Here is a 224691-nt window from a genome sequence, read left to right as displayed (position 1 = left end):
AAGAAACTGCCGTCACATCCGGACAGCAGTAGACAGAGTAGGGGAATAAACAAGAGTGTGTCATATCCCGTCTTTGTATAGCTGTGTTGATTTCTGATAAAAAACATATTTTGTTTCCATCATCCGGGGCTAGCCGGAATAGCTACATTATATATTCCGATGGCTCGATATAATTAATCAAGGATTATTAGTAATAATCGTCCCCGACCGAGCGTGGTGTCAGTCACCTGATTGTTGACGTTCATTACTTATTTTCTGAAGCCGGTCGAAACTGGGAAATGCGTTACCATATTCAACATAACCATCTGGATAAACCAACTTAACCTCTTGGTCATGCTTCAATGTAAAGGGTTCTATTAATATGACCATCCTATCAGGATGAATGACTGGTCTAAATAGAACGCGTTCAACATTATTATTGAATCGATAAGAATAAAAATAAACACGTCCTGTGAAAGATAAATCAATATAATTCCCAACCAGATGATTTTCTGTTTTAAAAGGATAAAAAACCTCATCAATAACCTGAGTCTTTCTGGGCTGGAATTCTGTTAGACCATTCGTTGCTCGCGGGTAATGCTCATCAAACACAAACGTGATTCTTTTAGAAATTGTTTTATCAATACCCTCAAGAATTTCGCTCCCCTTTTTATACTTTAGTTTAAATTCAACATTACTCAGTTTCCAGTCACAGTACCAGCCCTTTTCCACCGGCACCGTGACGCTATAAATATTACTGTTCTTTTCCCGCTCCGGTTCATAGGTAGTGACACTGGAATCATCTTCGTAGTGTTTTTTAAAATCACCATCACGCCGGGTACGCTGGCATTTATGTGAACGGTAGGTTACGGAGAACCACGGTTTCTCAAGAAGGTCCGGCGTATCCATTGCTATAGTGACCTTTCTGACATCAGATGAAAAGAAACTGCCGTCACATCCGGAAAGAACCAAGAATAGTAAAGGAGACAAGAGAAGCTTAGAGTTCTTCATCCTCATTAGCGAATGTTTTAAATCGCAATAGCGCATTTTTCCCGCCCTCCACAGATTCTGATATTAATAATGTGCCTGACATTTCTTCTTGCATTTTACTAAAAAGTAAATTCCTCTGTCTTTCATTCTCACAGACCGTTACCGGACCTTTGTAAGGTTCAATACGGTTAATAAACCTTTCTCTCTTTCTTTTTCTCTGCATTTCTCTGCCTGGATCGCATAATTCTAGCAACTGATTATTTAAGAATGGGATATATTTATCCCCCATCAGGTGATGCATCGGGTTAATAAATGAATCCTGGTCCGGGTTAGCGTTCGGAGGAAACAGCCTGGTGTATTGAGACTGGAGTTTCTCGGCCTGAGAATATGCTCCTGAGTCTAATGCCGGAACAAGATAGAACTTGCTGCTGTCATACAGTGCTTTAACATATTGTGTCTTTCTGTAGACCCCTCCATCGCTATCTAAAGTAGGCCCCATACAGGTATAGTGCTGTTCCGCTCTGAAGAAAACTACCACATTGCCATGATGTAAAAAACACTCGCTGTCAGCCACAACCTTTGAATAAGCCCACTGCGTTAATGACGTAATAAAGCCAAAAAAAGTACCAAAATAGTCATACAAATCGTTATCCAGCTTCGCTTCCGGCGGAACAAAGGTGACCATATCGGCGTCATTGACATGCCGGTAATGCACTATCTCCGCCATATTCTTTATGGCACTGACGGTAAACGTTCTGGGCATTCCATAGGTATAAAGGATTGGATTCCACGCTTTTAGCTCTGTGGCATAAATCAGAGATAGTGCACCACCTAAGCTGTGACCGCAGATATATAATGATTTGTAACTACCCCATTTATTCTTCAGGCTCAAAAGTAAATACTTAAACTCGTCATCAAAAACATATTTCGCAATACTGAACGCATCCCAAAAGCCTTTATGGACAAACCCCTCTGGCAGCAGTTGTTGAGGCACTTTGCTATCATCTATCCGGGTACTGGTCACTATGGGTCTGAACGTAAAATCACTTAACCAGTCCTGAAATTCCTGTGAACCACGCCAGCCCACGATCACATCATCATCACCATAGATATAAAATATTTGCGTATCGGCAAACTCCATACATTTATTATCTTCTGTAAAAAAAACCTCCCCCTCGCTCTGAGGGGTATCTTTTAGCAATTCTGCGGTATCGAGAAATACAGCACCTTTGTAACTCTTGCTAAAAGGTACATCAATAACGACGGGATAAAACAATTGACGACCATTTCCAAGATTAGGAATCGATGATAGATCCATGAAGCCATTAAAGAATTTGAAGAAATCTTCGCTATTTGAATAGGTCAAATTAGCCATCAATCCCTGATTATAAGCATTCACTATTGAATAATTTTTGGTATTATGCAGCAATAAGTTCCACGATCTAAACGGACAAATTTCCACTAATACTCTGGCATTAAAATGAAGTGCCGCAATTTTCAGCCCAGAAAACTCAGGGTCGGGAAAATGATATTCTGGATACTGAGCTAACTTATGTAACTCCTGGTATTGTCTTTCTTGCTCATCTTGATATTCATTTGAATCCCCCTCCTTTTCCCATACATATTTGTTATGTTGTTTATACTGTTCATCCCACCAGGGCATGGCGGGTGCTTTGTCGCAAAGATTACCGATAACAACGTGATAGATAATACATCCCGTCTCTTCATCAATTCCGAATCCATTCATTTTTCTAGTTTCGGAGCTCATTCTTTGTTCAGTGTTTAGCGGGCGCTGTTCCATTTCATCAGCCAATGGCTGGGCTTGAATCTTTAGGATCAGTGTGCAACGGGGAATTTCTTCAATACGAATAATACCATTCGCATCACTTACCCCATGATAAGAAGCTGGTTTTTCACCTCTATGCGTGGGATCGTTATCTGCCATATAAGGCATATTCGCTACGGGTTTTCTTTGTTCATCAATAAGCTGTATTTCGATCCAATTTTTCTTTTGTTCTGGCGCAGTTGCACTGCCAAACTCACCAGAATTTGAGGTTTTGGTTTCACTCACAGGGATTATTCCTTATCACTGGTTTTACTGTCCGGAAACTCAATTTTTACGGAGGAGGGTATTGCTGTGTATACTGGTATCGTCTGACCATTCTCATCTGATATCCCTTCATATACATCACCTTCAGCAGTCGTCATTCGATAACTAACATCAGGCATTATTTCTCCGGTCTTTTCACTAGTGATTGTGAAACCACCTTTATAACCTCGAGGCAGATCCTCTACTGGAGTATTCAAACTTGTAGCCCCTAATTTCTGCACATTCATTGACTTCAGCAGGATATTATTCGGACATCCCAGTTCGATATTCCCCTCTTTCAACCGGATATACGCCCCACCACAGCTCAGCAAAAGCTCCTCGCTCGCATTCACGGTGATTTTCCCCTCTGTGCTGCTTACCGTAATATCATTCTTCGCAGTCATGCCCATTTCATCGTCCTGGGCCTGAATATCCACTTTTCCCTTTGCCGCATACAGCTGCATCCCCTGTCCCTGCGCATACAGGCTTACCGTATCGCTCGCCGCCACCGTAAATGATCTGCCAGTACTAATATCCGTATTGTGCGCCGACATTATTCCCACGCTGTCCGTTCCCGAGGACACCCGTACGGCCTTCGCACTCATCATCCCTACACCCGCTGGCGCATGCAGAATAAGCCCCGGCTGAGCCAGTTCCTCCAGCGCATCATTGAGCGTCTGCTGGCTCGCTGTGTCTCCCGCCGTTGCCTTTGCCGTCTCCGCTGACCGCTGCAGACTCCTTGCCAGTGACAGCGCCTGCTCAAGCTGACGTATCACACATTCCATCTCCAGCATCCGGTCCACGGCTTCCGCCTGCATCTCTGCCGTTATCAGAACCCCTTTACCGCCGCGTACCGCCACCCAGTCGTCGGTGCGCAGCTCTGCCCCCTCTCCCCGCAGCGCACGCTGTGCATCCACGTTATGCCCCAGATTAAGCTGCGTCTTCCCGCCGTACTCGGTACTGAGCTTGACGTGCTCCTCACCCCGTTTGTCCTCCATGCGCAGCTTGTTGTTCGCAGGCGTGCGGATGACGTTGCGGGTATGGTTTGCCTGTGTCACGTGGTCAGGATGCCGGGAGTCATGTAGCACATGGGCGATATAGGGCCGGTCCGGGTCACCTTCATGGAACGCCACCGCCACTTCTGTGCCCTGTATCAGCGGGAAGTGAATACCGTAGGTGTCGCCACCGTAGGGTTTGGCAAGGCGTACTGGCATACTTTCGTAGCCCTGCTGTTTCGCATCGCGGTCCGCATCAAACTTAACCCAATAAAGCCCGCTCTGATTTAAATGAGCATATTCATCATTCTTTTTCGGGCTTGAAACACGTGCCATTAGCGTGCCGCTAATCACTGGCCGCGGTTTGAGTGGAGGTCTCCAACAGCGCGTTTCACTGTAAATGGTCGCCATCAACACCACTTGTAGCGCTTCCTTTCGGCTTGCGCTGAATGAAACCGCCGTAACCAGCAAGCTGTTACGCACACTGGCAGGAAGCGTTGGGACAGGTGTCGATTCCGTAATATTCAGGACCTGAGCCGGGCGGAGGCTCACATCGGTTGATAATCCAGTGATTGTCGCTTGTGAGGAGAGATAACGTTCATGTTCCAGTCGCGCCCAATAATTCCCTGTCTCAGGCGCCGGCGAAACCTGATCACCCGTTTCAAGATGGCGTGGGCGATAGTGGTAAACATCCCCGTAAGTCACCCCGTCACCTTCACCGTAAGTCATATCGGCTTGTGCTGAAAATAATATTTTCTGAGCCTGGCGATGGTTATAATCCCCGGCTGTAACCGATGCCTGCACCGTAGACTCTTGGAACTGAATATCCCAGACTGAGTCGACTCCATTGTCATTCATTCCGGAGGGACTATTCAGCGGTAATGTTTTACAAAACTCCCATGCGCTTTGTTTGTCAGCAAAATAGATCACCTCTGTGCCAGCATCAGGCTGAAGCCGGAAGAAGAAGAATATTCCAACTTCAGAGAGCAGGCGTTCAATAAAAACCAGATCGCTCTCCTGATACTGATTAATTTGCTCTCTTTTGGGATATTCCATTACCAAATCAAAATTATATTCCCAGTCTTTTAAACTATGCTCCTGTAAAACTTGAGTAACCACTTCAGGAACTGACATATTAATAAAGAAACGGTGTGTGCGAAATTGGTTTTTCAGCAACGCGATAAACGGTTCAATGATTATCTGATAGATAGCCTGGTCTTTTGAACCACTGATACGATGGAAAGATGTCACAATACCATGTACGATTTTGCGGGCAGTTAACTCACTTAACTCCCCCATTCCCATAGTCAATGTCGTTGATTTTCTGAGTATTGATTCGACCGCAATATCATTATCCTGGCTGGAAAAATGTACTACGTATCGATACAGCGAACTCATTTCCTCTGTACCATTAAAGTTAATAACATCCAGTACAGACTTGCATGAAGGGATATACAATTGATAACGATTCAGCGTATTTTCAGATATAAATGACATTCCACCGCCAAGTGATTCATCCATTCCCATATATTTAACACCTATAAATTTATAAAGAGCCGCTTCCAGAACAAAAACTTACCCTCACCGCATTGTTTTTATTAAACTGACCAAATCTTTTCTCTTGTTAGTGACAATAGAAAAAGTAAATCGATGATTATCATTTGATATCCAAAGTTCTTCTCTTCCATTATCACTATAATCATAAAGATGAAAGCCAAGACCTGTTAGATAATTACGAATAATTCCCACATCACCACCGTGAAAAATAACAAGATTTGTTTCCCGTGTACTTCCATCAGGAGAAATATATTCAAAGCGATAATTGTTTGATATCCTTGGAGCCTGCTTGATATCAACGTCAGTATAGAAATAGTAGTCAAAAAGATCGCTTTCCCGATATTCTAATTTATCTGGCCAGGGTATTAACAGCGGTGACAAGAAAATCAAAGCAATCGTCACCAGTATTATTTTATAGTAGCTCATTATCATTCACCTCGACAAAAATGAATAATAACCGCCATCCCCGGTGATAATTTCTACCCGACCAGAAGTGAAATCACTCCACGGTTGCACCCATGTCATAAATGAAGGCAGGCGCCCTTTATAAGGTTTATGGACAGCACAGTTATCCTGGGGGTCTGGAAACAGTAATGGTAAAAATCCTTTATTCTTATAATTGCCTATCGGCCCATAAAAATCCCATCTACTCAGTGCCCGCTCTTTACTGACTAAGCTCAGTCTTGACGGGTAGTCTGAGGGAAGGATTGCCCGGTAGAAGCCTAAAAGATCGGAGGTAAGATCCTCTCCGCTAAACCCACTGTCGGTATACCAACTAAAACACCAATTAGATTGCAAACGTTCAAACAAGCGCGCCGTCATCATCATCATGGCTAACGCAACGCTGTTTTTCTCACATGTAGATAAACCTTGTTTGATACGCCACTTAACAAACTTTCCTGTCCCAAACTGGCGATGATATACAAACATCTTTTGGCTATAGGTGACATCATAATAACCATCACGACTTGATTCACCTCGTTTTATATCTAACAGTAGGTTTTTAATATCACTTCCCTGTGCATGGCCTATATCTATCCATCCCAATATTTCGCTGTAAACAAGCCCTGTTTTACGATCCAAGGTCCACTCGGAAGGTTCAATAATATCGTCACGTTTACTCATCATTAAACTCCAGCATCATTCCCTCTTCATCATTCCAACTTAGAGTGAGTTGCTGAGGTTTTTGCTGCCGGGAAAGATACGTTAACAACTGCTGACTGAGCACAGGTAAGATTTGTTGATTCAGCAGACTATCAATATTCCTCGCTCCCGTATCCGGTAGCAGGCAAGCGGCGGTCAGGGCATCAAAAAGGTTCTCGGATATTATTGTGGTGATGCCGTAGTGACGCAGTAATCGCTGGCTAACCTGCTCCAGTTTCATCTGTACAATCGTACGTAACGCAGATTCACTGAGCGGATGGTAGATAATTGTCTGGAAGCGGGCCAGCAGCGCCGGCTGGAAATGATCGCGCAACAGTGGGCGCAGCAGTTCGTGCAACTCTGACTCTGTGGTTTCCGGTTGCTCTTCCAGCAGTTGCATCACTGCGTCGCCGCCAAGATTGGAAGTCATCAAAATAACGGTATTGCGAAAATCAATTTCACGACCTTCGCCGTCACGCATGAAACCACGGTCAAATACCTGGTAAAACAGGTTCATGACGTCGCGATGCGCTTTTTCTACTTCATCCAGTAGTACCACGCTATAGGGGCGTTTTCGCACCGCTTCGGTCAGGATCCCTCCCTGTCCATAACCCACGTATCCCGGAGGTGAGCCCTTTAGCTGGCTCACGGTATGCGGCTCCTGATACTCAGACAGATTAATCGTGATCAGCGATTTTTCACCGCCAAAGAGAATGTCAGCCAGGGCCAGCGCAGTCTCTGTTTTGCCGGTTCCGCTTGGCCCGGTAAGCAGAAACACGCCCTGTGGGCCATTTTCCGGCGTAAGCCCTGTTTTTGATGCCCGCAACCGCTGTGCGATTGTATTCAGCGCGTAATCCTGCCCGATAACGCGGTTTCCCATCTGGGTTTCAAGCGTCAACAAATCCGCCTGGGAATCCTTCATTAATGAAGACAAAGGTACACCGGTCCAGTCAGCTATCACCGTAGCAACGGTGCGCGCGTCTACATCCGGAAACAGTAACGGATGACCCTGCTGAAGCACACTAAGCTGCTGCTGTAATTCAACCGTTTCCGCCTGACGAGAAATATCACGGCGGCTGGCCAGCAGTTGCTCAGTGAGCGTTAATTCCTGGCCGTACTGGGTTTCGCGTTCATCCAGTTCGACAAGCAGACGATTTTCCCGCTGTTCAATACTGGCCAGCCTTTCACCATGCTGGCCATTTCCTACCGCGAGGTCTGCAAGCAATGCCTGCTTTTCAATTTCAAGCGCGGTGATCTCCGACTTCAAACGCGTCAGTGGTTCAGGAACGGTATCAAGGCTCATCCGCACTCTTGCACCTGCGGTATCCAGCAGATCGACGGCTTTGTCGGGTAATTGCCGCCCGGTAAGATAGCGGCGAGAGAGCGTAACGGCGGCTTTAACTGCTTCGTCGGTAATGTGAACGCCATGATGTTCTGCATAGCGTGATTTCAGACCACGCAGCATTAAACAGGCAGTGTCATCATCCGGCTCATCAACTTTAACCATCTGAAAACGCCGCTCCAGCGCAGCATCACGCTCAAAATACTGTTTATATTCGCTCCATGTGGTTGCCGCGATGGTTCGTAGTTCACCTCTGGCCAGAGCGGGTTTTAGCAGGTTGGCTGCGTCTGCGCCCCCCGCCTGATTACCAGCCCCGATGATGGTATGGGCTTCATCAATAAAGAGCAGAACAGGCGTTGGCGATTGCTGAACGGCATCAATGATATTTTTTAACCGCTGCTCAAACTCACCTTTCACTCCAGCACCGGCTTGTAACAGCCCAAGATCCAGCGTGCGTAGCGTTACTGATTTCAGGCTATCAGGCACATTACCTTCAGCAATACGCAGCGCCAGCCCCTCCACCAGAGCGGTCTTGCCGACGCCAGGTTCCCCGACCAGAATGGGATTATTTTTTCGCCGACGGGACAGCACATCCACCATTTGCCGGATTTCATTATCGCGACCAAATATCGGGTCGATATCGCCTGCACGCGCTTTCGCGGTCACATCCAGCGTAAATTTATCGAGCACGCCTTGTAATGCTGGCGACAACGTCGACTGAGCCAGTCCTGGACGCACTTCGTCATCTGGGGAAACCTGCATCAGAGCGGCTTCTTGCTGCCTTTCCGGACGTTCATCCGACTGGACATTTAATAGCGGCAGAAGCCGTTCCAGTTGAATATGTCCGGCGCTCAAAAGAGGCCACAGGCCGTCACACTGCAATAGTGAAGGCTTTCCTACCAGCGCCATCAGCAGATGTACGCCACGTATCTGCGAATTTTCATCCGTTGCGGCACACAGCCACGCTTGTTGCATTAAAGAAAGGAGCGCATCAGACAACTGCGGGCGACTTTTCACGGAACGAGGCTGAACATCCAGATGCGCCAGCAGTGACTGCCAGAGATTGTCGATATCCCATTCATAACGACGAGCAATGACCGTAATATCGCCCTCTCCCTGCTCCAGCAGCTTTAGTAACCAGTGTTCGGGTGTGATTTCTGCATGCGCGCGCGTCTGGCATAACGATGCCGCTGCTTCAAGCGCCTGAGCACAATAGGGGTTGAGACGTCGTAATAACACTGCTGACTGGTGTTCCATTTGCTTCCTGACTCCCTGTATTCAGGCACGCTACCGCCCGTGGCCGTAATCCAATGCCCATAAGGTAATAGTGATGTTGATACTCTCTGCTGAACCCCGCCCGGGACGCTCAGCAGAGGGCATAAAAAAAACGGATGAGGAAATCCTCATCCGTTAGTGCATTACGCGGTGGTACGCTCGTTCCAGGCGTCAGAATGGATGATGTTGCCATCCTTATAGGTCCAGACGATCTTCTCGTAGCGCAGTTCAATCTGTTCCAGGTGGTTATGCTTCTCTTTAGCGGGATCTTTAATGTCGTACATCACCGGGTTTACTTTCACCACTTTCACGTTGTGCAGTGTGGTGTTGAAGTATTCCACTTCCTGACCCGCATCATTGATGCGATACCATTTGAACTCTGCCTGACGCAGGGTCTGACCGGTGGTTACAGCCTTGTACAGATACGGGCTGGAGGCATCGATTTCCTTAGTGAAAAGGAACGGGGTATGGATGCGCGTCCCGGTCAACTTACCGGTGTTGTTATCCGTAGGGATGTACAGATTATGTTCCTGGGCCACGACTTCGATACTGCCCACACGGTCTTTCACATCAACAGAGCCTTTAATATCCGCGCCGCCGTCGTCTTTCAGCCAAAGGTAGACTGGAATTGCCATAACTCTTTCTCCATTTTTTACTTCGCTAATGCGTCACCGCCTTGCGGTGACGGTTCCTTCATGCCCGGTACCTGACAGGCATCAGCCTGCGGTACCAGACTGATCTCTACACGGCGGTTAGCTGCCCGCCCCTCAGGCGTATCGTTGCTTTTGTAGGGACGTAATTCGCCATAGCCCTGAACGGCAAAACAGCTCTCCGCAACATCGCCGGTATCGCGCATCCAGTCGCGAACAGATTCCGCACGTTTGAGAGAAAGCTGCTGATTAGATTTATCGTCACCCACATCATCGGTATGTCCGGCGATGACGATCAGCCAACCGGGTTTAGCTTTGATATTGACCAAAGCCCTAATGAGTACTTTTGTTGAACCGGCTTTTAACGCCCATTTGCCCGTATCAAACAGCGACATACTGTCCAGACGTACGGTTTGCGGGGAGGTCACTTTCGGTTTTTCAGGTGGTAGCCAGTCGCTGATGACGGCCAGCAAAGGCGGGATCAATCTCATCCCCTGATACAATCCCATTGAAAGAGAAAGGGGTTCACCTCGCTGATACCAGCGATCCAGCCGCTGCGCATCCCGACGAAGTTGATCCTGAGCCTGAATCTTTGGCTCGACAGGATTACCGCTAAGATGGCGGTATACCGTCAAATGATCGTTGGTGATCCTGATGAGATGTTGGTTATTGATAAAGCTGCATGTCATTGCCAGCCCGACAAAAAGGCCGCACAGAAGACCACTTACGCCCACCGCTCGTTGAAAAGCAGTCAGCGCCCGGCGGTGGGATAAAAAAGGCAATGCTAAATCAGGAAAAGGCAACTGTACGGGCGCTGCTGACGCGGCTGGAGGAAGCGTTGTTTGAGCCGTGATATGCCGTTGCCACAGATTATTTTCGCAGACCGCCAATGAGGTGAAACACACTACCCGTAAAGCAGAGAAAAGAGGCGGAGCATGGCGCTCGGTGTCGCCTTGTACCTTCTGCAGCCATCCCAGTAAATTATCTAACCACACTGCATGTGTAAGATGAAAATGACGAGCCGGGCGCTCTTGCGAAGAGAAAGCCGCAAAGTCGTCTAATCCCGTAGCCGACTGCACTTCCGCATCCTGAGGCGTACGAATAAACCAACGTACACTCTCATTGCACTGAGGAGAATTCAGCCAACAGCACAGCCAAAACGGCGGTATACCTGATAACCAACGCCGGCTTTGGGCCACCACACGCCGCCAGCTGAGCAGCATGTGCTTAAGCGCGCCTTCATCATTATGCCGTTCTGGAGCCAAGGCCAGCATCACGGAAACGCGCATAAGAAGCCCCGGACGCTGCGTAGCTAACTGACGAACCAGAGCAATATAATGCTCCGGGGACTGGACAGATAAATACCAGCCCTGTGAACTCTCGCAAGAATCGCCGCGTCCGGCAAACAAGGGATCATTATCGCCACACACCAGCACAACAGGCCCACTGAAACTCTCCGGAGGGAGCGGAACTTCATGAGCAGAATGAGCAGACTTCAACCGACCATACTGACGCCAGGCATAAACCATCCCTGGAATGAAAAGCAGTAAAATAAAGACGGTAAGCCCACTCCTTACACCCGCACTTAACGGACTAAATCCCCAGACCAGCAACAAAGCCAGCACGGCCGCCAGCACAGAGTTAACGATCCCTCGCAACTGAGCCATGCCTTATCCCTGCCCAATAAGCTGAGCTACCTGCCCTTGTAAGACATGAGAAAATGTCAGCCACAGGGCACCCAACGCCAGCGCACCGACAATCCATGCCAACCACCAGCGGCGCTTACCGCCTGAGAATCCAGAGGCCAGCATGATAACTGGGGCATCGTGCTTTAACTTAAAAGGCATCGCCTGAGTCGCCAGCGCTTCAAGAACATCTTCACGACGCTCGTCACCTTGCTCACGATAGCGCCCAACAAAACCGAGCGTGATTGCACGATAAAAGCAGGTTAATACGGCAGTATCAGGAACGGACTCGCGCAGGACGGTACGGATGCGCTCCCAGAGCTCTTCTCCTGCATTGGTCGTGTTGAAATAGCGGGCCTGTAAAGGGGTCGCAAGCCAGGTGGTATAACCGCTATCCTGCCGATTGCGGTTCAACACGCTTTCATCCAGTAACGCACATTGCGTGTAGAGCATGTGCTCAACGCTGTGTTCGCTGTACCCCATCTCGCGCAATGCCTCACGCGCAGAATCAACCCATTGACAGGCCTGGCGATAAAAAGCAGCCCCATCATCGACTTCCGCCCCGCCACGTAACTGGCTGACAGCAAGCCAGGTTGGCCAAAACACCTGATCAATATCCTTATTCATTTATTTCAATCCCTTAAGACCGCGAAAAGCTCAAGTTGAATCTCTCCCAACGTTCCCGGCACATAGAAAGCGCAATTACCGGCATCCAGCATGGCCTGGGCTGCTGGATGATTAATCTCAAGAGCAAAGTATTGATTTTCCAGTCGTAACGGGATGGCTGCGGGTACATGCGTTAGCGGTTTTAAAGGAATACCACTCAGTGCCACATTGACGACATCAGAGACATCTGCCCGGCTCCCTGCTTTACAGAGCTGTGGGAATTGCGTAAGGAGGACATGCGCAGGAAGATCCGAGCGAACGGAAAGGTAAAAATCAGCGCCTTCACGCAGTCGGGCATCCGACAAAGCGCCATACCAGAACTGTCGCTCTTGCGTCAGTTCAATAGCGACAACGCGAGATGGCAGGCTGGCTTCCAGCAGTTCCACCAAAAGCACAAACAGCGGAGGGAATACCTGCTGCGGATTTGCGTGCTGGTATGGAGGTACAACGCTGACATCATGGTCTAATGAAAAAGTCAGCAGGCTGCCTGCTAACCGCGCCAGCTCACGCCACAAAAGTTCGGGGTGACGGCCTGGGTTTTGCAGCATTTCTTTCAGAACAGGCTCTGAGCTATTAAGCGCATTCAGCAGCCAAAACAACGAAACATCAGCTACCGCAAAATCCGCCATTCGTTCATTACTTTCTCGGCGCAAGGCCATCAGGCGGCGACAACGAGCCTGGATACGATGCACCAAATCACTAAGCGAATTGATTAATGAGGGGCTGGCTGAGAGTGAAAGCGCTGGGGGTAAAAAATCACGTCCCAGCTCCCATTGCCCCTGAGCATTACGAATAAGGCAAGCTACCGGACAAGTCAGGTAAGCGCTGTTATCGTCATGGCTATACCGGAGGGTGATAGCATGCCGCAGCACTGCCATATCAGTTCTTTCCTGACCTGAGAGATCCTGTACTGGCAGCCATTCCTGCTGCCAACGACACGGACGGCTAACGCCGTTACCTGATGAAAGATTACCGCCATTAGCCGAAAGCAGCGGCAACGCCAGCACGATCTCAACACTGCTGTAACCAGTAAGATGCGATAAATCACACGCCGGAGGCAGGTTATCTGAAATACCTGTATCCACTAACGTGCCGTCAGGAAAGCGCACAACCAGATTAACGGGATTCAAACGGGAAACCGTTAGCGCACTTTCATCAAACTCCGCGCTGATGACACCCCACGGTGATGAAAGTGACATGTGAGCAACAACGTCAGCGACATAGGCATCCCAACGTGTCTGTTGCTGAAACTGCTGGGGAGCCAGAAAGGCCCCCTCGCTCCATAACGGACGATAGATCTTCATCGCACCTCCTGTGCGCTGCGTCGTTAAGATTTCGACTTAGGCATTTGTGAAACTAACGACAAGCTGACGTCCATACCTTCAACCTGGAAATGCGGAATGGCATACAGGCGTACACAGAAGAAACCGGGATTATCCTCAATATCCTCCACCACGACACGCCCATCACGCAGCGGGTGTGATGCCTGCAAATCATCGCCAGGATCGGTCATTTCGGTTACCAGACTGCGCAACCAATTATTAAGCTCAAGCTCAAGCAGGCGGCGATCTTTGGTCGTACCAATATTTTCTCGCTGCAGTATTTTCAGGTAATGTGCAATACGAGAAAGCAGGAAGATATACGGCAAACGAGAGTTAATCCGACTGTTAGCCGTCGCTTCCGGCGTATCATACTGCGCAGGTTTCTGAGCCGAGTTAGCGGAGAAGAAGCAGGCGTAATCACGATTCTTGTAATAAGAAAGCGGAATAAAACCAAGGTTGGCGAATTCAAACTCCCGGGTTTCCGGAATCATCACCTCAGATGGAATCTTCACCTGATTACCCGTACCCAGATCGTACAAATGGATAGGCAAGTCTTTAACTGCGCCGCCCGCCTGCGGCCCACGGATCTGGACGCACCAGCCATTCTTGATAAAACTTTTCACCATGTTCACAGCGAAAGAGAAAGATGCGCTGGTCCAAAGATATTTTTCGTGATCCGGCCCCTTCACCTCTTCAACATAGTTAAAGCTACGTACCGGCACGGTATCAGGACCATACGGCAGACGACCCAATACACGCGGCATAGTCAGCCCGATGTAGCGTGAATCGTCGCTATCACGAAATGCTTTCCACTTGATGTATTCAGCACGTTCGAAATAATCATTGATGTCTTTTATGGCCGCGACTTCTTCCATATTTTCTTTCAGGAAAAATTTCGGCCCAACGGCACCAATAAACGGCATATGACAGGCTGCCGACACGCCAGAAATATTGCGCAGCAGTGCAATATCCTGCGGGCTGTTATCAAATTCGTACGCTGAAATCATTGCCGCAATGGGTTCGCCGCCAGGCTGATCATATTCTTCAATATAAACATGGCGGTATAACCCGCTCTGGATAAGCTCCGGCGCATCGTCAAAATCATCACGTAACGCATCCTTGCTGATATCCATCATTTCTACCCGGACATTGCGACGAAAATCGATGCCGGTGATCATCGAATGTAAACCGCGCCAGAGCGATTCTTGTTTCTGAAACTCAGCATGATGCATAACTTCATTAACCTGATCGCTAATCTGCTTATCAAGACGAGCAATTTGTTCATCAAGCAGCGTTTTATCCAGGCGCTCTACTGGCTGTGCCGCGTCCGCCAGACATGAGACCAGAACCTGAATAGCGGCGGTCACGCGTTCAGCCGGAGCGGCATCAGAAAGCGCTTCATCGCTCTGCCACGCATCTACATTTTTTAATGCCGAAACTGGGGAAAGATTAATTTTGTCAAAGAGGGATTGATAAACGCTGCGTTCACTGGTCGTAGTGGCCGCGACTGAAGAGGTATGTTCCTGAACAGACATCAACATATTCCTTTTATGGTCCTTTACTATTCCTGCCAATTAAGCGGAGGAAACCCTGTATAGCGTTAAATCTCTTCTGGCATCATGGTTGCCAGTTCATTACGCAGTTCCTGACTCAGGGCTGGATCCTTTAGGATGGTTTCCAGCTCGCGGCGAAAAGCAGCGTTATCGAGTAAGTTAGATTTCAGGTCACGAAGTAAGTTACGCATAGCCAACAGAACGCGTAATTGTGGGATATTTCTGGCTACCTGCTCAGGCTCAAAATCGCGGATATTTTTAAAGGTAAGATTAATATCGTCATTTCTATCATCGCCAGCTAACGTATTTTTAACACTCAGATTAACCACTGGTGAGAACTTAGCTAACACATCATTGAAATTATTTTTATTAATATCAACCTTTTCGCGTTCCGATAGTGGTCGTTGTTCTCTACCATTACTGAAATCACCCACGGTTAAAAGTTTTAACGGCAATTCAACTTTTTTCTGAACGCCTCCGGTATGTAAATCTAACTTGATATTAACGCGTGCCGTTGGCACTTCATTCTGAAAACTGTCACCCATACGTCCCTCTCAGACCGGCGATTCCTGCCGATGTTTTGCGTTTCCTAACAGAGCATTTTCCAATCGCTCAACGAGTCTCATACAACGTCATTTTTGTGGGCAGCCAATAACGACTGTTAATGACAATTAATGATTATAATTAGTATAGCGACGTAATCCGATATATTATCCAAGTGAAAACATGATCAATATCACCAATCAACCAAATAACACATTATAATTATTTATTTAAAAAAGAGATCAAGAAGCTCTTTATCTAATACAAGCCACAGGAATTAATTAATGTTAAATGCATTCACTGAATAAATGTATTCTTATTAAGAAACATTACCAAAATAAATAATTATCATTATAAATATATGCCACGGTGTTTATTAAAATATAATCGGAATCAATTTAACTATAAATAAAAAAAAGCCGAAGATATACTCCGGCTTTTCGCACCTCATTTCTGGACATGAAGAAAGATTACGCTTCCTTCACCACAATCAGCGGCTCTATATCGCTCTCTTTTTTAATTACCAGCGACTCGTCGCCGCGCAGACAGGTTCCGCCGTAGTTACCGCCCACGGTGAAGGTACAAACCTGAATATATTTACCGGCAACCTTCGGCAGACACCAAAGCTGCTGATAAATGTTCTTCTGTTCAGCAAACTTACCGCTGGTTTTATCCAGGAGCTCTTCCTGGTGGCTCACCAGATCGATGTTGCTGCCACAACGTCCTGCAATAGGTTTCACTGCATAACCGGTTCGCGCCAGCTCTTCATTAACAGTGAAATCAGTATCAAGCAGATAGCGATGGTGCGGGAACAATTGCCACAGGATCGGCAGAATCGCTTTGTTGCCAGGGATCACCGTCCACAGAGGCTCGAAGACCAGCACTTCCGGGCGTAGTAGCACGTCTATCAAACGCACTTCCTGATTGGTATGCCCGGTACGGATGGGCACTGCGGCATACTCCGTTTCGCTGACCTCTCGCACCTGCTCTATCGCGGTTTCCCACGCCCAGGTTTTCCAGACGCAGTTCACCAGGCGACCATCACCGTCAATCAACTGACCGGCGTCATCCCAACGTAGCTCATCGAGGCCACGCAGAATTTTGCTGTCAAACCCAGCCTGACGCAGTGCCTGCTGCATAAACTGCGCGTGATAGTTTTCCTCAATATCCTTATCCTGCATGATGTGGACAAAAGGACGCGCGCGGCTGTGTTTCCAGGCGCCAGCCAGTTCGTTGATCAATCCTTCAGCCGGATTATGTCCCTGTCCTGTGTAGCCCCGCTCGGCCCATCTTTCGAGGATCAAACCGGCTTCGGTATGACAGGATGCGGAATCGGCGTTGTACTCATATACCTTCAGTCCGCGTTCATCCATACAGAAATCCATACGCCCCGTGATCATATGATGCCGACGACGCTGCCAGGAAAGACGCAGACGCGGCCAGAGGATTTTCGGGATGTCGAAAAGCGCGAGCAGGTTGTCGTCTTTTAGCACTTTGTCGGTCGCGTGTAGATACATCAGGTGCAGTTCGTTGGTGGCTTTAATCAGCTCCTGCTCCGCGCTCTCGGTAATGGTGAAGTACTGATGCGGATCCTGATTAATGACGTGACCGTTCGCCAGCACGTAGGCTTTTTGCAGCGGATCCTGCTCATCCAGCCATTTACCGTCGAACTGGCCACTATTTTCCAGTCGCGCGCCGCTAATTTTCAGTGAGTCATTGGCGATCTCCGGCTGCGGCAGGCTGTCACGGGTATCATCGGTCTGGATCATCCAACCAAGGATGGTGGTGTCGTCAAAGGTATCACGCAGGGTATAACAACCGTTTTCAACCACCATTTCCAGTTCGCGGGTCCACTGCTGTCCGGGAGGCAGCGGCGTGTGGATCACGTTCTGTTCGGCAATGCGGATTTTGTTTTCCAGCAATTGGGTGACTACCGCCACATGGCCGGTGTCTTTAAATTCGCCGCCTTTCTGCCAGATAAGCAGAGCACCTGCAACTGGCGCACGGGGTGAACCATTCGGAAATGCCTGTAACGGCAGGATATTGTCATTCACCACTTCACGCAGGAAGCGTAAGGAGAAGATCTCCCATGCCATGCCCACATCGGTGAAAACCATGCCATAGTTCAGGAAGAGAAAACGGCGGGCAAACTCTACGCACTGCCATTTGTGGCCCATATATTCGTCGTCGATATAGCTGCGAAATGCCGCGTCATCGTCGTAGTCCCGTGGGTCGAGGGAGCTGTAATCTGAAGAGTAGATTGCTACGCCGCCTGGGGCGTAGCCCAATAATGTCCCGAATGGGGCATCCTGACTGGTCGTTCCTTTGCTCATGCACCTTACCTCAAAACAATACAGCCTGAGCAGGTTGGCGTGAATTTATCGCTCTGATTGCCTGCTCTGCGACACTAACCGGACAGAGGTCGACATCATCATACACCTCAACGCAGCGGCTGGCGCTCAGAGGCGAAAAATTCACAGCAGGAACTACGCTTTTTTCAGGGTGACCGGTACGCTTTTGTACGCCGGAGTCAAACTCTGTGTGTCTACCGCATCCAGCGAAAGCAGGATATTCGCTTCAGGCAGATAAGCGCCAACAGAGCCTGCCGCCATGTTGTAAATCACCACCGTTAAACCGTGCATAACACGTTCCGCACAGGGCTGGCCGTTGTCGCCCAGCGCCTGAACGTTGACCACATCGCCCTGACTCAAACCGCGAGCCGCCGCTTCTTCGGCGCTTAAAAACACCACATCACGCCGACCGGTAATGCCACGATAGCGATCGTTCATGCCATAGATAGTGGTGTTGTACTGATCGTGACTACGCAGCGTCGCCAGAACTAACGCATCGGCAGGTTGATTTTCCCGCTCCACCGCTTGCTGATGGCTGACGATAAAGTTGGCTTTGCCATTCGGCGTTCGCCATTCACGTCGCGAGGCGGGCGTATCCATGCGAAATCCGCCCGGCTCGGCAATACGTGCGTTGTAATCACGGAACGCTGGGATCACGGCGGCAATGGCGTCACGGATCAACGCATAGTCTCCGATTAACGCTTCCCAGTTGATTGGTGAAAGAGGCAGCGTGGCGCGAGCGATACCAGCAACAATAGCAGGTTCCGATTTTAGCCAGCGGGAAGCCGGTTTCAGCGCGCCGCAGGAGGCGTGAACCATCGACATCGAGTCTTCGACGGTCACCGACTGGATCCCCGTCGCCTGAATGTCACGTTCCGTTCGCCCTAACGCGGGCAGCAGGTAGTTATGTTTTGCCAGCAGCAAATGCGATCTGTTCAGCTTGGTCGCAACATGGACCTGCAGATCCAGATTTTTCATCGCCGCAAAAGTACGCTGCGGCTGCGGCATCGCAACCGCCAGATTACCCCCCATGCAAATGAGCGCTTTTGCCTCTCCCCGTTCGATGGCCCGGATACTCTCCACGCTGGAGCGGCCATGCTTGCGCGGCACGCTGATAGCAAAATGCGCCTCAAGGCGTTGCAGGAACTCTTCGGACGCCGCTTCATTGATACCCACGGAACGATCACCCTGCACGTTAGAATGACCGCGCAACGGGCAGATCCCCGCGCCCGGTTTCCCCATATTGCCTTTCAGCAGCAGCAGGTTTACCAGTTGCTGAACGTTCCCGGTGCCGTTTTTATGCTGGGTAATCCCCAACCCGTAACAAATAATGGTGGCGCGGGATTTGTTATAGCTGTGTGCCAGATCCTCCATCTGACTGCGCGTCAGTCCGGAGTCCTGTTCCAGTTTTGCCCAGCTACACTGGCGTAAATCGTCATACAGCGCCGAATAACCCTCGGTATGCTGATGAATAAAAGCATGATCGAGGCATGGCTGTCGATCCAGTAAGATCCGCGCTTCATCCATTTCGATCAGCGCTTTCATTATGCCTTTGAGCAGCGAGGCATCACCGCCTATTTTAACCTGATAGTAATCGCTGCTTAGCTCCGTGGCCTGGCCACCAAACATCTCTCTTGGGCTTTGCGGGAAGCTAAAGCGCTCAAGCCCCCTTTCGTTCAGCGGATTGATGGAGATAATTTTGGCTCCGCGTTTGGCAACCTCGCGTAAAGTGGTCAGCATGCGCGGATGGTTAGTGCCGGGGTTATGTCCGATACAAATGACCAGATCGCAGTGGTCAAAGTCGTCCAGTTCAACGGTCCCTTTCCCAAGGCCAATGGCCTGCGTTAATCCAGTGCTGGTAGGACCGTGGCACATGTTTGAGCAATCAGGGAAATTGTTGCTGCCATACTCGCGGGCAAACAGCTGATACAGAAATGCCGCCTCATTTGAGGTTCTGCCGGAGGTGTAAAACTCAACCTGTTCCGCTAAGTCATAGCTGCGCAGACGCTCACCGATGTCGTGGAAGGCGATATCCCAATCCACCGCCTGCCAGGTGTCTGACGCTGCATCGTATTTCATTGGATGCGTCAAACGACCAATGTTTTCCAGTTCATAATCGCTGTAGTGCCAGAGCGTGGAAACCGAATGACGGCTGAAAAATTCCGGGGACGCTTTCTTGCTGGTTGTCTCCCAGGAGACCGCCTTCACGCCATTTTCGCACAACTCCATTGGCGCACGATGTCCAGGGTCCGGCCATGCACACCCCGGACAATCGAACCCTTTCACCTGGTTCATTTTGAACATTGCGATAATGTCGCGGGCGATAGCCTTTTGCGAAAATACCGAAGCAGTGACGGCTTTTACCGCGCCCCACCCACCCGCCGGGCCCTGATAATCGCTTACTCCTGGAACACCATTTTTCATTATTACTGCTTATTCACCGCCAATTTTTGATGGTGAATACGGTAGCAATTTCCGTCCAACATTGATTTCCTCTTCATGGAGTACGGCCCGGCTACAATGAACGGGTTAGATTTATCTTCCCCTTTCAGCACAAAGCGACATAAAGTCCCAATCTGTTAAATTGAGTTCTACCTAACTGCTACACTGCATCAACACAACCACTCAGAAGGCAGGTCAACATGTCAGACAATACCTATCAGCCCGCGAAAGTCTGGACGTGGGAAAAATCGAACGGCGGCGCATTCGCCAATATCAACCGCCCGGTTTCCGGCGCCACCCATGAGAAAACGCTGCCGGTCGGCAAACATCCGCTGCAGCTCTATTCGCTGGGTACACCAAACGGGCAGAAAGTGACGATTATGCTGGAGGAACTGCTAGCGCAGGGCGTCAAGGGCGCGGAATACGATGCATGGATTATCCGTATTGGCGATGGCGATCAGTTTTCCAGCGGCTTTGTTGAGGTGAATCCGAACTCGAAGATCCCTGCGCTGCGCGATCACTCGCAAAATCCGCCGGTTCGCGTTTTCGAGTCTGGCGCAATCCTGCTCTATCTGGCGGAAAAATATGGTTACTTCCTGCCGCAGGATTTGGCTAAACGTACTGAAACGCTGAACTGGTTGTTCTGGCTACAGGGTGCGGCCCCCTTCCTTGGCGGTGGTTTTGGTCACTTCTATAACTATGCGCCGGTAAAAATTGAGTACGCTATTAATCGCTTCACAATGGAAGCCAAGCGCCTGCTCGACGTGCTGGATAAGCAATTAGCGCAGCATCAGTTTGTGGCCGGAGATGAATACACTATTGCCGATATGGCGGTCTGGCCGTGGTTTGGCAATGTGGTTCTGGGCAACGTGTACGACGCGGCAGAGTTCCTTGACGCAGGAAGCTACAAGCACGTGCAGCGCTGGGCAAAAGAGATTGCAGCGCGTCCGGCGGTTAGGCGTGGCCGTATTGTAAACCGTACCAACGGGCCGCTGAACGAACAGCTTCATGAACGCCATGACGCCAGCGACTTCGATACCAATACCGAAGATAAGCGCCAGGCTTAAAATGCCTGATGGCGACGCCGGGGCGTCTTATCAGGCCTACAAAGATGTCATGCCGTAGGCCGGATAAGGCGTTTGCGCCGCCATCCGGCAAAAAATCACGCGCTGGTGACGTCGTATTCCATACGGCGAAGTGCGTCTAACGTGGCTTTAGCTTCATCTTCATCAATGATGCTCATGGCGAACCCTACGTGCACCAGCACCCATTGCCCGACCAGCTCAGCTGTATCACCTTCACAAATCAGGGCAATATTGACATCACGTTTGATGCCGCACACTTCAACCTGCGCAAGCTGGTGAATATCTTCACCAACGGCCAGAACCTGACCAGGGACTCCAATACACATATCTGACTCCGCCCCATAGCAACCTATGGGTTATTCGACTTCAATACTTTTCACTTTCAGTGAATCGCCAGCATCAACCCGCAGACGATCGCCCTGACATAGTGGACACTGCGCATCATGCTGGGTGATTTCCACAACCTGACTGCAATCCCAGCACCACGCCTGGGCTGGTTTGTAATCAATATGCAGCTCACAACCCTGTGCCAGCGTCCCCTGACAGACGATGTCGAAACTGAAACGGACGGCACTCTCCTCAACGCAGGAGAGTGCGCCAATTTCCAGCCAAACGCCGGTTACGCGTTTGACACCATGCTGCTCTGCCTGCTGTTGAACAATCTCAACCGCGCTCTGACAAAGGGACAGCTCATGCATTTTCGCAGTTCCGACGACCCAGCAGCAGCGCGCGGCGATTTAGCTGCGGCGCATTCGGATCGCTCACCGGCAGCGATAACAGCATGCGCGCGCAATCATCAGCCAGACGGACACCTTCTTGTGCCGACATGCTATGCGAAAGCGGCGACATCAGCGAACAAGAGAGGTATTGCGATACGCCCTCCAGTTCACCCACGGTAAAGGTCATTTCGCCATACGGCAGACGCAACCCGATTTTTTCGCTGACTTTACGCACCGGCCAGATCTGGTCCGGTCCGGGGAAAATCAGTGCGCTGAGCATCCAGGGTGTGATAACACACCCCGTCCACTGACTTTCAAACAGCGTAAAATCAGAGACATACACCGACATATTCGGATGCAGGAAGGAAAGATCGTGCATTGAACGCCGGGCAATCTCTTCAAACGCCGCCTGAATTTGCGTCTTCGGGGCCGTCTGAAAACCGACAAACTCCTCAGACATGAGCCGCCTCCCGAGGGATCGCTTCAACGCCTGATTCGCGAAGCGCGGCAAGAACCTGCTCAAGCGCAGGTTCAATCATGGCTTCAACCGTCGGCGTTAGCCCAATATGCGGTTCCAGCGATTCCGGAATAACACCGACTAACGTCAGCTTTTTCGGAAACTCGCCGGTGAAACGCAGGGCCGACAATACGTCGGCCAGGCCAAGCTGGTGCGGTGAGATTTTGTTCGTAAACAGCGCCGGAATCTCTTCATCCCGCAGGACCATCATCGTTCCCGGCGTGTTTTTCTTCGACACTATGGCGTCAGTAATGATCAGATGATCCCTGTTCGCCATATCGCCGAGAAGCTCCATCCCAGCCGTACCACCGTCCAGAACATCAACAAAGTCTGGCAGGATGTACCGTTGCTCTAACGCCTCAACGATACGCACCCCGATGGCTTCGTCGGTCAGCAAAATATTGCCGACCCCTAAGACTAATATCCTCATTACAGAACCTTAACTGAGACCACTTCGTTCCCGTCAACGTCCACCACATGCACCGCACATGACATACAAGGGTCGAAGGAGTGAATGGTACGAACCACTTCCAGCGGTTTGTTTGGATCGGCGATTGGCGTGCCTACCAGCGAGCGCTCATACGGTCCGACTTCATCGTTGAAGTTACGTGGGCCTGAGTTCCAGGTTGACGGAACAACCGCCTGGTAGTTGCTGATAATACCGTCTTTAATCACCATCCAGTGAGACAGCATACCGCGCGGCGCTTCGAGGAAACCAACGCCTTTAAATTCGCCCGTTGCCGGAATATCCGGTTTCACGAAGGTGGTGTGGTCGCCTTTACCAATGTTCACAATCAGCGCGTTGTACTGATCCTGCAGAACGTTCTGCAGTTCACAGCAGTGAACGGTACGGCCAATGATACGGCCCAGCGTTGAGTGCAGTTGCGACACTTCGATGGTTTTGCCGGTCAGCTTGGTGTAAATCGCGATGATTTCATTCAGCTTGGCATGGGTAGACTCGCGTTTGGCCGCCAGTTTACACAGCATGTTGGCCAGCGGACCCACTTCAACCGTTTTACCGTAGAAGGTCGGTGCTTTAACCCAGGAGTATTTGCCGTCATCAGACCAGCCGGTGTAATCCGGAACCGTTGTACCTTCCCACGGAGCCTGCGGCGCTTCGTCTTTGTACCACGCGTGTTTCGCACTCTCCTGAATCCCTTTGATCAGGTATTCATCGGAGTGAGAGGTGATCGGACGATAGGTCGACAGATCTTCATTGGTGATGTAACCACCCGGGAACAGGAAGCTGCCGTTTTTACCGTCAGTCGGGAATTCCGGCGCGCTCAGATAGTTAACCGCACCTTGACCACGTTCCAGCCACTCAGGGTAGAACGCAGCAATAACCGCGGTATCAACTTTGTAAACCTGCTCAACAAAGTCGCTCAGCTTGTCGATGAAGGACTTGATGTACATCAGGCGCTCAAGGTTCAGCACGCCGAGGCCGTCGAGGTTAATTGGGTTAGCAACCCCACCTACCGCCAGGTTCTGGATATGCGGCGTTTTACCGCCCAACAGCGCGACAACGCGGTTGGCATCACGCTGGCATTCCAGCGCCTGCAGGTAGTGTGCAACCGCAATCAGGTTCACTTCCGGCGGCAACTGCATTGCCGGATGACCCCAGCAACCGTTGGCAAAAATGCCTAACTGACCGCTGGCGACAAGATCTTTGATCTTATTCTGAACCTTGGTGAACTCTTCCGTACTGTTCAGGTGCCAGGAGGACACACCGTTCAGCATCGCGGACGCTTTCGCTGGATCGGCTTTCAGCGCCGAGGTGATGTCCACCCAGTCCAGCGCCGAGAGCTGATAGAAGTGAACAATGTGGTCATGCGTGGTGTGCGCGGCGAGAATGATGTTACGGATGTACTGTGCGTTCACCGGAACATCAATATTCAGCGCGCTTTCTGCTGCACGAACGGAAGAGATAGCGTGAGTGGTAGTACAAACGCCACAGATACGCTGAACAATCATCCAGGCATCGCGCGGATCGCGGTTTTTCACGATCTCTTCCATGCCGCGCCACATGGTACCGGAAGCCCATGCTTTAGATACCACGCCATTTTCAATTTCGCAGTCGATGCGTAAATGACCCTCAATACGGGTTACCGGATCAATAGTAATTCTCTGGCTCATGCTTTGCTCGCCTCATGACGATTTTGATCGTTTTGTTTTAAAGGAGGAAGTATCGGCAGTAGACGAATGAGTACGATGTATGCACAAATCTCAATAGCCACAAAACCAATAGAAATCAACAGTTCTTCCCAGGTTGGGAAGTAGTGGTAGCCACCACCAGGATTGAACGCCACCAGCGAATAGGACAGACGCCATGTTGCACAACCCAGCAATGCGCTCAGCGCGGACAGATACAGCATGCGTGAGTCATTACGCAGCTTAGTGACGCGCAGCACCACCAGCGGGAAGACCATCAGTACGACTTCAATCCAGAACATTACGGAGTAAAGATCGCCTGCAAATGCATAGGACAGTTTGTCGCGATAGATCAACTCGCCAAAGCGCAGAACCACGAAAATCGCCAGCAATATGCTGATGGTATTCGTCAGCTTGATGAACAAGCTTTTCTCGTCCGGACCGTTACCTTTCAGACCGGCTTGGACCAGTGAGCCTTCAAAGATGACGATCGAGAAACCCATAATAAAGGCGGTTAATACGGAGAAAAGCGGCAACATTTCATACGCTTGCCATAGCGGATGCACCTTATAACCCGCAGAAATCATCAATGAACCCATTGAAGACTGGTGCATGGTTGGCAGCAGCGCGCCGAGAGCGATAATAAAGAACATCACTTTATTCAAACGCTTGAGAGAGACTTTCCACCCCAAACGTTCAAACAGAGCCGGAGCAAATTCCAGCGCCATGACGCCGATATAGATGGTCATACAGACCGCCGTTTCGAACAATACCGAGTTCACGTTGAAGTGACCTGGAATGTAGAAATACGGCAGGTTCCAGTAACGACCGACGTCAATGGTGATCGACAGACCACCCAGCGAGTAGCCAAACAGGCTTGCCAGCAGCGCCGGACGCACCAACGGATGGTATTGCCCTCTGTTGAAAACATACACCGCCCACGCCAGCGCCCAACCGCCACACGCGAAGCCAGTACCAATCAACAGGTCAAACGCGATCCATACACCCCATGGGAAACCGCCGTTCAGATCGGAGACTGAACCCAATCCGAAGACCAGACGTTTCACGATCAGGAGCATACACAGGACGATTAACGGCCCAAAAATAATGACCGGTTTGCTGATTATTTTTCCGCCCAGCGGTTTAGGATCATGACTCATGATCGTCTCCTCCGTCGTGATGGTCGTTTTTCGTGTTACGACGAACCAGCACGGTTAAGCCCGCCAGCGCAGCCAGGGGTAATATCATGCCCTTATACAGGGAATGTTGAACATGTTCAGAACGCGCACCGGTTGAAAGATCATCCAGTTTTGGCAGATCCAAATCCTCGTAAGGAACACCCGTCAGCACCATCACCTGCGTACCACCACCTTCCTTCTCACCGTACAGGTGTGGGTAGTACTTCGGTACCGTATGCAGATAGGTATCGCCCGCTTTCACCGTCTGACGCGGATAGTGGTATTCGCTGCCAGGCTTCAGCGCGAGACGTTTTTTCGCCTCAGCCATCAGCTCTTCACGCGTACCAAAAATCACCGCCCCGGCAGGACACACTTCAACACAACCCGGTAAACCGCCTTTATCCAGACGCTCAACACCTTTCTGGTTACACAGTTCACATTTGTGAAGCGCGCCAAACGGGTTGTTGTAGTCGTACTTAGGCACGTTGTACGGACAGGCGACCATGCAATAGCGGCAACCTGTGCAGACATCTTTGTCATAGTGGACGATGCCGGTTTTCGGATCTTTCTTCAGTGCGGAGACCGGGCAAACGGAGACGCAGTTCGGATCGACACAGTGCATGCACTGTTTCTTAATGTATGCGTAGCCATTTTCTTCCTGGTCTTTGTTAACGCCTGTTCCGCTACGCCACACCTGGATGATGTTATTGGTATACGGCGACAGCTTGTCGTTGTTTGACCAGGTCTGCTCGCCTTCCGGGTTACGCGCCGGAAAGTTGATGTCCTGACACTTGGTGACACAGGCCTGGCAGCCCACGCATAGCGTCGAGTCATAGAGCATCCCAAGAGAACCCGGGATCGGCGGACGGTTTTCTGCAGCCGCATGGCTGATGGACGGCGCAGCGCCCAACAGCAATGCCCCGCTGGAGGCTGCTTTAATAAAGTTACGTCTGTTCACGGTTATTCTCCCCGTGAGTCAGCGTTATCTTTCTTCTGCTGACGACCCAGTTCACGAACCGCCATCACGCTGACGCCGGCGACCAGCCCTACCACGCCACCAAGCAGCCCAATCGCGCCGGCAGAGACATTGCCACCTTCTTTCATGTTGACGTCAGGTTTCTCGGAGCGCGGGGTTTGGTTTTCCACATGAGCAAGCTGGTGAATACCTTTATGGAAACCAACGCCTTCTTCGTTACAGCCGTAGCAAGGGTGGCCGATAGCCACCGGCCACACGCCGCCAACATCGCAGAATTGCAGCGTTGAGCAGTTGCCGTAGGTTTCGGGTCCTTTACAGCCCAGATGGTAGAGACACCAGCCTTCACGGTGGCCTTCATCGCCAAACTCTTTCGCAAAGCGGCCAGCATCGAAGTGCGGGCGACGCTCGCAATGTTCGTGAATCAAACGGCCATAGGCGAATGTTGGACGGTTTTTGGTATCCAGCTTCGGCGGCTTACCGTAAGTGATGATATGCGCGACCGTTGCCAGGAAGTTATGCGGGTTCGGCGGACAGCCGGGAATGTTGATGATGGTTTTGCCTGGCAGAACTTCCTGCAAGCCGACTGCACCCGTTGGGTTAACGCCAGCGGCAGCAACACCACCCCACGCGGCGCAAGAGCCAATGGCAATGATAGCGGCTGCGCCTTCAGCGGCCCGGCGGATATGATCCACGATCGGCTCACCGGCAACCATGCAGTAAATACCATTATCTTTCAGTGGGATAGAACCATCTACAACCAAAACATATTGCCCTTTGTACTTCTCCAGAGCGTTATGTTTATTCTCTTCAACCTGATGGCCGAAGGCGGCAGAGAGTACCTCGTGGTATTCCAGAGAGATTGTCTCCAGGACGAGGTTTTCCACTGTAGGGTGTGTCGCGCGAAGCAGCGATTCAGTACAACCCGTACACTCCTGAGCACCAATCCAGATAACCGGTGGGCGCTGAGGGCGGGAAACTGATTCGGCCATTTCTGCGGCGGCTTTGCTACTGAGCCCCATGGTGGCGGCCAGTGCTGCACAAAGCTTCATGAAATCGCGGCGATTGATGCCGCTCGAATTGATGAGAGAGTTATCTCCAGTCATTTTATAGTTATTCCGTTGCGAAGACCTGGCTTTTTATTTTGCACCATTCGCATGTTGCATATTGCGATCGGCGCGCCATTTACCACACTTTTTATATGGTTATGTGCGATATAATACTTCGACGGAGCAACAAAACGAAGGCGTAGGTCAATAGTGTAATTAATTAAAGCAAGATAATACCCCTTTCGGATCAAGCTTCGAGCCGATAGCCGGCCATGAAAAAGCGAATTGTTGTACTGGACTGGTTCTCTTTAAAGAAATCCATCACCATCTCCTTATCCAGTCCATAGCGACGCGTCAGGATGCCCGCTTCCCACGCGCTGAGCTGTCGATCGCCTGTTTTTTCAAACATTCGATGTGAAAACCCCAGTACAAAACCGCGTTTATAATCCGCGCAAAAATGCGCCACCGAGCGTGCGCTATCCGCATTTTCCGCGTTTAATCCGGCCATCAGGCCTTTACCAAAATGGTTGTCCATGCATAACCCCCAATCGCTATATAATAAATTATATAGCGATTTTTTAAGCAAAGACCAGAGGTATCAGGGACTTTTTTGTGCCAGCTTAAAACGACACCCAGTCATCCGTTTTAGCTGTTGCAGAGGTTTTACGTTCTGCTGAAGGGGAAGCGGTAGAAGTGGCAGCGTATTGCACATCGTTAGCTGATAGACGGAACTGTTGCACCGAACGTTGCAGATCTTCCGTTTGCCGTTCCAGCGCGACTGCCGCGGCGGAAACCTGTTCGACAAGCGCGGCGTTCTGTTGCGTAACGCTGTCCATCTGCGTGATCGCCACGCTTACCTGTGAGATGCCTTTGTTCTGTTCTTCCGAAGCAGAGGCAATTTGTTTCATGATGGTGGTGACTTCTGTCGCGCCGCGCAGAATCGCCTCCATCGTTAATCCGGTCTCTTTAACCAGACGAGCACCCTGATCGACACGACGCGACGATTCGCCGATCAGCGTCTCAATCTCTTTTGCCGCTCCGGCGCTACGGCTGGCAAGGTTACGCACCTCACCGGCAACCACGGCAAAACCGCGCCCCTGCTCGCCCGCTCTGGCCGCTTCAACCGCCGCGTTAAGCGCCAGAATATTGGTCTGGAAAGCAATGCTGTTAATCACAGAGGTAATTTCCGCGATCTGTTTAGAACTGGCGGCAATGCCGTCCATGGTCTCAACCACTTCTGAAACCAACGAGCTGCCTTTACCTGCCGTTTCTGTCGCCGTATCAGCCAGTTGGCTGGCCTCACGCGCATTTTCGGCGTTCAGTTTTACCGTTGCGGTCAGCTGCTCCATGCTGGCTGCGGTCTCTTCCAGCGCCGCAGCCTGCTCTTCAGTACGTGAGGAGAGGTCGTTATTACCGGTGGAAATTTCCGTCGCTCCTCGCCAGATATTGTCACTACCAGAACGAATGGTACTCACGGCTTCGCGCAGGCTGTCCTGCATCGCGCACAGTAACGGCACCAGTTGGCCCACGCAGTTACGACCAAAATCTTCAATAGAATGGCTGAGATCGCCCTGCGCAATTTGTTGAAATTGTTGGCGAATACGTCCCAGAGGTTTCACCATCATGGCTACGAGGTAGCGGTCGGTAAAGAACAGGAGCGCAATACCGAGGATTACGGCGGTGATAATTAGCGTCCGGATGATAGACGTTTTGCCATCGACCATAACGCGGGTGGTATCGAGCCTTTCACCCGCAGTGGTGTTAAAACGCTCAGCACTGGCGCCAAATTCACGGCTCAAGGCTGGCGTAACGGTGCTGGCATGCTCCGCAAAGGCCGTGAGCGTGCCCTGCTGAGCCAGTTGCATTTGTGGGATAACGCCGTTATCCAGCAACGCCTGCCACTTGGTCAGCACCGCCGCGGCGACTTCCGGATCCATGGGGCCGGGAGACAATGTTTTCATCTCCTGGAGTTTTTTACTCATATTGTCCAGGGACTGTTGCGCTGGCGCAAAATCCGGCGTTCCGCCGCTCATTTTGACATCCATTGCGCGACTTAACCGCGTCACAAAACGAAAATACTGATCGTTACCCTGGCTGAGAACAGTCATCTGATGGACGAGATGACGGTCAATATCATTCCCTTCTGATATTTTTGATAAAGAATGAAGACTGAATAAACCCACGCCCGACCACAGCAGGCAAAAAAGTCCCAGTATTGCCAACATGACAATACGAATAGTGAAGTTTTTCAGCAAACCCATAATAATTTCCTTGCCGTTGATGAGGAATTCGCCATCAGGCGATACTTATCCTTGTTATCGGCAGGCGGTAGAGAAGATATAATGCGTTCTTTATTTTTTTACTTTCTTAAGTCCAGGCCATATCTCTCCAGATGATATCAACATGAATGCTAATGAAATTAGCTAGCATTATTATTCAGATAACTCACCTAAATTATTTAATAATGCTTTGTTTTTTATCGTAAATATTTATTAAACCCTGCAAGAGTGCGCTCCCAAGAGAAATCAGAGTCAGTATTATCATAATGAGAGGTCGGATCATTATGAAAGCCGTGATTAACACAGGGAGATATATAGCCTTCACACGCGGGTCTCCTTCAATAACTCGCATAACGAATTCTGCCCAGTTTTTCATCCCAGTGTGACCTGTGAACGGAATATTCACCGAGAACCCGCTAGAATAGAAACGCTGTTTCGAAATTCACCTGCACTAAGGAGATCTCATGGCCTGGTTTGCCAATCCTGAACGTTACGAGCAGATGCTCTATCGCTACTGTGGACGCAGCGGTCTACGCTTACCCGCGCTGTCGCTGGGTTTGTGGCACAGTTTTGGGCACGTTCAGGCGCTGGAGTCACAGCGCGCCCTGCTGCGTAAAGCCTTTGATTTAGGCATCACCCATTTTGATTTGGCCAATAACTATGGGCCGCCTCCAGGCAGCGCAGAAGAGAATTTTGGCCGTTTACTGCGCGAGGATTTTGCACAATACCGAGATGAGTTGATCATCTCCACCAAGGCAGGCTACGACATGTGGCCAGGACCGTACGGTTCTGGCGGTTCGCGTAAATACCTGCTTGCCAGCCTCGACCAGAGCCTGCAACGCATGGGTCTCGACTATGTCGATATCTTCTACTCGCACCGCGTGGACGAAAATACGCCGATGGAAGAGACCGCCTCAGCGCTGGCCCATGCGGTGCAAAGCGGTAAAGCACTGTATGTCGGCATTTCATCCTATTCCCCGGAACGAACGCAAAAGATGGCCGAACTGCTGCGGGAATGGAAAATTCCACTTCTTATCCACCAACCCTCTTACAACCTGCTTAATCGCTGGGTAGACAGCAGTGGCTTGCTGGATACGCTGGAAGCTAACGGCATGGGCTGCATTGCCTTTACGCCGCTGGCCCAGGGACTGCTGACAGGGAAATACCTCAACGGCATCCCGGAAGGTTCACGTATGCAGCGTGAAGGGAAAAAAGTCCGTGGGCTAACAGAAAATATGCTGACGGAAGAAAACCTTAGCAGCCTGCGTTTGCTCAATGAGATGGCGCAGCAGCGCGGACAGTCGATGGCGCAAATGGCTTTAAGCTGGCTGCTAAAAGACAACCGGGTCACTTCGGTATTAATTGGCGCCAGCCGACCGGAGCAACTGGAAGAAAACGTTCAGGCATTGGCTAATCTGACGTTCAGCGCCGAAGAACTGGCGCAGATCGATAAACACGTCGCTGATGGCGAGCTGAACCTGTGGCAAGCCTCATCTGACAAATAGCCGTTCGTCACTCCATGCCGGGTAGCCATGTAGATCTACCCGGCCATGGTAACGCGCCATGACCTTATACTTCTTCTGCTTTGAGCTGTGGACGCTGGTATTCCGGCCACACCAGCGCGACGAGCGCAGGGTAAGCCTCCAGGCTGAACTCCCTGAAGCACTGACGTAAGTTGAGCACATCCAGATCGGCATGCGGGACCTTCTCCCCGCTGAGACAGCGTTTTTTTATATTGTCGTAATATTTATACACCGCAGAGTTAAGGTCGCTACAGCGCCGCTGCGCATCAAATAAGCCAGGCGTCTCATTCAGCTCCGCCATCGTCATCCGTTTGATCGTCGAGTGGATAAAATCGATATATTCGTGATTAACCCGCCAATACCATACCGGGGTAATCGAATTCATCAATACAGAAAAATGATCTTCACCCTCTTCTTTACTCAAGATTTCCGGCTGGTGTCCAGCGTTACCATTTTCTGCATAGCGGTTTTTATTTGCGCTGCGCATCAACAAAAGCACCCCGCAGGTAAGCAATAGCAGGGTAATAACAGAATAAAATATACTGTTCATATACTGGCTCCATTTTTTTTGATTTTAAAATTACGCCATGCTATTGTCAACGCAGCCTGACATATTAAAAACAATACAGTATTGGCATCAAAGGATATTTCAACATGCTTCCCGAGCATCTTGTTCCCGCGCATTATCATTTATCTCAAACATCGACTAATACCTTCCCCACAGAAAACAGTGAAAATTTGACTCAGGGAAAGAGAACATTAAGCGATTATGAAGCAGATATTTTGATCAGCGCTACAGCGACCGGCCAGGCGCGCAATATGTTGTTTGAAGAGAGCGACCGTCATTTAAAAGAGCGTTTGTTTTGCGCGGCAAAGATTGAGTCATTCACGCGCTTGCTCAATTCATTGCAAGCAGAAGGCGACATTAATGCACAAGAATTAAGTGAAATTTTGACCGAAAAAACAGCCATCATTAATGAGCAAGGCAATAAAATTTGGCTTAATTTAATTACCCGCGAATCCAGCGATCCTATTTTTTATTCTCTGGAAGAGAAATAAAATGAAAGATGTTGAGGATAATAATGTTTATTTGGCTTTAGATGACCATAAAAGTGATGAGTTTGTCTTAAAGCAGAATTTAGCCATCCTGATTGCCAATAAAAACGCAACACTGGAAAGCGTTGCCCAGGAAATGGTTTCTATACCCGCCGCGCTGGTGCGGATGAAATGGCAAAATCGCCGTGAAATTTATGCGCTACAGGCGAAAGAAGAGATCTATGGCGCCGCGATTGAGGCCATCATAGCCCAACAACCCGAACTGCGGGATAAAATCATGGCCCGGCTGGAGAGCACCTACCAGCATATACTCGCGCGAGAAACGGCCACCTTACGCCTGACGCGCAAGCTGTCCGAAGGCAGCTACGAACCGACCAGGATAACCACGGTCGCGTTAGATGAAAACAGATAAGAACAGGTTTGTGGGGCGTGGAATAAGGATAAGCAGGCCGGGTAGGTGAAAACCACTACCCGGCGAGAAAGTTACTTCGCTTTCACGGTCTCTTCACCGACCAGACCAATCTTCAGGAAACCCGCCTGATGCAGCGAGTCCATTACCTTCATCATGGTTTCATAATCGACGGTCTTATCCGCGCGGAAGAAAATTGTGGTGTCTTTCTTCCCTTCTGTCAGCGTATTGAGCTCGCTAATCATGGTTTCATCCGTCACCTGATTGTTGCCGATAAACATACTCTTATCGGCTTTGACTGACAGATAAACCGGTTTTTCGGGACGCGGCTGCGGCGTACTGGTGGAGGCAGGGAGATTCACCTTCACATCCACTGTTGCCAGCGGCGCGGCCACCATAAAGATGATCAATAAAACCAACATAACGTCGATAAACGGCGTCACGTTGATTTCATGCATTTCACCGTTATCGTCCAGGTTTTCATTAAAGCTCATTGCCATGGAACATTACCCTACACGTAATTTCTGCGCAGCACGTACCGGATGCGCGGAGGCGCTGGCATTCAGGTCCAGATCGCGGCTTTGCAGCAACAGCACCTGCGCCGCGACATCGCCCAGCATCGCTTTATAGCTGCCAATCTGACGTGCGAAAATATTGTAGATGACGACCGCAGGAATCGCCGCAACCAGACCAATCGCGGTCGCTAACAGCGCTTCTGCAATGCCCGGCGCAACAACGGCCAGGTTGGTGGTTTGGGTTTGTGCAATCCCGATGAAGCTGTTCATGATGCCCCATACCGTACCGAATAAACCCACGAATGGCGAGATTGCCCCGATGGTGGCCAGGTATCCATTACCGCGTCCCATATGACGACCTACTGCCGCCACACGACGCTCCAGACGGAAACCGGTGCGCTCTTTAATACCTTCGTTGTCGTCACTGCCTTCCGACAGTTCCAGCTCGTTCTGCGCTTCATAAATCAACTGTGCGCCAAGGCTTTTAGCATCGAATCCTGCGGCAATCTCGTTTGCCTGGTCTAAAGAGCGGGCATCCGCCAGCAGTTGCTGTTCACGCTTAAGACGGCGTTTCTGAGTAAAGAACTCAAGGCTCTTACTAAAGAAGATAGCCCAGGTGACCACTGACGCTAAAATCAGCCCAATCATCACGCACTTAACCACGATATCGGCGTGCTGATACATACCCCAGACGGAAAGGTCCGTCTGCATCAAATTATTACCCACTCTGTATCTCCAGGACGCAAATCACAAAATCTAAGCGTAATCATATCAAAACAACGTCGAATTGATAGTCGTTCTCATTACTATTTACATATTGCCGCACCTTTGGTTTCTTTTCCTTGCGCTTACGCAGTAAAAAAGTCACCAGAAGCATTTTGAGATTATTTTCTACTGTATGACCTTTCTGCAGGATGCGTCATCTTTGATTCATGGTAGTTTAGACATCCAGACGTATAAAAACAGGTAATACACCATGGCAGATAAACAACTTGAAACCAAACTCGTGCACGCAGGACGGAGTAAAAAGTACACGCTGGGCTCGGTAAATAGCGTGATCCAGCGCGCTTCTTCGCTGGTGTTTGACAGCGTTGAGGCAAAAAAGCAGGCCACGCGCAACCGTGCTAACGGTGCGCTTTTCTACGGACGTCGTGGAACCCTGACGCATTTTTCGCTGCAGGAAGCCATGTGCGAACTGGAAGGCGGCGCGGGCTGCGCGTTGTTCCCTTGCGGCGCGGCAGCCGTTGCCAACACCATCCTTGCCTTTGTTGAACAAGGCGATCATGTGTTGATGACCAATACCGCCTATGAACCCAGCCAGGACTTCTGCACCAAAATTCTCGGCAAACTAGGCGTCTCAACGGGCTGGTTTGATCCGCTGGTTGGTGCCGATATTGTGAAGCACATTCAGCCGAACACCAAAGTTGTCTTTCTGGAATCACCCGGCTCCGTCACCATGGAGGTACATGATGTGCCGGCAATTGTAGCCGCCGTCAGAAGCGTTGCGCCTGATGCAGTCATCATGATTGATAACACCTGGGCTGCCGGCGTGCTGTTCAAGGCGCTGGATTTCGGTATCGATATCTCGATTCAGGCGGGTACGAAATACCTGATTGGTCATTCCGACGGCATGGTCGGCACAGCGGTATCCAATGCCCGTGGCTGGGATCAACTGCGCGAAAATGCCTATCTGATGGGACAAATGCTCGACGCCGATACCGCCTATATGACCAGCCGTGGATTACGCACGCTGAGCGTACGCTTACGTCAGCATCATGAAAGCAGCTTAAAGGTCGCCGAGTGGCTGTCCAACCACCCACAGGTCGCCCGCGTTAATCACCCGGCGCTGCCCGGCAGTAAAGGCCATGAATTCTGGAAACGTGATTTTACCGGCAGCAGCGGGCTATTCTCCTTTGTATTGAATAAGAAGCTAAATAATGAAGAGTTAGCCGCGTATCTGGATCACTTCAGCCTGTTCAGCATGGCCTACTCCTGGGGCGGTTTTGAGTCGCTGATTCTCGCCAACCAGCCGGAGCACATTGCGGCAATCCGTCCGCAAGGCGAGGTGGACTTCAGCGGAACGCTTATCCGTTTGCATATCGGTTTAGAGAATGTTGACGATCTGATTGCCGATTTAGCCGCAGGATTTGCCCGAATCGAGTAACATTGCCATAGATGGACATATATGCAGACACTTCTGGTGGAAAAGTCTGCAATTGTTGCGTCCGGGATCAAGGCATCCCGGACAATTCAGGAGTACAATCCACACATAAACGCTGTTCCACAGGAAAGTCCATGGTAGTTATTCAAGATATTGTCTCCGCGCTCTGGCAACACGACTTTGCCGCGCTGGCGGATCCACACGTTGTGAGCGTGGTGTACTTCGTCATGTTCGCCACACTGTTTTTAGAAAATGGCCTGCTGCCCGCCTCCTTTTTACCCGGAGACAGCCTGTTATTACTGGCTGGGGCGCTGATCGCCCAGGACGTGATGAGTTTTTTACCTACCATAGCTATTCTGACCGCCGCCGCCAGCCTGGGCTGCTGGCTCAGTTACATTCAGGGACGCTGGCTGGGCAACACGCGAACGGTAAAAGGCTGGCTGGCGCAATTACCTGAAAAATATCATCAGCGCGCCACCTGCATGTTTGACCAACACGGTCTGATGGCGCTGCTGGCCGGGCGCTTCCTGGCGTTCGTACGCACCTTGCTGCCGACCATGGCGGGAATTTCAGGGTTGCCCAACCGTCGATTCCAGTTTTTTAACTGGCTGAGCGGCCTGCTGTGGGTCACCGTCGTCACCAGCTTTGGCTACGCGCTGAGCATGATCCCGTTCGTTAAACGCCATGAAGATCAGGTGATGACCTTTTTAATGATCCTACCGATTGCCCTGTTAACCGCAGGTCTGTTGGGAACCCTGTTCGTGGTGATTAAAAAAAAATACTGTAACGCCTGAGTCGCATCCGTAGGCCGGATACTCTCCGGCATTTTGCCTTATGGCGCGCAGCTTTAAGGCCTACGGTGTACCTTTCAGACGGACAAGAAATCAACTCCCCTGCATCATCCGAATTCTGGCCGCATCTTCCCCCGGCGTCACGCCAAAGAAACGTTTGAACTCCCGACTAAACTGCGATGCGCTCTCATAGCCGACGCGCATGGCTGCCGCACTGGCCTTCATCCCGTCATGAATCATCATCATCCGCGCTTTATGCAGACGATAGCTTTTAAGATATTGCAGCGGCGACGTGCTGGTCACCGCTTTAAAATTATGATGAAACGCCGACACGCTCATGTTCGCCTCTGCCGCCAGCTGTTCTACATTGAGATTTTCGGTGTATTTGGTTTCAATCCGCTTCAGCACCCGGCTTATCAAGCTGAAATGCGTCTGACGACTGACCAGCGCAAGTAACGCGCCGCCGCGCGGCCCGGTCAGCACATGGTAGAGAATCTCGCGAATGATCTGTTTGCCGAGAATACGCGCATCCAACGGGCGCTCCATCACATCCAACAGGCGCTCAGCGGCGCAGAGAATTTCGTCTGAAAGCGTCGCGGAGTTAATTCCACTGGCCGCCATGGCAGGCTGAAACAGCTCATCTTCTCCAATGTCCATCAACAGCTCCTGCAATTGCAGGATATCGACATTCAGATAAATTCCGGCCAACGGAACCTCCGGTGTCGCATACGTTTCACATTCAAAGGGTAAAGGTACGGTTAGCAGCAAGTATTCATTGGCGTCATAACGAAATACACGTTCATTGATATAACCAATTTTATGTCCAGAGAAGAGAAATATGATGCCTGGCTGATACATGACCGGTGTGCGCGCCGCTGGCTCCGTTCCGTGCAGCAGGCGGACATCTGGCAGCAATGCACTGAGTTTATTTTCATTATTTTTCAGATGCTTAATTTTATCTGTCAGCAGAAGGCAGATCTCTTCACGGTTCATAAAGCACCATTTCATCATCGGTTTGCGACCCTGACATAATGCGCAGATTTATCCGTTTTCTCCAGTAATCTGTAGAAATGGGCAAGACATCGGCAGAAATGAGCATTGAGAGCAGCGCGGCTGGCGACCACAATGTTCATCATCCGGCAGACACTCTCCTGCCCTCTTTTTTACCCACACAAGGGAACGAGCAATGAACAATTTTAATCTCCATACCCCAACCCGAATTCTGTTCGGTAAAGGCGCTATTGCAGAGCTGCGCGACCAAATCCCTCAGGATGCCCGCGTACTGATTACCTACGGCGGCGGCAGTGTGAAAAAAACCGGTGTCCTGGCACAGGTTCAGGATGCACTGAAAGGCCTGGACGTGCTGGAGTTTGGCGGTATTGAGCCAAACCCGTCTTATGAAACGCTAATGAATGCGGTAAAGCTCGTGCGTGATGAAAAAGTAACGTTCCTGCTGGCAGTGGGCGGCGGTTCGGTACTGGACGGCACCAAATTCATCGCGGCAGCGGCACAGTACGCTGACGGCATCGACCCATGGCGTATTCTGGAAACTCACGGCAACGACGTAAAAAGCGCCATCCCGATGGGCTCCGTATTAACCCTGCCCGCCACCGGTTCTGAATCTAACTCCGGCGCGGTCATCTCGCGGAAAACCACCGGCGACAAACTGGCCTTTATGACCCCGTTTGTACAACCGGTATTTGCCGTTCTGGATCCGGTTTACACCTATACCCTGCCGCCACGTCAGGTTGCGAACGGCGTTGTAGATGCCTTCGTGCATACCGTTGAGCAGTATGTAACTTATCCGGTCGACGGGAAAATTCAGGATCGCTTTGCCGAAGGCATTCTGCTTACGCTGATCGAAGAAGGTCCGAAAGCCTTGCAGGAGCCGGAAAACTACAACGTGCGTGCGAACGTGATGTGGGCGGCAACCCAGGCGCTGAACGGCCTGATTGGCGCAGGCGTACCGCAGGACTGGGCAACCCATATGCTGGGCCACGAACTGACCGCGATGCATGGTCTGGATCATGCGCAAACGCTGGCCATCGTTCTGCCTGCGCTGTGGAATGAAAAACGCGATACCAAGCGTGCCAAACTACTGCAATACGCAGAGCGTATCTGGAATATCACCGAAGGTTCCGAAGACCAGCGTATCGATGCCGCCATTGCCGCTACCCGTGCTTTCTTCGAACAAATGGGCGTACCAACTCGCTTGTCTGACTACGGTCTGGACGGTAGCTCCATCCCGGCGCTGCTGGAAAAACTGCAAGCGCACGGCGGTACGAAACTGGGTGAACATCAGGACATTACGCTCGACGTCAGCCGTCGGATTTACGAAGCTGCCCGCTAAGGTTTTTTAACCTCCGCCTTTCGTTTTTGGGTATTTATACCAGACTTAAGTCACACCTAACTCACCGGAGCTTGCTCCGGTGACTGTAATCCAGGGGGGAATTATGACCGGTCCAACCATTATCAAGCTACAGGATGGTAACGTCATGCCGCAACTGGGCCTGGGGGTCTGGAAGGCAAGCAACGAAGAAGTCATTACCGCTATCCATAAAGCACTGGAAGTGGGTTATCGTTCGATTGATACCGCCGCCGCATACAAAAACGAAGAAGGTGTCGGCAAAGCGATACGTAATGCCGGCGTGCCGCGGGAAGAGTTATTCATCACCACCAAGCTGTGGAATGATGATCAGAAACGCGCCCGGGAAGCCTTACTCGAAAGCATGGAGAAACTCCAGCTCGATTACCTCGATCTTTACCTGATGCACTGGCCTGTTCCGGCGATCGATCACTACGTTGAAGCGTGGGAAAACATGATCGATCTGCAAAAAGAAGGGCTGATTAAGAGCATCGGCGTGTGCAACTTTCAGATCAATCATCTCCAGCGCCTGATCGATGAAACTGGCGTTCATCCCGTGATCAACCAGATAGAACTGCACCCACTTATGCAGCAGCGCCAGCTTCATGCCTGGAACGCCACGCATAAGATCCAGACCGAATCCTGGAGTCCATTGGCGCAGGGCGGGAAAGACGTCTTCGACCAAAAGATCATCCGTGACCTCGCAGAGAAATATGGTAAATCACCAGCGCAGATTGTCATCCGCTGGCATCTGGATAACGGTCTGGTGGTTATTCCGAAATCGGTGACGCCTGCCCGTATCGCTGAAAACTTTAACGTCTGGGACTTCCGCCTGGATAAAGAAGAATTAGGCGAAATCGCGAAACTCGATCAGGGCAGACGGCTGGGACCAGACCCGGACCAGTTCGGCGGTTAATCTCTTCTCTCCGGCCCGACACTCCCGTCGGGCCTTGCTGGCAATGAAATATCAGGAAACAATTAACATACATATATTGATGTATTTCTTGCAGTCGCTGGAGCAGCATTACGCAACATAACCTGTTAATTATTCAATAAATATATTCATCTAATGAATATATTTACCACACCTATAGGTGCGTAATCGTGGCTGATAAAAAAAGTAATGGCGTCAAATGGCTCCCATTAATTCTTATAGTACTCATTTCTGCCGGTCTCTGGCAGCTTACTCCCCCCACTGGGTTAAGTGCGCCAGCCTGGCATTCGGCAATTATCTTCGTTGCCACCATCGCCTCTATTGTGGCGAAAGTCTTACCCATCGGCGCGGTCGGCATTATTGGTATTACGGTGTTCGCGCTCGCCTATGCTGCCGGCGATAAAACCGCCAGCGGCGCCATCACCACGGCACTCAGCGAACTGAACAGCTCACTTATCTGGCTTATCGTCGTGGCCTTTATGATTGCCCGTGGGTTTATCAAAACCGGCCTCGGACGACGCATTGCGTTGCAGATGATCCGACTGCTCGGCAAGCGCACACTGGGACTCGCCTACGGTCTGGCTTTTGCCGATCTGATCCTCTCTCCCGCTATGCCGAGTAATACGGCGCGCTGCGGCGGCGTCATCTATCCGATTGCCGACTCTCTGGCGCGTAGTTTCCATTCGAACCCGGAAGATGAGTCCCGCAGTAAAATCGGCACCTTTCTTATCACCTGTATTGGCAACGTCAACGACGTGACGGCAGCACTGTTTATGACCGGCTATACCGGCAACCTGCTGGCAGTAAAACTGGCGGCCAACGCCGGGGTTACGCTGACCTGGGGCGGCTGGTTTATGGCGGCGCTGCTACCTTGTCTGGTCTCTTTGCTGCTCGTTCCGCTACTGGTCTACTGGCTGGTGCGCCCGGAAATCAAACACACGCCGGATGCCCCTAACCTGGCGCGCAAAGAGCTGGCGGAAATGGGCCGCATGTCACGCGGTGAATGGCTGATGCTGGCAACCGTCGGCGTACTGCTGGTGCTGTGGATTTTTGGCGATACGCTGGGCGTTGACGCCACCACCGCCTCGTTTGTAGGGCTGTCGATTTTATTGCTGAGCGGCGTGCTGAGCTGGGAGGACGTCAAAAGTGAGAAAGGGGCATGGGATACGCTGATATGGTTTGCCGCGCTACTGATGATGGCGAATCAGTTGAAAAAACTGGGCTTCACCACCTGGTTTGGCAATCTGATTGGCGATAGCCTGAGCAGTACTATGCACGGGACCAGTTGGGTGATCGTCCTGCTACTGCTGAACGCCGCCTATTTCTATACCCACTACTTTTTTGCCAGCGGAAATGCGCAGATTGCCGCGCTGTATGCCGTTTTCCTCGGCGTCGGGCTGCATCTGAATATTCCCGCGGCCCCCACGGCGCTAATGCTGGCCTTCACCAGCAGTTTGTACTGCTCGCTCACCCAGTACACTCATGCTCGCGGTCCAATTCTGTTTGGCGCAGGGTACGTTCCAACGGGCGTCTGGTGGCGCACAGGATTTATCATCAGCCTGTTTAACCAGGCGGTCTTTATTACCGTGGGTCTGTTGTGGTGGAAGGTGTTGGGTCTGTACTAAACTGACTGCGTTCTGAGGAATACCTTACCTGCGGAGAAAAGGAATGACCTGTATTTTCTGTCAAATTGTTGAAGGCAAAGCGCCCTGCCATAAGGTATGGGAAGACGAGCACCACCTGGCTTTTCTGTCGATTTTCCCGAACACCGACGGTTTTACCGTGGTGATCCCGAAAAAGCATTACCCGAGCTATGCCTTCGATATGCCGCCGCAGGCGTTAGCGGACCTGATGCTGGCGACCCAAAAAGTGGCTAAGAAACTGGATAAGGCTTTCCCGGATGTTAGTCGTACGGGAATGTTCTTCGAAGGTTTCGGCGTAGACCATGTGCACAGTAAATTAAGTCCCATGCACGGTACTGGCGATTTAACCCACTGGAAACCGATTGAATCGCGGCAGAACAAATTTTTCGAGCAGTATGAAGGATATCTGTCGTCACACGATCATGAACGGGCTGATGACGAAAAACTGGCCGCATTAGCGGCCAGAATTCGTGAGGCATAAATACTGATCTCTTCTGCCCGATAGCGGTGCAAGCACCTTATCCGGGCAAGACAGATTAACGTCCCGCCACTTTCCCGCGTTTTTTGTTCGCGGCAGGCGTCTGACGCTGGTGCGCCACTGGCGTGTGTTTGGTCAGCGCCGGACGAGTATGACGGTTCTGGCGACGCGCTTCGCGCATCTCTTCCAGCGTAGGCGCCGGAACCAGACATTCGCGACGCCCGCCGATCAGATGCTTTTTACCCATATCTTCCAGCGCCTGGCGGATTAACGGCCAGTTGGCTGGATCGTGGTAGCGCAACAGGGCTTTATGCAGACGACGCTGCTTATCACCTTTCGGCACCACCACGTCTTCACTCTTATAACCAATTTTACCCAACGGGTTTTTCCCGGTGTAATACATGGTTGTGGAGTTCGCCAACGGCGATGGATAGAAGTTCTGCACCTGATCCAGACGGAAACGACGTTGTTTCAGCCACAGCGCCAGATTCACCATATCCTCATCACGCGTACCCGGGTGCGCGGAGATAAAATACGGGATCAGGTACTGCTCTTTACCGGCCTGTTTAGAGTAGGTATCGAACAATTCCTTGAAGCGATCGTAGCTGCCCATCCCCGGCTTCATCATCTTCGACAGCGGGCCTTCTTCAGTATGCTCTGGCGCAATCTTCAGATAGCCGCCCACGTGATGGGTAGCCAGCTCTTTGATATAGCGTGGGTCTTCCACCGCGATGTCATAGCGCACACCGGATGCGATAAGGATCTTTTTAATGCCTTCGAGATCACGCGCCCGGCGATAGAGGTTAATTGTCGGCTCATGATTGGTATCCATGTGCGGACAAATATCCGGATAGACGCATGACAGACGACGGCAGGTTTGCTCCGCACGCGGTGACTTACAGCGCAGCATATACATGTTCGCCGTTGGGCCGCCGAGATCGGAAATCACGCCGGTAAAGCCCGGGACGGTGTCGCGAATGGCTTCGATTTCATTGATGATCGAATCTTCAGAGCGACTCTGGATGATACGGCCTTCGTGCTCTGTTATCGAACAGAACGAGCAGCCGCCAAAGCAGCCACGCATAATGTTGATCGAGAAACGGATCATCTCATAGGCCGGTATACGGCTGTCGCCATACGCCGGATGCGGTACACGCTTGTACGGTAACGCAAAGACGCTGTCCATCTCTTCGGTAGACAGCGGAATAGCTGGCGGGTTGATCCAGATGTAGCGATCGCCATGCTTTTGCATCAACGCACGCGCGCAGCCAGGGTTAGTTTCGTGGTGCAGGATACGAGACGCATGCGCATACAGCACTTTATCGCCCTTCACTTTTTCGAAGGACGGTAGCAGCACGTAGGTTTTTTCCCACGGTTTCGGACGCGGTGGCTGCACGGTGACCGCTTTCGCTTCCTGCTTTTTCGGTGCGACAGGTTTGTTATCAGCACACGGCAGATCTTCACCGTAAGGATGCGGGATCGGGTCAATCTTGCCTGGCGTGTCGAGACGCGTAGAATCCACCCCACTCCAGCCCGGCAACGCTTCTTTAACCATAATAGCGGTGTTACGCACATCGCGGATCTGATCGATAGTTTCCCCCATCGCCAGACGATGCGCCACTTCCACCAGCGGACGTTCGCCGTTGCCGAACATCAGCATATCGGCTTTCGAATCCACCAAAACGGAGCGGCGAACGGTATCAGACCAGTAATCGTAGTGCGCGGTGCGGCGCAGGCTGGCCTCAATGCCGCCAAGAATAACCGGCACATCTTTCCATGCTTCTTTACAGCGCTGGGTATAGACCAGCGTGGCGCGGTCCGGACGTTTACCCGCCACGTTGTCCGGCGTGTAGGCATCATCATGGCGCAGTCGGCGATCGGCGGTATAACGGTTGATCATCGAGTCCATGTTGCCAGCGGTCACACCAAAGAACAGGTTCGGTTTACCCAAACGCATAAAATCGTCTTTGTTGTTCCACTCCGGCTGGGCGATAATTCCGACGCGAAAGCCCTGAGCTTCCAGCATACGGCCACAAATCGCCATACCAAAGCTTGGGTGGTCGACGTAGGCATCGCCGGTCACCAGAATGATGTCGCAGCTATCCCAGCCAAGTTGGTCCATTTCGTCACGTGACATCGGCAAAAACGGTGCCGGGCCAAAACAGGCAGCCCAGTACTGCGGCCAGGAGAAAAGGTCTCTGTCCGGTTGGATCAGGGATATTGCGCTCATAGTGCTTCCAAAAATGGTAAAAAAATAATCAAAGGCCGGGGATTATACGCTGTATGTCGGCAAGAAATGAAGTGGAGTCTGAACCAGACCAGTAGAAAGTTGTATAAATTGTTAAATTTTACGACAGCCATTTTTATCAATCATAATTAACACCATGCCGGCCAGCTGAGATCACTCTTTTCGGCGGGGGATTTTTCATTGCGACTCAACGATTCACTGCATATTTCCCAGTTACGGGTTGTTGTTCACCTGTGCGGATTTCTGGTTCTTCTCTACAGCTTCTCCATGCTGCCGCCGATGACCATCGCTCTGTTAAATAAAGAGCGGAGCTTTTTCGCATTTTTCAGCACATTTATGACTTTCTTTACCCTTGGCGGCGGGGCGTGGCTGGCAACCAAACATGCGGGAATTCAACTGAGAACCCGGGATGGATTCGTCATTATCGTTTTGTTCTGGCTACTGTTTTCGTTTATTAGCGCAATGCCGATGTGGATGGACGATGGCTTAAATCTCTCCTTTGCCGATGCCCTGTTCGAAGGGGTTTCCGGGATTACCACCACTGGCGCAACGGTGATTGGCGACGTCAGCGCCTTGCCGAAATCGTATCTTTACTATCGTGCTCAGCTCAATTTTATTGGCGGCCTGGGCGTTATTGTCCTCGCCGTGGCGGTATTACCGCTGCTGGGTATTGGCGGCATGAAACTGTATCAGTCTGAAATGCCTGGCCCCTTCAAAGAAGAACGCCTCACGCCAAGGCTTGCCGATACCGCACGTACGCTGTGGTTGACCTACGTCATTCTGGGTCTTATTTGTACTCTGGCCTACTGGGCTGCCGGGATGTCGTTTTTCGACGCCTTATGCCACGGGCTGTCGACGGTCTCTCTTGGCGGATTTTCCACTCGCAGCGAGAGCATCGGCTTTTATAACAGCCACACTATAGAACTCGTCGCCGGGCTGTTCTCACTGTTATCCGCGTTTAACTTCACCCTCTGGTACGTTGCTATTGTAAAACGTACCTTCAAGCCCTTTCGTCGTAATGCCGAGCTGCGTTTCTTTCTGCTAATTGCGCTGGTGGTCACGCTGATCGCCACCTGGCAGGTCTGGCGGGCAGGTATGTACGGGCTAACGGACAGCCTGGTGCATGCCTTTTTTCTGGCCAGCTCCATGCTGACGGATAATGGCCTGTCAACGGCGGATTACGCGCAGTGGCCCTCGCACACGATCTTCATGCTGCTTAGCGCCAGCTTCTTCGGCGGTTGTGTGGGATCGACGTGCGGGGGAATTAAAGTGCTGCGCTTTTTGATTATGTTCAAGCAGTGCCGCCAGGAATTACACCAGCTCGCGCATCCTCGCGCCCTGCTGAACATCAAAGTGGGTAACAGCGTGGTAAGCGACAGGGTGGTGCGTTCGGTATGGAGCTTTTTCTTTCTCTACGTTTTGTTCACCAGCTTTTTTATCTGGGCGCTCAATCTGATGGGCTACGATCTCTTCTCCTCTTTCGCCACCGTCGCCGCCTGCATCAACAATATGGGGCTGGGATTTGGCGTTACCGCCACGACGTTTGGCACGTTAAATGAGGAGGCAAAGCTGCTGATGTGCGCGGCCATGATCATGGGGCGTCTGGAGATTTACCCCATACTGATCCTGTTTTCGCGCATGTTCTGGCGGGCGTAACGCAAACCCCGGCGCGTTACGGCGCCGGGTTCACCAGGATCTGACCGATCGAGCCACGATCCGCCATTTCCAGCGTCTGGCTGTTAAAGTAGAACGGGAAATGCGCCCAGGAAGGCTGACCGTAATAAACCAGTAGCTCGACCTGACCATCTACCCAAACGGTATCTTTCCAGCCTCTGTCTTCCGGGAACGGCATCGCGCCGTTCACATTACGGATCAGGAACGAGACGCCCTCAATATGGAAAGACTGCGGCATATCCGCCCGCACCGTCCAGCGCTCCCAGGTACCCTGCTGCGCGGTAATATCCATGCGGTTGACGTCCCACAACTGACCGTTGATCCCCGGATCGTCATCCAGGCTGATATCACGGCTGCGAATCGGCGAACCGCTGAGGATCTCGGTTGGCAGCAGGCGCATTGGCAGGCTGTCAGTCACCAGCGGCAAGAGGCCGGTTGGTCGCAGAGTCAGCACCAGCGTGGAGATAAGAATACTTGATGGTTCAAAAAATCCCCGGATCCTGTCGACAATGCTGGCCGCCTCGCCACAGGTAATAGAGACCTCATTACCGTTAGTCATATCCACCAGGATCTCACGACGTTCGCCTGGCGCCAGCGAGAGCTGTTTCAATGAAACAGGCGCGGGTAAAAAGCCCTGATCGCTGGAAATCACATGCAGCGCACGGCCATCACTCATTTGCAGTTGGTAACGACGCGAGTTTGACGCGTTTAGCAAACGCAAGCGTACCCAACCGCGGGAGACTTCGACATACGGACTTTGCGCCCCATTAACCAGAAGCGTATCCCCAACAAAACCGCCGCTGCCAGGTTCGCTGTATTCCGGCGTCCCAAAGTTGTCCAGACGCTTGTCCTGGATAATGATCGGAAAATCATCCACGCCGTAATGGTTGGGAATAGACAGGGATTTACTGACCTCATCTTCAACCAGCCACATCCCGGCAAGACCGTTATAGACCTGCTGGGCAGTACGATTTGGCGTATTGGCGTGATACCACAGCGTGGCGGCATTCTGGCGGATCGGCAGCACTGGCGCCCAATCCGCATTAGGGGACATCATGCGCGCCGGGCCCCCCATCAGCGGACCTGGTACCTGTAATCCGGCGACGGTCATCGAGACATTTTCTGTCAGACGATTGCTGTAAATAAGCTTGACGTCATCCCCTTTCCAGACGCGAATTGTCGGTCCCAGGTAACGGCCGTTAATCCCCCAGACAGGCGCGCGCGTGCCTTGTGTAAAGGACCAATGCGCGCGTTGCAGCGTCATAAATAACGGCTGCCCCCGACGAGACTCCAGCAGTGGAGGCACAGGTAACGGTTGTTGCTGACCGGCAGCATTAGCCTTCAGCGGAACAGCGCCTGCACACAGTGCGATCCCCGATGCCTGAATGAACTGACGCCGACTGAATGACATATAAACTCCATGAAAAACTGGCGATTAACACGCAGGAAATCTTTTCCTGTAAAAAACCCGAATTGTGCGGATTAAACCTTACCGGCGGCTTCCCGCTCAGCAACTTCTTTATCGAGTTCTGCGATTTTTTGTTCCATCAGCGAGCGGCAATGCGCTGCCAGTTCACGAACCTGATCTTTACCAAAGTGGCTAATATCCACCGGCGGCAACATCTCTACAATCGCCAGACCATTATTGAGTCGGTTTAATTTGATCTTGTTCGAGGTTGTAGAAACGCAGACTGGAATGACCGGAACGCCTGCAGCAATCGCCGCATGAAACGCGCCGGTTTTAAACGGCAGCAGACCACGGCCGCGGCTGCGCGTCCCTTCCGGGAACATCCAGATAGAAATACGACGTTTTTTGAAATGGTTCACCACGGCTGCAATGGTGCTGTGCGCTTTAGCACGGTTGTTTCTGTCGATCAACAGGTTACCGGTTAACCAGTACAACTGCCCGAAGAACGGGATCCACAGCAGGCTTTTTTTACCCACCGTTACCGTCGGCGGCTGAACGATATTCGAAGCGGTAACCATGTCATAGTTGTTCTGGTGGTTACAAATATAGATAGCATTACCATAATTCTGCGCGTCTGCCGGCATGCGGCACTCGACCTTCAGGCCATAAAGGGGAGCCAGGCGGCCAAACATATGACCGAACGTTGCAACGTGTTTTGGATTCCGTGGGCTGAACAGACAGTATATACAACCGAAAATACAGACCAGAATGCAGTAAATAACAGTAATGATTAAACGAAAAATATATAACATAACAACCTCTAAGGCCTAAGAGCCTGGCATTTTACGTCACCGGATACATAACTCTGCATCAGGTTAGGGCTTTGTTAAGGCGGCTCTCTGGAAAAGCGTATTGTTAATCGCAACGCACGAATAAACAACGGTTTTACGGGAAATTTTAACGTTGGCTCTCCCTGAGCGAAAGCAGGGAGAGCCGGGCAGTCGCGTTATTCTTCGCTGTCGCCCTGACTGGCGCGTCGAGGCGAGTCAATTTCAATGCGATCGATACGCTGTAGACCACGCATCAGCGTGCCGCGACGACCGCGTTCGCCGGTCACTTTCTGCAACTCTTCAGGACGCAGTTTAATTTTGCGTTTACCGACGTGAATAGTCAGCGTGCTTTGCGGCGGCAGCACATAGAGCAGCGCCAGGCCATCTTCGCCTTTCGCCGCTTCTGCTGAAGGGATATTGATAATCTTATTCCCTTTGCCTTTCGACAGTTGCGGCAAATCGCTCACCGGGAACATCAACATCCTACCGGCCATCGTTATCGCCAGCAGCATATCGGTTTCATCTTCAATCACCACCGGCGGCATAACGCGCGCATTTTCAGGCAGCGTAATCAATGCCTTACCCGCACGGTTACGTGCTACCAGATCGTTGAAGGTACAGACAAAACCGTAGCCCGCATCGGATGCCATCAGCAGTTTCTGCTCGTCGCCTTCCATCAGCATATGCTCCACCGTCGCGCCCGGCGGCAGCGTGAGCTTACCGGTCAATGGTTCGCCCTGACCACGTGCCGACGGCAGCGTAATCGGGTCGATGGCGTAGCTGCGTCCGGTCGAGTCAACGAACACCACCGGCTGGTTGCTCTTGCCCTTCACTGCCGACTTAAAGCTGTCGCCCGCTTTATAGCTTAATCCTGGCGCATCAATGTCGTGGCCTTTGGCGCTACGCACCCAACCACTCTGAGACAATACAATGGTCACCGGCTCAGACGGCAGCATGTCGTGCTCGCTCATCGCCTTCGCTTCTTCGCGTTCCTGCAGCGGGGAGCGGCGATCGTCGCCATAGGCCTCGGCATCGGCCTGCAGCTCTTTCTTCAGCAGGTTATTCATTTTACGCTCGGAAGCGAGAATGGCCTGCAGTTGATCGCGCTCTTTCGCCAGTTCATCCTGCTCACCGCGGATTTTCATCTCTTCGAGTTTGGCAAGATGGCGCAATTTCAGCTCAAGGATAGCTTCAGCCTGCGTTTCAGAAATGCCAAACCGCGACATCAGCTCAGGCTTAGGTTCATCTTCATGACGAATAATCTCGATCACTTCGTCAATGTTGAGGAACGCCACCAGCAAACCTTCAAGGATATGCAGGCGCTTAAGCACTTTTTCCAGACGATAGTTCAGGCGACGACGCACGGTATCACGGCGGAACGCCAGCCATTCGGTGAGGATCTCCAGCAGGTTTTTCACCGCCGGGCGACCGTCGAGGCCAATCATGTTCAGGTTGATACGGTAGCTTTTTTCCAGATCGGTGGTGGCAAACAGGTGGTTCATTACCTGTTCCATATCCACGCGATTGGAGCGCGGGACAATCACCAGACGGGTCGGGTTTTCGTGATCCGATTCGTCACGCAGGTCGTCAACCATCGGCAGCTTTTTGTTGCGCATTTGAGCAGCGATCTGCTCCAGCACTTTTGCCCCGGAAACCTGATGCGGCAGCGCGGAAATCACCACCGCGCCGTCTTCTTTCGTCCATACCGCGCGCATACGCACGGAGCCGCGTCCGTTTTCGTAAATCTTACGAATTTCCGCACGCGAGGTAATAATCTCGGCTTCGGTCGGGTAATCCGGCCCCTGCACGATGTCCAGCAGTTGATCGAGCGTTGTTTTCGGCTGCTCAATCAGCGTAATCGCCGCTTTGGCGACTTCTCGCAGGTTATGCGGCGGAATGTCCGTCGCCATACCAACGGCAATACCGGTCGTACCGTTCAGCAGAATATTTGGCAGACGCGCAGGCAGCATCTTTGGCTCCTGCATGGTGCCGTCGAAGTTTGGCACCCAGTCCGACGTTCCCTGGCCGAGTTCACCCAGCAGGACTTCCGCATATTTAGACAAGCGGGATTCGGTATAACGCATCGCCGCGAAGGATTTGGGATCGTCGGGCGCCCCCCAGTTTCCCTGACCATCAACCAGCGGATAACGGTAAGAGAACGGCTGCGCCATCAGCACCATCGCTTCATAGCAGGCGCTGTCGCCGTGCGGGTGATATTTACCCAGCACGTCACCGACGGTACGGGCGGATTTTTTAAATTTGGCGCTGGCATTCAGCCCCAGTTCGGACATTGCATACACAATGCGACGCTGAACGGGTTTCAAACCATCGCCAATAAATGGCAACGCCCTGTCCATGATGACGTACATGGAGTAGTTCAGATAGGCGTTTTCCGTGAATTCATGCAGCGCCAGGCGCTCTGCCATATCGCTCATTAATCGTGGTTCCTCAACTTTGTACCCCTCTATTGAAGGGCAATATTGCCGCAGATACTACCCTATCTGGCGCGAATGCGGCCCTGATGGGGATTATTTAGCAACTTTGCTAATCTGTTTCACGTCGATTTCAACGGAGTTCCAGTCTTTATCCACTTCGCCCTGGATCTCAACCACATCCTGCGGGGTTACGGTTACGCCGTTCCAGCGCTTATGGTCAATATCCACATTCACCGTGCCGGTCGCATCTTTAAACACATACAAATCGTCGGAAATACGCTCAACGATGTTCCCACGCAACGTAACCCAAGCGTCATCGCGCAGCGATTTAGCACTTGCTACCGTCGTGATGCTGCCGTTCGGGCCGACAAACCCGCCGCTTTGGCTTTGCGTAGTCGTCGTTGGCCCAGAGAAGCCGCCCTGCTGCGCTGCCAGAACAGGTGCGGAACACAGTGCCATTACGGCAACCATTGCAGCTAATTTTTTCATCGTCATGTCTCCCTTTCATGTTGGTTTACGACTATTAAATAAGTTAATCCTTAACAAGTTCTTAAGGAAAAAAAAGATTCTTTTTTGCTGTACAGATGCGGCGGCGACAAGGTTTACTGACGGCAAAGAGAGTTTTCGCAGGGAAGAATATATGCGCATTTTACTGGTTGAAGATGATACGTTGATTGGCGATGGCCTTAAAACCGGTCTGAGTAAAATGGGTTTTAGCATCGACTGGTTTACCGAAGGACGTCAGGGGAAAGAAGCACTCTACAGTGCCCCGTATGATGCGGTAATCCTCGACCTGACGCTGCCAGGCATAGACGGACGGGATATCCTGCGCGAGTGGCGAGCCAACGGGAAGCAGGAACCGGTGCTGATCCTGACCGCCCGCGACGCGCTGGCAGAACGCGTTGAAGGCTTACGCCTGGGCGCGGACGACTATCTGTGTAAACCCTTCGCGTTGATTGAAGTTGCCGCCAGGCTGGAGGCGCTGGTGCGTCGTGCCAGCGGCCAGGCCAGCAACACATTACGCCATGGCGAGGTGACGCTTGATCCCGGCGCGCTGGTCGCCACGGCGGCTGGCGAACCGTTGTCTCTTAAGCCCAAAGAGTTCGCGCTGCTGGAGCTGCTTATGCGTAACAAGGGCCGCGTCCTGCCCCGCAAACTGATTGAAGAAAAACTGTATACCTGGGACGAAAACGTCTCCAGCAATGCGGTTGAAGTACACGTCCATCACTTACGCCGTAAGCTCGGCAGCGACTTTATCCGTACCGTGCATGGCATTGGCTACACCCTGGGTGACGCATGAAACTCGCACAACGTCTCAGCCTGCGCATCAGGCTAACGCTTATCTTCATGATTTTAGTTTTAGTGACCTGGCTGATTTCCAGCTTTGTCGCGTGGAAGCAAACCACCGATAACGTGAATGAGATGTTCGACACGCAGCAAATGCTGTTCGCCAAGCGTCTGGTCACGCTGGATCTTGATGAACTCAAAGCCTCTGAACGCATCGCGCATACCCCGAAAAAATTCAAACATGGTCATATTGACGACGATGTACTGACCTTTGCGGCCTACACGCCAGAAGGGAAAATGGTTCTTCACGATGGAGATAATGGCCAATACATTCCCTACAGCTATCGCCGGGAAGGTTTTGACGATGGCTATCTGAATGGCGACAACGATAAATGGCGTTTTGTCTGGCTGACTTCCGCAGATAAAAAGTATCGAATCGTTGTCGGCCAGGAATGGGAGTATCGTGAAGATATGGCTTTAGCGATTGTGACAGCACAATTGGTGCCGTGGTTGGTCGCTCTGCCGCTGATGCTGTTAATCCTGATTGTGTTGTTAAGTCTTGAACTTAAGCCACTGAAGAAACTGGCGCAGGCGCTACGTTTACGCGACCCGGAATCAGAAGAACCGCTCAGTTTGAAAGGCATTCCTGGCGAGGTCCGCCCGTTGGTTGAATCACTCAACCAACTTTTCACCCGTATTCATACCACCATGGTGCGTGAACGGCGCTTTACTTCAGATGCCGCTCACGAGTTGCGTAGTCCATTGACGGCGCTGAAAGTGCAAACCGAAGTGGCGCAACTGTCTGACGATGACCCGCAGGCACGGCAAAAAGCCTTAATGCAGATGCAGGCCGGGATCGATCGCGCCACGCGTCTGGTCGATCAGTTACTGACGCTTTCGCGCCTTGACTCCCTCGACAATCTTCAGGATGTGGCGGAAATCTCGCTGGAGGAGTTGCTGCAATCTTCGGTGATGGATATCTACCATTCGGCCCAGCAGGCGCATATTGACGTACGTTTGCAGATTAACGCGCACGGCATCACATGTACCGGGCAACCGCTGTTACTCAGCCTGATGGTGCGAAATCTGCTGGATAATGCGATTCGCTATAGTCCACGGGGAAGTATTGTGGAAGTGACGCTCAACGCCCGCAATTTTAGCGTCAAAGATAATGGTCCAGGTATTGCGCCGGAAGTTCTGATGCACATTGGAGAACGCTTTTATCGCCCACCGGGGCAAAGCGTGACCGGCAGCGGTCTGGGGCTGTCAATTGTCCGTCGCATCGCGACCTTGCACAGAATGTCAGCCTCGTTTGGTAATGCGCCGCAAGGCGGCTTTGAAGCTAAAATCAGTTGGTAACTGCGTTATTATTGCTCACTCAGCAAAAGACTTTGCACATTTTGCTAATTTCACCGTACCGATCATCAGCGTAGAATCGGCCTCAAACGTTATTCTTTGAGGACACAAAATGAGCAATATCCTGATTATCAACGGTGCGAAAAAATTTGGCCATTCTAATGGGCAATTGAATGACACCCTGACCGAGGTCGCGGACGGTATCCTGCGCGACCTCGGGCATGATGTTAGAGTCGTACGCGCTGACAGCGACTATGATGTGCAAGCAGAAGTGCAGAACTTCGTCTGGGCAGACGCCGTTATCTGGCAAATGCCGGGTTGGTGGATGGGCGCGCCGTGGACGGTGAAGAAATACATTGATGACGTGTTCACTGCCGGGCACGGTACGCTGTACGCCAGCGATGGCCGCACGCGTTCAGATGCGTCAAAAAAATACGGTTCCGGCGGACTGATTCAGGGCAAAAAATACATGCTGTCTCTGACCTGGAACGCGCCGATGGAAGCCTTTACGGAAAAAGATCAGTTCTTCCATGGCGTTGGGGTTGATGGCGTTTATCTCCCATTCCATAAAGCAAACCAGTTCCTGGGAATGGAAGCGCTGCCGACCTTTATCACCAATGACGTGATTAAAATGCCGGATGTCCCGCGTTATATCGCAGAATATCGCAAGCATCTGAACGAAATTTTTGGTTAACTGGTAACCTGGAATTAGAAGGAGTTAACCATGCTTACCGTTATTGCAGAAATCCGTACACGTCCAGGTCAACATCACCGCCAGGCGGTACTGGATCAGTTCGCTAAAATCGTTCCGATCGTTTTACAGGAAGAAGGTTGCCACGGCTACGCGCCGATGGTCGATCATGCTGCTGGCGTCAGTTTTCAGACTACAGCCCCGGATTCAATCGTCATGATTGAACAGTGGGAAAGCATCGCCCACCTTGAAGCGCATTTGCAAACTCCGCATATGAAAGCCTACAGCGAAGCCGTCAAAGGCGATGTGCTGGAGATGAATATTCGTATTCTGGAGCCGGGCATTTAAGTTATTGTTCTGGCCGCCGGGCCAGATAAGCGTACGCCATCGGGCATGATGACCTTGCCGGATGGCGGCACAAACCGCCTTATCCGGCCTACATACCCCTTACCCTTCGAGATCCGCCAGGTCGCCTTTCTCCTGCAACCAGTTACGACGATCTTCAGAACGCTTCTTGGCCAGCAGCATATCCATTACCGCATTGGTGCGCTGATCGTCTTCATCATCGATGATGAGCTGCACCAGGCGACGAGTGTTCGGATCAAGCGTGGTTTCACGCAGTTGCATCGGGTTCATTTCACCCAGACCTTTAAAGCGCTGCACGTTCGGCTTGCCTTTCTTGCGCTTTAACTGCTCCAGTACGCCCGCTTTTTCTTCTTCCGTCAGCGCGTAATACACCTCTTTCCCGAGGTCGATACGGTATAACGGCGGCAGCGCCACGTACACGTGACCGTGTTTCACCAGCGTGCGGAAGTGTTTCACAAACAGTGCGCACAGCAGCGTGGCGATGTGCAGACCATCGGAGTCCGCATCCGCCAGGATACAGATCTTACCGTAACGTAACTGGCTCAGGTCGTCGCTGTCCGGATCGATACCGATCGCCACCGAAATATCGTGAACTTCCTGCGAGGCCAGCACTTCATCGGAAGAGACTTCCCAGGTATTGAGGATCTTACCTTTGAGCGGCATGATCGCCTGATATTCACGATCGCGCGCCTGTTTGGCCGATCCGCCCGCGGAGTCACCTTCGACGAGGAACAGTTCGGTGCGATTGAGATCCTGTGCGGTACAGTCCGCCAGTTTCCCCGGCAGCGCCGGACCGCTGGTCAGCTTTTTACGCACCACTTTTTTCGCCGCGCGCAGACGACGCTGGGCGCTGGAAATCGCCATCTCAGCCAGCAGTTCGGCTGACTGCACGTTCTGGTTCAGCCACAAGCTGAAGGCATCTTTCACCACCCCAGAGACAAATGCCGCGCACTGGCGCGAGGAGAGGCGCTCTTTAGTTTGCCCGGCAAACTGCGGATCCTGCATTTTCACCGACAGCACATAGGCGCAGCGATCCCAGATATCTTCCGCCGACAGCTTCACGCCCCGCGGCAGAATATTGCGGTATTCGCAGAACTCGCGCATCGCATCCAGCAGGCCCTGACGCAGACCGTTAACATGCGTACCGCCCTGCATGGTTGGGATCAGGTTTACATAGCTTTCGGTCAGCAGCTCGCCGCCTTCCGGCAGCCAGAGCAGCGCCCAGTCCACAGTTTCCGTCTCACCGCTAAAATTACCGATAAACGGTTTTTCCGGCAGGGTAGGCAGGCCATTCACCGCTTCGCTCAGATAATCATTCAGACCATCCTGGTAGCACCAGCGCTGTTCGCTATTGTTGACCTCATCTTTAAAGGTGATCTCAACACCCGGACACAATACCGCTTTAGCTTTCAGGACGTGCGTTAAGCGCGAAACGGAAAAACGCGGGCTGTCGAAGAAGGTTTCATCCGGCCAGAAGTGCACGCTGGTTCCGGTATTGCGTTTACCGCAGGTCCCGACAACCTGTAAATCCTGCACCTTATCGCCGTTCTCAAACGCGATGTTGTACACCTGCCCGTCGCGACGCACGTTTACTTCCACACGCTTCGACAGAGCGTTGACCACGGAGATACCCACCCCATGCAAGCCACCAGAGAACTGATAGTTTTTATTGGAGAACTTACCACCCGCATGTAAACGGCAGAGGATCAACTCAACCGCCGGAACACCTTCTTCAGGGTGAATGTCTACTGGCATGCCGCGGCCATCATCAATGACCTCCAGAGATTGGTCGGCATGTAAGATCACGTCCACACGTTTTGCGTGGCCCGCCAGTGCTTCATCCACACTGTTATCAATCACTTCCTGCCCAAGGTGGTTCGGACGGGTCGTATCGGTGTACATCCCAGGGCGACGGCGTACCGGCTCAAGCCCAGTGAGTACCTCAATGGCATCAGCGTTATAAGTTTGCGTCATGGTTTAAATAAGCAGTTCGAATTGATCGTCAGAAACTGTGCAGTCCAAGAAAATCGACAATCTGGTTGAAATAATCTTCGAAGCCCGTGAATGCGTGGTTTCCGCCCTCAGTAACTGTCTGGCGGCAGGAGGCGTAATACGCCACCGCCTGGCGGTAGTCCAACACTTCATCGCCCGTTTGTTGGAGCAACCAGATCAAATCCGGCGCTTCCAGCGGGTCAATCTGCATGACTTTAAGATCGTAAATATGGCGTGACTCTAGCACATATTGCTGCCCGGTGTAGGGGTTCTCGTTTTGACCGAGATAGTCGACCAGCAGTTCATAAGGCCGGACCGCCGGGTTCACCACCACCGCTGGCAGCATAAAACATTGTGACAGCCAGGTGGCGTAATAGCCGCCCAACGAGGAACCGACAATCCCCAGCGACTCGCCGCCATGCTCAAGAACGATCGATTCCAGCATCTCTGCGGCCTGAGCAGGATACGGCGGCAGCTGCGGTACAATCATCTCAACGTGCGGATGGTGCTCCGCCAGCCAGTTTTTTAGCAAACATGCCTTTGCCGAACGAGGAGAACTGTTAAATCCATGAAGATAAAGAAGCGTAGACATCAGTAACCTTCTGAAGCGGTATCAGGGTGAAACCGATTACCCTGCAGACGACACACCTGAGTCTGCAACGTACCGTCAGCAAATAGCTCCAGCGTACGCCAGCCGGGGCTGATGGTATCTAACGTGAAATTAGAACAATGCGGCTTAAACTGCACGCAGGTCGATGGCGTCGCCAACAGGCGGCGACCGTTCCAGTCCAGATCCAGTTCCTGATGAATATGCCCACACAGCAGATACTTCACGCGCGGATAGTTCACCAGCACGTTGTCCAGTTCGGCGGCATTGCGCAGACTGTGTTGATCGAGCCAACTGCAGCCCGCAGGCAGAGGATGATGATGCAGAAGCAGCAAGGTATTGCGTTCAGGCGCATCAGCAAGTTTACGCTCCAGCCATTCGAGCTGAAATTCGCTTAACTCGCCGTGGGGAACGCCAAACACCTGGCTGTCCAGCAACAAGATTTGCCACTGTTCGCCAATGAAGACGCGCTTAGCCGGGGAAATGCCCGCGTCCTGCAGCGAGCTGTACATTGCAGGCTGAAAATCATGATTACCCGGGAGCCAAACGCAGGGCGCACGAAAACTTGCGATGCCCTCAGCAAAATGCTGATAAGCCGCAGCGGATTGATCCTGCGCCAAATCGCCAGTCGCGACGATCAGATCGAACTCTGGCGACTCAGCATGTATTGCATCCAGTACGGATTGATAGCTGTCCCAGGTATTCACACCCAGCAGCGTTTCATGCTTTTCGGCAAACAGGTGAGTGTCTGTAATTTGTAAGATCCTGACTCTGGCCTCACCAGCCAAAGGAAGGGTTAACAGGCTTTCCAAATGGTGTCCTTAGGTTTCACGACGCTAATAAACCGGAATCGCCATCGCTCCATGTGCTAAACAGTACCGTAACCAGTCGGCCAGAAACTGGTTAATTTGATGCTTTTCGTCGCGTTGATGCAACTTTTTATTTGGATAATCATACCGTGCTTTGAAGCGAAAGATCTGCTGACTTGAACACACTTCAGCGACCCTCGCATCATGATACAGACGCACGGTTAAGGACGGCAGGCTCCAGTAAGTCACAGCCGGTGCAGTTTGTTCGATCGCGACAAGCGTAGTGTATCGGGTCGATTCAACGATCGTTAACCGATATTGTGCGTTTGCCACCTGATAGCTCACTGTTTCGCCGGCTGCGTCATTACGTGGCAACAGGCGGCGCAATTGCGAATAATTGGTTTCGCACAGGCGCATCATTTCAGGGAAGTCAGGTGTGTAACGCTTCATTTTTTCCACTCAGTTTTTAACTCTTGATAGTGCAGCTGTAACCATTGCAAAGCGATGACAGAAGCCGCGTTGTCGATTATCCCCTCTTCTACCCATTGGTAAGCCTGTTCCCGGCTCACCACATGAACACGAATATCTTCGTTTTCATCAGCCAGACCATGAATTCCGCTCGCGGTCGTGGCGTCCACTTCACCCACCATAATCGATGAGCGTTCGCTGGTGCCTCCTGGGCTTGCCAGATAACTCAGCACCGGTTTTACGCGTTTAACGTTAAGCCCGGCTTCTTCCATCGCTTCACGACGCGCGACATCTTCCACGCTCTCGCCTTCTTCGATCATCCCGGCCACCATTTCCAGTAGCCATGGGCTTGCGCTGGTATCAAACGCCGCGATGCGGATCTGCTCGACCAGCACAACTTCGTCCCGCTCAGGGTCAAAGGGTAGCAAGACTGCCGCGTGTCCGCGCTCAAAAATTTCGCGCTTTACCTCACCGCTCATACCGCCGTTAAACAAGCGATGGCGGAACCGATAAAGATCCAGTGAAAAAAATCCGCGGTATAGCGTTTCTCGTGCAATAATTTCTACATCATTTTTAGTGAAAGTCATTGGCAAGTTGTCTGGTTTACGCATTGTGCTGTCCTGAAACCAATAGTGTTTAAAATGTGAATTTCAAGGTCGTTTGACTGATGTTTCAACGCCCTTGTGTTAAATTGATGCAAATTAACGCCGTATGGCACGTAACGCCAACTTTTTGCAGTGGCGGATTCTGCTAGAATCAGCAAATATTTTTACAATTTGATCAGCGCTAAATACTGCTTCACAACAAGGAATGCAAATGAAGAAATTGCTCCCCATCCTTATCGGCCTGAGCCTGTCGGGGTTCAGTACTCTGAGCCAGGCAGAGAACCTGATGCAGGTTTATCAGCAAGCACGCCTGAGCAACCCGGAATTGCGTAAATCCGCCGCCGATCGCGATGCTGCATTCGAAAAAATTAACGAAGCGCGTAGCCCATTACTGCCGCAACTGGGATTAGGTGCCGATTACACCTACAGCAATGGCTACCGTGATGCAAATGGCGTCAACTCCAACGCCACCAGCGCATCTCTGCAGTTAACTCAGTCCATTTTTGATATGTCAAAATGGCGTGCCCTGACGCTGCAAGAAAAATCAGCGGGCATCCAGGACGTAACCTATCAGACCGATCAGCAAACGCTGATCCTGAATACCGCCACCGCCTATTTTAACGTACTGAACGCAATTGACGTGCTGTCTTACACCCAGGCACAGAAAGATGCGGTTTACCGTCAGTTAGATCAGACCACTCAGCGTTTTAACGTTGGCCTGGTCGCTATCACTGACGTGCAGAACGCCCGTTCACAATACGATACCGTGCTGGCAAACGAAGTTACCGCGCGCAACAATCTGGATAACGCAGTGGAACAACTGCGCCAGGTGACCGGTAACTACTACCCGGAACTGGCTTCGCTGAACGTTGACGGCTTCAAAACCAACAAACCGCAGGCGGTGAACGCACTGCTGAAAGAAGCGGAAAACCGCAACCTGACCTTATTGCAGGCGCGTTTGAGCCAGGATCTGGCGCGTGAACAGATTCGCCTGGCACAGGACGGTCATTTACCGACTCTGGACCTGACCGCATCTACTGGCGTATCTGATACGTCATACAGCGGTTCCAAAACCAACACCTCCCAGTATGACGACAGCAACATGGGCCAGAACAAAATCGGCCTGAGCTTCTCGCTGCCTATCTACCAGGGCGGAATGGTTAACTCGCAGGTGAAACAGGCGCAGTACAACTTTGTTGGCGCAAGCGAACAACTGGAAAGCGCACACCGCAGCGTGGTGCAGACCGTTCGTTCTTCGTTTAACAACATTAATGCGTCCATCAGTAGCATCAACGCATACAAACAAGCGGTTGTTTCTGCGCAAAGTTCTTTGGATGCGATGGAAGCCGGTTATTCCGTTGGTACACGTACCATCGTGGATGTATTGGATGCCACTACCACGCTGTACAACGCCAAGCAACAGCTGGCTAATGCGCGTTACACCTATCTTATCAATCAGTTAAACGTCAAATCCGCGCTCGGTACGCTGAACGAGCAGGATCTGGTGGCCCTGAACAATACGCTGGGTAAACCGGTATCCACTACCCCGGATACGATCGCCCCGCAAAACGCGCAGCAAGACGCCGCAGCGGATGGTTATACGTCCAACAGCACGACACCAGCGGCGCAGCCGACAGCCGCACGTACAACCAGCAGCAACGGCACCAACCCGTTCCGTAATTAATGCTGATGACGGGGCTTCGGCCCCGTCTGAACGTAAGACAACGTAAAGATCCGCCCCTTCCTGCGCATTCTCGCCTCTTCCCGCTTCAATTTCGACCAGTCATCCTCTATTCTGAGCAGTATTTACCACTGGGTCCTGGAAGACATAAATGAAACGGACAAAATCGATACATCACGCTTCGTTCCGCAAAAGCTGGAGCGCACGCCATCTGACTCCTGTCGCCCTGGCAGTTACCGCTGTGTTTATGCTCGCGGGCTGTGAAAAGAGCGACGAAACGGTTTCGCTTTATCAAAACGCGGACGACTGCTCAGCAGCGAATCCGGGTAAAAGCGCCGAATGTACCACCGCGTTCAACAATGCGCTGAAAGAAGCGGAACGTACTGCGCCAAAATATGCCACTCGCGAAGACTGTATCGCCGAATTCGGCGAAGGCCAGTGCCAACAAGCACCTGCGCAAGCGGGTATGGCGCCGACCGGCGAAGGCCAGGCTCAGGCGCAGAATCAAAGCAGCGGCAGCTTCTGGATGCCGCTGATGGCAGGCTACATGATGGGCCGACTGATGGGCGGCGGAATGGGCGCTCAGCAGCCGCTGTTCAGCTCGAAAAACCCGGCCAGCCCGGCATACGGCAAATACACTGACGCCAGCGGTAAAAACTACGGTGCAGCGACGCCGGGCCGCACCATGACCGTGCCGAAAACCGCCATGGCGCCGAAACCGGCCACCACCACTACCGTCACCCGCGGCGGATTTGGCGAATCTGTGGCTAAACAGAGCACCATGCAACGTAGCGCCAGCGGTACCACTACACGTTCAATGGGCGGCTGATGGTCATGGAAAGAGTCAGTATTGTTGAGCGCCCGGACTGGCGCGATAAGGCCACCGAATACGGTTTCAACTTTCACACCATGTACGGCGAGCCGTACTGGTGTGAAGACGCGTACTATAAGCTCACGCTTGCCCAGGTTGAAAAGCTGGAAGAGGTCACCGCAGAGCTGCATCAAATGTGCCTCAAAGTGGTGGAAAAGGTCATCGCCAGCGATGAGCTGATGACAAAATTCCGCATTCCGAAGCATACCTGGGGCTTTGTCCGCCAGTCCTGGCAGACACAGCAACCGTCGCTTTATTCTCGTCTGGATCTGGCGTGGGACGGCACAGGTGAACCCAAGCTGCTGGAAAACAACGCTGATACGCCAACGTCATTGTACGAAGCCGCGTTTTTCCAGTGGATCTGGCTGGAAGATCAGCTCAATGCCGGCAACCTGCCGGAAGGCAGCGATCAGTTCAACAGTCTGCAGGAAAAGCTGATCGAGCGTTTCACCGAGCTGCGTGAACAGTATGGTTTTCAACTGCTGCATCTGACCTGCTGTCGTGATACGGTCGAAGATCGCGGTACGATCCAGTACCTGCAGGATTGCGCTGCCGAGGCTGAGATCGCCACTGAATTCCTCTATGTCGAAGATATTGGCCTGGGTGAAAAAGGTCAGTTCACGGATATGCAGGATCAGGTTATTGCTAACCTGTTCAAGCTCTATCCGTGGGAATTCATGCTGCGTGAAATGTTCTCCACTAAGCTTGAAGACGCGGGCGTTCGCTGGCTAGAACCTGCCTGGAAGAGCATCATCTCCAACAAGGCGCTATTACCGCTGTTGTGGGAAATGTTCCCGAATCATCCGAACCTGTTGCCTGCTTATTTCGCCGAAGACGACTATCCGCAGATGGATAAATTCGTCGTTAAGCCAATCTTCTCGCGTGAAGGCGCTAACGTCTCCATCATCGAGAACGGGAAAACGATCGAAGCCGTGGAAGGGCCGTATGGCGAAGAAGGTATGATCGTCCAGCAGTTCCATCAGCTACCGAAATTTGGCGACAGCTATATGCTGATTGGCAGTTGGCTGATCAACGATCAACCCGCAGGCATCGGCATTCGTGAAGACAGAGCGTTGATCACTCAGGATCTCTCGCGCTTCTATCCGCATATTTTTGTCGAATAATCGTTGTGCCGGATGGCGACTCCGCTTTGCCCGGCCTACGGCATGAACCGTGGGCCCGATAAGCGCAGCGCCATCGGGCATTAATTACCCAACCTGCACCGACAGCATACTCAAACTGCCCATCTCAATACCGTCAACCGGGATCGTCACCGGTTCCATACCGTCCCATGCGCCCAAAACGTACAGCAGCGGCAGATAGTGATCCGGCGTCGGGTTCGATAACGATCCACCTTCATGATCGAGGTAGTTGACCAGCGGGTGCTGTTCAACCGGTCCCTGCCATGTCAGGTTGGCCTTCACATAATCGTTGAATGAGGTCGCCCACGGGTATGGCGTGTTCTCACCGTGCCAACGCGCAGTACGCAGGTTGTGTACCACATTACCGCTGGCCACCAGCATAATGCCTTCATCACGCAACGCCGCCAGTTTGCGACCCATCTCAAAATGCCAGGCCGCGGGTTTGGTACTGTCGACACTCAGCTGCACCATCGGAATGTCCGCATTCGGATACATCTTGATCAGCACGCCCCATGAGCCGTGGTCAAAGCCCCACGCTTCCTGGTCTAAGGTCACTGGCACCGGAGCAAGCATGTCAACCAGATGCTGAGCCAGTTCCGGTGAACCCGGGGCCGGGTAATGCGTGTCATACAGCGCCTGTGGAAAACCGCCAAAATCGTGGATTGTTTTTGGCGCTTCCATCGCCGTTACACCTGTTCCACGAGTGAACCAATGCGCCGACACCACCACAATGGCTTTCGGACGCGGCAACGTTTCCCCCAGTTGCTGCCAGGCACGGGTATAAACGTTATCTTCCAGAACATTCATCGGGCTACCGTGGCCCAAAAACAATGCTGGCATACGAGCTGAAGACATGATGATATCCTTACTGAGGGAGTCATTTTGATACCATTACAATACGCTTTTTCGGTTGATGAAGAACTCAGATAACCATGATGAAGATCATCAGTTATTTTGACGATCTGGCCCGAACAGCAGATTGATAAGGAGTTAGATTTGTCGATGTCAGTACCTTTACTTCTGACTTTACTGGCAGGCGCCGCCACGTTTATTGGCGCATTTCTCGGCGTGCTGGGGCAAAAACCCTCTAACCGCGTTCTTGCCTTTTCTTTAGGTTTCGCTGCCGGAATTATGTTACTGATATCCCTAATGGAGATGCTGCCCGCTGCGCTGGCCGCTGACGGCATGTCGCCGGTGTTGGGCTACGGGATGTTTATTGTGGGCTTGCTGGGCTACTTTGGCCTCGATCGTATACTGCCGCATGCTCACCCCCAGGATCTGGTGCAAAAAACCACGCAGCCTTTACCCGGTTCCATCCGGCGTACCGCGATTTTATTGACACTCGGCATTAGCCTGCACAACTTCCCGGAAGGAATTGCGACATTTGTTACCGCCAGCAGCAACCTCGAACTGGGCTTTGGTATTGCCCTTGCCGTCGCATTACACAATATTCCTGAAGGATTAGCCGTGGCGGGTCCGGTTTATGCGGCTACGGGATCTAAACGCACCGCGATATTCTGGGCCGGGATTTCGGGCATGGCAGAAATATTGGGCGGCGTACTGGCGTGGTTAATTCTCGGTAGTCTGATTTCGCCGGTAGTGATGGCGGCGATAATGGCGGCCGTCGCAGGTATTATGGTCGCGCTGTCCGTCGATGAATTGATGCCATTGGCAAAAGAGATCGATCCCAATAATAATCCCAGCTATGGGGTATTGTGCGGAATGTCGGTGATGGGGTTAAGTCTCGTCATTCTCCAGTCCATGGGAATCGGATAATCCAGAGGGCGGATGCCACCCTGCAAGTTTAACAGCATCCGCTCATCCATAGCAGAACGCGAAGGACTATTCCTGTCCCTTAACCGTGCCGTTATCTTCGCCAGATCGACGAAAGAGTTTGTTACGCGCCTCAAGCAGCGCATCTCTGTCCTGGCGGAACGCACGACAATAACGCTTCATATGACAATAATAACCCACCGCAACGAGTGCAATTAATACAATCCAATACCAGGCAATAAACATTCTTTTACCCTTAATATTTAACATCATTAAACATTTAACGTTAAAATTTTACACTACCTTATTCCAACCTACCCCTATAGTGGCATATTCCAGAAACAAATATATGATTTCGATCATATAAATAAGCGACTAAGCTAATAGCCCAGATCGTTATAAACAATTAAACTATGTCGACAAGATCACACAACACAATAATAAACATTGTTCTTAAAATATCTCGCCAATACTATTCAAATAATAAAAATTAGATTCTGCAGAACAATAAGCCTCATCAATATTAATTGATTCATCATTAAAGCAGCATCAGCAATACTATCCTTTGCTTAATTAACATCGTAAAAACATAATATATTCAGCACCATTATATTTACAGGTAATATAAGGAGATATATCCATGTTTACGCAATACAGAAAAACACTTCTCGCTGGAACGCTTGCACTGGCATTTGGATTAACTGTGGGGAATTCGTTTGCCGCAGGTTTTCAACCCGCCCAACCCGCAGGTAAACTGGGTGCAATAGTTGTTGATCCTTATGGAAATGCCCCACTTACCGCACTGATTGAATTAGATAGTCACGTTATTTCGGATGTTAAAGTCACCGTTCATGGTAAAGGTGAAAAAGGGGTTCCGGTTACTTATACCGTTGGCAAAGAATCACTCGCCACTTACGATGGCATTCCTGTTTTTGGCCTTTATCAAAAGTACGCTAATAAAGTTACCATCGAATATAAAGAAAATGGCAAGGCGATGAAGGAAGATTACGTGGTGCAAACATCTGCCATCGTTAATCACTACATGGATAACCGTTCTCTTTCTGATTTACAGCAAACTAAAGTTATTAAGGTTGCTCCCGGCTTTGAAGACCGTCTGTATCTGGTGAATACCCATACTTTCACCGCGCAGGGCGCAGAATTCCACTGGCATGGTGAAAAAGACAAAAATGCCGGCATCCTTGATGCGGGCCCCGCAGGTGGCGCATTACCCTTTGATATCGCCCCTTTTACCTTCGTCGTCGATACGGAAGGTGAATATCGTTGGTGGTTGGATCAGGATACCTTCTATGACGGCCATGACATGGATATCAATAAGCGCGGTTACCTGATGGGCATTCGGGAAACACCGCGCGGAACCTTCACCGCCGTGCAGGGTCAGCACTGGTATGAATTCGATATGATGGGACAGATTCTGGCCGACCATAAGCTGCCGCGTGGATTCCTTGACGCATCGCATGAATCGATCGAAACGGTCAATGACACCGTACTGCTTCGCGTAGGTAAACGCGATTATCGCAAGGAAGATGGCATTCACGTGCAAACTATCCGCGACCAGATTATTGAAGTCGACAGATCCGGTCGCGTTGTTGACGTATGGGATCTGACAAAAATTCTCGACCCGATGCGTGATGCCCTGCTGGGTGCACTGGACGCAGGCGCGGTATGCGTCAACGTCGACCTCGCGCACGCAGGCCAACAGGCGAAACTGGAGCCAGATACTCCCTATGGTGATGCCCTCGGCGTTGGTGCGGGTCGTAACTGGGCTCACGTCAACTCCATTGCCTATGACGCTAAAGATGACTCTATCATTATCTCTTCCCGCCATCAGGGGGTCGTAAAAATTGGTCGGGATAAACAGGTGAAGTGGATCCTGGCGCCATCTAAAGGCTGGAATAAAGCGCTGGCAAGCAAGCTGTTAAAACCGGTAGATGCTAAAGGCAACGTGCTAAAATGTGATGAAAATGGCAAGTGTGAAAATACTGATTTCGATTTTACCTACACCCAGCACACCGCATGGCTCTCCAGCAAAGGGACATTAACCATTTTTGATAACGGCGATGGTCGTGGACTCGAACAACCCGCTTTGCCGACGATGAAATACTCCCGTTTTGTCGAATATAAAATTGATGAGAAAAAAGGAACCGTCCAACAAATTTGGGAATACGGAAAAGAGCGCGGCTATGATTTTTATAGTCCTATCACTTCAGTTATCGAATATCAAAAAGATCGCGATACCATGTTTGGCTTTGGTGGATCGATTAATTTATTTGACGTTGGACAACCGACCATTGGCAAAATCAATGAAATTGACTACAAGACAAAAGAAGTCAAAGTTGAAATTGATGTCCTTTCCGATAAACCGAACCAAACACACTACCGTGCATTACTGGTCCACCCACAACAAATGTTTAAATAATCACGTTAGATTAAGGATTAATTATGTCGTCTAAATGGATCACTTCATTATTTAAAAGCGTGGCATTAACCGCCGTACTTGCCTCATCGTTTGCAGCATCGGCTTTTACCGAGGGCACTGACTATATGGTGCTGGAGAAACCGATTCCTAATGCGGATAAGACGTTAATCAAAGTATTCAGCTACGCCTGTCCGTTCTGCTACAAATACGATAAAGCCGTAACGGCTCCCGTGTCAGAAAAAGTAGCCGACGTGGTTACCTTCACACCATTTCATCTGGAAACCAAAGGGGAATACGGCAAACAGGCCAGTGAGGTATTTGCGGTAATGATCGCTAAGGATCAGGCAGCAGGAATTTCATTGTTTGACGCCAAATCTCAGTTCAAAAAAGCCAAGTTCGCCTATTACGCAGCCTACCACGACAAGAAAGAGCGCTGGTCAGACGGTAAAGATCCTGCCTCATTCATTAAGACGGGGCTGGATGCTGCGGGTATGAGTCAGGCGGATTTTGAAACCGCATTGAAGGACCCCGCCGTCCAGCAAACGCTGGAGAAATGGAAAGCGGCATATGATGTCGCCAAAATTCAGGGCGTACCGGCTTATGTCGTCAACGGCAAGTACCTGATCTACACCAAAAACATCAAATCCATTGATTCTATGGCTGAGCTTGTCAGAGAGCTGGCGGCAAAATAAACAGGGACCCGGCTATGGCTTTCATTAAAGGACTGTGGCGAGACTTATGTATTGCACCGGTTGATACCTTGGTGAGATGGCAGGAACGGCGCTTTCTGTGGTTACTGATGGCTTGCGCAATGGGTGGGTTAATTATTCTGGCGCACTCTTTCTTCCAAATCTATCTCTACATGGCTCCCTGCGAACAATGTGTATACATTCGCTTTGCCATGTTCGTGATGGTTTTTGGTGGGCTAATCGCGGCGCTTAACCCCAAAAATGTTGTTCTGAAGCTCATCGGCTGCATCGCGGCATTTTACGGTAGCATCATGGGCATTAAGTTTTCCATCAAACTTAACAGCATTCATTATGCAGTACATAACCCGGACCCAGATTCACTGTTTGGCGTACAGGGATGTTCCACCGATCCGACCTTCCCGTTCAATTTGCCGCTGGCAAACTGGGCGCCAGAATGGTTTAAGCCCACAGGAGACTGCGGCTATGATGCGCCCATCGTTCCCGATGGCGTGGCGCTCAGCAGTATGCAAAAGTGGTTTGTCGATCTGTACCAACAGTCGGAAGGTTGGTATCTCCTGCCGCCGTGGCATTTTATGAATATGGCGCAGGCCTGCCTGCTGGCTTTTGGCGTATGTTTGCTGCTGTTAGTGATAATGAGCGGCGCCTGGGCAATCAAACTGGCCAGAACTAAATAGACAGACTGCAATAACAAAAAACCGAAGCCAGAAAACTGACTTCGGTTTTTTTATCCCTGGCACGACAAGCGTGGTAATGAGCAATTAGCTGGCTTTACGCTCATGCGCCTGACGGTAAGCCACCAGGTCTTCGATAGTGACCACAGCCATATTGTGCTTGCCGGCAAATTCGATGCACTCCGGCGCGCGCGCCATGGTGCCATCGTCATTGGTCAGTTCGCACAGCACACCGGCGGGTTTAAAGCCTGCCAGCGTCATCAGATCGATGGTGGCTTCAGTATGACCGCCGCGAGTCAACACACCGCCTGCCTGAGCGCGCAGCGGGAAAACGTGTCCCGGGCGGTTCAGATCGGAAGGTTTTGCGCCATCCTTAATTGCCGCACGTACCGTAGTGACACGGTCTGCCGCGGAAACGCCGGTGGTCACGCCTTCTGCGGCTTCAATGGTCACGGTAAAACCGGTACCGTAAGCACTGGTGTTATTTTCCACCATCATTGGCAGATCGAGCTGTTTGCGTCGGTCTTCAGTGATGCACAGGCAAACAATACCGCTGCCGTGACGGATGGTCAGCGCCATCTGTTCAACGGTCATGGTCTCTGCCGGGAAAACCATATCGCCTTCGTTTTCACGATCTTCGTCGTCAAGCACCATTACACCGCGTCCTTCACGCAGCGCAGACAGCGCATGTTCAACACGTTCGAAAGGCGTACCAAAAGAGGAAAGTAGCGTCTGATTCATGGTAAAAAAACCTCACTAAAATTATGGTTACCAGAATCAGGGCAGTCTTAGGAGTACCGTCTAAGCGGCAAAAAAATAACGTGAGCGGGTCCATGCCCGACTGGATCGTTACTCTCTCCCATCCGGACTCTAACCGTCGGCCCCGGAATTACACCGGATCTGCTGACCTTTGAGTTTGCACCCAAAGCGCTCGCGGGCTTTCAGCATTAAGCTGATTTACCGCCGGTGGGGAATTTCGCCCCGCCCTGAGAATAAGCGGGTTAACTATAACGCTATTGATTACCTTCATCAACGCCTTTACTCGACTTAGCTTCACACAATTCTGGTTTATGCCTGCGCCCATTCGCACTACAATAAGCAGCAACACGTACCAGTTCAGGGAAACCACAATGATTGACCCGAAAAAAATTGAGCAGATTGCTCGTCAGGTTCACGAGTCGATGCCGAAAGGGATCCGGGAGTTTGGGGAAGACGTCGAGAAGAAAATTCGTCAAACGCTGCAGTCACAACTGACCCGTCTGGACCTGGTAAGCCGTGAAGAGTTTGATGTGCAGACTCAGGTTTTGCTGCGTACCCGTGAAAAGTTGGCGCTGCTTGAACAACGCCTGACTGAGCTGGAAGCGCGTGAAAAAACGGCAGAAGTTAAGCCTGCCCCTGCGATCCCCTCAGTCGATCCGCAAGAGTAAAAACGACAACGGGCCGCAAGGCCCGTTTTTCTGTTAGTGTTCCAGTTCGAGTTTCTTCGCCTCTGTCGCCTGCTGGCAGTACAGCGCATAACGTTTACAAAACCAGCTACGATGTTCCTCATCCATATTGCCCGTGACGGCCTGGATATCAACAGGGTGGCCCTCAGCCTGCATCCTGGCAAAACTGCGGGCCAGGAAATCGAAATTGTTCATTGAATACATGTTGCTGTGCATGAGCATACCCTCCAGTTATTGAATATCTGCTAAGGCCATATGCTTTTTCTGATTTCAGTATTTCCCTATACGCGAAATGGTTTTGTACATAATGTGCGCAAATTTATAGCCCAGGCTCACACTTTCCTATGAAACCTACGCCTCGTGCGGAGAGTGAAAAGATGCTGCAGCAAAACGCGACAATCGCCGCCTTTGAGACAGAGCGTCATCGTAAAGCTGAACCGCTGAAAAACAGTCCACAGCCTGTTGAAAAAACCACTGAAGAATAAGAAACAGAAATGCCGGATGGCAACGCTCACGCGTTTTATCCGGCCCACAATCTCGTAGGTCGAATAAGGTGTTTCCACCGCCATCCGGCAAACTTCCCGGCGATTATTTATCGCTGTCTTTTTGGATCTTTTTGATGATATTAGTCGTTGAGCAGCCGTCTTCGAAGTTCAACACCAGCACTTCACCGCCGTTCGCCCACACCTCTTTGCTGCCCGCAATATCTTCCGGCTTATAATCGCCGCCTTTTACCAGCAGATCCGGCAGGATGCCCGCAATCAGACGCTGCGGTGTATCTTCTTCAAAAGAGACCACCCAGTCGACGGCCTCCAGCGCACCCAGTACGATCATCCGCTGTTCCAGCGGGTTGACCGGACGCGTTTCGCCTTTCAGACGTTTGGTCGAAGCATCGCTGTTTACCGCTACGATCAAGCGATCGCCCAGCTTGCGTGCGTTTGCCAGATAGGAGACGTGCCCCGCATGCAAAATGTCGAACACCCCGTTGGTCATTACCACTTTCTCACCGCGCTTGCGGGCGCTGGCAACGGCCTGTTTCAGCTCAGATTCGCTCATCACGCCAAAACCAGTATCTGCCCGACCGCGCACGGCGTTTTCCAGTTCAATGGGAGAAACGGTTGAAGTCCCCAGTTTACCTACGACAACACCGGCTGCGGCGTTAGCAAAGTAGCACGCTTCTTCCAGAGAGTTACCCGCCGCCAGCGTCGCCGCCAGCACGCCAATAACCGTATCGCCCGCGCCGGTCACGTCATACACTTCCTGCGCCTGAGTCGGCATATGCAGCGGTGCTTTGCCCGGTTGCAGCAGCGTCATCCCCTGCTCGGAACGCGTGATCAGCAAAGAGGAAAGGTCGAAATCAGCAATCAATTTCATGCCGCGTTCCACCAGCTCATCTTCGCTTTTGCACTTACCAACAACCGCTTCAAACTCAGACAGATTCGGCGTCAGCAGCGTAGCGCCACGGTAGCGTTCAAAATCGGTTCCTTTCGGATCGATAAGCACCGGAACTCCGGCCTTACGCGCCAGCGCAATCATCTGCTGCACGCTTGCCAGCGCGCCTTTGGCGTAATCAGAGAGCACCAGCGCGCCGATAGAACCCAGCGCCTGATTAATACGCTCGTGCAACGGCTGCGGATCCACACCTTCAAAACCTTCTTCGAAATCCAGGCGAATCAGCTGCTGGTTACGGGAAAGTACGCGCAGTTTGGTAATCGTCGGATGAGTTGGTACGGAGACGAAATCACATTTTACGTTCACATCCGCCAGCGTTTTGCTCAGCGCACGCGCCGCGTCGTCAATACCGGTCAGGCCCACCAGACGCGAATTCGCTCCCAGGGAGGCAATGTTCATCGCCACGTTTGCTGCGCCACCGGGACGTTCTTCGATGGTATCCACTTTCACCACCGGAACCGGCGCTTCAGGCGAAATACGGCTGGTAGGACCGTACCAGTAGCGATCCAGCATCACATCACCGACAACCATGACTCCTGCACGTTCAAACTCTGGCAGCGTTACTTTCATTCCTGTCTCCTGAGAGATTCTCTGAGGGTCTTAAAATTTGCGCGCGATAATAGCACACTTCACTCGGCAACCAGCCACTTCTGCCAGCTGTCGCGCACCAGCGTACGTTCAGCCTCAAAGCACTCTGGCGCCACATGGCCCGGAAGCTCCTGCAAGGCAAGATGGTGAAGTTCATCACGCAGCGTCGTATAAGCATGGGTAAGCGCCAGCGCCTCCTGCTCTTCCATAATGTCATTTTGCGCCAGTAATTCCAGAATGCGCACGTTATCCGACCAACGCGTCAGCTTCGGTTTTTCATGGGCATAGCGCAGCACCAGGTATTGCGTAATGAACTCAATATCGGTAATGCCGCCTTCGTCCGCTTTGATATCAAAACGATCGCGATGCTTATTGCCTAAATGAGCACGCATTTTCTCACGCATTTCGCGCACCTCGGTTTGCAAGGTTTTTCCGTCGCGGACGAGGGTCATGATATCGCGACGCACCGCGTCAAACTGAGAGGTCAACTGAAGGTCACCGTATACTACGCGCGCGCGCACCAGCGCCTGATGTTCCCATGTCCAGGCTTCGTTGCGCTGGTAATCGGCGAAAGCATCCGCTGATGTTACCAGCATCCCCGCCGCACCGGACGGACGCAGCCGCGCATCCACTTCATACAAAATACCGGAGGAGGTACGGGTACTGAAAAGGTGCATAATGCGCTGCGCAAGACGCAGATAGAACTGTCGCCCGTCAATCTCACGTTCGCCATCCGTCATTACATCCATCGGACAATCGTGCAGGAAGATCAGATCGAGATCCGAGCTGTAACCCAACTCCCAGCCGCCCAGCTTGCCATAGCCGACCACGGCAAAACCGCGTCCCTCGCGATCGCCAAGATGGGTGGGTTGCCCGTAGCGAGCAACCATCTGCGTCCACGCCTGCTGGACTACCGCATCAATCATAGCTTCCGCCAGCCAGGTTAAGTGGTCGCTCACCTTCATCACCGGCAGCGTTCCGGCGATATCAGCCGCGGCAATACGCAACAGCTGCGTTTGCTTAAACTGGCGCAGCGCTTCCAGTTGTTGCTCTTCATCGTCTTCGGGCACGCGCAGTAAATACTGGCGCAGCTCATCACGGTAGGCATCTGTCGCCGTGGGTTGATACAGCGTGTTCGGATCCAGCAGCTCGTCGAGCAACAGCGGATAGCGCGCCAGTTGGCTGGCGACCATCGGCGAGGCGGCACAGAGTGAAATCAGGTGCTTAAGCGCACCGGGAAATTCGCTCAGCAGTTCCAGATAAGTCGTACGGGTGACAATGCCCACCAGCAGCGGCGTAATGCGCGATAGCGGAACTGAGGCGTCGTCACGCGAACAGACATCGCTCAGCAGATGCGGCATTAGATGATCCAGCACCTGGCGTCCGCGTGGGCCAATGGTGCGTTTATCCAGCTCTTTGCGGAAATCCGCGATCAGCGACAGGACGCGTCGCCGATCGTCATCCGCCAGATGCGTCAGCACTGGCGTGGTGTCATCTTCCTGTAAGGCGTCCTGCCACAGTTCGCGCCACTGTTCTGACAGCGACTCCTCCTGTGTTTCGGCTTCGTCATCACCAATTAGTTCGTTAAATACCCGTCGCACATTGTGCATATGGCTCGCCAACTCATCGGTCAACTGCTGCCAGTCATCAACGTTCATTCCCCACGCCAGCCGCGCACGATTCAGTTCATCACCCGGCAGCGTCTGGGTCTGTTCATCATTGATGCTTTGCAGCAGGTTTTCCAGACGGCGTAAATAGAGATAGGCGGCGCGCAGTTGCTCCGCATCGGTGTCTGGCAACAGGTTTAACGCATTGATGGCGCTCAGCGTCGGTAACAGTGAGCGGGATTGCAGCGACGGCTCGCGTCCGCCGCGAATAAGCTGGAAGACCTGCACGATAAATTCGATTTCACGAATACCGCCCGCCCCCAGCTTAATGTTGTCCTTCAGTCCGCGACGGCGCACTTCACGGGCAATCATCCCTTTCATGTTACGCAGAGACTGGATCACGCTGAAATCGATATAACGACGGAAAACAAACGGTCGCAGCATGGCACGGAGTTCATTGACGTAAGTGCCATCGGCATCGCCCATAATGCGGGCTTTGACCATTGCATAACGTTCCCAGTCGCGGCCTTGTTCCTGGTAATAATCCTCCAGCGCGGAGAAGCTCAGCACCAGTGGACCACTGTCGCCAAATGGGCGTAGACGCATGTCCACCCGATAAACAAAGCCATCCATTGTGGGCTGATCCAGGACCTTGATGAGCCGCTGGCCCATACGGGTAAAGAACTGCGCGTTATCCAGCTCGCGTCGCCCGCCCTGCGTACTGCCGTGCTCCGGCCAGGCAAAAATCAGGTCGATATCGGAGGAAAAATTCAGCTCGCCACCGCCCAGTTTCCCCATGCCTAAAATCAGCAGCGGTTGCGCAACACCTTCTGGATTACAAGGCGTTCCCCATTCTCGACAGCAGGCGGCGTATAACCAGTCACGCGCGGCAACGATCAGCGTTTCAGCCAGATGGCTTAGCTGCTGCAAGATACTCTCTTCCGTCACCAGCGACAGCGTCTGCGCCCACGCGATACGCACCATAATGCGACGGCGAAACAGGCGTAGCTCACGCATCAGCGTGTTTTCATCGCTGACGTCGGTCAACGCCTGCTGTAACCAGGCGGCATAGTGTCGCCATTCGTCCGCCTGAGGCGCTGCGCTTTCCAGCTCGACCAGCCATTCAGGATGGGCAATAAGGCTGTCGCGAACAAAATCACTGAATGTAAGCACTGACTTCGCCTGCACGCTAAGCGAGGACTCAGATATTGTTGTTGGCAGCCGCTCAACAACGGTCGGCCAGTACTGCTGTAACGGTGAAGAGAGCTGCTTCATTTATGAGTTATCCTTTGAATAGCGCCAGATGGCGGCCTCAGTCCTGATTATCGTTTTCCGCTGTGCAGCCAGAACGGTTCCAGCGCGATTGCCTCATTACGGAAGTGTTCGATTTCTATATATTGGTTGGCCGCAATGGCGTGTCGCAGGCCCTGCCAGTTGGCGATCCATTCCGAGGCGACATTTTCGTCATAATATCCCGCCAGCATCAGCATGCTATCAATGTTGCGCGTCAGGCGTGGAAGCTGATCGGCATAGCGATCGCCCAGCGGCTGAGCAAAAGCGGTTTTCAGTTCGGCGGCATGGCGCGAGAGATGAATATCTGAGAAACGCTTAAAGGAGTCGGCAATTTTACCCTGCGCCTTCGCATCAAGGAACGGCTGCCATCCTTTGGTTACCAGCCATTCGGTCAGCGCCAGTTTTGCCATCGCCGTTTGTGTGCTGTAAACCGCCGAAACGGCAGAAACGTCCGACGCCATGATTGCTTCCGACTGGGTCAGCAAATCACGTAAGTGAGCGCTCGCTTTTCGTGGCACATTACCGCCAAACAGCATCAGAATGTGGCGCACCAGGTCCATTGCCGCCAGTACCTCGGATTTCGCCCCCTTGACGCCGCGTACCCACAGCTCTTCATGGTACTGCCACTGGGATAATGCCAGCTCCAGCGCCGCTTCCAGACCTTGCTCGATGCTCGCCTTCGCCGGAACCCGCAAAATGCGCGTCGGTTTGAGTTCACGCGGCGCATTCCCCTGAGCCAAATGATAGCCACGCGCCGCTTTGCTCAGGCTGCCCTGACGTAAACCGGTTTGCGAAACCAGCTGATTTGCCAGCTTCAATACCGCACGGGTATCGCCGCTTAGCAGTTCCAGTTCAAGCTCACAGACAGGCTCCGCAAACTCGCCCGCTTTCACTTCCCCAAGGTCGAGGGCTATCTCAATCCGGCTACCGTCAACATCAAGGCACCATTTTTCACGGTAAAAATCGGTGCTAAACAGCGGCTGCACCTGAGAAGCGAGTTCCGTGGGTAGCTTGCCATCAGGCCAGACTTCAGCGGGAAACAGGGCGAGCTCCAGCTCAGGCGTGCTCAGCGCAACGTTATATTCTGGTCGCTGATGCAGACCGCCCGTTACCCGTCCGGCAATTTTCATGGTCATTTCATAATGACCGTTTTCCCCGCGAATACGCAGGCCCATATCGTGACCACGCAACCAGGCATCCGGCGTTTCGTAGTAGATATTCAGCAACTGGCTGGGCGCGTGATGCTCTCCTCCCAGCGTATTCAGACGCTCACGTAGCGCATCTACAGCATCACTATTGACGATAAATTTTAATTCGATTTCCTGGGCCATGGTCTTGTACTTATGGGTTATGTCACAGTTGAGAAAACTGACTGCGAACTAAGTTCGTTCTTAATGGTCAAGTAGATAGTATTTTGCGCCAAATTGCCATGCAACGAGCAATTTGACGGGCGTAAAAGTTTCGGGTGGTGGCAAAAAGGACACAGATGATTCCGATTGATGTCGAATGCTTTGCGTAGAGACACTGATGCCACTACTATCGTTCCACTTTCTATGACAATAACGACAGCCTGATGCCAAAATTACGCCTGATTGGATTAACTTTACTCGCACTTAGCGCCACTGCAGTCTCACATGCCGAAGAAAAGCGCTATGTCTCTGACGAACTGAACACCTGGGTCCGCAGCGGTCCGGGAGATAATTATCGCCTCGTGGGTACGGTTAACGCCGGCGAGGAAGTCACGCTATTACAGACCGATGCCAACACCAACTACGCCCAGGTGAAAGACAGCACCGGACGTACCGCCTGGATCCCACTGAAAGAGCTGAACAGTACGCCAAGCCTGCGTACCCGCGTTCCCGATCTGGAAAACCAGGTTAAGACGCTGACAGATAAGCTCAATAATATCGATACCACGTGGAATCAGCGCACCGCCGATATGCAGCAAAAAGTGGCGCAAAGCGACAGCGTGATCGACGGGCTGAAACAAGAAAATCAGAAGCTGAAAAACGAACTCATCGTGGCGCAAAAGAAGGTGAGCGCAGCCAACCTGCAGCTTGATGACAAACAGCGCACCATCATCATGCAGTGGTTTATGTACGGCGGCGGCGTGCTGGGTCTTGGTCTGCTGCTCGGCCTGGTTCTGCCGCACATGATCCCAAGCCGTAAACGCAAAGATCGCTGGATGAACTGAATCGCCTTCTCCGCCACACTGACATATGATTAAGGGATGATTTTTTTCAAAAGGAAAGTGGCGTGAAGATTTATCTGGTCGGTGGTGCTGTTCGGGATGCGTTAATAGGGCTACCGGTTAAAGATAAAGATTGGGTCGTTGTCGGTGCCACGCCACAAGAAATGCTCGATGCGGGCTACCAGCAGGTAGGCCGCGATTTTCCCGTGTTTCTGCATCCGCAAACCCGGGAAGAGTATGCGCTGGCGCGAACCGAGCGTAAATCAGGCTCGGGGTATACCGGATTCACCTGTTACGCCGCGCCGGATGTAACGCTGGAGGACGATCTTCAACGTCGCGACCTGACCATCAACGCAATGGCCCGCGATGACGACGGGAAGATTATCGACCCGTATAACGGAGGCAGCGATCTGCAAAACCGTCTGCTGCGCCATGTTTCTCCCGCCTTTAGCGAAGATCCGCTGCGCGTACTGCGCGTGGCGCGCTTTGCTGCCCGCTATGCGCACCTCGGTTTTCGTATCGCTGACGAAACCATGACATTGATGCGCGACATGACCGCTGCCGGTGAACTGGAACATCTGACGTCAGAGCGGGTGTGGAAAGAAACGGAAAACGCCTTAACTACCCGTAATCCCCAGGTGTTCTTTAAGGTTCTGCGCGACTGCGGTGCGCTGCGCGTTCTGTTTCCTGAAGTTGATGCCCTGTTCGGCGTTCCAGCGCCCGCGAAGTGGCACCCGGAAATCGATACCGGTATTCACACCCTGATGACGCTGTCGATGGCCGCTATGTTAAGCCCCGAGGTCGACGTGCGCTTTGCCACGTTGTGCCACGATCTTGGCAAAGCATTAACGCCTAAAGCGCTGTGGCCACGCCATCACGGTCATGGTCCGGCGGGCGTCAAGTTGGTCGAGCAACTGTGTCAACGCCTGCGCGTACCAAATGACATCCGTGATTTAGCCAAACTGGTGGCTGAGTTCCACGATCTCATTCATACCTTCCCAATCCTGCAGCCAAAAACCATCGTTAAGCTGTTTGATTCCATCGATGCATGGCGTAAACCACAGCGCGTGGAGCAAATCGCTCTGACCAGCGAGGCAGACGTGCGTGGGCGTACCGGCTTTGAAGCGGCGGATTATCCGCAAGGCAGGCTGTTGCGTGAAGCCTGGCAGGTTGCGCAGGCGGTGCCAACGAAAGACGTCGTTGAGGCAGGATTCAAAGGTCAGGCGATTCGCGAGGAATTGACCCGGCGTCGTATTGCGGCGGTGGCCACCTGGAAGCAAGAAAAGGCGATCGGTTAAAAAAACTTGCCCCTGTAAAGGGGCAAGTTGAGCTCTTATCAGACGGAATTATTCTTTGATAAATTGAATAGAAGAAACTTTATCATTAAAGCCATCACGTATTGCGGCACTGCCGGCCGTGATATCGATATAATTGCCTTTATAATTCCCATTTTCATATAGCCGGGCTTTGTAACCCTGAGCGACCTGAATTGAAGATAGCGCATCATTGAGGCTGTAAGTTGACAGATCCTTAATGTCACCATCCATAACAAGAGAACGCCCTTCCAGTCCGTAGTCCTCGTAAGCAATTGCCTTGATAATTTTTACGGATGATATCGCATTATTACCACTACTCAGCGCGGAGTTACTTTCCAGAAGCGCTATTTTTGTCCCCGAATAATTACAGTTTGTAAAAGCATTCACACCCAAACTACCCTCAGCAATTTTTACTGAAGAGATAGTGTCATTCATTTTTTTGCCTGTTGCGGATTTAACATCGGCTAAACATGAAATATCATCATTAGTCTGAATATCATCACCCAGATAATTTATATCAGTGTAGAGCGTTGCACCTTTCTCTTTTGCAACTGAGGTAGTCAGAATATCATCAACAATATTCCCTAACTCATAATCTGCCGTATCGCCACTGATATCCCAGATAATCGCACCACCAAATCCTTGCTGGTTGATGTAATCTACTTTTTCACGAATAGATTGCGGATCATCATAGGTTAAAAACTCCTGACTGCCTACGCTATATAAATAAGGAACATGTGACTGCGGATCCCAATACCGTTTGTATTCGCCACTGGCTAGTTTTTCTTTCAGAACATACCACGGGTTGGTGCCAGTATATTGCCCCTCATCATCCCATGCGCCTTTTACAGACGCCTCACCCGGCGCGAATAGCCCCGGCAGTCCCGCTTCAATTTGTGTAGCAGGAACAGATCCCCATCCTCTTCCGTAATATGGAACGCCCATCATTAATTTTTCTTTAGGAATCTGCCAAACATCCGCATATTCACTCATCGCAGAGGAGACATTCAACTTCTGATCGTCATCTTTTTGATTGGCGAAAAGCGGAGCATTGTGGCCCGTTTTTGCATCAAAAGCGCCGTGAATGTCGTATGCCATTACGTTGATACTGTCGAGGTAATCTGCGGTGACAGCCGGGTTAATATAAGCCACATTGTTATGGTTGGTTGTGACAGCGGCAGAAAGTTGATAGTACTTATCGTCTTTGCGCCCCTGCTCATCAAGCTTGGCGCGTAATGATTTGATAAGTTTAGTAAACTGCGCTTTTTCACTGTCGTTGTCCGGATACTCCCAGTCAATATCCAGACCATCAAAATTCCATGCATGGACATAATCGACCATGCTGTTCGCCAACTTCTCAACGCCTTCATCTGTGCGAGTTGCCGCTTCAAACACGCCTTCCTGTGAGTTATCCCAACCACCAACAGAAAGCATAAACGTGACATTATTTTTTTCTGTAAGCTTGTCAAGCTCACGCATTAAATTAGGCGCCTGCGTAGTATCATGCATCGTCACTACACCGTTTTTAACTACGGCAAAACCATAGTTAAGATGGCTCAGGCCCTTATAGTTCACCTTATCGGGGGTAAAGTAATTATGCCCCTCGTAAACTCCCCATTCAGGAAAATAGCCAATCACTTTGCGCTGTGATTTAACCCTTTTCTTCTCACTATTTTGCAGATCTTCCGCTTTCTGCCCTGTATAAGGGGTAAACTGAAATTCTGAGTAAATGTTAAAATTGACTTTATCGCCCTTTTTCCATACAGAATCCGTGGAAGGACTAACCCCTTGATCAACCCACCATTGCGCCGTCCAGTAATAGCCCAGGAAGCGAACTTTCTCTCCACCTCTATAGGTAGAGTTTGGATCATAAGGCTGAGATATAATAGCAAGCTCATCTTTGGCGGCAATAATTCCATAGGTTGAACCCGGAAAGTTATTCTGACTTTCGTCAGTATAGGCTTCCCAGGTATTTCCCAAATCTTTCGAAATCATCATCCAGGCATCAAGGCCAGAAAAACTATTGGTATCATCGTTATGCGTAACAGAAGCCGCAGATGCCAGGAAAGGAACCCCTATGGCGGCAAAAATAACTGACTGTGCAATCTTGTTTAATTTCATAACTTACTCCATTCAAACGCCATCCATTTAAGAAACAAATATATGTAAATTTAACTTTGCTGCAGTCACATTATTTAACAAAGAAAATAAAGCATACAACTTTTTATGCAGTGTTTAATTAAAAATAAGATTAAAGTGATGAATTAATTTCCCATATAAATCATCTGTACCATAGAATGCTGGCACAACAATTATATACAGTATATTAATTAAAGCGGATTATTCATTTTAAAAATGAAAACATCCTGTAAACAAACAGGATGTTTTCATCAAATTATTCAGAAAAAGACCACATAGACGGCGGCCGCAACAATAAAGCGGTAAATCGCAAACGGAATAAACGAGATGCGTTTAATCAGTTGCAGGAAGGTTTTGATCGCCACCAGCGCCACGATAAACGCTGTCACGAAACCGACTGCAAACATCGGAATATCTGACGCGCTGAGGAAAGACCAGCTCTTGTAGAGATCCAGGACGGTCGCGCCCATCATCATCGGCACCGCCAGTAGGAAAGAAAACTCAGATGCCGCGTAACGACTCACCCCCATCAGCATACCGCCAGAAATCGTCGCCCCGGAGCGAGAAAAACCCGGCCACAACGCCAGACACTGGAAACAACCGATCATAAACGCCTGGCGATAGGTCATATCATCCAGCCCCGGCGCGCGCGGCTCTTTCGGCTTCAGGCATTCTGCGGCTATCAGCAGCAGGCCCCCTACCACCAGCGCATACATCACGTTGATCGGGTTAAACAGCGATTTGATGGTATCGTGGAAAACCAGTCCCAGGACAACGGCCGGAATCATCCCGAGCAGGATATGACCCAGCGTCAACCGACCTTTGCCAGTACCTTCGTGTGGGGCTTTGCCAAAGTGAATGCCAATCAGGCCAAACAGACGTCGCCAGAACATCACCACGACGGCCAGAATAGAGCCCAGTTGGATCACCACTTCAAATGTTTTTGCGGTATCACCCTCAAAACCCAACAGGTGGCCAACAATAATCATATGGCCGGTACTGGAAACGGGTAAAAACTCCGTCAAACCTTCGACCACACCCAAAATTGCCGCCACCAGCAGCGAGTGCATATCACTCATCAATAAACCCCTACATAAAGAAACCACGGCAAAAAAGAGCCGACGAAAGGACCCTTTTATACCTGTTTGTTTTAGAAATTATTAAATTAATTATTTTCTTTCAGATTATTGCCACGCTCAATGATAACCCCGACGTTTGCCGCACGCGCCACCGCGCCAGGCTTACTGAGTTTGATACGCACCCATGGGGAATTAAAGCGACTCAGCAGGAGGTCCGCCACTTCTTCCGCTACGCGCTCTACCAGCGCAAAACGTCCGCCTTCCACATGATTAACAACCGTTTGAGCAATATCAGCATAGCTCAGGCAATCAGCGACATCATCGCTTTTAGCCGATTTACGGTTATCCCATGCCATTTCGATATCGAACACCAATTTTTGCTCGATCGTTTGTTCCCAGTCGTAAACACCGATAGTGGTGATTACTGAAAGTTGCTCTATAAATACAATATCCATCACGACCCGCCTGCTTTTTGACTAACCCGGATACCACTTCCGGCGAAATATGCGTATTATCCATAGAAGTAGCGTTTTACACGACATTTTCAAAACGGAACAGCTTATGAGTGCAATCGCGCCTGGAATGATTATCTTCGCGTACCTCTGCGGCTCTATTTCCAGTGCCATTCTGGTATGCCGCCTCGCTGGATTGCCGGACCCGCGTGACAGCGGCTCCGGCAATCCGGGCGCGACAAACGTGCTGCGCATCGGTGGTAAGGGAGCCGCCGTCGCCGTACTGATTTTCGACGTACTGAAAGGCATGTTACCCGTCTGGGGCGCCTATGCGCTAGGCGTCAGCCCCTTCTGGCTGGGATTGATAGCGATCGCTGCCTGTCTGGGACACATCTGGCCGGTATTCTTCGGCTTTAAGGGTGGGAAAGGCGTTGCCACCGCCTTTGGCGCAATTGCGCCAATTGGTTGGGACTTAACGGGCGTAATGGCGGGAACCTGGCTGCTGACCGTCTTGCTCAGCGGCTATTCGTCGTTGGGCGCTATCGTCAGCGCGCTGATCGCTCCCTTTTATGTCTGGTGGTTTAATCCCCAGTTCACTTTCCCGGTTTCCATGTTATCGTGCTTAATTCTGCTACGTCACCATGACAACATTCAGCGTCTGTGGCGCCGTCAGGAGCCGAAGATCTGGACTAAACTGAAGAAAAAACGCGAAAGAGATCCTGAGTGACGGTACTGCCGGATGGCGACGCTAAAGCGTCTTATCCGGCCTGCAACCTACGGGATTTGATACCCTTCCACTGGCTTGCCTAATCTGTGCTGGCACCACGTCGCCAGAAACTCCACACACACGCGAAGCTTCACGCTGCGATACAGCGGCTCCTGATAAACCGCCCAGATATTGGCGCTCTGTGCATAGTCCGGAAGTACACGCACCAGTTCACCGCTTGCCAGAAACGGTTGTACGTCCCATTCGGAACGCAACATGATCCCTTTTCCCTGCAGCGCCCACTGCAACACAATCTCACCGCTGTTCGATGAAAGATGCCCGGCTACCTTGACCGATTTTTTCTCCTGACCGTTATCCAACTCCCACACTCCGTGGGTCATATCGCGTTCTTTGGTGACCAGACAATCGTGCCGACTTAATTCCTGTAGCGTCATCGGCTCGCCATATTTTTGTAAATAGGTCGGGGCCGCACACAATATTCTTTTGTTTTTCGTTAACAAATGCGCAATATAATAATCAGGGATTTCATCATTAATACGAATATCTAAATCGATATTATCCTGCGCCAAATCAATTTGCCGATCGTAAAGCTCAAAATGCACCTGTAACTCAGGATAACTATGCATCAGTTCGGTAATGGCCGGCGCAATATAGCTGCGCCCAAAGCCAAAGCTACAGCCGATACGAATCATCCCCGCCGGGCGCGTTTTGATTTGCGTGACGTCATCAACCAGATGCTGGTAGCCCGCGAGGATCGCCTGCGCATGTTCATAGCAACGTTGACCACTTTCCGTTAACGCCACGCCGCGCGCAGAGCGGTTAAGCAACGTCGTCCCCAGCGTGGATTCGAGAATTTGAATACGTTTTGTCACAAACGCAGGCGTCTGCCCCAGCGTGGCGGCAGCGGCGCTAAAGCTGCCGCTATGAACAATTTCAACCAGCACCTGCAGGTCTTTCGCCAGGGGATACGTGTTCAGCATGGTCGGTATATCCGTAATGTTGTTAACCGCAGTGTAATTCCCTCACGCATATTAAACCCTGCCTTTGCGCAATTTTTATTGCCTTACCTGGACATCATTCACGAACTGTTAATTGGATATTCACAGTGGCAAATAATATAAAACCACACTTTTAGTGATAGTTTGTGGCGGAGAATTTATTTCCAGAAAATAAAAGAACTGGAGTTTACAAGATGAGCAATCAAAATAACCAAAATGCGATAAATACGCTGACAAACATTGTCGCGAACTTTACCGCCATGATTTCTACCCGTATGCCCGACGACGTGGTGGATAAATTAAAACAGTTGCGGGAAGGCGAAGACTCGCCGATGGGTAAAATCATCTACCACACCATGTTTGACAACATGCAGAAGGCGATTGATCTGAACCGTCCGGCCTGCCAGGACACCGGCGAGATTATGTTCTTTGTAAAGGTCGGTTCCCGTTTTCCGCTGTTGGGTGAGCTGCAAAGCATCCTGAAACAAGCCGTTGAAGACGCCACGGTCAAAGCGCCGCTGCGCCATAACGCGGTAGAGATTTTTGACGAAGTGAATACCGGCAAAAATACCGGCACCGGTGTACCGTGGGTTACCTGGGACATCATTCCTGATAATGATGACGCGGAAATCGAAGTCTACATGGCAGGCGGCGGCTGTACCCTGCCAGGACGCTCGAAAGTGTTAATGCCTTCAGAAGGCTACGAAGGCGTAGTGAAATTTGTCTTCGAAAATATCTCCACGTTGGCCGTTAACGCCTGCCCGCCGGTGCTGGTGGGCGTAGGCATTGCCACCTCAGTAGAAACTGCCGCAGTGCTCTCCCGTAAAGCGGTGCTGCGTCCTATCGGCTCACGTCATCCCAACCCAAAAGCGGCCGAACTGGAACTGCGTCTGGAAGAAGGGCTTAACCGCCTGGGCATTGGTCCGCAGGGGTTGACCGGCAATAGCTCCGTGATGGGCGTGCATATCGAATCCGCCGCGCGCCACCCGTCGACTATCGGCGTTGCTGTTTCCACCGGCTGCTGGGCGCACCGTCGCGGCACGCTGTTGGTTCATGCTGATCTCTCCTTCGAAAATCTGTCTCACACCCGGAGCGCGTTATGAAAAAGATCCTCACCACCCCGATTAAAGCCGAAGATCTGGAAGATATTCGCGTTGGCGATGTCATTTACCTGAGCGGTACGCTGGTGACCTGCCGCGACGTGTGCCACCGTCGCCTGATCGAACTGAAGCGCCCAATTCCTTATGATCTGAACGGCAAGGCTATTTTCCACGCAGGCCCAATCGTGCGTAAGAACGGTGATAAATGGGAGATGGTCTCCGTCGGTCCAACCACCAGTATGCGTATGGAAGCTTTTGAGAAAGAGTTTATCGAGCAGACCGGCGTCAAGCTGGTGGTCGGAAAAGGCGGTATGGGACCGTTGACAGAAGAAGGCTGCAAGCAGTTCAAAGCGCTGCATGTGATCTTCCCGGCAGGTTGCGCCGTACTGGCGGCCACTCAGGTTGAAGAGATTGAAGAAGTGCACTGGACGGAGCTGGGCATGCCGGAATCCTTGTGGGTATGTCGGGTCAAAGAGTTCGGCCCGCTGATTGTGTCCATCGACACCCACGGCAACAACCTGATCGCCGAAAACAAAAAGCTGTTCGCTGAACGCCGCGATCCCATCGTGGAAGAGATTTGCGAGCACGTGCACTACATCAAATAACCCTTCCGGAGAGGCACAGAGCCTCTCCCCTTTCGCAGGGATATCACAATGGCACCTTTAGCTGGTTGGTGGCGATACCTGGCTCCGCTGGTGGTCATCGCCATTATTGCTGTTTTACCCGTCCCCACCGGTCTTGAGAGCCACACCTGGCTCTATTTTGCCGTCTTTACCGGTGTGATTGTGGGGCTCATTCTGGAACCTGTACCCGGCGCGGTCGTAGCGATGATTGGTATTTCGATCATCGCCGTACTTTCACCGTGGATCCTGTTCAGCCCGGAACAACTCGCGCAGGACGGTTTTAAATTTACCGCCAAATCGCTGTCGTGGGCCGTTTCTGGCTTTTCTAACTCGGTGATCTGGCTGATTTTCGCGGCCTTTATGTTTGGTACCGGCTATGAGAAAACCGGTCTCGGTCGGCGTATCGCGCTGATGTTAGTGAAAAAGATGGGGCACCGGACGTTATTCCTCGGTTACGCGGTGATGTTCTCCGAGCTTATCCTCGCCCCCGTCACGCCTTCTAACTCCGCGCGCGGGGCCGGGATAATCTACCCGATTATCCGCAACCTGCCGCCGCTGTATAACTCACAGCCCAATGACGCCAGTTCACGTTCTATTGGCTCCTACATCATGTGGATGGGCATTGTCGCCGACTGCGTCACCAGCGCGATTTTCTTAACGGCGATGGCGCCGAACCTGCTGCTGATCGGCCTGATGAAAGGCGCATCTCATACGGCGCTCAGTTGGGGCGACTGGTTCTTGGGTATGCTGCCGCTGAGCATTTTACTGGTGCTGATCGTGCCCTGGCTGGCATATGTGTTGTACCCGCCGGTGCTGAAATCCGGCGATCAGGTGCCGCGCTGGGCGGATACAGAATTAAAAGCGATGGGACCGCTCTGCGCACGTGAGAAAAAGATGCTCGGGCTGATGGTCGGCGCGCTGGTGTTGTGGATCTTCGGTGGCGATTATATTGACGCCGCAATGGTCGGTTACAGCGTGGTGGCATTGATGCTGGTACTGCGCATCATCAGTTGGGATGACATCGTTAGTAATAAAGCCGCATGGAACGTCTTTTTCTGGCTGGCCTCGTTAATAACCCTGGCGACCGGGCTGAATAACACCGGTTTTATTACCTGGTTCGGCAAGCTGCTGGCAAACGGGCTGAGCGGCTATTCACCGATCATGGTGATGGTGGCGCTCATCGTGGTCTTTTATTTACTGCGCTACTTCTTTGCCAGCGCCACGGCGTATACCTCCGCCCTTGCGCCGATGATGATCGCCGCCGCGCTGGCGATGCCGGAAATCCCGTTGCCGGTCTTCTGTCTGATGGTCGGCGCCGCTACTGGCCTGGGCAGTATTCTGACTCCCTACGCCACCGGCCCAAGCCCTATCTACTACGGCAGCGGCTATTTGCCAACGGTTGACTACTGGCTGCTGGGCGCTATTTTTGGCCTGATTTTCCTCGTGCTGCTGGTGATCACCGGTCTGGTCTGGATGCCTCTCGTTTTACTGTAAAATCCCATTGGGGCGACGTCTTGTCGCCCCTTTATCCATAAGCTTCTCATATGATCGATTTCCCGATGCGCTGAGGCATACTTTTTTGTACGCAAACACCCTCATGCTGATAAGGGAAACGCTCTGGACACGCTGGCGCACGAGACACTCACACGAGGCTGGCAGGCCGAACTGGATCTGCACTTTACCCGCACCGGGCACAAAACGGTGCTCGCCTCGGCGCGTCACTATGGACCTTTGACGGTTCAACGTCCGTTTTATCCCGAAGAAGAGGTATGTCACCTCTATTTGCTTCATCCACCTGGCGGGATCGTCGGCGGGGATGAGCTACATATTTCCGTATCACTCGATGAAAACAGCCATGCGTTAATCACTCAGCCCGGCGCGGGAAAATTTTATCGCAGCCGTGGGCCGCAGGCGTTGCTACGCCAGCATTTCACGCTCGCCCCGCACGCCACGCTGGAGTGGCTGCCGCAGGATACGATCTTCTTTCCCGGCGCTAATGCCACCGTCCAGTCCGTATTTCATCTGACGTCCGCAAGCCATTTGCTGGCCTGGGATCTGCTGTGTCTCGGACGCCCTGTCATGCAGGAAACGTTCAGCCACGGCACGCTACAAAACCGTCTGGAAGTGTGGCGGGATGGGCAACCGCTACTGATAGAGCGTTTGCAGGTGCAGGCAGGGAATCTGAGCGGCGTCGCACATCATCCCTGGATTGGTACGTTGCTGTGTTACCCGGCCAACGAACACATGCTGGAGGGAACGCGCGAGCGGCTTACGCCATTGGGGGATTATGCCGGGGCAACGCTTAACGACTCGCTGCTGACAATCCGCTTTCTGGCGAACGACAACCTGATTGTTCAGCGCGTTATGCGTGACATCTGGCAATTTCTGCGCCCGCTGCTGACACACAAAGCGCCCATGCTACCGCGAATCTGGCAAACCTAAGAGGCCCATTATGGAACTGACCCCCAGAGAAAAAGACAAGCTGTTGCTGTTTACCGCCGCGCTGGTGGCAGAACGTCGCCTGGCCCGCGGGCTGAAGCTGAATTACCCGGAATCAGTGGCGCTGATTAGCGCTTTCATTATGGAAGGGGCGCGCGACGGGCAAACCGTGGCCGCGCTGATGGAAGACGGGCGTCACGTGCTGCGCCGCGATCAGGTGATGGAAGGCGTACCAGAGATGATCCCGGATATTCAGGTTGAAGCCACATTCCCGGACGGTTCGAAACTGGTCACCGTCCACAACCCGATCGTCTAAGGAGCGGCAATGATCCCAGGTGAGTATCAGATCTCAGCAGGCAACATTGCGATCAATCAGGGGCGCGAAACCTGCACGATCGTAGTGGAGAATCACGGCGACAGACCCATCCAGGTGGGATCGCACTATCACTTTTACGAGGTGAACCCAGCGCTGCGCTTTGACAGGGCAGCTACGCGGGGCTTTCGTCTTAACATTGCCGCAGGTACAGCGGTACGTTTTGAACCGGGGCAAAAGCGCGAAGTCGAACTGGTGCGCGTCGCTGGCGCACAAAGGATGGTGGGTTTTCGCAGTGAAGTGATGGGCGCGCTGGAGGCAGATAATGAGTAACATTTCCCGCCAGGCATACGCCGACATGTTTGGCCCAACCACCGGCGATAAAGTACGTCTGGCGGATACTGACCTGTGGATCGAGGTAGAAAAAGACTTCACCACCTACGGCGAAGAGGTCAAATTCGGCGGCGGAAAAGTGATCCGCGACGGTATGGGCCAGGGACAAATGCGCGCCCAGGCGTGTGTGGATCTGGTGATAACCAATGCGCTGATCGTTGATCACTGGGGGATCGTCAAAGCGGATATCGGCATCAAAGACGGCAGGATCTTCGCCATCGGCAAAGCGGGTAATCCCGATATTCAGCCCAATGTCACAATCCCGATAGGCGTAGGAACAGAAGTCATCGCCGGAGAAGGCAAGATCGTCACCGCGGGCGGCGTAGATACGCATATTCACTGGATCTGCCCGCAGCAGGCGCAAGAAGCGCTGGTTTCAGGCGTGACGACGATGATCGGCGGCGGTACTGGTCCGGCCGCAGGCACCAATGCCACCACCTGCACGCCGGGCCCGTGGTACATCGCCCGCATGCTGCAGGCGGCAGACACGTTGCCGGTTAACATCGGTTTGCTGGGCAAAGGCAATGGTTCAAACCCTGACGCCCTGCGCGAGCAAATCACTGCCGGCGCCATTGGCCTGAAGATCCACGAAGACTGGGGCGCCACGCCTGCCGCTATCGACTGTGCGCTGACCGTGGCCGACGAAATGGACATCCAGGTAGCGCTGCACAGCGACACGCTCAATGAGTCCGGTTTTGTTGAGGATACGCTGGCAGCGATCGGCGATCGCACCATTCATACTTTCCATACCGAAGGCGCAGGTGGCGGCCATGCGCCGGATATCATCACCGCCTGCGCACATCCGAATATTTTGCCCTCCTCCACCAACCCGACGCTGCCTTATACCGTCAACACCATCGACGAGCATCTCGACATGCTGATGGTCTGCCACCATCTCGATCCGGATATCGCTGAAGACGTCGCCTTCGCCGAATCGCGCATTCGCCGGGAAACGATCGCTGCCGAGGATGTGCTGCATGATATTGGCGCGTTTTCCCTGACCTCGTCCGATTCACAGGCGATGGGGCGCGTGGGCGAAGTGATCCTGCGCACCTGGCAGGTGGCGCACCGCATGAAGGTTCAGCGTGGTCCGCTGGCAGAAGAAATCGGCGACAACGACAATCAGCGTGTTAAACGCTACATCGCCAAGTACACCATCAATCCGGCGTTGACCCACGGTATCGCCCACGAAGTCGGCTCGGTTGAGCCCGGTAAACTGGCCGACCTGGTGCTGTGGTCGCCGGCCTTTTTTGGCGTAAAACCGGCGACCATCGTGAAGGGCGGGATGATCGCCTGCGCGCCGATGGGTGATATCAACGCCTCAATCCCTACCCCGCAGCCGGTGCATTACCGCATGATGTTCGGCGCGCTTGGCGCAGCGCGGCATCACACCCGTCTAACCTTTATTTCACAGGCTGCCGACGCGCAAAACGTCCCGCAGCAACTTAATTTGCAAAGCGCTATCGCCGTCGTCAAAGGCTGCCGGACGGTAAAAAAGGCTGACATGATCCACAACGCTCTGCAGCCCAATATCACCGTCGATGCCCAGACCTACGAGGTACGCATTGATGGTGAACTGATTACCAGCGACCCGGCAGACGTTTTGCCGATGGCGCAACGCTATTTCCTGTTTTAAGGAGTGAGGATGATCTACCTGACCCAACGCCTTGACCACGCCCACCGCGTCACCGCAAGCGTCACGCTACCCATTGATGTTCGGGTAAAAAGCCGCGCCAGAGTAGCGCTGAGCGATGGCCGCGAAGCCGGATTAATGCTACCGCGCGGTTTACTGTTACGCGGCGGCGATCTGCTGACTACCGACGATGGCCGCGAGGTGATCGAAGTGATCGCCGCGCCGGAGTCGGTTTCCGTCGTGCGCTGCGCCGACCCTTTTTTGCTCGCCAAAGCCTGTTACCACCTTGGTAATCGCCACGTACCGTTGCAGATCCTGCCCGATGAGCTGCGCTACCACCACGATCATGTGCTGGACGATATGCTGCGCCAGTTCAACCTCGAGGTGGCGTTTGCCCAGTTGCCGTTTGAGCCGGAAGCGGGTGCCTATGCCAGCGAGTCACACGGGCATCATCACGGCCATGCGCACTGATGCATAGCACCCAACAGCTGCGCCTGATGCAGCTCGCCAGCAGCAGTCTCCCGGTGGGATCGTTTACCTGGTCTCAGGGTCTGGAGTGGGCGGTGGAAATCGGCTGGGTGAAAAGCGTCGATGACTTCTCTGACTGGCAAATTCAGCAGATGGAGCACAACTTTTTTACCGTCGACTTACCGCTGCTGGCGAGATTGTATCGCGCCTGTGAGCAGGACGATCTCACCGCCGCGCGTCGCTGGACCGCTTACCTGCTGGCCTGTCGGGAAACCCGCGAACTGCGGGATGAAGAACGCAGCCGGAGCATCGCCTTTACGCGGCTGGTCACCGACTGGGAACCAGACTGTTCCCGGGAATGGCGCACGCTCTTTGCCGACAGCCAGCTGTGCGGCATGGCCTGGCTGGGCGTACGCTGGAAAATCCCCCTGACGAATCTGGCATTAAGCCTCGGCTACAGCTGGATTGAGAGCGCAGTGATGGCAGGTGTCAAACTGGTTCCCTTTGGCCAGCAGGCGGCGCAGCGGTTGATTATTTCGCTTGGCGATCGTTACGCGCAAGGTCTGGCACAAGCGCTGGCGTGTCCTGACGCCAGCCTCGGATCCGCAACGCCGTTAGCCGCCATCGCATCTGCCCGGCATGAAACCCAATATTCCCGCTTATTCCGTTCCTGAGGAGAAAAAATGAGTGATTACAAGCATCCCCTGCGCGTGGGCGTTGGCGGCCCGGTTGGCTCCGGCAAAACGGCGCTGCTGGAAGCGTTATGCAAAGCCATGCGCAGCAGCTATCAACTGGCGGTTGTGACTAACGATATCTACACCAAAGAAGATCAGCGCATTCTCACCGAAGCAGGCGCCCTGGAACCGGACAGGATCGTTGGTGTGGAAACTGGCGGCTGTCCGCATACCGCCATCCGCGAAGATGCGTCGATGAATCTGGCCGCGGTCGAAGCGCTGAGCGAGAAATTCGGCAACCTGGATCTGATTTTTGTGGAAAGCGGCGGCGATAACCTGAGCGCTACCTTCAGCCCGGAATTAGCGGATCTGACAATCTACGTGATCGACGTTGCCGAAGGCGAGAAGATCCCGCGTAAAGGCGGGCCGGGGATCACCAAATCCGATTTTCTGGTGATCAACAAAACCGATCTGGCCCCTTACGTAGGCGCTTCGCTGGAGGTGATGGAACGCGATACCCTGCGCATGCGCGGCGAGCGTCCGTGGACGTTTACTAACCTGAAGGCGGGCGACGGTCTGGCGACGATTATTGCGTTTCTGGAAGAGAAAGGAATGTTGCGGGTGTAGCGTGGTTTATCGCCGGGTGGCGGCTTCGCCTGACCCGGCCTACGGTTTTGTTGGCCCGATAAGCAAAGCCCCACCGGGCAAAAAACTCACGCCGCCGGTAATTCCGCCAGCGGCCAGCGTGGACGCACGGTCACGCCAAGATCCGCCGTTGCGCCCGCTTTAAAACGCACCATCCCCGCGTAGGCGATCATCGCCCCGTTGTCGGTACAAAATTCCGGGCGCGCATAGAACACTTCGCCGCGGCGTTTTTGCATCATTTCGGCCAGTTTTGCGCGCAGCGTGCGGTTAGCGCTCACGCCCCCCGCCATCACCAGACGTTTAAAACCGGTTTGATCCAGCGCGCGTTTGCACTTGATCATCAGCGTATCAACCACCGCATCTTCAAAGGCACGGGCGATATCTGCACGCGTTTGATCGTCATTTTCGTTATTACGAATCGTATTCGCGGCGAAGGTTTTCAGGCCGGAGAAGCTGAAATCCAGCCCCGGACGGTCGGTCATCGGACGCGGGAAGACAAAGCGTTTTTCCACACCCTGTGACGCCAGCTTAGACAGCATTGGGCCGCCAGGATAATCCAGCCCCAGCAGCTTGGCGGTTTTGTCGAACGCTTCACCTGCCGCGTCATCAATCGATTCACCCAGTAATTCATACTGACCGATACCAGTGACGCTAATCAGTTGCGTGTGCCCACCGGAAACCAGCAGCGCGACGAACGGAAAAGCAGGAGGATTCTCTTCCAGCATCGGCGCCAGCAAATGCCCTTCCATGTGGTGCACAGGAATTGCCGGCACGCCCCAGGCGAACGCCAGCGAACGTCCTACGGTTGCGCCGACCAGCAGCGCGCCAACCAGACCAGGACCTGCGGTGTACGCCACCGCATCGATCTCTTTTGCCGTGAGCCCCGCTTCTTTCAGCGCGGCCTGAATCAGCGGTACGGTTTTACGTACGTGATCGCGCGAGGCCAGTTCTGGCACTACGCCGCCGTAGTCAGCGTGTAATTTCACCTGACTATACAATTGGTTGGCTAAAAGACCTTTTTCATCGTCGTAAATGGCGATGCCGGTTTCATCGCAGGATGTTTCAATACCCAGTACACGCATGACTTGTTTTACCTCGCTCTATTACCGCGCAGTGTAGGACCAATGCGGGTTGATGTAAAACTTTGTTCGCCCCAGGCGCATGCCTCGTGTATACTCCTTGTCCTTATAAAAGTCCCTTTCAAAATCGCGTGGGTGCTTTACAAAGCAGCAGCAATTGCAGTAAAATTCCGCACCATTTTGAAATAAGCTGGCGTTGATGCCAGCGGCAAACCGAATTTATTAAAGGTGAGAGTTACATGCCGGTAATTAAAGTACGTGAAAACGAGCCGTTCGACGTAGCACTGCGTCGCTTCAAGCGTTCATGCGAAAAAGCAGGTGTTCTGGCGGAAGTTCGTCGTCGTGAGTTCTATGAAAAACCGACTACCGAACGTAAGCGCGCTAAAGCTTCTGCTGTGAAACGTCACGCGAAGAAACTGGCTCGCGAAAACGCACGCCGTACTCGTCTGTACTAATTCATTGAGAGCTAAAGCTCTCAATTCAGACTGAGTTGTAGTTGTAAGGCCGTGCTTCCGGAAGGAATGCGCGGCTTATTTTCGTTTATACACGTCATCATTCAAGCTGCCTCTGCGTTGGCTGCAGTCGTTCACCCCAGTCACGTACTGATGTACGCTCCTGAGGATTCGCTCCCTTGCCGCCTTGATGCATCCTGAATGATTTTGTGTATGTGAGTCATAACAAAATAAACGGGGCATATGGCTGGACGAATTCCACGTGTATTTATTAATGACCTGCTGGCAAGAACCGACATCGTCGATCTCATCGACGCGCGGGTAAAGCTGAAAAAGCAGGGCAAAAATTATCACGCGTGCTGTCCGTTCCATAACGAAAAAACCCCCTCTTTCACCGTAAACGGTGAAAAACAGTTTTATCACTGCTTTGGGTGTGGCGCGCATGGCAACGCCGTCGACTTTCTCATGAACTACGACAAGCTCGAGTTTGTGGAAACCGTCGAAGAACTGGCCGCAATGCACAACCTTGAAGTGCCCTATGAAGCAGGCAGTGGCCCCAGTCAGATAGAGCGCCATCAACGGCAAAGCCTTTATCAATTGATGGACGGCCTGAACACTTTTTATCAACAGTCTTTGATGCAGCCCGCCGCTACCCCTGCGCGCCAGTACCTGGAAAAGCGAGGATTAAGTAGCGACGTTATCACCCGTTTTGCTATTGGTTTTGCCCCCCCCGGCTGGGATAACGTCCTGAAACGGTTTGGCGGCAATGCTGAGAATCGCAAATCGTTGGTCGATGCGGGGATGTTGGTCACCAACGATCAGGGACGCAGTTACGATCGTTTTCGCGAACGGGTGATGTTCCCCATCCGCGACAAACGTGGTCGGGTCATTGGTTTTGGCGGACGCGTGCTGGGCGATGCCCTGCCGAAGTATCTGAACTCCCCGGAAACCGATATTTTCCATAAAGGTCGCCAGCTGTATGGCCTTTATGAAGCCCAGCAGGATAACGCCGATCCACAGCGCCTGTTAGTGGTGGAAGGTTATATGGATGTGGTGGCGCTGGCGCAATACGGCATTAACTACGCCGTGGCATCCCTTGGGACGTCAACTACCGCCGATCACATCCAACTGTTGTTTCGCGCGACGAACAACGTGATTTGCTGCTACGACGGCGACCGTGCCGGACGCGACGCAGCATGGCGCGCGCTGGAAACCGCACTGCCTTATATGACAGACGGCCGCCAGCTACGCTTTATGTTTTTACCTGATGGCGAAGATCCCGATACGTTAGTGCGTAAAGAAGGGAAAGAGGCTTTCGAAGCCCGGATGGAGCAGGCGTTGCCGCTCTCCGCGTTTTTATTTAATAGCCTGTTGCCACAGGTAGATTTGAGTACCCCGGACGGACGCGCGCAGCTCAGCACGCTGGCGCTGCCACTGATCACTCAGGTGCCGGGCGAAACGTTGCGCATTTATCTGCGACAGGAGTTGGGAAACAAGCTCGGCATTCTGGATGACAGCCAGCTTGAACGTTTAATGCCAAAACTGGCAGAAAATGGCGCTTCCCGCCCTGTTCGACAGCTAAAACGTACGACCATGCGTATACTTATAGGGTTGCTGGTGCAAAACCCGGACCTTGCTCCGCTGGTTCCGCCGTTAGGCGCGCTGGACAGCAATAAGCTGCCTGGGCTTGGCTTATTCAGAGAACTGGTCAACACTTGTCTGGCTCAGCCAGGCCTGACCACCGGCCAACTTTTAGAGCACTATCGTGGCACAAATGATGCTGCAACCCTTGAAAAACTGTCGATGTGGGACGATATAGCAGATAAAGATATCGCAGAAAAAACCTTCACCGACTCACTCAACCATATGTTTGATTCGATGCTTGAACTGCGCCAGGAAGAGTTGATAGCTCGTGAGCGCACACACGGTTTAAGCAGCGAAGAACGCCGGGAACTCTGGACGCTGAACCAGGAACTGGCCAAGAAATAAGAGAAAGACAAAACAAAGACAAAATCATTCGCGTTGTATCAAGGCAGCAAGTGAACGAACGCCAGGGAGTGTACATCAGTACATGACCAGGAAGAGAGAACGCAGCTAACGCAGAGACAACGTGAAAGATGAAGTATTTAACGGCTTAACTGCCGAATATCGATCGGGAAGCCCCCGACAGCCGCACGGAGAGGCAGCGGCAAAATATAAGTATGCCCTCGTTTTGCCGTTGGCGGTTTTACCGCCCAACACCAATCAAACGAATTAAGTGTGGATACCGTCTTATGGAGCAAAACCCGCAGTCACAGCTGAAGCTTCTTGTCCAACGTGGTAAGGAGCAAGGCTATCTGACCTATGCCGAGGTCAATGACCATCTGCCGGAAGATATCGTCGATTCAGATCAAATCGAAGACATCATCCAAATGATCAATGACATGGGTATTCAGGTGATGGAAGAAGCACCTGATGCCGATGATCTGCTGCTTGCTGAAACCTCCAACAGCACCGATGAAGACGCGGAAGAAGCGGCTGCCCAGGTTCTGTCCAGCGTTGAGTCCGAAATCGGCCGTACAACTGACCCGGTCCGCATGTACATGCGTGAAATGGGTACCGTTGAACTGTTAACCCGTGAAGGCGAAATCGACATCGCTAAGCGCATCGAAGACGGGATTAACCAGGTTCAATGCTCCGTTGCTGAATACCCGGAAGCCATCACCTATCTGCTTGAGCAATACGATCGCGTAGAAGCTGAAGAAGCGCGTCTGTCCGATCTCATCACCGGCTTTGTCGATCCTAACGCGGAAGAAGACATGGCGCCAACGGCGACCCACGTCGGTTCTGAACTCTCTCAAGAAGAGATGGATGAAGATGAAGACGAAGATGAAGAAGATGACGACGACAGCAGCGATGACGACAACAGCATCGACCCTGAATTAGCGCGTGAAAAATTCGCTGAGCTGCGTACCCAGTACGAAATCACCCGCGACACGATCAAGGCCAAAGGCCGCAGCCATGCTGCCGCACAGGAAGAAATTCAGAAGCTGTCTGAAGTGTTCAAACAGTTCCGCCTGGTGCCGAAGCAGTTCGACTACCTGGTAAACAGCATGCGCGTCATGATGGACCGCGTGCGTACTCAGGAACGTCTGATCATGAAGCTCTGCGTTGAGCAGTGCAAAATGCCGAAGAAAAACTTCATCACTCTGTTCACTGGCAATGAAACCAGCGAAACGTGGTTCAACGCAGCAATCGCGATGAACAAACCGTGGTCTGAAAAACTGCACGACGTGGCAGATGACGTTCACCGCGGCCTGCAGAAACTGCAGCAGATTGAAGAAGAAACCGGCCTGACCATCGAGCAGGTTAAAGATATCAACCGTCGCATGTCCATCGGTGAGGCGAAAGCCCGTCGTGCGAAAAAAGAGATGGTTGAAGCGAACTTACGTCTGGTTATCTCTATCGCCAAGAAATACACCAACCGTGGTCTGCAGTTCCTGGATCTGATTCAGGAAGGCAACATCGGTCTGATGAAAGCGGTTGATAAGTTTGAATACCGTCGTGGTTACAAGTTCTCCACCTACGCAACCTGGTGGATCCGTCAGGCAATTACCCGCTCTATCGCGGATCAGGCGCGCACCATCCGTATTCCGGTGCATATGATTGAGACCATTAACAAGCTCAACCGTATTTCCCGTCAGATGCTGCAAGAGATGGGCCGTGAGCCGACGCCGGAAGAGCTGGCTGAACGCATGCTGATGCCGGAAGACAAGATCCGTAAAGTGCTGAAGATCGCCAAAGAGCCTATCTCCATGGAAACGCCGATCGGCGACGATGAAGATTCGCATCTGGGTGATTTCATCGAGGACACCACCCTCGAGCTGCCGCTGGACTCTGCCACTACCGAGAGCCTGCGTGCCGCAACGCACGACGTTCTGGCTGGCCTGACCGCTCGTGAAGCGAAAGTTCTGCGTATGCGTTTCGGTATCGATATGAACACCGACCACACGCTGGAAGAAGTAGGTAAACAGTTCGACGTTACCCGCGAACGTATCCGTCAGATCGAAGCGAAGGCGCTGCGTAAACTGCGCCACCCGAGCCGTTCTGAAGTGCTGCGTAGCTTCCTCGACGATTAATCTCGCCGTATAAGTTCAAACGCCACCGCAAGGTGGCGTTTTTATTTACATCCCGCGCATGACCAGCGCGTCATCCAGCTCACGATACGCCTCCACCAGCTTATCCAGTGTAATCCGGCTCAATCCGCTGGGATTTGGCAATACCCAAATCTGGGTCGCGCCAATGGTCAGCGTCTGCTTTCCCCACTGCGCTCCGCGCTGACTGAAGCCTTGCTCGAACGCCTGCTTGCCAAGAATCGCCAGCGCGGCGGGCTGATAGTCATCAATCTTTTCAATAAGCTTCCGGCCACCGCTACGCATCTCCTGTAGCTTCACTTCATTAGCCTGTACCGTTGGCCTGTCGACAAATTTTGTCACGCCACAGCGAAAATCCAGCAGGTGTTGCGCCTCTTCTGGCTTCAGTTGGCGATCGGTAAATCCCGCCTGATGGATGACCTTCCAGAAGCGATTAGCGGGATGCGCAAAGGGGAACCCTGTACCTGCGGAAGATAGCCCCGGATTGATGCCGCAAAACACCACCCGCAGCCCTGGTGCCAGTATGTCCTTAACCATAATTACTCCGAACAATACATCAGAGTAACAGTATAACGGACTGATAATACATTGTTTATAAAATCAGCATCCGTACGCTTATGTCTGGATTGCGACGCGGAGTTACTTTATAATCCACCGCCACGGCCCCTTAGCTCAGTGGTTAGAGCAGGCGACTCATAATCGCTTGGTCGCTGGTTCAAGTCCAGCAGGGGCCACCAAATTTTAGCTTTATAATCATATAATTAAGCCACTCTAGCGAGTGGCTTTTTTGTTATCTTGTTTTCGAGTGGCGATGAAATGGCGGTGGATTTTTTACCACCACTTTCATGAGCACATAAAAAAACCCGCGCGCGGCGGGTCTTTAGAGAAAACTAATCAGAGCCACAATGGCCGCTGACCACTCACCGACGGGTGAGGTGGCGCCGGAATTATTGTTCCCGGTGTAACGATAAAACGTTCTACAGACTCCATCGTTACGAATGTGCAACTGCAATTAATATTCGTACATTGATGATAACGCTCTTTAGTATTCTCGCTAAGATAGCGACTGGTACGAGCATGCGCTGCATGCTGGCATTTTGGACAATGGAACATGCCACCTCCACACATTCACAAAAAGTGAATTAATAATACTCAGTTATTCACCATTTGAGAACCATTTTCTTCCGACTCATATTCTATGTCAGAAAGCATGACCTCGAGCTCTACAGTCGTCGTGAAGCCATTCCCGCCTAGATTATGGGTCACCTTACTGATTATCCACGACTGGTCATCGATGACACTCTTAAAGCCCGAGACCCTGACCGGCATTTCGGGATAAATATCTTCCCGACCAGTTGCCAGCGTGATTGAGAACTCCGCAACGCTACGCTGTAATTTATCCCACTTCGCCTGAGCCGCGCGCATCGCTTGCGCCTTTGTCGCGTAAATGGTCGTCAGTGCGAAAACGTTGTCAGCCTCACCGGCCATATATTCACCCTCGCGGGCTTCCTGCTCTTTCTTCTTTTTCGCTGCGGTTTTACTGCTCACGACTTTTGCTTTCGGGTGCTGTAGCGCCCGGAGGTGTTGCTCTTTTGGCTTGCGCTTCAGCTTCACCGCTTGCTTTTGCTTCGCCGGTTTTGGGTCTTTGGTGTGCAGCCATTTAGCCGTTACGCCCGTGTAAGCACCACGGTCAGCAATAGCAAACTGATGTCGGTCGCCGTCACTGCGCTGGATAGTAATCTGAGGGATAGCTTTTCCGCTGGCCGTCGTACCACTTCCCGCTTTGAGCATCAGCAATTTACCCGCCTTGACCGATACCGCGCCGCCGTTGCGTTCCGCGAGGCGAGTCAGGAAAACAGCGTCGGATTCCTGCGACTGGTCGATATGCGGAATTTTTATCCCGGCAAGAGAATCCGCGACACTGGCCGTTAATTTATTCCGGACGGCTATCGCGCTGACGATAACGCCGAGTGTGGTGTCGTGCCATGATTCCTCGCGGCGTGAATTGAGCGTTCCGCGAAAATCAGCGCTACGGGCGCGAATGGTCACCGTATCCGGTGCCCCCCGGTGCTCCACCTCATCGACGGTAAATCGCCCCTTACCAACGAGCGCGAAGCCTTTCCAGCCGAGATACAGTGACAGCACCGCGCCGCGAATCGGCAGCGCGACAAGCCCGTCAGAATCATCGAGTTCAATATCGAGCTGGTCAGCTTCAAAGCCCCGGTTATCCGTCATCGAGAGATTAATCAGCCGGTCGCTGATATTGCCGGTGATATCTTTGCTTTCCAGTGTCAGCATAAAATCGGGCGTCAGTGTGCCCCCCGCGCCGGTGATAATATCCAGCATGATTAAGCCCCCACCTTAGACAGCAGATCGCCCGCTTTACCGACCAGACTCTCGGCCTGTTTTCCGATATCGCCATAGACCGCCGCGAGCGATTCATCGACACGGGTCAGTGACAGAGTGAAGCTGATTTTTCGTGGCGACCCGTCCTCAAAAAATACCGTGCCGATCTCCGAGACATTGCTGACAATAAACATCCCGTAAATCCAGCCTGAGCCTGAAATAAGCGGCCATGCTCGCCCCTGCTCGGCCATCGCATAAAGCGTCAGCATCGAAAACTTGCCGCCGGTCAGCTCAGGATAAAGGTCACCGCTCAGGGTGATTTTGTCCTCCCCTTCACCGAGATACTGAAAAGCGTCACGCTTCCCGATGCGGGAGTTTGACGCCCAGCTATAATCCGCGCTGCGCTGCATGCTCTGATAGGGCAACGTCTGACGCATAAAAACAAACATACCTAATGCCAGCATCATAATCGGTCTCCTTAGTCATGCATCATGCTTGCGCGGGCTTTGGCGCGTTTCTCACGCTCATATTTTTCTAAAGCATCCTGCAAATCATTACCTAACCGACCGCCCGGCATACCGTTGCCCGGCACGTTGATTTGATAGGTTGACCGACTCTGGTCGATGTAGGTTTTACCGGCGGGTGCCGTGACTGGCTGATAGCTGTTGTAAGAGCTGATAGCCGGGCTATAGCCGTTCTGCGTCGTCGCACTAGCTTTCGCCGCGGTCTGGTCAAGCGAGCTGGATTCTTTGTTGATAACCCCGAGCTTTTCGAGCACCCAGTCAATCCCGCTTCGCAGCTTGTTAAAGGCGTTAAGCGGCATCAGCAGCGCATCAGCCAGCGCCTGACCGAACATGACACCAACGTTACGGCAACTGTTCAGCGTGTCCTGAGTCGCTTTTACCGGCGCTATCAGGTCTTTAAACCACTGCCAGACGCCGCGAAGTTTCTCCCCGAGGCCGTCAAAGACGGGTGCCAGCGGCGCGAACATTTCCCCGACCGGCGCAAAGGCGCTCATCAGCCCCTCGATAACACCACCGAAAAAGGCGCTGACAGGCTCCCAGTATTTGCGAATCAGCAGCGCGCCAGCGACAACCGCCGCCGCAACGGCCACGACCGGCCACGTAATAGCACCGATTGCGGCGACAACCCCGCCACTGATTGTCGTAAAGACAGCACCAAGTACGCCAGCAGCAGCGATGATGGCGTTAATACCGATAATAACCGGCCACGCAACAAGACCGATTGCCCCTACAACCCCCACAACACCGATAGCCGCCGCTGAAATAACCCCAAGCGTCGTCGCCAGTGATTTATTTTTTTGTATCCAGCCATCAAGTTTTAAAACATACCCGGTCGCCGTTTGTACCAGCTTACGCAAGGATGACTCTTGCTGGTCAAACAGGTCTGTTCCGACCGCCTCATAAGCTGACTGGAACTCTTTAAAGTCGCCGCCGAGGTTGTCCTGCATGACCTTGACGAGCTCAGCCGTTTTACCGTCAGATGCTTTAAGCGTGGCGGTAAGCTGGTCCAGCTTACCGCTTGAGGCTGCAGTCATTAATACAGCAGCAGCTGAGCTTGCCTCTTCACCGAATATGGTTTTCATGTATTCAGCGCGCTGACCGGTACCGAGATTATTTTTCTCAAAGCTCCGCTGCATTTCTTTCAGGATGGTAAATATTGGGCGCGTGTTCCCCTTACCATCAGCCGTTTTTACGCCGAGCTCTTTAATAGCGTCATACGCTTTTCCCGTAGGAGCCTGTAGGCGACTTAACACAGCGCGGCTCCCCGTACCCGCCATCGAGCCTGTAATTTTGGCGTCATGCAGTGCGCCGACCATTGCGGCTGTTTCTTCGATACTGACCCCGGCATTTTTCGCCACCGGCGCGGCATAGGTCAGCGCATCACTCAGGCCGTCAAAGTCGGCGGCGGTTTTGTTCATCGTCATCGACAGAACATCACCGATATGGGCGACCTTATCGTTTGAGAGCTGGAATGCAGAGCGCATCCCCATCAATAACCCGGCGTTCTCTTCCATCGTTCGACGGTTTGCGAGCGCCATATCAAGCGTCACTGGCGTAGCCGCCTGAATAGCAGCGGTATCACCACCGGCTTTTGCAATAATAATCTGAGCACCGGCAGCATCATCAGCCGACGCGGCTGTGTTATCACCGAGTTGACGCGCCTGTTTGCGGAGCGCCACCATATCAGCTGAATCTTTTTCGACGCCGAGAACAGCCTGAAGCTCAGAGTTTTTCTGAGCAAAATCATAACCGGGCTTCATTAGTGCAACACCGGCGAGAGTACCTGTTGTTGCCATACCTACTCCGGCAGCGCCCATCGAGGCGGCATTCCCTGCCAGAGCCTTCCCTGCCTGATAGCGTTTTTGTACTGCACTCAGTTTCGCCTGTTGCGCGCTGACGCGCGCCAGTGCTTCACGCTGGCGGTTAAGCTGTGCGGTTGTTTCGCTGATATTATTTTTCAGGCGGTTTTCATCATTCGTCAGGTTGCGGGTATTTATCCCCGCTTTACCGAGCTCGGCCTGTTGCCGCTTAACTGACTGCGTGAGGCTGTTATATTTCGTCTGTAACCCATCAGCCGCGCGTTTCGCTGACTCCAGCACTCTGGCCTGTGCCGCTGTTGGCCGCTCCGTGTTTTTAAACTGTACCGCCAGCGCTTCAGCTTCCTGTTTTGCTTTTTCCAGCGACTGACCGGTTACCGCCAGTTGCCCGCTGGTTTTACGAAAACCGTCGATTTTCGATGCCTGACCATTCAAATCACGCAGGGATTGCTGAGTCATGCGGATATCACCAGACAGCGATTTACTCGCCGTCTGGATCGCTTTAAAGGGTCGGGTCGCCTGGTCGACAGCTTTCAGCAGCACTTCGAGTTTGAGGTTATTACTCATTCGTGTTTCCGCTTCGCTGTAGCGCTTTTTCGCGCCAGTTGACGAGCTCGGTCAGGCTCATGGGATAAAGGTCTGATGGCGACCAGTGGAAAATGACCGCTATGTCAGCCATCAGGTCATCGACCGAGAGTTTTTTCGGGAAGGTTACGCCCCCGAACTCGGTGACAAAAAACCGACCACCTTACCGGCAAACGACAGCAGGTCGGGCAGCTCCAGCGCGGCGGCTTCCTGCTCGGTCAGCGACGGCATGGTCATGCGTGGCAGCACTTTAATCAGCGCATCGACGTCAGAATTTGCGACTGATGCCAGGCTAACGCCGCGAAGGGTTCCGGCACACGGCTTTAACAGGGTGATGTCGGTAATAACCTGTTCACCGCGCTTGATGGGTTTAATCAGAGTGACGATATTTTCGTTAGTTTTTTCCATGATATTTCTCGTTAAATTCAGGTTTCAGGATGCCCGGCCAGCCATGCTGACCGGAACAATAATTACAGGCCGATATTCTGTCGGTGTGCCTCGAGCATGTCGGTACCGTTCACCATTTCGACGAGGTTCACGGTGTCAATTTCGACCATATCTTTACCGTTGAGGGTCAGCTTGTAGTACGAGCACTCGAGCGAGATTTTCGACTCAGTGTCCTCGCCCTGCTTGGCTTCGCCGAGGTCGATTTCTTTCTGACGGCCACGAAGAACAACCTCAACCGGCACGGTCTCGCCGGTGTCATCACGCTGGTAAGACCCTGCAAAACGTAGCGGCACGGAGGCCGTACCGGTGGCGGCATATAACGACCAGACAGCATCATCAGGAAAACCGCCGAGCGAGATTTCAGCCGACAGTGCATCGTCATCGAGGCCAAGGTCAACCGAGGCTGAGCCATTCATCCCGCCGCCGCGATACTTCTCGAGCTTGCGGGTTAATTTTGGCAACGTGACGGACTGCACGACGCCGAGATAACTCACCCCGTCGATAAACAGGTTCATGAGTTTGAGCTTGCGCGGTAATGCCATTTGTCAGGCTCCTTATTTGCTGTTGACGGACGAGATAAGATTCGCCAGATATTTATCGGTGATGCGCTGGCGTAAGGTCAGGTGCTCGAGTGGTGGCACGGGCGTATAGTCATAATCGATAAACAGTTTCCCGGCTTTCAGGGATTCTTTGCTGTTGGCCTCTTCGTCAAACCAGCACGTCGCATCGATGATGTAACCGCCGCTTTTCAGCTCGCGGAATTTCGCGTTGATGCCGTCGATAATGTCGCGAATCAGTGTTGCGGTAATGGGCTTATCGTTCGCCCACATATGCCCCTCGGCCATTGTGTCGGCGATGACCTGTGCCGTGCGGGTGTAGTTCTCAAACTGAAACAGCGGGTCATCAGAGCAATTACGGTTACCCCAGAAGCGGAAGCCATCAGAACGAATCAGCGTGGTAACACCGGCCTCATTCAGCAGGTCGGCATCGGTGCCTTTTTCCTGCAAATCCCAGAAGACGGACGCGCTGATACCGGTGACCTCATTGACTCCGACGTTTGACAGGGTTTTGTGCCAGCCGGTGTCATTGTCAATTTTGGCGCGCAGACCCAGCGCGATGGCGGTCGCGTAGCTGGTCGTTGTGGCGCTGGCCGTGGTATCCCATCCGAGGAACTCAGGCCAGATAATCATGAGTTCGCGCGCGCTGAAATTCTCACGATAGGCAATGACGTCAGAAATGGTTTTACAGCCCCACGCGCTGACATAGGCGAAAGCGCGCAGTTTCTGAGCCACGGAGACAAGCGCGGTCGCCACCTCCTGAGTATCGAGACCCGGCACACCGAGAATACGGGGCTTCACGCCGGTGACCGCTTTCGCCGTTAACAGCGCTTTCAGCCCGGTGTATTTGCCGTTCTCATCCGTGGTGCCGATGATGTTAGAAATGGTTTGTGCCTGTGCCTCTTCGTCGTCGCCGGTACCCTCTGCGACACGCACGACAACAACAACCGGTTTTGACTGGTTAGCGATGAGCTGTAAGGATTTTTTAAGGGTACCTTTAGTACCGGCTTTTGCGATGGCGCTTTGTGGGTTGGTAATCAGCACCGGCTCATTGAGCGGAAATGCCCCGGCGTCAGCATCGCTGGCCGTGCAGACCATGCCAACAACCGCTGTGGATACCGTCGAGATTGTGCGGGTGCCGTCGTTAATTTCGACGACCTCGACACCGTGATGATAATCACTCATCCGTTTAACTCCGTTAGTTGGGGTGAGTGATATTGTCGGGTGTACGTTTACAGGGGGCTATTTGTCAGGGTTGGATAATGTCTGGCACAACCGACCAGAGAAAAGACAGCGGGTTTTCACCCGCTTTTATCATGCCGGAGCATCAGGCCAGTTAATTTTTGGGGCAGCACTCAGATCCAGACGACGTAACGCAGTACGATAAGCACGTAATTCCGTAAGTTCTTTTTCTTCATCGGCTGAAATATCACTATCCTTTTGTGCATCCTCCAGCCAGTCAATACGCGCTGTCACATCAGCCATACGACTGTTACGTTCCGTTTCAGCGTCCGCCAGATAGTCGCGAATTTGCTGCAATTTACCGTCTTTATAAAACCAGTAGTCCCCCAACGTGACGCGCAGGTTAGCTTTAGTTGCCGGAAATTCAACAACGCTCAGGTCACGTGGGTAAATGCTTGAAACATCCTGGCTGATACTGCGAATAATACCGGCTTCGTCATAGGCCACTTTCAGCGTATCGGGTGAAAAGCTGGCCTGAGATTCATACCAGTCACGACCGTCCTCAGAAATAAAAAATTCGGCGCTATGCTCTTTCATCAGAAACAGGCTGTATTCATCATCCGGCGTGTAAATTTTCAGGTTTTTAAGATGCTGCATTTCATCCTCCACAATTTTAAGCGGTCACATTAATCCAGGTGCCGTTGATATTTTTCTGAACATACCGGACATACAGACCACCAACGTTGGAGCTACCGCCAACCATCCAGATTGAAGTTGCAAACGCGCTGTCATTGCTGGACCATCCGGCCCCGTCCCAAAACTTACGCTCCTGCGGGGCGCTGACACGTATATTCTGCACATAGCGGGCATCAGACTCTGCTTTTGTGTAAGCCTGACCCGCTGGTGTGAAATTACCTTTGGGTTGAAAGGTGGCGGCAAGATAATCCCGCAACCAACCACCCCACATAGTGCCGTATACGTTACCGTCCGCTGCCAAACGAACAGCGCCGTTAGCCGCCTGAATTTCACCCGTGGCAATGCAATTTCCATTAATTTTTAGCGGTTTCAGGCATTCAATGAGGCTGGAAATAAACCGCATAACTAGCGCTGAGTTTGCGTAGACATTCAGGATTCCATCGCCTTCCTGTTTGAAGCCGGTATCGTTATCACCAAGAACGATTGAGTTACCGCCGAGGGCGTTCGCCACTCCAATTCCCAGCGAGCCGTTTAACGTGCCGCCAGTGATTGGGAGCGCACCTATCTCAGATGCACCGGGCTTATTTTGGGTATTGTATTCACGCGCCCACGGCGTCCATCCTCCGTTGCTGTATTGACTGCGTGACCAGATTCGTGAGCTGTTATATACATAATAAATCTGCGTAATACCGGCGCTTCTCAGCACAATGAGCGCCCCTGCATTATTCTCCGGGTAGTTTAGTGCAGAGCTTGTATTAACATTCATTCCCTGAAAGTACAGACCTGCTGTTTTGAAATCATTCAGATTCTGACCAGCGTCAATTCCGATAGCCTGCCCGTTAAAAATATCCTGCGAGGTGATGTTGATATCACCGGTAAGCGCCTTTGCGTTTACTTTTCGCCCGGACGGCACACGTCCATTCGCATTATCATTCGCGGCTTTTACTGCCTTTGGGGTGGCGGCAAGTAACTCAGACTCGCTGTTGGTGTCGCTGCTGAGTTTAACAATACCTTTCTGCGCCGTGGTCGCGTCCTGAGCCGTATATTTACCACTGGCAAGGTCATACGCCGCCTTGACCGCTTTCGGCGTCGCGGCGAGCGTTTTAGTGCAGAGCTTGTATTAACATTCATTCCCTGAAAGTACAGACCTGCTGTTTTGAAATCATTCAGATTCTGACCAGCGTCAATTCCGATAGCCTGCCCGTTAAAAATATCCTGCGAGGTGATGTTGATATCACCGGTAAGCGCCTTTGCGTTTACTTTTCGCCCGGACGGCACACGTCCATTCGCATTATCATTCGCGGCTTTTACTGCCTTTGGGGTGGCGGCAAGTAACTCAGACTCGCTGTTGGTGTCGCTGCTGAGTTTAACAATACCTTTCTGCGCCGTGGTCGCGTCCTGAGCCGTATATTTGCCACTGGCAAGGTCATACGCCGCCTTAACCGCTTTCGGTGTTGCGGCGAGCGCCTCAGACGTGCTGTCTGTCGCGCTGCTGAGTTTAACGATACCTTTCTGCGCCGTGGTCGCGTCCTGAGCCGTATATTTGCCACTGGCAAGGTCATACGCCGCCTTGACCGCTTTCGGCGTCGCGGCGAGCGTCTCAGACGTGCTGTCTGTCGCGCTGCTGAGCTGCACAAAGCCTTTTTCTTTCAGCGTGGCGTCAGGATGATTGCGGGACCGCTCATGCTCTGCCAGTTTGTCGTCGACATACTCCTGCGTGGCCATCACCGTAGTCGCATCAATGGACAGCTCCACCGAGGCGATACTGCTGACAATAATCACCATGCGACAGGTCTGCGCACGCCCTGAGCCCTCAGCCAGTTTTGGCTTGTAGCTTTCGGCCATATTGGCGACAGCTATCAGAGCGCCCTCATCGTCATAAAGACCGAGCTCACGCATCCAGAAACCGCCCACTTCAGGCGGGATAACCAGCTCGGCCACAATGTAATTGCTGTTTCTGCTGTCCTGGCTAATTTTATTCAGCGCATGACGCCATACCTCATTAATGAGCTTTGTCTGACCGGCGTTCGGCTCCGGCAGCGTACCGCCGCCATCACCGACGGCCATCACCGTAATATTGACTTTTTTACCACCCGGCACGGTGGCCGCTGCCAGTTTTTCAGCTCCGGCAGTGGTGATAATAGTTTTAAATTTCGTGCTCATTATTCCTCACTTATCCGGGGTAAATCGTAATAATATCGCCGTCACAGCTCACACCGCCGGTATACATAAAACCGGGAATGTCCTGGATAATATTCAGGCCAATCAGATGACGACTGGCGGGTTTTGCATCCTCAATTAACCGATCCATTTCTAAATACATTTCCTCAGTGATGCCGCTTTCCAGTACGCCAATATCAAGACGAAATGTGCCCGCCGGGTCACCGGTCTCCCACCATTCCGTCACGTTGATGATGTAGCCGAGCGGTTCAATAACGCGCCGGACCGCGCCTATCGTCCCTTTGCGGCAGTGAATGAAATACGCGCTGCGAATAACATCCCGCTTTGTCTTTTCCGGCCAGTTCTCATCCCAGCGGTCAACGGAAAACGCCCACGCCAGCCACGGCAAAAGGTTTGCAGGACAAGAATCAGGGCTCCACAGACGACGCAGCGGGACGGGAGTGTTTTCGATATCCGCGCATGCACGTGCCGCCGCCACCTCAAGCGGCGACGAGCCAACCGGCAACAGCCGCGCATTACTCATCAGAGCCCCCTATCGCAATGTGATAATCACTGCAAAATGACGCCTGAGTTTTATTAAGCACAATGTCAGCGACCGGCGCGGAAAGTTCGACACGCTGGATCCCTTCAACATGCAGCGCGGCATAAATGGCCGAGAGCCGAATGTCCCGCCCGAGCCGGTGCTGTGCGCTGATATAGGCTTTTAGTTTCGCTTCAGCCGCCGCCCGGATGGGCTCACTTTCCGGCCCCGGATAGATAAAAATCGTTGCCCGAATCTGGTAATCAACAATATCAGCTGACTGAACTGTCACACGGTCAGCAACCGGTCTGACATTCTCATCATTAAGTGCATTACGCACGACTGTCAGGAGTTCATCGGATGCGGCACCATTATCATGTCGGGAGAGCACCGAAATCGTCACACAGGCTGGCGACGGGCTGATAACTGAAATATCCGCGACTCGCCCGTCAGCGCTGCGACCATGAAATTCATAGGCACCCGTTGAGCCCGCCACACTCATCCCTTCAAAAGCCTGCTGGATGCGAAGACGAAAATCAGAGTCTGATTCCATCACCGCCGCCACCGGGGGAATTGCCGATTTATCAGCAGGTGTGATAACCAGCCGTTCGACGTTGAAGTTTGCGCCGATGACGTCAAGGTCGTTGCCCTCTGCGTAAGCCAGCGTAACCGCCTTTGCCGCATTATTTACACGCTGACGCCAGATAACCTCCCGATAGGCGTTTTCTTCCAGGTACTTCACCACCGGCTCAGACTCAAGGGCGAGCGTCCGGGCAATGGCGTCCTGTTGGTCTTCAGGATAAAGAGACACGAATGTCGCCTTACGCTCAGCAAGGATGGTTTCAAAATCCAGCGTTTCCACCACATCAGGTGCGGGGAGCTGGCTCAGGTCGATGGTTGCCATAAATTCAACTCACAGGGATAGTCAGTGACAGGGTTTTGCCGGTGTCCCGGGTCTCGCCGGTCAGTTCAACAATCATCTGACCGTTAAACTGACGTTCTACCGTCAGCGAGCTGATGCTGATGCGCGGCTCCCACTTCAGCAGCGCCATATAACAGGCGCACATAATTTGCAGCCTCAGCGCGTCGGTCTGCGGCATATCAATCAGGGAGAACAACAGCGAGCCATAATCGCGGCGCATCACGCGAGAGCCGACCGGCGTTCGCAAAATATCGCCACAACTCTGACGGATATGATCGGCGTCAGTGATGGTGCGCCCGGTCTCTCTGTTCATACCGATATATCGGGTCGTCATTTCGTGTCCTCCGTCCAGGCTCCACCTCTTTGCACACCGCCGTGACCGTGGTCATCGACCTGCACGCCATTTGATTTAAACGTACCGTCGGAGTGTTCGATGTTTCCGCGCATGGTGCCGCCTTGTTGTACCTCAAGCGTCGCCGTCGTCAGTTTGTTGGTGCAGACCACTTCCGGGGTGTCGAGGGTGATGCGGGTCTCGGCTTTCACCGTCACCAGCGGTACCGTCGCGGTGATGGAATCCGACGCCGTAACGTCTGCGGTTTTAATGCCGCTCACAGTCAGCGCGCCGGTCTCCGGCTCGTACTCGATAACAGCCCCGTCAGGAAAGGTGATGTGAAAAGCATCAGCCGACGCCGACGGCGCGGGGTGGTCATCGGAGAAAATACCGGGCAGCACAAAAGCAGTGTCGAGCTCACCACCGACGGCCAGCAGTAAAACCTGCTCACCCACAGACGGAGCCCACCAGACACGTGAGCGACCTGCGCGCGTGGTCAGCCACTGAAGCCAGTCGGTAACAATGCCGCCAGTCTGGACGCGACAGCGCCCGTCATCGATGTCAACTTCGACGACGACGCCGGTGCGTATCAGGTTGCGAAGGAGGCGTAAAGCGTCCTGAAGAGTTGCGCGAGTATTCATACAAGGAAGGATGCCGCCCGGTGCTCTGGACGGCAATTGATGCGGGTTTTACCAGATATGGCACAACATACAAAAACTAGCTGGCGGTAACTGTAACCTGACGAGAAAAAACAACAGGCTCCTTCAATTGCTCACATATAATTTTAAAATTAATAACTCCAGAGCCAATCGTTAAGGGAATGATGACTATTTCTTCATACTCAACAGTTAAGCTCTGTAACACTTTTTTCGCACGCAACGTGATTTTATGGTCCTCTTTCATAACCCACTCATCTTGGTTAACTGTTCCTAAATCAGCTATTCGATTAATTATTGCTGGCACTTCGAAACGAGGGTTAGCTATTGCTATCGATGTCTCATCAAAAATACCCATCCTAAAATTTTCGAGTGACATTAAAGCACTGAGTCTTTTTTTATGCTTACTTATTGGGGACTCAGGGATTTTTAATTTCGGCTCTTTTATAAAGAAGTCTTCATTAGAACCTTTAAGCACTATTAGAAACTCAGGAAAATCAATCTCAACATAAACATTTGACGCAAAAGTTCTCCCGTTATTTCTTAAAACGGGCTTTACTGTAATTGCATTGTTTTTGTAATTACAGTGCAATCTCATTTTTTTATTATATAAATCCACCTCTTTATCAGTAGGCAGTGAAGAGTTATATGATTCAATCTCATCAATGGTGATAGTGTCCTTCAACTCAAGAGGTACCGCTTCCTTGCATAATTGTGGAAGGTACTCTTGATAAGTCGACTCTGCATCCACCGTCAAAGTTAAGTCATTATCAATCATGCTCAGTTCTAATTGAGGTGCATCGCTATGTAATTGGCTTTCATATTCGCGGACTTTTTCCCTTAGTTTTCTATTCTCATTAGATAGCTCAGCCAACTCGGCGGTAATCTCTTTAGATGCGACCTGGTCACCGCGCACCCACCCTGTTCGTGGATTCCGTCGCATTACTTTTGGTAAGGCAATAGCAACCTTCGTCGCTAACTCATCAATTGTCTCCCAAAAATCACACATTTTGTTAGCTTTAGCTTTTTCAATAAAAGCATTTAGTTGCTTTTCTTTTTGAGGGTCACTTTCTCGCTCATGTGGTTTTGTTAAAACGTCCCTCCCTCTAATAAATGCCAACACCGGTATATTTAATGATTTAGCATAGTTATATTCCATTTCAGTATAGCTAATACCGTCTTTAGAAACGGACCCGTATTTATGCCCAATGATAATCACATAATAATCACTAGCATCAATAGTCTCCTTTATTATATCCCACTGTTCAGAGTCATCAGCACTAAACATCTCCATGCCAACTGGAAAGTGGTATAAACTAAGGACCGTTTCTATGATTTTTTTGCGAGCATCAATTAAATCGACATATGTAGAGCTCACAAATACTTGATATTTTTTATTTTCCATAACACCCTCACTTGTATAGAAAATAAAATACATAAAATCAATCAATAGATCTAGCCGCCTCAGCTAAAGAAACCATAATTATGTCATGAATCATATTTTTTGATTCATGATCAAATCCGATAAGCGTTCGGGCATCGTACTGCACCGGCGCACTGTTTCGCCCTGGCTTATCTTTGAGACCGTACTGATGCACATTCGCCATTCGTTGTACCTTGCCGGTAAATTCCACGACCGCCGCGTCATTTCCCGCTGAGGCTTTCATAAAGCGACTGGTACGGAGTTTGGCGAACATTTCCCGCTTAACCCGGCCTTTTTTGGCTTTTACCGGCTGGCGCTTTCGGGCGGCGTAAGGTGTGCCGTCCGGTGCTTTCTGCGTTTTAATCCGGCGCTGTTGACAGGCTCGCAGAGTCTTCGCGATATCTGCGGCCATTCTGCGACGGGCAGAAGGTGACAGCGCCGCTATCAGCCCCGCGAGCTTATCGTCAAAGGGTTTAAAGTCATTCATGCCAGCGACTCACGAGCTCACCGTTAACATACAGCTCAACCGGCCGGGTAACGGGTTCCGGCGGCTGCGGCTCTTCAGCCTGTTCGACGTGAAGCTTATCCCCCTGCTCTTTAACGAGGGTGCGCTCGGTCAGCATCAGGCTGATACTGACATCAACGCTGTCGTTGTCGTTGATATCGGCAAAATAGGTGAATCCCTTTTTACGCCCTTCATCGGTCGTCATAATGTCAGCCTGATGGATGCGCAGCCACGCCTGAATCGGAACGAGTAACAGCTCGATATCATCCGTGAAATCGGTCACCACCACATTAAGCGTGTACCGGTTCTCAAACGACAGCGACGTCGCCAGCGTCGAGGCAAGATTCCCGTTGTCGATAAAGACACGCATCATATCGGGGTTTCGTGCCAGCACCGGCACGGCATCAGTTAAGGCTTTTCGCAGACTCTTCGGCTTGTACATCGATTTTATCCTGACAGTTTTTCACGGTTCTGACCTGTAGCGCACAGCGCTCGAGGGCGCTTTCGAGCTGGCGTATATCCGCGCTCAGGTCGCCATTGGTGGTCGGGTCACTTCCCGGCATCGGACAAAGACTGACCCTCGGGCATGCGTTGTAGACAATCACCGGCGTCGGCACAGGCGGCGCGCTGGTGCAACCGGCGCACAGCATCAGGTAAATCAGCGCTATACCAGCGGCGAAGCTGTTCATTTTCATTGAGTAACCTCGTAATGGTCTGTTCCCGGCGTTGCGCCCGCGCTCCGGCATCGATGAGCTCACCGCGCAGTAAGACCTGAGCGGTCTCATTTTCCCCACGGATACGGGAGGCCGTTTTAAGCTGGCTTTTCAGCATGGTAATCACCGTTTTTTGTTCACCGGCGACCTTGTTCGCCCGTTCAAAGGAGCGGGTCAGACTGGTGTTTTCGTGGCGCATCCAGAGCAGCCCGGCCACCGCCAGCACTAACAGCACCATCATCGTTTTCATTTCGCCCCCTTCAGGCAGTAGGTGCGCTCGCGAAAGCGGCGATTTTCGAGCCCGGTATTACGCTCACCATTCACAAACACCCAGCGGGTGAGCTGGTCACAGGCTTGCCACCATTGCCGGTGTTTCAGGTGATACACCAGCGTTGAGCGACAGGCCGCGCCGGTACCGACGTTAAAAGCGAAGCTGACCAGCGCGTCATAGACGGCGGGTGGCATTTCAACAGGCACACAGACCGCGAGTCGTTTCTCGACGTTCAGCACATCAGCGACCAGATTCGCGGCGGCTTCCTTCTCGGTGATATCCCGTTTCGGTACCACCCCGGCAGTGTGGCCGATGCCTGACGTCCACACGCCCGCGCTGCACTGATAAGGGCGCAACCGGCAACCCTCGAGGTCGGCAATCAGCGCGAGCCCCTCCGGCGAGGTGTGAAGCAAACGAAAATCAGGCACCAGTGCCGCCAGCGCCAGCACGACGGCCACACTGCAACGTTTAACGAATGAGCCCACGAATAACCCCCTTATCAATCCCCATCGAGACGAGATAGCGGTATTTCTTTCGCTGGTACCAGAAGTTAACCAGCGCGGTAAAAATGGCGCAGCTTCCCCCGACATAAAGCGCGACCCGTTCCGGTGTCTGCGTACCGAAATACGCCAGCACCACTGACAGCCAGTAGGTCAGAAAGGTTGTGATTTTATCCACAGTCAGTCCCATAAATTCACGGTCTCCGATACCGGTGCGGCGTCGACTTCAGGCAGACTGACCGCCGTGCCATGTGGCAGGACGACACCCAGCTCAGCGAGCCCCGGATTAGCCAGCAATACCGCCTCGACCACACCTTCAGTGCGCCCGTAATGGCGCTGACATAACGTGTCGAGCGTGTCGCCCTGATGCGCGATGACGTTCATCAGATTTGCCCCACGATGCAGCGCGCTTTGTCCTGGATACGGGCAACCGACCAGCGCATGTCACGCCACATTTCATCGATGGTGTCATCGATGCTGTCGGCCTTTTTGTCACCTTTGGCGCTGGCATCAACGCCCCGGTAACGCTCGTACAGCGTCGCGGTCGTCATCGAGCAAACAGCGTTGAAGTAGTGAAAAACCCGCACACTTTCGCCGTCGAGCTCATCCGTCGGCACATCCTCGAGGCGCTGATAACCGGCGGCGAGCTGAAGGTCGCGCCAGTCGGTTAACTCGGCGTTGGTCTCGGCCATCGCGGTTTTAATCGCCCGGCGCAGACGCACCGGCGTCACGGTCTGCTCGAGGCGCATTTCTTCGCGCATGCGCTTCGGATCAACATCCGGGAAAAAGGCCGTGTTTTTAATCACCGGCTCGTCGACCGGCACCGGCGGGATGACCATCGGGTCGCGCTGTTGCGCCGGGTTATTCATCACAATCATGGTCATGAGTACCTCAGTAAATAGGTGGGCGGTGGACGCCGGTCGCAGTTACGGTGAATCACCGACATTGACCAGCGTGCCGCCCGGCGCGGGGCGCGTTCTGTTAACCGGCGACTTTCTTCGGGCGTCCGCGCCCTCGTTTCACCGGTGAATCTTGTTTTTTCGCAGGTGCCTTTTTCTCGGCTTTCGGCGCTGTTTTTTTGACGGCGACCGGTTTCGGGTTCAGCTCACGAGTGAGGGTCTCAATGTCTTTTCTTACCCCGGCGTTGGTGTCGAGCTGTAAGGCGCGTTGCAGGTGAGAAAGCGCATTCTCAGGCTGACCGGCATCACGCAGGGTCAGACCGGTGACCTTATGCAGCCGGGCGCGTACTTCGTCAGGCATATCGGCCTCAGCAGTCAGCCCGATGACGCAAAGGAGTTGCGCAGCGTCGACCGGCTTCCCGGCAATTCGGGCGCGGGTTGCCGCGAGTGCGACCTCTTCGGCCAGCATGTAAGGTGTGGTGCGGGAATGATTTTCCGGCATCGACAGGCCGAAACGCAGCGCATAGCGCGCAATCTCAATCGCACCGGTGATATCCCCCGCATCAAGACGCCAGAGCATCACCGTCATCAGAATGTCATCCTGTGCGCCGGTGCCGCTTTCCAGTACGCCAGCGACCCACGGCAGGTACAGCGGGAGTAATTCGCGTTTTTTATCCGCTTTGCGTTCTTTAGAACGAATTGCTGATAGCGTCCGGCGGTCTGCGGCCAGCTTGACGAGCATTTGCTCGTAAGGTGAGGCATGACGCAGCGGGGCGTTATCCCGCTGCGATGCCCTGACAGCCGAGACCCGCATCGCGTGACGCTGTGCGGGGGTTGCCATCGGTTATGCCTCCGTGCCGTCAGTGGTGCTGGTTTCAGCCGGTGCGCTGCCTGTCAGAGACTGCATCGCTTTGACCATTGCCGCCGCGAAAACTTCCGCGCTCACTGGTTCAGAGGTGGCGGGTTCTTCCGGCTCGAGGATCTCGATATTTTCAATCAGGCAACCGGCCTCGTAGTCCTCGATAACGAAATCGACTTTGACCTGTTCGTAGTTTTCCACCTGGTCGAGTTTCGGATTTTCGACGATGTGGCGGCGGTGGCCGTCCTCGTACAGATAAATCGAAATGTTATCCAGCGTTGTAATGAAAACGCTGTTTGCCGGGAAGAACGGCGCGCGCACCGCCTGAAGCTGACCGATGGTTTTCTGGCTGATAATCAACTCACCGGCGAGCTGTTCGCTGTTCGCCTGGAATTTGTTAATCATCGGGAAGTATTTGTCGGTCAGGATACGGCGACCACAGATGACCACCATTTCCGGGTTTTCGCGGTGAATTTCCGCGACCAGTGACTCAAACGCATCCATAACCAGTGCGTCGAGGTTGGCGTAATGCCCACCTTTACCCACTTTGATGGTGTTCGAAATCACGGTACCGTCAGCGTCGGTGATGCTGGACATCACACGCTCAGGCGCGTCGTTGCGGTATTTCTGCAACCAGCCGACAGCCACATCCTGAAGTAACGGGTTTTTGCTACGGTCAGACGTCGCCGCCCGGCTCACGCCGTTAAAGCCGATGGTGATGTAATCCAGCGCCTGACGCTTGATGATGGCGTTACGGATCCGGATCTGGAAATCCTGAAAACGCGCCCACAGGTCGAGCTTGTTGTACTTCAGGTGATAGTCGAAGTTCACCGGATGACAGAAATAGCGGTACGCATCCATTTTCGCGAAATCAGCGGTCTTACGCTCGACGCCACCGTCGGTATCAGCGGTGCTGGCAATGGAGCCGGTCACATCGATACCGACTTTTTCCTCGGTCAGCTCGCCAACCGTCACCATATTGATGAGCTTCAGGAAGCTGGATGATTGCTGGATTTTGTCAAACAGGGTCTGCGTCACCGACGGCTCGACGGTGAATTTTTTGTTAAGGTCACTGACCTCGATGCCGTTCAGCTCAGCGATACGGCTCAGGTACTGATTGAATTTAAAACGGGTGTCTTTACGCATGGCGTTTCTTTTCCTTCGGGGTTAGCAGGGGTTAGCAGTCGGTCAGCGTGGAGACCGCCGAATCACCATCACCGCCGGTACTTAACTTGCGGCGCGCCTGTGATCTGCTTTCGGTATTTTCCAGCGTGGTGGTCAGGGTGCTGAATTGCTGCGAGGTGGCGTCGGCCTGTTCGGCCAGCGCTTTTTTGACGTCGGCTAGTTCGGCTTCAATTGCACTGAAACGCACATCGGCGCTTTCGCCGCCGGTCTGCACCCGCTCGGCGATGGCGGTCACGGCTTCATGTACATCACCGAAATGCGCATCGTCGTCAGTCTGTTTACGGCTGAAGATGCCTTTCACGGTGTCGCTGAGTTTGGTCAGCAGGGTGTCGGGCAGGTCTTCGAATTCCAGCTCGGCAAGGGTTGCCACTGAGAACAGGTCGCCCGGCTGGTCTTTCTTCCCGGCCAGTGGGTTTTGTTGTGCGCGGGAACAGAATTGCAGGTATTCGGTACCGAGACTCGCCGGGTCATCAGTTACCGCCAGCCCGATGAGGTGACATTTGCCGGTGTTGGCAAAGTTCGGACGAATTTCCATCGAGGTGTAAACCTTCTGGCCTTTCGCCAGCATCGCGAGCAGGTTGTCGAGCGGGGCAATTTTGCCGAACAGCGCCAGCTTGCCGTTAAGTGCCGAATCGTCGTCGATCACTTCTGCTTTCACTTCCGTGACGTCGCCATAGCGGCAAAACGGGCTGTCGGGAATAACGCTGCGGATATGCTCGAGGTTAATGCGACAGCCGTAGACGCGCGGGTCAAAGCCGTCGGCCATTTCCTGAATATCGGTCGCACTGATGACGCGACCGTCGCAGGTGTCCCCCTCGACGCCGATGCGAAACCATTTCGAAATTTTTTTAGCCATGAGTCAGGTGTCCTGAGTTGGGTTATCGGGTCGGATGTAGTTTCCCGACTCCCTCCCTCGTCAGCCACCGGTTACAGAAGTGCAACCCCTGACACAACAGGGGGTTAGCGATTCATCCCCCCTGAATCTTTAGCCTTGCCGTGTACTCATCACAGTGAGGTTTTATGACCACTACCAACGACACATCACTACTCAGCGACCCGCGACGACAGGCCGCGCTTTTGTTCTGGCAGGGCTATTCCGTGCCACAAATCGCGGAGCAGTTACAGGTCAAGCGCCCCACGGTGCAGAGCTGGAAACAGCGTGATAAATGGGAAGAAACCGCCCCGTTAAACCGGGTCGAGTTCACGCTCGAGGCGCGGCTGATTCAGCTCTATGCAAAGCCTGACCTGACGGCTCACGACTTTAAGGTCGCGGATTTTCTTGCGCGCCAGATGGAACGCCTCGCGCGGGTTAACCGCTACGGCCAGACCGGCAACGAAGCGGATTTAAACCCGAACGTGGCCAACCGCAACAAAGGGGAAAAGAAGAAGCCGAAAAAGAACTTTTTCAGCGAAGAGGCTATCGGGAAACTCGAAGAGATTTTCCTCGAGCAGTCTTTCGACTATCAGCTCGAGTGGTGGCGCGCGGGGCTGGCGCACCGCATAAGGAACATTCTGAAATCGCGACAGATTGGCGCGACGTTCTATTTTGCACGTGAGGCACTGTTACAGGCGCTGAAGACCGGCCACAACCAGATATTTTTGTCGGCCAGTAAGACGCAAGCCTATGTATTCCGTAAATACATTATCGCCTTTGCCCGACAGGCTGGCGTCGAGCTTACCGGCGACCCGATTGTGCTCGGCAACAATGGCGCGGAGTTGATGTTTCTCGGTACCAATGCCAACACGGCACAGAGTCACAACGGTGACCTGTATGTCGACGAAATTTTCTGGATCCCCAACTTCCAGAAACTGAAGCGCGTCGCCGGGGGCATGTCGTCACAGGAGCATTTACGCACGACCTATTTCTCGACCCCATCATCGCTGGCGCACGGCGCTTATCCGTTCTGGTCGGGTGAGCAGTTCAACAAGGGGCGCTCAGACAAGAGCGAGCGCGTCGATATCGATATCAGTCACGCCGCACTCGCGAAGGGCGTCGCCTGTCCTGACGGCCAGTGGCGACAGATTGTCACCATCGAGGACGCACTCGCCAAAGGGTGCACCCTGTTTAACATCGATACGCTGAAGCGCGAGAACAGTGTCGATGAGTTCCGCAACCTGTTTATGTGCGAGTTCGTCGACGATAAAGCGTCGGTATTCCCGTTCGAAGAGCTGCAACGCTGCATGGTCGACAGCCTCGAGAAATGGGAGGACTACGCGCCATTTGCCGACCGGCCATTCGGTCACCGCCCGGTGTGGATTGGCTACGACCCGTCATTACGTGGCGACAGCGCCGGGTGCGTCGTTATTGCGCCGCCGGTCGTTGCCGGTGGCAAATTCCGCATCCTCGAGCGCCACCAGTGGAAAGGGATGGACTTCGCCCAACAGGCCGAATCCATTCGCGAGCTCACGCAGAAATACACCGTGGAATATATCGGCATCGATGCTACCGGGCTCGGTCAGGGCGTTTTCCAGCTCGTACGGTCTTTCTACCCGGCTGCACGTGAAATCCGCTACACGCCGGAAATGAAAACCGCGATGGTGCTCAAAGCAAAAGACACCATTCGCCGCGGTTGCCTCGAGTACGACGTCAGCGCGACCGATATCACGCAGTCGTTTATGTCTATCCGCAAAACCATGACCAGCAGTGGTCGCAGCTCGACCTATGAGGCCAGCCGCACCGAGGAAGCCAGTCATGCCGATCTCGCCTGGGCAACCATGCACGTATTAATTAATGAGCCGCTGACCGCCGCGACCGGTGAGCAGTCATCCAGCATCATGGAGTGGAACTAATGAGCAAGAAACGCAACAAGCGCCAGCAGCCGCCGCGCACCCAAAACCACACCGCCGCACCGGCACAGAGCATGGAAGCATTCACTTTTGGTGAGCCGACGCCGGTACTCGACCGCCGCGATATTCTCGATTATGTCGAGTGTATCGATAACGGCCAGTGGTACGAGCCGCCGGTGAGCTTTTCCGGGCTGGCGAAGAGCATGCGCGCCGCCGTGCATCACAGCTCGCCGATTTACGTGAAGCGTAATATTCTGGTGTCGACCTACATCCCGCACCCGCTGTTATCCCGTCAGGACTTCACCCGGTTTGCGCTCGACTATCTGGTGTTTGGTAATGCGTTTATCGAAGAGCGTCGCAGCCTGACCGGCAAGCCGTTAAAACTGGAAACCTCACCGGCGAAATACACCCGCCGTGGCATCGAGGATGACGTTTACTGGTACATTCAGAGCTACACACAGCCGCACCAGTTCGCGCCCGGCTCCGTCTTCCACCTGCTCGAGCCCGATATTAATCAGGAGCTTTACGGGATGCCGGAATACCTGAGCGCACTCAATTCAGCCTGGCTGAATGAATCGGCGACCCTGTTCCGTCGCAAGTATTATCAGAACGGCGCGCATGCGGGTTACATCATGTATGTGACCGACGCCGCGCAAAGCAGCACCGACGTCGAGGCACTGCGAAAGGCGATGCGCAACTCGAAAGGACTCGGCAATTTTAAGAACCTGTTTTTTTACGCGCCGAATGGTAAAGCAGACGGGATTAAAATTGTGCCACTGAGCGAAGTCGCCACGAAGGATGATTTTTTTAATATCAAGAAAGTCAGTGCCGCTGACCTGCTCGACGCGCACCGCATTCCATTCCAGCTTATGGGCGGTAAGCCCGAGAACGTCGGCTCAGTGGGTGACGTTGAGAAGGTGGCAAAGGTCTTTGTGCGTAACGAGCTGACCCCGCTACAGGCGCGGTTTATGGAGTTGAACGAATGGGCGGGTGAAGAAATTATCCGCTTCGAAAAATATAGTCTCGGCGGCGACGAGTAACCCCACCCACAGCCTCCCGTCGTGGCGGCTTTACCCTCACCTCATACAACGCCCTCAGCGCCACGACACGCCGTCGGCGCTTCGCTTCATCTCGTTACTCACCCACGCCCACAACAACGTCACAGGGACGCGCTCAGGCGCTGAAAAAATAAAATAAATACCCGCCTCAGCGCGCAATGCTATCCCCGCCACGCCTGCCCGCTTTATGAGTCGGTTTTAATGCAGGTGCACGAACACGCCGGAGGCGCGCCAGCTCTGGCGTGCCATACACAAAGCTAGTGAATTTAGCACAGGCAAAAACATGCACCTTTTGCATGCAGCTTATCCTATTGTTTTCTGATAACGCGAATAAGCGTCCTCAAAAGCTTCTAAGTATGCTTTTGGTAAATCAAATTCGTATGTGTTGAGATTGGTTGTTATAAAGAGTTTACCCTTTTTAAAATCTATGTTCTTATCCATATCGAACAGCGTATACGTTGACCACCAGACAACCCCAGAGTCGATTATAAATTGAATTTTTTCTGTTTCGCCTTTATATGATAGCGTTATATCACGATGACCAATTACTTTATCTAAAGAGAACTTGCCTGATGATTTACCCAGAGAGAAAAAAACACCCGTAATATTCACCCTCATATTTCTCATATTCTGGATAATGATATTACAACTAACCCCCTTGCCATGAGTAACATCCACACTTACTCCATGAGTAACTCTAATTTTTTCGTTCTCATTCTGAGTAGCTTGATACGCCATGTATAATGAAACTAACACGGCAAGTAGAGTTGCAATTCCGGACAACCACCCCCCAAGCATACTCCACAACGCCACCTCACCAGAATAGTTCTTATCAGCCCATCCCCAATTAAAACCACCGAGAAAAAAACCTAAAACGAACATCAAAGCAGAAAGGATAATTATGCCGAAAAATTTTAAATTCATATGAATAATCCACGCCCAAGCAGCTTTCATTTTACGCATGCTAACGCCTCGCAAGGCTCGTTGTTCAACGCCGCCAGCACTGAAAGCAAGTTTCAGCACCGGCGGCGTTGTCACTATATTACTTAATTTTCGAGTATTGAATCGACCTCACCCGTTCGAACATCGACGCGCGCCGCTACGGTCTGTTTTACCACTCCACCATAAGCATTAGTTCCGCGAAACGTTGTTTTTACAACAGCATGCGGGTCTTTATTCAAAATAATATGGTAGACCGTTGAAACATGTTTATAAGAGGAATCATCATTCATGCTGGCTTTTATCAGCTTCTCTAACGGGCGATAAGAGCCATCCCAACCGCTAAAATTCCCCTGAAAAATGTCAAGGTTGATTTTATTATTTAGAGATTGTGGATCCTTCTCGAAGTCGTTGAAACACCACCCCAACACATCACCGAGCTTTAACGCATCATCTTTAGTAAAAGTGTACTCACTCATACAGGCATAAAAAGCATCAACATAGCTGACCGGTACACTTTTGAAACCGACATAATCCTTAACGATTTCGTGCCGGGTTTCTTTTGGCTCGTTGCGATATTCTTTGAGGGTTTTATCTGCGTACTCAAACGTTGGCGTAGCCGGTTCCGCTTTAACCATCGGTGCATCATTTTTCGCTACAGGCTGACTCTTTTCAGTCGGCCACAAGATTGAGCCAATAACGCCCAACGCCAGACAGCCGCCGAGGTAAACCGCGCTTGAGCGCTTACGATTCGGCATCCTAACCAGCGACGGCTTGATAAGACCAATGATAAAAGCAATAAAAAGAGCCAGAGATAAAAATGCTATTACGGTATCCATGATTTTCCTTTATGTAATCCCATAAAAAACAACCCCATGCTACCAAACATGAGGTTGATATTGGCACTTTTTTGAGGAGCTACCGCCAGCTCTCATCTTCCCAAACTTCCTGAAGAATAGCGTCCAGCGCTTCGCGGTCTGAATCTTTATCGAACCCCATCAACTCAACACCAGTCATAGAACCTTTCTTGACGTTAACGCGAGTTGCCGGAAAAACTGACTGTATTCGCTTGGTCAATTCACTCTGAAAAGCATCAATCACCGGCTGGCCGACTATTTGGTCTTTATCTAATGTGATATTTACCCTCACCTTGCTCTCCTTCGCAAAGGTTTCATCAACAGGCTGCGCGGAAAAAACAACAGAAAAATTATTGTTTTTCATTAAGTTGCCTCTTGCTATCTCCGCAATTAAATTCAATGCGATTTCACGGTCTCTTTCCTGACAAGTCCCTTCAGCCGTCAGACGCGCAATCATTTCGACCCGCTCAATCATAACGTGCTCATTTAGCTCTCTATCCACACAACCTCCACTACGAGATACTGTATAAACATACAGTAGCACGTATTGATAAAAAATGTGAAGAACAAAAAGTTGCAAATACACTGTATGTACATGATATGGATGAGTATTAACGCTTATATTTCCGTTGCCAGCCCCGCTAAAACCGCAACACGATTGAGGATTTCTGTAGCTTTGGTCCGATATGCCTTAACTTTCGCCTGATGTGATGGCGCCGTGGTAAATATTTCTCCTGTGGCCGTTCCTCGCAACCATTTACCGTCAAAGCAACTTTTACCACCCGCCATCAGGTGCAGGGCTTCACCCCGGCTGATATTTATGCCGGTTGTCAGATGTATCTCGCCAATAGTTTTCGCTATAGCTGCATTTTGTTCATCCGTTCCGTGGATGAATTTTCGCCGCATTGCTGGCTTTTGCTTTCTGATTCGGTTTGTTAACTCTCGTTTTTCACGTCGACTCAGGGGTTTTGATAAATCGAGTTCCGGTGGATCGCTTTCGCTTCCCGTACAGTTATTGACAGAACTCCGAGGGACGGCTTTGCCGTCCTGAAGGTCAACGGCCAAATCAACAGCACGCTTCGGAACAATCTTCCACTGAGTGAGCCGGGTTAAAATCGGGCTCCCTGCACCTATGGAGGAATCGTAGACCCCCTTAATACATACCGTTTCCTCACCGTACTGATTAAGCTCGGTACGCGGTTCATACAATGTGCGCACCTGTAAGTCATCGCGACGGACAAACGGCCCACCCTGCGCATTAACATAACCCGCCCAGTCACCAGCGTCGGCGGCATCATGGACGGCGGCAAACTCAACGCTCAGGCCGTGCGCGGTTTCGGTATCAGCGAGACGACGTAACTCACGGTAAACCGTCACCGGCGCACCACCGATAAACTGAAACTGACGGATGTGCCAGCGCGCTGCCCATGCTGAAACAGCTGGGGCGGTCTCTTTCAGCAGCTCACCACTTTCATCATCGGCTTCACCATCAAGAGCATAACCGTCGATATTTTTTGATATGTATTTAGCAACATAGCCAGTTGCGCTGCCTTTCTCCGGGTCAATGGCCTCAGGGTGGAAACGTGCTTTTTTGGCTTTATCGCTTTTCAGCTCGTGGCGGTCTTCTTTCCATGCATATTTACGGACGATGGAGCGAACATATTCAACATCTTCCGGCAGCATGAACATCAGCATGTGCCAGTGTGGAGTACCGTCGTGATGGGGCTCGGCGACACGAATACCGAAAATTCGCACATCTTCCCGATGCAGTTTGGCACGGATACGCGCCCAGATACCGGTTAGATAGTTTTGCGTGTCAGCCGGGCTGGCACCGCTCCATTTGCTGTTACGGTAACCGGCTTTAGTCGTGGCGTGGTATTTTGACGGCGCGGTTAGAGTGTAAAACTCACCAACATAACCGAGCTCATTACAGATGTTTTCAAACCCACGAATGCGGGTCATGAGCTCACAGCGGCGAATGGCAGGGTTAGCAACTGAGCCATCATATTTTTCAATCAGGCTGATACGGTTGCCATCTTCGTCTTCGAGATCCAGACCTTTGAGAAATTCACGAGTGCGGCGCTTTTGTTCACGCCAGTCAGTCACGCAGTTTTTACTCGCGTAGGTATTTTTTTTCTTGTTGACGTTACCGACTGCAATTTGCAGGTGTTCGCGCCACGTAGCCGCAACGCGGCGCAAACGACCACGCCACCACCCATCATTAAACATCTTGGCGATAGCCGGTGCGATTTCATCCGCGTCGACATAATTTTTTGCAACCCGATCCCAATGTGGTGGGATAACGTTGAATTGGAGGGAAATAATGCCAGCAAGGATATACCAGGTGTACAGCGTTTTAAGCTCGCCAAATCCGTGGTCATCAATGTTGGCAAGTTCACCACGAATGTAATTAGCAATATCAGCGGCCAACAGGTCAACATCAGCACGCGACATATCAGGGAGGCGATTATATCTGGCGACCATATTGACCATGCGTGACGCCAGATATTGCATAAGCTGGGTATCAAAATGACAACCGAAAACAGCGGTTGATACATTGCTGTTGATGCCAGCGCACTCGTATTTTTTTGCAACCAGTTCAAGACGCGGCAATGCCTTTTTGCAGAAGCTGATTAAAAAAGCATTGGCTCGTTGACTGCCCTGATTTTGCTCCAGCACCGCAGCGGTTCGATAAACATCAAAACGCACGCACTCAGGCTGGAGAGAAAGCACCTTTCTCGCATGCAGCAAAGCCGCGAACATACGGTCGCGGCGATACTGTTGGTCGTAGGTAAGATATGGACTGGTTATTGCCGACCGTGGAGCATTCCACGGAAACGCGAATTGAACAGCCAATTCATACCCCCCGATAATGCTTAGATTTGAGCTCGTCGATTTGCTGACAGGTCACGCACAAATCCACGCCCGGAATCGCAATGCGGCGAGCTTCTGGGATTGGTGCGTCACATTTTTCGCAGAAAAAACGGGAAGGCGCAGCGATACGGCTGCGCGCTTTGTTGATGTAGCGCTCGCGGTCTTCCTGCTCACGCTGTTGGGCTAAATCAATTGTGTCAGCCATTAGTGCAGCTCCTGTGATTCGTTCTCAAAGCGAGTGGCTTCGCGGCGCAGAAGTTCGGCCGCTTCTTTGCCGGTCATATCTGAATTGGTAATGTGAACGGCCAGCGCTTCGAGACGGATTGAAACGGCGAGAGCGCGATCTTTGCGCTCTTCTTTTTTGGCTTCTTTAAACAAAGACTCCAGCACGTGATCGCCAGCACTACTCGGCGTTGATAAATAAATAGTTCTACTCATATATCCTCCTGATTTTTGGCAAAAGAATGCCCGGCGGGTTTACGCCAAGTAATTACGTTTAATTAATTAACTATATCCAAATACAACAGCAGGCTTGCTTTTTAACTGCTTGATGATTTCGGCTTTTAATCCATCCTTAAATTCTTTGCAGCACTCCCACTCAGGGTCAACGCGAAGTATTGCGCCGTCTCGGGTTTTAATTTCAAAACCTTCCTCCATATTTGGAATCATGGCACCTAAAACAATTCTTAATTCATCGCGTGACATGTTTCACTCCTTTAATTACAAAGTGGACAATACGAATAATTAAAAAACCTGACGATTTCGGCGACTTTGTTTTCAGCCCTTTTAATAATTCGGACTGTGAGCGGCACGGGTGCCAGCGCTTGCCGTCCTTACCTGCGATCCAGCCATGGCCGTAATGCATGCCGGGGCTTTGCTTAACGAGCAGAGACGCGAATGACGGTTCACTTTTCAGCATACGCACCTCAAATAAGACCAAACGATGCGCCAATACCGCTCATGGTATCGACCACGCTCGACATAGCGGGATTAGTCTGCAGACGTGCATGCAGCGCCAGAGCCGACAATGACAACATGCGAATGCCGGAGTTAACGCTTTCAATCATGTTGTGCTTACGGGCAGTGGTCAGACGCTCATCAGATACAGCACCGCTCGCCAGTTCACCGAGTTCGCGCATTGCGCGCATGACGTAAGACTGCAATTTATCTTTAGCCAGCTCATTAACCGGCACGCATGGCAGACAATGAATCTGCGCCAGAAAACCATCAACGAGGGTTGAGTCTTCGGTCAGGTCAGTCAGCAGCCACAATTCAGGCGGTGTGAACTGGTGAGGCTGTTCTGGGTTGAGCTTGTTACGTAACGTCTGAACATTCATACCCGCACGCTCGGCCAGCTTCGCCATATTGTGACGCTGCGCAAAAGCCCGGCACGCTTCGTCATAGTGGGGATGTTTGGAAATCTGAAAATCAAACATGCTACATCCTTATAATTCACATAATGTGAATCAAGCACCGATAACAAGTTGGAAACGGGAATGACCCAACGCTTTACGCAACTGTTCTTCTTTCCAGCGAGCGTAATAGATACGAATCGGGCCACCTGCTTTCTTGCAGCCTTTACGGATGGTGCGGGGTTCGATTGGTACACAAGGGTTGTCGCCAGTTGTCCAGCGATAAGCGGTACGCTCAGAAACACCTTCAAGTTCTGCGAACTGCTGCAGACTAACGATAGGTGCAGGTACTTTGATGATTGCGATTTCAGAAGCCATGTTGCATGATTCCCTTTTGCCAAAGTTTGCAATTGAAATGACTCTGTTTGCCAACACTTGTCATCAATTGCGTAGGTTTAGCCAAAATATATCTCCCAATTGAGAGATAGTAAATAGGTTTTAGTGAAATGAACATTAATTCTTTAGGATGGAGCAACGTAGACGTCCTCGATCGCATCTGCGAGGCTTATGGATTTTCACAGAAAATTCAATTAGCTAACCACTTCGACATTGCCTCAAGTTCGCTATCGAATAGGTACACCCGAGGCGCTATCTCCTATGACTTCGCAGCACATTGCGCCTTAGAGACAGGAGCAAATCTTCGTTGGCTACTTACTGGGGAGGGCAGAAAGTTCGAAAATGAGAAACCTGCAGAGGGAACTTTGAATCTTTCGATTCAATTATTCACAATAAGTGAAGGCCAACTAGATGATCAGGGTTGGATAACAATTGATAAGAAGTTTTTCCCTGATGCCATTTCTGATCCCTACATCATCGAAGCTGATGGAAGATTTCATTTTATGGAGAGTAAAAATTCACTCTCTGATGGGACTTATTTGATTGATGTTGATGGCAGCAAAAGCATACGAGAACTCACTATTTTACCGGGTCAAAGGCTTCACGTTTCTGGCGGAAAGATTGCTTTCGAATGCAGTATTAGCGATATAAAAATTCACAATCGTGTTTTTGCCGTTTATCAGGAACTTTAACAATGACGGTAAGAAAAAATCCCGCTGGCGGTTGGATTTGTGAACTCTACCCAAACGGTGCAAAAGGCAAACGTATCAGAAAGAAATTCGCTACTAAAGGCGAGGCTCTGGCGTTTGAGCAGTACACCGTTCAAAACCCGTGGCAGGAAGAAAAGGAAGACAGGCGCACGTTAAAAGAGCTGGTTGATTCATGGTATAGCGCTCATGGCATTACACTGAAAGACGGCTTGAAACGCCAGTTAGCCATGCAACATGCTTTTGAGTGTATGGGCGAACCACTTGCACGCGATTTCGATGCGCAGATGTTTTCCCGCTACCGAGAAAAACGGTTAAAAGGTGAATATGCCCGTTCAAACAGAGTGAAAGAGGTATCTCCTCGCACGCTTAATCTTGAGCTGGCCTACTTCCGGGCAGTGTTCAATGAGCTAAACCGCCTCGGAGAATGGAAAGGTGAAAACCCACTGAAAAATATGCGCCCATTCCGAACAGAAGAAATGGAAATGGCCTGGTTAACTCACGACCAAATTTCGCTACTGCTCGGAGAGTGTAAACGGCATGACCACCCTGATTTAGAAACCGTGGTAAGAATCTGTCTCGCCACTGGCGCACGGTGGTCTGAGGCCGAGAGTCTGAGAAAAAGCCAACTTGCGAAATACAAAATCACATACACCAATACAAAAGGCAGAAAAAACCGCACCGTTCCAATAAGCGAAGAACTCTACAAATCTCTGCCTGATGATAAAAAAGGTCGGTTGTTTAGTGACTGTTATGGCGCGTTCCGATCTGCTTTGGAAAGAACAGCCATCGAACTACCGGCAGGACAGCTTACCCATGTCTTGCGCCACACCTTCGCCAGTCACTTTATGATGAATGGTGGTAATATTTTAGTCCTACAGCGCGTTTTGGGGCATACCGATATCAAAATGACAATGCGGTATGCCCATTTTGCTCCAGACCACCTAGAAGATGCTGTTAAGCTTAATCCATTAAATACATTTAGTTAGACTAATTTATTATTTATTGTTCATTTCTCGTAGATCTTGCTCCCAATGGGTGTCGTTGGATTCAACAATACCCTCCCTTTCCAAAAGCATCATTCTCTTCAAAAGATATTTGTTGCTAATTCCTCTTAGATAATACCTAACAGTTTCTGCAAAATCCCAGTTGTTATCTGAAAATAGTCTTGGCTGGAATGAATGGCAATATACAATTTCAATATCCTTTCCCTCGCAATCAAAATTAGCTAACATATTAGTAATTTTTTGATCACGAAGCACCTCGACATGTGGGCCATGCAATGTTTCATATCCAATATGGATAACTGTTTTACCATCATCTGGGGCTTGCCTTACAGCCTTTACAAGTAATCCTTTGACATCTTTGGCCTTTTTTGTAATCGACTCATCTGCTATACATTCCCATTTAGCGCAGAAAGGTCTCTTTATCTCATCTGCAAAAACATTAATCGTACTATATTCATCATCGCTATAAGTACAAAGTTTCGCTTGGCATGCCATTGTATAACTACCGTGGGGGTCATAGTTATCATCTAAAAGAGAGTTAAGCTGTGGAGAAGGATACTTTACTATCCATTTGGCAAAATGTTCATTTATACGGTCCATATCAATTAAATTTGCTACCACTGATATTTCATCATTTTCACAAGATGCAACACCAGATTGCATCAAATCTCTTGAGGCGTATAAATACCTAACAACATTCAAGAAAATATCCGGATTGGTACTGTTGACCTCGCATTTAAATTTTACATTGAAAAAAACAGGATATGGGTAAGAAATTATATATGGCAGAGCTTGCTGCCATCTTTTAACCCATTCCGTTCGTTCATTTTCTGAATATTGAGTTACCTTTGCAAGCCTTTTACATTCGACATATAGTTTATCATTTCCTTTCGTAACTAGAAGGTCTGGTGTTTTACCTGCGCCGGATTCAGGTATAAACTCCACTTCCCATCCATTTTTTATATAACAGGCAGCAACAACCAATTCGAATAATACAGAGTCTGGTTGATTTTCAGGTTTAATAAGTAAATCTTTAAGTTTATTTTCAATACCTTTGGTACGCTTCAACTCTTCGCTAAATTCCCCGATGGTAGCAAAAAACGGCCAAATTCTAGAGGATTGTGCAGGTTCATCAACTGTTGGGCGATCTGCAAGTGATTCTGCAAGATATAAATACCAAGCGATCCAATCATCATAAAAAGCCATGCGAGAATCTTTTTCATGAAAAGAAACATCAGATTGACTGCTATACAACCGTTCAGTGAGGGAGCGAAAATATCGTAGAACATTATCTCTTCGCTCAGACCACTTTTCTTCTCCCATGACGTCAACAAACCATCGATATGTTTTCTTTATATCTTTGACGAGAGGATCGTCATGTCTCGCATTAAAATGCTTCCAAAATTCAGCGTACTCATCTTCAGTAGCATTTTTATCATGACTATTTTCGTTCACTTTATATCCTTAGATGGAAAAAAAGATAGGCCTAAGTTACTATTTTTTAACCTATATGTATGTATCTGCATTCACAAACATAGCGCATTTTAGTGGCGATAAAGTGGCGGTAGAAATGGCGAATAATGGGTAATCATTGGCAAACAGTGGCAATCTATGTCAATGATAAATAACGCAAACTATTGATTTTCGGTTGTTCCGGTAGGAACTCATAATCGCTTGGTCGCTGGTTCAAGTCCAGCAGGGGCCACCAAATATCAAGGACTTGCGAGAAATCGCAGGTCCTTTTTTATTAATCTTCCGTTGAGATATGTCTGCCCAATAAGCAGCATGTGGCAACCCTTCTGGACGCCGCCATCCAGAGATGGAAACGTCCGTTAGCGTTTTATTCGATAGTCAGCTCACACGAGTTCTTTGAGCTGCTCCTGCATGTAGGTTGAAAAATACTCTGGGTTTTTGATAAGGATGCGGTTACCGGAGGCAACTTTTTCTGCCCATCCGGCCACTTTTTTCGTGAACTCAGGATTCCATCCCTCCTGCTCACCCCGTGCCATCACAACTTCCGGACTCGCTGGCACACCTAAGTCATGCAAATACTTTAGAATTCCCTTAGCGGTACTTTCATCCATTGAATGGGGTACTGACGCCGAAGTGTTCATACCACCGATAAAATCCAAGGCTTTCTCAATTGCTGTTGGCATGCTCTTATCCTTAAAATTAACCACGTTAGAGACACCTTGATACTATGTACCCAACTCCGCCGGGATATCAAAGAGAACATCGCCTTTCTTTGACTTACCCCGCAGCTAAACGCTTGCGCGGCTGTTTTCTGCGCTATTTTTTTGCTTCTCCGGCTAAAACCAGCCCAGTCGCCACCGCATTGCGCGGGCCTTCAGTGCCACGGATGTTGCCCTGCCCGGCGACAACGCCGTAATGCGCCAGCGCATCGGTGATCATCTGCGGAATTTCAAAATCCAGCGATGAACCGCCTACCAGCACCACAAAAGTGATATCGCGAATGGAGCCGCCAGGTGATACCTGGCGTAACGCGCGCAGACAGTTGGTGACAAAAACTTTCTCTTTGGCCTGACGACGCACCAGACGAATCTTCTCCAGCGAGGTCTGGTTATCAACCGGGATCAGCTCGCCGTCTTTCAGATACACCACTTTGGCAAATACTGACGGGCTGAGCGGTTCACGAAAAAACTCCACCGCGCCGTTCTCGTGGCGAATGCTGAACAGGCTCTCCACTTTGGCCAGCGGGTATTTTTTAATTTCCTCTGCTAAAAACGGATCGCTTAAGCCCAGTTCCGTTTGAATTAGCAGGCTGACCATATTCCCCGCCCCGGCAAGATGTACCGCCTTCACTACGCCGTCGCTATTAATAATGGCGGCATCGGTAGATCCTGCGCCTAAATCGAGGATCGCCAGCGGCGCGGCGCATCCGGGCGTCGTTAACGCGCCAGCCACGGCCATGTTGGCTTCCACCCCACCCACCTCCACGGGCGTGTTTAGCCGCGCGCTCAGTTCGCTGGCGATAGCCTGCATCTGTAAGCGGTCAGATTTCACCATCGCCGCAATGCCAACGGCGTTCTCCATTGAGCATTCACCGGCAATGCCACCCTGCACCTCGCGGGGAATAAACGTATCCACCGCCAGAAGATCCTGAATATGCACGGCGTTCATGTCATGACCGGTCAGCGAGGCCATCACCTTACGCACCCGCTCAAGCATCCCGCCCGCGTGCGTACCTGCTTCACCGCGGATATCACACACGGGCGCACAGGCGCTCATCGCCTGCATAATGGCCTGCGCGCCTTGCGCTACGTCGGCTTCACCGCCGCGCTTTTCGCCACGGATAAAGATCTTACCCGCCGGGATCGTTCGCGACTGCACATCACCCTGCGGCGTTTTCAGCACCACAGCGGAGCGGTTGCCAATCAGCGCTCTGGCGATAGGGACGATGGTTTGCGTTTCCTCCGGCGTCAGGGCAAAAAAGGTCGCGATGCCGTAAGGATTCGACAATACCCGCACCACCTGCCCTGCGGCCGCCACTTCCACCGCCGCCAGCACACCTTCCGGAACCTTCTCCAGTAGCGTGACTTCATCGACCACCGGCATTGCCCGACGCAGGCGATTGTTCACCAGCACGCCATCATCTTTTTTCAGGATCGCCGCCACCACGTTGATCCCACGATCCAGCGCCTCATTGATGAGCCAGACCGCTTCAAGGAAATCAATCTCTTCGCCCACCAACGGGATCCAGCCCTGCGCAAAGCGATCCTCGCTCAGTGATGCCAGCTTATCCACGCTGATGGTGGTTCCCATCCCCACGCCGACGCCCCCCGGCGTCTGCGGGTTATGGCCAATCATTGTCGATTCCGTAATGATGGTTTCAGTGATGGTTTCCATCGCCACATCGCCAATCACCGGCGCGGCCTCATTGATGCAGATTTTCGCCACGTCCTGAAGCGACCACGGCGTTTTATCCAGTGCCTGCTGCAGGGAGGTCACCACCCCGGCAATGTTGTCCCGCGTCCCTTTCATGCCCGTGGTGGCGACAATTCCGCTGGCAATAAACCGTCCATGTTGCGCCAACGCCACTTCGGTGGTGGCGTTGCCGATATCAATCCCGGCGATTAACGGCATGCGCCCTCCGTCACTGGCTGCCTTTACGCAGCTTGTTTCTCTGCTGATACACCTCTGCCGACTCGCGGACAAAAGCGGCGTTCACCGTGGCATGCCAGGTGTGCTCCAGCTCATCGGCAATCGCCTGTAGCTCCGCGAATGAAGAACGAAACGGACGTAGCGCATTGTAGATCTCCAGAATACGAGCATCCGGGATGGCAATCAGCTCCGCCGCGCGACGGAAATTGCGCGCCACGGCGTGACGTTGCATCTGTTCGGCAATCTGCGCCTGGTACTCCAGCGTTTGCTGAGAAATACGCACATCCTGCGGCCCGACCTTGCCTGCCAGCACATTCTCAAGAGTAATGTCGGTTAACGGTTTCCCGCCAGGCGTCTGGATTTTCTCCGGGCAGCGGGTGGCTAATGGGTAATCCTGCGCGGTCATGATGTTGTCGTTCATGGTCATTCCCTTACCAGTGCAATATGCAGCGTGACAGGTGCAGCATCCTGCACCACGTGTTTGGTTTCTTTGATGTGAAACAGCGCGGCCTTGGCCATAAATTTAGGGCGCACCATCTGGTCATTGACCACCGGCACCGGCGAAGGCGACTCTTTGCGTGCATAGCGCGCGGCGTTTTTACCGATCTGGCGATAGGTTTCCAGCGTCAGCAGCGGAGCCTGAGAGAACAGCTCCAGGTTACTCAGCGGTAGCAGATCGCGCTGATGAATCACCGTGGTTCCTTTCGACTGGATACCAATCCCGATGCCGGAACCACTGAGATTAGCCGCATCCCACGCCATAAAAGAAACATCCGAGGTGCGCAGAATTCTCACTACCCGCGCATGCAGCCCCTCTTCTTCAATCCCTGCCACCAGCTCTTTAAGAATCGCCTTATGCGGCATATCAATCAGGGTTTTGTGCTGATACTTATCAAAGGCCGGACCGACGCCAATCACCACTTCATCTACGCGTTCGTCCGCTGTAGCCGCCTCGCCTTCGCTTACCTGCAAGGTGAAAACCGGCTTACGTTCAGTTGTGCATTCCACGGTGTACCGCCTTATTCAATTGAGCCAGGCTGAACCACGCCCGCGATATTTTTAATTTCCGCCCAGCGCTCGGCAGAGATGCGATAGCCGGTGCCTGGTCCCTGATAATCATTAATGTCGTTAACGGCGCTGACCACCTCAAACTGGCGATCCAGAATGGCCGACGTTTGCAGGTAATCACCGGTGACGCGCTGTCTCAGCATATTGAGGATGTTACTGGCGATATCTTCGAAGCCGCTACGGCTTAGCGCGCCGACGATATCCAGCCCGGTAATATTGCGCTTCATCATCTCTTCCACGGCGGCCAGATCTTCCACCACATTGCGCGCGGGCATATCTTTGCTGCCGTGAGCGTAAGTGGCGGCCTCAACTTCCTCATCGCTAATCAGCGGCAGGCCCAGTTCGCGGAACACCGCCTGAATGGCGCGCGCCGCCTTGTTACGGATGGCGATGGTTTCTTCTTCGGTTACAGGACGCAGACCACCGTCCACCATCAGATCGCGTTGCAGAATGTTGTAATCATCGAAGTCTTCCGCATCGAAGTTCGACCCGGCAAACATGTTGTCGTAGTTCGGCACGGCGCTATAGCCGGAGAAGATAAAGTCGGTACCCGGCAGCATTTGCATCAAGGTACGGGCGGTACGGCGAATATCTGAGTGGGAAAAGGTCTGGTCATTGGCGGAGGCCACTTCAAGGTCGAGCATCGAGGCAATCAGGTTTTCTGCCAGCACCGCGCGGATCCCCGACGGCACTGCGCCGGTCATGCCGATACAGCTGACCGCACCGTTTTGCAGCCCCTGTACGCCCGCGCCTTTGGTGATAAAGATGCAGCGCGACTCCAGATAGAGCATCGATTTACTCTCGGAATAGCCCATCAGCGCTTCCGAACCGGTACCGGAGGTATAACGCATTTTCAGCCCGCGAGACGCATAGGCCGAGGCGAGAAACGCTTTGGACCACGGCGTATCATCGCCGTCAGTAAACACCGACTCTGTACCGTATACCGATACCGTTTCGGCGTAGCTGGTTAACCCGCGCATCCCCAGCTCCAGCTCCGTCGCCTCCTCAACGGAACATTGCGTGAGCACGCCAGGACGACCGCACTGGGAACCGACCAGCAGCGCCAGGGCGTTAAACGGCGCATAGCGGGCGATGCCGACCGTGGTTTCCTGTTCTGAAAAACCACGGATCCCCGCTTCAGCCGCATCGGCGGCAATCTGTACCGGGTTGTCTTTCAGGTTAGTGACATGGCACTGGTTGGATGGCGTGCGCCTGGCGCGCATTTTTTGCAGCGCCATCATCATTTCCACCACGTTCATTTGCGCCATCACCTCCACCGCTTTCGCCGGCGTGATGGCGGTGGTAATAGCAACAATCTCTTCCCGGCTGACGTGGATATCCACCAGCATTCTGGCGATCTCCAGCGCATCGAGCCGCATTGCCCGTTCAGTTTCAGCCACGTTAATCGCGTAGTCGGCAATAAAACGGTCAATCATGTCGAACTCGGCGCGGCTCTTGCCGTCCAGCTCAACAATACGACCATTCTCTACCTTCACCGACGAAGCCGGATCGTAGGGGCTTTCCATGGCGATCAGCCCCTCTTCAGGCCATTCGCCAATCAGCCCATCCTGATTTACAGGGCGCTTCGCAAGCACTTCGAATCGTTTTGATCTTCTCATAGTTTATGGACTCAAAAGATAAAAAATAGGGACGCCGGGCCGTATTGCCGGGGACACACCACCCGGCATTCGCCTTTCATCAGCAATGGCCGAACTCTAAATGAGCACAGCAATAAAAAAATAAAATTAATTTCGTTCCAATTTGGCACGTAATAAAAATTCATCGTTCCATATTGAAACGGTTCTCAGGAATAGCCAGAGAGAATTGTGACGAAGTTAAATGATCATTATCAATAAATGCCGATACGCAAAATCAAATTAATATTTTTGAAATTTTCACCCTATTGACTTAATAACGCGCGGCGACAAAATAAAGCCAAACCCAATGATAAAAAATAGCTGTCTCGCGATATTTTCGTGACCTCAGCCCTACACTATTTTCAGGAGAAACTGTGAATAAGAGCCAACCAATCGCCACCATTACGCTGGCGGCTGCGAAAAAAATGGCGCAGGCCGTCGAGGCTAAAGCGTCTGAGATCAACGTGCCGGTGGTCTTTTCCGTGGTGGATCGCGGCGGAAACACGCTGCTGATGCAACGCATGGACGACGCGTTTGTCACCAGCTGTGATATTTCACTGAATAAAGCGTATACCGCCTGCTGTCTGCGCCAGGGGACTCATGAAATTACCGACGCGGTACAACCGGGTGCCTCACTATATGGTTTACAGCTAACGAATCAACAGCGGATCGTTATTTTTGGCGGCGGCTTACCTGTCATATTAAACGATAAATTAATCGGTGCCGTCGGCGTAAGTGGCGGTACTGTCGAACAAGACATGTTATTAGCGCAAACCGCACTGGATTGTTTCTCTGAATTATAATTTAAATCTAAGAAGGTAAATTATGAGCTATCGTATGTTTGATTACCTGGTGCCAAATGTGAACTTTTTTGGCCCAAATGCTATTTCCGTCGTGGGCGAACGTTGCAAACTGTTGGGCGGTAAAAAAGCGCTGCTGGTGACTGATAAAGGTCTGCGAGCCATTAAAGACGGCGCGGTTGATAAAACCCTCGAACATCTGCGTGAAGCCGGTATTGACGTGGTGGTGTTTGACGGCGTCGAACCAAACCCCAAAGACACCAACGTGCGCGACGGTCTGGAAGTTTTTCGTAAGGAGCAATGCGATATTATCGTTACCGTCGGCGGTGGTAGTCCGCATGACTGCGGTAAAGGCATCGGTATCGCGGCGACGCACGAAGGCGATCTCTACAGCTATGCCGGGATTGAAACCCTGACCAATCCGCTGCCGCCGATCGTCGCGGTGAATACCACCGCCGGCACCGCCAGCGAAGTCACCCGCCACTGCGTGCTGACCAATACCAAAACCAAAGTGAAGTTTGTGATTGTCAGTTGGCGCAACCTGCCTTCAGTCTCTATTAATGACCCGCTGCTGATGCTCGGCAAACCTGCGCCACTGACCGCAGCGACCGGGATGGACGCCCTGACCCACGCTGTTGAGGCCTATATTTCAAAAGATGCCAACCCGGTTACCGACGCCGCCGCTATCCAGGCAATTCGTCTGATCGCCCGTAATTTGCGCCAGGCCGTAGCGCTGGGCAGCAACCTGAAAGCTCGTGAAAACATGGCCTATGCCTCTTTGCTGGCGGGTATGGCCTTCAACAACGCCAACCTTGGCTACGTTCACGCGATGGCGCATCAGCTTGGCGGTCTGTACGACATGCCGCACGGCGTAGCAAACGCCGTACTGCTGCCGCACGTGGCGCGCTATAACCTGATCGCTAATCCGGAGAAATTTGCCGACATCGCAGAGTTTATGGGTGAGAACACCGACGGTCTGTCCACCATGGATGCCGCCGAACTGGCGATTCATGCCATCGCTCGCCTCTCTGCCGATATCGGTATTCCGCAGCATCTGCGCGAACTGGGCGTCAAAGAAGCCGATTTCCCGTATATGGCGGAAATGGCGCTGAAAGACGGCAATGCCTTCTCCAACCCGCGTAAAGGGAACGAGAAAGAAATTGCCGGGATCTTCCGTCAGGCATTCTGATCAATAAGGGGGCGCAATGTCACTTTCATCACCGGGCGTACATCTGTTTTATCACTCACGCTGGCAGGATACGCGCGTGCTTGATGAACTATGCTGGGGGCTGGAAGAGCAAGGCGTCCCTTGCCGGACAATCTGTTGCGACGAACATGACTGCGCGCTGGCCCTCAGCAAGCTGGCGGCTAAAAGCTCAACGCTACGCGTGGGTCTCGGCCTCAGCGCCAGCGGTGATATTGCCCTAACCCACGCCCAGCTACCCGAGGATCGGGCGCTGGTCCGTGGGCACATCGCCGCCGGGGCAGCAATGATCCGCATGCTCGGCGCCAATGCTGGCCAACTGGTCAAAGTGCTTCCCTTTAGCGAGATAAAATAAATGTACCGCATCTATACCCGAACCGGCGATAAAGGCACGACTGCGCTGTTTGGCGGCAGCCGTATCGACAAAGACGACATCCGCGTTAACGCCTACGGTACGGTGGATGAACTGATTTCCCAGCTTGGCGTCTGCTATGCCAGTTCGCGCCAGGCAGAATTACGCGAAGATCTGCATGCCATCCAGAAGATGCTGTTTGTACTGGGGTCGGAACTCGCCAGCGATGAGAAAGGTCTCGCCCGCTTAACGCAGACGATTAACGCCGAGGATATTCAGGCGCTGGAGCAGCTTATTGACCGCAATATGGCGCAGAGCGGCCCCCTGAAAGAATTTGTCATTCCGGGAAAAAATCTGGCATCGGCACAGCTACACGTTGCGCGCGCCCTGGCACGGCGGCTGGAGCGGATCCTCATCGCGATGGACAGAACGCTGACGTTACGCGATGAACCCAAGCGTTATATCAACCGACTGTCGGATGCGCTGTTCTCCATGGCCAGAATCGAAGAAACTACTCCAGATGTTTGCGCTTAAACTGGCTGGCGTCGATGTCGTACTGCTTCATCTTACGCCACAAGGTCGTGCGACCAATATTCAGCAGTTGCGACATCTCCTGCACGCGCCCACTGGTGACGCGGGCGGCGTGGATAATCGCCTCTTTTTCGATAGCGGTAAAGGTCAGGCTGGCAGGCAGCAGGGAAGACGCGGTCTCCAGACCGGGGCGCTCGGCAAACAGATAATCCGGCAGATTGCTCAGCCGGATATGGCCGTTATCGCTACTGATGGCGATGTTTTCGATAATGCTGTTCAGCTCGAAGTCATTGCCCGGCCATGAATAAGCCACCAGTTGCGCCAGCGCGTCGTCGTCGATCTTCAGGCTGGTTGAAAAGCGTTTTTTCAGGCTATTCAGTCGCGTATAAATCAGCGAGGGAATACTGTTACGCCGCGCGCGTAGCGGCGGGATAACAATCTCAAAAGAGTGCAACGCGTAATACAGCTGGCGGCTAAAGCGGTTTTGCTCCACCAGATTAGCGAGATCAACCGTGGTGGTGGCGATCACTTTTACATCCACCGGGATCAGGCGACGGGCATCCAGGCGGGTTAATACTCCCTGCTTGATCACCTGTAACAGCGCGGATTGCAGTTCCGGCGCCAGATATTCAATTTTCTCCAGAAACAGCGTGCCGCCGTTCGCCAGCTCAAGGCGGCTCAACCGACCATTTTCATCATCGGTGGGCGCACTGCCCATAAAATCCTGCCCCAGCACGCTGTTGGCATACAGCTGACAGTTGACGGCGATATACGGCCCGCTGGCGCGTTCGCTTTCATTGTGAATGGCCTGGCTCAGCAGCTCTTTCCCGACGCCCTCTTCCCCGCACAGCAGGATCGGGAAACTTCCCCTTGCCGCCTGGCGACCAAAATGGATCAAACGTCGGGTTTCTGGATCGTCCGTCGACATCTGCTCAAAGGTGTGGCTCACCTTACCAAGCTGGCTGGTCATCAACTGACGCATTTGCTCCACCGGGTGCAGCAGCAGGATAAAGCTGTTGCCCTGCTCCTCAACAATCGGCTTCAGGGTGATAACAGCATCAACAAACTGGTGCTGACTTTCAAAAGTGACTTCGACGTGATTCAAACCGCGGGCATGTTTAATTGCCCGACGCAGCAGCATGGGCAAATTGAGCAGGTCGTGAATGTTTTTGCCCTGGCTGGCCTGCGCGTCGAGATGCAAAAGCAGCGCCGCGCGCGCATTGAGGAACTGCAACACCCCCTGCTCATTCCAGGCCATCACACCATCATCCATACTTTCCAGCAGCCCGTACATCTGGTTCAGATGGCGGTTGGATTCTGCCAGCAGGCTGTCGGTCAGCAATGAATTACCGACTTCTCTGGCAATCGCCAGCGTCAGGGATAAATCAGAAACGGACTCATGTTCTACCAGACAGCACAATGAGATGGAGCCAAACAGACGTCCATGGTTATCGAACACCGGCGTCGAGCAGAACGACCACGGATGCAACGCCTGTTTAAAGTGCTGAGCGCCAGAGGTTTTTGTCGGCTGCCCCGGCATCGTCGCCAGCGACAGCGCACAACTGCCGATAATGCTTTCCGCGCAATAGCTGCCGTCGCGAAATCCAAGCTCCGCCAGCTGTTCTATCGTCTGCGGATCGCCGCAACGGCTGAGAATACAGGCTGATTCATCCAGAATCAGCAGTGCGCACGGACGACCGTCCATAAACTCCCAGGCATCTTCCAGCGCGGCCTGCGCAATCGTCAGCAGCGCCGTCTTACGACGACAAATCGACTCAAAGGTCAACCCCTGCGCCTGATGCGGCGCCTGCCAGGTTTCCCGCTGCATAAACTTGCTGCAACGATGCCAGGACTGGGCGAGAACCGAAGAGACTTCCTGCCCGATGCTATGCGTGTGCGCCGTCATATCCATTTCCGCTGTTTTGCCATAGACAACCCCTCCGGCAGAGACTGTCAGAGGGGGAGAAGATGCTGGGTAAATTTACCTATGCCCGATTAACGCGCCAGCCACTGCTGTCCCAGCAGGTCTGCCGTCAAAATAGCGGCATGTACGCTTTCAGGCGTCACCGGGAACGGCATATTGTGAATGGTTTCACCTTCTGCGCAGGTGGCTTTAGCCACGGCCATAATCTTGCCGTCAATGTCGTCTTTCACGCCCATTTCCGCTAACGTTACCGGCAGGCCCACTTTCTGACAGAAATTCAGCACGGTTTCGATCTCTTCCATCGGGCTGTTCTGCAGCACCAGCTGCGCCAGCGTACCAAAGGCGACTTTTTCACCGTGGTACAGATGGTGACACTCTTCCAGAATCGTAAAGCCGTTATGGATGGCATGTGCCCCCGCAAGGCCGCTGCTTTCAAAGCCGATACCGCTGAGGTAGGTGTTGGCTTCGACAATACGTTCCAGCGCATCGGTCACCACGCCAGCCTGGGCGGCTAAGCGTGCCTTTTCGCCTTCCGCCAGCAGGGTATCATAGCACAGGCGCGCCAGGCTCAGCGCCGCCACGGTGGACTGCCCGCCCGCCATGCTGGTCGCTCGGGCGTCATAACAGGCTTTCGCTTCAAACCAGGTAGAGAGCGCATCGCCCATCCCGGCCACCAGCAGACGTACCGGCGCTTTGGCAATAATTGCGGTATCCATCACCACCATATCCGGGTTTTTCGGGTAGATCAGATACTCTTCAAACTCACCCGCTTCGGTATAGATAACGGACAGCGCGCTGGTTGGCGCATCGGTAGATGCGATAGTTGGGATCACCACCACCGGCAGCTTCTGGTAATAACCAATCGCTTTGGCAGTATCTAACGTTTTCCCACCGCCAATCCCAACCACACCACGGCAACCGTGTTTTTTCAGAATGGCAATCAGGCGATTAATTTCAACATGGCTGCATTCACCGTTGAAGCGTTCCGCGTGGCAGCTAATGTCATGGCTATGCAGACCATTGAGTACCTTCTCTCCCGCCAGCTTCATGACGAAGTCGTCCGCAATCACGAAAAAGCTGTCCGCCAGATTTTTAGCGTATTGACCAAATAAGGTAGAAGCGTCAGGACCCTGGAGATATTTGGCTGGAGATTGAATAACTTTTAGCATTCCTTTCATCCTCAAATAAGTACATGTTTTTACATGGTGAGCCCTGGCGTTAACCCGTTTAGCCTGATGTTGACGGCGAAAACGGACGTACCGGAGCGATGTAATAACTGTATGGCGAGGCGTGCACAAAAAAATCTTTCGTCATTTTGTTCTGATATGAAACAGATAAAAAAGGCACACGTTTCATATTGGAACGCTTAACCACAAAAATAATAAGGTTTGCGATCCCGATCCGTTCCTTTACCGCGAAATCACCGTCCAACACGAAGATCAATTTCCCCAATAACGCGCCATCCTGCGTAAAAACCCGCAAAAAAAGGCTGACAGCGCCGTGCAGCCTGCTCTGATCGCAGAAGAAAAAAGTCGAGCGAGTTCGCATTGTGCTGATTTTTCGCCTAATTAAGTTTCATTTCGGAACAAAAAACAGCAATCACGTTTCGTAATGAAACTCATTTTCGCGTTGTTTTTTTCCATGCTGACTTCGCCAGAATCTCTCTATCGCCTCCGCACCATGAACATGCATTCGGGGGTTTGTCTTACACTCAACCTCGAGGAGCCGTTATGTCTCAATTCTTTTTTAACCAACGCACCCAGCTTGTGAGCGACGTGATCGACGGTGCAATTATCACCAGCCCGTGGAATAACCTGGCGCGTCTGGAGAGCGATCCGGCCATTCGCGTCGTGGTTCGCCGCGACCTTAACAAAAATAACGTGGCGGTGATCTCCGGCGGCGGTTCAGGGCACGAACCCGCGCACGTTGGGTTTATCGGCAAAGGTATGCTGACTGCGGCGGTCTGCGGCGACGTGTTCGCCTCCCCGAGCGTGGATGCGGTACTGACCGCTATTCAGGCAGTGACCGGTGAGGCTGGCTGTCTGTTGATCGTGAAGAACTACACCGGTGACCGTCTTAATTTCGGTCTCGCCGCCGAGAAAGCGCGACGCCTGGGCTACAACGTTGAAATGCTGATAGTCGGTGACGACATCTCCCTGCCGGATAACAAACATCCGCGTGGCATTGCGGGAACCATCCTGGTGCATAAAATCGCGGGTTACTTTGCCGAACGCGGCTACAACCTCGCCACCGTCCTGCGTGAAGCGCAGTACGCAGCCAACAACACCTTCAGCCTGGGCGTCGCCCTCTCCAGCTGTCATCTGCCGCAAGAAACCGACGCCGCGCCGCGACATCATCCGGGTCATGCTGAGCTGGGCATGGGCATTCACGGCGAGCCGGGGGCCTCGGTTATTGATACCCAAAACAGTGCGCAGGTGGTGAACCTGATGGTGGATAAGCTGCTGACGGTCCTGCCTGAAACCGGCAGAGTGGCGGTGATGATTAACAATCTTGGCGGCGTATCCGTTGCGGAAATGGCCATTATCACCCGCGAACTGGCCAGCAGTCCGCTATCCCCACGCATCGACTGGCTGATGGGTCCGGCCTCGCTGGTCACCGCGCTGGATATGAAAGGATTCTCACTAACGGCCATCGTGCTGGAAGAGAGCATCGAAAAAGCGCTGCTGACCGAAGTGGAAACCAGCAACTGGCCGACTCCCGTCCCACCGCGTGAAATCAGCTACGCGCCATCATCCCAGCGCAGCGCGCATGTGGAATTCCAGCCCTCTGCCAACGCGCGGGTCGCTGAAATTGTGGAGCAGGTCACCGGAACGCTTTCCAATCTGGAAGCACATCTCAACGCGCTGGATGCCAAAGTCGGCGATGGCGATACGGGTTCAACCTTTGCCGCCGGCGCGCGTGAAATTGCCAGTCTGCTGCAGCGTCAGCAGCTTCCGCTGGATGACCTTGCCACGCTGTTCGCGCTGATTGGCGAACGCCTGACCGTGGTGATGGGGGGTTCCAGCGGCGTGCTGATGTCTATTTTCTTTACCGCCGCCGGGCAGAAACTGGAACAGGGAGCTAACGTTGCCGAAGCGCTGAATGCGGGTCTGGAGCAGATGAAGTTCTACGGCGGCGCAGACGAAGGCGATCGCACCATGATAGATGCACTGCAACCCGCGCTGACCTCACTGCTGGCGCATCCGGACAACCTGCATGCCGCTTTTGACGCCGCGCAAGCCGGGGCCGAACGAACCTGTTTGTCGAGCAAAGCCAATGCGGGTCGCGCATCGTATCTGAGCAGCGAAAGTTTGCTGGGTAATATGGATCCCGGGGCGCATGCCGTCGCAATGGTATTTAAAGCGCTGGCGGAGAGTGAGTTGGGTTAAGTGATAAATGCCTGATGCGCTTCGCGCATCAGGCAGAACGTTAACGATAAACGCGGAGGCCACCCTCGACGCCGCGGCTAAACAGTACCTGCCAAAGCTCAATATCTCTGGCGCGGAAAGCCCCAGCGCAGGCGCATAAATAGTAATTAAACATTCTTCTGAAGGTGGCGGAGTAACGTGAAGACAGCTCCGGCCATGCCTGATTAAAACGCTCATGCCAGGCCATCAGCGTTTTATCGTAATCACTGCCAAAGTTATGCCAGTCTTCCATTACAAAGCGTGATTCGCTGGCCTCGGCAATATGCGATATCGACGGTAAGCAACCGTTCGGGAAAATGTATTTATTGATCCACGGATCGACGCTCATCCCCTTTTTGTTGCTGCCAATGGTATGCAGCAGGAACAGCCCGTCCGGTTTTAAACAACGGTCGGCGATGCTGAAATAGGTGTCGTAGTTTTTCGGCCCGACGTGTTCGAACATCCCCACGGAGACAATGCGATCGTAGTGTTTATCGAGGTCACGATAATCCTGCAGCAGAATATTAACGTCCAGTCCTTCACAGCGCTGTTGCGCCATTTTCTGCTGCTCTTTAGAGATAGTGACGCCTTCTACCGCCACGCCGTAATGACGCGCTGCATATTCCGCCAGTCCGCCCCAGCCACAACCGATATCGAGTAAACGCATACCCGGTTTGAGTTGTAGCTTCTCACAAATCATTTTTAATTTGGCATTTTGCGCATCGTCTAATGTGGTCGCGTCTTTCCAGTAACCACAGGAATATTGCATATGCGGATCCAGCATCAGCGCAAAAAGATCGTTCCCAATATCATAATGTTCTTTGCCGACAATCCAAGCGCGGCTCCGCGACTGCAAATTAAACAGGCGAGCGCTGGCAATGCGTAAAATATCTTTCAGGTTGCCCGGCATTTGCTGGTCGAGTTTTGCTTTGAGAATTTTACAGAACAGAATATCGAGCCGCTCGCAGTCCCACCAGCCTTCCATATAGCTTTCGCCCAGCCCTAACGAGCCTTGTTGCAGTACCCGCTTAAAGAAACCGGCATGATGAAGTTGAATGTCCCAGGCACGAGAGCCATTAATCTGGATATCCGCTTGCGAAAGTAGCTCTTTCCCCATTCGGGTCCAGTTATCATTTGTTTCATTGACGATGACAGCATCTGAACAAAGCGTGTTCATGGTATTTACCAAAGTGGGCTAAAAATCGTTACGCAAGATTATTATGGAAAACGGAATGTATGTATTATGATCTGCGGACAAGATCTATCGAATAGCGGACATATCACCGGGAGCATTGACGATTTATTTATGGAGACTCTCGCGCAAAAACAGTGGAATTCATTCCCCGATAACTCCATTACGGAGTTGCCGCAGGACGTGTACTTTCGTTCTTATGTCCTGGAAGCCAACCATCATGTTCCGCAGCATTCGCACTCTTTTATGCAGTTTCATTTCGCCCGTAAAGGCAGCATGCGAATTGATGTTGCCGGCAAATGCTGGATAATCCCGGCGCATTATGGCATCTGGATCCCCAATAATACCGAACATGCGGTCTGGGCACTGGATGATGTGCATTTAGAGAATCTGGATATTAAGCCGGGTTTTCTTGAAGAGAGCATTAATGAATGTAAAGTGGTGGCGATCAGTGATTTCGCCAGAGAGTTTATTCATTACGCCACCAATTTAATTTCGGGCCATTATGATAGCCAGTCAAAAGAGGGCAAGCTGGTTAGTGTTCTGGTCGATATTATTCTGCAGCTCCCGGAAGTCGCTTTTGTATTACCCTGGCCGCACGATCGCGAATTAACCAAAGTGTGCCGGACAATTCAGGAATCCCCGGCGCTGGAGCATTCGGTTGAATACTGGGCGCAGCATCTGGGCATGTCAGCCCGTACCTTTTCACGGCATTTCAAAAAAGAAACCGGATTGCCCTTCAGCGTCTGGAAGCAAAAAATGCGTATTCTGGAGTCCGTATTAATGCTGAAGAAAAATAAAAGCGTAACTGCCGTGGCGCTGGATGTGGGGTATTCCAGCACCGCGGCATTTAGCTACGCCTTTCGCCAGGCGTTTGGCGTACCACCATCGAATTACTGATTAACGGCGTTGATGCCAGTAAGCCGTTGCGCGCACCAGTTGCTGATCGAACGCCGCGGTTTCAAAGCGAGCGCTGAGGTTTTTTACCACCCTGCCTTCGCCGGTAATCCAGATGAAATAATCGTCTGCGGGCACGTTCAGCCGCGATAAATGTTCGTTCACCGCCTGTTCGTCATGGCCGATAATCCACTGAATAGTAAACTCGTCGAGATGGGCAAAATAGTCCTGATACGCCGCATCCTGCACGCTTACCAGCGCCGTTACGTTCGGACGTACCGCTAAACGGCTGAGCGACTCCAGGCGTCGGCGCAGCGCGGGCATTCCTGATTCATCACACACGTAAACCTGATACGCATAATCCTCTGGCACCACCAAAGAACCGCGCGGACCACCGATCGTCAGCTTGTCACCCTCGCGAGCATTCATTGCCCATGTGCTCGCCACGCCACCGTCATGAATATAAAAATCCAGCGCCAGCTCATGGCGCGCTTCGTCATACAACGGCGTGTAGTCACGGGAGAGCGGACGCACACCCTCGGCCCAGACAATGCCTTCATCGGTGACAACAGGCGGCACAAAATGGCTGCCCGGCTCCGGGAAAAAGACCTTGGTATGGTCATCAAAGCCGTGCGAGCTAAAACCGTCCAGCGCATCACCGCCCAGTACGATGCGCTGAAAACCCGCGCTAATACGTTCAACGCGCAGGACGGTAAGTTCACGGAAGCGCAGTTCATTGCGAACGCGCTGTGGGTAGCGTGAGGTGTTTTTTGTCATTTTTTCACCTTCGTGAAGATAATACGATATATCTAAATTTATTTTTAAATGATAATGATTGCTAATAAGAAAGATTGCAAGCACTTTTTTGATATAGCCACATTGTGATTACCAGCCATCACAGACCTTATAAAAATAGATAATAATCAATAAATTAAACAATATTGAATTTGTCGACTTGCATAAAAACAACATTTAGATATAAATTAGATATATCTAAAACACATCAGGAGACGATGATGCAAAACCATCATGAAGGTTGCTGTAAACAGACAGAGCACCAACACGAAGGCTGCTGCAAGGGTGAAGGACATCACCACGAAAGCCGCCACAGTGAGCACCATGCAGGCTGCTGCAAAGGTGAAGAGCATCGCCACGAAGGCTGTAACAAAGAACATCGCCATGAACAAGGATGCGGACACCGCCACGGTCGCGGCGGTGGTCGTCGGCAGCGCTTCTTTGGTCACGGCGAATTACGCCTGGTGATTCTGGATATCCTGACCCGCGACGCCAGCCACGGCTATGAACTGATCAAAGCGATTGAAACCCTGACTCAGGGTAACTACACCCCGAGCCCGGGCGTTATCTATCCGACGCTGGATCTGTTGCAGGATCAAGCCCTGATCGCCATCAGCGACGAGGAAGGTGGGCGTAAGCAGATTGCCATCACGACTCAAGGTCTGCAGTGGCTGGATGAGAACCGCGAACATCTGGAACATATCCACGAACGTATTAAAGCCCGCTGTGTGGGTTTTGAATTACGTAAAAACCCACAGATGAAACGCGCGCTGGAGAACTTCAAAGCTGTGCTGGACCTACGCGTCAATCATGGTGATACCAGCGAGGCGCAGATCAAAAAAATCATTGGTATTATCGATCGCGCCGCGCTGGACATTACTCAGTTAGATTAATCTGCGCAGCAGGCGGAACCCGTGTCCGGCGTTGCGCCTGCTGTGGTTAAGATTAATGCAGCACCGTGACCGCATCTTCCAGACGACCCGCGCGATGTTTCACCATCGCGGAAATCTGGGCGCTCTCTTCAACCAGTTCAGCGTTTTTCTGCGTAATGCTACTCAGTTCATTCACCGCACGAGTCAGGCTGGAAAGACCATCGGACTGTTCCAGCGTTGAGTGGCTGATTTGCGCGATCAGTTGAGTGACGTTTTGCACCTGCGCCACAATATCGTCCATCGTACGCCCCGCGGCGTGCACCTGATCGGAGCCGGACTGTACCTTATCGGCGCTGGCATCAATCAGCTTGCGGATATCATTGGCCGCGCTGGCGCTACGACTGGCAAGATGACGCACTTCTCCCGCCACTACGGCGAAACCTTTGCCCTGCTCGCCCGCTCTCGCGGCTTCAACGGCGGCGTTCAAGGCCAGAATATTGGTCTGGAAAGCAATATCGTTAATCAGCGTGGTAATGGTGCCGATCCGCTGAGTGCTGTTGGCAATATCATCCATGGTTTTGATGACGATATCCATCGCCTCGCCGCCGTGTGTTGCCGCGCTGCTGGCAGCAATCGAGAGTTTATCGGCTGCGGCGGCGGTCTCAGAGTTTTGTTTCACCGACGCCGCCATCTGATTCATGGTGGTCACCGTTTCCTGCACATTCTCCACGGTCTGCTGCGTATGCTTGTTCAAATCATCACTGCCTTTTGCCAGCGTTTCGCTGTCGCTGCGCACACAACTCACCTGGCTGGAGACATCATGGATGAGCCAACGGCACATTAACCCCAGTTGCCCCACCGCTCGCAGCATCAAACCCAGTTCATCACTGCGGTTAAGATGCGACACGCAGTTGCGCTCACCGGTCGCCACTTTCAACGCCTGACGAGCAACATTCTCGATGGGACGCACAATTTGCCATTCGAAAATAGCCGTCCCCAGCAGCATTACCAACGCACTCATCAACAGTAACGGCCATTCGGCGCCCATTTGCTGCAATGCGGTCGCCAGTACGGCAAACATCAATGCCATCACGCTGCGTACCCGCCAGCGAATAGGCAGTGCCGGGAGTTTACCCAGCCAGCCTTTGCGTACCACCAACCCTTTATGAATACGTCGGTTGCAACGTCCTTCATTCAGCGCTTTATATAAAGGCTCTACCGTCGCAATCTCTTCGTCAGTTGCCCGGGTACGAATCGACATGTACCCGGTCACTCGCCCTTCCCGCACCATCGGCACCGCGTTGGCCCTCACCCAGTAGTGATCGCCATTCTTACGCCGATTTTTCACAATGCCGCTCCATGGCTCACCCTGCTTAAGGGTGTACCACATATCCGCAAACGCCGCTTTTGGCATGTCCGGATGACGAACCAGGTTGTGCGGCTTATCGAGCAATTCATTCAGTTGATAGCCGCTGACCTGGACAAAGGTATCGTTCGCATGAGTGATATAGCTTTGTAAGTCGGTGGTGGACATGAGGGTGATATCATCATCCAGCGGTGTATTTTGCTGACTAACGTAGGGATGAGAAGACATGGTTGCGTCCTGTGCAGGTTATCTGGTTGTTAACTCTTTCGGCTTATGTTATTTCGGCGATAATCTTTTTATCTTTAGTTGTTAAATTTGATTTAGATCGCAATTTGCGATTAAACCTCAAAATCTGTACGCATTCTAATTCATTGATTTAAAATACTTTCATTAAGTAACTATTCAATTGCACGTCTTCCCCCGCACCGTGACAGTGCAAACATTGCCCATTTTTAGCGCAAATACGCGTTTATTCGATCTGTTTTCAGGTGCCAAATCTGGGCAAAATGCCAGCAAATGTTAAATACTGGCATTAAATGTTGCGCAAATAAGATGTTTCCTGGTGTTTATCCCGATTTTTGCTAAGCGCGCCGGAATGGCGCAATCCCTGCAATACTTAAATCAGTATCATGTGATACGCCAGCTCCGGGAGCATATTTTGAACAGGTTACCTTCCAGCGCATCGGCCCTGGCCTGCAGCGCACACGCACTGAATCTCATCGAAAAGCGCACGCTTGATCATGAGGAAATGAAATCATTAAACCGAGAGGTGATTGAGTACTTTAAGGAGCATGTCAATCCGGGGTTCTTAGAGTATCGAAAATCTGTAACTGCAGGCGGGGATTACGGAGCCGTAGAGTGGCAAGCGGGAAGCCTGAATACGCTTGTCGACACCCAGGGACAGGAGTTTGTTGATTGCCTGGGTGGTTTTGGCATTTTCAACGTGGGGCACCGTAATCCAGTCGTGGTTTCCGCCGTACAGAATCAACTCGCGAAACAACCTCTGCACAGCCAGGAGTTACTTGACCCGTTGCGGGCCATGCTGGCAAAAACCCTCGCCGCACTGGCGCCCGGTAAGCTGAAATACAGTTTTTTCTGTAACAGCGGGACCGAGTCGGTTGAAGCCGCCCTGAAGCTGGCGAAAGCGTATCAATCGCCACGCGGTAAATTTACATTTATCGCCACCAGCGGCGCATTCCATGGTAAATCCCTGGGCGCGCTGTCCGCCACGGCGAAATCCACCTTCCGTAAACCCTTTATGCCGCTGCTGCCGGGCTTCCGTCATGTGCCGTTTGGCGATATTAACGCGATGCGTACCATGCTCAGCGAATGTAAAAAGACCGGTGACGACGTCGCCGCCGTGATCCTCGAACCTATCCAGGGTGAAGGGGGCGTGATCCTGCCGCCGCAAGGGTATTTGACCGCCGTGCGTAAACTTTGCGATGAGTTTGGCGCGCTGATGATCCTTGACGAAGTGCAGACCGGCATGGGGCGTACCGGCAAAATGTTCGCCTGCGAGCACGAAAACGTGCAGCCCGACATTATGTGTCTGGCCAAAGCGTTGGGCGGCGGCGTGATGCCGATTGGCGCAACCATTGCCACCGAAGAGGTGTTCTCCGTCCTGTTCGATAATCCTTTCCTGCATACCACTACGTTTGGCGGCAACCCGCTCGCGTGTGCGGCGGCGCTGGCCACCATTAACGTCCTGCTGGAGCAAAATTTACCGGCTCAGGCAGAGCAGAAAGGCGATATGTTGCTGGATGGTTTCCGCCAGCTGGCGCGGGAATACCCGGATCTGGTGCACGATGTACGCGGCAAAGGCATGTTGATGGCGATTGAGTTTGTCGATAATGAAATCGGCTATAACTTTGCCAGTGAGATGTTCCGCCAGCGGGTGTTGGTCGCCGGGACCCTGAACAATGCCAAGACGATCCGCATCGAACCGCCGCTAACGTTAACGATCGAGCAATGCGATCTGGTGTTGCGATCAACACGCAAAGCTCTGGCAGCATTACGGGTGAGCGTGGAGCAGATGTAATACCTGTCGGATGGCGCTGCGCGTGTCCGGCCTACGAAAGTGTGTCCTTTGTAGGCTCAGGCGTAGCCGCCATCCGGCAGAATCGTTCTCTGGCCCCATTCCTTTTTTGAATCCCATCACAATCACGGCATTCCTCTTTTCCCTTTTACGCTGCGACGGCTAAATTATTAACTCATCCGACCACATAACAATAATTTTACATACTGGACACCTTTATGAGCTATTCGTCGCTGTTCGCCCCGCTCGATTTAGGCTTCACCACGCTTAAAAACCGCGTGTTGATGGGTTCAATGCACACCGGGCTGGAAGAGTATCCCGATGGCGCCCAACGGCTGGCCGCGTTCTATGCCGAACGCGCGCGTCACGGCGTGGCTCTGATTGTGACCGGAGGCATTGCGCCAGCGTTATCCGGCGTGGGTATGGAAGGCGGCGCGGTGCTCAACGATACCAGCCAGCTCGCGCATCATCGCGTGATTACCGATGCCGTGCATGACGAAGGCGGCAAAATCGCACTGCAAATCCTGCATACCGGGCGTTACAGCTATCAGCCGCATCTGGTGGCGCCTTCCGCCATTCAGGCCCCTATCAACCGCTTTACGCCGCATGAACTGACGCACGATGAAGTTCTGCAGCTGATTGAGGATTTTGCCCACTGCGCGCAGCTGGCGCGAGAAGCGGGCTACGATGGCGTGGAAGTGATGGGCTCGGAAGGGTATCTCATCAACGAATTCCTGACCTTGCGCACCAATCAGCGCGACGACGAATGGGGCGGTGAGTATGCCAACCGCATGCGTTTTGCCGTCGAGGTGGTGCGGGCAGTACGTCAGCGTGCCGGCAATGACTTTATTATTATCTTCCGCCTGTCGATGCTCGATCTGGTAGAAAACGGCGGCACCTTCGAGGAAACAGTCCAGTTGGCGCAGGCTGTAGAAGCCGCAGGCGCAACTATTATCAACACCGGTATTGGCTGGCACGAGGCGCGTATTCCCACCATCGCCACCCCGGTGCCGCGTGGCGCATTTAGCTGGGTGACGCGCAAGCTGAAAGGTCATGTGACGATCCCCCTGGTCACCACCAACCGCATTAACGATCCTAAAGTCGCCGATGACATTCTGGCCCGCGGCGATGCCGATATGGTGTCGATGGCCCGTCCGTTCCTCGCCGACGCCGAACTGCTGTCAAAAGCGCAAAGCGGACGGTCGGATGAGATCAATACCTGTATCGGTTGCAACCAGGCCTGCCTGGATCAGATCTTCGTCGGCAAAGTCACCTCTTGTCTGGTGAATCCACGCGCCTGCCATGAAACCAAAATGCCGATCGTTACAGCCACTGTGCCGAAAAATCTGGCGGTTGTCGGCGCGGGTCCTGCTGGCCTCGCCTTTGCCATTAATGCCGCCGCGCGCGGACATCACGTAACGCTGTTTGACGCCCATAGCGAGATTGGCGGACAGTTTAATATCGCCAAACAGATCCCCGGCAAAGAAGAATTCTATGAAACCCTGCGCTACTACCGCCGGATGATCGACGTGACGGGCGTGACGCTAAGGCTGAACCACGTTGTCACCGCGCGCGACCTGGAAACTTTTGACGAGGCGATCCTCGCCAGTGGGATCGAACCACGAATGCCGCCGATCGAGGGGATCGATCACCCGAAAGTGTTGAGCTATCTCGACGTCCTGCGCGATAAAGCGCCGGTGGGTAAACGCGTCGCCATCATTGGTTGCGGCGGGATCGGTTTTGATACCGCCATGTATCTGAGCCAGCCTGGCGCTCCCACCAGCCAGAACATCGCGGAGTTCTGTGTGGAATGGGGGATCGACACCAGCCTGCAACAGCCTGGCGGATTACGCCCGGAAGGTCCGCACTTATCCCGCAGTCCGCGTCAGATAGTGATGTTGCAGCGCAAGGCCAGCAAACCAGGGCAAGGTTTAGGTAAAACCACGGGCTGGATCCATCGTGCCACCCTGCTCTCACGCGGCGTGAAAATGATCCCGGCGGTCAGTTACCAGAAAATTGATGATGATGGATTACACGTCGTATTGAACGGCGAACCGGTAATCTTTAACGTGGATAACGTGGTGATTTGCGCCGGACAAGAGCCACGCCGTGAGCTGGTCGATCCTCTCCACGCGGCAGGTAAAACGGTGCATCTGATCGGCGGCTGCGATGTGGCGCTGGAACTGGATGCCCGCCGCGCTATCGCTCAAGGCACGAGGCTGGCACTGGAAATTTAACGTCATGTCTTTCGTGTGCCGGATAAGGCGCTCACGCCTCCATCCGGCATACGCGATTACCGACGACGACCTAATTTCACCGATTTGAGAATCACAAACTTATTATTGGTGGCGATGGTCTCGCAGTTGCCGAAAATCTTCTTCAGCTTGTGGAAGTAGTCGAGGTGACGGTTCGCCACGATATACAGCTCGCCGTTGATTTTCAGGCAGCGGCGGGCGTGGTGGAACATTTCCCACGCGATATTATCGGTCAACGCATGCTTCTGGTGGAACGGCGGGTTGCACAGCACGGCGTTAAAGCGGAACGGCTCAACCCCGGACAGCGCGTTGTTAATCATAAACTCACAGCGATCCAGCGCCTCAGGCATATTGCTTTCGACGTTCAGACGACTTGACGCTACCGCCATCGGCGATTCATCCACAAACACCACGCTGGCTTGTGGGTTTTTCGCCAGCAATGTCAGGCCAATCACGCCATTCCCACAGCCGAGATCGACAATCTCCCCTTCAAGATTTGCAGGCAGGTGCTCAATAAAGAAGCGCGCGCCGATATCCAGTCCGGTACGAGAGAAAACGTTGGCGTGGTTATGGATAGTCCAGTCGGTACCTTCCAGCTTCCAGCTTAGCGTTTGCGAAGCAGCGGCCAGTTCAGGTTTGCTGAACGTACAGTTGATCAGACGGGCTTTTTTCCACGCCAGCGTCGTGGTGGTTGGACCCAACACCTTTTCAAACAGCTCCAGCGTCGAGGTATGAATGTCGCGTGCTTTCGCTCCGGCAATAATCCGCGTTTGCGGCGTCACCACTTCACGCAGCGCGCGCAGCTGTTGCTCCAGCAGCGCCATGGTTTTAGGAATTTTAATCAGCACCACGCCCGGCGCCTGCGGATAGTCAGCGGTGCTGTCGAGGAACTTGACGCTCGATTCGGCGATGTCGTTGTGACGCAGATTCTCGCGCGTGGCCAACTCGCTTAAATAGGAGTCGCCAATGCTGTACGGTGTATGTTCCGCCAGCGCACAGCCCAGCGCGCCGAAGGTATCATTCAGGATCAGCACCGGGCCGCTAATCTCGGTATCGTCCAGCTGTTGCAGCAGATATTCATCCGCCGCTTCCCACGCCAGCAGCGGGTTAACGTCATCCGTTTCCGGGAAACGTTTAAGTGACAGCGAACGGAAACCGTTGTCTATGTGGCTCATCGGCCCTCCTGAATGGTAAAATTTCGGCGTATCCCTGAAAAGGGTGCGTGAGTATACACTTTTTATACTTTATATGGGGCAATAATGAGTCAGTTGACCTATCTGCAGGGCTACCCGGAGAACCTACTTGATCAGGTACGCACATTAATTGCCGAGCAACGTCTGGGATCGGTATTAGATAAGCGCTATCCCGGCACGCATGACTTCGCGACCGACAAAGCGCTCTGGCAATATACGCAAGATCTGAAAAATCAGTTCCTGCGTAACGCCCCGCCGCTGAATAAGGTGATGTACGACAGCAAGATCCATGTTCTGAAGAATGCGCTGGGACTGCATACCGCCGTTTCTCGCGTGCAGGGAGGCAAGCTAAAAGCCAAAGCGGAGATCCGCGTGGCGACCGTTTTTCGCAATGCCCCGGAACCCTTCCTGCGAATGATCGTGGTCCATGAACTGGCGCATCTGAAAGAAAAAGAGCATAACAAAGCGTTTTACCAACTTTGCTGTCATATGGAACCTCAGTACCATCAACTGGAGTTCGATACCCGCCTGTGGTTAACGCAACAATCGTTAAAGCAAAGTGCGTAGTCGCGCACTGGCTTTGTCTTCAGGGCATGCTAAATTGACGAAAGGATCCCTTTTAGCAGCCTGAAGGCCTTTATGATACGTTTCGCAGTAATTGGCACAAACTGGATCACTCGCCAGTTTGTCGATGCCGCCCATGAAACCGGCAAGTATAAGTTAACCGCGGTTTATTCCCGCAGTCTTGAGCAGGCACAGACCTTCGCCAACGATTACCCCGTCGAGCACCTGTTTACCTCGCTGGAGGCGATGGCCAGCAGTGATGCGATTGACGCCGTCTACATCGCCAGCCCAAACTCCCTGCACTTCCCGCAGACAGAGCTATTTTTGCAGCACAAAAAGCATGTCATTTGCGAAAAGCCGCTGGCCTCAAATCTGGCGCAAGCTGAAGCCGCTATCGCCTGCGCGCGCGAAAATCAGGTGGTGCTGTTTGAAGCATTTAAGACCGCCAGCCTGCCTAACTTCCTGCTGTTGCAGCAAGCTTTACCCAAAGTGGGCAGAATCAGGAAAGCGTTTATCAATTACTGCCAGTACTCCTCGCGTTACCAGCGTTATCTGGACGGTGAAAATCCAAATACGTTTAATCCGGCGTTCTCTAACGGTTCAATTATGGATATCGGCTTTTACTGCCTGGCCTCAGCGGTTGCGCTTTGGGGCGAACCACAGAGCGTGCAGGCCAGCGCCAGCCTGCTGGAAAGTGGTGTGGATGCCCACGGCGTGGTCGTACTGAATTACGGTGACTTCAGCGTCACACTCCAGCACTCCAAAGTCAGCGACTCGGTATTAGCCAGTGAAATTCAGGGCGAGTCGGGTTCGCTGGTCATTGAGCATATCTCTGAATGTCAGAAAGTATGCTTCGTGGCGCGTGGTGGCAAAACGCAGGATCTGACGGTGCCTCAGCATATCAATACGATGCTGTATGAGGCAGAGACATTTGCTCATCTGGTTGAATCTGGCGAAGTGGATCATCCGGCACTAAGCGTCAGCCGGATCACCGCCAAACTGCAAACGGAAATTCGCCGTCAGACCGGCGTGATTTTCCCCGCAGACGAAACGGTGACGTCGCTGACTGCGTAAAGGTATGTAAAACGAATGTTGCAGGCCATTGACTGCATCCATGGCCTGTAATATTTTGTAACCCGCAAAGGGGAGTAACTTCGTTGTCGGTTGATCGTCATTACGATGTGTGCAAAACCACATCCGGTCACCGGGCAACAACAAAGGAATACGCTAGCGTATTCCTTTGTTGTTGTAAGTGAGACCTTGCCGAATGGCAAGGTCTATGCATAAAAAGCAGCGGCTAACGTCATTCGGCGTTGGCCGTTTTTTTATGCATGGGGGAATTATGAATACTGTCGGCACACCGTTGTTGTGGGGCGGCTTCGCTGTTGTGGTGGTGATTATGTTGGCCATCGACCTGCTGCTACAGGGTCGTCGTGGCGCACATACCATGTCGATGAAGCAGGCGGCAGCCTGGTCCATCGTCTGGGTCACGCTGTCGTTACTGTTTAACGCCGCATTCTGGTGGTATCTGGCCCAAACGCAGGGCCGCGCCGTTGCCGACCCACAGGCGCTGGCGTTCCTTACTGGCTATCTGATCGAGAAATCACTGGCGGTAGATAACGTCTTTGTCTGGTTGATGCTGTTCAGCTACTTCTCGGTACCGCCTGCGTTGCAGCGTCGGGTACTGGTGTATGGCGTACTGGGCGCGATTGTACTGCGTACGATTATGATCTTCGCAGGTAGTTGGCTTATCGCCCAGTTCGAATGGCTGCTGTACGTGTTTGGCGCGTTCCTGCTGTTTACCGGCGTGAAGATGGCGCTGGCGAAAGAAGACGCTTCCGGTATCGGCGACAGACCGTTAGTCCGCTGGCTGCGTAGTCATTTACGCATGACCGATACCATCGAAGACGAAAAATTCTTCGTGCGTAAAAACGGACTGCTGTTCGTCACGCCGCTGATGCTGGTGTTGATTCTGGTTGAGCTGAGTGATGTCATTTTTGCCGTCGACAGTATTCCGGCAATCTTCGCCGTCACAACCGACCCGTTCATCGTGTTGACCTCGAACCTGTTTGCTATTTTGGGTCTGCGTGCGATGTACTTCCTGCTGGCTGGCGTGGCGGAGCGTTTCTCCATGCTGAAATACGGCTTGTCGGTCATTCTGGTGTTTATCGGTATTAAGATGCTGATCGTCGATTTCTACCATATCCCGATCGCTATCTCGTTAGGCGTGGTGTTCGGTATTCTGTTCGTTACGCTGGTCGTGAATGCGTGGGTTAATCACCAGCACGATAAAAAGCAGCAAATACAGTAACTTTCATTCGCTAGCTGAAAAGCCCGACAACACACTGCGTGCGTCGGGCTTTTTGTTTATCATGTCAAAATAATGTTAATTTAAAGTTATAAAACATGATCTGAACGCAAAAATCAGGAGATTTCGCTTTCCGGGACTTCATCTTTCCTTATACTCAACCAGGCAAACACTTTGTTACATCCAGAAAGATGCGTCATCAGAATGCACACTGGATGAGCAACAACACAATGAAAGGATTACTACATGACTACGCAACGTTCATCGGGGCTGCTCTCGCGTTTGGCGCAAGGGAGCCTGGTTAAACAAATTTTGATCGGTTTAGTACTGGGGATATTGCTGGCGCTGGTGTCAAAACCTGCTGCAGAAGCCGTCGGGCTGTTGGGTACGCTGTTCGTTGGCGCATTAAAAGCCGTGGCACCTATTCTGGTCCTGATGCTGGTTATGGCGTCCATCGCTAACCACCAGCACGGACAAAAAACCAATATCCGTCCAATCCTGTTCCTTTACCTGCTGGGAACATTTTCCGCAGCATTAGCGGCGGTTGTCTTCAGCTTCGCCTTCCCGTCCACACTGCATCTTTCCAGCAGCGCCAGCGACATCGTGCCGCCATCCGGGATTGTCGAAGTCATGCGTAGCCTGCTGATGAGCATGGTTTCTAACCCGATTGATGCTCTGCTTAACGCCAACTATATCGGCATTCTGGTATGGGCCGTCGGCCTGGGTTTTGCGCTGCGTCATGGGAATGAAACGACCAAGAATCTGGTCAATGATATGTCCAACGCCGTCACCTTTATGGTGAAGCTGGTGATTCGTTTCGCGCCGATCGGTATTTTCGGTCTGGTCTCCTCTACGCTGGCCACGACCGGTTTTGCCACCCTTTGGGGCTACGCTCAACTGCTAGCCGTGCTGGTTGGCTGTATGCTGCTGGTAGCGCTGGTGGTTAACCCGCTGCTGGTATTCTGGAAAATTCGCCGTAACCCGTATCCGCTGGTGCTGGCCTGTCTGCGTGAAAGCGGCGTATATGCCTTCTTTACCCGCAGCTCCGCGGCAAACATTCCGGTGAATATGGCGCTGTGTGAGAAGTTGAATCTGGATCGTGATACCTACTCAGTGTCTATTCCGCTGGGGGCCACCATTAATATGGCGGGTGCGGCGATCACCATTACCGTGCTGACGCTGGCGGCGGTGAATACGCTGGGTATTCCGGTCGATTTACCGACAGCGCTGTTACTCAGCGTGGTGGCTTCGCTGTGTGCCTGTGGCGCATCGGGCGTGGCGGGTGGTTCGCTGCTGTTAATCCCGCTGGCGTGCAACATGTTCGGGATTCCGAATGACATCGCCATGCAGGTGGTTGCCGTTGGCTTTATCATCGGGGTGCTGCAGGACTCCTGTGAAACGGCCTTGAACTCTTCTACAGACGTCCTGTTTACCGCTGCTGCCTGCCAGGCAGAAGACGAACGTCTGGCAAACAACGCCCTGCGCGGCTAATCTCTGCTCCCCTCCGTCATCGGGCGGAGGGGTTCTTATCTTGTACGCTTTTTTCAATTTTGAACGGATCAATTCCGCGTTTTTGCATCCGCCGGAAGCGAATAATGTTCAGGCCATTCATCACCAGAAAACTCCCTTCGATCATCGTCCCGCCAATCGATCCCAGCCAGAAATTATGGATAACCCAACAGGCGGTTGCGCACCACATAACGCAACGCACGGTTAACCCCTGGCAGCGAAACAACGCCCAGGTGCTGGCCAGCGTGCCGATTATCGGCAACAGCTCCATCGCATGCTGTAATTTCGCAAGCCCGAGAACCAGGGTGAGGATAATAAAAACGGTCATTACCCACAGTTTGCGGGTATGCATCGAGACGAGTGTGCGGATAGTATTAAGCTCGGCACTCATTCCTGCAGGCCAGGCGCCCATCAGGAAAAAATGCACACCAATGGTGGCACTATAGACAGCGAGTTGCAGCCGGAACCGGCGCTCATCGCGATTGAAAAAGGTGGTAATGCCGATTAGAAAGGCGATGACACCTACGCCCTGAGCCAGCCAATACGCGGTCATGCAAGCAACCCCAACTCCATTTCGTAGGCCGGATAAGGCATGTTCGCCGCCATCCGGCCACGGTTTGAGCCTGATGGCGCTGCGCTTATCAGGCCCACATCTTTACAATCAAAGGGTTACGCCGCTTTTAAAGATAGCCAGTTCTCTAAAATCGTTTCGCTCGTTGCAGGTTTGCTTACCGTTGGCGATATCGACGATGGTATCGACAAATTCTTCCAGTAACTGCGGCATCGCTTTGCCGTGGATCAGTTGTCCGGCGTCAAAATCGATCCAGTGCTTTTTCTTCGCTGCCAGCTCGCTGTTGGTAGCAATTTTCACCGTCGGCACAAATCCACCGTACGGCGTACCGCGACCGGTACTGAACAACACCATATGACAGCCCGCGCCCGCCAGTGCACTGGTGGCGACTGCGTCGTTACCCGGTGCGCTCAGCAGGTTCAGGCCGTGCGTTTTCAGACGTTCGCCGTAGCGCAGTACGTCCACCACCTGGCTGGAACCCGCTTTTTGGGTACAGCCCAGCGATTTATCTTCCAGGGTGGTGATACCGCCCGCTTTGTTACCCGGCGATGGGTTCTCGTAGATCGGCTGGTCGTGAGCAATGAAGTACTGTTTGAAGTCATTCACCATAGTGACCAGCTTGCCGAACGTTTCTTCGTCACGGCAGTGGTCCATCAACAACTGCTCGGCGCCGAACATTTCCGGTACTTCGGTCAGCACGGTGGTGCCGCCGTTGGCAATCACGTAGTCGGAGAAACGGCCCAACATCGGGTTGGCGGTAATGCCGGACAGACCGTCAGAGCCGCCGCATTCCAGACCAAACTTCAACTCGCCCAGCTTACCAGGTTCACGCTTATCGTTACGCATCACGTTGTACAACTGGTGAAGATGTTCGATCCCCGCTTCCACTTCGTCTTCCTGGTGTTGACAGACCATAAAGTGAACGCGATCGGGATCATACTCGCCTAAGGTTTCGCGAAAAGCGTCAACCTGGTTGTTTTCACAGCCGAGGCCGACCACCAGCACTGCGCCCGCGTTCGGGTGGCGCACCATGTTTTGCAGCATGGTGCGGGTGTTGATATGGTCGTCACCCAGTTGTGAGCAGCCGTAGGTGTGGCTGAAGAGATGCACGCCGTCGATACCTTCGGCGTCGTTGGTCTCTTTCAGGAAGCGATTCTGCATCTGACGGGCCATGGCGTTGACGCAGCCTACTGTCGGCAGGATCCACAATTCGTTACGCACGCCAACATCGCCGTTGGCACGACGGTAGATCTGTACATCACGATCCGCTGGTTGCGCTTCAGGTTCCTGAAAGTCGGGTTGATAGCTATATTCATCCAGATCGCTCAGATTGGTACGCGTGTTATGAGCATGAATATGCTCGCCCGCCGCGATATCCACCAAAGCATGGCCGATCGGTAGGCCATATTTCATGACGTTCTCACCCTGTGCGATCTCGCAGAGTGCGAATTTATGACCACGAGAGACCGCCTGGCGCAGGGTTACCGCCTGCCCGTCAACGGTCACGTCGGTTCCTTCAGCCAAATCAGCGAGCGCTACCGCAACGTTATCCAGCGTATGGATCTTGATGTATTGCATATCAACCCCGGACCTTAGTTCAGTTCAATGGCGAAATAATCGCGCGCATTGTTGAAGCAAATGTTTTTCACCATTTCACCCAGCAGTTGGATGTCGGCCGGGGCTTCGCCCGCAGTAACCCAACGACCGATCATCTGGCACAGAATACGACGGAAGTATTCGTGACGGGTGTAAGACAGGAAGCTACGGCTGTCGGTCAGCATGCCGACGAAGCGGCTCAGCAGGCCCAGTTGCGCCAGCTGTGTCATCTGACGTTCCATCCCGTCTTTCTGATCGTTGAACCACCAGCCGGAACCGAACTGCATTTTGCCCGGCATGCCTTCGCCCTGGAAGTTACCGATCATGGTGCCCAGCACTTCGTTATCGCGCGGGTTCAGGCAGTACAGAATGGTTTTCGGCAGCAGGTTCTGTTCGTTCTGCTTACTCAGCAGTTTGGACAGTTCTTCCGCCATCGGACGGTCATTGATGGAGTCGAAGCCGACGTCCGCGCCCAGCAGTTTGAACTGACGCAGGTTGTTATTACGCAGCGCGCCGATGTGGTACTGCTGTACCCATTCGCGACGTGCGTATTCTGCACCGAGGAACACCAGCACAGCGGTTTTGAACTGGGCGACTTCATGCTCGCTCAGGGTTTCACCGGCCAGACGACGAGCCAGGATGCTATCCAGCTCCGCTTCGTTAGATTCCGCGAAAAGGACAACGTCCAGCGCGTGGTCAGACACTTTACAGCCGTGAGCGGCGAAGTGGTCCAGACGTTTGGTCAGCGCGGTCTGCAGGTCGGCGAAACGACGGATATCGGTGTCAGAGACTTCACCGAGCTTGGCCATGTAATCGTTAAAGGTCGCCAGTTCGATGTTGAAGGCTTTATCCGGCCGCCAGCTCGGCAGCACTTTCACATCAAAACTTCCGTCTTTGGCAACGGCGGCGTGATGCTCCAGAGAATCGATCGGGTCATCGGTGGTGCCGACCATTTTCACGTTCATCTGCTGCATGATGCCACGCGCGGAGAATTGATCCTGCGCCAGCAGTTCGTTGCACTGGTTCCAAATTTCGTCAGCCGTTGCCGGAGACAGCAGCTTACCTGTAATACCAAACGGGCGACGTAACTCGAGGTGGGTCCAGTGGTACAGCGGGTTACCGATAGTGTGCGGAACCGTAGCGGCCCAGGCATCAAACTTCTCACGATCGGAGGCATCGCCGGTACACAGGCGCTCAGCGACGCCGTTGGTACGCATCGCACGCCACTTATAGTGGTCACCCTTCAGCCAGATGTCATACAGGTTATTAAAACGGTAGTTTTCAGCGATTTGTTGCGGTGGTAAATGGCAGTGGTAATCGAAGATCGGCTGGTCTTTGGCGTAATCATGATACAGACGGCGGGCAAATTCGGTATCCAGCAGGAAATCTTCAGTCATAAACGGAGTCATTATCGTCTTCCTCTCAACGAGTGCGTCAGATTGCTTATGTTTTGATGTTGACAAAGTTATCACACCAATTTCCACACCCCGAAGATATTTTCGTGAGTTAGATCAACAAATGATGACAAAAAAATTACTCTCAAAGAGGTAAATCATGCCTCAGGCCGCGCCAGCACTGGCTTTGCTGAATCGAAATAATGACCACACGAAGATTCACACTTTTGTGATGGCACTCACCTTTTAAAGTTGTATGACAAGTTATCTTTTGGCCGTCGCGATACATAAGCCGACGGAATGCAAATTACCGATGTATCAACATCGGATTGACCGGTACGGAAACCGAATTAGCACAACTATTGACATGGCAACGTTCGGGGAGTACCGGCTTTTTTTTCGGTTCCCCCCTCGTAAAAGAACATCCTCCGCCCTGAACTGGAAGATGACCGCTCGTTGGCGGACATAACAAAACGATGAGGTTTTACATGCGTAAAATTAAAGGGTTACGTTGGTACATGATCGCACTGGTGACGCTTGGCACCGTGTTGGGTTACCTCACACGTAACACTGTGGCGGCAGCTGCGCCGACTCTGATGGAAGAGTTACACATCTCCACTCAACAGTATTCCTATATCATCGCAGCGTATTCTGCTGCTTACACCGTAATGCAACCCGTGGCAGGCTACGTGCTTGATGTACTCGGCACCAAAATCGGTTACGCGATGTTCGCCGTTCTGTGGGCCGTCTTCTGTGGCGCGACCGCACTGGCTGGCAGCTGGGGCGGACTGGCGCTGGCGCGAGGCGCGGTAGGTGCAGCTGAAGCCGCAATGATCCCGGCTGGCCTGAAAGCCAGTTCAGAATGGTTTCCGGCAAAAGAACGTTCCATCGCCGTGGGTTATTTCAACGTTGGTTCTTCTATCGGCGCGATGATTGCACCGCCGTTGGTGGTCTGGGCTATCGTCATGCACAGTTGGCAGATGGCATTCATTATTTCCGGCGCCCTGAGCTTCATCTGGGCGATGTCCTGGCTGGTGTTCTACAAACATCCACGCGACCAGAAAAAACTGTCTGATGAAGAACGTGATTACATTCTGAACGGCCAGGAATCACAGCATAAAAACACAACCTCGAAGAAAATGTCGCTCGGCCAGATCCTGCGTAACCGCCAGTTCTGGGGCATCGCACTGCCGCGTTTCCTGGCAGAACCGGCGTGGGGGACATTCAACGCCTGGATCCCGCTGTTCATGTTCAAAGTCTACGGCTTTAACCTGAAAGAAATCGCCATGTTTGCCTGGATGCCGATGCTGTTTGCTGACCTGGGCTGTATCGTTGGGGGTTACCTGCCACCGCTGTTCCAGCGTTGGTTCGGCGTGAACCTGATCGTGTCCCGTAAAATGGTGGTCACCATGGGCGCGCTGCTGATGATTGGCCCTGGCATGATTGGTCTGTTCACCAGCCCGTACATCGCTATCGCCCTGCTGTGCATCGGCGGCTTTGCTCACCAGGCGCTGTCCGGTGCGCTGATTACGCTCTCTTCTGACGTATTTGGTCGTAATGAAGTGGCAACCGCGAACGGTCTGACCGGTATGTCCGCCTGGCTTGCAAGCACGCTGTTTGCTCTGGTCGTTGGCGCGCTGGCCGACACCATCGGTTTTAGCCCGCTGTTCGCCGTGCTGGCGGTATTCGACCTGCTTGGCGCGTTGGTCATCTGGACGGTACTACAGAACAAATCAGCCAGCGAGATAGATTCAGGTCCACAGACGGGCGATCCCGCGACGCAAAGTTAACCAGATGCGATACAGCAAGGTTATATAATGCTAAGCCGCCAGCTATCTGGCGGCTTTTTTGTCCTCGCGAGTGGAGGCGTAATCGCAAAAGTGGTATAACAAATATAGTCTGCCGTATCATGCCTGGAGCGCATATGGAAATCACTGAACCACGCCGTTTATACCAACAACTTGCCGCTGATCTTAAAGAACGCATTGAGCAGGGCGTCTATCTGGTGGGTGACAAACTTCCCGCCGAGCGCTTTATCGCCGATGAAAAAAATGTCAGCCGTACCGTGGTTCGTGAAGCGATTATCATGCTGGAAGTTGAGGGCTATGTTGAAGTGCGTAAAGGATCGGGGATCCACGTCATCTCTAACCAACCCAAACATTATGTTGCTCCCGACGAAGGTCTGGAATTCGCCAGTTACGGTCCTTTTGAGCTGCTTCAGGCTCGACAGCTCATTGAAAGCAACATTGCCGAGTTTGCCGCCACTCAGGTGACCAAACAGGACATCATGAAACTGATGGAAATTCAGGAGAAGTCGCGTAATGAAAAAAGCTTTCGTGACTCCGAATGGGATCTCCAGTTCCATGTGCAGGTCGCGCTGGCCACGCAGAACTCCGCCCTGGCCGCCATCGTGGAAAAAATGTGGACTCAGCGTATTCACAACCCTTACTGGAAAAAACTGCACGACCACATCGACTCGCGTACGGTAGATAACTGGTGCGACGACCATGATCAGATCCTGCGGGCGCTGATTCGCAAAGATCCCCATGCCGCGAAACTGGCGATGTGGCAGCATCTGGAGAACACGAAGCAGATGCTGTTTAACGAAACCAGCGATGATTTTGAGTTCAACGCGGACCGTTACCTTTTTACTGAAAATCCGGTCGTTCATCTCGATACGGCCGCTAACGGCGCAAAATAATCAATCTTATCGATACAGGCGTGACGAAGCGCCTGTACCTGATGCTTGGTAAGCATTAGGTATAAAATGTCAGCCTGTGTAAATCCTCTCGCCTCCCTCTAATGCGATAAGCAAAATCAGAGTTCAGCAACCGTAATTTCTATAACGGACAACGTTGACCTTTGTTACAATTAGATGCTATTTGAATTTTTGTGTTTAAGAGCTTGCTAACTTCACAACTTCACAGGGAACAGTTCAGGCCGTGAATTTGTATCAGACCGCGCACCTTGCAAAAAACATCAATAAAATCGCGGTGTTACAAAATCCAGAAAAACCGGCATGACGATAACCGATTCTCCAGGAATATTGAATGGAACTACTGACTCAATTACTGAATGCTTTATGGGCTCAGGATTTTGAAACTCTGGCCAATCCTTCCATGATTGGCATGCTCTATTTTGTACTATTTACCATTTTGTTTCTGGAAAATGGACTGCTGCCAGCAGCGTTTTTACCCGGCGACAGTTTGCTGGTACTGGTCGGCGTGCTTATTGCCAAAGGCGCAATGGGTTTTCCGCAAACGGTACTGCTACTCACCACCGCGGCCAGCCTCGGCTGTTGGCTTAGTTATATCCAGGGGCGATGGCTGGGAAACACCCGCACCGTGCAAAACTGGTTGTCGCACCTTCCTGCGCATTACCATCAGCGCGCGCATCATCTTTTTCATAAGCATGGCTTGTCTGCGCTGCTGGTTGGTCGCTTCATTGCGTTTGTCAGAACATTACTGCCGACCATCGCAGGGTTATCCGGCCTGAATAATGCGCGCTTTCAGTTCTTTAACTGGATGAGCGGATTGCTTTGGGTCCTGATCCTCACAACGCTTGGCTATCTGCTGGGCAAAACGCCGGTATTTCTTAAGTATGAAGATCAGCTCATGTCTTGCCTGATGCTGCTTCCTGTGGTGTTACTGGTGTTTGGTCTGGCGGGTTCATTGGTTGTGCTGTGGAAAAAGAAATACGGGAACCGAGGATAAATTATGCTGAAATCATGCATAACGCTCCGACGACTTGCCTGGACCACTACCTTTATGCTGTTTATCGGCGCGCTGCTCCTGACCTGGTCGGTTATTCGCCAGCAGGAGTCAACGCTTGCCATTCGCGCCATAAACCAGGGAGCCAGCATGCCTGATGGCTTCTCTATCTGGCATCACCTGGATGCCAACGGCATCCGCTTTAAAAGTATTACCCCGCAAAATGACGCGCTGCTGATCACTTTTGATTCCAGCGCGCAGAGCGCAGCCGCCAAAGTGGTGCTGGACCGTACGTTGCCACATGGCTTCGTCATCGCTCAGCAGGATGATGATAATCAGGCGGTGCAGTGGTTATCCCGCTTACGTGATACCCCGCACCGTTTTGGTTAATCTCCAGGAATCTGAATTAGATCACTCACTTTGGTGATTTCACCGTTTAGCGCCTATGATTAATAAACTGGGATTATGGCCCAACGTTTTATTAATCTGGAGCATCGACCGCAAGCCACAACGTCGAATCACAATGGAAGGTTCAAGAATGAAATACCGCATCGCTTTGGCTATTAGCCTTTTCGCTCTCAGTGCCGGCAGTTACGCCACCACCCTCTGTCAGGAAAAAGAACAGGATATTCAGCGGGAGATTAGCTATGCCGAAAAGCACAACAATCAGAACCGCATCAATGGTCTGAACAAAGCACTTAGTGAGGTTCGGGCCAATTGTACTGACAGCAAACTGCGCGCCGACCATCAGAAAAAAATCGCAGAGCAGAAAGATGAGATAGCCGAGCGTCAAGATGATTTAGCCGAGGCGAAGCAAAAAGGCGATGCGGATAAAATTGCCAAACGCGAACGTAAGCTTGCCGAAGCTCAGAATGAGCTGAAAGAACTCGAATCACGCGATTACTAAGTACGGTAACTACCCACTCAACTGGAGAAAACTATGTCGAAAGATAATGCTACGGACAACCTGCGCGCTGAGCTGAAATCTCTTGCGGATACGCTTGAAGAAGTACTTAGCTCCTCTGGCGATAAGTCGAAGGAAGAGATGAGTAAAATTCGCAGCAAAGCCGAACACGCCCTGCGGGAGAGCCGTCATCGTCTGAGTGAAACCAGCGATGTGATTGCCAAACAGACCCGTGAAGCCGCGGCCAAAGCCGATAACTATGTACGCGAAAACCCATGGACTGGCGTCGGGATTGGCGCTGCAGTCGGTGTGGTGCTTGGTGTACTGCTGTCGCGCCGTTAACAATGGCTGACTCTCAACACGCACAAGGTCCAGGCAAAAGCGTACTGGGTATTGGACAGCGGATCCTGACGATTCTCGTTGAGATCGTAGAAACGCGGTTGCGGCTGGCCGTCGTGGAACTGGAAGAGGAAAAATCAAATCTCATCCAGATCCTGCTGATGCTTGGGCTGACCATGCTGTTCGCGGCGTTTGGGCTGATGAGCCTGATGGTGCTTATCATCTGGGCCATTGATCCGCAATATCGCCTGAACGCAATGATTGCCACCACCGTTGTGCTGTTGGTTATGGCGCTTATTGGCGGGATATGGACTCTGCGTAAAGCTCGCAAAACAACGCTGCTACGCCATACGCGCCACGAACTCGCAAACGACAGGCAGGCCCTGGAGGATGATGCATAATGAGCAGTAAAGTCGAACGTCAACAACGTAAGGCGCAACTGCTTGGACAGATCCAGCAGCAACGGCTGGATCTGTCTGCTACTCGCCGCGACTGGCTGGAAGCCACCGAAGTCTACGATCGTGGCTGGAAAACGCTGTTGAACCTACGTGGCTGGGTGTTAGTGGGTAGCAGTATCATGGCAGTTCGTACCATTCGTAACCCTAATCTGCTGGTACGCTGGGCTAAGCGCGGTTTTAGCGTCTGGAGCATCTGGCGCCTGGTTAAAGCGACCATCAGACAACAGCAACTGCGCGGCTAATCCCTCCACTCCCCTAACCTCAAAATTTTTGAAAAAATTTGACAGTTTTCCTTGCTAACAATTGTCATTAAGCACGTTTATGATTCTCTCCATCGACAGCAACGACGCGCTCTGCAGCGTCGTTGCACACAAAACACAATAAGCCGCCTGAGTGGTTTCCTGGAGTGAATGATGAAGAAATTAGAAGATGTTGGTGTACTGGTAGCGCGCATTCTGATGCCAATCCTGTTTATTTCCGCAGGCTGGGGAAAAATCACCGGATATGCGGGTACCCAACAGTATATGGAAGCCATGGGCGTGCCTGGTTTTATGTTGCCGCTGGTCATCCTGCTTGAGTTTGGCGGTGGTCTGGCAATCCTGTTCGGCTTCCTGACCCGTACTACCGCGCTGTTCACCGCAGGCTTCACGCTGCTGACAGCGTTCATCTTCCACAGCAACTTTGCGGAAGGCGTGAACTCTCTGATGTTCATGAAAAACCTGACCATCGCAGGCGGTTTCCTGCTGCTGGCTATCACCGGTCCGGGTGCATTCAGCATCGACCGTGTACTGAATAAAAAGTGGTAAGCGAACTATACTGAACACATGAAAAAGCGAGGAGACATCTCCTCGCTTTTGCTATCTGAGGAGGCGATAAAATGGGACAACTGATTGACGGCGTATGGCATGACACCTGGTATGACACCAAATCAACCGGGGGAAAATTTCAACGTTCAGCATCGGCTTACCGCAACTGGCTCACCGCGGATGGCGCACCGGGTCCAACGGGCGAAGGGGGATTCGCTGCCGAAAAAGACCGCTATCATCTCTACGTTTCTCTGGCCTGTCCGTGGGCGCACCGTACGCTGATTTTGCGTAAGCTCAAAGGGCTGGAACCGTTTATTTCCGTTTCCGTTGTGCATCCGCTGATGCTGGAAAACGGCTGGACCTTTGACGATACCTTCCCGGCTGCAACCGGCGATACGCTGTATCAACACGAGTTTCTTTACCAGCTCTATTTACACGCCGATCCGCATTACAGCGGTCGGGTAACCGTCCCGGTGTTGTGGGATAAAAAAAATCACACCATTGTCAGCAACGAATCTGCGGAGATCATCCGCATGTTTAACACCGCTTTTGATGCTTTGGGCGCAAAAGCCGGGGATTACTACCCGTCAGCCCTGCAAAGTCAAATCGACGAGCTGAATGGCTGGATTTATGACAACGTCAATAACGGTGTGTACAAAGCCGGATTTGCCACCAGCCAGGAAGCGTACGACGACGCCGTGGAAAAAGTCTTCCAATCCCTGGCGCGTCTGGAGCAAATTCTGGGGCAGCATCGCTATCTGACCGGCAACCAGTTAACAGAAGCAGATATTCGCCTGTGGACCACGCTGGTACGTTTTGATCCCGTGTATGTGACCCATTTCAAGTGCGACAAATACCGGATTAGCGATTATCTGAACCTGTATGGTTTCCTGCGCGACATCTACCAGATACCGGGCATTGCGGAAACCGTCAATTTCGATCACATCCGTAATCACTACTTCCGTAGCCATAAAACCATTAACCCGACTGGTATTATTTCTGTTGGGCCGTGGCAGGACCTTAACGAACCCCACGGGCGTGACGAGCGTTTCGCGTAATTTACACTGGCCCCTTTGGGGAATACCGATTAGTTAAGCATGTATGGCGAACATGTGATTTTTGCTCAGGGTTCCGTTCACCTCAGCGGTGTCATTTCTTTGAAACGCCGTTACCCGTGAACGTGCAAGGGAGGCTCACCGCCGCCTCCCTTGCAACCCAGGCTCCCGGCGGGAAAATCGTCGCTGCGCGATTCATTCGTCTTATGCCGTCTGCCTGTCGGGTCGGGGCCGAGCCTGCATCCCTGCAGGCCATCCCCTCTGCCCGCATCCCTACGGGCAGACCCGGTCAGCCGTCAACGCCTCATCGATTTTCAGCCGGACATGGGTCATCGCTTCAACGCTCTGACTTCCAGTAAAATCTGTTTTGCTGTTCAGATATATTCAAATAAAAATACAGATGGTCAGGTGTGGCTGGTCCGGCTGAAAATTGCCGACGTGTTTCCGTAAGGCCGGGAGAACCCGCAGGGATGCGGGTTCAGGGCGCGCTTTGCAAGGACGCTTCATCGCGCCCGGCCCGAAAGCCTGAAGGAATAAGCGGAGGGAACCACGAAGTGGCAATTTTCCGTGCCGGGAGCCGGGATTGTAAAGGGCGTGGCGGAGAACGCCCTTTACACGTTCACAGGAATCGATGTCTCAGAGAAACGATGAACATAAGGTGAACGGAACCCTTTCTCTGAGAGCGCATATTCATAACGTCTACCACACTGGCGATAGTTTCTGAAACTAAGGCGTTCACTGATAAGTATTACCCATCAGCGGGCCAAATAATTAACACATCAAACATTTACCATCATTTCATTCACAGCTATTCTTAATTTGATTGCTTTAAAAACAAGTAATTGAATGCAGAACGAGGCAAAAATGGATTGGTATTTAAACGTATTAAAGAATTACTTTGGTTTTGGTGGTCGCGCGCGTCGTAAAGAATACTGGATGTTTGTGCTGGTCAACATCATCTTCACGTTCGTGCTGGGTATCCTGGACAGAATGCTTGGCTGGGAACGCGCCGGAGGGGAAGGCATCTTAACGACGATTTATGGGGTTCTGGTGTTTATCCCCTGGTGGGCGGTACAGTTCCGGCGTTTGCATGACACCGATCGTTCAGCCTGGTGGCTGCTGGTGCTGCTGATCCCGATCGTTGGCTGGTTGATTATCATCATTTTCAACTGCCAAAACGGAACTCAGGGGAGCAACCGCTTCGGGCCCGATCCCAAACAGTTATCCTGACGTAGCATATGTAGATGCCTGATGGCGCTGCGCTTATCAGGCCTGCAACATACTCCGTCCTCCAGGCCGGATAAGGTGCAATTGCACCGTATCCGGCGTAACAGTCCGGCTATTTTCCCGCAAACAGTTTCGGGATTTCCCGCAGACACCAGGATTTCGCCTCGCCCATACTGTCTCGCCGCCAGGCCATAATGATATCAATTTCACTTGTCGACTCTGGGCTTACTACCCGCAACCGACCAGCCGCAATATCCTCTTCCACCAGCGGGTACGGCATCGTCGCCACGCCCAGTCCGGCTAACAGCGCCTGACGTTTATCTTCTATCGAACTCACCGTCAGACGAGGTTGTTTATCCAGCAGTTGCACGGTCAACACCGGACGTTCACGCGCGGTATCCGCCACCGCGATACCACGGTATTTCACGCGGGTGACTTCTGATAACGGTTCCGGCTCCTGATGGATAGGATGATCCGGTGCCGCCACATATACATTCATCAGCGAGTACAGCTTGCGCGAGTTGATTTCTGAAGATGAGCGAAAATGCATATCCGGCGCAATCACAATATCCGCTCGCCCTTGCTCCAGACGCTCCCACGCCCCGGCCAGAACTTCGGTGATAACGGAAAGCTGGGTATTGGCCTTCCCGGCAAGCCTGTCGATCAGCGGGAAAAACGCCGCCGTCGGCACCAACGCTTCGGTCACGATAGTCAGATGCGTTTCCCACCCACGCGCCAGCGCTTCGGCATCGGTAGTCAGCTTATCCGCAGCTTCCAGCAGGACGCGTCCACGCTCCAGCAGCATACGCCCGACGTTGGTGAATTTTGTGCGGTGACCTGAACGATCAAACAACACGACGTCCAGCTCTTCCTCCAGCTTCTGCATGGTATAGCTGAGGGCTGACGGAACCCGCCCCAGTTCATCTGCCGCGGCGGCAAAGCTACCGCGTCTGTCTATTGCGTCCATGACGCGTAACGCTTCAAGCGTTAAAGCCCTTTCTTTGGCCATCTCGTTCTCATTCAGGAAATTTGAACATACCGGGCAGAATATCTGGCTAACAATGCAGCGTCTAGCCATTTAACATAAAAGGAAGTAAAGAGAGGTCAAGAACTATGATTACTACCCGTACAGCCAAACAATGCGGACAGGCAGACTACGGCTGGCTGCAGGCCCGTTATACCTTCTCCTTTGGACACTATTTTGATCCTAAACTGCTGGGTTATGCCTCGCTGCGTGTTCTGAACCAGGAAGTTCTGGCACCGGGGGCCTCTTTCCAGCCACGTACCTATCCGAAAGTGGATATCGTCAACCTGATCCTCGAAGGGGAAGCTGAGTACCGCGACAGTGAAGGCAACCATATCCAGGCCAAAGCAGGCGAAGTGCTATTGCTCGCGACACAACCCGGAATCAGCTATAGCGAACACAATATCAGTAAAGATAAGCCGTTAACCAGAATGCAGCTCTGGCTGGATGCCTGCCCGCAGCGCGAAAATACCTGCGTGCAGAAAGCCACGCTGAGTGCCGGTAAGCATCAGCTGCTGGCCTCGCCGGACGGTGAGCAAGGCAGCCTGCATCTGCGCCAACAGGTTTGGGTGCATCATGTTGAGCTGCAACAAGGCGAATCGCTCAGTTTTCAGTTACATGGGCCTCGCGCTTATCTGCAGTCGATCCACGGCAGATTCCATGCGGTGACGGCTGGCGCCGAAAAAGAAGCCCTCACCTGCGGCGATGGCGCATTTATTCGTGACGAGACTAACATAACGTTAGTCGCCGATACCCCGCTGCGTGCTTTGCTGATAGATTTGCCCGTATAGTCATGGAAAACAATGGAGTACGGCTATTGAGCAAGAAAAAAACAAAAAAACGCCAGCCTGCGGCTGAGCCGCAAAAACAGAATACGGCGACTTTCGGTTATGAAGAAATGCTGACAGAACTGGAAGCGATTGTGGCCGATGCCGAGCTACGGCTCGAAGATGAAGAAGCCGCCTGAAAGGCGGCTAAGAGTGATGCCGGGTGGCGACTGCACCTTACCCGGCCTATAAATTAATGCGCTTTACTGGCCATGATCTCAATGATCTGCTTGTCGGTTTCCTGCATTGAACGACATGCCAGCGCGCACAGGTTAGTGATAGATTGCTCCACGTTATGCGCCACAATCCCTTCGTTACCCGTTACGGCAGTATCGTCCAGTGCCATCAGCACCGCTTTCCACGCCGCAGATGCGCTGGTTGAAACTTTCATCGCGCAGCTGTTTGAGGCCCCATCGCAAATCATTCCGCTCACGTCGCCAATCATGCTGCTGATCGCCATCGCAATGGTGTTGTAGCGCCCATCGACAATCCATGCCATACCCGCCGCAGCGCCCATCGCCGCCGTGGTTGCCGCGCACAGTGCGGACAAACGTGGAAGCTGATGATGGATGTAGATTGCGCTCAGGTGAGACAGCATCAGCGCACGCGCCAGTTTTTCCTCATCCGCGCCAAAGTGCTCAGCAACTACCATCACCGGAACGGTGGCGGTAATACCTTGATTACCGGAGCCGGAATTGCTCATCGCCGGTAGCGTCGCCCCGCCCATTCGCGCATCCGATGCCGCACTGGTACGGATCAGAATAGCAGTAGACAGATCGTTTGCCAGCAGGCCACGCGCGCACTGCTTCTCAAGCGTAGTCCCGATGTGCAGGCCCCAGTTGCCGCGCAGCCCTTCCTGAGACAGCGCCCCGTTCAGTTTTGCCGCATCGAGAATAAAGCGGATTGACGCAAACGGCACCGCATTCACAAACGCCAGAATCTCTTCCAGCGACGTATGAGACAGTACCGCCAGCGGTGATTCCTGCTCCTCTTCCTGAGTGTTTTCTTCTGTCGCGAACACCACGCCTTTGTTGGTTTCAATGCGCACAACGTTGGTATGGCCGCCAACAATGGTCACGCACGCCCATCCTTCAGCGCTGTACACTTTCGCGCGGGAAAAGAGAATATCTTCGCAAGGCTCCTGTAGCATCACCGTAACCTTCCCGGCGCTCAGCATCGCTTTGGCCTGCGCCACCGCCTCAGCCGAAGCGTCTTTCAGCACTTCCAGCCCGGCTTTGCCGTTACCGCCGATCGCGCCCAGCGCGGCGGCAATCGGTAACCCCACCATGCCAGTCCCCGGAACGGTCACACCCAGGCCATTTTTCATCAGGTTTGGCGAGACCCACGCATCAATGCGTTCAACCGCGCCGTCCAGCTCAGAGGAGGCGACGGCCGCCGCCAGTGCCAGAGAGATAGGTTCCGTGCAGCCCAGCGCGGGCTTCACTTCTTCCTGCACTGCGCGAATAAAACTATCCCATAATGGATTCAATGTAGTCTCAAACATAACAACAACCTTTGCTCAGATAACTCAGGAAAATGCCAGGAACGGAGAAACGCACAGCAGCAGGCCCGTGATAATAATCAGATACAGAGAGGCGCCTTTGTATTTGTGCAGTGCTGGAACTTTGTAGACCAGCCACGCCGGGATCAGACAACCCACCATGCCGAAGATTGGGCTACAAATAGAGGTGAAGCTCAGTACCGGCGCATTGAGCACAATTGCGCTCCAGGCCAGTAAGATGGCGAAAACCATAATGCCGCGCTGCACCAGGGTTTCATTGATTTTCTCGGCTGGCATTTTACGGCGCAGCACGTTCATCACGATCCCCTGAGTGGCTTCACGGAAGCCTAAATAGACGCCGAAGAAGGCGGTCATTACGGCAAAGATGTTCAGGATAACGCTGACGATTTTCACCCAGCCAGCGCCATCGCCGCTGATAAACTGCGCGGCAATCGCCAGAGCGGAAATGTTCTGCTCATAGGCTTTAACCGCTTCGTCATGACCCATCGCCAGCGTGAAGGAAACGGCGTAGAAAAAGACCGTAACGAACAGAATACCAAACGCGATGTTCATAGCGCGCAGCGCTTTATGACGCGCCACCTCAATGGATTTTTCGCGAGAACGATATGAGATAACCATTGGGCTCAGAGTCTGAATAAACAGAATCGAGGTCAGCGTAAACGGCAGCGTGATAATCGCGTTTTTGATCAGCAGCGCCATCGGCGGCAGCGAACCTACGTTATATAAATGCCACATCCCTACCATCGACACGCCAAGCGCCGCTACCACCAGCAGCTTGGTCAGTACCATACCGGTAGAGATTTTAAACAGCAGTTTTTCCCCGCGCGACGAGATGGCCACCAGGATACAAATCAGCACCAGGCCATAGAACGGGCTGTCGGACAGTAAGCCTTCAGTCACGCCAAACGTGTGCAGATAGGAGGCGCTGTCGTTAGTGATGGCGGTGGAATAGACGAACATCCAGATGACCAGCATCACAAAATACAATGCCCCCAACAGGATGCCCCAGTTTTTACCCAGGTAGCCGCTGATCACGCTCGGGTAGTCTTTACATTCCGGAGATTCAGCCAGTGTATTGATAAACAGACGCTGGAACAGATACATGGCAGGGTAGCCAATAATGGAGGAGAGTAAGAATACCCACAGCCCCATCAGCCCTACCTGGACGGGAAGAAAAACAATTCCCGCGCCGATTGCCATACCGATACTCATAATGACCCAGCCGGTGTCCGTGCTGTCGAATTTAATGGCTTCGCGCCATTCGCTTTCGGTCATTCCCGCCCGACGCGCCGGAGCAGATGCGTCGAGTATTACGCTGCTATTCGTTGCCGTTTCCATAATTTCCCGCTCAATGTGTAGGTAGAGGTTTTTTATTTTTTTCGTACTGCTTAATGCGATAAGCAGTACATAAGATGCAGGTGAGCTATTGGAGTAATGAATAAATGATACGCGTAGGATCAGAGAAAAACTTCACAAACAAACCCCTGTAATTTCTAAAAGTTAAGAAATAATTTCTCTTTTAATACCATTAAATGTATTAAATTTCTGTTTTTGAAGCAGATCACAACAAAAAATGCGCGCTAAAGTGCTAATGCTGATCAGTTAACACCTCACCTTCTGCGTTTTTTGTTAAAACAGCAAAACAGATTTAACTGGAAGTCAGAGCGTTGAAGCGATGACCCCGGTCCGGCTGAAAATCGATGAGGCGTTGACGGCTGACCGGGACTGCCCGCAGGGATGCGGGCAGAGGGGACGGCCTGCAGGGATGCAGGCTCGGCCCCGACCCGACAGGCAGACGGAATAAGACGAATAGCTCGCGCAGCGACGATTTTCCCGCCGGGAGCCTGGGATGCAAGGGAGGCGGCGGTGAGCCTCCCTTGCACGTTCACGGGTAACTGCGTTTCAGAAAAATGACAGCGCTGAGGTGAACGGAACCCTGAGTAAGAATCACATGTTCTCCATACATGCTTAACTGAGCGAAATTACACTAAAGTGCACCTTTTCTATCATGCCAAATTGATGGATTCATTGCCGGATGGCGGCGCTTACGCCTTATCCGGCCTACAAACACACCCTTTCATCTCAGGTACAAACCACTTTAATCGCCAGGCCACCGCGTGAAGTTTCACGGTACTTGTCATTCATATCTTTGCCCGTTTCGTACATGGTCTCGATCACCTTATCGAGCGAAACGCGTGGCTCAGACGTCCGACGTAGCGCCATACGCGCGGCGTTAACGGCTTTTACCGCGTTGATCGCGTTGCGTTCGATGCACGGTATTTGCACCTGTCCGGCTACCGGGTCGCAGGTCAGCCCCAGGTTATGCTCCATGGCGATTTCCGCCGCAATGCATACCTGCGCAGGGCTACCGCCAAGCAACTCTGTCAGCCCGGCTGCCGCCATGGAACAGGCTACGCCAATCTCTCCCTGACAGCCCACTTCGGCACCAGAAATAGAGGCATTCATCTTATACAGCGCGCCTATCGCCCCAGCCGCCAGCAAATATCGGGCAATCGAGTTCGCATTCACCGGGCGGCGGAATTTATCGTAATAGGCCAATACAGCGGGAATAATTCCGCAAGCGCCGTTGGTTGGCGCGGTAACAACCCGACACCCGGCGGCATTTTCTTCGCTCACGGCCAGCGCGAACATGTTGATCCAGTCGATAACGTTCATCGGGTCGCTGGACAGGTTGTCGCTGGAAACCAGCAGTCGCCGCAGCGCCACGGCGCGACGCGGGACGTTAAGCGGGCCCGGCAGGACGCCTTCGGTGTTCATGCCGCGCTCAATCCCGGCGTGCATGACGTCCCAGATGGCGGCAAAACCAGCATCGATTTCTTCTTTGCTGCGCATCGCCAGTTCGTTTTGCATCATCAGGCCGGAAACAGACAACCCGTTGCGCTCGCACAGCTTCAGCAGTTCGCTGGCGGAATGAAAGTTGTAGGGCACGGGTGTTTCAATGTCATGCGCCTGACCAAATTGCTCCTCTTCAACGATAAAACCACCGCCGATGGAGTAATAGGTTTTACTTAGCAGTGTCTCGTTGCCGTGCCATGCGGTAATACGCATACCATTTTCATGGCGCGGCAGCGTTTCGCTATGAAAGAGAATATTTTCGTCTGGCGAGAAATCGACAATATGCGTGCCCTCAGCAACCGGCAAACGTCCGGTACGGGCCACTTCCTGAGTAAAACCAGCGATTGAATCTATATTAACGTTTTGCGGACTGTTACCGGCCAGTCCCATCATGATGGCGACGTCTGTCGCATGACCTTTGCCGGTCAGAGAGAGCGATCCATAAAGATCGACCACGATATGCGTGGTCCTGAAGAGTTCCCCGCTGCTGACCAACAGATCGATAAAGCTTTTACCTGCGTTCATTGGCCCCACGGTATGGGAGCTGGAAGGTCCAATGCCAATCTTGAAAATATCGAATGCGCTAATCATATCCACACCCTCGGATTGCCGTTCAGTGAAGACCAGGTTTCACACTCATTAAGGATCGGGGCGATCCTGCGATCGCCCCGCAAGGGATTACAGCGTATCGCCACGCACGGCGATGGCTTCAATCTCCAGCTTCACATCCTTTGGTAAGCGGGCGACCTGTACGCAGCTGCGCGTAGGGTAGATTGCCTTGTGCTCATCAAAAAACTGCTGGTACACCTGGTTAATGGTGGCGAAGTCGCTCAGATCGGAAACGAAAACGGTGGTTTTGACGATATCGCTCACCTTCAAACCGGCGGACTCGACGATCGCTTTCACGTTTTCCAGGCTTTGACGTGCCTGATCGGCCACGTGTTCTGCCACTTCACCGGTCTGTGGACACACCGGAATCTGGCCTGAGGTCAACACCATACTGCCCAGATCCACACCCTGTACGTAAGGTCCAATCGCCCCTGGCGCACATTCGGTTGCAATAACTTTTCTCATATCCCCTCCGGCGTCAGAGCGCCTGGGTGAAAGTACGTGAAATAACGTCCTGCTGCTGTTCGCGGGTCAACGCATTGAAGCGCACCGCATAACCAGACACGCGGATCGTCAGGTTCGGATAGTTTTCCGGATGCTCAATGGCATCCATCAACATTTCACGGTTCATAACGTTAACGTTCAGATGCTGCCCACCTTCCACATGCGCTTCATGGTGGAAGTAACCATCCAGCAGCCCGACCAGGTTGGTTTTACGCACGCTATCCTCTTTGCCAAGCGCAGCCGGCACAATGGAGAAGGTGTACGAAATACCGTCTTTGGCATAGGTAAACGGCAGTTTGGCGACCGAGGTTAACGACGCCACCGCACCTTTGCGATCGCGGCCGTGCATCGGGTTCGCCCCTGGCGCAAACGGCGTGCCTGCGCGACGTCCATCCGGCGTGTTACCGGTTTTCTGGCCGTACACCACGTTGGAGGTGATGGTCAGAATGGACTGCGTCGGCACCGCATTACGGTAGGTCGGCAACACCTTAATTTTCTTCATAAAGCGTTCGACCAGGTCGCAGGCAATACTGTCTACGCGCTCGTCGTTGTTGCCGTATTGCGGATAGTCGCCTTCGATTTCAAAATCAACCGCCAGACCGTTTTCATCACGAATCGGTTTCACGCGGGCGTATTTAATAGCCGACAGTGAATCCGCCGCTACGGACAGCCCCGCCATACCACAGGCCATCGTGCGATAAACATCACGATCGTGCAGCGCCATCAGCGAAGCTTCGTAGCTGTACTTGTCGTGCATGTAGTGGATGATGTTCAGCGCGCTGATGTACTGCACGGCCAGCCAGTCCATAAAGTGGTCCAGGCTCTCCATCACCGTGTCGTAATCCAGCACTTCATCCATTAGCGGCGCCGTTTTCGGCCCGACCTGGATTTTCAGCTTCTCATCCACACCGCCGTTGATTGCGTACAGCAACGTTTTGGCGAGGTTGGCGCGGGCGCCAAAGAACTGCATTTGCTTGCCGATAACCATCGGGCTTACGCAGCAGGCAATGGCATAGTCATCGCTGTTAAAGTCAGTACGCATCAGATCATCGTTTTCGTACTGTAAAGACGAGGTGATGATGGACACCTGAGCGGCATATTTTTTGAAGGCAATCGGTAGCTGCTCGGACCACAGTACCGTCAGGTTCGGCTCAGGCGCCGGCCCCATGGTGTGCAGCGTATGCAGGTAGCGGAACGAGTTTTTGGTCACCAGCGTACGGCCATCCAGCCCCATACCGCCGATAACTTCGGTTGCCCAGATAGGGTCGCCTGAGAACAGGGTGTCGAATTCCGGCGTACGCAGGAAGCGCACCATACGGATCTTCATAATGAAGTGATCGATCAGCTCCTGCGCCTGCTGTTCGTTTAAAATTCCCGCTTTGAAGTCGCGCTCAATGTAGATGTCGAGGAACGATGCGGTACGGCCCAGCGACATGGCGCCGCCGTTCTGCGATTTCACCGCAGCCAGGTAAGCAAAGTACACCCACTGTACCGCTTCCTGCGCATTTCGCGCCGGACGGGAGATATCGCAGCCATACTTCGCCGCCATTTCCTGCATTTGCAGCAGAGCGCGACGGTGTTCAGACAGCTCTTCACGCAGACGAATCGTGGCTTCAAGATTCTGCCCCCACTCCAGATTCGACTGAAGATCGGCAAACTGCAGTTCACGCTCACGCACCAGATAGCGGATACCGTACAGCGCGACGCGACGGTAATCACCGATGATACGGCCACGACCATAGCCGTCCGGCAGACCGGTCAGTACGCCGGATTTACGGCAACGCAGCATATCCGGGGAATAAGCATCGAATACCCCCTGGTTGTGGGTCTTACGCAGGTCAGTAAACAGGTATTCAAAATTAGCGTCCATCTCACGACCATAAGCGTCAAAAGAGCTTTTGATCATGTTGATGCCGCCGAACGGATGCAGGGCACGCTTGAGCGGCGCATCTGTTTGCAGACCGACGATTTTTTCCAGTTCTTGTTCAATATAACCGGCGTCATGCGCGGTTATCGTGGTGGCAATATTGGTATCGAAATCAACCGGCGCATGGGTCGAGTTTTCAATACGGATGCCCGCCATAACTTTTTCCCACAACGCCGTGGTTGCTGGCGTTGCTTCGGCGAGGAAAGATTCATCCCCTTCATAAGGCGTGTAGTTGTGCTGAATAAAATCACGGACATTAATTTCTTCTTTCCAGTCCGTACCTTTAAAGCCTTTCCAGGCTTCGGCATACAGCATATCGCTGGTATCGATATTTACCTTCATGAAAAATAATCTCTCTGCTGAAAATTAATTATGCAAATGCTACTGGGATATTAATTTTGCCTAACGCAATGGCATCACGAGCAATCATTTTCTCTTCATTTGTCGGAATAACCGCACAAATAACACGAGCATCCTTATTAGAGATAATTCTTTCGCCATGGGAATTTGGCAGACTATTCATCTCGCTATCGATATTTACACCTAAAACGGCCAGATGCTCGATAACCAAACGGCGAATTAATACTGAGTTCTCACCGATTCCACCGGTGAAAATAATGCCATCAAGACGATGCAGCGATGCGGCATGTCCGGCGATATGACGCGCAATACGATGCACAAACGTTTTAATCGCCAGCTGCGCGCGCTCATGCCCTTCGTGCCAGGCTTTTTCTAACGTACGTAAGTCAGAGGACAGACCGGAAATACCCAGCAACCCGGACTCTTTATTCACTACGCGCTCAAGGTCGCTCAGCGTCTGGTTGGTTTCAGCGGCAATCCACGCCATCGCGCCGAAATCTACGTCGCCGCTGCGTGTGCCCATCATCAGCCCTTCCAGCGGCGTCATGCCCATCGAGGTATCAACGCTCTGCCCGTTACGTACCGCACAGATAGAGGCGCCGTTGCCCAGATGCGCCACAACCAGACCAGAATCATCATTCTGCAGATCCAGAAGTTCATGCGCCCGTTGCGAAACATAGCGATGCGACGTGCCGTGGAAACCGTAACGACGAACGCCTAACTCCTCAAAATATTTCCACGGTAAACCGTACAGATAGGCTTCTGGGGCCATCGTCTGGTGGAAGCTGGTATCAAATACCGCGACCTGCTGCACGCCTGGGAAAAGGTGCTGAGCAGATTCAATCCCGCTTAGGTTCGCATAATTATGTAGCGGTGCTAATGGCGATACCCGGCGAATATTGTCGATAACTTCCTCAGTAATAATTGCTGATTCGGTAAAGATATTTCCGCCGTGGGCAATGCGGTGGCCAATTAAGGCCACGCTGTCCATTAAATTACGTTTTTCCAGTTCAACGGCAATCGCTTTTAATGCGTCTTCGTAGCTGTGGTGAGCCAGCTTAGCTGGCTCTCCTCCATTAATTGCTATGAACGCATTTTCAGAGTTAATACCGTCTGCAATTCCCGCCATTAAAACTTCACAGTTTGCTGCATCGAGCACTGAGAATTTAATGGAAGATGAACCACAGTTAATAACCAGTACTACCGGAAACTCATTCATTTCACTACTCCGCTCATCCTGAGCTTAAGGATTAAAACAGTTTGTAGACAATGTTCAGGATGGTCAGCAGACCAATCACGGTAACAAACACGTTATCCAGACGGCCACGGTATTTCGCCAGTGATGGCGCTTTACGGATGGCATACATCGGCAGCAGGCAGAGCAGAGAGGCAATAATCGGCGCGCCCATTGCTTCAATCAGGTCCAGGATGTTCGGGTTGGCGTATGCCACAACCCAGGTGGAACCCATGATGAAGATCATGCTGATGGTGTTGAGCTTGCCCATGGAAACTTTGGTTTTATCGCCTTTGTAACCAAACTTCAGCACCAGACCGTTCAGACCTTCCAGCGTCCCCAGATAGTGGCCGAAGAAAGATTTGAAGATAGCAACCAGGGCGATGATTGAAGCACCGTATTCCAGAATCGTGGCGAAGGTAGACTTCGTACCGGACAGTGAAGCGAAGTGGTTCGCCAGGTAAGACAGCACTGGAATGTTTTGCGCTTTCGCATCCGCCATGTTTGCCGGAGAGAGCGTGAACAGGCAGCTAAAGGCGAAGAACATTACCACCGCAACCATCAGCATACTGGCGCGGGAGATGATTTTAGAACATTTCTGCTCGGTGAATTCGCGACCGTAATCTTTCTCATACTCTTCGCGTTTAGAGACGACGAAGGAAGAAACGATTGGCGAGAAGTTGAAAGAGAACACCATGATGGAAATACCCAGCCATACGGTAACCAGGATGCCGTCATGGCCAGTCAGGGCGATATTGCTGATATCAACCTGATCGATAACCGCAGAGTTCCAGTAAGGAATCAGTGACAGAGAGATAAGCACCAGGCTGGCAATGAACGGCCATACCAGGTAGCTCATCACTTTAACCATCAGATCTTTACCAAACCAGATGACGAATGCCATCAGCAGCAACAGGAACAGCGCCACGAAGCCACGGTTCAGCGCGGGCATCTGCAGCTGGTTTTCCCAGAAGGTCATAAAGGTGTTGGTAATGGTGACGCCATAAATCCACAGCAGCGGACAAATCGCAAAGAAGTAGAGGAACGTGATTACCACGCCACCCGTTTTACCAAAGTGCTCTTCAACCGTTTCTGTGATGTTACCGGAAGGGTTAGAACCGGAAAGACACAGGCGTGCCAGCGCACGGTGGCAATAGAAAGCGATGGGGTATGCTAACACCAGCATGATCAGAATGGGGATCAGTCCGCCAAAACCTGCGCGGATAGGGAAGAACAGCACCCCTGCGCCGATGGCTGTACCAAATAAACCCAGTGTCCAGGTGGTGTCCGATTTGCGCCAGGACGACTGCTTTGTCTGGCTGGATACAATGCTATCAGTAGTACTCATATCCTATCCTCAACGAAGTATATTAAGCGTCAACTAAACCAGTAATTTGAGATACACGAGAAAGATCGATATTACCGCCAGAAATAATGCTGACTGTTTTTCTGTTCTGGATATAGCTATCTAATTTCCCGCTTAATAATGCTGCGCATGCCAGCGCACCGGCACCTTCAGTCACAACTTTATTTCGCTGAATTAATGCCACCATGCTGTTGCGAATTTCATCTTCGCTGACCAGGACAATGTCATCTACCAACTCACGAACGATTTCATACGTTAAAGTACCCGGGCGGGAGACGTCACAACCATCCGCCAGGGTGCCGGTCGTTCGGTGCGTGGTTATTTCTCCAGCGCGGAAAGAAGCCGCCATGCCGTGAACGTTTTCAGACTGTACGCCAATAATTTTAATGGTCGGGTTAATCGATTTAATTGCCACTGCAATACCTGCAATCAGTCCGCCGCCGCCAATTGGCACAATCACGTTATCGACATCGTACAGATCTTCGAGAATTTCCAGACCAATAGTGCCCTGACCGGCAATGACTTTCGGGTCATCATATGGCGGAATAAAGATACGGCCTTCCGTTTCCACAATCTCGCTAACCTTCGCGATGGTGTCGTTGAAGTTGTCGCCGTGCAGCACAACTTCCGCGGAATAATCGCAGGTTGCCGCCACTTTAGACTTCGGCGCGCCTTTCGGCATCACCACTTTGCCGTCAATTCCGAGCATGGCGCAGGAGAGAGAAACCCCTTGCGCATGGTTCCCTGCAGAGCAAGCCACCACGCCTTTACATCTTTCAGCTTCGGTTAATGAACTGAGCTTGTTAAAAGCGCCACGGATTTTAAATGAACCGGTACGCTGCATGTTTTCAAACTTGAGGAAAATTTCCCCTTTGCAACGTTCACTAAAATAGTTAGAGCGAGGCATTCCCGTTTTATATATTTTCCCCGCCAGTCTTTTTTTCGCTTCGAGGATATCTTCAATTGCAACTGGGAGATCGTATGTAATGTGCATTAGAACCTCTTACCTGGGTATTAAAGTAAATAGATAGCCGTAACCATTGTCAGATATAGACAGATGGCGTTGAGTCCGTGTTAAAACAAATTCAATCTTTAATCAACTTCAACTAATTGCCTTCGTCTTCGACAATTATATGATGAATATTCCTTGGCTAATTCCACCAAAATAGATGCTGCTTTTTTAATTCGATAATTTTTCGACCACACGGCGGCATAACGCGCGACGGGTAACGTCTCTTGTACCGGGATAGTAATAAACTGGTTTGAGCCAAACGGTGTGGTCATGTCACAGGGAATTACTGTTAAGAAATCAGCATTGAGAACAAGATTATAAATGGTGACGACGGAGTCAGTATTAACGATGTTTTCACTGCTGATGCCATTATTTTGTAACGTAGTTAGAAGTTCGCGGTAGTATCCCATATTCGTTTGTGGCAACACCCACTGTTCGTTTTTCAACGCGCTCAGCGAGGTGATGCCGGTGCATGTTCGGGACTTGCTGGCGACCAGTATAAAGTCTGACTCAAAGAGCGGCTCAACATGGAGATCCTGTAGTTTCATCTCATCACTCAGCGTACCGATAGCGAAGTCGAGGCGCCCGTCACGAAGCGCGGGTAAGAACGAGGAGAGCTGCGCTTCGTACATGGAAACCTGCGCCTTCGGAAACACCTCTTTAAATTTTTTAATCATGCCGGACATGATGGTGAAGGCGATCAGTGAAGGAAAGCCAAACGATACATCAACCACTGCGTTACTCGTCATGCTGTTCATCTCATCAACCATGTTTTTCATTTCACGAGTAATGGATTCAGACCATGAGAGCATCACCTGACCTGCCTGAGTCAAGGTAACGCCGGTATTTTTACGCACCACTAACTCAATACCAAAATAAGCCTCAACATCATTAATGATTTTGCTGACCGCCGGTTGAGTTAAACCTAATTCTTTTGCAGCAGAACCGATAGAACCACTTCTAATGACTTCCTGAAAGACCACTAAGTGCTGTGTTTTAGGGAGAGAAATAGTATTCATATCGTCCTGCTCTAATAACTTTGTTGACGGCAAGAAGTTTACCAAATTAAGCAAACGAGGATATGTGCGACCACTCACAAATCCCCTTCCCTTACATTTTGTAAGATTATTATTAAATTGATAATTACTTATTAATCATATAGATAGAAAATATCGATCTCACTTAACCCTGACTTTAATCAAAAAAAGATGGGGGGATAACGATTTTTTATGGCTATAACGACATCATTTTTGTTGTTATTTCTTCGAACCACGAAAGGCTATATTTCAATCAATTACAGAGTAATTATCGGTAAAAATGGCGCTTAAATTTAATAAGTAATTTATCAAATATAATTATATTTTATCGTTTATGGTGTTTAAATAACGCCATGCATCACATTTTTTTGCCTTGTTTGTTTGTAAAGAAACATTGCATTTATCAATATTTAAACCAATTAAAACAAATGATCACTATTGGCAACATTACATTAACACTGGTTTTGCGCATTTTATCAGCAACTAATTTTGTGATGACGATCGATTGCGCGTGATTATTCTCGGTAAAAACGTATCGCGTAGCGTTTTGTGTTACACATCACAAAACAAGAATTATCCCGAGAGACATTTCCTCTTATAAAAGAAGTCAGGAATATTAATAAGAACGAAATAAAGATTAGATGAATAGGAAATAAACGCCAGATTCGTGGTAAACCAGGCGCAACGCCATAAGGCATGACCATCTGTCCTGAAAGCAAAAACCCCGCCGAAGCGGGGTTTTTATAAAGAGTGAGGCTGACCGATAAGCCGCGTTCTTTTGAGCATAGCGTCGTGGACAGTCATTCATTTAGCCTGCCCATACAGCAAAAACCCCGCCGAAGCGGGGTTTTATAAAGAGTGAAGCTGACCGATAAGCCGGGTTCTGTCGTGGACAGTCATTCATCTAGGCCAGCAATCGCTCACTGGCTCAAGCAGCCTACCCGGGTTCAGTACGGGCCGTACCTTGTGAACCCCTATTTGGCCTTGCTCCGGGTGGAGTTTACCGTGCCACGGACTGTTACCAGCCGCGCGGTGCGCTCTTACCGCACCCTTTCACCCTTACCTGATCCCACTTACGTGGGCCATCGGCGGTTTGCTCTCTGTTGCACTGGTCGTGGGTTTCCCCCCCAGGCGTTACCTGGCACCCTGCCCTATGGAGCCCGGACTTTCCTCCCCTCCGCCCGTCTCCCCCGAAGAGGACGACGACGAAGCGGCGACTGTCTGGTCAGCTTCGGCGCGCAGTATAGAGGGTTTGCGGGGCAATGTCACCCCGCACTGCGCATTCCTATCGCCAGCGTGGCGGCAATATTCCTTGAAGCACGATAAATATTATCAAATGCCCCACGGAACGCCTCTTCCAGTGTGCTGATACTGGTCAATACGCTAAACACCGCGTCGATACCATATTGATGCACCACCGCCACATCATGCGTCAGGCTGCCGCCAATACCAATCACTGGCTTGTGGTACTTCTTCGCGACATTCGCCACACCTACCGGCACTTTGCCGTGAATACTCTGGCTGTCGATCCGCCCCTCGCCAGTCACTACCAGCGTGCAATCGTGAATATGTTCTTCCAGATTAAGCGCCTGAGTCACAATCTCTATCCCACTGCGCAGATCCGCGCCTAAAAAAGCCATTAACGCTGCGCCCATCCCTCCAGCCGCACCGGCGCCGGGAACGTCCTTCACGTCGACCCGCAGCGATTTTTTAATGATGTCAGCATAGTGAGACAGATTACGGTCCAGTTCGAGAATACGTTCTTCTGTTGCCCCTTTCTGCGGGCCAAAGATACGTGAAGCGCCAGTGTCGCCGGTAAGTGGATTGGTCACATCACAGGCCACGCGAATTGAACAGGTTTTTAAGCGAGGATCCAGGCCCGAGATATCGATGGCGTTCAGACTCATCAGGCTACCACCGCCGTAGCCAATGTCAGTCCCGTTGGCATCACAGAGTTTCGCCCCCAGCGCCTGCGCCATACCTGCGCCGCCGTCGTTGGTCGCGCTACCGCCAATGCCGATAATAATGCTTTGTGCGCCGCTGTTCAGCGCCTGCAAAATCAACTCCCCGGTACCGCGCGACGTAGTGACTAACGGATTGCGCTTTTCAGGAGGAACCAGCGCCAGACCACTGGCTGCCGCCATTTCGATAAACGCGGTTTTACCGTCCCCGGACATGCCCCAGCAGGCATTCACTTTTTCGCCCAGCGGCCCCGTCACCCACGCGGAATGTTCACTCCCTTGCGTGGCGGCAATCATGGCTTCGACTGTTCCTTCGCCGCCGTCGGCAACCGGAACAGACACATATTGCGCATCGGGGAAAATTTCCCGAAATCCTTTTTCTATTGCCTGAGCCACCTCGGTGGCAGAAAGGCTTTCTTTATAAGAGTCTGGGGCAATTACGATTTTCATAGTTATGTAGCCTGAAAGTGCCGCGCAAGGCAAGAAATACAGGGCGCGCATCCGCGCCCTTCTTGTTAGCGAGTGACTTCCACTTTCGCCAGTTTTTCGTAGTAGCAGGCGAGCGCGCTATGATCGGCAGTGCCCAACCCATCTGCGCGTAGCGCCTGCATCATCTCCATGACAGCAGCCGTCAGCGGCAACTGAGCGCCAACGCCATGCGAGGTATCCAGCGCATTGGCCAGATCTTTAATATGCAGGTCAATGCGGAAACCCGGTTTGAAGTTGCGGTCCATCACCATCGGCGCTTTCGCATCCAGTACGGTGCTGCCCGCCAGCCCGCCACGAATGGCCTGATACACCAGATCCGGATTCACGCCCGCTTTAGTCGCCAGCGTCAGCGCTTCAGACATCGCCGCAATGTTCAGCGCCACAATCACCTGATTAGCCAGCTTGGTCACGTTGCCTGCGCCAATCTCGCCGGTATGCACCACGGAACCCGCCATCGCTTTCAGCAGATCGTAGTACTTGTCGAAAATCGCTTTATCGCCACCGACCATCACCGACAACGTACCGTCAATCGCTTTTGGCTCGCCGCCGCTGACCGGCGCATCCAGCATATCCACACCTTTCGCTTTCAGCGCCTCGCTGATTTCACGGCTGGCTAACGGTGCGATGGAACTCATATCGATCAGAACCGTCCCCGGTTTCGCCCCTTCAATGATGCCGCCTTCGCCCAGCGCCACCTCTTTCACGTGCGGAGAGTTCGGCAGCATGGTGATGATCACATCACACTGCTCGGCAATGTCTTTCGCCGTGGCGGCGGTTTCTGCGCCTGCGGCAATCACGTCCGCAATGGATTCCGGGTTACGGTCAGCAACCACCAGCGAGTAACCTGCCTTGAGGAGGTTTTTACTCATTGGTTTACCCATGATACCGAGGCCAATAAAACCAACTTTCATTGTCATGTCTTTATCTCTCTCTACTGTCGATGGTGGTTATTTCTTAAAAGAATCAGCCAGTTTCTGCGTGGCTGAACGGAACACGCCAAGGTCGCTGCCGACGGCAACAAACGTCGCCCCCCACTCCAGATAACGCCGCGCATCCGCCTCTACCGGGGCCAGAATGCCGCTTGGTTTACCGTGGGCTTTCGCGCGGGCGAAAATGTGCTGGATAGCTTTCTGCACATCGGGATGGGACGCATTGCCGAGGTGGCCTAACGCCGCAGCCAGATCGCTGGGGCCGACGAAGATACCGTCAACGCCTTCGGTCGCCGCGATTGCATCAACGTTATCAACGCCCTGCTGACTTTCGATCTGCACGATGATGGTGATGTTCTTATTCGACTGCGCAAAATAGTCCGGCACGGTGCCAAACATATTGGCGCGGTGGGATACGGACACGCCGCGAATACCTTCCGGTGGATAGCGGGTTGACGCCACCGCGTTCACCGCCTCTTCTTCGGTCTCAACAAACGGGATCAGGAAGTTGTAAAACCCGATATCCAGCAGACGCTTAATGATCACCGGCTCGTTGGTCGGCACACGTACCACCGGCGCGCTGGCGCTACCTTTAAGCGCCATCAATTGCGGGATAAACGTCGAGATATCGTTCGGCGCATGTTCGCCGTCCAGCACCAGCCAGTCGAAACCCGCCAGACCTAAAACTTCAGTGCTGATTGGACTGGCTAATGCAGACCAGCAGCCAATCTGAATCTGCTGCGCCGCGAGGGCCACTTTAAACTTATTCGGGAAAATCGTGTTATTCATCGCCTATACCTTTGTTTATTTCTGCAATTCCATACGTTTAATGTCACCGACAATAAACAGGTAGCAAACCATTGCCATCAGCGCTGAGCACCCGACAAACATCAGCGCGGCATTAAATGAGTGCAACTCGCTCACCAGATACCCAATCACCAACGGAGTAACAATGGAGGCCACGTTGCCAAATACGTTAAATACGCCACCACACAGACCGACAATCTCTTTCGGCGCGGTATCGGAAATCACCGGCCAGCCCAACGCCCCGAAGCCTTTGCCGAAGAACGCCAGCGCCATCAGCGCGACTACCAGAGCGGTGTTATCGGTGTAGTTACACAGAATAATGGTCGATGCGAGCAGCATGCCGAGCACAATCGGCAGCTTACGCGCCAGGGTGATGCTGGAGCCACGTTTAATCAGATGATCAGAGAACACCCCACCCAGCACGCCGCCAATGAATCCACATAGCGCCGGAATAGACGCCACCAGACCAACTTTGAGGATCGACATACCTTTTTCCTGTACCAGGTAAATCGGGAACCAGGTAAGGAAAAACCAGGTAATTGTGTTAATAAAATACTGTCCGAAGAACACGCCAAGCATCATACGGTTGGTCAGCAACTGCTTGATATAATGCAGCTTAGGACCACCTGACTTCACATCGCCCGGCTTCTTATGGTCCATATCCACGACCGCGCCGTTTTCAGAGATAAACTTCAGTTCTTCTTGCGACATACGCGGGTGATCGGTTGGGTTATGAATAAACTTTACCCATAGCCCGGTGAGCACAAAACCAATCGCCCCCATCACGGTAAAGACGTGCTCCCAGCCCCAGGCGAAGGTCAGCCAGCCGAGCAGCGGCGAAAACAGCGCCAGGGAAAAATACTGTGCGGAGTTAAAAATCGCGGATGCCGTACCGCGCTCTTTGGTCGGGAACCAGGCCGCCACGATACGGGCGTTGGCCGGGAAGGAAGGTGCTTCTGAGAAGCCCAACATAAAGCGCATGATGAACATTGAAATACCTGCCCAGGCCAGCGGGAACATGTCCACAAAGCCCTGCAGGAAGGTAAACAGCGACCAGAAGAACAGGCTCCAGGTATAGACTTTCTTCGAGCCGAACTTATCGAGCAGCCAGCCGCCGGGGATTTGCATCAGCAGGTAAGCCCAACCGAAGGCGGAAAAAATATACCCCATTGAGATGGCGCTGAGGTGCAACTCTTTCGCCACTTCCGTGCCGGCAATTGACAGCGTCGCACGGTCCGCATAGTTAACGGCAGTAACAATAAAAATTATCAGTAATATTAAATAACGGGTATGTGTACCTTTCTTTTTCTCGACAATTGTATCCAGAATCATTCTATTTACCTCGGGCACATAAAAATGTTTTTATTATTATTTATTAGCTATCCCTGGTGATAAATTACCGATAATAAAAACACATAATAATTTATCAGACGTTATGAAACCGTGATTTAGTATAATCAGCAGAGCAACGTTAATCATTGTGCAGACGCTCACTAATCACGCGTTGTTAAAATAATATTTTGGGCATATGCACACACGCATGGGCGCTAATGCACACATTTACTGATTAGTCCCCTTGGTGGTACGGTCCTGCTGAGTTTAAGTGATCATGATCACATTCTTAATTTTAAACTCCTGACATTCTTATTTCACGATACCGAATATTTATTACTGATAATTAGATTCAAAATATAAATACCCACACTATTATTACCACCTTGCTGGAGAATACTGGACAATGGCCGACATCGAAATCAGACAAGAATCGCCCTCGGCGTTTTATATTAAAGTTCACGCAACAGATAATGTGGCGATTATTGTCAATGACAATGGCCTGAAAGCCGGGACGCGTTTTCCGGATGGGCTGGAGCTGATTGAACATATTCCCCAGGGTCATAAAGTGGCGCTATGCGATATTCCTGTTCACGGCGAAATTGTGCGTTATGGCGAAGTGATAGGCTATGCCGTTCGCGATATCCCGCGCGGTAGCTGGATTGATGAATCCATGGTTGAGCTGCCCAAGGCCCCGCCGCTGGAGACGCTGCCGCTGGCGACCAAAGTACCGGAGCCGCTACCGCCTCTTGAAGGTTATACCTTCGAAGGCTATCGCAATGCAGACGGCAGCGTCGGCACCAAAAATCTGCTCGGCATCTCCACCAGCGTACACTGCGTAGCGGGCGTGGTGGATTATGTGGTGAAAATCATTGAGCGCGATCTGCTCCCCAAATACCCGAATGTCGATGGCGTGGTGGGGCTTAATCACCTGTACGGCTGCGGGGTGGCGATTAACGCTCCGGCCGCCATTGTGCCGATTCGCACCATCCATAATATCGCGCTGAACCCCAACTTTGGCGGTGAAGTGATGGTTATTGGCCTCGGCTGCGAAAAACTGCAACCAGAGCGACTGCTGGAAGGGACTCATGATGTAAAAAGTATCCCGGTCGACAGCGCCAGCATCGTCAGCTTACAGGATGAAAAGCACGTCGGCTTTCAATCAATGGTTGCTGATATTTTGCAAGTGGCAGAACGCCATCTGGCAAAGCTCAACCAACGCCAACGTGAAACCTGCCCAGCATCAGAACTGGTGGTCGGTATGCAGTGCGGCGGTAGCGATGCCTTTTCCGGCGTCACGGCCAACCCGGCGGTCGGTTATGCCTCCGACCTGTTAGTACGCTGCGGCGCGACCGTGATGTTCTCGGAAGTGACCGAAGTGCGCGATGCTATCCATCTTCTTACCCCGCGCGCGATTAACGAAGAGGTAGGTAAGCGCCTGCTCGAAGAGATGGCCTGGTACGATAACTACCTGGATATGGGCAAGACTGACCGCAGCGCCAACCCTTCACCGGGCAACAAGAAAGGCGGTCTGGCAAACGTGGTGGAAAAAGCGCTGGGCTCAATCGCCAAATCAGGCAAGAGCGCCATCGTCGAAGTATTGTCGCCGGGCCAGCGCCCAACCAAACGAGGACTGATTTACGCCGCGACCCCCGCCAGCGATTTTGTCTGCGGTACACAGCAGGTTGCTTCCGGGATCACCGTGCAGGTATTCACCACCGGTCGCGGTACGCCGTACGGCCTGATGGCGGTGCCGGTGATAAAAATGGCGACGCGTACTGAGCTGGCCAATCGTTGGTTTGACCTGATGGACATCAACGCCGGTACCATCGCCACCGGAGAAGAAACCATTGAAGACGTGGGTCTGAAATTGTTCGAGTTTATTCTCGAGGTCGCCAGCGGGCGTAAGAAAACCTTCTCGGATCAGTGGGGACTGCATAACCAACTGGCGGTGTTTAACCCGGCGCCAGTGACCTGATTGCTGAAAGTGAAATTCGATTACAGGTCGGGGAGTTCGAAAACTTTCCGACCTTTTTGTCAAATACTCACCAGAACAACCTCAATCCCATGCTTACGTAAGCCTTCCAGACTCTCCTCTGGAATATTTTCATCAACAATAATCATATCGATCCGCTGGGTATCAATGATCTTATGCAGACTGGAGCGATTAAACTTCGTCGAGTCGGTAACAACGATTATGCGCTCCGCGACTTCACTCATCCGGCGATTGAGACGCGCTTCATCCTCATTGTGTGTGCTAACACCACGCTCTAAGTCGATAGCATCAACGCCAAGAAACAGCATGTCGAAGTGATAATTTTGTAGCGATTGCTCAGCCTGATCGCCATAAAAGGATTGCGACTGACGACGCAAGTGACCGCCGGTCATCAGCAGCTCAACCCCTTCGGCTTCCAGTAACGCATTAGCGACATTCATACCATTGGTCATTGCAATCACATTGGTATGCTGGCGCATCAGGCGGGCAATTTCATACGTCGTGGTGCCGGAATCAAGGATCACGCGGTGCCCCGGTTTAATCAACTCTGCGGCGGCTCTGGCAATACTGCGTTTTACCGCCGTATTGAGCGAACTTTTGTCTTCAACAGAAGGCTCAACACCAGGCGTAGTGCTATCGCAAATCAGCGCCCCACCATAGGCGCGTACCGCAATCCCCTGTTTTTCCAGAAAAGCGAGGTCGTTACGAATCGTGACCGTGGAGACGCCATAAAATAAGGAAAGATCGTTAACCTGAACGCTTCCCTGCTGCCGTAACCGCTGGATGATCTGCTCGCGCCTTTCGCTGGTGCCGATAACGCGCTTGTCTGCAGAAGACTCGGTGTTACTCATAAGAAATCCTTTAGCTGTCTCTTTCGTTTTATTTCGTTTTGTCTATTAACGCCTTTCTTTTACGCGAATGCAAGCCCCACAAGCAGGGAAGAGTCGAACGGATTCACGCTGAAACCTTTCATTGCGTTTCTTTTGTGAAACAGATCGGAAAACTATTATCTTTCGTTTTATTTTTAAATCACCATGATGCAGTATTAAATGAAACAAAACGAAAGATTGATGTCGCAGTTATCTGACCTGGAGAGGAAAGTGAAACATCTAACTAAAATGGTCGAGCAACATAAACGGGGGAAGGCAAACGGGATTTATGCCGTTTGTTCCGCGCATCCAATCGTACTGGAAGCCGCAATACGCTACGCCCATGCCAATCATACACCGCTATTGATCGAAGCAACTTCTAATCAGGTTGACCAGTTTGGCGGCTATACGGGTATGACACCAGCCGATTTTCGCAGTTTTGTCTGCGGTTTAGCCGACTCGCTTAATTTTTCTCAGGATATGCTGATTCTCGGTGGAGACCACCTTGGACCAAACCGTTGGCAAAATCTGCCAGCAGAACAAGCAATGGCCAACGCTGACGATCTGATCAAGAGTTATGTCGCCGCTGGCTTTAAAAAGATCCACCTTGATTGCAGCATGTCTTGTGCTAACGACCCGGTTCCACTAACGGATGAAATCGTCGCTGAGCGCGCCGCGCGCCTGGCAAAAGTTGCCGAAGAAACCTGTATTGCGCATTTTGGTGAGTCTGACCTGGTCTATGTAATTGGCACAGAAGTCCCGGTTCCTGGCGGCGCTCACGAAGCATTAACCGAACTGGCGGTAACAACGCCGGATGCGGCACGCGCAACGCTGCAGGCCCACTATCACGCCTTTGAAAAGCGCGGACTGGAAGGTATCTGGCCGCGTATCATCGCCCTGGTGGTGCAACCCGGCGTCGAATTCGACCACACCCACATCATTGATTACCAACCGCAGAAAGCCGTGTCACTCAGCAAAATGGTGGAAGACTACGACACGCTGATTTTTGAAGCGCATTCTACCGATTACCAAACGCCTCAGTCCTTGCGCCAGTTGGTTAAAGATCATTTCGCGATCCTGAAAGTCGGCCCGGCGCTGACCTTTGCCCTGCGCGAAGCGTTATTTTCATTAGCCGCTATTGAAGAGGAATTGCTGCCCGCAAAAGCCAGCTCAGGCCTGCGACATGTCCTGGAAAGCGTGATGCTTGATCGACCGGAGTACTGGCAGAGCCACTATCACGGCGATGGAAACGCGCGCCGTTTGGCCCGCGGATATAGCTACTCAGATCGGGTTCGTTACTACTGGCCGGACAGCCAGATTGATGAGGCATTCGAACGTCTGGTGCGTAACCTGGCCGACGAACCGATCCCGTTACCGCTGATTAGCCAGTATCTACCCTTGCAGTACGTAAAAGTGCGCGAGGGAGATCTCAGCGCGACACCGCGAGAACTCATCATTAACCATATTCAGGACATACTGCAGCAATATCACTGCGCCAGCCTGGGTGATTCATCCCATAACGCATAACAAGAAAGAGAAAAATACCATGCCAAACATTGTATTAAGTCGCATTGACGAACGTTTAATTCACGGTCAGGTCGGTGTGCAATGGGTCGGATTTGCGGGGGCAAATCTGGTGCTGGTCGCCAATGATGAGGTGGCTGAAGATCCGGTGCAGCAAAACCTGATGGAAATGGTTCTGGCGGAAGGGATTGCCGTGCGCTTCTGGTCACTACAAAAAGTAATCGACAATATTCACCGTGCCGCCGATCGCCAGAAAATTTTGCTGGTCTGCAAATCGCCTGCGGATTTCTACCGTCTGGTCGAAGGCGGTGTTCCTGTTAATCGTATCAATGTTGGCAACATGCACTATGCCAACGGCAAGCAGCAAATCGCCAAAACGGTTTCTGTAGACGCTGCCGATATAGTGGCGTTCAACGGGTTGAAAGCCGCTGGGGTGGAATGCTTCGTTCAGGGCGTTCCAACAGAACCCGCCCAGGACCTCTATAAACTTCTCTGAGGGATTCACAATGGAAATCAGTCTGTTGCAGGCTTTTGCGTTGGGTATTCTCGCCTTTATTGCAGGCCTGGATATGTTCAACGGGTTAACGCACATGCACCGCCCGGTTGTTCTCGGGCCGCTGGTCGGCCTGATTCTGGGCGATCTGCATACCGGTATTTTAACCGGGGGTACGCTGGAACTGGTGTGGATGGGTCTGGCTCCGCTGGCGGGAGCACAGCCGCCAAACGTCATCATCGGTACCATCGTGGGGACGACTTTCGCCATCACCACTGGCGTAAAACCGGAAGTCGCTGTCGGTGTCGCTGTACCGTTCGCGGTAGCGGTACAAATGGGTATTACCTTCCTCTTCTCCGTGATGTCTGGGGTGATGGCGCGCTGCGATCGCATGGCGGCGAATGCCGATACAGACGGAATTGAGCGGGTCAACTATCTGGCGTTACTGGCGCTGGGGACGTTCTACTTCTTATGCGCTTTCCTGCCGATTTACTTTGGCGCGGAACATGCCAAAACAGCTATAGATGTTCTGCCGACCCGCCTAATTGATGGCCTCGGCGTGGCAGGCGGCATCATGCCAGCTATCGGTTTCGCCGTACTGCTGAAAATCATGATGAAAAACGTCTACATCCCTTACTTCATCCTGGGTTTTGTCGCCGCCGCCTGGCTCAAACTCCCTGTGCTGGCGATCGCCGCCGCAGCACTGGCCATGGCGCTGATCGATTTTCTGCGTAAATCACCTGAACCTACAGCTCCCGCAGCACAAAAAGAGGAATTCGAAGATGGCATCTAATCAAACGGCTCTGCCGAACGTTTCCGAAACCGAAGAAACGCTGCTGTCCGGCACGAATGAAAACGTCTATGAAGACCAGAATATCGGTGCCGAGCTGACGAAAAAAGATATCAACCGTGTTGCCTGGCGTTCCATGTTGTTACAGGCCTCTTTCAACTATGAACGTATGCAGGCATCAGGATGGTTGTACGGCCTGTTACCTGCACTGAAAAAGATCCATACCAACAAGCGAGATCTGGCGCGTTCAATGAAAGGCCATATGGGCTTCTTCAACACGCACCCGTTCCTGGTCACGTTTGTTATCGGGATTATCCTGGCAATGGAACGCTCCAAGCAGGATGTGAACAGTATTCAAAGTACCAAGATTGCCGTCGGTGCGCCGCTTGGCGGTATCGGTGATGCCATGTTCTGGTTAACGTTATTGCCTATTTGCGGCGGTATCGGGGCAAGCCTAGCGCTACAAGGCTCTATTCTTGGCGCTGTAGTCTTTATTGTGATGTTTAACGTGGTTCATCTTGGTCTGCGCTTTGGGCTGGCACACTATGCTTACCGAATGGGCGTTGCAGCTATCCCACTGATTAAAGCTAACACCAAAAAGGTTGGACATGCGGCATCTATCGTTGGGATGACGGTGATCGGCGCGCTGGTAGCGACCTATGTTCGCCTGAGCACCACGCTGGAAATTACTGCTGGCGATGCGGTTGTGAAACTACAAACAGACGTTATAGACAAGCTGATGCCTGCATTTTTGCCGCTGGTCTACACATTGACCATGTTCTGGCTGGTTCGTCGTGGCTGGAGTCCTCTGCGTCTTATCGCCATTACCGTGGTGCTCGGCATCGTGGGTAAGTTCTGTCACTTCCTGTAAATGTAAGGGGTTGTAGATGTTAGGTATTATTTTGACGGGCCATGGCGGGTTTGCCAGCGGAATGGAAAAAGCGATGAAACAGATTTTAGGTGAACAGACTCAGTTCATCGCCATCGACTTTCCGGAAACCTCAACCACAGCCTTACTCACCTCGCAACTTGAACAGGCAGTGAGTGAACTGGATGCTCAGCAAGACATCGTGTTTCTGACTGACTTGTTGGGCGGAACACCATTTCGCGTCGCTTCCACACTGGCCATGCAAAGGCAAGGTACTGAAGTGATCACCGGCACCAATCTGCAACTGCTGCTGGAAATGGTACTGGAACGCGACGGCCTGAGCAGCGAAGCGTTTCGTTTGCAGGCGCTGGAATGCGGACATCGGGGGTTGACCAGCCTGGTGGACGAGCTGGGACGCTGTCGCGAGGAAAAACCCGTCGAGGAAGGGATATGATACAGGTGCTACGCGCCAAGCGTCTGCTCACGGAACAAGGCTGGCTGGACGATCATCAGGTGCGTATTGAGGATGGCACCATTAGCGCCATTGAGCCTATCGTCTCAGGCGTGATGGTGCGCGATGCTGAGCTGTTGTGCCCTGCATATATCGATACCCATGTGCACGGAGGTGCAGGTGTCGATGTCATGGATGATGCGCCGGATACGCTCGACAAGCTGGCAATGCACAAAGCGCGCGAAGGGGTAGCCAGTTGGCTACCCACCACCGTCACCGCCCCATTACCCGATATTCACCGCGCATTGAAACGTATTGCCCACCGCTACTATTCCGGCGGGCCTGGCGCGCAGGTACTGGGGAGTTATCTTGAAGGTCCGTACTTTACGCCACAGAACAAAGGGGCGCATCCGCCTGAGCTCTTCAGGGAACTGGAGCTCAGGGAACTGGATGAACTAATTGCGATTTCCCAACAAACATTGCGCGTCGTTGCGCTGGCGCCAGAAAAAACCGGCGCATTGCAGGCTATCAAACATCTGAAGCAGCGCAACGTACGGGTGATGCTGGGCCACAGCGCAGCCACCTGGGAGCAAACCCGCGCCGCCTTTGATGTCGGGGCTGATGGGCTGGTTCACTGCTATAACGGTATGACCGGTTTACACCACCGGGAGCCCGGAATGGTTGGCGCAGGGTTAACCGACTCTCGCGCCTGGCTGGAGCTTATCGCTGACGGACACCATGTCCACCCGGCGGCCATGAAGCTGTGCTGCTGTTGCGCAAAAGACAGACTGGTGCTGATCACCGATGCGATGCAGGCTGCTGGTATGCCGGACGGGCGCTATACGCTCTGCGGTGAGGAGGTGGAAATGCGCAGCGGTATTGTGCGTACCGCTTCCGGTGGCCTGGCGGGCAGCACGCTCTCGGTTGATGCAGCCGTACGTAATATGGTCGAGTTCACCGGGATTACCTCTGAAGAGGCGATCCACATGGCTTCGCTCCATCCCGCTCGCCTGTTGGGAATCGAGCGCCAACGCGGATCGTTAGCGGTGGGCAAAAATGCCGACATTATCGCCCTCAATAGCGGCCTGCATTTGCAGCAGATCTGGATTCAGGGTCAGGCTCTCCCCCTTTAGACCTTTCATTTTGTCTCGTATTGGCCTGCGGTCTTTGATCGCCGGGCCTTTCTTTTCCTTTCGCTTATAAAATTTTGATCCGCACAATCTGCAAGCGATTCTTTAAAGATCAACAAGATAATTACAGTCTTCGTTCTCACGATCACAAATTTCGTTTTATTTCATTTTGCATCATTGAACTTTCACTTTCTTTCATATAGATTTTAATCAATCGATCATATGAACAAGTGAAACGAAACGAAAGATAGCGACATTTTGCCAGCGTCTTATGTGGAATTTACGAGACTAAGGACTTAAGTTATGCCAGAAACCTACACCCCTGCTCACGCGTCGACGGGCACCTGGACAGAAGAAGAGATCCGTCAGCAACCCGCTAGTTGGATCCGCTCTCTCGCTAATATCGATAATATTCGATCCGCCATTGATAGCTTTCTCGCGCCATTGTTGCGCAAAAACGATCTGCGGATCGTACTGACCGGGGCGGGTACTTCCGCATTTATCGGCGACATTATTGCTCCGTGGCTGGCAAGCCAAACCGGAAAAAACATCAGCGCCGTGCCGACCACCGATCTGGTCACCAATCCGATGGATTATCTGAATCCCGCACATCCGTTGCTGCTGGTTTCTTTCGCTCGCTCAGGTAACAGCCCCGAAAGCGTTGCGGCTGTGGAACTGGCTAATCAGTTTGTACCTGAGTGCTATCACCTGCCAATTACCTGTAACGAAGCAGGTAGCCTGTATCAAAACGCCCTCGCAAGCGACAATGCCTTTGCACTGTTAATGCCTGCTGAAACGCACGACCGTGGCTTCGCCATGACCAGCAGTATTACCACCATGATGGCCAGTTGCCTGGCGGTATTCGCCCCGCAAAAAATCAACAGCCAGACCTTCCGCGACGTAGCCGATCGTTGCCAGACGATCCTGACTTCACTGGGTGATTTCAGCGACGGCGTATTCGGCAACGCCCCATGGAAACGGATCGTCTACCTCGGTAGCGGTGGGTTACAGGGAGCCGCGCGTGAATCGGCACTGAAAGTCCTGGAACTGACAGCGGGTAAACTGGCGGCATTCTATGATTCGCCGACCGGTTTTCGTCATGGGCCAAAATCGCTGGTTGATAACGAAACGCTGGTAGTGGTCTTTGTTTCCAGCCACCCCTATACACGCCAATACGATCTTGATCTGTTAGCTGAGTTACGCCGCGATCGGCAGGCGCTGCGGATAGTCGCGATTGCCGCACAAACCGATGACGTGATTGAAGCCGGCCCGCATATCCTGCTGCCGCCTGCCCGCACCTTCATTGATATGGAACTGGCGTTCTGCTTCCTGATGTATGCGCAGGTCTTCGCCCTGACACAGTCAATCAGTATCGGTAATACGCCAGATACGCCTTCTGCCAGCGGTACCGTGAACCGCGTCGTACAGGGCGTTGTTATTCATCCCTGGAACGCCTAAAAGGATCGTTTTATGAGCATTATTTCTACAAAATACCTCCTGCAGGATGCGCAAAAAAAAGGCTATGCCGTACCGGCCTTTAACATCCATAACGCCGAAACGATCCAGGCGATCCTGGAAGTGTGCTATGAAATGCAATCGCCGGTGATCCTTGCCGGAACGCCGGGTACGTTTAAACATATCGCGCTGGAAGAGATTTATGCGCTGTGCAGCGCTTATTCCACCAGCTACGGCATGCCGCTGGCGCTGCACCTGGATCACCATGAATCGCTGGACGATATCCGTCGTAAGGTGAATGCCGGGGTGCGCAGCGCCATGATTGATGGCAGCCACTTCCCGTTTGAAGAAAACGTCAAGCTGGTGAAATCCGTTGTGGACTTTTGCCATGCCAAAGATTGCAGCGTGGAAGCTGAGCTGGGCCGCCTCGGCGGCGTTGAAGATGATATGAGCGTGGATGCCGAAAGCGCCTTCCTGACCGACCCGCAGGAAGCGAAACGGTTTGTCGAACGTACCGGCGTCGACAGCCTGGCTGTTGCCATCGGCACGGCACACGGTTTGTACACTAAAACGCCCAAAATCGATTTCCAGCGTTTAGGGGAAATCCGTGAAGTGGTGGATATTCCGTTGGTGCTGCATGGCGCAAGCGATGTTCCTGACGACTACGTCCGCCGCACAATCGAGCTGGGAATATGCAAAGTTAACGTGGCCACCGAACTGAAAATCGCCTTTGCCGACGCGGTCAAAGCATGGTTTGCAGAAAATCCGCAGGGCAACGATCCCCGCTATTACATGCGGGTCGGTATGGATGCGATGAAAGAAGTGGTGCGGAGTAAAATTAATGTCTGTGGTTCAGCAAACAAATTGATGGCTACCTGCGAATTATCGTGACCATCATTATATTCTGCGCGAGTGCTATCTGCGTGTTGTCAGGTAGCGCTCATTGTTCGAATAATAAGAAGGATGCACGCCATCATGACATGTTAAAAACGGCTGCTCATCGTGTGATTCGCGGCATACGCCAGGGTAGAAGGACATCCTGAATGCTTAAGAGATCTTGCTACTGATAGCAGCTAAAGCGAAGCACAATGCTTTAGCTGCAACGCTTTCAGATACCGCTCTACGGTGCGAGCTGAGATTTCACACTCTTCAGCGATACTTTTGGCAGATCTGCCCGGCTGGTTCGACAAGATTTGTAGAATACGTTTTCCTTCCATCAGCGCGGTGACTTGTTCTGTAGTCAATGAATTATGCTCAATCGCTAAAGAGGCCTGAATGGTGCGAATACGATTTTCTTTGCGCAAAAGAGGAGATGCCCTACCAGCCATCGCGGCCCAATGCCCCATCAACTCACCAATTTCAATGACTTGATTAAGGATCAATGGAGTGACGACGAAAGGTGGTTGGTAGGTGCTCACTCTTACTCCCCCTGCTGGTCCAGCGCGTACTTATACAGCGCATTCTTTTTCACGCCGTGAATTTCCGCTGCCAGCGCCGCCGCTTTCTTCAGCGGCAGCTCTTTTTGTAACAACGCCAGCGTACGCAGCGCATCAGCCGGGAGGTCATCTTCCTGCGCTTTATGCCCTTCGACAATCAGCACCATTTCGCCCTTACGACGGTTTTCATCTTCCTTGACCCACGCCAGTAGTTCGCCGACCGGCGCGCCGTGTATGGTTTCCCAGGTTTTGGTCAGTTCGCGCGCCAGCACCACATAACGGGATTCGCCCCAGACGGCGACCATATCTTCCAGACTATCCAGTAAACGGTGAGTGGATTCATAAAAAATAAGCGTACGCGGTTCTGCCTCAATGGCTTTCATCGCATCGCGGCGGCCTTTCGATTTGGCAGGCAGAAAACCCTCATAGCAAAAACGGTCAGACGGCAGACCGGCAGCGCTCAGCGCGGCAATCGCCGCACACGGGCCAGGCAGCGGCACCACGCGGATACCTGCTTCACGACAGGTGCGCACCAGATGGTAGCCCGGATCGTTAATCAGCGGCGTTCCGGCATCAGAAACCAGCGCGATGTTTTGCCCTTCTTTGAGCTTTGCCACCAGCGTCTCGGCTTTTTGTTGCTCATTGTGATCGTGTAAGGCAAACAAACGGGCGTTAATCGCGAAGTGTTGTAACAATAATCCTGTATGACGGGTGTCTTCAGCGGCAATTAAATCAACGGCTTGTAAAACTTCGAGCGCTCGTTGGGTAATATCAGCCAAATTTCCGATAGGAGTAGGTACAATAAAGAGTTGGCCTTGAGAATTATCCGCCGATTCGTGTTGTTTCATTGTGTCGTCCGTATTGCCGATTTAATATTGAGCATTGCGTAAAAAAATATCACTGGATACAGTATGGTACCCTCAACATTTTCTCGTTTGAAAGCCGCGCGCGCGCTACCAGTCATTCTGGCAGCATTGATTTTCGCAGGCTGTGGCACCCAGGCGCCAGACCAGAGTGCAGCCCATATGCAGGGCACTGCGCAGGCTGATTCCGGCTTTTATCTGCAACAGATGCAGCAAAGCTCAGATGATAGCAAGACCAACTGGCAATTACTCGCCATTCGTGCACTGCTGAAAGAAGGTAAGAGCCAGCAGGCTATCGAATTGTTCAACCAGTTACCGCAGAAGCTAAACGATGCCCAGCGTCGTGAGCAGTCACTGCTGGCCGTCGAGATCAAGCTCGCGCAGAAAGATGTCGCGGGAGCCCAGGCCCTGCTGGATAAACTCACGCCCGCCGATTTCGACCAAAACCAGCAGGCGCGTTACTGGCAGGCGCAAATCGACGCCAATCAGGGTCGCCCGTCGCTGTCGCTGCTGCGCGCCCTGATCGCCCAGGAACCACTGCTTGCCGCGAACGCTAAACAGAAAAACATCGATGCAACCTGGCAGGCGCTGTCGTCCATGACCCAGGAACAAGCGCAGACGCTGGTCATCAATGCGGATGAAAACGTACTGCAAGGCTGGCTGGACCTCCAGCGCGTCTGGTTCGATAACCGTAACGACCCGGACATGATGAAAGCCGGTATTGCCGACTGGCAAAAACGTTACCCGCAAAACCCGGGAGCAAAACTGCTGCCAACGCAGTTGGTTAACGTGCAGAGCTTTAAGCCAGCTTCCACCAGCAAGATTGCCCTGCTGCTGCCGCTGAACGGTCAGGCCGCTGTATTTGGTCGTACTATTCAGCAAGGCTTTGAAGCCGCGAAAAACATGGGCACTCAGCCGGTAGCCGCTCCTGTTACCGCCGCGCCTGCTGCGGATGCCTCTGCTGTGACGACCACGGATCAGCCGCAAACGACTGACGGTGTTGCCAGCCCTTCTCAGGCGTCAGTAAGCGATCTGACCAACGAGACGCCTGCGCAGCCAGAAGCTACAGCCCCACAGCCAACGGCGCCAGCACAACCAACTATCGCCAGCGCGCCGGCAAATCCGTCCGCTGAGTTGAAAATCTACGACACCTCATCGCAGCCGCTGAACCAGATCCTGGCCCAGGTTCAGCAGGATGGCGCCAGCATCGTGGTAGGCCCGCTGTTGAAGAATAATGTTGAAGAGCTGATGAAAAGCAATACGCCATTAAACGTCCTGGCGCTTAACCAGCCTGAGTCCGTACAGAATCTGGCGAATGTTTGTTACTTTGCCCTGTCGCCAGAAGATGAAGCGCGCGATGCCGCACGCCACATCCGCGATCAAGGCAAACAGACGCCGCTGCTGTTGATCCCACGCAGTTCGTTAGGCGATCGCGTGGCTAATGCTTTTGCGCAGGAATGGCAAAAACTGGGCGGCGGCGTCGTGCTGCAGCAGAAGTTCGGCTCCACGGCTGAGCTGAAAATGGGTGTCAACGGCGGCGCTGGTATTTCCCTGACGGGCAGCCCGGTAGCCTCTTCCGTACCTGCGCAGCCTGGCGTGACGATTGGCGGTCTGACGATTCCGGCAGCGCCCACCGATGCGCAAATCACCGGGGGCAGTGGCCGTGTTGACGCCGTGTATATTCTGGCGACGCCGGAAGAAATCGCCTTTATTAAACCGATGATCGCCATGCGTAACGGCAGCCAGAGCGGAGCAACGCTGTATGCCAGCTCCCGTAGCGCGCAGGGAACCGCTGGCCCGGACTTCCGTCTGGAAATGGAAGGCTTGCAGTACAGCGAAATCCCAATGCTGGCAGGCGCTAACATGCCTCTCATGCAGCAGGCGCTTGGCGCGGTGCGTAACGACTACTCGCTGGCGCGTATGTACGCGATGGGTGTCGATGCCTGGTCGCTTGCCAACCACTTCTCGCAAATGCGTCAGGTGCAGGGCTTCGAAATTAACGGCAACACTGGCGCATTAACCGCAAATCAGGATTGTGTGATTAACAGGAAGTTATCATGGCTCAAATACCAGCAAGGACAGGTCGTCCCCGCCAGTTAACGAACAAACAGACCGGTGACGCGTGGGAAGCTGTTGCGCGTGACTGGCTGCACAGCAAGGGACTGCATTTCATCGCCGCCAACGTGCGTGAACGTGGCGGCGAAATCGACCTGATAATGCGTGAAGGCAACACCACCGTATTTGTTGAAGTTCGCTACCGGCGTTCAGCCCAGTTTGGCGGCGCGGCGGCGAGTGTGACCCGGAGCAAACAACACAAATTATTACAGACCGCCCGCTTGTGGCTTGCGCGCCACAATGGGAGTTTTGATACTGTGGATTGCCGGTTCGATGTGTTAGCCTTCACCGGAAATGATGTTGAGTGGTTTAAAGACGCGTTCAACGACCGCTCATAGTTGAAGATTCAGAGCCTGGTTCTTAAGGATTAGCGTGTTAGATAGAATTAAAGTCTGCTTTACAGAAAGCATTCAAACTCAGATAGCTGCGGCTGAAGCGCTCCCGGATGCGATCTCCCGTGCAGCCATGACGCTGGTTCAGTCCCTGCTCAATGGCAACAAAATTCTCTGTTGTGGTAATGGGACGTCCGCTGCCAACGCACAGCATTTTGCTGCCAGCATGATCAATCGTTTTGAAACGGAACGGCCAAGTTTACCTGCTATTGCACTAAATACTGATAATGTGGTCTTAACTGCGATTGCCAACGATCGCCTGCACGACGAAGTTTATGCAAAACAAGTCCGTGCGCTGGGACATGCAGGTGATGTTCTGCTGGCAATCTCTACGCGTGGTAATAGCCGCGATATCGTGAAAGCCGTTGAAGCCGCCGTGACCCGCGACATGACAATCGTCGCGCTGACCGGGTATGACGGAGGGGAGCTGGCCGGGTTGCTGGGGCCGCAGGATGTTGAAATCCGCATTCCTTCACACCACAGCGCCCGCGTTCAGGAAATGCATATGCTGACGGTCAACTGCCTTTGCGATCTCATCGATAACACGCTTTTTCCTCACCAGGATGATTAAGGAGTACACATGAAGGCATTTTCGCCGCTTGCTGTGATTATCGCTGCACTGCTGCTGCAAGGCTGTGTAGCTGCCGCCGTTGTCGGAACCGCAGCCGTCGGGACTAAAGCCGCGACGGATCCGCGTAGTGTCGGCACTCAGGTAGACGACGGAACCCTGGAATTACGCGTCAATACGGCGTTGTCGAAAGATGCCCAGATCAAGAAAGAAGCGCGTATCAACGTTAGCGCGTATCAGGGCAAGGTTCTGCTGGTCGGTCAGTCACCAAATAGCGAGCTGTCTGCGCGGGCCAAACAGATTGCAATGGGCGTAGAAGGTACCACTGAGGTCTTTAATGAGATCCGTCAGGGCCAGCCAATCGGTCTGGGCGATGCGTCCAACGATACCTGGATCACCACCAAAGTACGTTCCCAGTTGCTGACCAGCGATCAGGTGAAATCCTCTAACGTGAAAGTCACCACCGAGAACGGGGAAGTGTTCCTGCTGGGCCTGGTTACTGAACGTGAAGCGAAGGCGGCGGCGGATATCGCCAGCCGGGTAAGCGGCGTGAAACGTGTCACGACGGCCTTTACGTTTATTAAGTAATACCGATGCCGGATAGCGACGCATAAGCGTCTTATCCGGCCTACAGGACGTCATCGTTTGTAGGTCGGATAAACGTCAGCGCCACCCGGCATTTTATTTTGCCCTTTCGCGTAGCTCGGAGGAGGTCAGGATCGTAACGCCCTCATCTCCTGGCGCCAGCGCTTCTGCCAGCATTGCCCGTGCAACATCACGCGCTTCAATCGACTTCCAGTTACCCGGCAGCAGGCTGAACAACGGCGCTAAAAACTTCTCATTCGTCCGCTGTTTATCCCGTTCCCCCAGTAGCATCGAAGGTCGGACAATCGTCAGGCGCGGCCATTTCTGCGCGATTAACGCCTGCTCCATTTCCCCTTTCACCCGGTTATAAAAAAACGGTGAATTCGCATTCGCGCCCATCGAACTCACCACCAGCATATGCTGGGCGCCTAACCGGCGTCCCGTCAGGGCGGTGTCCACCACCAGCGTATAGTCAGCGTGGATAAACGCCTCTTTCGAGCCGGCTTCACGCCGGGTGGTTCCCAGACAACAAAAAACGATATCGACCGGATCGGTGACTTGCGCCAGAGCATCAGTTAGCTGCGGATCATGGGGATTATAAACGCCAACCGTATCAGCCAGCGGTCGACGCGTCGGCGCCGTAATGGCGTTGACCTGGGGTTCATTAAGCAGCATACGCAGCAAATTTCCGCCTACCAGCCCCGTTACGCCTGTTATTAACACCTGACTCATCCTCGCTCCTTTACAGATTTGTCCGTCTTGCACTCTCAGCCTTAGCGACCAGACTTAATAGTTCGTGAGGTAATTATCCGCCAACATGGAAATTCTGCCTCATTCGCAAGCAACTCAACGGAGGAAACATGAGCAAGAAGATTGCCGTTTTAATCACTGATGAGTTTGAAGATTCAGAATTTACATCACCAGCAGCAGAATTTCGCCAGGCCGGGCATGAAGTCATCACCATTGAAAAACAGGCAGGCAAAACGGTGAAGGGAAAAAAAGGAGAAGCCAGTGTCACCATCGACAAAGCGATCGAGGATGTGCGCCCTGCCGATTTTGACGCCCTGCTACTGCCAGGCGGTCACTCGCCGGACTACCTGCGCGGGGACGATCGTTTCGTGACCTTTACCCGGGATTTCGTTAACAGCGGCAAACCGGTGTTTGCTATTTGCCACGGTCCACAGTTGCTGATCAGCGCGGATGTCATTCGTGGCCGTAAACTTACCGCCGTGAAACCTATCATCATTGACGTAAAAAATGCGGGCGCCGAATTTTACGATCAGGAAATGGTGAATGATAACGATCAGCTGATAACCAGCCGAACACCGGATGACCTGCCAGCGTTTAACCGTGAGGCATTACGTATTCTCGGGGCGTGAGTCTCGTAGCCAGAGCATTTTTTTGCCAAAGCCCAGCGTGTTGTCCGTAAATTTGACTTCATCCAGCCGAATTTCCCACACGGGTGCGGACAGCATTCTGGCCACCGGGAAGCGGCGATTATACGCTTTACGCGCAACGTCGCTCTCCTCCCCCTCAAGACGGCGGATTTCCCCTTTAAACTGTACGCCGCGAATCAGGGCTACCGTTTTGGGCTGGCCGTTTACCGTACCGGCAACAGGCGCACGTGGCCCGGACATCTGAGCATGACGCGTTTTCTCTTCGGTCAGCACATAGAACACCACCTTTTGCGCATCAAACAGGTAAAACGCATTGGCGCACCACAATTCACCATCCTGGTGTACACACCAGGTTACGACGTGCTGTTTTGCCAGCCAGCGGGTCACCGCAGTCAGTGTTTCCATTTCTGTTCTCTTTTATACTGTAGGCCTGAAAATTATCACGTCGATGGTGACAATGACACCCTGGTATCTGTATCTGATCCGTACCGCGGACAACGCTTTATACACCGGAATAACCACCGATGTGGAGCGTCGATATAAGCAACATCAGAGCGGGAAAGGCGCGAAGGCGCTACGTGGAAAGGGAGAACTCACCCTGGCATTTGCGGCGCAGGTCGGCGACCGTTCGCTGGCTCTGCGCATCGAGTATCGCGTCAAACAGCTCACAAAGCGTCAGAAAGAGCGCCTTGTAGAGGGCGGAGGGCTTGAGGCTCTGCTGAGCAGCCTGCAAACCCCGGATGTTAAAAACGATTGAAGTGGTCGTGGTATTCCACCAGGCCCGTCACGCCCTCCAGCGCATCGTCCGCCAGGCGATGAACCTGGAACGCGCTTTCGGTGCCCGGCCAGCGGCAACGCAGGTCATGATGCGCAGCCAGCTCAAAGCCAAAGCGGCTGTACAGTGCCGGATCGCCCAGCGTAACCACCGCGGCGTAGCCAAACTCGTTCAGGGAGTCGAGTCCTTCATAGACCAGTTGACGCGCCAGGCCCTGACCACGGTAGTTTTCATCCACTGCGAGCGGCGCCATGCCGACCCATTGCAGATCTTCACCCTGAACATCGACAGGACTGAACGCGACGTAACCCACTACCTGACCTTCGTCATCTGTCGCAACCAAACCCAGCGTTAAGAAACCATCTTCACGCAGGTCGTGCACTAATTTCGCTTCCGCATCGCTCTCAAATGAACGACGCAGCAACGCATCAATACCGGGGGCATCGATGGGAATCTCAACTCGAATCAGCATGGCTCACCTACCGAAGTCTGTTTGGTGTCTGGCGTCGTTTTCATTCCCGCCTCAACAAAATCCGCCAACTGCATCAGCATGACGCGCAACGCTTTAGGCATCTGATCCAGTTCGATGGCGTCCATCAGATTTTTTACGTATAGCCCTAATTCTGTGTCACCTTCAATCACCAGGCGACGCTGGAAGAAAAGCGTATCCGGATCCTGCTTACGTGCAGCAATCATCAGTAAATCGCTGGCGTCAGCGCTAAAACTCACATCCGCATCGGCACTCTGGCTGACGATAAGTTTATCGTTCTCAACAGAGGTATACCATTGGAGGCCAATATCACGCACATGAATACTCAGCCAGCGGCCTTCGAGGAACTCCAGCTCTCCATCAGCCAGCGCCTGGCTAAACTGCCAGCTCAGAACCTGCTCCAGGACCTGGCGCTTCAGCGCAAAGGGCGTCAGTTTAACCGGTACACTCATCAGAGAAGGACCAAAATGTACTAAGCGTGAACGCAGTTTATCCAACACGAGCTTTACTCCCTGTTTCAATAGTCCTGCTATTTTGCCATATCCAATAAACGACATAGCGGCATAAATCAACAATTCGATGCGAAATTGTTACCTCTTTATTGCTGTCACCAATACGACTTTAACTGCCTCAAATCAAAAATTGTCTCAGCAAGGTTAACTAAAATCCCTCTTCGTTAACATTTCTGCGCCCTTCACGGCGCTACGTTCAGGATAAATTATGGAGCTGCTCTGCCCTGCCGGAAATCTCCCGGCGCTTAAGGCGGCCATCGAGAACGGCGCTGATGCTGTCTACATCGGGCTGAAAGATGATACCAACGCCCGTCATTTCGCCGGCCTTAATTTTACCGAGAAAAAATTGCAGGAAGCGGTGAGTTTTGTCCATCAACACCGCCGTAAGCTGCACATCGCGATTAACACCTTTGCGCATCCGGATGGTTATGCGCGCTGGCAGCGGGCCGTAGATATGGCGGCGCAACTGGGTGCGGATGCGCTAATCCTCGCCGACCTCGCCATGCTTGAGTATGCCGCAGAGCGCTACCCGCATATTGAGCGCCATGTCTCTGTTCAGGCATCTGCTACCAACGAAGAGGCGATTAATTTTTATCATCGCAACTTTGATGTCGCGCGCGTGGTGCTGCCGCGCGTGTTGTCTATCCATCAGGTGAAACAGCTCGCTCGCGTCACGCCCGTTCCACTTGAAGTGTTCGCCTTTGGCAGTCTGTGCATTATGGCGGAAGGGCGGTGTTATCTTTCATCCTACCTGACGGGTGAATCGCCTAACACGGTTGGCGCTTGCTCTCCCGCGCGTTTTGTTCGCTGGCAGCAGACCCAACAAGGTCTGGAATCGCGTCTGAATGAAGTGCTGATTGACCGCTATCAGGACGGAGAAAATGCCGGTTATCCGACACTGTGTAAAGGCCGCTATTTGGTTGACGGCGAGCGCTATCATGCGCTGGAAGAACCCACCAGCCTGAACACGCTGGAGCTGCTGCCGGAGCTGCTGGCGGCCAATATTGCCTCGGTAAAAATCGAGGGACGCCAGCGTAGCCCGGCCTACGTCAGCCAGGTGGCGAAAGTGTGGCGTCAGGCGATCGATCGCTGTATCGCCGACCCACAGAACTATGCGCCACAGGCGGCATGGATGGAAACGCTCGGTTCCATGTCCGAAGGCACGCAGACCACGCTTGGCGCGTATCACCGTAAATGGCAGTGAGAGAAGCAATGAAATATTCCTTAGGGCCGGTGCTGTGGTACTGGCCAAAAGAAACGCTGGAAGATTTTTATCAGCAGGCCGCCGCCAGCCAGGCCGACATTATCTATCTTGGCGAAGCGGTATGCAGCAAACGTCGCGCCACTAAAGTCGGCGACTGGATTGATATGGCGAAGTCGCTCGCCGGCAGCGGTAAACAGGTGGTGCTGTCAACGCTAGCGCTGGTACAGGCATCCTCTGAGCTGGGAGAGCTGAAGCGCTACGTCGAAAACGGCGACTTCCTGCTGGAAGCCAGCGATCTGGGCGTGGTAAACATGTGCGCGGAACGTAAGCTGCCGTTTGTCGCCGGACATGCGCTCAACTGCTACAACGCGGTGACGCTACGTTTGCTGCTCAAACAAGGGATGGTGCGCTGGTGTATGCCGGTAGAATTATCTCGCGACTGGCTGATCAATCTGCTCAACCAGTGTGAAGAGTTAGCTATCCGCGATAAGTTTGAAGTAGAAGTGCTGAGCTACGGCCATCTGCCGCTGGCGTACTCTGCCCGCTGCTTTACGGCGCGTTCCGAAGATCGGCCAAAAGACGAGTGTGAAACCTGCTGCATCAAATACCCGAACGGGCGAGATGTGCTGTCGCAGGAGAATCAGCAGGTCTTTGTTCTCAACGGGATCCAGACCATGAGCGGCTATGTTTATAACCTCGGCAACGAGCTGACATCCATGCAGGGACTGGTAGATATTGTGCGTCTGTCCCCTTCAGGCACGGAAACATTCGCCATGCTGGATGCCTTCCGCGCCAATGAAAACGGCACAGCCCCATTACCGCTTGCCGCCCATAGCGACTGTAACGGTTACTGGAAACGTCTGGCTGGGCTGGAACTGCAATCCTGATAAAACCTCGCCGGATAGCGGCATAGATGCCTTATCCGGCCTACAAATCGCGATTCCGTAGGCCCGATAAGCGCAGCGCCATCGGGCATTGTTTTTGCCATCAGTCTCATAAAGCTCACTTTGTTAACAACGTTAATCAAATTTTAATGCAGTATTAAATGATTAACCGGTAACAAAGTGAGCCGTTATGACTGATAAAACTATTCCGTTCTCGGTGCTGGATCTGGCACCGATCCCTGAAGGATCTTCGGCAAAAGAAGCCTTTACGCACTCGCTTGATCTCGCACGGCTGGCTGAAAAGCGCGGCTATCACCGCTACTGGCTGGCAGAACATCACAACATGACCGGCATCGCCAGCGCCGCAACCTCTGTGCTGATTGGTTATCTGGCTGCCAATACCACCACGCTGCATCTGGGTTCTGGCGGCGTGATGCTGCCCAACCATTCGCCGCTGGTGATCGCCGAGCAGTTCGGTACCCTGAACACGCTGTATCCGGGACGCATCGATCTCGGGCTTGGCCGCGCACCGGGGAGCGATCAGCCAACGATGCGCGCGCTGCGCCGCCATATGAGTGGCGATATCGATAACTTCCCACGCGACGTAGCAGAACTGGTGGAGTGGTTCGACGCCCACGACCCGAACCCCCATGTACGCCCGGTGCCTGGCTACGGCGAGCAGATCCCGGTCTGGTTATTAGGTTCCAGCTTGTATAGCGCACAGTTGGCGGCGCAGCTTGGCCTGCCGTTTGCCTTCGCCTCGCACTTTGCTCCGGATATGCTGCATCAGGCGCTGCATCTGTATCGTAGCCAATTCACGCCTTCGGCGCGGCTGGCAAAGCCGTATGCGATGGTGTGCATCAACATTATTGCCGCCGACAGCAATCGCGATGCCGAATTTCTTTTCACCTCAATGCAACAGGCGTTTATGAAACTGCGTCGTGGCGAAACCGGCCAGCTACCGCCGCCGGTAGAGAATATGCATCAACTGTGGTCCGCTTCTGAACAGTATGGCGTGCAGCAGGCGCTACGCATGTCACTCGTCGGTGATAAGGCGAAAGTGCGGCACGGGCTGGAGGCTATTTTGCGTGAAACCCAGGCTGATGAAATTATGGTTAACGGCCAGATTTTTGATCACCAGGCGCGGCTCCACTCCTTTGATTTGGCGATGGATGTGAAGCAGGAATTGTTGGGATAGTGCTATTTGTGCCGGATGGCGGCTGCGCCTTATCCGGCCTACGCAATCTCTGTAGGCCCGGTAAGCGTAGCGCCACCGGGCAATTGTTCTACTGGTACACCGGCAGCAGGTTAACGCTCGACAGAACATGGATAACCGCGTTGCCGACGCCGAAGACCAGAATCAGGGCAATCATCGGTTTACCGCCCCAGACGCGGAATTTCGGGCTGCCGAAACGTTCGCGAGATTTACGTGCCAACAGCGCTGGCACAATGGCAGCCCAGATAGTTGCAGCTAAACCTGCATAGCCAATGGCGTACAGAAAACCGTTCGGCCACAGCAGGCCACCGACAATTGGCGGCACAAACGTCAGCAATGCGGTTTTAAAACGCCCCATTGCTGAGTCATCAAAACCAAATAAATCAGCCAGATAATCAAACAGGCCCAGCGTCACGCCGAGGAAGGAACTGGCGACCGCAAAGTTGGAGAACACCACCAACAGCAGATCCAGACTACGGCTGTTCAGCACACCGCTCAACGCCTGCACCAGCACATCAATGTTCCCACCCTGCTGCGCAATACCAATAAATTCCGGACGCGGAATATTACCCATCGTTCCCAGCAACCATACGGTATACAGCACCAGCGCCAGCAACGTGCCGTATACCAGGCACTTAACGATGGTCTTCGGATCCTTGCCGTAATACTTCATCAGGCTTGGGACGTTGCCGTGATAACCAAATGAAGCCAGACAGAATGGCAGCGTCATCAGCAGGTACGGCGTATATGAAGCGTTGCTCTGCGCCACGTTAAACAGCGTTGCGGGCTGCACGTGTCCCAGCAGGCTGCCGAAGGTCAGGAAAAAGGTAATCACCTTCGCGCCCAGCACAATCGCCGTCATGCGGCTAACCGCTTTGGTGCTTAACCACACCACAAACGCGACCAGCAGCGCAAAGCCAAGACCTGCCGCGCGCGCCGGAACGTTCAGCGACATCTCGGCAAAGGTGTGATGCAGAATCGAGCCGCTTGCCGAAATATAGGCGTAGGTCAGAATGTAGAGCACAAAGGCGATGGAGATACCGTTAACAACGTTCCAGCCTTTGCCCAACAGATCTTTGGTAATGGTGTCGAAGCTGGAACCAATCCGGTAATTGAGGTTGGCTTCAAGGATCATCAGCCCGGAGTGCAGCATGCAGAACCAGGTGAAGATCAGCGCCGCCATTGACCAGAAGAACCACGCCCCGGACATGACCACCGGCAGAGAGAACATCCCCGCGCCAATAATGGTGCCGCCGATGATCACCACGCCGCCAAGCAACGAAGGTGACGTTTGGGTGGTGGTTAGTGTTGCCATTTAGCCATCTCTCCAGTCATTTATATTGTGACTACTTATCAATGTGCTGCACTGTACCAGTACACGAGTACAATTGAAATAAAAAAAGCCCCGATTGTTGAGATCGGGGCTGTATACTTTATTTTACGCTTTTAAGCCGTTTTGGCTTATGCGTCACCGCCGAAACGACGACGACCGACTGAGTCATCACGACGCGGAGCAGAAGAATCGTCACGGCGCGGGCCACGACCACCTTCACGACGTTCGCCGCTGAAACGACGACCATCACCACGACCGCCTTCACGACGCTCACCGCCAAAACCACGGCCTTCACCGCGACCGCCTTCACGACGCTCGCCGCTGAAACGGCCACCGCCACGACGCTCACCACCGGTATGCGGTACTGCATCGCCAACCAGCTGCATGTTCATCGGCTTGTTCAGGATGCGGGTACGGGTAAAGTGCTGCAGCACGTCGCCCGGCATACCTTTCGGCAGTTCGATGGTCGAGTGGGAAGCAAACAGCTTGATGTTACCGATGTAACGGCTGCTGATATCACCTTCGTTAGCAATCGCGCCAACGATATGGCGGACTTCAACACCGTCATCACGACCCACTTCAATGCGGTACAGCTGCATATCGCCAACGTCACGACGTTCACGACGCGGACGGTCTTCACGGTCGCCACGCGGGCCACGATCGTTGCGGTCACGCGGACCACGATCGTCACGGTCGCGGAATTCACGCTTAGGACGCATCGGTGCATCTGGTGGTACGATCAGGCTACGTTCGCCCTGAGCCATTTTCAGCAGTGCGGCTGCCAGGGTTTCCATGTCCAGCTCTTCGCCTTCAGCGGTAGGCTGAATCTGCGCCAGCAGAGCACGGTACTGATCCAGATCGCTGCTTTCCAGCTGCTGCTGTACTTTCGCGGCGAATTTTTCCAGACGGCGTTTGCCCAGCAGCTCTGCGTTCGGCAGTTCTACTTCTGGAATAGTCAGTTTCATGGTGCGTTCGATGTTACGCAGCAGACGACGCTCGCGGTTCTCAACGAACAGCAGCGCACGGCCAGCACGACCCGCACGACCGGTACGGCCGATACGGTGAACGTAAGATTCGGAGTCCATCGGGATATCGTAGTTAACGACCAGGCTGATACGTTCAACGTCCAGGCCACGGGCCGCAACGTCGGTTGCAATCAGAATATCCAGACGGCCATCTTTCAGACGCTCCAGAGTCTGCTCACGCAGAGACTGGTTCATGTCGCCGTTCAGCGCAGCGCTGCTATAACCGCTACGCTCCAGCGCTTCTGCCACTTCCAGAGTCGCATTTTTGGTACGGACGAAGATAATCGCCGCATCAAAATCTTCTGCTTCCAGGAAACGCACCAGCGCTTCATTTTTACGCATGCCCCACACAGTCCAGTAGCTCTGGCTGATGTCAGGACGGGTAGTGACGCTGGACTGTATGCGTACTTCCTGCGGCTCTTTCATAAAGCGGCGGGTAATACGACGAATCGCTTCCGGCATGGTGGCAGAGAACAGAGCGGTCTGATGACCTTCCGGGATCTGCGCCATAATGGTTTCAACGTCTTCGATGAAGCCCATACGCAGCATTTCATCAGCTTCGTCCAGTACCAGACCGCTCAGTTTGGAGAGGTCCAGAGTACCGCGCTTCAGGTGATCCAGCAGACGACCCGGCGTACCGACGACGATCTGTGGTCCCTGACGCAGGGCACGTAATTGCACGTCATAACGCTGGCCGCCGTACAGGGCAACCACGTTCACGCCGCGCATGTGTTTAGAGAAATCCGTCATGGCTTCTGCAACCTGAACCGCCAGTTCGCGGGTCGGTGCCAGCACCAGAATCTGAGGTGCCTTCAGCTCAGGATCAAGATTGTTGAGCAGCGGTAAAGAGAACGCTGCCGTTTTGCCGCTACCGGTCTGGGCCATACCCAGAACATCGCGACCGCCCAGCAGATGCGGAATGCACTCTGCCTGGATTGGAGATGGTTTTTCGTAACCCAGATCGTTAAGGGCTTCAAGGATAGGAGCCTTCAGGCCCAGATCTGCAAAAGTGGTTTCGAATTCAGCCATGTAGTACGTGTGCCTCAAAATTAATGGCGGCCAGTCTACATAACTCATCATGAAATTGATCTGCAATTTTCATTGAAAAGTGTGAACCGGCTCAAAGTAGGTGTATTAACGAACAACAACGCCCTCACCCGTGAAGGTGATGGCAATCAAAAAAGATTACGGGCTGATGTGTACGTCAGCTATTGCTGGTCCGATTCTGCCAGGTCATCTTGGTCCTGGCCCAGGAGCGATAATTCCAACAATGCGTATCGGTGCTCAACAAAGTTATGAACGTTGTTAGCCACCGCCAGTTTGAACAATGCCGTAGCGTTGTCCAAATCCCCCAGACTTAGGTAGTACTTACCTAAATAGAAGTTGGTTTCACTGAGATGCTCAGCGAGCGAGGTGTTATCCGTTGCGTCCGCCTTCAGGCGTTCCATCAGCGTTGCTTCGCTAATGTTGCCCAGGTAGAACTCGACAATGTTCCATCCCCATTGCTCTTTATCCGATTTCTCGAAGCGTTGGTTTAACGCTTCTTTAGCCTGCTTCTCATCGAGCTTCTGCTCGGCAAGATAAAGCCACAGACTGCGGAAAGGATCATTGGGATCGTCTTGATAAAACGCCAGCAGATCATCTTGCGCTAACTTATCGCGACCGCCGTAATACAATGCGATACCGCGATTTAAGTACGCGTAGTTGTAAGTTGGATCAAGCTCAAGTACAGAATCAAACGCTTCATAGGCAGCATCAAAATTGCCTGCCTGCGTTAAATATATACCTAAGTAATTGAATACTTCAGGCATATCTGGTCGGATTGCCAGCGCTTGTGAAAAATCATTTCGCGCCAGTGCCCTCAGACCGAGACTATCATACAACACTCCGCGCTCATATAAAAGCTGTGCGCGTTCGTCATCGGTTAAAGCCCGACTGGCAAGAATTTGTTCCATACGTGCCAGAATCACTTCCTGCTGCAAAGTCGGTTGCAATGGTACTGCGAGGACTTCACTCTTACGCCAGGCGGAATTACTACATCCAGCCAGCGTGAGTGCTGTCGCAACGAAACACCAGCGCAAAAAAGGCTTCATTTCCCACTCCCGAAGACAACGATTGAATGAACGTCCAGGTTCCCCGGTTGCTAACAAGGCGTCCTGCCGGGTTAAAGGCCCTCCGTTCTCACGGAGGGCAATGGCAACCTTACTCGCCCTGTTGGCTTACCGGAGCTTCCGGTTCGCCTGCAGGCTGAGACTGCTCAGTTGCTTCTTTAATGCTCAGACGTACACGGCCCTGGCGATCAACTTCCAGAACTTTAACCGGTACTTCCTGGCCCATCTGCAGGTAATCGGTCACTTTCTCAACGCGCTTGTCAGCGATCTGAGAAATGTGTACCAGACCTTCTTTACCGCCACCGATGGCAACGAATGCGCCAAAGTCAACGATACGGGTCACTTTACCCGTGTAGATACGACCTACTTCGATCTCTGCGGTGATCTCTTCGATACGACGGATAGCATATTTCGCTTTCTCGCCGTCGGTCGCTGCGATCTTCACAGTACCGTCATCTTCGATTTCGATAGTAGTGCCAGTTTCTTCGGTCAGGGCGCGGATAACAGAACCGCCTTTACCGATAACGTCTTTAATCTTGTCCGGGCTGATCTTGATGGTGTGGATACGTGGCGCGAATTCAGAGATATCGCCACGCGGCGCGTTAATCGCCTGTTCCATCACGCCCAGGATGTGCAGACGCGCACCTTTAGCCTGGTTCAGAGCAACCTGCATGATCTCTTTGGTGATACCTTCAATTTTGATATCCATCTGCAGTGCAGAGATACCGTCGCGGGAACCCGCTACTTTGAAGTCCATATCGCCCAGGTGATCTTCGTCGCCCAGGATGTCAGACAGAACAACATAGTTGTCGCCTTCTTTCACCAGACCCATCGCGATACCCGCAACGGCCGCTTTGATCGGCACGCCTGCGTCCATCAGCGCCAGGGAAGCGCCACATACGGAAGCCATGGAAGAAGAACCGTTAGATTCGGTGATTTCAGAAACCACACGCACGGTGTACGGGAATTTATCCAGTTCCGGCATCACTGCCAGCACGCCACGCTTCGCCAGGCGACCGTGACCAATTTCACGACGCTTCGGAGAACCGACCATACCGGTTTCACCTACGCAGTACGGAGGGAAGTTGTAGTGGAACAGGAAGTTGTCAGTACGCTCGCCCATCAGTTCGTCGAGGTTCTGCGCATCACGGGTGGTGCCCAGGGTCGCAGTGACCAGCGCCTGAGTTTCGCCACGGGTGAACAGCGCGGAGCCGTGGGTACGCGGCAGAACGCCAGTACGCACGTCCAGACCACGGATCATGTCTTTTTCACGGCCATCGATACGCGGCTCGCCTGCCAGTACGCGGCTACGAACAACGTTTTTCTCAATGGCGTGCAGGATTTCGCCCAGTTCGTTGGCGTCCAGGGTTTCATCTTCTGCCGTAAGCTGAGTGATGGTTTCAGATTTGATCACGTCAACCTGAGCGTAACGCTCTTGTTTGTCGGTGATACGGTAAGCATCGCTCAGGCGAGCTTCTGCCAGTGCGGCAACGCGCGCGTTCAGTGCTTCGTTGACGGCTTCTGGCTGCCAGTCCCAACGCGGTTTGCCGGCTTCTTTCGCCAGCTCATTGATCGCCTGAATAACAACCTGCTGCTGTTCGTGACCGAATACTACAGCGCCCAGCATCTGGTCTTCGCTCAGCAGTTCAGCTTCGGATTCAACCATCAGTACGGCACCTTCGGTACCGGCAACAACCAGATCCAGCTTGCTTTCTTTCAGTTCGTCCTGAGTCGGGTTCAGTACGTACTGGTCATTGATATAACCAACACGCGCAGCACCGATCGGGCCGTTGAATGGGATGCCAGACAGCGTCAGCGCAGCGGATGCGCCAATCATTGCCACGATATCCGGGTTAACCTGCGGGTTAACGGACACAACGGTCGCGATAACCTGAACTTCGTTAACGAACCCTTCCGGGAACAGCGGGCGAACCGGGCGGTCAATCAGACGCGCGATCAGGGTTTCACCTTCGCTCGGACGGCCTTCACGACGGAAGAAGCTACCCGGGATACGGCCAGCAGCGTAGGTACGCTCCTGATAGTTAACGGTCAGTGGGAAAAAGTCCTGGCCTGGTTTCGCTTTTTTCTGGCCGACAACGGTAACGAATACCGCAGTGTCATCCATGCTAACCATAACAGCGGCAGTCGCCTGACGCGCCATCATGCCGGTTTCCAGCGTAACGGTATGCTGACCGTACTGGAATTTACGAACGATCGGATTAAGCAAAATAATATCCTTTCTCTATTTTTTGACGGCACATTTTTGCGCCATCGTTAATACCCGATCTTCTGCGCATCCTCGCGACTAATGACAACCCTAACCCATACGCATGAGTAAAGCCTCTCATTAGCCGCGCGAACCTCTGCAACGGAAGATCATTCATAGCAACAATACATTAGTTTCCAGCGAATTGCTGCCATCTGCTGGAAAAAAGGGGCCATGAAGGCCCCCTCTTTCTGAAACTCGAAAGAATTAGCGACGCAGACCCAGACGCTCGATCAGCGCGGTGTAGCGTGCAACATCTTTACGTTTCAGGTAGTCGAGCAGTTTACGACGCTGAGAAACCATGCGCAGCAGACCACGACGGCTGTGGTGATCTTTTTTGTGCTCTGCAAAGTGGCCCTGCAGGTGGTTAATCTGTGCAGTCAACAGAGCAACCTGAACATCGGTAGAACCGGTGTCGTTTGCATCACGACCAAACTCAGAAACGATTTTAGCGGTAGCTTCAGTACTTAGAGACATTTTAAAACTCCAAAGTGTTAAGAATGAAAGGATGCCGATCTCTAATTCAGCTATCCCAGTGTATACACTTTATCCTTCAAACTGACTCTGCGTTGGCTGCGTCCGCTCACCTCAGTCACTTATCTAAGTAAGCTCCTGAGGATTCTTAGACTTGCCGCCTTGATGCAGCTCGAATGATTTTGTGTATACGCCACGCAGATTGTTAAACAATTCACGCGACGTTAAGCGGCAGTATTCTACTCGCAGCGCCCTTTTATCGCAAGACAGAGAGCGCTATGCAGGATACTCAACCACCAGGCGACGGGGAGCGACACGACCTTCATCGTCGATCTCCCCCATGCCGATAAATTTGCCGTCATCGCCTTCCGTCACACGCACCAGGCCTTCCAGCGGGACACCTGTCGTACGTACCGGGTTACCATTTTTAAAGTAAACCGACGATGTTAAAGGCAAATTAACAACAGGATAGTCCGATGCTGGACTGTCCATTGGCATCAGCAAGGGATCAAGCAACTGAGCGGCCGGAATGTTCTGCTGCTCAGCCTGTTCAACCAGCTCGCGCAAGTGTTCCAGCGTCACCATACGATCCACCGGATACTTGCTGACCGTCAGACGACGCAGGTACGTTACGTGCGCACCACAGCTGAGCTTCTCGCCCAGATCGTCGATAATAGTGCGAATATAGGTGCCTTTGGAGCAGTGAACTTCCAGCTCCAGCTCGTTACCTTCATGGCGAATAAACAGCAGCTCATAGACGGTAATCGGGCGCGCTTCACGCGGCACTTCAATGCCCTGACGCGCATATTCGTACAGCTTTTTACCCTGATACTTCAGCGCCGAATACATTGACGGAATCTGCTCGATATCGCCGCGGAAAGTCTCCAGTGCGCTCGCAAGTTGCTCTGCGCTGAAGGTTACCGGACGTTCCTGCACGATTTGCCCGTCAGCATCGGAGGTGTCAGTACGTTGCCCCAGGCGGGCTACTACGCGATAGCGTTTGTCAGAATCCAGCAAATACTGTGAAAACTTCGTCGCTTCGCCGAGGCAGATAGGCAGCATGCCCGTCGCCAGCGGATCCAGCGCGCCGGTATGACCCGCACGGTTGGCATTGTAGATGCGCTTTACTTTTTGCAGTACGTCATTGCTGGACATGCCCTGCGGCTTATCCAGCAGCAGGACACCGTGAATGTCGCGACCACGACGACGAGGACGACTCATCAGTCCTCCTTGCTGTCGTCCGCTGGGTTCACACGACGTTCATCGTCATGTTTCACCACGCTGGTCACCAGGTTAGACATACGCATCCCTTCAACCAACGAGTTGTCGTAGAAGAAGGTCAGTTCAGGCACGATACGCAGACGCATCGCTTTCCCCAGCAGGGAGCGGATAAAACCAGAGGCTTCCTGCAGGGCCTTAATGCCGTTTTTCACAGCCGCTTCGTCCTGGTCGTTAAGGAAAGTCACGAATACTTTGGCATACGCCAGGTCACGGGACATCTCAACACCAGATACGGTAGTCATCATGCCTACGCGCGGATCTTTGATTTCGCGTTGCAAGATGAGTGCGATTTCTTTCTGCATCTCCTGCGCCACACGCTGCGGGCGACCAAATTCTTTCGCCATAATAAATTCTCCAGAATAATGACAAAAAAGGGGCCATAAGCCCCTTTTTAAATTTCTTGCCGGGTGGCGCTTTAAAGCCTGATGGCGCTACGCTTATCAGGCCTACAACCCGGCTAACAATCCTAACGTAGGCCCGGTAAACGAAGTACCACCGGGCATTACGAAGATTATGCGATAGTACGTTTGATCTCGATGATCTCGAACACTTCGATCATATCGCCAACGCGAACGTCGTTGTAGTTCTTAACGCCGATACCACATTCCATACCGTTACGGACTTCGTTAACGTCATCTTTGAAGCGGCGCAGGGATTCCAGCTCGCCTTCATAGATAACCACGTTGTCGCGCAGGACGCGGATTGGGTTGTGACGCTTGATAGTACCTTCGGTAACCATACAGCCCGCGATCGCACCAAATTTCGGTGATTTAAACACATCGCGCACTTCAGCCAGACCAATGATCTGCTGTTTCAGTTCCGGAGACAGCATACCGCTCATCGCCGCTTTCACTTCGTCGATCAGATGATAGATGACGGAATAGTAACGCAGATCCAGACTTTCAGATTCGATCACTTTACGCGCAGAAGCATCAGCACGGACGTTGAAGCCAACCAGAATCGCGTTGGACGCCGCAGCCAGGGTCGCGTCGGTTTCAGTGATACCACCTACGCCGGAACCGATGATCTTCACTTTCACTTCGTCGGTAGACAGTTTCAGTAAGGAGTCGGAGATCGCTTCTACAGAACCCTGTACGTCAGCTTTCAGTACGACGTTCACTTCGTGAACTTCGCCATCGGTCATGTTGGCGAACATGTTCTCAAGTTTAGATTTCTGCTGACGAGCCAGTTTAACTTCACGGAATTTGCCCTGACGATACAGTGCAACTTCACGGGCTTTCTTCTCGTCACGCACCACGGTCACTTCGTCACCGGCAGCCGGAACACCGGACAGACCGAGGATTTCCACCGGAATGGACGGACCTGCTTCCAGAACTTCCTGACCCAGTTCGTTACGCATCGCACGCACGCGGCCGTATTCGAAGCCACACAGTACGATGTCGCCTTTATGCAGCGTACCTTCACGCACCAGGACGGTAGCAACCGGACCACGACCTTTATCCAGGAAGGATTCGATTACCGCGCCGCTCGCCATACCTTTACGAACAGCTTTCAGCTCCAGAACTTCGGCCTGCAGCAGGATCGCATCCAGCAGTTCGTCGATACCGGTACCGGCTTTCGCAGAAACGTGGACGAACTGGCTTTCGCCGCCCCACTCTTCCGGCATGATGCCGTACTGGGACAGTTCGTTTTTAACGCGATCCGGATCCGCTTCTGGCTTATCGATTTTGTTGACTGCAACCACCACCGGCACACCTGCCGCTTTCGCGTGCTGGATAGCTTCGATGGTCTGCGGCATCACGCCGTCGTCTGCTGCAACAACCAGAACCACGATATCCGTTGCCTGAGCACCACGAGCACGCATAGAGGTAAACGCGGCGTGACCCGGGGTATCCAGGAAGGTGATCATACCGTTGTCAGTTTCAACGTGGTACGCACCGATGTGCTGAGTAATGCCGCCCGCTTCGCCAGAAGCCACTTTCGTAGAACGAATGTAGTCCAGCAGGGAGGTTTTACCGTGGTCAACGTGACCCATGATGGTTACAACCGGTGCGCGCGGTTCAGCCGCAGCGCCGGTGTCACGGTCGCTCATTACTGCTTCTTCCAGCTCGTTTTCACGACGCAGGATAACTTTGTGGCCCATCTCTTCGGCAACCAGTTGTGCGGTTTCCTGGTCGATGACCTGGTTGATGGTCGCCATTGCGCCCAGTTTCATCATCGCTTTGATGACCTGAGAGCCTTTAACCGCCATCTTGTTAGCCAGTTCGCCAACGGTGATGGTTTCGCCGATCACAACGTCACGGTTAACGGCCTGAGCTGGCTTCTGGAAGCCCTGCTGCAGAGCGGAACCTTTACGCTGTTTACCGCCTTTACCACCACGAACTGCGGCGCGCGCTTCTTCACGGTCGGCTTTCGATTCAGCGTGTTTGTTGCCTTTCTTCGCCGGACGCGCGGCTTTCGCGCTGCGAGTACGACCACGGCCGCCTTCAACTTCACGATCGTTTTCGTCTTCTGCCTGGCGAGCGTGCTGAGAAGTCGTGACGTGATAATCGCTGGTATCTTCAACAGGTTCAGCGTTATCCACACCATTTTTCTCGTTTTCTTCCGCCATACGGCGAGCTTCTTCCGCTACGCGGCGAGCTTCTTCTTCAAGCTTGCGACGTGCTTCTTCTTCCGCTTTACGTTTCAGTTCTGCGGCTTCATTTTCACGGCGGGCTTTTTCGGCCTGGGCGGTTTTAGTCATATCGTCGGTCTGTTGATTGCTCACTTTGTCTTTTTCCGCAGCTTCACGTTTCGCTTTATCAGCGGCTTCACGCTTAGCTTGTTCTGCGGCCTCACGTTCGGCTTTTTGTTGCGCCTCGCGTTTGGCAGCTTCTTCTGCCTCACGACGGGCTTGCTCTTCCGCTTCACGCTGCGCCTGCTCTTCCGCGGCCAGGCGTTCAGCCTCTTGCGGATCGCGTTTCACAAAGGTGCGTGTCTTGCGGACTTCGATTTGTACCGATTTGCTTTTCCCACCGGTACCTGGAATATTGAGAGTACTGCGCGTTTTACGCTGCAATGTCAACTTATCCGGCGCTGAGCCGTTCTCACGGTTCAGATGCGCCAGTAAGGTTTGTTTCTCTTGTGCGGACACAGAGTCATCAGCAGACTTCCGGATACCTGCATCAGCAAATTGCTGTACCAGGCGATCCACGGAGGTCTGTATCTCTGCAGCCAGCGTTTTTACGGTTACATCTGTCATACTGTTCCTTCCTGCTACAGTTTATTACGCTTCGTCACCGAACCAGCAAATATTACGGGCAGCCATAATCAGCTCACCGGCTTTTTCGTCGGTCAACCCTTCGATATCAGCCAGATCATCAATGCCCTGTTCGGCGAGATCTTCCAGCGTACAAACACCACGGGCAGCCAGTTTGAAGGCCATATCGCGATCCAATCCTTCCAGATTCAGCAGATCGTCAGCCGGTTTGTTATCACCGAGGCTTTCTTCCTGGGCCAGTGCCAGAGTGGTCAGTGCGTTTTTAGCACGCTCGCGCAGC

General features: G+C 52.4%; 221 protein-coding genes, 1 tRNA gene, 1 other RNA gene, 2 pseudogenes and 1 riboswitch (1 of these 226 running past the window's edge). Of the genes and pseudogenes, 89 read left to right on the top strand and 136 right to left on the bottom strand.

Annotated features, from left to right (window positions below; all coding sequences use genetic code 11):
• Positions 1 to 219: 219 nt before the first annotated feature.
• The 14 genes from FDW97_RS04310 to FDW97_RS04245 all read right to left on the bottom strand — a co-directional run bounded on the left by FDW97_RS04310 (position 220) and on the right by FDW97_RS04245 (position 20564).
• Positions 220 to 888 (bottom strand): hypothetical protein, encoded by a 669-nt coding sequence (locus FDW97_RS04310; protein WP_087856805.1) that lies wholly within the window; start codon positions 886 to 888, stop codon positions 220 to 222.
• A gap of 88 nt (positions 889 to 976) precedes the next feature.
• Positions 977 to 3040, bottom strand: coding sequence for a lipase family protein (locus FDW97_RS04305; RefSeq protein WP_087856806.1), 2064 nt, complete (start codon positions 3038 to 3040; stop codon positions 977 to 979).
• Between the two features lie 5 nt (positions 3041 to 3045).
• Complete coding sequence (locus tag FDW97_RS04300) at positions 3046 to 5580, bottom strand: type VI secretion system Vgr family protein (RefSeq protein ID WP_137350695.1); 2535 nt, start codon at positions 5578 to 5580, stop codon at positions 3046 to 3048.
• 54 nt (positions 5581 to 5634) lie between these two features.
• Entirely contained in the window at positions 5635 to 6036 is a 402-nt protein-coding gene (locus FDW97_RS04295; RefSeq protein WP_137350694.1) for a hypothetical protein, read from the bottom strand.
• A 6-nt stretch (positions 6037 to 6042) separates the two neighbouring features.
• A complete protein-coding gene (locus FDW97_RS04290; protein WP_121529540.1) occupies positions 6043 to 6735 on the bottom strand; it encodes a hypothetical protein in 693 nt (230 codons plus the stop codon).
• Complete coding sequence (tssH, locus tag FDW97_RS04285) at positions 6728 to 9352, bottom strand: type VI secretion system ATPase TssH (protein WP_137350693.1); 2625 nt, start codon at positions 9350 to 9352, stop codon at positions 6728 to 6730. Before tssH ends, FDW97_RS04290 begins: the two co-directional genes overlap by 8 nt.
• A gap of 161 nt (positions 9353 to 9513) precedes the next feature.
• Positions 9514 to 10005, bottom strand: a complete 492-nt coding sequence (gene tssD / locus FDW97_RS04280) for a type VI secretion system tube protein TssD (RefSeq protein WP_003024437.1) — start codon at positions 10003 to 10005, stop codon at positions 9514 to 9516.
• 17 nt (positions 10006 to 10022) lie between these two features.
• Positions 10023 to 11687 (bottom strand): OmpA family protein, encoded by a 1665-nt coding sequence (locus tag FDW97_RS04275; protein ID WP_137350692.1) that lies wholly within the window; start codon positions 11685 to 11687, stop codon positions 10023 to 10025.
• Between the two features lie 3 nt (positions 11688 to 11690).
• The gene (gene tssL / locus FDW97_RS04270; RefSeq protein WP_087856812.1) at positions 11691 to 12332 is read right to left on the bottom strand and encodes a type VI secretion system protein TssL, short form; all 642 of its coding nucleotides are present in this window, start codon (positions 12330 to 12332) and stop codon (positions 11691 to 11693) included.
• A gap of 5 nt (positions 12333 to 12337) precedes the next feature.
• Complete coding sequence (tssK, locus tag FDW97_RS04265; protein WP_137350691.1) at positions 12338 to 13675, bottom strand: type VI secretion system baseplate subunit TssK; 1338 nt, start codon at positions 13673 to 13675, stop codon at positions 12338 to 12340.
• Positions 13676 to 13698: 23 nt separating this feature from the next.
• Positions 13699 to 15228, bottom strand: coding sequence for a type VI secretion system contractile sheath large subunit (tssC, locus tag FDW97_RS04260; RefSeq protein WP_137350690.1), 1530 nt, complete (start codon positions 15226 to 15228; stop codon positions 13699 to 13701).
• 65 nt (positions 15229 to 15293) lie between these two features.
• The gene (gene tssB, locus FDW97_RS04255) at positions 15294 to 15791 is read right to left on the bottom strand and encodes a type VI secretion system contractile sheath small subunit (protein ID WP_085048740.1); all 498 of its coding nucleotides are present in this window, start codon (positions 15789 to 15791) and stop codon (positions 15294 to 15296) included.
• A gap of 468 nt (positions 15792 to 16259) precedes the next feature.
• On the bottom strand, positions 16260 to 18122 hold the full coding sequence (gene gss / locus FDW97_RS04250; protein ID WP_121529545.1) for a bifunctional glutathionylspermidine amidase/synthase: 1863 nt from the start codon (positions 18120 to 18122) through the stop codon (positions 16260 to 16262).
• Positions 18123 to 18275: 153 nt separating this feature from the next.
• Positions 18276 to 20564 carry an FdhF/YdeP family oxidoreductase gene (locus tag FDW97_RS04245; protein WP_137350689.1) on the bottom strand — a complete coding sequence of 763 codons (2289 nt, stop codon included), beginning with the start codon at positions 20562 to 20564 and terminating at the stop codon, positions 18276 to 18278.
• A 218-nt stretch (positions 20565 to 20782) separates the two neighbouring features.
• Between FDW97_RS04245 and yghU the strand changes: the two genes are divergently transcribed.
• A complete protein-coding gene (gene yghU, locus FDW97_RS04240) occupies positions 20783 to 21649 on the top strand; it encodes a glutathione-dependent disulfide-bond oxidoreductase (RefSeq protein WP_137350688.1) in 867 nt (288 codons plus the stop codon).
• A 95-nt stretch (positions 21650 to 21744) separates the two neighbouring features.
• Here yghU and hybG read toward each other — a convergent pair whose 3' ends face one another.
• From hybG to FDW97_RS04190, 10 genes are all read right to left on the bottom strand, one after another.
• Positions 21745 to 21993: a hydrogenase maturation factor HybG gene (gene hybG, locus FDW97_RS04235; RefSeq protein ID WP_003024459.1), complete on the bottom strand. Its 249-nt coding sequence runs from the start codon at positions 21991 to 21993 to the stop codon at positions 21745 to 21747.
• Positions 21994 to 22023: 30 nt separating this feature from the next.
• Positions 22024 to 22365: a hydrogenase maturation nickel metallochaperone HypA gene (gene hypA, locus FDW97_RS04230; protein WP_003828349.1), complete on the bottom strand. Its 342-nt coding sequence runs from the start codon at positions 22363 to 22365 to the stop codon at positions 22024 to 22026.
• Positions 22358 to 22846 carry a hydrogenase-2 assembly chaperone gene (hybE, locus tag FDW97_RS04225; RefSeq protein ID WP_137350687.1) on the bottom strand — a complete coding sequence of 163 codons (489 nt, stop codon included), beginning with the start codon at positions 22844 to 22846 and terminating at the stop codon, positions 22358 to 22360. Before hybE ends, hypA begins: the two co-directional genes overlap by 8 nt.
• Complete coding sequence (locus FDW97_RS04220; RefSeq protein WP_137350686.1) at positions 22839 to 23333, bottom strand: HyaD/HybD family hydrogenase maturation endopeptidase; 495 nt, start codon at positions 23331 to 23333, stop codon at positions 22839 to 22841. Before FDW97_RS04220 ends, hybE begins: the two co-directional genes overlap by 8 nt.
• Positions 23333 to 25036, bottom strand: coding sequence for a hydrogenase 2 large subunit (gene hybC, locus FDW97_RS04215; protein WP_038633838.1), 1704 nt, complete (start codon positions 25034 to 25036; stop codon positions 23333 to 23335). The genes FDW97_RS04220 and hybC overlap by 1 nt, the downstream gene beginning before the upstream one ends.
• Positions 25033 to 26211, bottom strand: coding sequence for a Ni/Fe-hydrogenase cytochrome b subunit (gene hybB, locus FDW97_RS04210; RefSeq protein ID WP_038633842.1), 1179 nt, complete (start codon positions 26209 to 26211; stop codon positions 25033 to 25035). The genes hybC and hybB overlap by 4 nt, the downstream gene beginning before the upstream one ends.
• Entirely contained in the window at positions 26201 to 27187 is a 987-nt protein-coding gene (hybA, locus tag FDW97_RS04205) for a hydrogenase 2 operon protein HybA (protein WP_003828357.1), read from the bottom strand. Before hybA ends, hybB begins: the two co-directional genes overlap by 11 nt.
• Positions 27188 to 27189: 2 nt before the next feature.
• Positions 27190 to 28308, bottom strand: coding sequence for a hydrogenase 2 small subunit (gene hybO / locus FDW97_RS04200; protein ID WP_003024486.1), 1119 nt, complete (start codon positions 28306 to 28308; stop codon positions 27190 to 27192).
• 190 nt (positions 28309 to 28498) lie between these two features.
• On the bottom strand, positions 28499 to 28786 hold the full coding sequence (locus FDW97_RS04195; RefSeq protein WP_038633845.1) for a DUF2623 family protein: 288 nt from the start codon (positions 28784 to 28786) through the stop codon (positions 28499 to 28501).
• 85 nt (positions 28787 to 28871) lie between these two features.
• Positions 28872 to 30512, bottom strand: coding sequence for a methyl-accepting chemotaxis protein (locus FDW97_RS04190; RefSeq protein WP_137350685.1), 1641 nt, complete (start codon positions 30510 to 30512; stop codon positions 28872 to 28874).
• A gap of 482 nt (positions 30513 to 30994) precedes the next feature.
• On the opposite strand from FDW97_RS04190, the gene FDW97_RS04180 reads away from it, so the two are divergent.
• The gene (locus FDW97_RS04180) at positions 30995 to 32035 is read left to right on the top strand and encodes an aldo/keto reductase (RefSeq protein ID WP_042310975.1); all 1041 of its coding nucleotides are present in this window, start codon (positions 30995 to 30997) and stop codon (positions 32033 to 32035) included.
• A 64-nt stretch (positions 32036 to 32099) separates the two neighbouring features.
• Here FDW97_RS04180 and FDW97_RS04175 read toward each other — a convergent pair whose 3' ends face one another.
• Complete coding sequence (locus FDW97_RS04175) at positions 32100 to 32603, bottom strand: ESA_00282 family adhesion-associated protein (protein ID WP_038633854.1); 504 nt, start codon at positions 32601 to 32603, stop codon at positions 32100 to 32102.
• 104 nt (positions 32604 to 32707) lie between these two features.
• Between FDW97_RS04175 and FDW97_RS04170 the strand changes: the two genes are divergently transcribed.
• Positions 32708 to 33112: a hypothetical protein gene (locus tag FDW97_RS04170; RefSeq protein ID WP_085048736.1), complete on the top strand. Its 405-nt coding sequence runs from the start codon at positions 32708 to 32710 to the stop codon at positions 33110 to 33112.
• Position 33113: 1 nt separating this feature from the next.
• Positions 33114 to 33521 carry a hypothetical protein gene (locus FDW97_RS04165; protein ID WP_038633861.1) on the top strand — a complete coding sequence of 136 codons (408 nt, stop codon included), beginning with the start codon at positions 33114 to 33116 and terminating at the stop codon, positions 33519 to 33521.
• A 71-nt stretch (positions 33522 to 33592) separates the two neighbouring features.
• On the opposite strand, the gene exbD is transcribed toward FDW97_RS04165, so the two are convergent.
• Positions 33593 to 34018 (bottom strand): TonB system transport protein ExbD, encoded by a 426-nt coding sequence (exbD, locus tag FDW97_RS04160; RefSeq protein ID WP_038633864.1) that lies wholly within the window; start codon positions 34016 to 34018, stop codon positions 33593 to 33595.
• 6 nt (positions 34019 to 34024) lie between these two features.
• Positions 34025 to 34759, bottom strand: coding sequence for a tol-pal system-associated acyl-CoA thioesterase (gene exbB, locus FDW97_RS04155; protein ID WP_061382446.1), 735 nt, complete (start codon positions 34757 to 34759; stop codon positions 34025 to 34027).
• A gap of 250 nt (positions 34760 to 35009) precedes the next feature.
• Here exbB and metC point away from each other — a divergent pair, with 250 nt between their 5' ends.
• Together metC and yghB are read left to right on the top strand one after the other, a co-directional pair.
• On the top strand, positions 35010 to 36197 hold the full coding sequence (gene metC / locus FDW97_RS04150; RefSeq protein ID WP_137350684.1) for a cystathionine beta-lyase: 1188 nt from the start codon (positions 35010 to 35012) through the stop codon (positions 36195 to 36197).
• Between the two features lie 131 nt (positions 36198 to 36328).
• Positions 36329 to 36988: a DedA family general envelope maintenance protein YghB gene (yghB, locus tag FDW97_RS04145; RefSeq protein WP_085048733.1), complete on the top strand. Its 660-nt coding sequence runs from the start codon at positions 36329 to 36331 to the stop codon at positions 36986 to 36988.
• 90 nt (positions 36989 to 37078) lie between these two features.
• Here the strand turns inward: yghB and FDW97_RS04140 are convergent, their stop codons facing one another.
• A complete protein-coding gene (locus FDW97_RS04140; RefSeq protein ID WP_137350700.1) occupies positions 37079 to 37978 on the bottom strand; it encodes an AraC family transcriptional regulator in 900 nt (299 codons plus the stop codon).
• Between the two features lie 193 nt (positions 37979 to 38171).
• Between FDW97_RS04140 and yqhD the strand changes: the two genes are divergently transcribed.
• The 4 genes from yqhD to FDW97_RS04120 all read left to right on the top strand — a co-directional run bounded on the left by yqhD (position 38172) and on the right by FDW97_RS04120 (position 42408).
• Positions 38172 to 39335 carry an alcohol dehydrogenase gene (gene yqhD / locus FDW97_RS04135; protein ID WP_038633876.1) on the top strand — a complete coding sequence of 388 codons (1164 nt, stop codon included), beginning with the start codon at positions 38172 to 38174 and terminating at the stop codon, positions 39333 to 39335.
• Between the two features lie 103 nt (positions 39336 to 39438).
• Positions 39439 to 40266, top strand: a complete 828-nt coding sequence (dkgA, locus tag FDW97_RS04130; protein WP_038633879.1) for a 2,5-didehydrogluconate reductase DkgA — start codon at positions 39439 to 39441, stop codon at positions 40264 to 40266.
• Between the two features lie 188 nt (positions 40267 to 40454).
• Positions 40455 to 41909 (top strand): DASS family sodium-coupled anion symporter, encoded by a 1455-nt coding sequence (locus FDW97_RS04125; RefSeq protein ID WP_137350683.1) that lies wholly within the window; start codon positions 40455 to 40457, stop codon positions 41907 to 41909.
• A gap of 43 nt (positions 41910 to 41952) precedes the next feature.
• Entirely contained in the window at positions 41953 to 42408 is a 456-nt protein-coding gene (locus tag FDW97_RS04120) for an HIT family protein (protein ID WP_042310999.1), read from the top strand.
• Positions 42409 to 42463: 55 nt separating this feature from the next.
• On the opposite strand, the gene FDW97_RS04115 is transcribed toward FDW97_RS04120, so the two are convergent.
• Complete coding sequence (locus FDW97_RS04115; protein ID WP_137350682.1) at positions 42464 to 44635, bottom strand: YgiQ family radical SAM protein; 2172 nt, start codon at positions 44633 to 44635, stop codon at positions 42464 to 42466.
• Between the two features lie 198 nt (positions 44636 to 44833).
• Between FDW97_RS04115 and FDW97_RS04110 the strand changes: the two genes are divergently transcribed.
• Entirely contained in the window at positions 44834 to 46309 is a 1476-nt protein-coding gene (locus FDW97_RS04110) for a TrkH family potassium uptake protein (protein WP_137350681.1), read from the top strand.
• 16 nt (positions 46310 to 46325) lie between these two features.
• Here FDW97_RS04110 and ftsP read toward each other — a convergent pair whose 3' ends face one another.
• The 4 genes from ftsP to FDW97_RS04090 form a co-directional block, all read right to left on the bottom strand.
• Positions 46326 to 47738 carry a cell division protein FtsP gene (gene ftsP, locus FDW97_RS04105; RefSeq protein WP_038633892.1) on the bottom strand — a complete coding sequence of 471 codons (1413 nt, stop codon included), beginning with the start codon at positions 47736 to 47738 and terminating at the stop codon, positions 46326 to 46328.
• Positions 47739 to 47809: 71 nt separating this feature from the next.
• Complete coding sequence (gene plsC / locus FDW97_RS04100; RefSeq protein WP_038633894.1) at positions 47810 to 48547, bottom strand: 1-acylglycerol-3-phosphate O-acyltransferase; 738 nt, start codon at positions 48545 to 48547, stop codon at positions 47810 to 47812.
• 194 nt (positions 48548 to 48741) lie between these two features.
• Positions 48742 to 51000, bottom strand: coding sequence for a DNA topoisomerase IV subunit A (gene parC, locus FDW97_RS04095; protein WP_137347619.1), 2259 nt, complete (start codon positions 50998 to 51000; stop codon positions 48742 to 48744).
• Between the two features lie 93 nt (positions 51001 to 51093).
• Positions 51094 to 51489, bottom strand: coding sequence for a YgiW/YdeI family stress tolerance OB fold protein (locus FDW97_RS04090; RefSeq protein ID WP_038633899.1), 396 nt, complete (start codon positions 51487 to 51489; stop codon positions 51094 to 51096).
• Between the two features lie 151 nt (positions 51490 to 51640).
• Between FDW97_RS04090 and qseB the strand changes: the two genes are divergently transcribed.
• The 4 genes from qseB (at position 51641) to FDW97_RS04070 (ending at position 54682) form a co-directional block, all read left to right on the top strand.
• Positions 51641 to 52300 (top strand): quorum sensing response regulator transcription factor QseB, encoded by a 660-nt coding sequence (qseB, locus tag FDW97_RS04085; protein ID WP_032940770.1) that lies wholly within the window; start codon positions 51641 to 51643, stop codon positions 52298 to 52300.
• Complete coding sequence (gene qseC / locus FDW97_RS04080; protein WP_069324346.1) at positions 52297 to 53646, top strand: quorum sensing histidine kinase QseC; 1350 nt, start codon at positions 52297 to 52299, stop codon at positions 53644 to 53646. Before qseB ends, qseC begins: the two co-directional genes overlap by 4 nt.
• Before the next feature lie 109 nt (positions 53647 to 53755).
• Positions 53756 to 54337: an NAD(P)H-dependent oxidoreductase gene (locus tag FDW97_RS04075; RefSeq protein ID WP_006688047.1), complete on the top strand. Its 582-nt coding sequence runs from the start codon at positions 53756 to 53758 to the stop codon at positions 54335 to 54337.
• Between the two features lie 30 nt (positions 54338 to 54367).
• The gene (locus FDW97_RS04070) at positions 54368 to 54682 is read left to right on the top strand and encodes a putative quinol monooxygenase (RefSeq protein WP_069324347.1); all 315 of its coding nucleotides are present in this window, start codon (positions 54368 to 54370) and stop codon (positions 54680 to 54682) included.
• A gap of 99 nt (positions 54683 to 54781) precedes the next feature.
• Here the strand turns inward: FDW97_RS04070 and parE are convergent, their stop codons facing one another.
• From parE to nudF, 5 genes are read right to left on the bottom strand one after another with little or no spacing between them, the layout of a single operon-like run.
• Positions 54782 to 56674, bottom strand: coding sequence for a DNA topoisomerase IV subunit B (parE, locus tag FDW97_RS04065; RefSeq protein ID WP_005123094.1), 1893 nt, complete (start codon positions 56672 to 56674; stop codon positions 54782 to 54784).
• 28 nt (positions 56675 to 56702) lie between these two features.
• Complete coding sequence (gene yqiA / locus FDW97_RS04060) at positions 56703 to 57284, bottom strand: esterase YqiA (protein ID WP_137350680.1); 582 nt, start codon at positions 57282 to 57284, stop codon at positions 56703 to 56705.
• On the bottom strand, positions 57284 to 58111 hold the full coding sequence (cpdA, locus tag FDW97_RS04055) for a 3',5'-cyclic-AMP phosphodiesterase (RefSeq protein WP_069324348.1): 828 nt from the start codon (positions 58109 to 58111) through the stop codon (positions 57284 to 57286). Before cpdA ends, yqiA begins: the two co-directional genes overlap by 1 nt.
• 24 nt (positions 58112 to 58135) lie before the next feature.
• The gene (locus tag FDW97_RS04050) at positions 58136 to 58558 is read right to left on the bottom strand and encodes a DUF1249 family protein (RefSeq protein ID WP_003024582.1); all 423 of its coding nucleotides are present in this window, start codon (positions 58556 to 58558) and stop codon (positions 58136 to 58138) included.
• Positions 58555 to 59187: an ADP-ribose diphosphatase gene (gene nudF, locus FDW97_RS04045; protein ID WP_038633920.1), complete on the bottom strand. Its 633-nt coding sequence runs from the start codon at positions 59185 to 59187 to the stop codon at positions 58555 to 58557. The genes FDW97_RS04050 and nudF overlap by 4 nt, the downstream gene beginning before the upstream one ends.
• 199 nt (positions 59188 to 59386) lie before the next feature.
• Here nudF and tolC point away from each other — a divergent pair, with 199 nt between their 5' ends.
• The 3 genes from tolC (at position 59387) to FDW97_RS04030 (ending at position 62857) form a co-directional block, all read left to right on the top strand.
• A complete protein-coding gene (gene tolC / locus FDW97_RS04040) occupies positions 59387 to 60865 on the top strand; it encodes an outer membrane channel protein TolC (RefSeq protein ID WP_110496816.1) in 1479 nt (492 codons plus the stop codon).
• Positions 60866 to 61013: 148 nt separating this feature from the next.
• A complete protein-coding gene (locus FDW97_RS04035; protein WP_006688037.1) occupies positions 61014 to 61691 on the top strand; it encodes a DUF1190 family protein in 678 nt (225 codons plus the stop codon).
• Between the two features lie 5 nt (positions 61692 to 61696).
• The gene (locus FDW97_RS04030; protein WP_038642878.1) at positions 61697 to 62857 is read left to right on the top strand and encodes a glutathionylspermidine synthase family protein; all 1161 of its coding nucleotides are present in this window, start codon (positions 61697 to 61699) and stop codon (positions 62855 to 62857) included.
• 84 nt (positions 62858 to 62941) lie between these two features.
• On the opposite strand, the gene ygiD is transcribed toward FDW97_RS04030, so the two are convergent.
• A complete protein-coding gene (gene ygiD / locus FDW97_RS04025; protein ID WP_121529553.1) occupies positions 62942 to 63730 on the bottom strand; it encodes a 4,5-DOPA dioxygenase extradiol in 789 nt (262 codons plus the stop codon).
• Positions 63731 to 63877: 147 nt separating this feature from the next.
• Here ygiD and zupT point away from each other — a divergent pair, with 147 nt between their 5' ends.
• A complete protein-coding gene (zupT, locus tag FDW97_RS04020; RefSeq protein ID WP_038633928.1) occupies positions 63878 to 64651 on the top strand; it encodes a zinc transporter ZupT in 774 nt (257 codons plus the stop codon).
• A gap of 66 nt (positions 64652 to 64717) precedes the next feature.
• On the opposite strand, the gene FDW97_RS23405 is transcribed toward zupT, so the two are convergent.
• Complete coding sequence (locus FDW97_RS23405) at positions 64718 to 64894, bottom strand: hypothetical protein (RefSeq protein WP_069324349.1); 177 nt, start codon at positions 64892 to 64894, stop codon at positions 64718 to 64720.
• A 394-nt stretch (positions 64895 to 65288) separates the two neighbouring features.
• Here FDW97_RS23405 and FDW97_RS04015 point away from each other — a divergent pair, with 394 nt between their 5' ends.
• The 3 genes from FDW97_RS04015 to dsbI are packed head-to-tail and all read left to right on the top strand — an operon-like array spanning position 65289 to position 68469.
• The gene (locus FDW97_RS04015) at positions 65289 to 67085 is read left to right on the top strand and encodes an aryl-sulfate sulfotransferase (RefSeq protein ID WP_085048724.1); all 1797 of its coding nucleotides are present in this window, start codon (positions 65289 to 65291) and stop codon (positions 67083 to 67085) included.
• A gap of 23 nt (positions 67086 to 67108) precedes the next feature.
• On the top strand, positions 67109 to 67777 hold the full coding sequence (locus FDW97_RS04010) for a thiol:disulfide interchange protein DsbA/DsbL (RefSeq protein WP_137350679.1): 669 nt from the start codon (positions 67109 to 67111) through the stop codon (positions 67775 to 67777).
• A 14-nt stretch (positions 67778 to 67791) separates the two neighbouring features.
• The gene (gene dsbI / locus FDW97_RS04005) at positions 67792 to 68469 is read left to right on the top strand and encodes a protein-disulfide oxidoreductase DsbI (protein WP_085048722.1); all 678 of its coding nucleotides are present in this window, start codon (positions 67792 to 67794) and stop codon (positions 68467 to 68469) included.
• Between the two features lie 84 nt (positions 68470 to 68553).
• Here the strand turns inward: dsbI and ribB are convergent, their stop codons facing one another.
• A complete protein-coding gene (gene ribB, locus FDW97_RS04000; protein ID WP_038633931.1) occupies positions 68554 to 69207 on the bottom strand; it encodes a 3,4-dihydroxy-2-butanone-4-phosphate synthase in 654 nt (217 codons plus the stop codon).
• Between the two features lie 106 nt (positions 69208 to 69313).
• Positions 69314 to 69464, bottom strand: a riboswitch (FMN riboswitch).
• A gap of 132 nt (positions 69465 to 69596) precedes the next feature.
• On the opposite strand from ribB, the gene ubiK reads away from it, so the two are divergent.
• Entirely contained in the window at positions 69597 to 69893 is a 297-nt protein-coding gene (gene ubiK / locus FDW97_RS03995) for a ubiquinone biosynthesis accessory factor UbiK (protein WP_038633935.1), read from the top strand.
• A 33-nt stretch (positions 69894 to 69926) separates the two neighbouring features.
• Here ubiK and glgS read toward each other — a convergent pair whose 3' ends face one another.
• Entirely contained in the window at positions 69927 to 70133 is a 207-nt protein-coding gene (gene glgS, locus FDW97_RS03990) for a cell surface composition regulator GlgS (protein ID WP_087856824.1), read from the bottom strand.
• 122 nt (positions 70134 to 70255) lie between these two features.
• Between glgS and FDW97_RS23400 the strand changes: the two genes are divergently transcribed.
• A complete protein-coding gene (locus FDW97_RS23400) occupies positions 70256 to 70396 on the top strand; it encodes a hypothetical protein (protein WP_159121568.1) in 141 nt (46 codons plus the stop codon).
• A 103-nt stretch (positions 70397 to 70499) separates the two neighbouring features.
• On the opposite strand, the gene hldE is transcribed toward FDW97_RS23400, so the two are convergent.
• The 3 genes from hldE to FDW97_RS03975 are packed head-to-tail and all read right to left on the bottom strand — an operon-like array spanning position 70500 to position 76182.
• Positions 70500 to 71933: a bifunctional D-glycero-beta-D-manno-heptose-7-phosphate kinase/D-glycero-beta-D-manno-heptose 1-phosphate adenylyltransferase HldE gene (hldE, locus tag FDW97_RS03985; RefSeq protein ID WP_038633941.1), complete on the bottom strand. Its 1434-nt coding sequence runs from the start codon at positions 71931 to 71933 to the stop codon at positions 70500 to 70502.
• 59 nt (positions 71934 to 71992) lie between these two features.
• Entirely contained in the window at positions 71993 to 74833 is a 2841-nt protein-coding gene (glnE, locus tag FDW97_RS03980; RefSeq protein WP_137350678.1) for a bifunctional [glutamate--ammonia ligase]-adenylyl-L-tyrosine phosphorylase/[glutamate--ammonia-ligase] adenylyltransferase, read from the bottom strand.
• A gap of 47 nt (positions 74834 to 74880) precedes the next feature.
• On the bottom strand, positions 74881 to 76182 hold the full coding sequence (locus FDW97_RS03975) for an inorganic triphosphatase (protein ID WP_137350677.1): 1302 nt from the start codon (positions 76180 to 76182) through the stop codon (positions 74881 to 74883).
• A gap of 242 nt (positions 76183 to 76424) precedes the next feature.
• Here FDW97_RS03975 and FDW97_RS03970 point away from each other — a divergent pair, with 242 nt between their 5' ends.
• Positions 76425 to 77045, top strand: a complete 621-nt coding sequence (locus FDW97_RS03970; protein WP_048232822.1) for a TIGR04211 family SH3 domain-containing protein — start codon at positions 76425 to 76427, stop codon at positions 77043 to 77045.
• Between the two features lie 62 nt (positions 77046 to 77107).
• Entirely contained in the window at positions 77108 to 78340 is a 1233-nt protein-coding gene (locus tag FDW97_RS03965) for a multifunctional CCA addition/repair protein (RefSeq protein WP_137350676.1), read from the top strand.
• Positions 78341 to 78388: 48 nt separating this feature from the next.
• Here the strand turns inward: FDW97_RS03965 and FDW97_RS03960 are convergent, their stop codons facing one another.
• The 3 genes from FDW97_RS03960 to folB all read right to left on the bottom strand — a co-directional run bounded on the left by FDW97_RS03960 (position 78389) and on the right by folB (position 82031).
• Positions 78389 to 80479: a glycosyl hydrolase family 18 protein gene (locus FDW97_RS03960; RefSeq protein WP_137350675.1), complete on the bottom strand. Its 2091-nt coding sequence runs from the start codon at positions 80477 to 80479 to the stop codon at positions 78389 to 78391.
• A 278-nt stretch (positions 80480 to 80757) separates the two neighbouring features.
• A complete protein-coding gene (gene bacA / locus FDW97_RS03955; protein WP_087856828.1) occupies positions 80758 to 81576 on the bottom strand; it encodes an undecaprenyl-diphosphate phosphatase in 819 nt (272 codons plus the stop codon).
• A gap of 86 nt (positions 81577 to 81662) precedes the next feature.
• Positions 81663 to 82031: a bifunctional dihydroneopterin aldolase/7,8-dihydroneopterin epimerase gene (gene folB, locus FDW97_RS03950; protein ID WP_038633959.1), complete on the bottom strand. Its 369-nt coding sequence runs from the start codon at positions 82029 to 82031 to the stop codon at positions 81663 to 81665.
• 106 nt (positions 82032 to 82137) lie between these two features.
• Here folB and plsY point away from each other — a divergent pair, with 106 nt between their 5' ends.
• A complete protein-coding gene (gene plsY, locus FDW97_RS03945) occupies positions 82138 to 82755 on the top strand; it encodes a glycerol-3-phosphate 1-O-acyltransferase PlsY (protein WP_003828443.1) in 618 nt (205 codons plus the stop codon).
• 47 nt (positions 82756 to 82802) lie between these two features.
• Here plsY and FDW97_RS03940 read toward each other — a convergent pair whose 3' ends face one another.
• Positions 82803 to 83735, bottom strand: a complete 933-nt coding sequence (locus FDW97_RS03940; protein WP_069324353.1) for a LysR family transcriptional regulator — start codon at positions 83733 to 83735, stop codon at positions 82803 to 82805.
• A gap of 212 nt (positions 83736 to 83947) precedes the next feature.
• Here FDW97_RS03940 and ttdA point away from each other — a divergent pair, with 212 nt between their 5' ends.
• The 10 genes from ttdA to ureG all read left to right on the top strand — a co-directional run bounded on the left by ttdA (position 83948) and on the right by ureG (position 92023).
• Complete coding sequence (gene ttdA, locus FDW97_RS03935) at positions 83948 to 84856, top strand: L(+)-tartrate dehydratase subunit alpha (RefSeq protein ID WP_038633966.1); 909 nt, start codon at positions 83948 to 83950, stop codon at positions 84854 to 84856.
• Positions 84853 to 85458: a L(+)-tartrate dehydratase subunit beta gene (gene ttdB, locus FDW97_RS03930; protein ID WP_006688017.1), complete on the top strand. Its 606-nt coding sequence runs from the start codon at positions 84853 to 84855 to the stop codon at positions 85456 to 85458. The genes ttdA and ttdB overlap by 4 nt, the downstream gene beginning before the upstream one ends.
• A gap of 48 nt (positions 85459 to 85506) precedes the next feature.
• Positions 85507 to 86970, top strand: coding sequence for an anion permease (locus tag FDW97_RS03925; RefSeq protein ID WP_137350674.1), 1464 nt, complete (start codon positions 85507 to 85509; stop codon positions 86968 to 86970).
• A gap of 123 nt (positions 86971 to 87093) precedes the next feature.
• Entirely contained in the window at positions 87094 to 87918 is an 825-nt protein-coding gene (locus FDW97_RS03920) for an urease accessory protein UreD (protein WP_199979407.1), read from the top strand.
• A 10-nt stretch (positions 87919 to 87928) separates the two neighbouring features.
• Positions 87929 to 88231: an urease subunit gamma gene (locus tag FDW97_RS03915; protein WP_003024678.1), complete on the top strand. Its 303-nt coding sequence runs from the start codon at positions 87929 to 87931 to the stop codon at positions 88229 to 88231.
• Between the two features lie 9 nt (positions 88232 to 88240).
• Complete coding sequence (locus tag FDW97_RS03910) at positions 88241 to 88561, top strand: urease subunit beta (protein WP_038633976.1); 321 nt, start codon at positions 88241 to 88243, stop codon at positions 88559 to 88561.
• A complete protein-coding gene (gene ureC / locus FDW97_RS03905; protein WP_110496800.1) occupies positions 88554 to 90257 on the top strand; it encodes an urease subunit alpha in 1704 nt (567 codons plus the stop codon). Before FDW97_RS03910 ends, ureC begins: the two co-directional genes overlap by 8 nt.
• A 9-nt stretch (positions 90258 to 90266) precedes the next feature.
• Entirely contained in the window at positions 90267 to 90725 is a 459-nt protein-coding gene (ureE, locus tag FDW97_RS03900; RefSeq protein WP_042311069.1) for an urease accessory protein UreE, read from the top strand.
• Positions 90725 to 91396, top strand: coding sequence for an urease accessory protein UreF (locus FDW97_RS03895; protein ID WP_137350673.1), 672 nt, complete (start codon positions 90725 to 90727; stop codon positions 91394 to 91396). The genes ureE and FDW97_RS03895 overlap by 1 nt, the downstream gene beginning before the upstream one ends.
• A gap of 9 nt (positions 91397 to 91405) precedes the next feature.
• Entirely contained in the window at positions 91406 to 92023 is a 618-nt protein-coding gene (gene ureG / locus FDW97_RS03890; RefSeq protein ID WP_038633986.1) for an urease accessory protein UreG, read from the top strand.
• A gap of 86 nt (positions 92024 to 92109) precedes the next feature.
• On the opposite strand, the gene tsaD is transcribed toward ureG, so the two are convergent.
• Entirely contained in the window at positions 92110 to 93123 is a 1014-nt protein-coding gene (gene tsaD, locus FDW97_RS03885; protein ID WP_038633989.1) for a tRNA (adenosine(37)-N6)-threonylcarbamoyltransferase complex transferase subunit TsaD, read from the bottom strand.
• A gap of 236 nt (positions 93124 to 93359) precedes the next feature.
• Here tsaD and rpsU point away from each other — a divergent pair, with 236 nt between their 5' ends.
• The 3 genes from rpsU (at position 93360) to rpoD (ending at position 97690) form a co-directional block, all read left to right on the top strand.
• Complete coding sequence (gene rpsU, locus FDW97_RS03880) at positions 93360 to 93575, top strand: 30S ribosomal protein S21 (protein WP_001144069.1); 216 nt, start codon at positions 93360 to 93362, stop codon at positions 93573 to 93575.
• A gap of 240 nt (positions 93576 to 93815) precedes the next feature.
• Positions 93816 to 95561, top strand: a complete 1746-nt coding sequence (gene dnaG / locus FDW97_RS03875; protein ID WP_137350672.1) for a DNA primase — start codon at positions 93816 to 93818, stop codon at positions 95559 to 95561.
• A gap of 284 nt (positions 95562 to 95845) precedes the next feature.
• Entirely contained in the window at positions 95846 to 97690 is a 1845-nt protein-coding gene (gene rpoD, locus FDW97_RS03870; RefSeq protein WP_038634001.1) for an RNA polymerase sigma factor RpoD, read from the top strand.
• A gap of 45 nt (positions 97691 to 97735) precedes the next feature.
• Here the strand turns inward: rpoD and mug are convergent, their stop codons facing one another.
• Positions 97736 to 98242: a G/U mismatch-specific DNA glycosylase gene (mug, locus tag FDW97_RS03865; protein WP_069324359.1), complete on the bottom strand. Its 507-nt coding sequence runs from the start codon at positions 98240 to 98242 to the stop codon at positions 97736 to 97738.
• 124 nt (positions 98243 to 98366) lie between these two features.
• Between mug and FDW97_RS03860 the strand changes: the two genes are divergently transcribed.
• A tRNA-Ile gene (locus tag FDW97_RS03860) sits at positions 98367 to 98442 on the top strand.
• Positions 98443 to 98599: 157 nt separating this feature from the next.
• Here the strand turns inward: FDW97_RS03860 and FDW97_RS03855 are convergent.
• The 26 genes and pseudogenes from FDW97_RS03855 to FDW97_RS03725 all read right to left on the bottom strand — a co-directional run bounded on the left by FDW97_RS03855 (position 98600) and on the right by FDW97_RS03725 (position 117680).
• Positions 98600 to 98818: a DNA-binding transcriptional regulator gene (locus tag FDW97_RS03855; RefSeq protein ID WP_023223216.1), complete on the bottom strand. Its 219-nt coding sequence runs from the start codon at positions 98816 to 98818 to the stop codon at positions 98600 to 98602.
• A gap of 39 nt (positions 98819 to 98857) precedes the next feature.
• A complete protein-coding gene (locus FDW97_RS03850) occupies positions 98858 to 100051 on the bottom strand; it encodes a phage late control D family protein (RefSeq protein ID WP_137350671.1) in 1194 nt (397 codons plus the stop codon).
• Positions 100052 to 100053: 2 nt separating this feature from the next.
• Positions 100054 to 100518: a phage tail protein gene (locus FDW97_RS03845; protein WP_137350670.1), complete on the bottom strand. Its 465-nt coding sequence runs from the start codon at positions 100516 to 100518 to the stop codon at positions 100054 to 100056.
• Positions 100519 to 100529: 11 nt separating this feature from the next.
• Positions 100530 to 102959, bottom strand: coding sequence for a phage tail tape measure protein (locus FDW97_RS03840; protein ID WP_137350669.1), 2430 nt, complete (start codon positions 102957 to 102959; stop codon positions 100530 to 100532).
• Positions 102952 to 103071 carry a GpE family phage tail protein gene (locus FDW97_RS03835; protein WP_000763326.1) on the bottom strand — a complete coding sequence of 40 codons (120 nt, stop codon included), beginning with the start codon at positions 103069 to 103071 and terminating at the stop codon, positions 102952 to 102954. Before FDW97_RS03835 ends, FDW97_RS03840 begins: the two co-directional genes overlap by 8 nt.
• 32 nt (positions 103072 to 103103) lie before the next feature.
• Positions 103104 to 103385 (bottom strand): phage tail assembly protein, encoded by a 282-nt coding sequence (locus FDW97_RS03830; RefSeq protein WP_137350668.1) that lies wholly within the window; start codon positions 103383 to 103385, stop codon positions 103104 to 103106.
• A 62-nt stretch (positions 103386 to 103447) separates the two neighbouring features.
• Positions 103448 to 103966, bottom strand: coding sequence for a phage major tail tube protein (locus FDW97_RS03825; RefSeq protein WP_023223221.1), 519 nt, complete (start codon positions 103964 to 103966; stop codon positions 103448 to 103450).
• A 12-nt stretch (positions 103967 to 103978) separates the two neighbouring features.
• Positions 103979 to 105166, bottom strand: coding sequence for a phage tail sheath protein (locus tag FDW97_RS03820; protein ID WP_023223222.1), 1188 nt, complete (start codon positions 105164 to 105166; stop codon positions 103979 to 103981).
• Positions 105167 to 105295: 129 nt separating this feature from the next.
• Positions 105296 to 105820, bottom strand: coding sequence for a tail fiber assembly protein (locus FDW97_RS03815; protein ID WP_137350667.1), 525 nt, complete (start codon positions 105818 to 105820; stop codon positions 105296 to 105298).
• Between the two features lie 16 nt (positions 105821 to 105836).
• Positions 105837 to 108022 (bottom strand): annotated as a pseudogene (locus FDW97_RS23765) (tail fiber protein).
• A gap of 10 nt (positions 108023 to 108032) precedes the next feature.
• The gene (locus FDW97_RS03800; protein WP_137350666.1) at positions 108033 to 108563 is read right to left on the bottom strand and encodes a phage tail protein I; all 531 of its coding nucleotides are present in this window, start codon (positions 108561 to 108563) and stop codon (positions 108033 to 108035) included.
• Positions 108556 to 109464, bottom strand: a complete 909-nt coding sequence (locus FDW97_RS03795) for a baseplate assembly protein (protein ID WP_137350665.1) — start codon at positions 109462 to 109464, stop codon at positions 108556 to 108558. Before FDW97_RS03795 ends, FDW97_RS03800 begins: the two co-directional genes overlap by 8 nt.
• 4 nt (positions 109465 to 109468) lie before the next feature.
• Positions 109469 to 109816 (bottom strand): GPW/gp25 family protein, encoded by a 348-nt coding sequence (locus FDW97_RS03790; RefSeq protein WP_023223227.1) that lies wholly within the window; start codon positions 109814 to 109816, stop codon positions 109469 to 109471.
• Entirely contained in the window at positions 109813 to 110454 is a 642-nt protein-coding gene (locus FDW97_RS03785) for a phage baseplate assembly protein V (RefSeq protein WP_137350664.1), read from the bottom strand. The genes FDW97_RS03790 and FDW97_RS03785 overlap by 4 nt, the downstream gene beginning before the upstream one ends.
• Positions 110455 to 110530: 76 nt before the next feature.
• A complete protein-coding gene (locus FDW97_RS03780; RefSeq protein ID WP_137350663.1) occupies positions 110531 to 111874 on the bottom strand; it encodes a DUF4062 domain-containing protein in 1344 nt (447 codons plus the stop codon).
• 37 nt (positions 111875 to 111911) lie between these two features.
• On the bottom strand, positions 111912 to 112379 hold the full coding sequence (locus FDW97_RS03775; RefSeq protein WP_137350662.1) for a phage virion morphogenesis protein: 468 nt from the start codon (positions 112377 to 112379) through the stop codon (positions 111912 to 111914).
• Positions 112372 to 112839: a phage tail protein gene (locus FDW97_RS03770; protein ID WP_137350661.1), complete on the bottom strand. Its 468-nt coding sequence runs from the start codon at positions 112837 to 112839 to the stop codon at positions 112372 to 112374. Before FDW97_RS03770 ends, FDW97_RS03775 begins: the two co-directional genes overlap by 8 nt.
• Complete coding sequence (gene lysC, locus FDW97_RS23490; protein WP_079935231.1) at positions 112802 to 113047, bottom strand: Rz1-like lysis system protein LysC; 246 nt, start codon at positions 113045 to 113047, stop codon at positions 112802 to 112804. The genes FDW97_RS03770 and lysC overlap by 38 nt, the downstream gene beginning before the upstream one ends.
• Positions 112947 to 113360: an Rz-like lysis system protein LysB gene (gene lysB, locus FDW97_RS23600; protein WP_137350660.1), complete on the bottom strand. Its 414-nt coding sequence runs from the start codon at positions 113358 to 113360 to the stop codon at positions 112947 to 112949. The genes lysC and lysB overlap by 101 nt, the downstream gene beginning before the upstream one ends.
• Complete coding sequence (locus FDW97_RS03755; protein ID WP_024150039.1) at positions 113357 to 113866, bottom strand: lysozyme; 510 nt, start codon at positions 113864 to 113866, stop codon at positions 113357 to 113359. The genes lysB and FDW97_RS03755 overlap by 4 nt, the downstream gene beginning before the upstream one ends.
• Positions 113850 to 114071: a primosomal protein gene (locus FDW97_RS03750; protein WP_137350659.1), complete on the bottom strand. Its 222-nt coding sequence runs from the start codon at positions 114069 to 114071 to the stop codon at positions 113850 to 113852. The genes FDW97_RS03755 and FDW97_RS03750 overlap by 17 nt, the downstream gene beginning before the upstream one ends.
• Positions 114062 to 114265 (bottom strand): tail protein X, encoded by a 204-nt coding sequence (locus FDW97_RS03745; protein WP_001100637.1) that lies wholly within the window; start codon positions 114263 to 114265, stop codon positions 114062 to 114064. The genes FDW97_RS03750 and FDW97_RS03745 overlap by 10 nt, the downstream gene beginning before the upstream one ends.
• Complete coding sequence (locus FDW97_RS03740; protein WP_000177982.1) at positions 114265 to 114765, bottom strand: head completion/stabilization protein; 501 nt, start codon at positions 114763 to 114765, stop codon at positions 114265 to 114267. Before FDW97_RS03740 ends, FDW97_RS03745 begins: the two co-directional genes overlap by 1 nt.
• Positions 114766 to 114862: 97 nt before the next feature.
• Complete coding sequence (locus FDW97_RS03735; RefSeq protein WP_137350658.1) at positions 114863 to 115621, bottom strand: terminase endonuclease subunit; 759 nt, start codon at positions 115619 to 115621, stop codon at positions 114863 to 114865.
• Between the two features lie 3 nt (positions 115622 to 115624).
• A complete protein-coding gene (locus FDW97_RS03730) occupies positions 115625 to 116785 on the bottom strand; it encodes a phage major capsid protein, P2 family (protein WP_137350657.1) in 1161 nt (386 codons plus the stop codon).
• Positions 116786 to 116816: 31 nt separating this feature from the next.
• Positions 116817 to 117680 (bottom strand): GPO family capsid scaffolding protein, encoded by an 864-nt coding sequence (locus FDW97_RS03725; RefSeq protein WP_137350656.1) that lies wholly within the window; start codon positions 117678 to 117680, stop codon positions 116817 to 116819.
• 164 nt (positions 117681 to 117844) lie between these two features.
• Here FDW97_RS03725 and FDW97_RS03720 point away from each other — a divergent pair, with 164 nt between their 5' ends.
• Positions 117845 to 119614: a terminase ATPase subunit family protein gene (locus FDW97_RS03720; RefSeq protein WP_126317377.1), complete on the top strand. Its 1770-nt coding sequence runs from the start codon at positions 117845 to 117847 to the stop codon at positions 119612 to 119614.
• Positions 119614 to 120651 carry a phage portal protein gene (locus FDW97_RS03715; protein ID WP_137350655.1) on the top strand — a complete coding sequence of 346 codons (1038 nt, stop codon included), beginning with the start codon at positions 119614 to 119616 and terminating at the stop codon, positions 120649 to 120651. The genes FDW97_RS03720 and FDW97_RS03715 overlap by 1 nt, the downstream gene beginning before the upstream one ends.
• Before the next feature lie 321 nt (positions 120652 to 120972).
• On the opposite strand, the gene FDW97_RS03710 is transcribed toward FDW97_RS03715, so the two are convergent.
• The 10 genes from FDW97_RS03710 to FDW97_RS03665 form a co-directional block, all read right to left on the bottom strand.
• On the bottom strand, positions 120973 to 121707 hold the full coding sequence (locus FDW97_RS03710; protein WP_249359785.1) for a hypothetical protein: 735 nt from the start codon (positions 121705 to 121707) through the stop codon (positions 120973 to 120975).
• 8 nt (positions 121708 to 121715) lie between these two features.
• The gene (locus FDW97_RS03705; RefSeq protein WP_137350654.1) at positions 121716 to 122447 is read right to left on the bottom strand and encodes a hypothetical protein; all 732 of its coding nucleotides are present in this window, start codon (positions 122445 to 122447) and stop codon (positions 121716 to 121718) included.
• Between the two features lie 79 nt (positions 122448 to 122526).
• Positions 122527 to 122967, bottom strand: a complete 441-nt coding sequence (locus tag FDW97_RS03700; RefSeq protein WP_137350653.1) for a DinI-like family protein — start codon at positions 122965 to 122967, stop codon at positions 122527 to 122529.
• Between the two features lie 116 nt (positions 122968 to 123083).
• Complete coding sequence (locus tag FDW97_RS03695) at positions 123084 to 125228, bottom strand: replication endonuclease (protein ID WP_249359786.1); 2145 nt, start codon at positions 125226 to 125228, stop codon at positions 123084 to 123086.
• 94 nt (positions 125229 to 125322) lie between these two features.
• Positions 125323 to 125544: a TraR/DksA family transcriptional regulator gene (locus tag FDW97_RS03690; RefSeq protein WP_061549575.1), complete on the bottom strand. Its 222-nt coding sequence runs from the start codon at positions 125542 to 125544 to the stop codon at positions 125323 to 125325.
• Positions 125544 to 125777 (bottom strand): DUF2732 family protein, encoded by a 234-nt coding sequence (locus FDW97_RS03685; RefSeq protein WP_103014764.1) that lies wholly within the window; start codon positions 125775 to 125777, stop codon positions 125544 to 125546. The genes FDW97_RS03690 and FDW97_RS03685 overlap by 1 nt, the downstream gene beginning before the upstream one ends.
• 66 nt (positions 125778 to 125843) lie before the next feature.
• On the bottom strand, positions 125844 to 126044 hold the full coding sequence (locus FDW97_RS03680) for a hypothetical protein (RefSeq protein WP_001550179.1): 201 nt from the start codon (positions 126042 to 126044) through the stop codon (positions 125844 to 125846).
• Complete coding sequence (locus FDW97_RS03675) at positions 126031 to 126258, bottom strand: phage filamentation protein Fil family protein (RefSeq protein ID WP_001550178.1); 228 nt, start codon at positions 126256 to 126258, stop codon at positions 126031 to 126033. Before FDW97_RS03675 ends, FDW97_RS03680 begins: the two co-directional genes overlap by 14 nt.
• 7 nt (positions 126259 to 126265) lie before the next feature.
• A complete protein-coding gene (locus FDW97_RS03670) occupies positions 126266 to 126775 on the bottom strand; it encodes a phage regulatory CII family protein (protein ID WP_052935637.1) in 510 nt (169 codons plus the stop codon).
• A 30-nt stretch (positions 126776 to 126805) separates the two neighbouring features.
• Positions 126806 to 127069 carry a hypothetical protein gene (locus FDW97_RS03665; protein WP_061549577.1) on the bottom strand — a complete coding sequence of 88 codons (264 nt, stop codon included), beginning with the start codon at positions 127067 to 127069 and terminating at the stop codon, positions 126806 to 126808.
• A 128-nt stretch (positions 127070 to 127197) separates the two neighbouring features.
• On the opposite strand from FDW97_RS03665, the gene FDW97_RS03660 reads away from it, so the two are divergent.
• Together FDW97_RS03660 and FDW97_RS03655 are read left to right on the top strand one after the other, a co-directional pair.
• Positions 127198 to 127779, top strand: a complete 582-nt coding sequence (locus tag FDW97_RS03660; protein ID WP_061549578.1) for a phage repressor protein CI — start codon at positions 127198 to 127200, stop codon at positions 127777 to 127779.
• Between the two features lie 2 nt (positions 127780 to 127781).
• Positions 127782 to 128783 carry a tyrosine-type recombinase/integrase gene (locus FDW97_RS03655; RefSeq protein WP_137350651.1) on the top strand — a complete coding sequence of 334 codons (1002 nt, stop codon included), beginning with the start codon at positions 127782 to 127784 and terminating at the stop codon, positions 128781 to 128783.
• A gap of 9 nt (positions 128784 to 128792) precedes the next feature.
• Here the strand turns inward: FDW97_RS03655 and FDW97_RS03650 are convergent, their stop codons facing one another.
• The 6 genes from FDW97_RS03650 to FDW97_RS03625 form a co-directional block, all read right to left on the bottom strand.
• Positions 128793 to 130256, bottom strand: coding sequence for a hypothetical protein (locus FDW97_RS03650; protein WP_137350650.1), 1464 nt, complete (start codon positions 130254 to 130256; stop codon positions 128793 to 128795).
• Positions 130257 to 130657: 401 nt separating this feature from the next.
• The gene (locus FDW97_RS03645; RefSeq protein WP_001573898.1) at positions 130658 to 130981 is read right to left on the bottom strand and encodes a DUF1889 family protein; all 324 of its coding nucleotides are present in this window, start codon (positions 130979 to 130981) and stop codon (positions 130658 to 130660) included.
• 109 nt (positions 130982 to 131090) lie between these two features.
• On the bottom strand, positions 131091 to 132905 hold the full coding sequence (locus tag FDW97_RS03640) for a diol dehydratase reactivase subunit alpha (RefSeq protein WP_038634008.1): 1815 nt from the start codon (positions 132903 to 132905) through the stop codon (positions 131091 to 131093).
• A gap of 10 nt (positions 132906 to 132915) precedes the next feature.
• Positions 132916 to 133344, bottom strand: a complete 429-nt coding sequence (locus tag FDW97_RS03635) for a diol dehydratase small subunit (protein ID WP_061382555.1) — start codon at positions 133342 to 133344, stop codon at positions 132916 to 132918.
• A 2-nt stretch (positions 133345 to 133346) separates the two neighbouring features.
• Positions 133347 to 133931, bottom strand: coding sequence for a propanediol/glycerol family dehydratase medium subunit (locus FDW97_RS03630; RefSeq protein WP_038634014.1), 585 nt, complete (start codon positions 133929 to 133931; stop codon positions 133347 to 133349).
• Between the two features lie 11 nt (positions 133932 to 133942).
• Positions 133943 to 135610: a propanediol/glycerol family dehydratase large subunit gene (locus tag FDW97_RS03625; protein ID WP_016243883.1), complete on the bottom strand. Its 1668-nt coding sequence runs from the start codon at positions 135608 to 135610 to the stop codon at positions 133943 to 133945.
• 392 nt (positions 135611 to 136002) lie between these two features.
• Here FDW97_RS03625 and FDW97_RS03620 point away from each other — a divergent pair, with 392 nt between their 5' ends.
• Genes FDW97_RS03620 through FDW97_RS03605 form a run of 4 tightly spaced genes read left to right on the top strand, consistent with a single transcriptional unit; the run spans position 136003 to position 138518 of the window.
• Positions 136003 to 136431: a heme-binding protein gene (locus tag FDW97_RS03620; RefSeq protein ID WP_137350649.1), complete on the top strand. Its 429-nt coding sequence runs from the start codon at positions 136003 to 136005 to the stop codon at positions 136429 to 136431.
• Between the two features lie 22 nt (positions 136432 to 136453).
• Positions 136454 to 137617, top strand: a complete 1164-nt coding sequence (dhaT, locus tag FDW97_RS03615; RefSeq protein ID WP_038634024.1) for a 1,3-propanediol dehydrogenase — start codon at positions 136454 to 136456, stop codon at positions 137615 to 137617.
• A gap of 16 nt (positions 137618 to 137633) precedes the next feature.
• Positions 137634 to 137987: a glycerol dehydratase reactivase beta/small subunit family protein gene (locus FDW97_RS03610; RefSeq protein WP_137350648.1), complete on the top strand. Its 354-nt coding sequence runs from the start codon at positions 137634 to 137636 to the stop codon at positions 137985 to 137987.
• Positions 137988 to 138518, top strand: coding sequence for a cob(I)yrinic acid a,c-diamide adenosyltransferase (locus FDW97_RS03605; RefSeq protein ID WP_137350647.1), 531 nt, complete (start codon positions 137988 to 137990; stop codon positions 138516 to 138518). It abuts the gene before it with no gap.
• Here FDW97_RS03605 and dhaR read toward each other — a convergent pair.
• The 3 genes from dhaR to FDW97_RS03590 form a co-directional block, all read right to left on the bottom strand.
• Positions 138496 to 140421: a dihydroxyacetone kinase operon transcriptional regulator DhaR gene (gene dhaR, locus FDW97_RS03600; RefSeq protein ID WP_038642879.1), complete on the bottom strand. Its 1926-nt coding sequence runs from the start codon at positions 140419 to 140421 to the stop codon at positions 138496 to 138498. The genes FDW97_RS03605 and dhaR overlap by 23 nt on opposite strands.
• Before the next feature lie 89 nt (positions 140422 to 140510).
• Positions 140511 to 141608, bottom strand: coding sequence for a glycerol dehydrogenase (locus FDW97_RS03595; protein ID WP_007372185.1), 1098 nt, complete (start codon positions 141606 to 141608; stop codon positions 140511 to 140513).
• A gap of 58 nt (positions 141609 to 141666) precedes the next feature.
• Positions 141667 to 141987, bottom strand: coding sequence for a hypothetical protein (locus tag FDW97_RS03590; protein ID WP_249359784.1), 321 nt, complete (start codon positions 141985 to 141987; stop codon positions 141667 to 141669).
• A gap of 182 nt (positions 141988 to 142169) precedes the next feature.
• Here FDW97_RS03590 and FDW97_RS03585 point away from each other — a divergent pair, with 182 nt between their 5' ends.
• Complete coding sequence (locus FDW97_RS03585) at positions 142170 to 143828, top strand: glycerone kinase (RefSeq protein WP_137350646.1); 1659 nt, start codon at positions 142170 to 142172, stop codon at positions 143826 to 143828.
• Between the two features lie 40 nt (positions 143829 to 143868).
• Here the strand turns inward: FDW97_RS03585 and cfa are convergent, their stop codons facing one another.
• Positions 143869 to 145023, bottom strand: coding sequence for a cyclopropane fatty acyl phospholipid synthase (gene cfa, locus FDW97_RS03580; protein ID WP_038634036.1), 1155 nt, complete (start codon positions 145021 to 145023; stop codon positions 143869 to 143871).
• Positions 145024 to 145089: 66 nt separating this feature from the next.
• Between cfa and FDW97_RS03575 the strand changes: the two genes are divergently transcribed.
• On the top strand, positions 145090 to 145938 hold the full coding sequence (locus FDW97_RS03575; protein ID WP_038634037.1) for an AraC family transcriptional regulator: 849 nt from the start codon (positions 145090 to 145092) through the stop codon (positions 145936 to 145938).
• On the opposite strand, the gene FDW97_RS03570 is transcribed toward FDW97_RS03575, so the two are convergent.
• Entirely contained in the window at positions 145939 to 146712 is a 774-nt protein-coding gene (locus FDW97_RS03570; protein WP_137350645.1) for a siderophore-interacting protein, read from the bottom strand.
• Between the two features lie 236 nt (positions 146713 to 146948).
• Between FDW97_RS03570 and FDW97_RS03565 the strand changes: the two genes are divergently transcribed.
• The gene (locus FDW97_RS03565) at positions 146949 to 147623 is read left to right on the top strand and encodes a PadR family transcriptional regulator (protein WP_161959069.1); all 675 of its coding nucleotides are present in this window, start codon (positions 146949 to 146951) and stop codon (positions 147621 to 147623) included.
• A 52-nt stretch (positions 147624 to 147675) separates the two neighbouring features.
• Here FDW97_RS03565 and FDW97_RS03560 read toward each other — a convergent pair whose 3' ends face one another.
• Positions 147676 to 149196 carry a PAS domain-containing methyl-accepting chemotaxis protein gene (locus FDW97_RS03560; protein ID WP_137350644.1) on the bottom strand — a complete coding sequence of 507 codons (1521 nt, stop codon included), beginning with the start codon at positions 149194 to 149196 and terminating at the stop codon, positions 147676 to 147678.
• Between the two features lie 430 nt (positions 149197 to 149626).
• On the opposite strand from FDW97_RS03560, the gene ygjG reads away from it, so the two are divergent.
• A complete protein-coding gene (ygjG, locus tag FDW97_RS03555) occupies positions 149627 to 151006 on the top strand; it encodes a putrescine aminotransferase (protein ID WP_167371260.1) in 1380 nt (459 codons plus the stop codon).
• Positions 151007 to 151221: 215 nt separating this feature from the next.
• Positions 151222 to 153240, top strand: coding sequence for an NADPH-dependent 2,4-dienoyl-CoA reductase (locus tag FDW97_RS03550; protein WP_137350643.1), 2019 nt, complete (start codon positions 151222 to 151224; stop codon positions 153238 to 153240).
• A 56-nt stretch (positions 153241 to 153296) separates the two neighbouring features.
• Here the strand turns inward: FDW97_RS03550 and rlmG are convergent, their stop codons facing one another.
• The gene (rlmG, locus tag FDW97_RS03545; RefSeq protein WP_038634052.1) at positions 153297 to 154433 is read right to left on the bottom strand and encodes a 23S rRNA (guanine(1835)-N(2))-methyltransferase RlmG; all 1137 of its coding nucleotides are present in this window, start codon (positions 154431 to 154433) and stop codon (positions 153297 to 153299) included.
• An 84-nt stretch (positions 154434 to 154517) separates the two neighbouring features.
• Here rlmG and FDW97_RS03540 point away from each other — a divergent pair, with 84 nt between their 5' ends.
• The 4 genes from FDW97_RS03540 (at position 154518) to sstT (ending at position 158814) form a co-directional block, all read left to right on the top strand.
• On the top strand, positions 154518 to 155018 hold the full coding sequence (locus FDW97_RS03540; RefSeq protein WP_038634055.1) for a M48 family metallopeptidase: 501 nt from the start codon (positions 154518 to 154520) through the stop codon (positions 155016 to 155018).
• 72 nt (positions 155019 to 155090) lie between these two features.
• Entirely contained in the window at positions 155091 to 156089 is a 999-nt protein-coding gene (locus tag FDW97_RS03535) for a Gfo/Idh/MocA family protein (RefSeq protein ID WP_069324371.1), read from the top strand.
• Between the two features lie 268 nt (positions 156090 to 156357).
• Positions 156358 to 157326 carry a TerC family protein gene (locus FDW97_RS03530; protein ID WP_038642882.1) on the top strand — a complete coding sequence of 323 codons (969 nt, stop codon included), beginning with the start codon at positions 156358 to 156360 and terminating at the stop codon, positions 157324 to 157326.
• 243 nt (positions 157327 to 157569) lie between these two features.
• The gene (gene sstT, locus FDW97_RS03525; RefSeq protein ID WP_085048679.1) at positions 157570 to 158814 is read left to right on the top strand and encodes a serine/threonine transporter SstT; all 1245 of its coding nucleotides are present in this window, start codon (positions 157570 to 157572) and stop codon (positions 158812 to 158814) included.
• Positions 158815 to 158830: 16 nt separating this feature from the next.
• Here the strand turns inward: sstT and FDW97_RS03520 are convergent, their stop codons facing one another.
• From FDW97_RS03520 to uxaC, 3 genes are all read right to left on the bottom strand, one after another.
• The gene (locus tag FDW97_RS03520; RefSeq protein WP_137347591.1) at positions 158831 to 159385 is read right to left on the bottom strand and encodes a YgjV family protein; all 555 of its coding nucleotides are present in this window, start codon (positions 159383 to 159385) and stop codon (positions 158831 to 158833) included.
• A 108-nt stretch (positions 159386 to 159493) separates the two neighbouring features.
• Complete coding sequence (locus FDW97_RS03515; RefSeq protein WP_069324373.1) at positions 159494 to 160981, bottom strand: UxaA family hydrolase; 1488 nt, start codon at positions 160979 to 160981, stop codon at positions 159494 to 159496.
• Between the two features lie 14 nt (positions 160982 to 160995).
• A complete protein-coding gene (uxaC, locus tag FDW97_RS03510; protein ID WP_085048678.1) occupies positions 160996 to 162408 on the bottom strand; it encodes a glucuronate isomerase in 1413 nt (470 codons plus the stop codon).
• Positions 162409 to 162881: 473 nt separating this feature from the next.
• Between uxaC and FDW97_RS03505 the strand changes: the two genes are divergently transcribed.
• The 11 genes from FDW97_RS03505 to FDW97_RS03450 all read left to right on the top strand — a co-directional run bounded on the left by FDW97_RS03505 (position 162882) and on the right by FDW97_RS03450 (position 170895).
• Positions 162882 to 164183 (top strand): MFS transporter, encoded by a 1302-nt coding sequence (locus FDW97_RS03505; RefSeq protein ID WP_032940740.1) that lies wholly within the window; start codon positions 162882 to 162884, stop codon positions 164181 to 164183.
• Between the two features lie 134 nt (positions 164184 to 164317).
• On the top strand, positions 164318 to 165094 hold the full coding sequence (gene exuR / locus FDW97_RS03500; RefSeq protein ID WP_038634073.1) for a transcriptional regulator ExuR: 777 nt from the start codon (positions 164318 to 164320) through the stop codon (positions 165092 to 165094).
• Between the two features lie 349 nt (positions 165095 to 165443).
• Positions 165444 to 166106, top strand: a complete 663-nt coding sequence (gene yqjA, locus FDW97_RS03495) for a DedA family general envelope maintenance protein YqjA (RefSeq protein WP_003024820.1) — start codon at positions 165444 to 165446, stop codon at positions 166104 to 166106.
• Positions 166107 to 166109: 3 nt separating this feature from the next.
• Entirely contained in the window at positions 166110 to 166493 is a 384-nt protein-coding gene (gene mzrA / locus FDW97_RS03490) for an EnvZ/OmpR regulon moderator MzrA (protein ID WP_038634076.1), read from the top strand.
• Positions 166494 to 166641: 148 nt separating this feature from the next.
• Entirely contained in the window at positions 166642 to 167010 is a 369-nt protein-coding gene (locus tag FDW97_RS03485; RefSeq protein WP_038634079.1) for a DUF1090 domain-containing protein, read from the top strand.
• A gap of 33 nt (positions 167011 to 167043) precedes the next feature.
• Positions 167044 to 167349, top strand: a complete 306-nt coding sequence (locus tag FDW97_RS03480) for a YqjD family protein (protein ID WP_006687949.1) — start codon at positions 167044 to 167046, stop codon at positions 167347 to 167349.
• A 2-nt stretch (positions 167350 to 167351) separates the two neighbouring features.
• Positions 167352 to 167747 (top strand): phage holin family protein, encoded by a 396-nt coding sequence (locus FDW97_RS03475; protein ID WP_038634082.1) that lies wholly within the window; start codon positions 167352 to 167354, stop codon positions 167745 to 167747.
• Positions 167747 to 168046, top strand: a complete 300-nt coding sequence (locus FDW97_RS03470; RefSeq protein WP_038634085.1) for a YqjK-like family protein — start codon at positions 167747 to 167749, stop codon at positions 168044 to 168046. Before FDW97_RS03475 ends, FDW97_RS03470 begins: the two co-directional genes overlap by 1 nt.
• Before the next feature lie 171 nt (positions 168047 to 168217).
• Positions 168218 to 168610 carry a DoxX family protein gene (locus FDW97_RS03465; RefSeq protein WP_032940735.1) on the top strand — a complete coding sequence of 131 codons (393 nt, stop codon included), beginning with the start codon at positions 168218 to 168220 and terminating at the stop codon, positions 168608 to 168610.
• Positions 168611 to 168681: 71 nt separating this feature from the next.
• Positions 168682 to 169668 (top strand): glutathione S-transferase family protein, encoded by a 987-nt coding sequence (locus tag FDW97_RS03460; RefSeq protein WP_038634087.1) that lies wholly within the window; start codon positions 168682 to 168684, stop codon positions 169666 to 169668.
• 861 nt (positions 169669 to 170529) lie between these two features.
• On the top strand, positions 170530 to 170895 hold the full coding sequence (locus FDW97_RS03450) for a DUF805 domain-containing protein (RefSeq protein ID WP_038642883.1): 366 nt from the start codon (positions 170530 to 170532) through the stop codon (positions 170893 to 170895).
• 109 nt (positions 170896 to 171004) lie between these two features.
• Here the strand turns inward: FDW97_RS03450 and yhaJ are convergent, their stop codons facing one another.
• A complete protein-coding gene (yhaJ, locus tag FDW97_RS03445; protein ID WP_016154624.1) occupies positions 171005 to 171901 on the bottom strand; it encodes a DNA-binding transcriptional regulator YhaJ in 897 nt (298 codons plus the stop codon).
• A gap of 104 nt (positions 171902 to 172005) precedes the next feature.
• On the opposite strand from yhaJ, the gene FDW97_RS03440 reads away from it, so the two are divergent.
• Both FDW97_RS03440 and FDW97_RS23395 read left to right on the top strand, forming a co-directional pair.
• A complete protein-coding gene (locus tag FDW97_RS03440) occupies positions 172006 to 172707 on the top strand; it encodes a pirin family protein (protein ID WP_085048676.1) in 702 nt (233 codons plus the stop codon).
• Between the two features lie 26 nt (positions 172708 to 172733).
• Entirely contained in the window at positions 172734 to 172883 is a 150-nt protein-coding gene (locus FDW97_RS23395; protein WP_170973652.1) for a hypothetical protein, read from the top strand.
• A gap of 53 nt (positions 172884 to 172936) precedes the next feature.
• Here FDW97_RS23395 and FDW97_RS03435 read toward each other — a convergent pair whose 3' ends face one another.
• The 14 genes from FDW97_RS03435 to FDW97_RS03365 all read right to left on the bottom strand — a co-directional run bounded on the left by FDW97_RS03435 (position 172937) and on the right by FDW97_RS03365 (position 190688).
• Complete coding sequence (locus FDW97_RS03435; protein WP_137350642.1) at positions 172937 to 174247, bottom strand: serine dehydratase subunit alpha family protein; 1311 nt, start codon at positions 174245 to 174247, stop codon at positions 172937 to 172939.
• A 24-nt stretch (positions 174248 to 174271) separates the two neighbouring features.
• On the bottom strand, positions 174272 to 175603 hold the full coding sequence (locus FDW97_RS03430) for an amino acid permease (RefSeq protein WP_038634097.1): 1332 nt from the start codon (positions 175601 to 175603) through the stop codon (positions 174272 to 174274).
• A gap of 744 nt (positions 175604 to 176347) precedes the next feature.
• Positions 176348 to 177712 (bottom strand): L-serine ammonia-lyase, encoded by a 1365-nt coding sequence (gene tdcG / locus FDW97_RS03420; protein ID WP_038634099.1) that lies wholly within the window; start codon positions 177710 to 177712, stop codon positions 176348 to 176350.
• 87 nt (positions 177713 to 177799) lie between these two features.
• The gene (locus tag FDW97_RS03415; RefSeq protein WP_110496762.1) at positions 177800 to 178195 is read right to left on the bottom strand and encodes an enamine/imine deaminase; all 396 of its coding nucleotides are present in this window, start codon (positions 178193 to 178195) and stop codon (positions 177800 to 177802) included.
• A 13-nt stretch (positions 178196 to 178208) separates the two neighbouring features.
• Complete coding sequence (tdcE, locus tag FDW97_RS03410) at positions 178209 to 180503, bottom strand: 2-ketobutyrate formate-lyase/pyruvate formate-lyase (protein ID WP_085048674.1); 2295 nt, start codon at positions 180501 to 180503, stop codon at positions 178209 to 178211.
• 28 nt (positions 180504 to 180531) lie between these two features.
• Entirely contained in the window at positions 180532 to 181740 is a 1209-nt protein-coding gene (gene tdcD / locus FDW97_RS03405; RefSeq protein ID WP_079225955.1) for a propionate kinase, read from the bottom strand.
• A gap of 31 nt (positions 181741 to 181771) precedes the next feature.
• Positions 181772 to 183103 (bottom strand): threonine/serine transporter TdcC, encoded by a 1332-nt coding sequence (gene tdcC, locus FDW97_RS03400; protein WP_006687934.1) that lies wholly within the window; start codon positions 183101 to 183103, stop codon positions 181772 to 181774.
• 22 nt (positions 183104 to 183125) lie between these two features.
• On the bottom strand, positions 183126 to 184115 hold the full coding sequence (gene tdcB, locus FDW97_RS03395) for a bifunctional threonine ammonia-lyase/L-serine ammonia-lyase TdcB (protein WP_042311192.1): 990 nt from the start codon (positions 184113 to 184115) through the stop codon (positions 183126 to 183128).
• 98 nt (positions 184116 to 184213) lie between these two features.
• A complete protein-coding gene (gene tdcA, locus FDW97_RS03390) occupies positions 184214 to 185152 on the bottom strand; it encodes a transcriptional regulator TdcA (RefSeq protein WP_038634113.1) in 939 nt (312 codons plus the stop codon).
• Between the two features lie 874 nt (positions 185153 to 186026).
• An RNA gene (gene rnpB, locus FDW97_RS03385) (RNase P RNA component class A) lies at positions 186027 to 186403 on the bottom strand.
• A 32-nt stretch (positions 186404 to 186435) separates the two neighbouring features.
• Positions 186436 to 187581, bottom strand: coding sequence for a glycerate 2-kinase (gene garK, locus FDW97_RS03380; protein ID WP_069324377.1), 1146 nt, complete (start codon positions 187579 to 187581; stop codon positions 186436 to 186438).
• A gap of 65 nt (positions 187582 to 187646) precedes the next feature.
• Entirely contained in the window at positions 187647 to 188537 is an 891-nt protein-coding gene (gene garR / locus FDW97_RS03375; RefSeq protein ID WP_038634119.1) for a 2-hydroxy-3-oxopropionate reductase, read from the bottom strand.
• A gap of 30 nt (positions 188538 to 188567) precedes the next feature.
• Positions 188568 to 189338 carry a 2-dehydro-3-deoxyglucarate aldolase gene (gene garL, locus FDW97_RS03370; protein WP_085048670.1) on the bottom strand — a complete coding sequence of 257 codons (771 nt, stop codon included), beginning with the start codon at positions 189336 to 189338 and terminating at the stop codon, positions 188568 to 188570.
• Between the two features lie 15 nt (positions 189339 to 189353).
• The gene (locus tag FDW97_RS03365; RefSeq protein ID WP_087856878.1) at positions 189354 to 190688 is read right to left on the bottom strand and encodes an MFS transporter; all 1335 of its coding nucleotides are present in this window, start codon (positions 190686 to 190688) and stop codon (positions 189354 to 189356) included.
• Positions 190689 to 191094: 406 nt separating this feature from the next.
• Between FDW97_RS03365 and garD the strand changes: the two genes are divergently transcribed.
• On the top strand, positions 191095 to 192666 hold the full coding sequence (gene garD / locus FDW97_RS03355; protein WP_038634129.1) for a galactarate dehydratase: 1572 nt from the start codon (positions 191095 to 191097) through the stop codon (positions 192664 to 192666).
• Positions 192667 to 192725: 59 nt separating this feature from the next.
• Here garD and FDW97_RS03350 read toward each other — a convergent pair whose 3' ends face one another.
• A complete protein-coding gene (locus tag FDW97_RS03350; RefSeq protein ID WP_038634132.1) occupies positions 192726 to 193535 on the bottom strand; it encodes a DeoR family transcriptional regulator in 810 nt (269 codons plus the stop codon).
• A 219-nt stretch (positions 193536 to 193754) separates the two neighbouring features.
• On the opposite strand from FDW97_RS03350, the gene kbaZ reads away from it, so the two are divergent.
• The 8 genes from kbaZ (at position 193755) to kbaY (ending at position 201155) form a co-directional block, all read left to right on the top strand.
• Positions 193755 to 195080 (top strand): tagatose-bisphosphate aldolase subunit KbaZ, encoded by a 1326-nt coding sequence (gene kbaZ / locus FDW97_RS03345; protein WP_071888042.1) that lies wholly within the window; start codon positions 193755 to 193757, stop codon positions 195078 to 195080.
• 19 nt (positions 195081 to 195099) lie between these two features.
• Positions 195100 to 195573 (top strand): PTS N-acetylgalactosamine transporter subunit IIB, encoded by a 474-nt coding sequence (agaV, locus tag FDW97_RS03340; RefSeq protein WP_121529589.1) that lies wholly within the window; start codon positions 195100 to 195102, stop codon positions 195571 to 195573.
• Positions 195574 to 195583: 10 nt separating this feature from the next.
• Positions 195584 to 196363, top strand: coding sequence for a PTS N-acetylgalactosamine transporter subunit IIC (gene agaW / locus FDW97_RS03335; protein WP_038634140.1), 780 nt, complete (start codon positions 195584 to 195586; stop codon positions 196361 to 196363).
• The gene (agaE, locus tag FDW97_RS03330) at positions 196353 to 197231 is read left to right on the top strand and encodes a PTS N-acetylgalactosamine transporter subunit IID (protein WP_038634142.1); all 879 of its coding nucleotides are present in this window, start codon (positions 196353 to 196355) and stop codon (positions 197229 to 197231) included. Before agaW ends, agaE begins: the two co-directional genes overlap by 11 nt.
• Before the next feature lie 16 nt (positions 197232 to 197247).
• Complete coding sequence (agaF, locus tag FDW97_RS03325) at positions 197248 to 197682, top strand: PTS galactosamine/N-acetylgalactosamine transporter subunit IIA (RefSeq protein ID WP_038634146.1); 435 nt, start codon at positions 197248 to 197250, stop codon at positions 197680 to 197682.
• Entirely contained in the window at positions 197679 to 198812 is a 1134-nt protein-coding gene (nagA, locus tag FDW97_RS03320; RefSeq protein WP_137350641.1) for an N-acetylglucosamine-6-phosphate deacetylase, read from the top strand. The genes agaF and nagA overlap by 4 nt, the downstream gene beginning before the upstream one ends.
• 300 nt (positions 198813 to 199112) lie before the next feature.
• Positions 199113 to 200267 carry an AgaS family sugar isomerase gene (locus FDW97_RS03315; RefSeq protein ID WP_137350640.1) on the top strand — a complete coding sequence of 385 codons (1155 nt, stop codon included), beginning with the start codon at positions 199113 to 199115 and terminating at the stop codon, positions 200265 to 200267.
• Positions 200268 to 200279: 12 nt separating this feature from the next.
• Positions 200280 to 201155, top strand: coding sequence for a tagatose-bisphosphate aldolase subunit KbaY (kbaY, locus tag FDW97_RS03310; protein ID WP_069324381.1), 876 nt, complete (start codon positions 200280 to 200282; stop codon positions 201153 to 201155).
• Positions 201156 to 201337: 182 nt separating this feature from the next.
• Here kbaY and FDW97_RS23760 read toward each other — a convergent pair whose 3' ends face one another.
• From FDW97_RS23760 to rsmI, 3 genes and pseudogenes are all read right to left on the bottom strand, one after another.
• Positions 201338 to 201481, bottom strand: coding sequence for an HTH domain-containing protein (locus tag FDW97_RS23760; RefSeq protein ID WP_233593225.1), 144 nt, complete (start codon positions 201479 to 201481; stop codon positions 201338 to 201340).
• Positions 201461 to 201682: pseudogene (locus FDW97_RS23755) on the bottom strand (Fic family protein); the annotation flags it as partial. The gene FDW97_RS23760 and the pseudogene FDW97_RS23755, both read right to left, overlap by 21 nt.
• Before the next feature lie 2 nt (positions 201683 to 201684).
• Positions 201685 to 202548: a 16S rRNA (cytidine(1402)-2'-O)-methyltransferase gene (gene rsmI, locus FDW97_RS03300; protein ID WP_038634156.1), complete on the bottom strand. Its 864-nt coding sequence runs from the start codon at positions 202546 to 202548 to the stop codon at positions 201685 to 201687.
• Between the two features lie 63 nt (positions 202549 to 202611).
• Between rsmI and FDW97_RS03295 the strand changes: the two genes are divergently transcribed.
• The 4 genes from FDW97_RS03295 to dolP are packed head-to-tail and all read left to right on the top strand — an operon-like array spanning position 202612 to position 206226.
• Positions 202612 to 204663 carry a penicillin-binding protein activator gene (locus FDW97_RS03295; protein WP_085048664.1) on the top strand — a complete coding sequence of 684 codons (2052 nt, stop codon included), beginning with the start codon at positions 202612 to 202614 and terminating at the stop codon, positions 204661 to 204663.
• The gene (locus FDW97_RS03290) at positions 204621 to 205016 is read left to right on the top strand and encodes a YraN family protein (RefSeq protein WP_087856882.1); all 396 of its coding nucleotides are present in this window, start codon (positions 204621 to 204623) and stop codon (positions 205014 to 205016) included. Before FDW97_RS03295 ends, FDW97_RS03290 begins: the two co-directional genes overlap by 43 nt.
• Before the next feature lie 34 nt (positions 205017 to 205050).
• Positions 205051 to 205641 (top strand): DnaA initiator-associating protein DiaA, encoded by a 591-nt coding sequence (gene diaA, locus FDW97_RS03285; RefSeq protein WP_003024948.1) that lies wholly within the window; start codon positions 205051 to 205053, stop codon positions 205639 to 205641.
• A gap of 9 nt (positions 205642 to 205650) precedes the next feature.
• A complete protein-coding gene (dolP, locus tag FDW97_RS03280) occupies positions 205651 to 206226 on the top strand; it encodes a division/outer membrane stress-associated lipid-binding lipoprotein (protein ID WP_003024954.1) in 576 nt (191 codons plus the stop codon).
• Positions 206227 to 206319: 93 nt separating this feature from the next.
• Here the strand turns inward: dolP and FDW97_RS03275 are convergent, their stop codons facing one another.
• Positions 206320 to 206955, bottom strand: a complete 636-nt coding sequence (locus tag FDW97_RS03275) for an NAD(P)H-binding protein (protein WP_137350639.1) — start codon at positions 206953 to 206955, stop codon at positions 206320 to 206322.
• Positions 206956 to 207083: 128 nt separating this feature from the next.
• Here FDW97_RS03275 and FDW97_RS03270 point away from each other — a divergent pair, with 128 nt between their 5' ends.
• Positions 207084 to 207602 carry a type 1 glutamine amidotransferase domain-containing protein gene (locus FDW97_RS03270; RefSeq protein ID WP_038634164.1) on the top strand — a complete coding sequence of 173 codons (519 nt, stop codon included), beginning with the start codon at positions 207084 to 207086 and terminating at the stop codon, positions 207600 to 207602.
• On the opposite strand, the gene FDW97_RS03265 is transcribed toward FDW97_RS03270, so the two are convergent.
• Positions 207582 to 208025 carry a YhbP family protein gene (locus FDW97_RS03265; protein ID WP_087856883.1) on the bottom strand — a complete coding sequence of 148 codons (444 nt, stop codon included), beginning with the start codon at positions 208023 to 208025 and terminating at the stop codon, positions 207582 to 207584. The two genes, FDW97_RS03270 and FDW97_RS03265, sit on opposite strands and share 21 nt — an antisense overlap.
• 52 nt (positions 208026 to 208077) lie before the next feature.
• Here FDW97_RS03265 and FDW97_RS03260 point away from each other — a divergent pair, with 52 nt between their 5' ends.
• Positions 208078 to 208377 (top strand): GIY-YIG nuclease family protein, encoded by a 300-nt coding sequence (locus tag FDW97_RS03260; RefSeq protein WP_038634168.1) that lies wholly within the window; start codon positions 208078 to 208080, stop codon positions 208375 to 208377.
• Here the strand turns inward: FDW97_RS03260 and FDW97_RS03255 are convergent.
• Positions 208364 to 208867, bottom strand: a complete 504-nt coding sequence (locus tag FDW97_RS03255) for a GNAT family N-acetyltransferase (protein ID WP_003024966.1) — start codon at positions 208865 to 208867, stop codon at positions 208364 to 208366. The two genes, FDW97_RS03260 and FDW97_RS03255, sit on opposite strands and share 14 nt — an antisense overlap.
• Positions 208861 to 209385: an SCP2 domain-containing protein gene (locus tag FDW97_RS03250; RefSeq protein WP_038634172.1), complete on the bottom strand. Its 525-nt coding sequence runs from the start codon at positions 209383 to 209385 to the stop codon at positions 208861 to 208863. Before FDW97_RS03250 ends, FDW97_RS03255 begins: the two co-directional genes overlap by 7 nt.
• Before the next feature lie 220 nt (positions 209386 to 209605).
• On the opposite strand from FDW97_RS03250, the gene FDW97_RS03245 reads away from it, so the two are divergent.
• From FDW97_RS03245 to FDW97_RS03235, 3 genes are all read left to right on the top strand, one after another.
• On the top strand, positions 209606 to 210601 hold the full coding sequence (locus FDW97_RS03245; RefSeq protein WP_006687898.1) for a peptidase U32 family protein: 996 nt from the start codon (positions 209606 to 209608) through the stop codon (positions 210599 to 210601).
• Positions 210592 to 211488, top strand: a complete 897-nt coding sequence (locus tag FDW97_RS03240) for a U32 family peptidase (RefSeq protein WP_038634173.1) — start codon at positions 210592 to 210594, stop codon at positions 211486 to 211488. The genes FDW97_RS03245 and FDW97_RS03240 overlap by 10 nt, the downstream gene beginning before the upstream one ends.
• Positions 211489 to 211675: 187 nt before the next feature.
• A complete protein-coding gene (locus tag FDW97_RS03235; protein WP_087856886.1) occupies positions 211676 to 212683 on the top strand; it encodes a luciferase-like monooxygenase in 1008 nt (335 codons plus the stop codon).
• 88 nt (positions 212684 to 212771) lie between these two features.
• On the opposite strand, the gene mtr is transcribed toward FDW97_RS03235, so the two are convergent.
• The 10 genes from mtr to nusA all read right to left on the bottom strand — a co-directional run.
• Entirely contained in the window at positions 212772 to 214016 is a 1245-nt protein-coding gene (mtr, locus tag FDW97_RS03230; protein WP_038634179.1) for a tryptophan permease, read from the bottom strand.
• Positions 214017 to 214162: 146 nt separating this feature from the next.
• Complete coding sequence (deaD, locus tag FDW97_RS03225) at positions 214163 to 216088, bottom strand: ATP-dependent RNA helicase DeaD (RefSeq protein WP_137350638.1); 1926 nt, start codon at positions 216086 to 216088, stop codon at positions 214163 to 214165.
• Positions 216081 to 216161: a protein YrbN gene (gene yrbN, locus FDW97_RS03220; protein ID WP_010723222.1), complete on the bottom strand. Its 81-nt coding sequence runs from the start codon at positions 216159 to 216161 to the stop codon at positions 216081 to 216083. The genes deaD and yrbN overlap by 8 nt, the downstream gene beginning before the upstream one ends.
• Positions 216162 to 216267: 106 nt before the next feature.
• Positions 216268 to 217152, bottom strand: coding sequence for a lipoprotein NlpI (gene nlpI, locus FDW97_RS03215; RefSeq protein WP_038634184.1), 885 nt, complete (start codon positions 217150 to 217152; stop codon positions 216268 to 216270).
• A gap of 109 nt (positions 217153 to 217261) precedes the next feature.
• Entirely contained in the window at positions 217262 to 219397 is a 2136-nt protein-coding gene (gene pnp / locus FDW97_RS03210; RefSeq protein WP_137350637.1) for a polyribonucleotide nucleotidyltransferase, read from the bottom strand.
• A 246-nt stretch (positions 219398 to 219643) separates the two neighbouring features.
• Positions 219644 to 219913, bottom strand: coding sequence for a 30S ribosomal protein S15 (gene rpsO / locus FDW97_RS03205; protein WP_000059465.1), 270 nt, complete (start codon positions 219911 to 219913; stop codon positions 219644 to 219646).
• A 273-nt stretch (positions 219914 to 220186) separates the two neighbouring features.
• Positions 220187 to 221131 (bottom strand): tRNA pseudouridine(55) synthase TruB, encoded by a 945-nt coding sequence (gene truB, locus FDW97_RS03200; protein ID WP_137350636.1) that lies wholly within the window; start codon positions 221129 to 221131, stop codon positions 220187 to 220189.
• Positions 221131 to 221535, bottom strand: coding sequence for a 30S ribosome-binding factor RbfA (gene rbfA / locus FDW97_RS03195; RefSeq protein ID WP_003024988.1), 405 nt, complete (start codon positions 221533 to 221535; stop codon positions 221131 to 221133). Before rbfA ends, truB begins: the two co-directional genes overlap by 1 nt.
• A 167-nt stretch (positions 221536 to 221702) precedes the next feature.
• A complete protein-coding gene (gene infB, locus FDW97_RS03190; protein ID WP_038634196.1) occupies positions 221703 to 224393 on the bottom strand; it encodes a translation initiation factor IF-2 in 2691 nt (896 codons plus the stop codon).
• 24 nt (positions 224394 to 224417) lie between these two features.
• Positions 224418 to 224691: the final stretch of a transcription termination factor NusA gene (gene nusA / locus FDW97_RS03185; protein ID WP_038634199.1), read on the bottom strand. 1214 nt of this gene lie beyond the right edge of the window; only the last 274 of its 1488 coding nucleotides appear in the window; the start codon falls outside the window, past its right edge; the stop codon is at positions 224418 to 224420.

It is taken from the genome of Citrobacter sp. wls708 (assembly GCF_005281255.1).
GTDB lineage: Bacteria > Pseudomonadota > Gammaproteobacteria > Enterobacterales > Enterobacteriaceae > Citrobacter > Citrobacter werkmanii.
The sequence above is the reverse complement of the archived record's forward strand: the minus strand, read 5'-3'. Positions and strand labels throughout refer to the sequence as shown.

Coding starts and splice junctions, on each gene's coding strand:
- rpsU (WP_001144069.1), top strand. CDS start 93,360: ATGCCGGTAATTAAAGTACGTGAAAACGAGCCGTTCGACGTAGCACTG.
- FDW97_RS04120 (WP_042310999.1), top strand. CDS start 41,953: ATGACCTGTATTTTCTGTCAAATTGTTGAAGGCAAAGCGCCCTGCCAT.
- FDW97_RS03240 (WP_038634173.1), top strand. CDS start 210,592: ATGGCAGTGAGAGAAGCAATGAAATATTCCTTAGGGCCGGTGCTGTGG.
- parE (WP_005123094.1), bottom strand. CDS start 56,674: ATGACGCAAACTTATAACGCTGATGCCATTGAGGTACTCACTGGGCTT.
- FDW97_RS04115 (WP_137350682.1), bottom strand. CDS start 44,635: ATGAGCGCAATATCCCTGATCCAACCGGACAGAGACCTTTTCTCCTGG.
- lysC (WP_079935231.1), bottom strand. CDS start 113,047: ATGCTGTGCGCCGGTTGCACCAGCGCGCCGCCTGTGCCGACGCCGGTG.
- ribB (WP_038633931.1), bottom strand. CDS start 69,207: ATGAATCAGACGCTACTTTCCTCTTTTGGTACGCCTTTCGAACGTGTT.
- FDW97_RS03590 (WP_249359784.1), bottom strand. CDS start 141,987: ATGCGAACTCGCTCGACTTTTTTCTTCTGCGATCAGAGCAGGCTGCAC.
- FDW97_RS03975 (WP_137350677.1), bottom strand. CDS start 76,182: ATGGCCCAGGAAATCGAATTAAAATTTATCGTCAATAGTGATGCTGTA.
- mzrA (WP_038634076.1), top strand. CDS start 166,110: ATGCTGAAATCATGCATAACGCTCCGACGACTTGCCTGGACCACTACC.
- hybE (WP_137350687.1), bottom strand. CDS start 22,846: ATGTCTGAGGAGTTTGTCGGTTTTCAGACGGCCCCGAAGACGCAAATT.
- FDW97_RS03910 (WP_038633976.1), top strand. CDS start 88,241: ATGATCCCAGGTGAGTATCAGATCTCAGCAGGCAACATTGCGATCAAT.
- FDW97_RS23405 (WP_069324349.1), bottom strand. CDS start 64,894: ATGTTTATTGCCTGGTATTGGATTGTATTAATTGCACTCGTTGCGGTG.
- metC (WP_137350684.1), top strand. CDS start 35,010: ATGGCAGATAAACAACTTGAAACCAAACTCGTGCACGCAGGACGGAGT.
- FDW97_RS03640 (WP_038634008.1), bottom strand. CDS start 132,905: ATGCCGTTAATCGCCGGGATTGATATCGGCAACGCCACCACCGAAGTG.
- exuR (WP_038634073.1), top strand. CDS start 164,318: ATGGAAATCACTGAACCACGCCGTTTATACCAACAACTTGCCGCTGAT.
- FDW97_RS03960 (WP_137350675.1), bottom strand. CDS start 80,479: ATGAAATTAAACAAGATTGCACAGTCAGTTATTTTTGCCGCCATAGGG.
- FDW97_RS03690 (WP_061549575.1), bottom strand. CDS start 125,544: ATGGCTGACACAATTGATTTAGCCCAACAGCGTGAGCAGGAAGACCGC.
- FDW97_RS03670 (WP_052935637.1), bottom strand. CDS start 126,775: ATGTTTGATTTTCAGATTTCCAAACATCCCCACTATGACGAAGCGTGC.
- tssB (WP_085048740.1), bottom strand. CDS start 15,791: ATGGGTGACAGTTTTCAGAATGAAGTGCCAACGGCACGCGTTAATATC.
- FDW97_RS03415 (WP_110496762.1), bottom strand. CDS start 178,195: ATGAGAAAAGTTATTGCAACCGAATGTGCGCCAGGGGCGATTGGACCT.
- FDW97_RS04140 (WP_137350700.1), bottom strand. CDS start 37,978: ATGAACCGTGAAGAGATCTGCCTTCTGCTGACAGATAAAATTAAGCAT.
- hybC (WP_038633838.1), bottom strand. CDS start 25,036: ATGAGCCAGAGAATTACTATTGATCCGGTAACCCGTATTGAGGGTCAT.
- FDW97_RS03940 (WP_069324353.1), bottom strand. CDS start 83,735: ATGCTGAACACGTATCCCCTGGCGAAAGACCTGCAGGTGCTGGTTGAA.
- FDW97_RS03895 (WP_137350673.1), top strand. CDS start 90,725: ATGCATAGCACCCAACAGCTGCGCCTGATGCAGCTCGCCAGCAGCAGT.
- yqjA (WP_003024820.1), top strand. CDS start 165,444: ATGGAACTACTGACTCAATTACTGAATGCTTTATGGGCTCAGGATTTT.
- FDW97_RS03520 (WP_137347591.1), bottom strand. CDS start 159,385: ATGACCGCGTATTGGCTGGCTCAGGGCGTAGGTGTCATCGCCTTTCTA.
- rpsO (WP_000059465.1), bottom strand. CDS start 219,913: ATGTCTCTAAGTACTGAAGCTACCGCTAAAATCGTTTCTGAGTTTGGT.
- qseB (WP_032940770.1), top strand. CDS start 51,641: ATGCGCATTTTACTGGTTGAAGATGATACGTTGATTGGCGATGGCCTT.
- tdcB (WP_042311192.1), bottom strand. CDS start 184,115: ATGCACATTACATACGATCTCCCAGTTGCAATTGAAGATATCCTCGAA.
- FDW97_RS03725 (WP_137350656.1), bottom strand. CDS start 117,680: ATGGCTAAAAAAATTTCGAAATGGTTTCGCATCGGCGTCGAGGGGGAC.
- ygiD (WP_121529553.1), bottom strand. CDS start 63,730: ATGTCTTCAGCTCGTATGCCAGCATTGTTTTTGGGCCACGGTAGCCCG.
- plsY (WP_003828443.1), top strand. CDS start 82,138: ATGAGTGCAATCGCGCCTGGAATGATTATCTTCGCGTACCTCTGCGGC.
- FDW97_RS03655 (WP_137350651.1), top strand. CDS start 127,782: ATGACGGTAAGAAAAAATCCCGCTGGCGGTTGGATTTGTGAACTCTAC.
- FDW97_RS03750 (WP_137350659.1), bottom strand. CDS start 114,071: ATGGGACTGACTGTGGATAAAATCACAACCTTTCTGACCTACTGGCTG.
- nudF (WP_038633920.1), bottom strand. CDS start 59,187: ATGCGTAAACCAGACAACTTGCCAATGACTTTCACTAAAAATGATGTA.
- FDW97_RS04245 (WP_137350689.1), bottom strand. CDS start 20,564: ATGAAAAATGGTGTTCCAGGAGTAAGCGATTATCAGGGCCCGGCGGGT.
- FDW97_RS04090 (WP_038633899.1), bottom strand. CDS start 51,489: ATGAAAAAATTAGCTGCAATGGTTGCCGTAATGGCACTGTGTTCCGCA.
- agaF (WP_038634146.1), top strand. CDS start 197,248: ATGTTAGGTATTATTTTGACGGGCCATGGCGGGTTTGCCAGCGGAATG.
- hldE (WP_038633941.1), bottom strand. CDS start 71,933: ATGAAAGTAACGCTGCCAGAGTTTGAACGTGCAGGAGTCATGGTTGTC.
- FDW97_RS03265 (WP_087856883.1), bottom strand. CDS start 208,025: ATGGAAACACTGACTGCGGTGACCCGCTGGCTGGCAAAACAGCACGTC.
- zupT (WP_038633928.1), top strand. CDS start 63,878: ATGTCAGTACCTTTACTTCTGACTTTACTGGCAGGCGCCGCCACGTTT.
- glnE (WP_137350678.1), bottom strand. CDS start 74,833: ATGAAGCAGCTCTCTTCACCGTTACAGCAGTACTGGCCGACCGTTGTT.
- FDW97_RS03270 (WP_038634164.1), top strand. CDS start 207,084: ATGAGCAAGAAGATTGCCGTTTTAATCACTGATGAGTTTGAAGATTCA.
- FDW97_RS03665 (WP_061549577.1), bottom strand. CDS start 127,069: ATGGCTTCTGAAATCGCAATCATCAAAGTACCTGCACCTATCGTTAGT.
- FDW97_RS03480 (WP_006687949.1), top strand. CDS start 167,044: ATGTCGAAAGATAATGCTACGGACAACCTGCGCGCTGAGCTGAAATCT.
- FDW97_RS04180 (WP_042310975.1), top strand. CDS start 30,995: ATGGCCTGGTTTGCCAATCCTGAACGTTACGAGCAGATGCTCTATCGC.
- tdcE (WP_085048674.1), bottom strand. CDS start 180,503: ATGAAGGTAAATATCGATACCAGCGATATGCTGTATGCCGAAGCCTGG.
- FDW97_RS03730 (WP_137350657.1), bottom strand. CDS start 116,785: ATGCGTAAAGACACCCGTTTTAAATTCAATCAGTACCTGAGCCGTATC.
- FDW97_RS03715 (WP_137350655.1), top strand. CDS start 119,614: ATGAGCAAGAAACGCAACAAGCGCCAGCAGCCGCCGCGCACCCAAAAC.
- FDW97_RS23400 (WP_159121568.1), top strand. CDS start 70,256: ATGAAACCTACGCCTCGTGCGGAGAGTGAAAAGATGCTGCAGCAAAAC.
- garL (WP_085048670.1), bottom strand. CDS start 189,338: ATGAATAACACGATTTTCCCGAATAAGTTTAAAGTGGCCCTCGCGGCG.
- FDW97_RS03745 (WP_001100637.1), bottom strand. CDS start 114,265: ATGAACGTCATCGCGCATCAGGGCGACACGCTCGACACGTTATGTCAG.
- tssL (WP_087856812.1), bottom strand. CDS start 12,332: ATGAATAAGGATATTGATCAGGTGTTTTGGCCAACCTGGCTTGCTGTC.
- FDW97_RS03820 (WP_023223222.1), bottom strand. CDS start 105,166: ATGAGTGATTATCATCACGGTGTCGAGGTCGTCGAAATTAACGACGGC.
- uxaC (WP_085048678.1), bottom strand. CDS start 162,408: ATGACTCCGTTTATGACTGAAGATTTCCTGCTGGATACCGAATTTGCC.
- FDW97_RS03925 (WP_137350674.1), top strand. CDS start 85,507: ATGGCACCTTTAGCTGGTTGGTGGCGATACCTGGCTCCGCTGGTGGTC.
- FDW97_RS03915 (WP_003024678.1), top strand. CDS start 87,929: ATGGAACTGACCCCCAGAGAAAAAGACAAGCTGTTGCTGTTTACCGCC.
- hybB (WP_038633842.1), bottom strand. CDS start 26,211: ATGAGTCATGATCCTAAACCGCTGGGCGGAAAAATAATCAGCAAACCG.
- FDW97_RS03835 (WP_000763326.1), bottom strand. CDS start 103,071: ATGGCTGACATAGCGGTCATTTTCCACTGGTCGCCATCAGACCTTTAT.
- FDW97_RS03475 (WP_038634082.1), top strand. CDS start 167,352: ATGGCTGACTCTCAACACGCACAAGGTCCAGGCAAAAGCGTACTGGGT.
- FDW97_RS03540 (WP_038634055.1), top strand. CDS start 154,518: ATGAGTCAGTTGACCTATCTGCAGGGCTACCCGGAGAACCTACTTGAT.
- FDW97_RS03245 (WP_006687898.1), top strand. CDS start 209,606: ATGGAGCTGCTCTGCCCTGCCGGAAATCTCCCGGCGCTTAAGGCGGCC.
- parC (WP_137347619.1), bottom strand. CDS start 51,000: ATGAGCGATATGGCAGAGCGCCTGGCGCTGCATGAATTCACGGAAAAC.
- FDW97_RS03485 (WP_038634079.1), top strand. CDS start 166,642: ATGAAATACCGCATCGCTTTGGCTATTAGCCTTTTCGCTCTCAGTGCC.
- FDW97_RS04015 (WP_085048724.1), top strand. CDS start 65,289: ATGTTTACGCAATACAGAAAAACACTTCTCGCTGGAACGCTTGCACTG.
- ttdA (WP_038633966.1), top strand. CDS start 83,948: ATGAGCAATCAAAATAACCAAAATGCGATAAATACGCTGACAAACATT.
- FDW97_RS03720 (WP_126317377.1), top strand. CDS start 117,845: ATGACCACTACCAACGACACATCACTACTCAGCGACCCGCGACGACAG.
- FDW97_RS03430 (WP_038634097.1), bottom strand. CDS start 175,603: ATGGAAACGGCAACGAATAGCAGCGTAATACTCGACGCATCTGCTCCG.
- FDW97_RS03350 (WP_038634132.1), bottom strand. CDS start 193,535: ATGAGTAACACCGAGTCTTCTGCAGACAAGCGCGTTATCGGCACCAGC.
- FDW97_RS03255 (WP_003024966.1), bottom strand. CDS start 208,867: ATGCTGATTCGAGTTGAGATTCCCATCGATGCCCCCGGTATTGATGCG.
- FDW97_RS04220 (WP_137350686.1), bottom strand. CDS start 23,333: ATGAGGATATTAGTCTTAGGGGTCGGCAATATTTTGCTGACCGACGAA.
- FDW97_RS03275 (WP_137350639.1), bottom strand. CDS start 206,955: ATGAGTCAGGTGTTAATAACAGGCGTAACGGGGCTGGTAGGCGGAAAT.
- sstT (WP_085048679.1), top strand. CDS start 157,570: ATGACTACGCAACGTTCATCGGGGCTGCTCTCGCGTTTGGCGCAAGGG.
- rbfA (WP_003024988.1), bottom strand. CDS start 221,535: ATGGCGAAAGAATTTGGTCGCCCGCAGCGTGTGGCGCAGGAGATGCAG.
- FDW97_RS03605 (WP_137350647.1), top strand. CDS start 137,988: ATGTACCGCATCTATACCCGAACCGGCGATAAAGGCACGACTGCGCTG.
- mug (WP_069324359.1), bottom strand. CDS start 98,242: ATGGTTAAGGACATACTGGCACCAGGGCTGCGGGTGGTGTTTTGCGGC.
- FDW97_RS03660 (WP_061549578.1), top strand. CDS start 127,198: ATGAACATTAATTCTTTAGGATGGAGCAACGTAGACGTCCTCGATCGC.
- garK (WP_069324377.1), bottom strand. CDS start 187,581: ATGAAAATCGTAATTGCCCCAGACTCTTATAAAGAAAGCCTTTCTGCC.
- tssC (WP_137350690.1), bottom strand. CDS start 15,228: ATGTCTGTTCAGGAACATACCTCTTCAGTCGCGGCCACTACGACCAGT.
- bacA (WP_087856828.1), bottom strand. CDS start 81,576: ATGAGTGATATGCACTCGCTGCTGGTGGCGGCAATTTTGGGTGTGGTC.
- FDW97_RS03460 (WP_038634087.1), top strand. CDS start 168,682: ATGGGACAACTGATTGACGGCGTATGGCATGACACCTGGTATGACACC.
- FDW97_RS03575 (WP_038634037.1), top strand. CDS start 145,090: ATGATCTGCGGACAAGATCTATCGAATAGCGGACATATCACCGGGAGC.
- FDW97_RS23760 (WP_233593225.1), bottom strand. CDS start 201,481: ATGGAAGGAAAACGTATTCTACAAATCTTGTCGAACCAGCCGGGCAGA.
- gss (WP_121529545.1), bottom strand. CDS start 18,122: ATGAGCAAAGGAACGACCAGTCAGGATGCCCCATTCGGGACATTATTG.
- tssD (WP_003024437.1), bottom strand. CDS start 10,005: ATGGCAATTCCAGTCTACCTTTGGCTGAAAGACGACGGCGGCGCGGAT.
- FDW97_RS03435 (WP_137350642.1), bottom strand. CDS start 174,247: ATGTTTGAGACTACATTGAATCCATTATGGGATAGTTTTATTCGCGCA.
- FDW97_RS03315 (WP_137350640.1), top strand. CDS start 199,113: ATGCCAGAAACCTACACCCCTGCTCACGCGTCGACGGGCACCTGGACA.
- dhaT (WP_038634024.1), top strand. CDS start 136,454: ATGAGCTATCGTATGTTTGATTACCTGGTGCCAAATGTGAACTTTTTT.
- FDW97_RS03530 (WP_038642882.1), top strand. CDS start 156,358: ATGAATACTGTCGGCACACCGTTGTTGTGGGGCGGCTTCGCTGTTGTG.
- glgS (WP_087856824.1), bottom strand. CDS start 70,133: ATGCTCATGCACAGCAACATGTATTCAATGAACAATTTCGATTTCCTG.
- FDW97_RS03635 (WP_061382555.1), bottom strand. CDS start 133,344: ATGAACGACAACATCATGACCGCGCAGGATTACCCATTAGCCACCCGC.
- folB (WP_038633959.1), bottom strand. CDS start 82,031: ATGGATATTGTATTTATAGAGCAACTTTCAGTAATCACCACTATCGGT.
- FDW97_RS03570 (WP_137350645.1), bottom strand. CDS start 146,712: ATGACAAAAAACACCTCACGCTACCCACAGCGCGTTCGCAATGAACTG.
- FDW97_RS04075 (WP_006688047.1), top strand. CDS start 53,756: ATGAGCAATATCCTGATTATCAACGGTGCGAAAAAATTTGGCCATTCT.
- FDW97_RS03565 (WP_161959069.1), top strand. CDS start 146,949: ATGATGCAAAACCATCATGAAGGTTGCTGTAAACAGACAGAGCACCAA.
- hybO (WP_003024486.1), bottom strand. CDS start 28,308: ATGACTGGAGATAACTCTCTCATCAATTCGAGCGGCATCAATCGCCGC.
- FDW97_RS03675 (WP_001550178.1), bottom strand. CDS start 126,258: ATGCTGAAAAGTGAACCGTCATTCGCGTCTCTGCTCGTTAAGCAAAGC.
- tdcG (WP_038634099.1), bottom strand. CDS start 177,712: ATGATTAGCGCATTCGATATTTTCAAGATTGGCATTGGACCTTCCAGC.
- FDW97_RS03680 (WP_001550179.1), bottom strand. CDS start 126,044: ATGTCACGCGATGAATTAAGAATTGTTTTAGGTGCCATGATTCCAAAT.
- FDW97_RS03970 (WP_048232822.1), top strand. CDS start 76,425: ATGCCAAAATTACGCCTGATTGGATTAACTTTACTCGCACTTAGCGCC.
- rpoD (WP_038634001.1), top strand. CDS start 95,846: ATGGAGCAAAACCCGCAGTCACAGCTGAAGCTTCTTGTCCAACGTGGT.
- tdcC (WP_006687934.1), bottom strand. CDS start 183,103: ATGAGTACTACTGATAGCATTGTATCCAGCCAGACAAAGCAGTCGTCC.
- FDW97_RS03505 (WP_032940740.1), top strand. CDS start 162,882: ATGCGTAAAATTAAAGGGTTACGTTGGTACATGATCGCACTGGTGACG.
- ureC (WP_110496800.1), top strand. CDS start 88,554: ATGAGTAACATTTCCCGCCAGGCATACGCCGACATGTTTGGCCCAACC.
- FDW97_RS03550 (WP_137350643.1), top strand. CDS start 151,222: ATGAGCTATTCGTCGCTGTTCGCCCCGCTCGATTTAGGCTTCACCACG.
- FDW97_RS03800 (WP_137350666.1), bottom strand. CDS start 108,563: ATGAGTAATGCGCGGCTGTTGCCGGTTGGCTCGTCGCCGCTTGAGGTG.
- FDW97_RS03365 (WP_087856878.1), bottom strand. CDS start 190,688: ATGATTCTGGATACAATTGTCGAGAAAAAGAAAGGTACACATACCCGT.
- yghB (WP_085048733.1), top strand. CDS start 36,329: ATGGTAGTTATTCAAGATATTGTCTCCGCGCTCTGGCAACACGACTTT.
- FDW97_RS03830 (WP_137350668.1), bottom strand. CDS start 103,385: ATGGAAAAAACTAACGAAAATATCGTCACTCTGATTAAACCCATCAAG.
- garR (WP_038634119.1), bottom strand. CDS start 188,537: ATGACAATGAAAGTTGGTTTTATTGGCCTCGGTATCATGGGTAAACCA.
- FDW97_RS03770 (WP_137350661.1), bottom strand. CDS start 112,839: ATGTACAAGCCGAAGAGTCTGCGAAAAGCCTTAACTGATGCCGTGCCG.
- ftsP (WP_038633892.1), bottom strand. CDS start 47,738: ATGTCATTCAGTCGGCGTCAGTTCATTCAGGCATCGGGGATCGCACTG.
- dhaR (WP_038642879.1), bottom strand. CDS start 140,421: ATGACGGCGCACACGCATAGCATCGGGCAGGAAGTCTCTTCGGTTCTC.
- tdcD (WP_079225955.1), bottom strand. CDS start 181,740: ATGAATGAGTTTCCGGTAGTACTGGTTATTAACTGTGGTTCATCTTCC.
- dnaG (WP_137350672.1), top strand. CDS start 93,816: ATGGCTGGACGAATTCCACGTGTATTTATTAATGACCTGCTGGCAAGA.
- FDW97_RS03465 (WP_032940735.1), top strand. CDS start 168,218: ATGAAGAAATTAGAAGATGTTGGTGTACTGGTAGCGCGCATTCTGATG.
- dolP (WP_003024954.1), top strand. CDS start 205,651: ATGAAGGCATTTTCGCCGCTTGCTGTGATTATCGCTGCACTGCTGCTG.
- nagA (WP_137350641.1), top strand. CDS start 197,679: ATGATACAGGTGCTACGCGCCAAGCGTCTGCTCACGGAACAAGGCTGG.
- garD (WP_038634129.1), top strand. CDS start 191,095: ATGGCCGACATCGAAATCAGACAAGAATCGCCCTCGGCGTTTTATATT.
- FDW97_RS03790 (WP_023223227.1), bottom strand. CDS start 109,816: ATGACGACCCGATATATCGGTATGAACAGAGAGACCGGGCGCACCATC.
- FDW97_RS03795 (WP_137350665.1), bottom strand. CDS start 109,464: ATGGCAACCATCGACCTGAGCCAGCTCCCCGCACCTGATGTGGTGGAA.
- tsaD (WP_038633989.1), bottom strand. CDS start 93,123: ATGCGTGTACTGGGTATTGAAACATCCTGCGATGAAACCGGCATCGCC.
- FDW97_RS03450 (WP_038642883.1), top strand. CDS start 170,530: ATGGATTGGTATTTAAACGTATTAAAGAATTACTTTGGTTTTGGTGGT.
- FDW97_RS04310 (WP_087856805.1), bottom strand. CDS start 888: ATGGATACGCCGGACCTTCTTGAGAAACCGTGGTTCTCCGTAACCTAC.
- nlpI (WP_038634184.1), bottom strand. CDS start 217,152: ATGAAGCCTTTTTTGCGCTGGTGTTTCGTTGCGACAGCACTCACGCTG.
- dkgA (WP_038633879.1), top strand. CDS start 39,439: ATGACCGGTCCAACCATTATCAAGCTACAGGATGGTAACGTCATGCCG.
- FDW97_RS04010 (WP_137350679.1), top strand. CDS start 67,109: ATGTCGTCTAAATGGATCACTTCATTATTTAAAAGCGTGGCATTAACC.
- FDW97_RS03740 (WP_000177982.1), bottom strand. CDS start 114,765: ATGACCATGATTGTGATGAATAACCCGGCGCAACAGCGCGACCCGATG.
- dsbI (WP_085048722.1), top strand. CDS start 67,792: ATGGCTTTCATTAAAGGACTGTGGCGAGACTTATGTATTGCACCGGTT.
- yqhD (WP_038633876.1), top strand. CDS start 38,172: ATGAACAATTTTAATCTCCATACCCCAACCCGAATTCTGTTCGGTAAA.
- FDW97_RS03825 (WP_023223221.1), bottom strand. CDS start 103,966: ATGGCATTACCGCGCAAGCTCAAACTCATGAACCTGTTTATCGACGGG.
- FDW97_RS03735 (WP_137350658.1), bottom strand. CDS start 115,621: ATGGCAACCCCCGCACAGCGTCACGCGATGCGGGTCTCGGCTGTCAGG.
- tssK (WP_137350691.1), bottom strand. CDS start 13,675: ATGAAGATCTATCGTCCGTTATGGAGCGAGGGGGCCTTTCTGGCTCCC.
- FDW97_RS03535 (WP_069324371.1), top strand. CDS start 155,091: ATGATACGTTTCGCAGTAATTGGCACAAACTGGATCACTCGCCAGTTT.
- FDW97_RS03260 (WP_038634168.1), top strand. CDS start 208,078: ATGACACCCTGGTATCTGTATCTGATCCGTACCGCGGACAACGCTTTA.
- plsC (WP_038633894.1), bottom strand. CDS start 48,547: ATGTTATATATTTTTCGTTTAATCATTACTGTTATTTACTGCATTCTG.
- exbD (WP_038633864.1), bottom strand. CDS start 34,018: ATGGCAATGAGCTTTAATGAAAACCTGGACGATAACGGTGAAATGCAT.
- FDW97_RS03235 (WP_087856886.1), top strand. CDS start 211,676: ATGACTGATAAAACTATTCCGTTCTCGGTGCTGGATCTGGCACCGATC.
- infB (WP_038634196.1), bottom strand. CDS start 224,393: ATGACAGATGTAACCGTAAAAACGCTGGCTGCAGAGATACAGACCTCC.
- FDW97_RS04275 (WP_137350692.1), bottom strand. CDS start 11,687: ATGGCTCAGTTGCGAGGGATCGTTAACTCTGTGCTGGCGGCCGTGCTG.
- FDW97_RS03695 (WP_249359786.1), bottom strand. CDS start 125,228: ATGTTCGCGGCTTTGCTGCATGCGAGAAAGGTGCTTTCTCTCCAGCCT.
- lysB (WP_137350660.1), bottom strand. CDS start 113,360: ATGAAAACGATGATGGTGCTGTTAGTGCTGGCGGTGGCCGGGCTGCTC.
- agaV (WP_121529589.1), top strand. CDS start 195,100: ATGCCAAACATTGTATTAAGTCGCATTGACGAACGTTTAATTCACGGT.
- FDW97_RS03560 (WP_137350644.1), bottom strand. CDS start 149,196: ATGTCTTCTCATCCCTACGTTAGTCAGCAAAATACACCGCTGGATGAT.
- ttdB (WP_006688017.1), top strand. CDS start 84,853: ATGAAAAAGATCCTCACCACCCCGATTAAAGCCGAAGATCTGGAAGAT.
- FDW97_RS04190 (WP_137350685.1), bottom strand. CDS start 30,512: ATGGGTTTGCTGAAAAACTTCACTATTCGTATTGTCATGTTGGCAATA.
- yhaJ (WP_016154624.1), bottom strand. CDS start 171,901: ATGGCCAAAGAAAGGGCTTTAACGCTTGAAGCGTTACGCGTCATGGAC.
- FDW97_RS03845 (WP_137350670.1), bottom strand. CDS start 100,518: ATGATGCTGGCATTAGGTATGTTTGTTTTTATGCGTCAGACGTTGCCC.
- FDW97_RS03705 (WP_137350654.1), bottom strand. CDS start 122,447: ATGGATACCGTAATAGCATTTTTATCTCTGGCTCTTTTTATTGCTTTT.
- ureG (WP_038633986.1), top strand. CDS start 91,406: ATGAGTGATTACAAGCATCCCCTGCGCGTGGGCGTTGGCGGCCCGGTT.
- FDW97_RS03290 (WP_087856882.1), top strand. CDS start 204,621: ATGGCTCAAATACCAGCAAGGACAGGTCGTCCCCGCCAGTTAACGAAC.
- FDW97_RS03780 (WP_137350663.1), bottom strand. CDS start 111,874: ATGGAAAATAAAAAATATCAAGTATTTGTGAGCTCTACATATGTCGAT.
- agaW (WP_038634140.1), top strand. CDS start 195,584: ATGGAAATCAGTCTGTTGCAGGCTTTTGCGTTGGGTATTCTCGCCTTT.
- FDW97_RS04030 (WP_038642878.1), top strand. CDS start 61,697: ATGGAAAGAGTCAGTATTGTTGAGCGCCCGGACTGGCGCGATAAGGCC.
- FDW97_RS03850 (WP_137350671.1), bottom strand. CDS start 100,051: ATGCTGGATATTATCACCGGCGCGGGGGGCACACTGACGCCCGATTTT.
- ubiK (WP_038633935.1), top strand. CDS start 69,597: ATGATTGACCCGAAAAAAATTGAGCAGATTGCTCGTCAGGTTCACGAG.
- deaD (WP_137350638.1), bottom strand. CDS start 216,088: ATGGCTGAATTCGAAACCACTTTTGCAGATCTGGGCCTGAAGGCTCCT.
- FDW97_RS04290 (WP_121529540.1), bottom strand. CDS start 6,735: ATGAGTAAACGTGACGATATTATTGAACCTTCCGAGTGGACCTTGGAT.
- kbaZ (WP_071888042.1), top strand. CDS start 193,755: ATGTCGCAGTTATCTGACCTGGAGAGGAAAGTGAAACATCTAACTAAA.
- FDW97_RS04050 (WP_003024582.1), bottom strand. CDS start 58,558: ATGAAGCGTTACACACCTGACTTCCCTGAAATGATGCGCCTGTGCGAA.
- FDW97_RS03815 (WP_137350667.1), bottom strand. CDS start 105,820: ATGCAGCATCTTAAAAACCTGAAAATTTACACGCCGGATGATGAATAC.
- tolC (WP_110496816.1), top strand. CDS start 59,387: ATGCAAATGAAGAAATTGCTCCCCATCCTTATCGGCCTGAGCCTGTCG.
- FDW97_RS04035 (WP_006688037.1), top strand. CDS start 61,014: ATGAAACGGACAAAATCGATACATCACGCTTCGTTCCGCAAAAGCTGG.
- rsmI (WP_038634156.1), bottom strand. CDS start 202,548: ATGAAACAACACGAATCGGCGGATAATTCTCAAGGCCAACTCTTTATT.
- FDW97_RS03685 (WP_103014764.1), bottom strand. CDS start 125,777: ATGAGTAGAACTATTTATTTATCAACGCCGAGTAGTGCTGGCGATCAC.
- yghU (WP_137350688.1), top strand. CDS start 20,783: ATGTCAGACAATACCTATCAGCCCGCGAAAGTCTGGACGTGGGAAAAA.
- FDW97_RS04295 (WP_137350694.1), bottom strand. CDS start 6,036: ATGAGCTACTATAAAATAATACTGGTGACGATTGCTTTGATTTTCTTG.
- FDW97_RS04195 (WP_038633845.1), bottom strand. CDS start 28,786: ATGGACAACCATTTTGGTAAAGGCCTGATGGCCGGATTAAACGCGGAA.
- rlmG (WP_038634052.1), bottom strand. CDS start 154,433: ATGAGCCACATAGACAACGGTTTCCGTTCGCTGTCACTTAAACGTTTC.
- FDW97_RS03595 (WP_007372185.1), bottom strand. CDS start 141,608: ATGCTAAAAGTTATTCAATCTCCAGCCAAATATCTCCAGGGTCCTGAC.
- hybG (WP_003024459.1), bottom strand. CDS start 21,993: ATGTGTATTGGAGTCCCTGGTCAGGTTCTGGCCGTTGGTGAAGATATT.
- yqiA (WP_137350680.1), bottom strand. CDS start 57,284: ATGTCTACGCTTCTTTATCTTCATGGATTTAACAGTTCTCCTCGTTCG.
- FDW97_RS04170 (WP_085048736.1), top strand. CDS start 32,708: ATGCTTCCCGAGCATCTTGTTCCCGCGCATTATCATTTATCTCAAACA.
- FDW97_RS03515 (WP_069324373.1), bottom strand. CDS start 160,981: ATGCAATACATCAAGATCCATACGCTGGATAACGTTGCGGTAGCGCTC.
- FDW97_RS03470 (WP_038634085.1), top strand. CDS start 167,747: ATGAGCAGTAAAGTCGAACGTCAACAACGTAAGGCGCAACTGCTTGGA.
- cfa (WP_038634036.1), bottom strand. CDS start 145,023: ATGAACACGCTTTGTTCAGATGCTGTCATCGTCAATGAAACAAATGAT.
- agaE (WP_038634142.1), top strand. CDS start 196,353: ATGGCATCTAATCAAACGGCTCTGCCGAACGTTTCCGAAACCGAAGAA.
- kbaY (WP_069324381.1), top strand. CDS start 200,280: ATGAGCATTATTTCTACAAAATACCTCCTGCAGGATGCGCAAAAAAAA.
- truB (WP_137350636.1), bottom strand. CDS start 221,131: ATGAGTCGTCCTCGTCGTCGTGGTCGCGACATTCACGGTGTCCTGCTG.
- FDW97_RS03775 (WP_137350662.1), bottom strand. CDS start 112,379: ATGAATGACTTTAAACCCTTTGACGATAAGCTCGCGGGGCTGATAGCG.
- tssH (WP_137350693.1), bottom strand. CDS start 9,352: ATGGAACACCAGTCAGCAGTGTTATTACGACGTCTCAACCCCTATTGT.
- FDW97_RS03785 (WP_137350664.1), bottom strand. CDS start 110,454: ATGAATACTCGCGCAACTCTTCAGGACGCTTTACGCCTCCTTCGCAAC.
- ureE (WP_042311069.1), top strand. CDS start 90,267: ATGATCTACCTGACCCAACGCCTTGACCACGCCCACCGCGTCACCGCA.
- FDW97_RS03840 (WP_137350669.1), bottom strand. CDS start 102,959: ATGAGTAATAACCTCAAACTCGAAGTGCTGCTGAAAGCTGTCGACCAG.
- FDW97_RS03855 (WP_023223216.1), bottom strand. CDS start 98,818: ATGTTCCATTGTCCAAAATGCCAGCATGCAGCGCATGCTCGTACCAGT.
- tdcA (WP_038634113.1), bottom strand. CDS start 185,152: ATGAATACTATTTCTCTCCCTAAAACACAGCACTTAGTGGTCTTTCAG.
- FDW97_RS03585 (WP_137350646.1), top strand. CDS start 142,170: ATGTCTCAATTCTTTTTTAACCAACGCACCCAGCTTGTGAGCGACGTG.
- FDW97_RS04300 (WP_137350695.1), bottom strand. CDS start 5,580: ATGGGAATGGATGAATCACTTGGCGGTGGAATGTCATTTATATCTGAA.
- qseC (WP_069324346.1), top strand. CDS start 52,297: ATGAAACTCGCACAACGTCTCAGCCTGCGCATCAGGCTAACGCTTATC.
- FDW97_RS03625 (WP_016243883.1), bottom strand. CDS start 135,610: ATGAGAAGATCAAAACGATTCGAAGTGCTTGCGAAGCGCCCTGTAAAT.
- FDW97_RS04165 (WP_038633861.1), top strand. CDS start 33,114: ATGAAAGATGTTGAGGATAATAATGTTTATTTGGCTTTAGATGACCAT.
- FDW97_RS03440 (WP_085048676.1), top strand. CDS start 172,006: ATGATTACTACCCGTACAGCCAAACAATGCGGACAGGCAGACTACGGC.
- FDW97_RS04070 (WP_069324347.1), top strand. CDS start 54,368: ATGCTTACCGTTATTGCAGAAATCCGTACACGTCCAGGTCAACATCAC.
- FDW97_RS04175 (WP_038633854.1), bottom strand. CDS start 32,603: ATGAACAGTATATTTTATTCTGTTATTACCCTGCTATTGCTTACCTGC.
- hypA (WP_003828349.1), bottom strand. CDS start 22,365: ATGCATGAGCTGTCCCTTTGTCAGAGCGCGGTTGAGATTGTTCAACAG.
- yrbN (WP_010723222.1), bottom strand. CDS start 216,161: ATGAAAATTGCAGATCAATTTCATGATGAGTTATGTAGACTGGCCGCC.
- FDW97_RS03295 (WP_085048664.1), top strand. CDS start 202,612: ATGGTACCCTCAACATTTTCTCGTTTGAAAGCCGCGCGCGCGCTACCA.
- mtr (WP_038634179.1), bottom strand. CDS start 214,016: ATGGCAACACTAACCACCACCCAAACGTCACCTTCGTTGCTTGGCGGC.
- FDW97_RS03610 (WP_137350648.1), top strand. CDS start 137,634: ATGTCACTTTCATCACCGGGCGTACATCTGTTTTATCACTCACGCTGG.